Source organism: Candidatus Microbacterium colombiense, assembly GCA_029203165.1.
In the GTDB taxonomy this organism is placed as follows: domain Bacteria; phylum Actinomycetota; class Actinomycetes; order Actinomycetales; family Microbacteriaceae; genus Microbacterium; species Microbacterium colombiense.
The window spans coordinates 1,537,034-1,767,719 of the sequence record CP119308.1 but is presented as its reverse complement, the minus strand read 5'-3'; the positions used below and the strand labels follow the sequence as shown (position 1 = coordinate 1,767,719).

Here is a 230,686-nt window from a genome sequence, read left to right as displayed (position 1 = left end):
GATCTCGTGCACATCAGGATCCAGGCGAGGGAACGCGTAGAGCGCCCCCTCCGGCTTCACGCAGGAGACACCGGGAATCGACTGCAGACCCTCCCAGGCGACGTCGCGCTGCTCATGCAGTCGTCCCGTGGACGAGATGAGTGCGTCGATCGACTGCACCCCCGAGAGTGCAGCCTGAACGGCGTGCTGCGCCGGAACATTCGGGCACAGGCGGGTGGATGCCAACAGGGTGATGCCTTCGAGGAAACCCTTGGCATGCCCCTGGGGACCGGTGATCACCATCCACCCCGATCGGAAACCAGCGACGCGATACGTCTTGGAGAGTCCGTTGAACGTCAAGCACAGCAGATCGGGCGCGAGCGTCGCCGTCGGGATATGGACCGCGCCGTCGAAGAGGATCCGATCGTAGATCTCATCCGAGAGGAGGAGCAGCTCGTGCTCTCGTGCGATCTGGACCATCCCCTCGAGGATCTCGCGTGAATAGACGACACCTGTCGGGTTGTTCGGGTTGATGATCACGAGCGCCTTCGTGCGCGGCGTGATCCTGGACCGGATGTCCTCGAGATCGGGCTGCCAGCCGTCTTCCTCATCGCAGAGGTAGTGCACGGGCGTGCCGCCGGCCAGGCTCGTCATCGCCGTCCACAACGGGTAGTCCGGCGCGGGGATCAGCACCTCGTCGCCCTCATCGAGGAGCGCCTGCATGGTCATCGTGATCAGCTCGGACACACCGTTGCCGAGATACACGTCATCGGGACCGAAACGCGGGAAGTCCTCGATCTCCTCATAGCGGCTGACGACGGCACGCCGTGCGGAGATGATGCCCTTGCTGTCGCTGTAGCCGTGCGCGGTCGGGAGTGCGGCGAGCATGTCGTGCACGATCTGGTGCGGGGCGTCGAAGCCGAAGATCGCCGGGTTACCCGTGTTCAGCTTGAGGATCTTGTGTCCCTCGGCCTCCAGCCGCGCCGCCTCGACGAGCGCGTTCCCGCGGATCTCGTACAGGACGTTCTTGAGCTTCGACGACTGGTCGAAGTTGCGCGATGGGGTCATCGAGCAAGCCTACAACCGTCGCGTGGGGCTCTCGTGCACTGCCGGCCGCGCTGCCCGCCACGCAGACGAGAAAGGGCCGATCCCGAGGGATCGGCCCTTCACCAGGAGGGCTACTTCTTCTTCTTTCCCTGGGCTCGACGCTGCTCACGGTTACCTGCCGCCGGCTGCGCGGGGGCGTCCGTGCGCTGTCCGAAGGCGCCGCGCGGTGCCTGCTCGGCTTCCGCCGGCTCGGCCGCATCGCGTGCCGCCGCCGCCTGCCGCAGGCGATCGGTCGCCGCCTGCTGCACCTGGCCGCGGTCGTTGCGCACCTCGACCTCACCGGCGTCGTTCGCCGCCGAGTACTCGAGACGCTGCTCGCCGCCGTCGGTGGAGAGGCCCTTGGCCTCGACCTCCGCCGTCTGCGCATCACCGGCGCGACGGACCTCGACCTCGAGGTTGTAGAGGTAGCCGACCGACTCCTCCTTGATCTGTCCCATCATCGACTGGAACATCGAGTATCCCTCCCGCTGATACTCGATAAGCGGGTCGCGCTGGGCCATCGCACGCAGTCCGATGCCGTCCTTCAGGTAGTCCATCTCGTACAGGTGGTCGCGCCAGCGGCGATCGAGCACCTGCAGCACGACGCGTCGCTCGAGCTCGCGCGTCGCGGCGTCGCCCAGCGACTCCTCGCGCGATTCGTAGGCGATCGTGGCGTCGGAGAGCAACTCGCGCGTGAGACCGTCGGCCGAGATACCGCCCTTGCGCCCGCCGGCCTCGGCGACGACCTCATCGATTGTCACGCCCACGGGGTAGAGCGTCTTGAGCTCGGTCCACAGCGCGTCGAAGTCCCAGCTCTCGTTGTGGCCCTCGCCGGTGTGGTCCTTGACGACACCGGTGATCGCGTCCTCGATGAAGTGCTGCACCCGGTCGGCGATGTCGTCGCCGTGCAGGATGTGACGTCGATCGGCGTAGATCGCCTCGCGCTGACGATTCAGGACATCGTCGTACTTGAGCACGTTCTTGCGCATCTCGGCGTTGCGCGACTCGACCTGCGACTGGGCGCTGCGGATGGCTCGCGACACCAGACCGGACTCGATCGGCACGTCGTCGGGGAAGTTCGTGCGCGACAGGATCGCCTCGGCGGCACCCGACTGGAACAGGCGCATCAGGTCATCGGTGAGGCTCAGGTAGAAGCGGCTCTCGCCGGGGTCGCCCTGTCGTCCCGAACGTCCGCGCAGCTGGTTGTCGATACGCCGCGACTCGTGACGCTCGGTGCCGAGCACGTAGAGTCCGCCGGCCTCGATGACCTTCTCCGCCTCTTCCGAGACGGTGCTCTTCATCGCCTCGTAGGTCTCGTCCCACGCGACCTCGTACTCTTCGGGGGTCTCGACCGGGTCGAGTCCCTTGCCCTTGAGGTCCTGGACGGCCAGGAACTCGGCGTTGCCGCCGAGCATGATGTCGGTGCCTCGGCCGGCCATGTTCGTCGCGACCGTGACGGCGCCGAGGCGTCCGGCGCGGGCGACGATCTCGGCCTCGCGCGCGTGGTTCTTCGCGTTGAGGACCTCGTGCTTCACGCCCTTCTTGGCGAGGAGTCGCGAGAGGTACTCGCTCTTCTCGACGCTGACGGTACCGACCAGCACGGGCTGACCGCTCGAGTGCCGCTCGGCGATGTCCTCGACGACCTGTGCGAACTTGGCGGTCTCGTTCTTGTAGACGAGGTCGGACTGGTCCTTGCGGACCATCGGACGGTTCGTCGGGATCGGGATCACACCGAGCTTGTACGTCGACATGAACTCGGCCGCCTCGGTCTCGGCGGTACCGGTCATGCCGGCGAGCTTGTCGTACAGACGGAAGTAGTTCTGCAGCGTGACCGTCGCGAGGGTCTGGTTCTCGGCCTTGACGGGCACGCCTTCCTTGGCCTCGATCGCCTGGTGGATGCCCTCGTTGTAGCGGCGCCCGACAAGGATTCGGCCCGTGTGCTCGTCGACGATCATGACCTCGTCGTTCATGACGACGTAATCCGTGTCCTTCTTGAACAGCGCGAGCGCCTTGATCGAGTTGTTCAGGAACGAGATGAGCGGCGTGTTCGCCGACTCGTAGAGGTTGTCGATGCCGAGGTAGTCCTCGACCTTCTCGATACCGGGCTCGAGCACGCCGACCGTGCGCTTCTTCTCGTCGACCTCGTAGTCCTCGCCCACCTCGAGAGTGCGGGCGATCTTGGCGAACTCCGCGAACCAGCGGTTCGCCTCGCCGGAGGACGGACCGGAGATGATGAGCGGGGTGCGCGCCTCGTCGATGAGGATCGAGTCGACCTCGTCGACGATCGCGAAGAAGTGCTCGCGCTGGACGAGGTCCTCCTTACGCCAGGCCATGTTGTCGCGCAGGTAGTCGAACCCGAACTCGTTGTTCGTGCCGTAAGTGATGTCCGCGCCGTACTGCTCGCGGCGAACCGCGGGCGTCTGGCCGGACACGATGATGCCGGTCGTCATGCCGAGGGCACGGAACACACGCCCCATGAGCTCCGCCTGGTAGCTGGCGAGGAAGTCGTTGACGGTGATGATGTGGACGCCCTGGCCGGCGATCGCGTTGAGGTACGCGGGGAAGGTCGCGACGAGCGTCTTTCCCTCACCGGTCTTCATCTCGGCGATGTTGCCGAGGTGGAGCGCTGCTCCACCCATGATCTGCACGTCGTAGGCGCGCATGCCCAGGGTGCGCTTGGCAGCCTCGCGAACAGCGGCGAACGCCTCCGGCATCAGCTGGTCGAGCGTCTCGCCCTTCTCGTAGCGGGCGCGCAACTCGACGGTCTCGTTGCGAAGCTCGTCGTCGGTCAGCTGGGAGATGTCCTCTTCCAGAGCTCCCACGGCTTTGACCACCTGGTTCAAGCGACGGATGACCCGTCCCTCACCGGCGCGCAGCAGCTTCTCAAGAGGATTGGCCACGGATGTCATCTCCCTGTTGGTGGGTAAAGTGCCGGCTGTCACGAGGACGGAAACCGGACATATCTTGTCATGTTACCGGCCCGTGACCTGCGCGTCGCCTGCGAGCGTGTCCCGCGATCCGCGGAAGGCGCGCGATCGCGTCCACCGGACGGCTCTCCGCGATGCATTCTCGGTATGCATATACTCGGTATCGCATTAGCATCACGAACGGGAGATCACCATGTCAGTGCGTCAGAGCCTCCTGGCGATCCTCGACCAGGGCCCCTGCTACGGCTACCAGCTGCGGCACGAGTACGACCGACGCACCGGAGCGACATCGTCTCTCAACGTCGGTCAGATCTACAACACGCTGGAACGTCTCGAACGAGACGGGCTCGTGCGCCGCGGCGACGCCGATGAGCACGGGCACGTCTACTGGCATATCACCGCCGACGGCTCCACCGAGGCGGCCCGGTGGCTCGCCTCCCCCGTCGTCCACGGCACCACCGGCAGGGACGAACTCGCGGTGAAGCTCGCCGTCGCCGCGACGCTCCCGGGCGTCGACGTGGGATCCGTGATCCGCGTTCAACGCGTCGCGTCCGTGGAGCAGTGGGAGGCGCTCCGGCGGGAACGGCGAGACAACGACGCGGCCGATACCCCGGAGGGCCTCGCCTGGTCGCTCGTGATCGACCGGATGATCTTCGCCGCCGAGGCCGAGGTGCACTGGCTCGATGATGCGGAGAAACGCATCGCACAGCACCCGAGCCATGTGCTGGCACTCGAGCTCACGACGGAGCGACCGAAGCGCGGACGGCCCGCCAGGTCGGCAGCCGCCTGAGCCGCGCCCTCGGCGCTTGCGTTCGCCTGGAGCGGATGCTCAGCCATCGCATCGTCCGCGGAAAGTAGGATCAGCACATGGCTGGAATTTGGGGCAGACGGAAGCGCGAACAGGAAGCGCTCGCCGCGCAGGACGCCGATCTCGCACGGCGCGCCGAACAGGCGCTGGTGTCGGCTGACGAGCGGATCCGCACGACGTCCGACGAACTCGCGTTCGCTGAGGCCGAGCTCGGCGAATCGCTGACCACCGACCTGCGCCAGGCGCTGTCCGCGGTGCGCACGCACCTGCGCGAGGCGTTCCAGATGCACCAGTTGAACCACGACGAGATCCCCGACACCCCGGAGGAGCTGCGCACGCGCAACGCCCGCATCGTGCAGCTCTGCGATTGGGCCCAGGATCTGCTCGACGAGAAGACGGACGTTCTCGCCAGCTCGGTCGCGAAAGTGCGGCGCGCGCCCGAGGTCATCGCTCAGGTCAGGACGGATGCCGAGGCGCTGAGCGAGCGGATCCCGCAGACCAGATCAGCCGTCGAGCGGCTCGCCGGGCGCTACGCCGACTCCGCCATGACGCAGATCGCCGCCAGTGCGGCAGAGGCGGAGCAGCTCATCGCCTTCGCCGTCCACGGCGCATCGGTCTCCGAACGCCGACGTGCAGCCAAGCAGAACGAAGAGGCGAACGTCGCGCTCGAGACGGCGACCGAGGCGACGCGGCGCGCGTCCGCGCTCCTGGATGCCGTGGAGGACTTCGAGATCGAGGCTCTGCGGGCTGAATCCACGCTCGCCGAGGTCGTCGCCGACTCGCGCGGTGACCTCATCGCCGCGCGCACCGCACCCCAGGTGCCCGCGGTCGCCGCGGCGACGGCGGCTCTGCAGACGGCCCTGAGTTCGCTCGCCCCCTCCGGCGCCCGCAACGATCCGTTCGCGGAGCTCTCCCGTCTGCGCGATGCGAACACGGGTCTGGATGACGCGATCGCGCTCGCCAAGCACCGCGCAGCGAACCCGCTCCCCTCGCTCCCGCAGGTGCAACACGCCATCGACGACGCCGACCGGCAGTTGGGCGTGGCGCGGGGCCTGATCGCCGGGCATCGCGGATGGATCGGCGCGGACGCCCGCACCCGCCTGGCTGAGGCGGAGCGTCTGCGCATCGACCTGTCCGACATGCTCCCCGCAGAGGAGACGCGGGAGGCAGCTCTGGCCGGCGCTCGACGTGTCGCTCATCTGGCCTCGGAGGCGCTCCAGCTCGCACAGCGCGACATCGACTCCTCCCGCCCGCAGGACGACGGATGGGGCGGCTGGGGCGGCGGAGGCGGGCGACGCGGTGGGGGCGGCGGCGATATCGCCTCCGGCATCCTCGGCGGCCTCGTGATCGGCAGCCTTCTGGACGGCATCTTCGACTGACGCGCAGTCCACAGATCCCCGCACGTACGAGAAAGGCCCGCTCCCTCTCAGGAACGGGCCTTTCTTCATGCGCAGGTCACGAAGCGAGTGCCTCCGCGGGCGGCGCCTGAGTGCTGAGCGCGATCACGCCGTAATCCCATCCCTTGCGGCGGTAGACGACGCTCGGGTGGTCGCTGCGGACATCGACGAACAGGAAGAAGTCGTGGCCGACCAGCTCCATCCGGTCGACGGCCTCCTCGACCGTCATCCATTCCGCGTCGAAGCTCTTCGTGCGGATGACGACGGGCGAGTAGATCTCGTCCTCGTCGTTCTGCACCGGCACGTTGCCGGTCGCGACGGCGTGCAGGACCTCGACCGAGGCCGGCTGGACGTCGATGCCTTCAAGGGCTCCGCTGCCCTTCTCGAAGTGCGCGCCGCGCGGGTGCTGTCGACCGTCGACTCGCTTCTCCTTCGCGCGTCGCAGTTGCTCCGACATCTTGTCGACGGCGAGGTCGAGGGCCACGAACTTGTCGCCGTCCGTCGCTTCCGCGCGGACGACGGGACCCTTGCCGACGAGCGTCAGCTCGACGGTCTCGTCGGGCACATGTCCGTTTCGATAGACGCGATGTGTGACCTTCACATCCAGGCGTTGCGCGCGTCCTGCGAACGTCTGGATCTTGGCGATCTTCTCTTCGACAACGGTGCGGAATCGGTCAGTGATACCCACCCCGACGCCAACGATGCTCGTTTCCATTGCTGCCTCCTTGTCCCGGTCCTCCCGGCCAAGGGCGGACCGTGGTCGCCTTGTGTGACCCCCAACGTAGCCCGCCTTCGGACGGATGTCACGGGTCATTTCCTCCGTGTCGCCGATGAGTCCCCGATGAGTCTGCGGTGACGCGGCGTGGCGGCGAGCGCGATCGCAGAGACCACCTCGAAGCCTGCCTCCGTGAGCACGCGTGCAGCCTCGTCGAGAGTCGCGCCGGTCGTGACGACATCGTCGAGGAGGGCGATCCGCTGGCCCTCTCCGCGACGACGCGTTCGTATGCTCCCCGAGACGTTGGCTCGGCGTTCCCGCACGTCGAGCCCGCGCTGATCGGCCTTCGTCGCCCCGGGAACGAGAATCCTCGATGCCCGGACACCCGCTCCGCGTGCGAGAAGCTCGGGCACTCGGTAGCCCCGCTGGCGGAACGCGCTCCGGCTCGTCGGCACGGGCACGATCAGTACCCCCGACACCACCTCCGCGACGAGAGGCTCAGCAAGGGTTCGTCCGAGGGGTCGGGCCAGAAGCGTCTCCCCCTCCCCCTTGAGCCGACGGATGCAGCGCGCCGCGACGCCATCGAACGCGAGTGCGGCGCGCACGACGAGGCCATCCGGTGTCACGGTCTGCGTGGGAGACGGCGTGAGCTGCCGCCGACACACGGCACACAGCAGCGCGCCGGGCTTCGCGCACCCCGCACAGGAGGCGGCGAGCAGCAGCGCCGCCAGCTCATCGACGATGTCGTGCAGAGCGCCACGTGCTAAGGGATGCGAGATCATGCATCGATCCTGCCCGCGGCCTCGGTACTGGCAGGAGCGGAGAGGCGCCGACGGGGGACAACGCGGATGCTGCGCCTGCTGTGCAGGACCGGTGGAGGCTCGGCCTCACTCGCCGGAGCGCGTCGCCAGGACCTTCACGCCGGATGCCACTTCGCGCCATGCGGAACCCGCGTGTGCGAAGAGCGTGCCGCCGGCGTCCAGCACACGCACCCCGGTGGCACTGCGTGCGCCCGCGAGGGAGCGTGCACCGGGCGGAGCGGCCTCGACGCTGCCGGGCCCGCCGACCATCTGCGTGAGCAGCAACGGGCTCTGATCGGGCACCAGGACCCCGAGCCGCGTCGTGCCGAGCCAGACCAATTGATCGGTGTCTGCGTCGATCCTCGTCAGTTGTTCGACCGCGCCCAGTTCCACCGGCACGCCGTCATCGCGCACGATGGCCACCACGACCACCCAGTGCTGTCCGCCCACGGTGACGACGGCCGCGAGCCGCGCGCCGTCCGGCGACACGCGCATCGCGGAGATCGCGGAGGCATTGGGCCAGGCCTTGTCGGTGGCGACGTCGTTCTCACCGGCGTGCACGGCAGCAGGGTCATCGGCGGGCACCGTCCAGGTGAACCCGAACGGATCCAGCGACGGAGCGATGAGCCGCGGGCGAGAGTCGACCTCGTCCACCCGCCCCTCACCCACGAGGTACGCGTGTCCATCGCTCAACTGCACAGCGGCCTGGGTGGAATCCCCCGCCACCTCGATCGACCTCACCTGCTGCGGGAGCGCGAGGATCTGTTCGCTGATCCCGTCCACCGGTGCGATCTGATCGCCGACGATGAGCCCGAATGCGTCTTCGGTGAGCACCAGAGGACCCGGGTCGACCGCGTCGTCGCCCAGCTTCACGATGCCGGCGCTGAGCGCACGGCCATCGACCGTGAAGCGCACCTGGGACACATGCACGCCCGACGCTTCGAACGTGTCCTGCAACTGCGTGCGCATCCGCGCCAGCGTCGTCTGATCCAGTCGGCTCGCGGGCGCCGTCAAGGCCACCTCGGCCACCTGAGCCGCATCGATCGGCACGGCGTCCTCGGCGAGCTGGACATCTGCGGGGAACGCGGACTGCACCGCTGGAGCCAACCAGGGGCTGGGGGCGCCGCCGATGAGGGCCTGCGTCACGGTGGTGGCGATGCTCGTGCGGCGCGGGAACCAGCGCACGTCGGGGACGAGATGCGACCAGTCCTGATCGAAGTACTGCAGCGGATATGCGTCGAAGACCAGGGGGAACCGTGACTCATCGATCACGATCCCGTCCGGCGCCTTCGCGATGCGCCATTCGCCGTCGCCGCTGCGCTCCACCGTGAAGGTCAGGTTCGAGGCGCCGGTCGACTCCGAGTAGGCGTTGAACTCGTCGACGTTCGCCACGAGTTCGAACTGCACGTTCACGTCTCCGGACTCGGCGGCCTCCACGTCGTCATCGGCGATCGTCGACGAGATGACCCTCGACCCGACTGTGGCATCGATCGACACACCGGCCGCAGGCCGCCACGTCTGCTGCAGGTCGGGAGTGAGGAAGGTGCGGGCGATACCCCAGTTGTCCGCCGGCGTGATGGCCGCTTCAAGGAACCCCTCCACGATCTCCTGGGGGCTCGCGCCCGGTGGCGGGCCCGACGCGATGAAGAGCAGGTCGGTGTCGTCGGTCGCCTCTCCGAGCTCCAACCCGGCGGAGACGTCGCCCGAGGTCGGCAGCCCCGTGCAGGCCGCCAGCATCAGTGCGACCACGCCGATCGCGACACCCCGCAGCATCCGCGTCACCCGACCGCTCATCACGCGTTGTCCTCACGATCGAGAAGCTCGCGCGCCAGGTCGGTGAGCGAGATCGGCTGTGTCGCGTCACCGAGCTCGGCCAAGGGCTCCTGCGGCTCGGTCGAAATCGGGCTCGCCCCCTCCAGCACGGTGCCATGACGCGGCAGAGTGAGCACGAAGTTCGTCCCGTCGCCGAGCTTCGACCACACGGCGAGCGTTCCGCCGTGCAGCGTGGCATCACCGAGCGCGATCGAGAGTCCGAGACCGGTGCCTCCGATCGTGCGCTGCCGGGAGGGATCCGCTCGCCAGAAGCGGTCGAACACACGCTCGGCATCGTCGGGCGCCATGCCCATGCCGAAGTCGCGAACCCCGGCCGCCACCGCGTGCTGATTGCTGTCGACGGTCACCACGATCGGACGGCCTTCGCCGTGCTCGATCGCGTTGCCGATCAGGTTGCGCAGCACGCGGCGCACGCGACGGGGGTCCATATCGACCGGCGAATAGCCGCCGGGAGCCACGAGCCGGAGCTGCGTGCCATGCCCTTCCGCGAGAGGACGCATCTGTTCGATCACGTCTTCTGCGACGTGTGCGAGGCTCGTCGCCTCCAGCTCGAGCTGCACAGATCCCGCATCGTAACGGCTGATCTCGAGCAGGTCCGAGAGCAGGATGTCGAAGCGCTGTACCTGCGTGTACAGCAGCTCCGCGGTCCGCGCCGTCGTCGGGTCGAACTCGTCGCGCTGGTCGTTGAGCATGTCAGCGGCCAGACGGATCGTCGTCAGCGGTGTGCGCAGTTCATGCGACACGTCCGAGACGAAGCGCTGTTGCACCATCGACAGCTCGCCGAGCTCCTTGATCTGCGACTCGATGCTGTCGGCCATCGCGTTGAAGGATCGGCCGAGGGTCGCAAGCTCGTCTTCTCCGTGCACTTCCAGACGCACTCCGAGGTCGCCCGCGGCAAGCCGGGCACTGGTCTCCGCGGCTTGGACGATCGGCGTCGCGACGGCGCGAAGCACGAACCACGAGATCGCCGCGACGATCGCCACGAGCCCGATCCCGGCGATCCACAGGGTGCGCTGCACGAACACGAGCGTCTGATCCGCATCACCGAGGTCGTAGGCGAAGTAGATCTCGAACGGACCAGCCTCGGGGACCTGCAACTGCTGCCCCACCACGATCCCCGGCACCTCGCTGCCCCCGTCGCCGGCCACTGCCACCGACTGCCAGGCCTGGAGGTAGTCGAAATCCCTGACGCGATTGCGGAGCCCGTCGCTCAGCTGGTTCGCCGTCAACCCTCCCTGTGTGAAGCCGTTCACGCGGAGGGGGTTCGGTCCCTTGTCGACGCGGAAACCCGCCAGTTGGTCGGCGCTCGAGTTGCGAGCGAGCCCCTCGGTGATACTGCGCCAGAGCTCTTGCAACGCCGCGGAATCATCGCCGACCTCGGCCACATCCAATTTGCTCTGCGCATCATCGATCGCACGTCTCGCATCCTCGAGGACGACGTTCTTGCGCGAGATGAAGAGGTCGTTCTGAATCACGAGCGCCATGGTCACGCAGGTGACGAAGATGGCGAGTGAGGTCGCGAGCAGAGTGATCGTCAGCGTGCGGAACCGCAGCGATCGCCGCCAGAGCGCCGCCAGCACCGTCGGCCAACTCCGCCAGTCGCGCAGAACGGCGACCGCCGTGGTGGTCGTCGTCGTCACGGCCATGGATCCCTAGCCAACACTCCCGGCGCGATAGCCGACGCCACGCACCGTCATCACGATCTTCGGGTTGTCGGGATCGAGCTCCACCTTCGCCCGCAGCCGCTGCACGTGCACGTTCACCAGTCGCGTGTCGGCCTTGTAGTGATAGCCCCAGACCTGTTCCAGCAGCATCTCGCGGGAGAAGACCTGCTGCGGCTTCGAGGCGAGGGCGACGAGCAGCTGGAACTCGAGCGGCGTGAGCGCGATCGGGGTGGTGCCCCGACGCACTTCGTGCGCATCGACGTCGACGGTGAGATCGCCCACGCGAAGCTGCTCCACGGCGCCCTGGGGCGTCGGGCGCAGGCGGGTGCGGATGCGGGCGACCAGTTCCTTCGGATTGAAGGGCTTGACCATGTAGTCATCCGCACCGACTTCGAGCCCGCGCACGACATCTGCCGTGTCGCTGCGCGCGGTGAGCATCAGGATCGGAACCCCCGACTCCGCGCGGATGCGGGTGCAGATCTCGATTCCGTCCATTCCGGGAAGCATCAGGTCGAGCAGCACGAGGTCGGGCCGCTGGGCGCGCCATTCATCGACGGCCCGGGCTCCATCGGCGCAGAACACCGGCTCGAAACCTTCGGTTCGCAGCACGATTCCGATCATCTCGGCGAGGGCGGTGTCGTCGTCGACCACAAGAATGCGTGAGGTCATAACTGTTACCTTATGGCACCCAGTACCGGCATCCCCAGGTCTGCGCACCAGCGACGGGGATATGACACGATGGGAGCGCACGACGGAGGGAATGCCTGTGAGCGGCCAGATATGGACCCCTGCCCCCAAGAAGGGCATCATCCCGCTTCATCCGCTGACGTTCGGGATGCTCCTGGGGAAGGCCTTCGCGGCGTTGCGCCACAACCCGAAGGTGCTCTTCGGTTTCGCCGTCGTGATCCAGCTCGTCGTCGTGCTCGCCACGGCCGGCATCATGGGCGTGGTGCTCTTCACGAGCTTCGCGCGGCTCGAGACCGTCTCACCCGGCTCCCCCGACTTCGGTCCGGTCCTGGCCGGCACGATCGCCATCAACATCATCGCCGGACTCGTCGTGGGGATCGCGTCGATCGCCTTCACCGCGATCATGCAGGGCGTGGTCGCAGCAGACATCGGATACGCGGCGATCGGCGTCAAGGCGACGTTGCGGATGCTGTGGCGACGAATGGCCCCCGCGTTCTGGCGTCTCACGGGATTCGCGTCGCTCGCCGTCATCGCCACGTTCGGCTTCATCGCGATCGTCGCCGGGCTCATCGCGGCATTCGTGGCCGGTGGCCTCGGAGGGACCCCCGAGCTGATCGCCGTGCTCGTGATCGTGGTGATCCTGATCGCGCTCGCCAGCATCCCCCTGGTGGTGTGGCTGTCGACCAAGCTGCTGCTCGTGCCGTCGATCCTGGTGCTCGAGCACGCCCGCTTCCGCGAAGCACTGGTGCGCTCGTGGCGCTTGACCCGCGGCCGCTTCTGGGTGGCGTGGGGAGTGACGTTCCTGATCAGCGTGATCATGGGCCTCGCGATGCAGGTGGTGAGCCTTCCCGTCTCACTCATCGGCTCGCTCCTGGGCACGGTGGTCGCGCCGACGGGGTCTCCGGAACCGTCGGCACTCATCGCCTACGTGTTCACGCTGCTCGCACCACAGGCCCTGCTGCTCGTGCTCCAGGCGATCACCGTGGTCGTGCAGAGCACCGGCTCCGCACTCGTCTACCTCGATTGCCGGATGCGGTACGAGGGGCTCGACCAGACGCTGATCTCGCATGTCGAACGACGTGAACTCGGGTGGGCAGAGGGCCAGCTCGGCGACCCGTACGTCGTGGATCCCGCGCGCGCGGTGTCGAGTGCCCCACCTCCACGCCAGGTTCCGGAGCACGTGATGATGGCGGCGGGCCCCGCCTACGCCCCACCCTACGGCGCTCCCGCTCAGCCCTCTGCGCCCTACCCCGGTCAGCCGTATCCGCCCCAGACGCCGATCGCCTTCGCGCCCCAGCCGCCCGCTTTCGCTTCTCAGCCTCCCGCATTCGCTTCTCAGCCGCAGCACGACACGGCGAGCGTGCTGCCGCCGGCGGCGCCCGCGCCCCCGAGTGACAGCCCGTGGGCTCCGCCGTCCGACGACGGGTGGGCGGCGCCCGGCTCGGGAAACGGTGACAGGCAGGCATGATCCGCCGCCTCGACGACCTGTTCGTCCCCGATGGGGACGATGCGCGACGCTGGGCCGAGGAAGAGCTCTCCAACCCGCGCTACGCCGACGCGAAGCCGACCTGGTTCGACCTGATGGCCCGCGACATCGCACGGTTCTTCGCCGACCTCTTCACCACGCAGAACGGCGCGAACATCGGCCCCTCGGCGCTGATCATCGTGTGCGTGATCATCGTCGCGGCACTCGTCGCGGCGCTCATCATCTGGGGACGGCCCCGAGCCTCCCGGAGCGTACGCGGGCCACGCGGTTCTCTACTCGGTGTCGATGATGACCGTACCGCCGCCCAGTTGCGCGCCGAGGCGGAGCGGAGCGCGCGAGACCAGGACTGGGATGCCGCAACCATCCTGCGCTACCGAGCCCTCGCCCGCGGGCTGCTCGAACGCGACATCATCGACCCGGCTCCCGGTGCCACGGCGCAGGCCATCGCTCGTGAAGCCGGCGCCGTCTTCCCCGACGAGGCCACCCCGGTGCGCCGCGCCGCCACCGCTTTCGATGACGTTCGCTATCTGCGGCATCCGGCAAGCGCGGCCGGCTATCGCGATCTCACCGACACCGACGAGCGCCTGCAGGCGCGACACCCGGGCGCGGTGATCGCGTGACGCTCCTCGCCGACGGGCGACCTTCGACCGCTGCCACTCCCCCGCGGCGCCTCCGCGCACTCGCCGCCTGGGCGCTGGTCGTAGCGCTCGTCATCGTCGTCGCCCTGATAGCGGTGCGTGTGAGTGCGAGCGCGCCGGGACCACGCGGAGCACTCGACCCCGAGGGTCGAAACGACGCCGGTGCTCTCGCGCTGGCCGAGGTCCTGCGCGATCAGGGCGTCGATGTCACGGTCCATCGTTCCCGTGTGGAGGCGGCTGCGGCGATCGACGAGCGGACCACTCTGGTGATGACGAACCCGTATTCGCTCACGGACGACGGACTCGCGGATCTGATGGCTCCTGCCGATCGTGTCGTCTTCCTGTCGACGAGCAGTCACCTCCTCAGCACTCTGCGGATCGGTGAAGACGCGCCGGGAACCTCCGACTCCGTCGATGCCGACTGTGCGAACGGTGCATTCGCTGGCGTCGGCGAGATCCGCCCCGATCGGCTCTTCGCTCCTGCCGACGGGGTCACCTCCTGCTTCGGTTCCGCGGACGGTGCCGCGGTGCTCGTGGACGATCGCGAGGACGCCACGCATGTCGTGGTCGAAGGATCGAAGTTGTTCAGCAATGCCTACCTGGCTGAGAACGGCAATGCCGCCCTCGGTCTCGCTCTGCTCGGTCAGACCGAACGCGTCGTCTGGTATGTGCCCTCCCTCGCCGACTCCGACATCGAGGGACAGACCGAGGACACGCTCGGCACTCTCACGCCGGACTGGCTCACTCCCGCGATCCTCCTGTTGCTGCTCGCCGCGGCCGCCGCGGCCGTCTGGCGAGGACAACGGTTCGGACCGCTCGTGGCCGAGACGCTCCCCGTCACGGTCCGTGCCTCCGAGACCATGCACGGGCGGGCACGGCTGACCGCGAAAGCGGCCGACGCACCCCATGCCGCGGCCGTCATCCGCGAGGGATCACAGCGCCGCCTCGCACGGCAGCTCGGACTGGCGGCGCACGCGAGCGTCGACGAGGTGTCGGACGCGGCATCCGACCGTCTGCGGATTCCGCGCGGCACCCTGCAGGCGCTTCTCGCCGGCCCGCTCCCCCCAGACGATGCTGCCCTGATCGAGCTCGCCCGGCGTCTGGGTGAGCTCGAAGAGGCCGTGGATGCCGGCTCGCGCGCCGCCGGTACGACCGCACCAGGAGGCACCCCATGACGTTCGCCCGCACACCATCCATCCCGACGGAAGCCGAGGACACCCGTGACCGCTGAGACCACACCCGCCGACGACGCCGCACTGCGTCAGGCGATGCACCGTGTGCGCACGGAGGTAGACAAGGCCGTCGTCGGACAGGCTGGCACAGTGACCGGGCTGCTCGTGTCGCTGCTGGCACGCGGCCATGTTCTCCTGGAGGGCGTCCCCGGCGTCGCGAAGACGCTCATCGTGCGCTCGTTCGCCCGCGCACTCGGCCTCGACACCAAGCGCGTGCAGTTCACGCCCGACCTGATGCCCGGCGACGTCACCGGATCCCTCGTCTACGACGCGCGCACCGGCGAGTTCGACTTCCGTGCGGGGCCCGTGTTCACGCACATCCTGCTCGCCGACGAGATCAACCGCACGCCTCCCAAGACGCAGGCCGCGCTGCTGGAGGCCATGGAGGAGCGTCAGGTCTCGGCCGACGGTGTGAGCCGGGCGCTGCCCGACCCTTTCCTTGTCGCGGCGACGCAGAACCCGATCGAGCATGAGGGGACCTACTCCCTGCCCGAGGCGCAGTTGGATCGATTCCTCATGAAGCTCGTGGTCGGCATGCCCGAGCGCGACGCCGAGGTGTCGGTGCTCCGCCGTCACGCGAACGGGTTCTCACCGCGCGAGCTCACGGGCCTCGATGCGGTCGTGACCGCGGAGGAGATCCGCGCGGCGCAGGAGGCATCGGCCCGCGTCGAGGTGACCGATGATGTGCTGGGCTACGTCGTCGATCTGGCCCGCGCGACGCGGCAGTCGCCGTCGGTCGAGCTCGGCGCGAGCCCCCGCGCCTCGACCGGCCTGCTCGCCGCTGCCAAAGCCTGGGCCTGGTTGAACGCCTCGACGGCCGTCACTCCCGACCATGTGCAGACGATGCTCGTTCCGGTGTGGCGCCACCGTCTGCAGCTCCGCCCGGATGCGCAGATGGAAGGCGTCTCCGCGGATGCCGTGCTGACCTCCGTCGTGCAGCAGACCAGGGTACCGATCTAGGTGTTCGTCACCGGCCGCCTCTCCGTCGCGCTCGCCGTCGGCGTCGTCCCGCTCGTCCTCGCCGGCGCCGCGGGCTTCTCGCCGTATGCCGCTGCCGGCATCTGGGTGGGATTGTGTGCGGTCCTCGTACTCATCGACGTCCTCACGGCGGCGAGCCCGCGTTCCGTGACCGTGAGCCGCAGACTCCCTGCGCGTGTACGCATCGGGGAGCCCGTTCCGGCCAGTGTCGCCGTGCACAATCACGGCTCCCGCGCCCTGCACGCCCTGCTGCGGGACGCCTGGCAGCCCACCGCCGGTGCCGGTGAGGGGCGCCATCGCCTGCATGTCGCGGCCGGAGAGCGGGGACGGGTCGCCATCCCTCTGCTCCCCCGACGTCGGGGAGAGTTGGCGAGCGAATTCGTGATGATCCGCTCCCGAGGGCCCCTGGGTCTGGCCGGCCGGCAGGCCCGTCACACGGTGCGCGGTGCGATCCGCGTGCTTCCCGCGTTCTCCTCGCGCAAGCACCTGCCCTCGCGGCTGGCGCGTCTGCGTGAGCTCGACGGCAACACCAGCATCCAGGTGCGCGGGCAGGGCACCGAGTTCGACTCGCTGCGAGAGTACGTGCGGGGTGACGACGTACGATCCATCGACTGGCGCGCGACCGCGCGTGCCGGAACGACGATGTTACGCACCTGGCGACCCGAGCGCGACCGGCACGTCGTGATCATCATCGACACGGGTCGCACGGCCGCCGCGCGCGTGGGCGACGGCACCAGAGTGGATGCCGCGCTCGAAGCAGCCCTGCTCCTGGCTGCACTCGCGTCGCGTGCCGGCGACCACGTGCACCTGCTGATGTACGACCGCGTCGTGCGCGCACGGGTCACCGGCGTCGACGGCGCCGCCCTGCTGCCGGCGATGACCGACGCGATGGCTCCGGTGCACGCCCGACTCGTCGACACCGACTGGCAGGGTGCCTTCGCCGCCGTGCGCACGCTCACCACTCGCCCGTCCTTGATCGTCGCCCTCACCGCGCAGGACGCCGCGGAGTCCGCGCGGGGTTTCCTCGGCGCATTCCCGAACGCCTCCCGGGCGACGACGGTGCTGGTCGGCTCGGTGACCGACGATGGCATCGCTGCTCTCGCGCGCAAGCGCGGTTCGCGCGAGGAGGTCTATCTGGCCGCGGCAGCCGAGCGCGCCCAGCGCGACGCCGAGAACGTCGCCGATGCCGTCCGGCGCGCGGGCGGCGAAGCGATCGCTGCCGACCCGGAGGATCTTCCCCCTCGCATCGCCGATCGCTACCTCGAGTTGAAGGCCGCCGGCAGGCTCTGACGCCCGGGCGGTTCAGCCGGACACGAGAGTCGGCGTGCCTGCTTCGTACTCGACCAGGTCGCCCGTCTCGCCGCGGCGGTACGCACGCCCGCCGACCACCAGCATGTAGATGAGGAACACCGCGAGCGCCGCGCCTCCGATGCCGATCTTCACCGGCCAGGGCAGCGCCCACCCCGTGACGAATCCTTCGACGAGGCCGGCCAGGAACAGCGCGAACACCAGGCCGATGGCGACGGTGGCGAGAGCACGTCCCTCCGCGGCCAGTGCCGATGCACGGGTGCGGTGGCCCGGCGCCACCCAGGCCCAGAACATGCGCAGGCCCGCGGCCGCGGCGACGAAGATGCACGTCATCTCGAGCATGCCGTGCGGGAGGATGTACAGCACCATGATGTCCACCCGGTCATGGGCGGCCATCACCGCCCCGGATACTCCGAGACCCAGGGCATTCTGCACCAGCACGTACACCGGCCAGATACCCGTGACGCCGAAGAGCACGCACTGCATGGCGATCCAGGCGTTGTTCGTCCACACCATCCCCATGAACACGGCGGCGGAGTTCTCGGTGTAATACCCCGTGAAGGTCTCGTCGGCGTACTGCTCCAGCGCGTCGGGCGGCCCCAGGGTCGCGATCAGAGCCGGGTCGCTGGAGATCCAGGCCGCGGTCCCCACGACGACCGCGACGAACACGACGGTGATGATCGCTGTCATCCATCGCAATCGGTACAGGGCAGCCGGAAGCTGCAGCGAGAAGAATCGTGCGGTCTGGGTGAGGATGTTGTCGGACGCGCCCGTGAGCCGCAGACGGGCGCGCACCAGGATCGTCGACAGATAGGCACCCTGCGGGGAGTCGCCCACCGAGGTCTTCAACTCGGCGAGATCCGCGGAGGCGGCGCGGTAGCGGACGATGAGTTCATCGACGGACCCGCCGTCCAGCCGCGCGCGACTGAGCTCGTCCAGCCGCTCCCATTCGGCGCGGCGTGCATCAGTCAGCGCATCGGCATCCACCTGATTTACTGTACTCATGTCCTCGCCGATCGATACCTCCGACGAGGTGCTCTCCGGAGAAGCCGTCGCGATCGATGTACAGCCCGTCGGCTTCCTGTTGCGCGCGCTCGGCGCTCTCATCGACATGGCGCTGGGGTTCGCCGTGTTCATCCTGTGGATCTTCCTCCGCATCTGGCTGACGGACGCCGGCGTGCTCGACGAGGCCACCGATCGCATCGCCCTCGTATCGGCGTTCGTCGTGAGCTTCGTGGTGCTGCCCATCACGATGGAGATGGCTCTCAAGGGACGCAGTCTCGGGAAGCTCGCCGTCGGCGGTCGCATCGTCCGCATCGACGGCGGGGCTGCGGGGTTCCGACATGCCTTCATCCGCGCGCTGATCGGCGTGTTGGAGATCTACATGACGTTCGGTGGGCTCGCCGTGCTCACCGGAGCGTTCACCGTGCGCTCGCAACGGCTCGGCGACATCGTCGCGGGGACGTACAGCCAGCGCGTGCGCACACCCCAGCTGGTCCCCCATGAGCCGGTGCTCCCGCCCGCCCTCACCGGCTGGTCCCAGATCGCCGACGTCGCGCGGTTGCCCGACCGCCTCGCCCGACGCATCTCGCAGTTCCTCCAGAGCGCGCCGCGCATGGTTCCCTCGGCCCGCGCTCAGGTCGCACAGGACCTGCTCGCCGAGGCGTCACCCTTCGTCTCTCCGCTGCCGCCGGCGCCGCCCGAGGAGGTACTCGTCGGCATCACCGTGCTGCGTCGCATTCGCGAACGCCGGGCGCTCGAGAACGCCGATCGCCGTGCCGAGAAGCTGACCGGCCGCCGGGTCGGCATCTGACACGCTCGACGGCACTCGAACGGATCAGAAGCGGATCGCGTCGATCACCTTCACCCGCAAGGCGACCAGCGCCGGGATGAACCCCGCGACCGCCCCGACGATCACCGATGCGACGAGCCCGACGAGCGCCGCCCGCATGGGGAACGGCGGCACGTCCTGCATGCCGTAGAACAGCGATGTCACGATCCAGTCGGAGCGGAGGACCGCCACGACGATCGCGATCCCGATCACGCCGGCGACCGTGGTTGCGACGAGGCTCTCGAGGAACACGGAGAAGAAGACACGCCCGGAGGTGGCTCCGAACGCGCGCCGCACCCCGATCTCCCGCACTCTCTGTCGCATGGCCACCAGCTGGATGTTGATCAGGCTGAGCGCACCGAGCGCCAGGATCAGTGTCGCGATGCCGCCGGTGATCATCTCGAACGTCGACTGCGCATCCAGCGCGCCCGGCTGGGCCGCCCAATCCGAACGACTCACCGACACCGTCTGCCCATCGGGAAGGCCTGCGCGCAGGTCCATCGCCAGCACCGGGCCGATCTCGTCGGCCTGGTCCGCGCCGACCCAGACCTCGTACTGCGGCCACGCATCCTGCGGCAACGCATCGACGCGCGCGCGATAGGAGTCGTACAGCAGGTCCACCCGGAGCTCCTCGTCGCCGATCCCCTGACGCGGCGCGACGCCGACGACCTGGTACGTGCCGCCGGTGTCGCCGGTGAGGGTCAGCGTGGGATGCTGAGCGAGCGGCACTCGGCCGATCCGATCCCACAGCGCCTCGGTGATCACGACCGGCGGCGACAGCGCCTCCACATCCGAATCGAGGAACCAGCGCCCTTCGAGCAGCGTCTCCCGGTGGATCTCGGGGTAGAGCGGGTCGATGAGCCGTGCTCCGACCGTGGTGACTCCGTCCGGCAGACGCACATCCTGCGCGATCCCCCCGACGATACGTCCTGTGTGACTGAAGCCGAAGCGCTCCGTGACACGACTGAAGCGATCATCGAAAGCGTCGAAATCGATCGCGGTTCCATCGTCATTGTTGATCGCGATGACGATCGTGGCCGCGCGTCCGCCGAAGCGGTCCGACTGCTCGGTCTGTAACTGCCGCTGATACTCCGAGATGGCGACGACCGCCGTGAGCGCGGCCACCGACACCGCGATTCCGATCAGACTCAGCAACACGCGGAGCTTGTGGACCCGGATCTCGGCCCACGCGTCGGAGAGCGCTCCGAGGAGGCCGCTCACGAGCGCAAGCCGTTCGCGGCGGGAAGGCCACTCAGCGGCGGCGGAGCGATCGGTGCCGGCGCGGACAACGTGGACGCCTCGAAAGCCCTGCGCAGGTCGACGGGTTCGAGACGTCCGGCATCGAGACGATAGTGCCGGCGAGCGCGCGCGGCGACGTGCAGATCATGGGTGATCGTGACCAGCGCGGCATCCGTCTCGGTGGCGACCTCGTCGAGCAACGACATCACCGACGCGCCGGTCTCGATGTCGAGCGCACCGGTCGGCTCGTCGGCCAGGATCAGCACGGGCTTTCGCACCAGCGCACGGGCTATCGCGACCCGCTGCTGCTCACCACCGGAGAGCCGATCGGCGATCTGCTCCACGCGGTGTCCGAGTCCCACCCGCTCGAGCATGTCGGCGGCGATCTGGCGGCGGTTCCAGAACATCCGCCCCGTGGCGTGTCCGAGCGGCATCATCACGTTCTCCAGCGCCGTACGCCCTGGCAGCAGGTTGAACTGCTGGAACACGAATCCGACGTTGTCTCCGCGCAGCCTGTCGAGGCGCCCCGACCGCATCTTCCGCACCTCTCGGCCTTCGAAGGACACCGATCCGGATGTCGGAGTGTCGAGCATCCCCAGGATGTTCAACAGCGTGGACTTACCTGATCCGGAGCGCCCGACGATCGACACGTGGTCGCCGGCGCTGACGGACAGGTTGATCCCCCGCAGGATCTCGAGTCGCGAGTCGTCGACGAGGAGGACGCTCTTCTCGACGTCCTCCAGAACGACGAGCGTCACCAGCTCGTCCCGCTGTCGCACTGCTCGACGCCGGGAGACACCTCGTAGCAGTACTCCTCGACAGGAGCGACGAAGCCGGGGACGAACTGCCGGATGCTGTCGCCCTCGGCGAGCCCTTCGGTGACCTCGACCATCGTGCCGTCGTTCACCCCGAGGGTGACCGCACGTTCCTCCGGCTGCGCCCCGTCACCGGCATCGACCCAGACCTTGCCGGTGCCGGAGCCGCCCTGCACCGCGGTGACCGGGACGACGAGGGCGTCATCTACCTGGCCGAGAGCGAGATCCATGCTCGCCGGGAGCCCGGCGAAGACGGTCTGATCCCGCGGGATCGCGCAGCGGACGCTCGCGGTGCCCTCGGCCGTGACCTGCACCCTGACACCCGTGCAGTCGAATGGAGCCGGGCCCCCGGTCACCGTGACGATGCCTTCGGTGGGGGCGTTCACCAGGCGGTAGAGCTGCACAGGTTCGACGGTCGTGAGGAGGTGGTAGCGCGTCGGGGTCATCGTGTAGACCTCGGTTCCCACCGTCGTCATCTGCCCCTTCACGAGCGCGAGCTCCGAGACATCGCCGGCCTCCGGGGCGAGCACATCGATGTCCTTGCGCGGATACTCCTGGCGGACGGTGAAGAGCTTCTGCCCCTTGGTCACGGTCGCACCTTCGCGGATGTGGACCGCGAGCACCGTGCCGTCGTTCTCCCCCCGGACCGTGTACGCCTCGTCCCGGGCGATGTTGCCGGCCAGCGTCAGCGCGTTCGTCACCGATCCGCGCTCGACCGGGATTACCGGCTCCGTGATCCCCGCCTCCGGGCTCACCATGCTCTCCGCCTTGTCGGGGAAGAACGCCAACTTCACGAGTGCCGCAGCACTGGCTCCGAGGACGATGACGAGGAGCAGGGGGAAGATCCAGCGACGCCAGACGATCACGACAGCCTTTCCTGGCGCGCCGCCGTGGCACGTCCGCCGTCAGGATATCCAGCCTCCGATCAGGAACCGGGGCCCATCCGCCGCGTGTCTGCGGCTCGTGCTCAGGCCCGCAGCGCCTCGTGTCGCACGGCGAGCCATCCCGCGGGCACCGAGAGCCGCTCGGCGTGCGGTGAGCACAGATCATGCGCGTGAGGATGCTGCGCGAGCCCGAGCGGGCCGAGCGCCGCCATCTTGTCGCCGTAGTCGTACGTCAGGGTGGCCACGGCTTCGCGTGCGCACCCGACCTTCGAGCAGAGTCGTCCGTCCATCAGCATCACTGTACGGCGTGGTCGATGCGAGCTGACGGTGCCGCGCCGCGCGTCGCGACGTCACCGCCTAGACTTCTGACATGCCCCGTCGTCGCAGTGCTCCCGCATCCGCGCCACGTCGTGGTGCGAGGCACGGACGGCATGGCCGACTCGGGCGCAGCGAAGTCGTGCGTCCTCCTCTCGCGCCTCTCGACGGCCGGATCGACCGCTTCGATCTGACGGTCGGCACCGCGGTGGAGTTCCTGCGGGGCACTTGGCCGGAGCTGCAGGACGTCCGGTTCGAGATCGGAGCGATGCCCGGCTTCGACGCTGTCGAGGACGTGCCCCGGTGGTATCTCGATCGTGAGCAACGCCGGATCGTGCTCTTCCGACTGCCCATCGAACGACTGCTCCCCCCTGGGCACGATGACGCCGCGCACCGCCGGATGGCCATCGAGAGCGCCGTCTTCCGTGCCGCCGCGGAATATGTCGGACGAGAGCCGTGGGATCTCGGGCACGATCACTGACCAGGCAGGAGCCTCGGCGCCGGTTCAGGGATAGACGGTGATGCTCTGCGCCGCACCGGCGCTCGGCTCCAGCGGCCAGGCCGCCAGCGCGCCGGCTGCGCTCATCGTGATCGCGGCGTGCACGGTTCCCGTCGTCGACAGCCGGTAGGTCGTCCGCTCGGTCAGAGCAACGTCGATCGATCCACCGGCGGGGATCGACACCTCAGCCCCGGTCGCCCCTGAGGTCGGTTCCAGCGTCACGGTGACGTCGGAGTCCTCCTCGTTGACCAGGTGGAGTGTCGGCGCGGGACCTGCGGGAACAGCGAACAGGGCGTCCGAGTCGATCTCCGGCGCCGGCGTCACCCAGGCGAAATCGGAGTCGCGTGCGAGCCCATCCTGCTGTCTGACGGCCGAGACGATCGGAGCATCGGCATCGATCTGCACCGAATACTCGCCGGGCTCCAGGCCGCTGAGCGATACATCGGCCGGTTCGCCGGCCACCAGCGACACCGTGAACTCGTTCACCGCAGCGGTCTCGCCCGTCGCACGGACCGTGACCTGGGCCTGAGCCGCGTCGTCGGGAGCCAGCATGCGCAGCACTGTCATCTCGGCATCATCGCCGTCAGCCGCGAAAGACTGCACACCGGCCAGGATCGGATGCAGCTGGGCACCGGGAACAGCGTCCTGCAGGTCGACGCCGGCAGGGTCCAGAGTGCGCACCAGCGAGGACTGCAGGACGGCGCGCACGGGCGCACCGTCGGCGGAGACCTGCACGACCGGCGAGGTGTTGCCCGCGGCGATCGACGCCAGTGGAAGCGACGCCTGCGTGCGGGCGGGGATGACGACGGTGCGAGTGCTGCGGCTCGTGCCGTAGACCGACAGCGTCACGGTCGACGTCACCTCGGCCGCGTTCGTCAGCACGATCAGATCGGAGGACCCGGTCGCCACCGTGCCACCGACGAGCCAGGACTCCAGGCGCGGTGTGCCACACGGGAGCGCAGCGAAACCGCTGAGATCGTCGGCCGAGACCGTCGCGGACTCGGTGGCGGCGATCAAGGGCGCCGTGCGCCCGTCGACCGTCCCGGTGACCGTGCGCACGGAACCCGCACCGACCAGATCGGCGACCTGCAGCTCTGCGATCGTCGGAGCACCGTTCGTACCGTCGACGGTGAATGTCGGCGATGAGGCAGACCACATGCTGAGCGGATCGGAGGAATCCCTGCCGAGAGCGCGAAGGTCTCCGTTGCACACGAGAATGCTGTCGCCGGGGAGAGGCGTGACCTGAACCTGAGCCGCTTCGTGCGTGACCTCCGGCCAGGGCGCATGGATCGCCGTCACCACGCCCACCACGCACGCAGCGGCCACCGCCACTCCGGTGACCAGTCGAGCACCGGTCGCGACCACGCGTACCGCCCGTGTCCCGCTCATCGTTCCTCCTCCGGCGCGCGCTCTTCTCTCACGGCATCGGCATCCTGCACCGGCTGCACATCCGGCTCCTGCACCTCGGATATCTCGACGGCCTCGCCCACCGGCGGGGATTCGATCGTCACATCACCCTCCGGCGGGGCGGCGCCGTCGTCTCCCGCACTGCTCACCACGTCGGCCGCAGACCCGAAATCGTCGTCGTCCACGTGCCGAGGCAGGATCAGGGGCTCGTCCGGTGCGCGCCCGACGATGCGCGACTGCGCACGCGCCGCTCGCCGAGAGGCCCGCGTCGGTACCGAGAGCAGCAGGGCCGCGAGCACGGCGAGCAGCTGCAGGGTGACGACCAGTCGCGCGGTCCCCTCCTGGGAACCGGAGAGCGCCGTCCTGTCGGCCACGTCCGTTTCGAGGCGCCACAGCACACCGCGCTCGGTGGTCCCCGCGTGCACGAATCCGGGACGCTGGTCGACCGACGCGGTGGCTGCCGTGCGAAGCGCCCGCGCCTTGTCGCTCTCCCCGCCGTCCTTCTGCGCGAGAAGCACGTAGCTGATCCCGTGCGCGGCGAGCTCGCCCGGCGCGTCGAAGTCGCGGGCCGACAGCAGATCGACCGAGAGCGTCGTGATGTCGGTTCCCTGCGGTTCCGTGGCGGTCGACAGCATGGTCGTCTCGGCTCCGAGGGTCTCGCTCGCGCCCCAGACCACGTCGACCGCCAGTCCACCGTCGTTCTGCGGCGTCAGCATGAGTGTGCCGACCGGACTGTCTGACGCGGGCTGAGCGGCGACATACGCCGGAAGCGTGGACTGCGGACCGTTCGTGAGCGCGGAGCGGTCGAGGTGGAAGGCGGTGAGGGCCGGTACGGCGCACACGATCAGCGCGAGGGCCGCCACGATGGTCGCCGCGGAACGAAGCCGAGGGAGCGTGACGGCGGTGTCGAGCGTGACGAGCGCCGCCCCGACGATGCCGATCCAGGCAAGGCTCAGTCCGGCACCCGGCCAGACCCCCACGGGCATGCCCTGCGTGAAGCTCACGACCATGCCGACAGCGAGGAACGACGTCGCGAGGCCGGCGAGAGCGACGACCAGAAGGGTGATTCCTGCGCGCCAGCGTGGCGCGACCGCCGACGAGAGGGCGAGAAGAGCGAGCGGCGCGCACAGGGCCGCGCACCAGATTCCGAGAGGAAGGGCACCGAACGACATCCATCCGGCGAGGTCCGTGCTCGGGAAGCCGAGAGCGATGGCCAGCCGGCTCGTGATGTCACCGGTCGACGACGCATCCGCGCTGACGAGCCCCGGATCGGCGAGCAGCGCCAGGGGCGTCCCGTGCGCGAGCTGCCAGAAGATCAGCGGGGCGAACATCGCGATCGTCGGCACAGGCAACCAGATCAGGCGTACGGCCCCGCGGAACTGCGCCGTCGCCAGGGTGATCGCCAGTGCGATGACCCACAGCAGCGCGAGGGCGGGTGCGAGCGACGGAGCGCATGCCGCGACGGCCGCGAGCAGAAGGGAGGCGGCCCCCGCCGCGCCCCAGGAACGATGCGCGACGGCCGCGGCATGGAACAGCCACGGCAGCAGCAGATGCACGAGCACGGCCGCGGGGCGGCCTTCCACCAGTGCGGTGAGGAAGGTGGGCGCCAGAGCCCAGACGACACCGGCGAAGATGCGGAGACCTGCCCGATCCGTGACGCGGGTCGCGGCGAACCATCCTCCGAGCACCGCGAGCGGGAGCGCCAGGATCCAGAGCAGGACGATCGAATACGAGGGACCCGCGGGCCACATCGATCCGAGCACAGCCACGACGCCGGCGAAGGGGTCGGCGGGCCCGACGATGTCGACGCCCACGCCGCGGAGCCCCCAGGCGGCATCGCTCCACAATGCACTGACGGTCTCCCGCAGGGGCAGCAGCCCGCCGCCGCCGAGTGCGGGCCAGGCCAGCATGGTCGTGAACGCGCCGATGCTGACGGCGAGCGCCGCGAGCACGGCCCAGGCTCCCCCACCCGAGAAGAAGCGCAGTTCACTGACCACCCCTCCTTCGCTGCCGTGACCGTCATCCAGACGTCGGCGGAGCTCCGACCCCGTGACGCGCAACGGCGCGATGGTCGCCCACGACGACGTTCGGAAGGCGCGCAGTTGCGCGCGCGATCGCAGGATCGCCCCGATCCGCGCCATCGCCGTGACGGCGGCGCCCCACTCGGGCAGTACGGCCTCGGGACGCTTGCCGATGAGATGGACGACAGACCGCCACAGCGCCAGAGGAAGCAGTGTGAGCCAGTGCAGGGGCACGGCGGGGCCAGGCGCGTAGGCCAGCCGCCGGTGCAGCTGCGCGAGACGGGAGACGAAGGCACGACGAGCACCGCCGAGCGGCAGGGCGGCGGGCCCATCCGGAGCAGCAGACACGCGCGCGCTCGGCGCGAGGACGACGCGACCGCCGCCGAGCCGCGCGCGGACGCCGAGATCGAGCCCCTCGTCGGCGCCCGCCAGAGCAGGGTCGGGGCGCAGCGCGTCGCGCACCTCGGCACGGATGAGCATTCCACGGATATCGGCGCCCAGCGCATCATCAGCACCGTCGTGCTGCCCTTGGTCGAGCTCGCCCGCGGCGAGTTCGACCGACCGGCCGAGTGCGGTCATGCTCGTGCCGAGCGACACGATCTCGCGCTCGTTGTCGGTCGAGACGAGTTTCGGAGCGATGATCGCCGCCGAGGGGGAACGCTCGAGCGTCCCGGTCAGTCGTTCGAGGGCCCGCGAGTGAGGGGCGGTGTCCTGCGCGAGCAGCCAGATGGCCGATCCTTCGGCGACCCGAGGGCGCGCGAGCTCGATCGCCTCTGCGAAGGACGTGGTGCCGCGAGCTTCGATGATGCCCTCGACCGTCCTCGCGACCGCGTCGCTCTCGCGGGCCGTGGACGCATCGCCGCACACCACGAGTGTCACGGCGGACACGGGTGCGGTCTGGGATCGGATCGCTTCGAGTGTGCGGAGGAGCTGCGCGCGGGATGAGGATCCGGCGCGCGCGACGATGATGGCGTGAACTCGGGCTGGCATGACGTCGTCAGCCTATGCGCCGCTCAGGCGACCCTGGAGTACTGTCTGCGGCGCGCCCGCGAAGACGTGGTTCCACAGTGGTGCGGGTCTCGCCGACCACGCGGCGCAGGAAACGAGTCAGCTCGCGCGACGCTTGAGCTTGCGACGCTCGCGCTCGGAGAGCCCGCCCCAGATGCCGAACCGCTCATCGTTGTTCAGTGCGTACTCGAGGCATTCGCCGCGGACGTCGCACGTGGTGCAGATCCTCTTCGCATCGCGAGTGGACCCACCCTTCTCAGGGAAGAACGCCTCGGGATCGGTCTGCGAGCAGAGCGCGTCGCTCTGCCATGCGAGAGTGCTGTCGTCTTCTGCATCCGGCTTCCGCACCCCGGGGACTCCGAGGTTGATCGGATCGACGAACCAGTTCTCCGGTACGTCGGAACGGTATCCCGTCATCTCGATCTCCCAACCCTGTCTCCGCCCCCCGGCGGGCCGTGCTCATGCCTAATTACACCCGTGTCATTCGCTCGGGTCAAGTCGCGGATAGTAAACCCTCAATGGTCTCTTGAAGGTTTTTGAGCATCAGTCGGCGTGTCGCACCCGTTTTCCACGAATACGACACGCCCGAGGGGTTGGCCGTGCGGTCCTCAGCGTCCGGGTGAGGCGACGAACACCTCGCCCGTGCCGGTCAGATGCAGTTCGCTCTCGTCGGCCGACACGAACGCGGCGGCTCCGACGGCGATCCTGCGCGAGTCCTCCGCCGCAGCGGAGATCGAGACGGTGCCCGCCGTGGCGAGCACCATCGTCGGCCCCGCGACCGGGAGGGTGACGGATCCGCCGGTCAGGAGCACACGGTCGAGGGCGAAGTCCGGCACGGGGACCGGGTACGACGTGATGGCCCCCGCTGCGTCAGGACGCAGCACCGGCACCTCGCCGGGCGCGGAGTCGACGACCGAGAGGAGCTCCGGCACATCGATGCGTTTGGGCGTGAGCCCACCGCGGAGCACGTTGTCGCTGGCGGCCATGATCTCGACACCCAGACCCTCGAGGTAGGCGTGGAGCAGTCCGGCACGAAGGAACACGCCTTCGCCCCGGTTGAGAACCACGTGGTTCATCAACAGAGCGACCACCACGCCGGGATCCCCGGGATACGCCAGCGCGACACCGGCGATGGCACGGATCGTGGTGGCCCACTCCCCTGCGTCTGTCCGGGCCGCGGCCGCCGAGACGGCCGCGATGATCTCGTCGACCTGAGTCTGCGCATCACCGCTCAGCAGCCACCCGATCGTCGCGCGAAGGGTGTCCGCGTCATCGTCCCCGGTCAGGCGCTCGCTGAGTTCGCTGACGGCCGCGCTCTCACCGAGCGTGCGCAGCAGGGCGAGCGTGTCGCGCACCGGGCGCAGTCCGCTCAGCGACTGGAACGTCTCGCTCAGAGCGACGATCAGCTCGGGTTTGTGGTTGTCGTCGCGATAGTTGCGCGTCGGATCGTCGAGCGGCTTGGCGCTCTCCCGCGCCCATCCGTCCTTCGCCTGCGCGATCGTGGGATGCACCTGGATCGAGAGCGGCTGGCCGGCAGCGAGCAGCTTGAGCAGGTACGGAAGAGTGCCTCCCGTGACCTGGTCGAGGGTTCCGCCTTCGGCCACGTCGGCGGGGTCGCCGGGGTGGTCACCGAACCAGACCTCGGCCTCGGGGCCACCGGCCGGAGTGCGCCCTTCCAGCTCCGCCAGGAGGGAATCGGATCCCCACGCATAGTCACGGGGGGTGTTCGTCAGACTCAGCAGCATGCCCCCAGCGTAGAGCCGCGCGCGCACGCCCTGCGACGCGCGGGGCCCGGCGCGGTAGCCTGAACGCGATGGCTCAGTACACCAAGCACCCGGTCGCGGCCCGACCTGCCGCTCCCGAGCGCGAATCGACGGGCCATCTGTTGCTGCGCGGCTACGTGATCCTCGTGCTCGTGGTCACGTTCGCACACTCCGCGGTCTACAACCTGCTCGGTGAGATCGGCGCGGGCATCACCCTCGTGGTGTTCACCCTCGCGACCGTCGCGATCGGCGTTCCGCCGATCGCCCGTGCCCGCCCGCAGCCGTTCCGCTGGCGCCGTCTTCCCTGGACAGCGCTGGGGTACGTGACCCTCGCGCTCGTCTCGGTCGCCTGGTCGCAATGGCGGGGACCGACGCTCATCACGTGGTTCCTCCTCGCTTCCGTCACGGTGAACGCCCTGTTCATCGTCCACGTGCTCACGTGGAACGAGATCGTGCGGGCCCTCTCGTCCGCGTTCAAGTGGATCCTCGGGCTGTCGCTCGCGATCGAGCTGTGGGTGTCGCTGGTCCTGCACGGACCGCTGCTGCCGAACTTCCTCACCCTTCCCGACGGAAAGATCGACCCGCAGTGGTACTGGGTGCGCGACAACCTCCTCGACGGTGGGCGGATCCAGGGCATCGTCGGCAACGCCAATCTGCTCGCCATCATCTGCGTGTTCGCGATCATCACCTTCGGCGTGCTGTTCGCGGCGCGCGCGCGGTGGCGCACCACACTCGCCCTGTGGACGCTGCTGGCGCTGTACTTCCTGTTCCGCACCTCGTCCGTCACCGCATTCGCCAGTGCCGCCGCTGCGGCTGTGGTGCTCGTGGTGGCTCTGGCCATGCGTCGCGCTCGAACCCCCGGAGCACGCACGCGCATCTACACGATCGCCATCGGAACCACGGTCGTCGGAGCAGTCGCGGTGTGGCTGTTGCGCGAACCCCTGCTCGCCGCTCTCGGCCGCAGCTCGGACCTGACGGGACGCTCGAACAAGATCTGGTCGAGCGTGCTCGCCCGCGCCGCTGAGCACCCGATCTTCGGCAACGGCTTCTCGAGCCCGTGGATCCCCACGGATCCCGCCTTCGCCCACTGGATCGAGGACCACGGGATCACGGTGTTCCACGCACACAACATGTGGCTCGATGTCCTCATGCAGCTGGGTGTGCTCGGAGTGATCCTGATGGCGATCGCCTATCTGAGTCTGCTCTGGCGCGCGTGGTTCTTCGCCGTCGATCGCCCGCGGTGGGATCTCGACGCGCGTCGTGCGTACTCGCCGCTCACGCTTCTGCCGAGCCTGTTCACCGTCGTCCTGCTGGTGCAGGGGCTCGCCGAGTCGACCCCGATCATGCTGTGGGGGTGGATGCTCCTCATCATGCTGTCGTTCAAGCTGAAGTCCGTCCCCCTGGTCGGCGTGGGCGAACGCGACCTGGTCTTCGAGCGCGGCACACGACAGCGGCGCGTTCCGTGACACCGGCTCAGCGGCTCTTCCGCCTGCTCGGTTCGGCGGAGATGGCACGCGCCTTCACCCTCGCAGTGCTCGGAGCGGTCTTCGCGTCGTTCGCCATCGAGCGGATGACATCGACGGTCACCCTGGCCGCGATCATCACCGCGTTGTGCCTGCTGGGCGCCGCGATCCTCTGGGTGCGCCGCGATGAGCTGTCACCGCTGCGCATCGCGCCGTCATCGTTGTTCGCGTTCCTGTGCTGGGCACTCGTGAGCTTGGTCTGGACCACGGACAGATCCGACACATTCTTCGGGTGGATGTCGCTGTTCGGCTTCGCTTTCCTGGCGCTGACGGTCGGACACATCCGCGACACGCTCCAGACCGTCCGGGCCATCGGCGACACGCTGCGCGCCCTGCTCTCGGTGTCGCTCGCGGTCGAGATCCTCTCGGGCATCCTGCTCGATGTGCCGTTCACATTCCTCGGCGTCGAGGGGCATCTGGCGGAAGGCGGCCCCATCCAGGGCATCTTCGGCAGCCGCAACATGCTCGGCTTCATCGCGGTCATCGCTCTGATCACCTTCGTGATCGAGTGGCGCACCCAGTCGGTCGGTCCCCCGGTTGCGGTCGGCTCGATCGCTCTGGCGGGCGCGCTCGCCTTCCTCTCCTCGTCTCCGACCGTGCTGGTGCTGGCGGCTGCCGTCGGCGTCGTCACGGTCGCGCTCACGATCGTGCGGCACGCATCGGCGGAGCGTCGGAACCTCGTCCAATGGATGCTGGGCATCCTGGTCGCGCTCGCCCTCACCGTGGCCTTCGCGCTGCGCCATCAGATCATCGCTCTCCTCGACGCCGGCTCGGACTTCTCGATCCGCGGGAACCTGTGGAACACGACGCTCGACTTCGTGGCACTCAAGCCGATCCAGGGGTGGGGGTGGTTCGGATCCTGGGCGCGGGGCGAGTACCCGTTCACCTACATCAACTTCCAGCTCGACGACCACCACCAAAGCGCACTGAACGCGTTCTTCGACGTACTGCTGCAGCTGGGCGCCGCGGGTCTGGTGCTGTTCCTCCTCCTCGGAGGCGTCGCACTGATCCGGTCCTGGCTCGTCGCCAGCGTGCGTCGCTCGGTCGTCTACGCCTGGACGCCGATCACGCTGGTCACGCTCGCTGTCGACTCGATGTTCGAGAGCTTCACGCTGGTCGGCGCCGGCTGGTTCATGCTCGTGCTGTGCGCACTGCGCGCCGGACAGTCACGTTCCTGGCGCGAGAACATCGACGCCGCGCAGACCGGAACGATCCCGACCTTGCGACCACAGGGCTGAGCCCGCGCGTCAGAGCTGCGAGCGCATCCGCTCGGCCCACGCGAGCGCGTCACGCACCCCGTCATCAACGGAGCGCTGGGCCTGCCAATCGAGCACCTTCGCGGCCCGGTCCACGATTGCGAACGCGCCGGCCTGGTCACCCGGACGACGTGGGCTCTCCACCACGGGCAGTGGCTCACCGGTGACGCGCTCGAAGGCGGCGACGAGCTCTCGCACCGTCACGCCGTCCCCGGTTCCGAGATTGATCACCTGGTAGGGGGCTGCCACAGTTGCGACCTCGTCGAACCGAAGGACCGCCGCGACGTGTGCGAGAGCAAGGTCCCAGACGTGGATGTAGTCGCGCAGCCCCGATCCGTCCCGCGTCGCCCAGTCCGTCCCCGTGATGGAGAACGGCTCGCCCGATGCTTTCGCGCGCATGATCATGCCGAGCGCATGCGAGGGGGTGGGGTTCTGCAGACCTGTGCGCAGGCGGGGGTCGGCCCCGATCGGGTTGAAGTAGCGCAGTGCGATGGCACGGAAGTCTCCGGCGGTCGCGGCATCCTGCAGGATGTTCTCGACCATGGCCTTGGTCGTCGCGTACGGGCTGGAGGGAGCCAGCGCGCCCGACTCGTCGACGCCCTCGCCGCTCTCCCCCGCGTACACCGCTGCGGACGAGCTGAAGACGACGCGATCGATCCCGGCATCACGCAGCCGCTGCAGCAGGATGATGCTCTTGCCGACGTTGGCCTCGTAGTAGCCGAGCGGGTCGGCGACCGACTCGGGGACGACGATGCGGGCGGCGCAATGGATCACCGCGTCGATGTCGGGATGCTCTGCGGTGACGCGATCGACGAGGTCACGGTCGGCGATGTCGCCGACGTACAGCGAGCGCCCCTCGCCGAAATCGCGGCGACCGGTGGAGAGATCATCGATCAGCACGACGTCGATCCCGGCTTCGATGCACGCCGTCGCGACAGTGGACCCGATGTAGCCGGCGCCGCCGGTGATCAATACCTTCATCGCCGTCATACTATCGCGGCACCCGCGCGCACCCCGGGCATCGCCTGTTCTCCGCAGATCCGAAGGTGACGGACGGTAGGCTACTCACTGCTCGTCGACTCCGTCGCCAGCCCTTCGGGCGCGATCGGAACATCAACATCGGAGAACTCCCGCGTGGCCCACGTCTTGCAGAACGTCGTCTTCCCGCTCGATCGCGACCCCGATCTGCTTCCCCTCTACGCAGACCCCGAGACCTGGTCCGTGATCGAGGACGAACCGGTCCGCGTCTCCAACCGCGCGCACCTGGGCAACATCCTCGGTCGTCACCGGGCCCGTATCGTGGCCGGCCGCCGCGTGTCGCTCGGCACCTACTTCAATGCCTTCCCCGCTTCCTATTGGCAGCACTGGACGAGCGTTCGTCACGTGCAGCTCACGGTGCGCACCACCGGACCGGCGACGATCCTCGTGTACCGATCCAACGGCTCCGGCATCCGACAGCGCGTCGCGACGCGCGAGGTCACCGGCGAGGTCTCGACCTCCTTCGACCTGGATCTCACGCAGTACAGCGACGGCGGGTGGATCTGGTTCGACGTCGTCGCCGATGAGAAGCACGCGATCCTCGAGGGCGCGGAATGGACCACCGAGCAGGAGCCCGCCAGAACCGGCAAAGCGTCCCTCGGCATCACGACCTACAACAAGCCCGACTATTGCGTCGAGACGCTCCGCGCTCTCGCGGCGTCTCCGGATGCCTTGGAGTTCATCGATCGCATCTTCCTGATCGACCAGGGCACCCAGATCGTCGCCGAACAGGAGGGCTACGACGACGTCGCGGCGCAGCTGGGCGACACGCTCCAGGTGATCCGCCAGGCCAACCTCGGCGGATCCGGCGGCTTCGCTCGTGCCATGCACGAGACGTTGAAGCGCCCCGAGAGCGACTTCGTGCAGTTGCTCGATGACGATGTGCGCCTGGAACCCGAGTCGCTGCGTCGTTCGATCGTCTTCGGTCAGTACGCCACCACCCCGGTGCTCGTCGGCGGTCACATGTTCGACCTGCTCGACCGCCCCAAGCTCCACGGCTGGGCCGAGGTCGTCGACGAGAACCCGTTCATGTGGCGCAACCTCTACCAGGAGAAGATGCCGCACGACTTCGGTGTCTCGAATCTGCGCCAGTCCTCGCTCCTGCACATGCGTATGGATTCGGACTACAACGGGTGGTGGATGTGCCTCATCCCACTCGACGCGATCCGCGCAGTCGGCTTGTCACTGCCGGCATTCATCAAGTGGGACGACGCCGAGTTCTGCCTCCGGGCAGGAGAGGCGGGCTTCCCCACCGTGTCGATGCCCGGCGTCGCGCTCTGGCACGTGTCCTGGGTCAACAAGGACGACACGATCGACTGGCAGGCGTATTTCCACGCGCGAAACCGCATCGTCGCGGGGCTTCTCCACTCGAACGCCCCTCGCGGTGGTCGGCTGCTCACGCACAGTCGCCGCGCCGACCTCAAGCACCTCATGATGATGCAGTACTACCCCGTGGCCCTGCGTGCGCAGGCGCTGCGTGACGTGCTCTCGGGCCCGGCACACATGCGGAAGAACCTCGCCACCGCGATGCCCGCCGCCCGAGCTCTCGCGGCCGACTATCCCGAGACCGTGGTCCACCGCGACCCCTCGACGGTGCTGCATTCCCGCCATGGCCGCCAGGTCTACAAGCAGCTCTCCAAGAACGATCTCGACAATCCGACCGGCATCCGACTGCGTTGGTTCACACTGTCGACGCTGATCTCGCACTGGCTGCACCGGCCGAACCCGGCCAACGTCGATCGACCAGAGGTCGAATTCGGCAAGGAGGATGCGCACTGGTGGCGCGTCCCGGTGTTCGACAGCGCGCTCGTGAGCGCGGCCGACGGGTCGGGGAAGAACATCTACACGAGGGACCGTCGCAAGTACCGTCAGATGCTTCGCGACACCGTTCGCCTGCATTCCGAGCTGCGACGACGGTGGCCCGAACTGCAGCAGCAGTATCGAGAGGCGCTCCCCGAACTCGTGTCCCCCCAGTCCTGGCAGCAGATCTTCGAGGAGAAGGCATGACCGCGGCACCCGCTGCATTCGATCCGACCGCAGCGACGATCGTCATCGTGACCTTCAACAGGTCGCACCTGCTCACCGGCCTGCTGACGAGCATCACGACGATGGATCCGAAGCCCGGCCATGTCGTGATCATCGACAACGCGTCGGCCGACGACACGACCGCCGTCGTCGAGTCCTTCCGCGACGGCATCGGCACCGACATCGTGTACCGCCGGCTGGAGACGAACACCGGTGGCTCCGGCGGCTTCAGCGAAGGAATGCGCACGGCCTACGAGCTCGGATCCGAGTGGATCTGGATGATGGACGACGACGTCGAGGTGCTCCCGGACGGTCTCGCGAAGATGGGCAAATGGGCTCCGCGCTTCAAGAGCATCCAGGGCCGCCGCTTCGACTACGACGGCAGCGAGTTCTACTGGCAGTACCGCATCGCGGAGCGCATGGGCATCCCGATCCCGTTCGCCCCCTCCGGCTTCGACGCCTCGGGGTTCAAGGAGATGAACAGCGGATGCTTCGAGGGGATGTTCATCCATCGCTCGATCGTCGCGCAGATCGGCCTGCCCGATCCTCGGTTCTTCATCTACTGGGATGACCAGATGTACGGTTGGCTCGCATCGCGCAGGACGACCGCCGTCATCGTCGATGAGTTCGTGCTCCGCCGCACCCGCGAGATCAAGCAGTGGGATATGGGCATCCGCCACATGAACGCGTCGAGCAATGCCTACCGCTACTACATCATGCGCAATCGGGCATACATCAAGCAGTACTACCGGGTGAATCGCGCCTACAACCCCGTGCTGTTCGGACTGGGCACCGCCATGACCTTCGCCAAGGAGCTGATCCGTCTGGTGTTCGTGGAGCGCACGGTCCGCGGCACCAGCAACCTCTTCCGCGGGCTGCGAGACGGCGGCCGGCTCGGCCGTGATCGCAGCTGGCAGCCGATGGCACCCCTGGAGGCATGAGCATGAGCGAACAGGAACCCGAACTGCGCTGGGCGCCGATCCCCCCGGCGCCGAAGCGTCGAGGACGCGTGTGGCTCATCATCGGGCTCTCGGTGCTCGCCGTCGCGATCGTCGCGGTTCTGCTCTTCCTCTTCCTCCCACGGGGTGCGGCGCCCGAGCCGTCGCCTTCTCCGTCCACCTCGTCGACGCCCACGTCCACTCCGACGCCCTCACCGGAGCCCACACGCACACCGGAGATCACGCCACCCCCCGTGGCCGACCCTGATCTCGAGACATTCGCATCGCTCGTCCAGCCCCGCCTGGACGACGCCGTCACCGGCCTGGGCTTCCTGCCCGGTATGAGCGGTCAGGACGCCGTCCAGATCATCGATCAGCTGCAGCAGGACGCCGACCGCCTGGCGGATGCCGTCGCCCCGAGTTCGATCGCGTCGCAGTGGTCCGCAGCCGTCGCGGACTACGCGTCGAAGCTCGTCGCGCTGCGCACAGCGGCCGAGAACGGCAGCTCCACCACCGACCCGCTGAACGCCGCGTCGACATCGCTGAAGACCGTACGCGCGCTCGTCGGACTCTGAGCGCTCCGGTCGCTGGACTCAGAGCGTGTAGTCGGCGTTGTAGCGATCGAGCACCTCGGCGATCGGCGCATCCAGCACCAGCGCTCCCTTGTCGAGATACAGCCCCCGCGTGCAGAAGCGGCGGAGGTCGCGCTCGTTGTGGCTCACGAAGAACAGGGTCCGTCCCTCGGTGAGGAGCTCGTCGATGCGCTTGTAGCACTTGTCGCGGAAAGCCTTGTCCCCCACGGCGAGCACCTCGTCGACGAGCAGGATCGGTTCGTCGAGCTGTGACACGACAGAGAAGGCCAGACGCACCTTCATGCCGTTCGACAGGTGCTTGTAAGGGGTGTCCTCGAACCCCGCGAGCTCGGCGAACGAGATGATGTCGTCGTAGCGACTCGTGACCTCGTCGCGCGACATGCCGTGCAACCCGGCCGTGAGGCGCACGTTCTCCCGCACGGTCAGGTCTCCGACGAACCCACCGGTGATCTCGATCAACGGTGCGACACCGCCATGAACCGTGACACCGCCCTCGTCGGGCAGCAGCACCTTGGCCACGAGGCGCAGAAGAGTCGACTTGCCCTGGCCGTTCCGACCGACGACACCGATCGACTCGCCGGGCTGCACCGTGAACGACACGTCGCGGAGTGCCCAGAACTCTCCCGGTCTAGAGCGACGCGACGCCCCGGCGAAGAGATCCTTGATACTGCGGCGTCCCCGTCGATTGCGGCGGAAATGCACCCCGAGCCCTTGTACTTCGATCGCCGGCGCCATCACAGCTCCTTCAGGACGGGGCGTTCCATGGCACGGAACACCCAGACCCCCAGGGCGAGGATCACGAGGCTCATCACGATGCTGACGACGAGGGTGAACAGGTTCCACTGGTCGGGGAAGAACGGCATCCGGTAGAGCATGAAGATTCCGGAGAGCGGATTGAAAGCCCCGAGCGTCTGGAACGCGCCGGGAAGATCGGTGACGTTGTAGATGATCGGCGTCGCGTAGAACATCGCGCGCAGGATCAGCGCGGTGGTGCGCTCGAGGTCGACGTACATCACGCACAGCGGCGCGACGAGCAGACCGAGTCCCACCAACAGGATCGTCTGCAGAAGCATCGCGACCGGAAGCCACAGCACTCCCCAGCCGACCTGGACGACCTGGTCGGGATTCGTCTCGATCAGCAGATTGACGACCACGAACAGCACGAGCACCGGCAGGGAGAACAGGTACTCCATCCCCTTGCTGAGCACGATGCGGTTCACCCAGATGGAGCGAGGGATCGCGGTCGAGCGCACCAGCCGCGCATCCTTCTTGAAGGCGCGGGTGAAGTCGGAGACCGAGGCGTTGAACCACACCCACGGCAGCAACGCGCTGATGAGGAAGACGATGTACGGCTCTTCCCCGACATCCCGGCGGAAGATCTGCGTGAACACGAACCAGTAGATGGCGCTCATGACGAGCGGATCGAGCACCGACCACAGGTAGCCGAGGAAGCTCGTCGAATACCGGACCTTGAGATCGCGGGCAGACAGAAGCCACAAGGAATGCAGATAGCGCCGGGGCGTCCCGGGCGCCCCGACGGCAGCGTGACTCACGATGTCGAGTCTAGGAGAGAGTGTTGTTCCAGAGCGACAGCGCCGAGCCGATGGCCATGTGCATGTCGAGGTACTGGTACGTTCCGAGGCGGCCGCCGAAGTGAACGCCCTGCTCCCCCTTGGCGAGCTCGCGGTAGGCGAGCAGACCGTCGCGGTCACCGGGCGTGTTCACGGGATAGTACGGCTCGTCCTCGCGGGTGGCGAAACGTGAGAACTCCCGCATGATGACCGTCTTGTCGGACTCGTAGACGTCCTTGCGCTCCGGGTGGAAGTGCTTGAACTCGTGGATCCGCGTGTACGGCACATCCATGTCGGGGTAGTTCATGACGCTCGTGCCCTGGAAGTCGCCGACCGGAAGGACCTCCTGCTCGAAGTCGAGCGTGCGCCAGCTGAGGGCGCCCTCGGCGTAATCGAAGTACCGGTCCACGGGTCCGGTGTAGACGATGGGCAGCTGGCCCACGGTCGCCTTCTTGTTCAGCGGCTGCGACTCGTCGAAGTAGTCGACGTTCAGCTTCACCTCGATGTTGGGGTGATCCGCCATGCGCTCGATCCAGGCGGTGTACCCGTCGGTGGGCAGACCTTCCCAGGTGTCGTTGAAGTAGCGGTTGTCGTACGTGTAGCGCACGGGCAGGCGGCTGATGATGTCACCCGACAGCTTGTGCGGGTCTGTCTGCCACTGCTTCGCGGTGTAGTCACGGAAGAACGCCTCGAACAAGGGGCGTCCGACGAGCGCGATGCCCTTCTCCTCGAAGTTCGTCGCCGTCTTGGCGTCGAACTCGCCCGCCTGTTCCCTCACGAGCGCGCGAGCCTGATCGGGTGTGTACGCCGACTGGAAGAACTGGTTGATCGTGCCGAGGTTCACCGGCATCGGGAACACGGTGCCCTTGTGGGTCGTGTACACGCGGTGCACATAGTTCGTGAACGACGTGAAGCGGTTCACGTACTCCCACACCGTCGCGTTCGAGGTGTGGAAGAGGTGCGCGCCGTAGCGGTGCACCTCGATGCCCGTCTCCGGCTCCGCCTCACTGTAGGCGTTGCCGCCGATGTGGTGGCGGCGATCGATGACGGTGACCTTGCGGCCCGCTTCCGCGGCCCGCTCGGCGATGGTGAGGCCGAAGAAACCCGACCCGACGACGAGAAGATCCATCAGGCCGCCGTTCCGACGACGATGCGCGGGGTTCCCGCCCAGAGCGCAGGGTCGGTGGCCGCGCGGCCGTCGACGATCAGCTTGATGCCGGGCAGCTGCGCCGGAGTGAGCTCCTTGTAGTCGGCGTGATCCGTCTGCAGCACCGCGAGGTCGACCTCTCCCCCGATCGCGTACGGCTCGAAGCCGAGCCCTCGGAGCTCCTCGTCGGTGTACAGGGGGTCGTGCACGACGACCTCCGCTCCGCGATCCTTGAGTGCCTTGACCGTCGGGAAGACACCGGAGAACGCGGTCTCCTTCACCCCGCCGCGGTAGGCCGCCCCGAGCACGACGGCGCGCTGACCGGTCAGGTCACCGAGGATGCCCTCCGCCTGCGCCACGAGCCGCTCGGGCATGGAGGCGTTCAGCTGGCGTGCGACGCGCACGATGTCGGCGTCGGGGTCGGTCGAGAGATACAGACGCGGGTAGACGGGGATGCAGTGACCGCCGACGGCGATGCCGGGGCGGTGGATGTGGCTGTACGGCTGAGAGTTGCAGGCCTCGATCACCTTGTAGACGTCGATGCCGTGGGAGGCGGCGAACAGACCGAACTGGTTCGCCAGACCGATGTTCACATCACGGTAGGTCGTCTCGGCGAGCTTCGCCATCTCGGAGGCCTCGGTCGTCCCCAGGTCCCACACGCCGTTCGGGCGAGGCAGGTCAGGACGTTCGTCGAACTGCAGCACGGCCTCGTAGAACTCACGGGCGCGACGGTTGCCCTCATCGGAGAGCGCGCCGATCAGCTTCGGGTACTTGCGGAGGTCGGCGAAGACGCGGCCCGTCAGTACACGCTCCGGGGAGTAGGCGAGGAAGAAGTCCTTGCCCTCCACCAGTCCGGATCCCTCTTCCAGCATGGGCTTCCAGCGGCTCCGCGTCGTGCCGACAGGAAGGGTGGTCTCATACGAGACGAGCGTGCCCGGGGTCAGGTGCTCGGCGAGTGACCTGGTCGCGGAGTCCATGTACTTGAAGTCCGGCTCCCACGTCTCGTCGTTGACGAACACGGGGGCGACCAGCACGACGGCGTCCGCACCGGGAATCGCCTCGGCGTAGTCGGTCGTCGCGCGCAGGCGGCCGGCAGGGATCAGCTCCTCGAGGCGCTCCTGCAGGTGCGCCTCTCCGGGGAACGGCTCCTGAGCGGCGTTGATGGAATCGACCGCCTTCTGGTTGACGTCGACGCCGATCACATCGTGACCGGAGGAGGCGAACTGGACGGCGAGAGGGAGCCCGATTTTTCCGAGGGCCACGACGGCGATACGCATGAGGTCCAGTCTACGGGTCAGTTCCTGCACCTACGCCGACGGCCTGCCGGAGCCGGTCGCCCGGGATCGGCGGCAGAACCATTCGCGCGCCACATGGTCAGCCCGCTGAGCGCAGAGACCACGGCGACGCCGTGGATCCCGATGCGCCCGCGCGTTCAGGGCTGTGCTGTCGCGTCGACGCCGAGGAGGGAGGCGATGGTGGGCGCGAGCGCTGGAGCCAAGTAGGAGACGAACGTCGACGTCATGTGGTTCACGTCGCGATAGACGAACATGTCGTCGATGATCACCGGGCAGACATCCGCGTCGCAGATGAAGTCCGTGAAGTCGACGTGCGTGGCCCCGGTCGCGGCGGCAACCGACCGCTCGACGGAAGCGAGCTCGTCATCGATGGCCCAGCTGCGTTCCACACCGCATCCGGATACGTCGGTGACATCCATCGACGCGCAGGTCGCCGGCTCGGAGCGCAGACGAGGAGAATCGGCGATGAGGAGCACCTCGCTGCCCGCGGAACGCAGTCGCTCGACGGTTTCGGTGAGTCCGTCCTCCCACAGCGCGAGTCGGTCTGTGCCGTCGGGGCTCTCGGCCAGCACGTAGTGGGCATAGTTGGAGATGATGACGAGGTCGGGCGGGTCAGCCACGAGGCGCTCGACGACCTGCGCTCGCCAGCGATCGCAGGACTCGTACGGCACACTCTTCACGAGCACTGTGACGTCGGCCGCCGAGCAGGAGGACTTCGTATAGGTACGAAGGGACACGTCTCCCTGCGCTGACACGAAGTCATCCACGGCAGGGAACCACTGGGCCGAGTGGGAGTCCCCGAACAACGCGATCGTGGAACTGCCATCGGCATCGCCGTATTCGCAGTCCTGCACGCCTTCCGTCTTGACGTCGAACTGGCACCCGTCGGTGAACAACGGCGCCAGGTCATCTGCGACGTCCGGGAGCGCCGGAGTCATGTTCCGCGGTACGAAGTCGGTTGCGGCCGGTGGTGACTGCGGATACGACGCCGCGGCCGAAGCCTCACCACCCGTCCCCGTGATGCGCGCACTCGATGCCTGCACGGCGACGTTCGAGGCGATCACCAGCACGATCGTCACACCGAGCGCGGTGAGAAGAGTGACGCGAGGACGGCGTTCCGTCAAGATCTTGGGGGCGCGGAGCGGGTTCTCCACGAATCGGTGGAGCAGCCATGCGAGAGGCACGGCCAGGACGATACCGAGCACGATCTTGATCCAGAGGCGGAGCGGTTCCTGCTCTCCCACGGCGGCCTGCGGCACGACGAGCAGAGGCCAATGCACGAGGTAGAGAGAGTAGGAGATGAGTCCGATGAACTGCATCGGACGCAGCGAGAGCAGACGGTCGAGTCCCGATCCGGTCGACGTCGCGCCGAAGTAGATGACGAGTGCCGTACCGATGGTGGGGACGGTAGCCGCAAGCCCCGGGAACGCTGTGCCGTCGTCGAACAGCAGTGCGCTGCCCACGATCATCGAGAGCCCGATCCAGCCACCGACCGCCGCCATCCATTGCGGCGCGCGAATCCCCTGCAACAGGGCAGCGCCGACGATGGCGCCGATCAACAGCTCCCATGCGCGGGTCGGCAGGAGGAAGAAGGCGCTCGGCTGATCGATCGGGGTGAGGACCGCACCGGCGATCAAGCTCGCGGTTGCGAGCACCACGATCCCCGCGAGCACCAGGCGCGGACGCCTGCCGACCAGGAGAAAGAGGAGGAAGAGCAGCAATGGCCACAACAGATAGAACTGCTCTTCGACGCCCAGCGACCAATAGTGCTGAAACGGCGAGGGAGACTGGTCCGCGAGATAGTCGGTGTTCTGGATCGCGAACCAGATGTTCGGCACGTAGAGGATCGTGGCGAGGCCGTCGCGCAGCACCCGTTCGAGCGCGAGCGGAGGATAGAAGACGATCGCAGCCACCGCAGTGAGAACGGCGACCGTCAGAGACGCCGGCAGGATGCGGCGGATGCGGCGTGCGTAGAACTCGCCGAACTTCACACGGCCGTCGCGCTCCAGACTCTGCAGCAGATGGGTGGAGATCAGGAAGCCCGAGATGACGAAGAAGACGTCGACACCGACGTACCCGCCCGTGACGAAGGGAACGCCTGCGTGGTAGACGACCACGAGGCCGACCGCGACAGCGCGGAGCCCCTGGACGTCCGTCCGGAAGCCCAGCGCGGGCAGAGGACTCTTCGCGCCGGACGTCACGCGCTCGCGGAAGAGTCCAGGACCCGGATCAACTCCGCGATGACCCGCGCCGCCGCATGCCCGTCGCCATAGGGCGCGACGTCGGTATCGTCCGGGCGAGGGCGGCTGACGCCGGCAGTGATCTCCGCAGCAGTGTTGGCGAGGACGTTCCAGCCCAGCTCGATCGTCTCCACCCACTCCGTCTCGGTGCGCACCGTCGTGCAGGGGATCCGGAGCAGGAATGCTTCCTTCTGAAGCCCCCCGGAGTCCGTCACCACGCCGGCGCTGGAGAGCGCGGCCGCGATGAGATCCGCATAGGCGAGGGGCGCGTGAGCGATCAGGGAACCCTGGGTGAGCGCGATCCCATGCGCCGCCGCCTTCGCGACGACGCGGGGATGAGCGAGGAGGATCACCGGCTTCTCCAGAGCAGCGAGTGCCGAGGCGACGTCGGCCAGGCGCGCAGGATCATCGGTGTTCTCCGCGCGATGGATGGTCGCCACGTAGTACCCTCCCGCCTCGAGACCGAGCTCCTCGAGGAGTGCAGACGGGCGGCCGTCGAGCTCATCTCTGACCTCGAAGAGCACGTCGGTCATGACGTCCCCCACGAGAACGGTGCGCGAGGCCAGCCCCTCGTCAGCGAGGTGACCGACGGCGACCTCTGTGGGGGCGAGCAGCAGATCGGATGCGTGGTCGGTCATGACCCTGTTGTGCTCCTCCGGCATCCGACGGTTGAAGCTGCGCAGGCCCGCTTCGAGATGCGCGACCGGGATATGCATCTTCACCGCGCTGAGAGCCGCGGCCACGGTCGAGTTGGTGTCGCCGTAGACGAGGACCCAGTCCGGGCGGTGTTCGTCGAACACTGCGTCGAGCGCAGCGAGCATCGCTCCCGTCTGGACACCGTGCGAACCGCTTCCGACGCCGAGGTGCACATGCGGGTTGCCGATTCCGAGGTCCTCGAAGAACACGTCCGAGAGCATCGGGTCGTAGTGCTGACCAGTGTGGACGATGACGTGCTCCACCCCCGCCGCGAGCGCGGCCTTGTGGATGGGAGCAAGCTTCACGAACTGAGGGCGCGCGCCCACGACGCTGACGATCTTCACGGAAGACAGTCTAGATCGCGGCTCTGAGGCCTTCCCGCATCCGGGCTACTCTTGAGCGGTGCGTATTCTCGTCGTGACCCCGTGGTTCCCCACGACAGGTTCCCCGGTCTCAGGCGTGTTCGTCCGTCGTGAAGCGGAGGCACTCGCGGCGATGCACGAGGTCACCGTCCTCCACCTCGACTGGCAGCGCAGCTCCCCGCTCGGCACTGAGGTATCAGCGGCGTACGAGTATCACCACGAGAGCCTCGACCGGAGGGATCCACGCGCCTACGCACGAGCACGCCGCATCGTCGCGGATGCCGCCCGCGATCACGATGTCGTGCACACGCACGCGCTGACCGGCCTCATCCCCTGGCTCCTCGGCCGCCCGGCCCGCAATCGTGCGTGGGTGCACTCGGAGCACTGGTCGGGCCTGAGCGCTCCGGAGACGCTCGCCCTCGGCGAGCGCTGTGCGCTGGCGATCCTCGGTCCCCGTCTCGCCCGGCCGGATGCGGTGGTCGCCGAGAGTTCTCGCCTGGCCGCGGCGATCGCCCGCTTTCGTGCCGCTGCGATCGATCTGGTCCCCTGCGTGGTCGACACACCTGCCGCGGTCGAGAGCCGCTCGGAGGATGCCATCCATCTGATCGGCGTCGGAGCGATCACCGCACGAAAGGGACCGCTCCTCGCCGTCGAGACGCTGGCAGAGCTCGTCTCACGTGGCCTCGAAGCCACCCTCACCTGGGTGGGAGAAGGCCCCCAGCGCGAGCGGATGCTGCAGGAGGCGTCCGACCGGGGCGTCCTCGATCGAGTCCGGTTGACCGGCCGACTCGACGACGACGGCGTATCCCGTGAACTGAACGCGGCGAACATGTTCCTCCTGCCCACCCAGGGCGACAACTTCTGCATCGTGGCGGCGGAGGCGCTGGCTCACGGACGACCGATCGTCAGTGGCGCGGCGACCGGAGCCGTCGACTACGCCGATCCTTCGGTGAGCCGTTTCGTAACCGAGCAGACGGGCGTCGCCTATGCGAACGCCGTCGAGGACCTTGCGCGCGCAACGGCAGAGCTCGCTGCATCCCAGATCGCCTCGACCGTCACCGACCGCTTCACGCCCACGACGGTGGCCACCGCCCTGACCGCGATCTACACGCGCCTGGCGCCCCGGAACGGGCCAGAGGTCACACGATGACCCTGTCCGAACGACTCACCGACTGGATCGCACGGCATCCGGCTGCGCCCGTCGGTCGCCTCGCCGCGCTTCGCCATGGCATCCCGCGTCCTTCCGATCGCCGGGAGGTCGCGACTCCTCCGGATACTGACGTGCGGCTACTCATCGGACCGGCCAATCACGCGGAGCAGGCCACTCGCTGGGCGCGCGCTCTCGAGAACGCGGTCGCGGGACTCGGCGCTCGTTCGTACGCGGTCGAGTCCCGATTCGAATTCTCGGCTGACGCGGTCGTCTCCGATCGCGTGTTCCAGAATTCCCGGAAGTGGCAACGCCGACAGGCGGACGCGGCCGGTGGATTCACCCACCTCCTCGTCGAATCCGTTCGGCCACCGTTCGGACGGCTGGCCCGACGGGATATGCGTCGGCAGCTCGCACTGCTTCCGCGGAGCGTGCAGATCGCGTTCGTCTGCCACGGCACAGACATCCGCTCCCATCGCCGCCCGGCGGAGGCCCTCACCGCAGTGGAGCGCCAGACCGACCGCATCGCGGCACGCAATCGCGCACTCCTCGGTGAGCTCGACGGCCCTCTCTTCGTCACGACCCCGGATCTCCTCGATGACCTGCCACACGCTCGTTGGCTGCCGGTGGTCGTCGACCTCGCGCAATGGGAACGAGCCGATCGGCCGCCTGCGGGACGTCTTCGCGTCGTTCACGCCCCGAGCAGTTCGGCTGTGAAGGGAACAGCGTTGATCGAGCCGATCGTGCGTGCACTGCACGATGAGGGCGTCATCGACTACCGCCCTCTCTCCGGTGTACCGCACGCGGACATGCCAGGAGTACTGCGCAATGCCGACGTCGTGCTGGACCAGTTCGTTCTCGGCAGCTACGGCGTCGCCGCGTGCGAGGCGATGGCGGCGGGCGCCGTCGTCGTCGGGCATGTGACGTCAGCGGTCAGGGACCGTGTGCAACGCGCGACGGGACATACACTCCCCCTCACGGAAGCCACGCCCGAGACGCTCGAGGGCGTACTTCGTCGTCTCGCAGCAGACTCCGACGGATGGACCGACCGCGCGACCGCCGGGCGTGCGTTCGTGCGCGCCGTGCACGATGGCCGCCTCAGCGCCGAGATTCTGAACCGGAACTGGATCGACGCCGCCCCCGCCCAGAGGACTTCGTGACATGACTCGCTTGTTGATCATCTCTTTCTCGGACCTGCAGTCCGACGCACGATTGCAGCGCCAGATCGCTGCCTTCGCTGACTCTTACGAGGTGGTCACCGCCGGATGGGGAGATCGCCCACCCGGGGTGACCGAGCACATCTCGCTCCCCTATCCCCCATCAGGTGCGAAGCGCGCGCGCCGGATGCAGATCGAATCCGTGCTCTTCCGGCTACGCGCTTACGGCCTCGCTCACCGGACTTCTCCGCTGCAGAGGGCTGCCCGAAAGGCACTTCGCGGAGTATCGGCGGACGTCGTCCTTGCGAACGACATCGATGCTGCACCGCTCGCCTACGACATCGTCGAACCGGGGAAGATCCATGTCGATCTCCACGAGTTCTTCCCCGGCCTCCACGACGACAATCCGAAGTGGGCCGCCTACCGCGGTCCGTACAACGGATGGCTCGTACGACGCTTCGCTGGACCTGCGGCATCGACGACGACCGTCGCGTCAGAGATCGCAGACCGGTACCGTGCCTACGGCCTGGACTCGCGCGTCGTCACCAACGCCTCGTCCTACCAGGAGCGGGACGTGCGACCGGTCGGCTCGCCCATCCGGCTCGTGCACACCGGGGCGGCGCTCGCGGGTCGTCACCTCGAGACGATGATCGAGGGCGTCGCACTCAGCGATGCCGACGTCGAGCTCACGCTTCATCTCATGCCGAACGATCCGGCGTACATCGAACGGCTGCGCGCGCGCGCCGCGGTCCTGCCGAACGTGCACGTCCTGGACGCGGTGCCCCATCATGAGCTCGTGGACACTCTCGCTCAGCACGATGTCGGCATCCACATCCTTCCGGCGACGTCGACGAATCATCGCCTCGCGCTGCCGAACAAGTTCTTCGACTTCGTGCAGGCGAGGCTCGGTGTCATCGTCGGCCCGACGCCGGCGATGGCGGGCATGACCGAGCGCCTCGGCTTCGGCGCGGTCACGGCAGGGTTCGAGCCCCACGACGTCGCGGCCGTGATCGACGCGCTCACGGCCGAGAAGGTCGCGGCCTGGAAAGAGGCATCCGCCGCCGCCGCGGGCGATGTCTCCGCTGAACACCAGGTGGGCACCTGGGTGGATGCGATCGACCGGATCGCGACGAACTAGCCGCCGGCCACCTCGGCCAGCGCCGCGATCCTCGGTGCGAGCTGGCCTGCACGGGAATACTGCTCGCCCCATTCCTGAGCTGCGGTCCGCTCGGCCGGCGTCTGCGTCGCAGCCATCGTCGCCGCACGGGAGAATGCTGCCGCGACGCCCTGTTCCGTCAGAGCCTCGGAAGGAACCCACGCGGGGGAATCCCGGAGTACATCGCTTGCCGCGTTCCCAGGATCGTGCACCGAGACGATGGGGATGCCGGTCGCGGTGTACTCGAACACTTTGCCACTCGTGACGTAGCGCCCGGTCCCGAGAGCAAGGACAAGTGCGTCGAAACCACGGTACGCCCCTGCGATGTCCGCTTTACCGACTGGCCCGTCGTATCGGACTCCGTCTGCTGCCGCGTCCTCGATCAACCGGTCAGCCAGTCCGTCACCGGCACCGAAGTGGCCGATGTACCCCCGGAGCACGAGTTGCGCACCGGCGAGCCGAGCGTCGCTCCGGCGGGCACGCCGCCACCCCGCCAGGAGGATATCGAGAGGCACGTTCGGCGTGATGGTTCCGATGTATCCGAAGATCAGCCCCCCGTCGCGCTCCGGCCGAACGGGAACCTGGAGCGGCTCGCGATACTCGTCGAACCCGTTCGCGACCACTCGCATGCGCTCCGCGCTGGTCGGGTGCTCTCGCGCGTGCCAGTCTCGGATCGCGTCGTTGACGAACCAGATCTCGGCGGCCGATTCCATCAGACGGCCTTCCCACCGGCGCACCCCCGGCGTGGCCGTGATCAGTCGCCGCCCGGAGAAGACGTCGAGCTGCCATGCGTCGCGATAGTCCATGACGTAGGGCACGCCAAAGCGTCGGTGCAGGTGCCATCCGGGGATGAAGTCGACGTGCGGGTTCGCCGTGCCGATCGCGAGGTCGACCGGGTGCTGCGCATGGACGCGCTCGGCCATCTTCTCGAGCCCCGGACGCCAGCGACCGTAGTTCGGCTCCGGGAACCGGATGAAGTCCTTGCGCAGATCCCACAGCTTGTAGAGCTCCGGGAACCGCGCCCGGGCATACGGCCAGGTGGTGATGTCGTTCTGGAATGCGGGGACTCGAGGGTCCTCGCGCACCACCGTCACGCCCGGAGCGACCTGACGTGCCAGCTCCTCGTCGGACCCGGTGGACTCCCGGAAGAGTCTCTCCGGAACGGTGAGCACCGTCACATCCCAGCCCGCGCTCGCGAAGGCGTTCACCGTCGCGATGGCCCGATAGACACCCCCGGCACGACTGGGCGGGAAGCTCCACGCCGTGTACAGCAGATGCGGACGACTCATCACGCCACCCCCCGGGAAAGTGCGTCCACTGCCGCCAGCGCGGCCGCCGTCCCGTACACCGAGCGCGGTGCCTGCGCCGGACGGGCGGCGCGCCAGGCAGCGAAGGCCGCATCCTCTTCGGCAGCCACCACCAGATCAGCCGTCGCGAGCACACGAAGGGCATCCCGGTTCGACGAGATAGCGCGGGCGAACTGCGTCGCGTTGTCGGCGCCGAGGAGGCGCAGCACGATGCGCGCCGGAATCCCGGATCCGATGCGGCGCTGAGCGGCAGCGGCCCAGCTCGATGGGCGTCGGACGCTCACATGCGCTCCCGAGTCAGCCCAGCCGACCGTCTGCACATCTGCCGCATCGGAGATCCGTTCATCCACGCGAACTCCCTGAGGGGCCAGGACCACCACCCTCATCGGGCTTCATCCTCACCGTGAGGCGTGTGACGCTCGGTGTAGCCACGTGCCACTCGGCGCAGCACCGAACGGCCGGCGAACATCGTGCGCAGCGGAGCATGACGGTGAAAGAGCAACCAGGGCCCCAGCGGTACGACGGATGCGAACAGCGACGTTCCCTTCTCGGCAGCGGCGATCGCGCTGCTCACCGAGCGGTCCTCGATCGCGCTGAGAATCGGCTGCAGGTCGCGAGGCAGCAGTGCCCGCGCATGAGGGGCCGCGAGCCACAGCCGTCGCAGGATCGAGTCGGCATGTTCGAGGTCCGATGGCTGCAGTCGCCCGCCCGCCACCCGGTTGCGTACGGCTGGCACGACATGGACGCGGATGAGCTTCGACACCACCGCACGGCGGAGCGCCGGGCGCATCTCGGTCATCACGACCAGGACATCATCAAGGAACGCGAAGTCGTCGGCGAGCGGACCGAACACATGCGTGACGCGGTCGGTCTGGTCAGCATGCTCTCGGTACACCGGCGCGAAAGGGTCGAAGACGACTCGCGTCGACATCCACAGACGCAGCCCGAAGGATTGATCCACGCCGCGAGGGAGCCCATCCGCGTAGCGCAGGAAGTCCGTGGACACGCGGCGCTGGAGCCCCAGCGCCGCCGTCCTCTCGAAGAGTCGATCGCGATCCGCGTCGAGCACGGCCGGAGAACGGAACGCTCGCACCCGCGGAGTCGGCACCGCGTGGCCGCCGTCGCGAACGACGGGCGCGACGACGGTGTCAGCTCGGTGCCGCTCTGCGAGTTCGACCCAGGCGTCGAGCGCCCCGGCCTCGAGGGTGTCATCGGACCCGATGATGCTCACGAACCTCCCCGTCGCAGCATCGAGGCCGCGGTTGAACGCGTTGGCCGGCGACCTCACTCCATCCTCGAGGGGAAGGACGCGTACCCGTCTGTCGTCCATCAGAGGTCCGAGCCGTTCCGCGATGGCATCGACCGGCACGTTATGGGCGACGACGCTCACTCGCACATCCAACGCGGTGGCGAGGGCCGATGCAGCCGCACGTTCGACCGGTCTGCTCTGGTTATGCACGGCGATGATGACGTCCACCATCGGCGAGTCAGAGACCATTGTCGGCTCCGGGATCCTCAGCTTCGATCAAGCCGGCCAGGGCGGCCTGAAGAGCGAACTCCGGCTCTGCAGCGACGACCTCGTCGAACGATCCCGAGGCGGCGACCTCGCCGTCCCGCATGAAGAAGATCACGTCGGCGTTGCGGATGGTCGAGAGCCGATGCGCGACCGTGATCGTCGTCACCGACCCGCGAAGCTCTTCGATGGCGTTCGTGACTGCTGCTTCGGTCGCGGTGTCCAGCGCGCTGGTCGCCTCGTCCATCACCAGGACCATCGGATCCGTGTAGAGAGCTCGTGCGATACCGAGGCGCTGACGTTGCCCGCCCGACAGCGCGAGTCCACGCTCCCCGATACGTCCGTCGATGCCGCCGTCCCGTGCTTCGATCAGCGGGAGGATCTGCGCCCTCGACAGCGCCTGGCGCACTCGATCCCGGTCGAAGTCCGTCCGCCAGCTCAGCGCCACATTCTGCGCCACAGTGGCGTCGAAGAGCGACACTTCCTGCGGAACGTAGGAGATGTTCGCTCGCCAGGCGTTCAGAACACCTGACAGCGGAACGTCATCCACCGTGATCGACCCCTGTGTGGGATCCACCAGCCCGAGGAGAAGATCGATCATCGTCGATTTCCCTGCCCCCGACGCGCCGACGAACGCCACCTGAGACCCGAAGGGGATCTCGATATCGACCTGACGTACGGCATCTGCTGCCTCGGGCGAGTAGCGGAACGTCACATCCCGAAGGCGAAGCGCTCGCGGCGCCTCGGGCAGGCTCGCCGTGTCGCCGATGCTCGCTGCCTCCATGTACCGATCGGATCGTCTGACCTCTTCGAGCACAGCGCGGGCATGGGGCGTGCTGACGTTCAGCTGCTGGAGCACGGCCTGGAAACGGATGAGGGAGGGAGCGAGGCGGAACCCGGCCAATCCGAACAGCGCGATCGAGGCCATCGCCCCATCGACGTTCCCCTCGGTGAGGAAACCGGTGGCGCCGATGACGACGATCCCGCCGATCAGCGCGACGTCGAGAACGTAGCGCGGGACTTGGGCGAGGAACTGCGAGTTCGCCCTCGCGCGGGTCGCATGAGAGCGGTTCTCGCGGACCACACCGGCGACCTCGGATGCGCTGCCGCGAAGGGTGACCTCCTTGAGGGCGCCAATCATCTCTGTGATCAGCCGAGAGGATCGGAGCGAGTAGCGCAGTGCCACGAGGCCAGCCTGCTTCGAGCGTCTGGAGATCTGGAGCTGGAGGACGAGAGCGATACCGCCCAGATAGAGAAGCGTGACGAGTCCGACGAACGGCTGCGCGATCGCCAGGACGAGGATCAGCGAGAAGAAGCTCATGAACTCGCCGATGACGGATGCTCCGGGGAGCAGGAATCCGGAGATCGTCGTGCTCACGCTCGAGTCGCTGATGCGAACGAGGTCGGAGGAGTTCCTTCGCAGTCGCTCGATCCAGGGGGCGCGGATGTAGCCGTCGAACACCCGCACACCGAGCTGAAGCTCGTACGCCGCGAAGCGACGGGTGGCGAACCACTGGAGCGTGAGTGCGAAGACCCCCTTGAGAACGATGAGGACGCACACGAGCCCGAGCGGGATCAGGATCTGCGCTCCCTCGAGCGTCCCGACGAGGGGCAGATCGATGGGCTGGCGACTGATGAGCGGCGCGATCACGACCGCGAGCATTCCGAGTGCGAACCCGTCCATCAGGGCGAGAGCACCCATGATCGCCGCATAGATGCCGAGGAATCTCGCGGCACTCCTCGGGAGAACCCCCAGAACCTCTTTGTACAGCGCCCAGTTCGCCTTCATGGCCTCTCCTCGCTCGCTTCGATGGCCGCGAGGAACGCGCGACCCTCCGAATCGGAGTTGAGCTCCGCGGCGACGATGCGCGCGTTGTCCTTCATCCGTGTGATCTGATCTGCGTCGAGGCCCGCGAGAGTGTCTCGCAATGACTCCCAGGTGAACTCAGGAACCACGACTCCGTGTCCGTACTGGCGCACCAGTGGAGCGAGCGTCGGAGTCTCTCCCACCACGAGAGCAAGCCTGCCCTGCGCTGCTTCGAAGAACTTGTTCGGCATCGCGTACTGGATGTTGTACGTCCCGTTGGGTCGGTAGAAGACGATCTCGATGTCGAATTCATTGATGGTCTGTGCGATCTCGCGCATGGGAGCCGGCGGAACGATGTGGATGCGATCGCTCGCCGGATGTGTGGCGATCTCTTCTCGCAGCTTGGCGTGCACCGCGGGGTTCGCCGTCAACATGAACGTCATGGAGAAACGATCAGGGAGTTCCCGCAGCGCCGCCAGGATCTCGGTGAAACCACGGGCCCAACTCGGCAGACCGTGGAACAGCAGCTTGATGTTCGAGGGGTCGACCTCGCTCGGCTCGAGTCCCGGAACGAACGGCGGAGCGTTTCTGACCTCGGCGGGAACCGGTATCGCGAACTCCTCCGCGTACAGCTGACCGATCGGAGTGTTGACCACGGACCGGCTCGTGAAACGCGGCGACCCGATGTGCCGCCGTACCCATCGGTAGTGCGGCCCCGTGAGCCGACCACCGAAGTTGCGCCGGCGGACGTCGGGATCACGGTACTCATGGAGATCCAGGTGCCGGCGCCCCCGCAGAGCGACAGCGCCGAAATCGCGGCGATCCTCCACCCATGGCACGAACTCGTACTCGTTGAAGACGACGAGATCGTAGCGTCCGGCACGGATCCTGCTGCGCAGCGTCTGCGGGATGCGACGAGTGACCAGGAGTCGGAATCGCGCCCGCGCAGGCATCAGGAAGTGCGTGATCAGAGTGCCGAGGCGACCACCGGTCCAGCTGACGGGGTCGCTCAACTCGAAGTGGTCGCGGACGTCGTCGGTCGGATGCGGGCCGAGCCCGAGCGTGTCGACCGTCCATCCGTCGCTGCGGAGCCAGTCGATCTCTCGGCGCACCCGTGGGTCCTCGGCTATGCGGGAATACGAGAGGACCAGCACGGTCCGTTCCGGCGTGGGGGCGTTCGAGTCAGCAGTCATGTCTCACGGGAGTCGAGGGCGTCGGTCACAGGGTGATCGACGTGCCGGTGCGCGCCGAGTCCAGTGCGGCCTCGACCACGACCAGCGTCCGCAGTCCCTGCTCCATGGTCACGACGTCGGTCTGGTGCCCGAGCACGGCATCGCGGAAGGCCTCATGCTCGACACGCAACGGCTCGCGCTTGGCGAACGCGTAGCGTGTGACGTCTCCTTCGGAGACCCCGCGGAACGACGACACGGACTCCCACTCGAGGGGGATCGTGCCGTTGGCGAAGAACGTGAGGTCGCCGGTGGAGGTGTCGGCGACGAACGCGCCCTTCTCCCCCGTGACGACCGTGAGGCGCTCCTTCATCGGGCTGAGCCAGTTGACGATGTTGTTCACGATGACACCGGATGCGGTTCGCCCGGTGATCGTGATCATGTCCTCGAACTCGCGACCGCTCTTGAACGCCGTCTGAGCGAACACGCGCTCATAGTCGCTCTGCACGACCCAGGCGGTGAGATCGACATCGTGCGACGCGAGATCCTTCGCGACACCGACGTCGGCGATACGGGAGGGGAACGGGCCCTGGCGACGCGTCGCCACCTGGTAGACCGCTCCGAGCTCGCCCGCCTCGATGCGGCGGCGCAGTTCCTGCAGCGCCGGGTTGAAGCGCTCGATGTGCCCGACAGCCCCGACCAGGCCGGCCGCGCTGAACGCGTCGACCATGCGCTGTCCGGCCTCGACGCTGTGCGCGATCGGCTTCTCGACGAGCGTGTGCACGCCTGCTGCCGCAAGCTTCAACGCGGCATCCTCATGGAACCGCGTGGGAACGGCCACGACCGCGGTGTCGATACCGGCGGCGATCAGAGCATCGATGTCGGGCAGGATCTCCAGGTCGCCTGCGACACCGTGCGGATCCCCGCCCGGATCGGCGATCGCCACGAGGTCGACGCCCTCGATCTCACGCAGCACTCGCGCATGGTGACGGCCCATCATGCCGACACCGAGAAGGCCTGCACGCAGAGTCATCAGGCACCCGCCTTCGTGACGACGTCCACCGCAGCCACGATGCGCTCGAGGTCGCTCTGACTCAAAGACGGGTGCACCGGCAGCGATGCCACCTCGCGCGCGGCCCGCTCGGTCTCCGGCAGATCCAATCCCGGCGCGAACCCGGCGAGCGACGGGAGGCGGTGGTTGGGAATCGGGTAGTACACGCCCGCACCCACGTTGTGCTCGTTCTTCAATGCGGCGACGAACCCGTCGCGGTCGTCGGGAACTCGAACCGTGTACTGGTGGTAGACGTGCACGGCTCCCTCTGCCACCGGCGGCACCACGACGCCGCGCAGATTCGCATCCAGGAATGCCGCGTTCTCCTGGCGCTTCGCGGTCCAGGCGTCGACCTTGGTCAGCTGCACGCGGCCGATCGCGGCGTGGATGTCGGTCATCCGCGCGTTGAACCCGATGATCTCGTTCTCGTACTGGCGCTCCATGCCCTGGTTGCGCAGCAGCTTCACGCGGCGGGCGATCTCATCCGTCGCCGTGGTGACCATGCCGCCCTCACCGCTGGTCATGTTCTTCGTCGGGTACAGGCTGAACATCGCGAACTCGCCGAATGAGCCGACGGGGCGGCCGTCGAGCGCAGCGCCGTGGGCCTGCGCCGCATCCTCGTACAGCGCGACTCCACGCGCCGTGGCGAGCTCCTCGAGTTCACGCATGCGCGCCGGGTGGCCGTAGAGATGCACAGGCAGGATGCCTCGGGTCCGAGGGGTGATCGCCGTGGCGACCGCAGCAGGGTCGAGCGAGAACGTGTCCGGCTCGATGTCGACGAACACCGGCGTCGCGCCGGTGAGCGCAACCGAGTTCCCGGTCGCGGCGAAGGTGAAGGAGGGGACGATGACCTCGTCGCCGGCGCCGACACCCGCTGCGAGCAGACCGAGGTGCAGACCGGCGGTGCCCGAGTTCACGGCAACGGACGGGCGCCCCGGCACGAAGTGAGCCGAGAACTCCTGCTCGAAGGCCGCGACCTCTGGTCCCTGTGCGACCATGCCGCTGCGCATGACGCGGTCGACTGCTGCGCGCTCCTCGTCGCCGATGATGGGCTTGGCGGGGGGAATGAACTCGCTCACACGATCTCCTTGGTCAGTTTTCCGTCAGTCTCGATGAATCGATCTCCCGTGGCAGGGCAGACCCAGACGTGGTCTTCATCGGTGGCAGCGAGGGGCACACCGGACTCGCCGACCCACCCGATCCGGCGGGCGGGAACACCCGCGACGAGCGCATGGGCGGGGACGTCCTTGACGACGACGGCGCCAGCGGCGACCGTCGCCCACGCGCCGATCGTCACCGGGGCCACGCAGGTGGCGCGCGCACCGATGGCGGCACCGCGCTCGATCGTCACTCCGACCGGTTCCCAGTCGTGCGCGCTCTTGATGGAGCCGTCCGCATTGATGGCGCGAGGATAGGTGTCGTTGGTGAGCACGACGGCCGGGCCGATGAACACCCCGTCACCCAGTTTCGCGGGCTCGTACACCAGTGCGTAGTTCTGCACCTTGCAGTTGTCGCCCATCACGACGCCTGTGCCGATGTACGCGCCGCGACCGACGATGCAGTTCTCTCCCAGACGGGCGTTCTCTCGCACCTGGGCGAGATGCCAGATCGATGAGCCGCCACCGATCGTCGCCTCGGGAGAAACGTCGGCTGAGTCGACGATCCGGACGGGGGTGGGCTGGGTCACTGATTTCTCCTCGGGGCGTCGTCGCGCTCGCGATGACTCGACGGTGTGCAATCCTATCGTTCAGTCGCTGAACGCCCGCCGACCGGACGCCCGCGAGCCGTGCGGGAGTCCACGACGCCGAGGACGGCATCCGCCGCCCTTCCTGCCACGGAGACCGACGAAACGTGCTTCTCCGCCCAATCCACCAGGTGCTGGACGGGTTCGCCATCGCTCCGCCGGAGCAACTCCGATATCGCCTCGGCATAGTCGGCGGCGTTGTGCGCGGCCGACGTTCCCAGGCCGTCCTCGCTGACCAGCGTGCGCAATGGCTCGGGACCACTGTAGGCGACAGGGGTTCCTGCGGCCATCGCCGCGTAGAGCTTGGTCGGCACAGCGAAGTCGTAACCCTTGCCGGGCTGAAGCGTCGCGAGAGCAATGCGAGCGGAACGAAGCCACATGGCTGCTTCCTCGGCCGGAACCGGAGGGAGGAAACGGACCCTGTCACCGATGCCGTGCGCGATCGCCGCCGCGTGCAGCGCATCGCGGTCAGCCCCCTGCCCGATGAAGGCGGCTGTGACGTGGGGGTCGGCGCTCATGACGATGGCAAGAGCCTCGACGGCGACGCCCGCGCCGTGCCATTCGCTCATGGTCCCCATGTAGACGATGTCAGCGGGGTCCGCGATGTGAGGGCCCCGGGGCGAGAACAGCTCGGTGTCGACCCCGTGGCCGACCGGACTCGTCTTCGCGCCGGGCGCGAGTGATGCGATCCTCGAGACCACTCCGTCGGACACGACCAGATTGCTGTCGGCTCCGCGCAGAGCGAACCTCTCCAACCAGCGCACGACCCCGATCACCCACCCCGCGGCTCCGGTCATCTGGGCAGCGTCCGACCAGATGTCTGCGGCGTAGTAGACGTAAGGTCGCCGCCGGATCCGCGACGCGAGCCTGGCGACGGCGCCGGTCGTCGGCGGCGGTTCGATCACATAGGCATCGGCGCGCGGGCCGAACACCATGCGGAGGAAGAGAGGCACGTCGAAGCTCATGTACTGGAGGTATCCGCGAACGTACCCCGAGCGGTCTCGAAGGACGGGCCAGCGGTCGATGACGGCGCCGCCGTGCGACGCGGAAACCGCATCACGAGGCGGGCGTGTGGTGAGCACGCGGACCTCGTGTCCACGACGCGTGAACTCTCGCGTGAGGGCTTCGAGCCGCAGAGAAGCAGCCGACGGCTCCGGGGCATAGATGCGGGAGACGATCGTGATCCGATGCGGACGCGGCTCGACCTGCCCACCGTGATCTCTCGCCATGAAGCGTTGCCCTCGCCTATCCGCCGGTTGATCGATGTCCGATCCGACACCTGACACAATAGAACCATGTCCACGAGCGTCCCTGCGTCCTCCACACCCGACGCCAGAGCCTGGGTGGTCATCCCCCTGTACAACGAGGCGGGAGTGATCGGAGGCGTCATCGAGGGCCTGCGGCCGCATTTCGCCCACATCGTGTGCATCGATGACGGCTCCAGCGACGGATCCGCCCGTGAAGCCGAGGAGGCCGGCGCCCATCTGGTGCAGCACCCGGTGAATCTCGGCCAGGGAGCGGCTCTCCAGACCGGAATCACCTACGCGCTCTCCCACCCCGACTGCGATTTCATCGTCACGTTCGATGCGGATGGCCAGCATCGCGTCGAGGATGCCGTCGGAATGCTCGAGGTCGCGCGCCGAGATGATGCCGCGATCGTGTTCGGCTCGCGTTTCCTGGATGACCGCACCAACCCGGGGTGGGTCAAGAAGGTCGTCCTGAAGACCGCCGTGTGGGTGACCAACCTCACCACCAGTCTGAAGCTCACCGATGCGCACAACGGTCTGCGTGTGATCAGGCGCGACGCCGCAGAGGCGATCGAGCTCAAACAGGACCGCATGGCGCACGCCACCGAGATCGTGCTGGAGCTCGGTCACACCGGTCTTCCCTGGAAGGAGTATCCGGTCGAACTCCTCTACACGGACTATTCGAAGGCGAAGGGCCAGAGCGTGCTCAATTCCGTGAACATCCTCGTAGATCTGGTGGTGCGATAGTCATGTGGATCCAGTTCCTGCTCATCGCCGCGATCGTCATCCTCGCCGTCTTCATGATGCGCCGCACGGGTGCCGACAGTCACCTCGCCATCCGTCGGCTGCTGATGGGCCTGTTCGTCGTCGCTGCCGTGCTGTCGGTGCTCTTCCCTCAGTGGCTGAGCTGGCTCGCGCGCCTGGTCGGCGTGGGTCGCGGAACCGACCTCGTCCTGTACGCGCTGATCGTGATGTTCCTCGCGTTCGTCTATTCGCAGTATCGGCGCAACATCGCCCTGCAGCGTCAGCTCACGCTCCTCGCCCGCAAGATCGCTCTGCTCGAAGCATCAGAGAACGAGAAGGACCCTACTCACAACCGGTGACTTCGTAGAGCACGGCGTCTCCGACGCGGTCGACCTCTGTGAGGATCGGGGATCGGTCCAGGCCGTGCAGCCCGTCGAACGTCGTGTAGTGGTTCTCGAACAGCACCGTGTCACCGAAGTCGAAAGCGTGCGTCACGCCGAGTCGTTCGATCGCTGCGCAGACGCTCGGACCACCATCGACCAGGTAGCGCGCGAGGGTCGACGCATCGCTTCCATAGCGGCCCGTCACGTGCGGGAACACGACAGCGTGCCCGGAGTAGGCGTAGAAGAGCCCGGCTCCGGTCAGGGGATCTCCGATGACCAGGCTGTCATCGGGGAGCAGTTCCGCGGCGCGTTCGAAGAGCAGGGCCTCGTCCGGTGACAGACCTTGAGAGTCAGCGGTGAAGAGGAAGCTGACGCCGCGCAGGTAGCGAACATCGCTGCGCAACATGGGCGCATGGCTCGCAGCGGCAACGGCGACGAGTGCCAACACGGCCACGACCCGCCGTCTCTTGCCCTTGCGCCACGCTCCGAACAGCCATTCCGAGACGACGGCCGCACCGAGACCGGCGAGCGGCAGCCCCCAGATCGCGATCAACGCGCCGACCCTCGTCGTGTCGTCGTACCAGATCCCCACGAAGAGGCTGCGGACGGAGAGCACGGGGAACCACGCTGCGATGACGAAGAGCACGATACTCACCGCGTACGACCCGAGGATCCACCACGTCCGGTCCTTCACGACGCGCCATATCCCGATCGCCGCCAGCGGGCCGAGAAGGAGGCCTGCTGTGCGACCGACGGGGCTGAGGAAGGCGACTTCACCGAACGACTGCGCCATGGTCTGCGTCGGAAGCCATTCGTGGGTGGTCACATTGGCGAGGATCCACACGACGCCCAGAACAGCCAATGCGCTGGCCACTGCGACGGCGAGCACGATGCGCGTCGCGATGCCACCGGCACGCGCGATCCCCCATGCCCGCCACAGCAGGTAGGGCACGAGCATCGCGATCGCGCCGAGGAGGGCGGAGGGGTGTGCGGACGCTGTGGCCCCCGCGGCCGCGACCGCGATGAGGATTCGCAACGATCGGCCCCACGGGGAAACCCCCGGGGCGAATGCCGACAGCACCGCCGCGATCAGGAGGGGTATGAGGACCGTGCCCAGGAGGTTCGGGTACAGGACACCCCAGTTGAGGAACCCGAGTGGGAAGACGCTGAAGCCGAATGCGACGAGCGGAGCCCAGACGGCCGCGCTCGGACGAGAAGGGAAGGCGATGGCAGCGAGCGATGCGAGCGCAACCGGCCACACCAGCGCGATGACGGCCACCGTGATGGTGTTGGTCGCGGCGACGACGCTTCCGGCGAATGGCACCACCAGACTGACCAACGCGTGCCACAGTGTCGGGTAGAACGACGTCTCCTGCCCCGGAACCACCATGGTCATGTGGAGCGGAGAGGCATCGCCGGTCTGGAGGATGAACTCCACCGCGTTGAGATGGAAGAGCGCGTCGTAGAGCTGGGACGGGTTGCCCGGTGCGCCGATGCCGAAGGAGACGACGGCCACCCACCCCACGACCGCCGCAGCCACGGCCACCCAGACTCGCCATCCTCTCGAGATCGGTGCGAGGATCTCCCGTCGATCGAGGTAGCGCAACACGCCGGCGATGACCCAGACGACGGCAGAGACGAGAGCGACCGGGAGGAGCCCCCATCGCATCCCCCACAGGGGCGCTGCGAACGATGCGGCGGCCAGGATTCCGAGGGAAACCGCGATGGCGATCCCGCCGCGCACGACGCTCGGAATACCGCGCACGCAGAGCGCGGCCGGAAGACCCGGCACGATCAGCAACGCGAGAGCGAGCAGCAGTGCCGGAACCTGTCCGAGCCAATCGATCATGCGTCCACCAGCGCGATGGCGCCCTCGACCTCACCGTCGTAGACGACCTCGCCCTTGTTGATCACGATGCCTCGCCCGCAGAGCTCACGCACCATCTCCATGTCGTGGCTCACCACGACGAGTGTCTTGCCCTCGGAGATCAACTGCTCGAACTTGAGGCGGCACTTCTCGCGGAACGGGGCGTCGCCCACCGACAGGATCTCGTCGACGAGCAGCACGTCGAGCTCGACGTGGATCGCGACGGAGAACGCGAGCCTCATGAACATGCCGGAGGAGTAGTGCTTGACCTCCTGGTCGATGAACTGTTCGATCTCGCTGAAGGCCACGATCTCGTCATAGCGCGCTTCGATCTCGTGCCGCTTCATGCCGAGGATCGCGGCGTTGAGGAACACGTTCTCGCGCCCGGAGAGTTCGGGATGGAAGCCGGCTCCGACCTCGATGAGACCCGCGACGCGCCCTCGGGTGAGAACCTCGCCCGCATCGGGCTCCATCACGCCGGAGATCAGCTTGAGAAGTGTGGACTTCCCGGAGCCGTTGAACCCGAGGATCGCGACGGACTCGCCCTCCCCGATCGTGACGTCGACTCCCCTGAGAGCTTCGAACTCGCTCGTGAGCTTCCGGCGCTTGATCCAGGAGACGACCGTGTCCTTGAGGGAGAAGGCGTGATTGAGGGTGAAGCGCTTGCGCACACCGTCGATGATGATGCTCGGCTTGACTGCCGTCTGCTCGCTCATAGGTCTTGTGCGAACCTTCCCTCGAGGCGTCGGAAGACGAACTGTCCGAACAGGAGCGTGGCGACCGCGATCAGGAACGTCCAGAGCGTGTTCCAGGCCAGGTCGGGTGGGATGTCGACCATCACCTTGCCTGTGTAGCCGGCAGCCGAGACCATGCCCTCGGTCGCCGGACGCCAGAAGGCGTAGTGGAACAGCTCGACACCCTGCGTGATCGGGTTCAACATGTAGAGCTCGACGATCCAGTTCGGCCAGCCGAGCCGACCGACGATGGCATCCTGCACCTGCGTCCACGCATACAGGACGGGAGATGCCCAGGTGGCGAGCAGAAGGAGCAGCTCGACGATGTTCTCGGAATCGCGGTAACGCACGTTCAAGGCCCCGAAGAACAGACCGAGTCCCAGGCTGAACACCATCACGATGATCATGCCGGCGAAGATCGCGAGCACGGAGAGGATCGAGATGTGGACGATCCACCCCATGAGCAGGCAGACCACCAGCAGCAGGCCCACCTGCGGGAGGAAATGCACGAACGCCACGATGACGGAGGAGACAGCGAAGAGCTGTCGGGGCAGGAAGACCTTCCGCACGAGAGCAGCGTTGCCGACGATCGATGTGGTGGCGTTCTTGAAACCTTCCGAGAAGAGGTTGATGACGACGATCCCGGAGAACAAATACACGGCGTAGTTCGGAAGTCCACGATCGAGATCCATGAAGATCCCGAGGACGACCCAGAACACGAGGAACTGCGCGGCCGGGCGCACGTAGGACCACGTCCATCCGAGTACCGAGTTGCGATACCGCGTGGTCACTCCGGTACGCACCAGGAGGTTCAACAGATACCGCCAGCGCACCACATCGATCAACCCACGACTCTTGCCCGGGGTCTCGAAGTCGGAACGCGGGACGGCGGCGAAAAGATCTCGGGTATCAGTCACAGGCCCACTCATTCGGCGACGGCGACAGGGGCCGCCTCGATGTTCCATAGTTTACGACACGTCGCCTGAAGGTCTGGGAGGGGCGCGCGTCCCGCCTGCGTCACGGCGACGACGGCCGCGACGCCAGCCATCGTCGGTAGTTCTCCGTCGCTGCAGGAGACCACAGATACGGATCCGGCACGCGGCGCGCGACCCCGTCCGCGTTCAACGCCGCGAGCCGCTCCGCCGCCTGGACGGCAGAGTTGACTCTGGCGCCGAATGCATCGCCGATGATGCTGGCCGCGAACGTGTTGTCACGCGCGATCACGTCGCAGCCGAAGGCGGCGGCTTCGAAGAGCACGGTGCTCGCCACACCGATCACGACCCGCGTCTTCGCGAGCGAGTCGTAGACATCGGGGCTGGCATCGATCTCGATGGCGGGGTGGGCGGAGATGAGCGGATAGCGTTCGACGACGGCATCTCGTTCGGCCGGGTGCGGTCGGAAGGAGATCGTCCATTCCGACCCGACGGCCGAACGGAGATCCTGCACGAACGAATCGGTCTCCCCCGGGTCGGCCCGGGATGACACCACGAGAATCCGCGGGTCCCGCGCAGACTCCGCCTCGAGGACGAGCCTGTCGAGGTGCGGTTTTCCGAGAGCAGTCGTTTCGCTCGGAGTGCGGACGCCCTCGGACCAGAACTCGCCGAACGTGAACAGTGCGTCCGGCAATGCCCTGCGCAGACGGGGATCCTGGAAGGCACGGCCGTAGTTGTATGCCGCGTGCGATGGGCCGATCCACCCGTGTTGCGGCTCGACGACATAGGCACCGGCGTCTTTGAAGACTCCGACGGTCTCGCCGTTGTACGTGTAGGAAGCCGTGTCCATGATGACGATACGAGGGCGAACCCGCCGAACCAATCGACGCAGCTCCGCCAGCTCATGCGGGCGATGGGCCTCAGTGCGCCGAATTCTGGCCCGCAGCGAACGGAGTCGGGTCGGATCGATCCCCAGACGCTCGGCGAAGAAGGCGAGAAGACGATCGATCGTCGTCTGAGTCTCGGCGGGCACCACATGCCGTCGTGCCCAGAGACGTGATCGCGCGGTGGCGGACTCCATGCTCAACGTCGCCGAGAAGGACGGCGGCCCGAGCGGGGTCGGGAGCGGGCGCCGCTGGACGACCAGCGCATCCGGGGTCGCCTCGGCGAAATCCTCGATCAGCCAATTGCGCGCGCGTGCGCCACGCGCGGACAGTGTTCCTCCGCCGACGAAGAACAACACGTCGTGCCGCTTCGCCCTGCGCACGGCGTCCCATCGATTCGGAAGAAATGCACGGGCGAGACGGGAGAGCTCACCCCACCTCGTCCAGTTGTCGGATGCCACGTCGATGCTTCCCGTGCTCTCCTCGGAGAGCAGCCAGGCGAACTGCATGCGAACCTGGGCCCAGAAAGGCACCGTCGCTCCGGGAAGGACTTCGAGAAGCTCCGCAGGCGCCGCGTCCTCCAGGTCGAGAATTCTCTGCATCGCGGGCGTCGTGGTGATCGACGGCCGAGGACCACCCGTCACAGATCCGCTCGCTGACCCATCAGCCACTCCACGACGCGAAAGTCGAACTCGCTGTCCACGTCGATCGAGCGATCCGCCGGCATCTCGTACAGGATCGTGGACGGGAAGAAGACGACCTGGTCCTCCAGAAGCGCGCTCCGCTCCCACACGTAGATCGATCCGTTCATGTCGAAGCACCGCGGCGCATCCTGGCGTCGCAGCACGGCATCGTCCGGCGCCTTGCTCACGGCGACCGTGCCGTCGGGCTGCTCTTCGACGAGGTTGAAATACGGATTCCGCCTCGCCTCCGCTCCCGTGATCAGCGAACGTACGTCGGCGGCTTCGAACATCTCCACGGCCGCGCGGATGTCGTCGACGGTGCGCAGAGGACTCGTCGCATCGAGGTCGACGCACACCTCGTACCGCCGGCCGGTCCTCTCCTCTGTCGACCGCACGGCATGGGCGATCGCCGGAACCTTCCCCGCCGTGTCGGTGGCCATCTCAGGGGGGCGCCGCACCACACCCGTCGCACCGAAGGATGCGGCGAGAGCGAGGATCTCGTCGGAATCGCTCGAGACGACGACCTCGTCGAACAAGCCCGTGGCCACGGCCTGCGCGACGGAATGCCCGAAGAGCGGCCGACCGGCGACGACGCGCAGATTCTTGCCCGGGACGCCCTTCGACCCGGCACGTACTGTGATGGTGCAGATCCTCATCGGCCACTCCGTTCCCACGCCTGGCGTGCGCGCTCGAGATCTTCCGGACGCCCCACATCGATCCACTCCTCGTGGATCTCGAACGCCCCGACATCATCGCCCTGCTGCATCAGCCGCGCCAACAGCGTCGGCATGTCGCAGTACTCCTCAGCATCGAGCATCTCCAGCGCCTTCGGCTCCAGAACATAGATCCCGGCGCTCACGAGCTCGCTGTGATAGGGCTTCTCCGCGAGCGCGACCACCGTGTCGCCCTCGCGACGGATCACGCCGTAGGGAATCTCGAAGCCGAACTCACGAGCTCCGATCGTGGCCGACGCACCGAGCGTGTGATGGAAGGCGAGCATCCTGCGCAGGTCCACCTGGGTCAGCAGGTCCGAGTTCATCACGACGAAGGGAGCATCGATGATTCCCCTCAGCTGCGCCAGCGCCCCGGCGGTGCCGAGCGGAGAGGACTCATGGATGTAGGTGATCTCGAGCCCCCGCGAGCTGCCGTCTCCGAGGTGCTCCTCGATGAGGTGCGCGAGATGGTTGACAGAGACATGAACACGACGGAAGCCCTGTTCACGCAGCCGACCGAGAATGATGTCGATCATCGGCACGTCTCCGAGCGGGACGAGCGGCTTCGGGATGTCCTTCGTGATCGGGTAGAGACGCTGACCTCGACCGCCGGCCATCAGCACGACGGGTGTGTCGAGCGGCGTGGATATCCGAGCGCGATCTCCGACCACGTCGATCATGATGCCGTCGTCGTCGACGACAGCCACGACTCGGATTCCACGACTGTTCTTGAGCGCATCCACGTCCTGCTGGCTGGCGGAAGGGGGCACTGTCGCGGGGGCGCGATTCATCACCGTCTCGATCGCGTCTTCGAGCGCAGAGCCGGAGATGAGGCCGCGACGGATGTCGCCGTCGCTGACGGCACCGATCAGGACACCCGCCTCGTTCTCGACGAAGACGACCTGGAGTCCGCCCCGATCGAGTTGCAGCAGCGCGGCACGGATGCTCGTCGTCGGAGTGACGACGAGAAGAGTCCTGTCGATCATGAGTCCTCGCTCCTGTCGCTCCGTGGCCGCGCGGGCACTCCGACGACGGTCGCCGCAGCATCCACATCAGCGAGGACCACCGCCCCCGCCCCGACGATACTTCCCGACCCTACCGTCCGCCCTTGGATGATCCGGGAGCCGAGGCCGACGAATGCGTCCGCCCCGACCCGCACGTCGCCGGCGAGGACCGCCCCCGGGGCGATGTGGACGTGTTCTCCGATGGTCGTGTCATGTTCGATGATGGCCCCGGTGTTGATGAGCGTGCCTGTGCCGACCCGTGCGCCCACATTGATGATCGCGCCGGCGAAGACCTGGACTCCAGCCCCCAGGGAGGCACCCGGATCCACGTGTGCCGCGGGGTGAACGAACCCTTCGACAGTGAACCCTCGACGGACAGCGAGCTCGTGAAGCCGCCGTCTGAGGGCGGTCGACCCGATCGATCCGACGGCGTTGACGACATCGACCTCTCCAGGGTTCCAGTCCCCGATGGCGTCATCCTCTCCGAGATACGCGAGGTCCGGCAGGCCGTCTGAGGGCCACGGGGCGAAGTACCCACGCACGACGCGACCGCTGGACGTCAACGCTGCCAGCACCGATCGTGCGTGTCCACCGGCCCCGAGGAGGACGAGATCACGCATCGATCAGGTCGCCACGGCGATAGGAGCGGGAGGCCGGGCTTCCCACGACCTCCCAGTAGTCGAAGGAGGTCCGGCCCGTGGCAGGTCGGAAGCAGGCGACGTCGCCCTCGGTGATGACCGCCCCGGCGTCGATGTCGGTCGCGGCGACGAGACTCCTGCGCACGACCGCACGGTTACCCTCCTCCACAGGCTGGCAGCGCTTCTCGACCGAGCCGAGCATCACCGGCACCCGACGCAGGTCCGCCACGTAGTCGTGGAGCCCCTGCGGATCGAGTGAAGCCGCGTGATCCGGCCCTTCGGCGTCGACGTCGAAGGTGAAGTGCTTCTCGACGACCACGGCACCGAGACCGACGGCCAGCACCGAAGCGAGGGAGCCGAGCGAATGGTCGGAGTAGCCGACCCTGTGCCCGAACGTGGTCCCGATGGTCTGCATCGCGCGAAGATTCAGGTGCTCATCTGCTGCGGGGTACTCCGTGGTGCAGTGGAGGATCGTGACGTGCTGCGCGAAGACCACGTGGTCATTCCGCCGCTGCCATGCCGTGTCCAGCACAGCATCGGTGAGCCTCACCGTCCGATCGAGCGCGCCCTTCGCCTGCAGGACGCCGGCCGCGAGGAATCGCAGCGCCCGCGCGATCTCCGACATCTCAGCCATCCCTGTGGACAGGATCACCGGCAGCCCCGTGCGGCCGGCAGCCACCAGCAGAGGCGCGAAGGTCAGATCGCCCGAGGCGACCTTCACGGTGGGGATTCCCAACTCCGTGACGAGGAACTCCAGTCCCACCACGTCGAATGCGGTCGACAGGAACTGGATGCCCTGCGCAGAGCAGCGATCCCGCAACACCCTGAACTGATCGTGGGTGAGTTCGAGGTTTCGCAGCAGATCATGCTGCGAGCGCTCGTCCTCCGCTGACGTCCGCTGGTAGTCAGCCAATGCGGCGCTCTCCAGCGCGAGGTTGTCGGCGGAGAAGGTCTGGAACTTCACCGCGTCCGCCCCCGCCGAAGCCGCGAGGTCGACGAGTTCGATGGCGGTGTCCAGAGATCCGTTGTGGTTCACGCCGGCCTCGGCGATCACGAAGACACGATCGGTCATGGTTACGGCAGCTCCTCGATGTCATGGAAGGTCTTGCGGGGTGGACGCGGAATCTCGGCGTCGCGAAGAGTTGCAGCGGTACGTCGAGCGAAACCGGGATCACCGAAGATCTGGTCCCCGTCCTCACCGAAGGGGCCCGTGATCGCCGCGCGAAGGGCGTCGGCGATGGCGACTCGATCGATGCGCGGCACGGCGACGCTTGCGGCGAGTGGGCGGCCTTTCTGGCGATCCCCGATCAGGACCGAGGGAATTCCCAGCACGGGAGCTTCCAGAACGGTGCTCGAGGAGTTTCCCGCGACGACGGCCGCGGTCGACATCGCGCTGAGGTAGCCGAGTTGCCCGAAGGACTCCACGTAGTCGACGCGGTCGGGATGCGCCTCGACGAACGAGGCGATCCGTCGCCGCACGTCCGAGGTGCCGATGTCGGAGTTGGATCCCGTGATCACGATGTGCAGATCCTCGACGTCGAGCAGACCAGCGAGCAGTTCATCGACAAGCAACTCCGGTGCCTCGACATCCATCGCCGCGGGGTGGAATGTCACGAGCGCCGTCGGCGCCGTGAGCGAGATGCCGAAGCGGCTTTCCACCTCTGTCCGGGAGAGCAGGTCGAGCCCGGCGAGTGCATCGACGATCGGCGCCCCGTGGAAGTACACGCGATGGGGTTGCTCACCGAGCTGGATGACCCTCCGGCGATGACCCTCGGTCGACACGAAGTGGAGATAGGCCATCTTCGTTATGGCGTGCCGGAGGGCGTCGTCCATGGCACCCTCAGTGAGTTCGCCTCCGTGGATGTGCGCGACGGGCAGCGAGAGAATCGTTGCCGCGGCAGCCGCAGCGAACGCCTCCAGCCTGTCTCCGAGGACGACCAGCACGTCGGGGTCGAGGTCGCGCAGTGCACGCGCGTACAGCGGCAGGGCCCGGCCGACGTCGTCCGCCGCCGTCAGTTCATCGTCGCCCGCCGACCAGATCGGCACGGATGCGGCCACGCGGAACCCGTCCGCGGCGATCTCCGACTCGGTGCGTCCGAATCTGTCGTCCAGGTGTGTGCCGGTCGCGATGAGCTGCAGCTCGAGCCCCGCTTCGTCCTCGATCGCACGCAGCAGTCCGCGCAGGAGACCGTAGTCCGCCCGCGTGCCCGTGAGTACGGCGATCTTCCTCACGCTGCCGCCAATGCGGGAGAGCTCGGGATGCAGACGACGCTCGCATGCAGCGACTCCGCGACGGGCGTCGGCGCGTGCGGCAGGTGGCGGTACGGGGTCTGCCGGTGCAGGAGGTTCCAGAAGGGGCGGCATTGGAGCCCGGCGTCGTTGGTCGCCTCGAGGAACTCGTCGCGACGATCGATACCGCCGTCGACGCGCACGGCGCAGAGCCAATAGTTGCTCACGGTTCCCGCGGGTTCGGCCAGGAATGTCACCCCCGGCATCGCATCGAACACCCGGGCGTAACTCTTCGCAAGGCGTCGTTTCGCAGCCAGGAACTCGGGCAGGCGTTCGAGTTGCGCGACACCGAGCGCCGCGTTGAGATTCGGCATGCGGAAGTTGTAAGCGACCTCGTCGTGCTCGAACTCCCAGCGGTGCGGTCTTTTGGCCGTCGTGGTGAGGTGTCGCGCGCGCCTCGCGAGTTCGTCATCCCCGGTGAGGATCATTCCACCACCACCGGTGGTCAGGATCTTGTTCCCGTTGAAGCTGATGATTCCCAGCTTCCCGAATGTTCCGGTGTGCACATCACCGACTCGACTGCCGAGAGACTCTGCGGCATCTTCGACGACAGGGACCCCGTATTCATCGGCGAGCTCGACGAGCTCGCCGATGCGCATCGGGTGGCCGAGCGTGTGCATCGGGACGATTGCACCGATGCGCCGCCCGGTCGCGCCGTTGACGAGGCCGTCTGGCGTCGATCGAGCCGCCTTGAGCACTTCCTCGACAGCCTCCACCGACAGTCCGAGGGTCTCGCTGTCGCTGTCGACGAAATACGGTCGGGCACCGGCGTGCGACACCGCGTTCGCCGTGGCGATGAACGACAGCGTCGGGATGATGACGTCGTCTCCTGCGGCGACCCCGGCGAGTTCTAGAGCCACCTGGAGCGCAGAGGTCCCGTTGGACACCGCGATACCGTGCGCCGAGCCGGTGAAGCCGGCGATCGACTGCTCGAACTCCCCGACGAAGCTGCCGACGCTCGACACGAACGTCGAGTCCAGGCACTCGTTCACCCGTTGCTTCTCGATATCGGTGATGTCCGGGATGTGGAGTCCGACGAACGGTTCATCTCCGACCACCTCGCGGATCGCCCGAACGAAGCCTTCCGCGCCGATCATACGATGTAGGCGTCTGTGCGGTATCTGGCAAGATTCGCGGGCTCCGTGAACCACTCCGCCGTGGCGCGCAGTCCCTCGCGGAAACCGTCGACGCCGTCGTAGCGCGGAGCCCACCCGAGGACATCCCGCGCCTTGGAGTTGTCGGAGAACAGCCGCTCGACCTCAGAGTTCGCAGGGCGCAGTCGCGCCGGGTCCTCGGTCGCTGTCGCATCGACGCCCATGACCTCCGCGATGAGATCGAACGTCTGTCCGATCGACACCTCGAAGCCTGCTCCGAGGTTGATGACCTCACCGACGCCGGCTGTGCTCGTGAGCGCGGCGGTGAATCCGGACACGGTGTCGGGAACGAAGGTGAAGTCGCGCGTCGGAGTGACCGCACCGAGTTGGATCTCACGCTTGCCCGCGGCGAGTTGACTGATGATCGTCGGGATCACCGCGCGGGCAGACTGCCGGGGGCCGAAGGTGTTGAACGGGCGGATCGTCACCGTGGGGAGGCCGAACGACGCATGGTAGGAGTTCACCATCTGGTCGGCCGCGATCTTCGACGCCGAGTACGGGGACTGGCCTTGCAGCGGGTGGCCCTCATCCATCGGCACGTAGCGCGCCGTTCCATACACCTCGCTGGTCGACGTGTGGATGAATCTGTCGATGCCCGCGGCACGCGCCGCGTTCAGGAGGTTGAGCGTGCCCTGGATGTTCGTCTGCACGTAGAGGTCGGGAGCCGCGTACGAATACGGAATGGCGATCAGGGCCGCCAGATGCAGAACCGCGTCGCGGTCTGCGACGGCCGACATCATCAATGCCGGGTCGCGCACGTCACCCGGCAGGAACTCGATCTGCGACGCGATCTCCGGATCGACGCCGTCCAGCCATCCGCGTGTGTCGAACGAGTTGTAGAGCACGAGCGCTCGGACATCATGACCGTCTCTGACGAGCTGCTCCGCGAGGTGCGATCCGATGAATCCGTCAGCTCCTGTGAGCAGTACCTTCATGCACTCAGTCTATCCGAGCACCACATCGCCCCTACTTGGTGTACGACAGCGTCCCGTTCGCGAAGGTCTGCGTGCACGTCGTGGCCGTGCAGGTCTCCGCGCTGGTGGGCCACCCGAGGTCGCCGCGGATCCAGCCGCGTGCGCTGTAGAGCTTCATCATCGCCGAAGACGACGCGAACGTCCCTCGCGCGGACGAGTGAATCCATCCGCCGGTGAACGACTGACCGAACCCGTTGCCGTTGGGATCCACGACGGTCTGCACCGTGGATGCGGCATGGCCGAGGCTGCCCTTCGCGCCGCCCAGTGAGGTGTAGATCCGTGAGATGTCCGCGTTCGACGTGGTGAGGAAGGCTTCGCCCTTCGTGCCGGTGACGCGGATGGTGCCCCCGGCGAAAGCCTGCATGCACGTACCTCCCGCGCATGTCTCGGCGCCCACGGGCCAGCCGAAGGCGCCCCGCAACCACCCGTTGTCGCTGTACACATTCATGACGGAGGTGGAGGACGAGAAGGTCCCCGCTGCCGACGAATGGATCCATCCGCCGTCGAACTTCTGTGCGACACCGTTGCCGTTGGGATCGGTGACGGCCTGCACAGCCCCTGACGCCTTGCCCAGAGGTCCTGCTGCGCCGCCTGCGGCCTGGTAGGCCTTCTGGATCGCGGCATTCTGGTTCGTGAGGTAGACGACTGCAGCAGCGCCGGTCTGATACCGGATCGCACCACCGGTGAAGGCCTGAGCACAGGATCCCGCGTCGCAGGTCTCCGCGCTGGTCGGCCATCCCAAGGGTCCGCGCAACCACCCGGCCGCGCTGTAAGCCTTCATGATCGTCGACGATGACGCGAACGCACCGCTCACTGAGGAGTGCACCCAGCCACCATCGAACTTCTGCGCCACGCCGTTGCCGTTCTTGTCGACGATCGCGGTTTCCGCTCCTGTCGGCCACCCGAGGGCTCCTCGCAACCAGCCGGCCGCGCTGTACGCCGTCATCACCTTGGTCGAAGAGGCGAAGGTGCCGGCCTCTGACGAGTGGATCCAGCCGCCTGCGAACTGCTGCACGAGCCCGTTCCCGTTCGGATCAGTGACCGTCGTCTCAGCCGCGATCGGCCACCCGAGCACTCCTCGAACCCAGCCCACGCTGCTGTACGCCGTCATGATGCGTGTCGATGTCGCGAAGGTGCCCTTCGTCGACGAGTGGATCCAGCCGTTCGCGAAGCGTTGCGCATCGCCATTGCCCTGGGGGTCCGAGACATGCTGGACCGCCATCGTGGGAGCGCCGATCCAGCCCGACACTCCTCCGATGCTCTGGTGCAGGGTGCGAATCGCCGCCGTCAATCCGGTGCCGTCCGAGCCTGCTGTCGCCGCGGTGAGCGTGCCCTTGGCGAACGTCTGCGAGCAACCGAGATCCGTGCACTTCTCGGCTCCGATCGGCCACCCGAGAGAGCCTCGAACCCACCCGGCCGCGGAGTACAGCGCCATGATCTGTGATGAGGTCACGAACGTGCCGCGCGTTCCGGAATGGATCCATCCGCCGCCGAACTGCTGGACGTAGCCGTTCCCGTTGGGGTCGGTCACCCACTTGGCCGGCTGCAGCGGATAGCCCAGGACGCCGGTCGCGCCGCCCGCGGCCTGATAGGCGGCCTTGATGGCTGTGTTGGTCACCTCGGCGGCTGGGCCGGCGGCCCCGCCCTTCACGTACTGAAGGACACCTCGTTGGAACGGCTGCGAGCAGGTGTTCCCGGTGCAGGACTCTGCTCCGATCGGCCACCCGAACGCTCCGCGCACCCAGCCGACCTTGCTGTACGCCGTCATGATCGTTGTCGATGAACTGAAGGTCCCCGCCGCCGATGAGTGGATCCACCCTCCATCGAAGCGCTGTGCGAGGCCGTCCCCGTTCGGGTCCACGATGGCTTGTGCTGCTGTCACGGGATAGCCGAGGCTGCCCGAGGTGCCGCCCTGCGCGGAGTACACGGCTTTGATCTTGGCGTCATCCACGGGCGGCACCACATAAGCGGCCTGACCGGAGGTGTATCGAATCGCTCCACCCGCGAAGGTCTGCATGCACAGACCGGACGCGCACGCCTCGGTGCTCGTCGGCCAGCCGAGATCACCGCGCAACCAACCAGCGGCGCTGTACGCCGTCATGACGGCGGAGGTCGACGCGAAGGTTCCCCGAGCCGAGGAGTGGATCCAGCCCTTGTCGAACGACTGGCTGATCCCGTTGCCGTTCGGGTCCGTGATCGCCTTCGGGGTGCCGGATGGATATCCGAGCTTTCCGCCGAGCCCGCCCTGTGCGGAGTATGCGGTGAAGACATCGCCGTAGACGGTGATCGCCCCGAGAGCGCGCGTCCAGGTGATCACACCCTTGGTATACGTCCAGGTGCAGCGCGCGGTGGATGCCGAGCAAGAGGGTGCCGCACCGGCCGCTCCCAGCACACCGGATGCGCCACCGAGGGCCGCATACTGATTCTTGATCGTGCCGAGCGGGTCGACGGCGGTCTGCGTCGAACCGAACCACTCCGTGAAGTAGTTGTAGAAGTTGCGATTACCGTACGCAGAACAGCTGTTGCCCTCGCCGTAACCGGCCTTCAGCGCGGCAGCATTGGGCTGGTACGGCGTGTAGTAGTAGAGCGCTGCGGTCGCTGCGTTCGCGACGTACACCGGAGCGGAACCGCAGGCGGAGTTCGGGTTGTAGAGGATGTTCCAGGTCTTCCCCGGCGCATACCACTGGAACCACTTGCCCTCCATGTAGATCTGCATCTGGCGCGCTGCGCCGTAGATCTGATGGAAGAAGCCCACGTAGTTCGGGTCGCACGCCGCGGTGTCGGGGCACCCCTGCCCCAGGGCGATGTTGTAGCGCCAGCCGCTCGGCCATGTGTGCGTGACCAGGCCCTGCTCCTTCTGGAGCATCACGATCAGCACGCGGGGATTGATGTCGCAGGACTGCGCCACACGGTAGATGATTCGTGCGGCAGACTCGTTCGCTGCACCCGTGTAGCCGTTGCAGTAGGCATCTGCCTGCCGAGTCACCGAAGTGATCTTGAAGTCCTTGAGACAGACGTATCCCGTCTGGCACTTCGCGACCTTGCTGGTGAAGAACGACTGGATCTGCGCCTCGGTCATCGTGCTCTTGTTGGTGAACACGGCGTCGCTGATGATGTTCCCCGGAGTGAACCCGACGAGCGTGGTCTTCACGTCGCGGGACTGCGCGACGGACGACACCGTTGGCGCACCCGCGGTGGCGGGAACGGACGCCGAAGCGGCGCCGGCCGGGAGCACGGTGCTGAGAAGGACAGCGGAGACAGCGAGGAAACAGGTGAGGATCTGGGGGATCCGCAGGGTGTTTCGAGAGCGTGGGGCACGTCGAGACATGTGAACAGTGTGACGGAAGTTGCAGGATGATGCCACTGTTGCGGTATTTCGGCGACAGACACACGGCGTGTCGGCCTGATGCGCAGGCTGCTCCCAGCTGTTCGGCGGCGCTCTCTCAGGAGGTCAGAGATCCGCGTGCAGGCCCCACACGCGCTCCGCCGAGCTCGCCCAGGAGAATGCCCTCGCCCGATCCGCCGAGAGCACGCCGAGCCGCTCCCCCGCCACGCCCACGGCGTCGGCGACGGCCTCCGCGAGGTCCGCTTCGGACACGAGATGCCCTCCGTCCGCGAGGACGTCTCGGTGGGCCCCGCTGTCGACAGCGACGACAGGACGCCCGAGTGTCATCGCCTCGAGCGCACGCCAGGGCCACCCTGCGATCGCACTCGTCGCGACGAACGCCGCGGATCCCGCCAGCACGGCTGCGCGATCCTCCGGCGACAGGGCACCACGGATATGCGCGCGTCTTTCCGGCAGACCGACGCTCGAGGCGAGTTCGGCCAGTCGTGGCTCGGTGCCTTCGTCCGCATCGAGGACCACGGCGTCGAGATCCGACGCCACGGCGCCGCGGAACCCCTCGCCGAGGGTCGCGGCGTCGCCCGTGAGGACGATGTACTCGGCGGGAAGGGACAGCGCTGCGCGGCGCTGGGCCGCATCGGTCGGCACGGCGAAGCCGTGCGGCGCCGCACCGGCGATCACGCGGATGCGGTCGCCCAGCTTCGCGAGCTCCGACAGCCGTCGTGCGATCGCGTGTGAGGGGACGATCACGGCGTCGGCGTGCTTGACGGCACGCCGGAGCATGCCGCGTTGCCAGGCCACTGCCGTCTTCGACAGGGCGTCCGGCGAATCCCAGGCGCGCAGGTCCCACAGCGTCACCGTCGTCTGGTCGTTGTCGTGCACCCGGTCGTGCCGTACGAGCGGTGCCATCAGGCTCGGCGCGTGGATGAGACCGCCACCCACGCCGGGCGTGAGCCCGAGTTGCCAGGCGCCGGCGAGCTCTCGCCGTGCGAGCGAGAGAGTGCGAACGTCCACGACTCCGGCGACGGGGATCTCGGAACCCGCCGCGACGATCGCATCCACGGAACATCCGGAGGGTGCGGTCGCCACGAGACCTCGTGTCAGATCGAGGGCCGCGGACGCGTGATCGGGGTCGACGACGTGAACCAGTTGATCCAGAACAACACGCAGTCGAGCACCCATGCGATCAGGTTAACGGCGCGCACCCGCCGAGCCGTGGAGCGCCATGGCCGCGCCTGCGGAATATCAGGGTTCCCCCAGCATCCGTCCATCGCTGCGATCCGCGTTCGTGCTTGAATGCTCAGATGAGCGATGGTCGACTTCCTGTGCGGCGCCGATGGATCGGCTGGACCATCGGCATCATCCTGGCGCTTCTCGTCGTGTCGATCGGGTGGGTGACGATTCGCGGCATCGGCGCCGTGAACGACCTGCAACAGGTCGCGAAGGGCGCCTCCCAGCTGAAGTCGTCCATCGGAGCGGGCGAACTCGACGGCGCCGAATCGATCGCGGAGAGCATCGCTCATCACGCCGAATCCGCCCATGGCCTCACATCGGACCCGATCTGGCAGGCATTCGGCGCCATCCCGTGGATCGGCCCGAACTTCCACGCGGTGAGCGAAGTGGCGGAGATCGCCGACGACGTCGCGTCGCAGGCCCTCACGCCGATGCTCGATGTGGCGGGTGAGTTCGACCTCGCCGGACTCGGCTTCTCCGACGGATCGATCGATCTCGCACCCTTCGCGGCGATCGAGAAGCCACTCGGTCAGGCGAGCGCAGTGCTCAGCTCCGCTCAGGTGCGGGCGCAGCAGATCGACGCGGATGCCACGCTCCCGCCGCTCGCCGACGCCGTCCGGGAGATGCGCACCACGGTCACTCAGGCCACGGGCGCCGTGGGCGCGCTGCACGGCGCGGCCGTGCTGCTGCCGACCATGCTGGGCGGCGATGGCCCGCGCAACTACGTGCTCGCCATGCAGAACAACGCCGAGCTGCGGTCCTCCGGCGGGATCATCGGGTCCTCCGCTCTGTTGCATGCAGACAGGGGCAGGATCACCCTGCAGCGACAGGCCTCGACGCCGGACTTCCCCGCGCTGGACGTCGGCCTGCCCGTGAGCGAATCGACCACCGCGCTGTTCGAGGACCGTCCGGGGCGTTACATGCAGAACATCACGAGCATTCCGGATTTCAGCGAGGCAGGACCGACGATCGCGGCGCGCTGGGAAGGCCGTTTCGGCGGCCGGATCGACGGCGTCGTCGCCGTCGACACCCTCGTCGCCGCCAACCTCATGAAGGCGACGGGCGACCTGAAGTTCGGGCCCTTCACGGCGACGCCCGACACGATCGTCAGCATCCTCCTCTCGGAGATCTACGCGAAGATCGCGGACCCGCGTGCACAGGATGAGGTCTTCGCACAGGCCGCGAGCGGCCTCTTCGGGGCAGCGCTCTCGGGTGGCGACCCTCAGGCATTGATCGGTGCCCTCGCCGAGTCAGCCGACGAGGGGCGCGTGCGCATCTGGAGCGCCCACGAGGACGAGCAGAAGGTTCTGGCCGCGTCGTCGCTGGGGGGCACGATCCCGAAGGACACCACTGACGGCACCTACGTCGGCGTGCTGGTCAACGACAGCACCGGCGGCAAGATGGACTACTACACCCGTGCGTCGATCGCGACGGCGATCGGCACCTGCGATGGCGAGGCGACCACGCAGGTCCGCGTCACCTGGACGAACGATGCACCCGCGGATGCGGCGACCACGCTGCCCGCGTACGTGACAGCGAACGGCTGGTACGGGGTGCCCATCGGCTCCGTGCGCACATTGATCGCGGTGTACGGCCCCGACGGCGCCACCCCCTCGCACATCGACAGGGACGGCGCTGAGGAGGGCGTGCAGACGGCCACACTCGACAGCCGCGCCGTGGTGCAGCACGAGGTACTGCTTGCCCCGGGAGAATCGACGACCATCACGGTCGAGTTCCAGGGAACCGGGGCGGGCGAGCGCCTCACCGAGGTGCTGCACACGCCGATGGTCGAGACTCCCAAGACGACACGTGACAAGCTGACCTGCGCTCCGTGACTTTCTTCCGCCGATAGGGTACTGTCGACTCACTGGGGAATATCTGGGTTCTGTCATCTTGCCGTGGGGGCAGGAAGAGCCCACGCAGTCGGACGCAGGGGTGTGTCCGGAGGCGATTCCGCGTGAAATCTGGGGAGAATCATGCTGAAGAAGTTGGCTGCCATCAGCCTTACCGCCGGCGCACTGGTGCTCATCGCACCGACCGTGGCCACTGCCGCGACGCCTGTCCAGGCCGCCTCATCCGGCTCCTACGCGGAGACACCGGGTGTCAAGGTCTCGGACCCGATCATCGACACCTGTGAGGTCTCGACCATCGTCTTCGGCGCAGGCTACTTCCTGCCGTCCGAGCATGTCGGCGTATCCGTGTCCGGTGCCAACGCCGCAGACGCCGCGGTCTCGGGGAACACCGCTTCCGCCGATGGCGGCCTGACGGTCACGTTCCGTCCGCCGGCAGAGGGCGAAGGCTCCTACGCCGTCGCATTCGGCGGCTCACGTCCGTACACCGCGACGATCACGGTCTCGCACGGCCACGACGCCGCCACCACCTGCGACCACGACCCGGTCGTGGCCTCTGCGGGAACGGAACTGCCACTGACGGGCGGCGCGATCGAGCTGGCGCTCACCGGCGGCAGCGTCTCGCCGTGGATCCTCGGTGGTGGCGCAGCCGCCCTCGTGGCCGGAGGCGCTCTCGTCGCCGTGGGTTCCGCCCGCCGCAAGCGCGCCTAGGTCAGGTCGCCGCCTCCGGCGGCGATCGGCTGGACGACGGTGGTCCCTCCCCCTCCGATCACCGTCGTCTGGCGTACCCGGTGATCACACCGGAAGCCCACGGCCATATCCCTGTATCCAGGTGATGGCCGTGGGCTGTACCTCTGTGTACCGGTGATCGTCGACGTGCTCGGGTCCGCCAGGTCGTGCCGACGACTCAGGGGGTGGGAGTCGCGGTCGGCGGGTGCAGCGCCAACTGGATCATCTCGTGGATGTACCCGTAATCGGGCTGGTGTTCATCGACGCCGTTGTCCGGCGTGAGCTCGATCGTCTGCACCGTCTGCTCCTTGGCCTTCAGCATGAGATCGAAGAACTCGGGCAGCTTGTCCTGCGGGAGGTCGGTGTCGATCAGGGCTGTTCCGGCGGCGGCGACCTCGTTGAAGCGGGTCAGAACGGTCTGCGGCGTGAACTGGTCGAGGATCGCCTCCTGCAGCTCGCGCTGACGCTTCATACGGTCCCAGTCACTCGTCGTGTACCGCGAGCGCGCGTACCACTGAGCCGTATCGCCGTCCATGTGCTGCTGACCGGTCTCGATCCATCCGATCGCCCACTCGTTGGCGTCCGTCCCGGTCCAGCCCTCCGGCGGACCCCCCTTCGGGAGCCGCTCCGTGACGTTGATGTCGACGCCGCCGAGCGCGTCGACCAGTTCGGCGAAGCCGTGCATGTCGACGAAGACGTAGTACGGGATCTCGATGCCGAGCACGCCCTCCGCCGCATCCTTGGTGGCCTCGATCCCCGGAGCCGAGCCGTGCGCCGCAGCGTCCGGGTACAGGCAGGTCGCCCTGGTCCTCACGGCAGATCTCGCGGCGTTGCGCACGTGGTTCATCCACCCGTTCCAGCCGCAGCTCGATGATCCGTGACCCTCGAAGCCGTTCGGGTAGAGCTCCAGCATCGGGCTTCCGGCGCTGAAAGGCGCGTTCGGCAGTCGCGCGGGATGCCGGTGATCGTGACGGCCCCGCTGTCGGCGTTGATCGAGACCACCGAGATGCTGTCGAAGCGCATCGAATCGCGCCCGTCGCCACTGTCGGCGCCGAGAAGGAGGATGTTGTAGTAGCCGTCGCTGGGGGCCAGGCTCGGACCGCTCTGTCCGAAGATCGAGCCGATCGTATTGCGCGTGGAACCGACCACGGTCGCGGCGTAGCCGGCCGCTCCGCCGACCAGGCCCAACAGCACGAGTGCGACCACCGGGATGGCGAGTCGTTGGATTCCCGGAATCTTCACCAGACGGACGAGCCGCAGGGTGTCGAATGTCAGAACGATCCACAGAACGGCATAGCCGACGAGGAGGATCTGCACGAGTGTGAAGACGAGCGCGGAGAACCACCCTCCGCCGATCGTCAACCAGAGCAGAACGGGGCGCGCGAACAACGCCAGCGCGGCAGCGACGACCACGAGGACCCAGGCGAGCAGCGTCGCGCCGAGGCCGAAGCGGCCGAGGCGACGATTGCCCGCGAGCGACCTGGGCCGATCCGGGGAGGAGCACGTTGAGCACGACGAGCCACCACCCACGCTTCCCATGGCACGGGGTCGGACGGTTCGGGATGCCGCAGCGGGCGGGTCTCGATGAGGGGACGAGCGGCGCCGCGCGGCGGGCGCCAGCGGTCACAGAGACTCCTTCAGCCGTTCGTTCTTCGCCTCGACCTGCGCCTCGAGGTCGCGGGCGTAGGCCTCCATCCGGTCTGCGAGTCGCCGGATCCGCGTTCCCAGGATGCGCGCTGCGAGCAGCCCGGCGTTGCGCGCTCCGCCGATCGACACGGTCGCGACCGGGATCCCGCGGGCATCTGCACGATCGAGAGCAGCGAGTCCAGGCCGTCGAGGTGCGCGAGCGGCACGGGCACGCCGACGACGGGCAGCGGCGTCACGAGCGCGAGCATGCCCGGGCAGGTGGGCCGCTCCCCCGGCACCGGCGATGATCGACGCGGATGCCCGCGGCCGCGCGCCTCGCGCGCCGTAAGCTCGATCAGCTTGTCCGGCGTGCGGTGGGCGGAGACGACCTCGACCTCGTGCGGGATCGCCGAACTCGGTGAGCGCCTGGGACGCGTCGCTCATCACCGCCAGTCGGAGTCGGACCCCATCACGACGCCGACGAGCGGGCGGCGGAGGATGCAGGGCTCGTCACTAGCTCAGGCGTACGGCCTGGCGCTGGACGACCCCCACGGCACGCGGCAGCGGTGACCGCTGCGTCAGTCAGGAAGATGGCCGCGGCCGCCGCGCCTCGTACGACGACGTCGTCGAGGTCGTCGCCGACGACGTTGACGTGCCCGACCTTGCGGCCGGGCCGCGGGTCCTTGCCGTAGGTGTGGATCTTGGCCGCGGGATGCGCGGCGAGCGCGGCGGCGAAGCGTCCGCGAGCGTGCCCTCGGCGGGGCCGCCGAGGATGTTGACCATGACCGACCACGGCGCGCGCGTCGCGGGGTCGCCCGAGCGGCAGGTCGAGCGACGGCACGCAGGTGCTGCTCGAACTGGCCGGTGACGGCGCCGTCGATCGTCCAGTGCCCGCTGTTGTGCGGGCGCATCGCGAGCTCGTTGACGAGGATGCGGCCGTCCGTCGTCTCGAACAGCTCGACCGCGAGCACCCCGGTGACGCCGAGGCCCTCGGCGATGCGTGCGCCGATCTCCGCGGCGACCTCGGCGCACGGACGCTCGGCGCGGGGGCCGGGCGCGATGACCTCGGCGCACACGCCGTCGCGCTGCACGGTCTCGACGACCGGCCAGGCGCGATCTCGCCGCACGGGCGGCGGGCGACCAGCTGCGCGAGCTCGCGGCGAACGGACGAGCTCCTCGACGAGGAGCGCCCTCGCGCCGTCCTCGGCGAGGCGCGAGACCAGTCGTCGGCCTCGGCGCGCCTCGACACGACGCGGACGCCCTTGCCGTCGTAGCCGCCGCGGGCGGTCTTCACGACGGCGCGGCCGCCGTGGCGCGTCGAGGAAGCGCCTGCAGCTCGTCGGCCGTGCGCGACGGCCGCCCAGTCGGGCTGCGGCACGCCGAGCTCGGCGAGCTTCGCGCGCATGACAGCTTGTCCTGGGCGAACTGCAGCGCATCCGGGCCCGGGTGCACCGCGACGCCGCGCGCGACGAGCGCGCGCGAGGATCTCCTGCGGGCACGTGCTCGTGGTCGAAGGTGATCACGTCGACGTCTCGGCGAAGGCAGCACGTCGTCGAGGTCGCGGTAGTCGCCGACCGCGGTGGCGGCGAGCCGAGCCGACATCCCCTCGCCCTCCGCGAGCACCTGCAGATCGAGCCCGAGCTCGACCGCCGGGGCGATCATCATCCGAGCCAGCTGTCCTCCACCGATCACGCCCACACGCAGCGCCATGTGCCGCCTCCATTCGTCCGTCACCATTCTCTCGCATCCGCGAGGGCGCACCGCGCCGCGATCCGGGCGGCATCGGAGCAGCGTCGTCAGAAAGCGGTCCTGCCTCCGCGCCGGACTGCGCGTCACGGTGAGCGAGGATCTGGCTGACCTCGATCTGGTCGGCGAGGGCCTCGTGCACGAGGGTGACGTTGGGCACGTTGAGCAGCCGCAGCGGCGAATCGACGCCGTTGGACAGCGTGATCGTGCCCGTGCCCCACAACCGCTGGAGCGGTCCCCGACGAACGGAGATCGTGTAGCCCCTCGCGTGCGACATCTCCCGGCGTCGGCGCGAGCCGATGCCGTGATGCGTGATCACCCGACGCGTCGTGATCGTCGTGCTCTTCGAGAGCCAGACGAGGAAGGGGATGACGACCAGCACCAGCACCACGAGTCCCGAGGCTGCCAGCAGCATCCAGTCCTCGAACGGCGCGGGAAGGTTGCCATAGAAATAGGCGGTCGCACCGAAGACACCGATCAGCACCACGGCGGACCAGAACAGCCGTCGCGCGTGGCTGCGGAAACGGGCGATCAGAAGCTCCTCGGAAGGCACGCCGGGCGGCGGCATCATCGGCCGACCACCGAGCGTCACAGGCTGAGTCACCCCACCATTGTGCCTGTGTTCGCCGACAACGCCGTCTGCCCGGCGGCGTGTCAGATTCAGGCGGGACGCACGTGCACGACGTCGCCGGCGGAGATCGCCGTCTCGACGCCGTCGTGCGAGACGATCAATCGTCCGTCCTCGTCGAGGCCTGTGGCGCGCGCCTCGAGCATCTGGTCGCCCGACAGCGACACGCGCACGCGGCGTCCGAGCGTGACGCATCGCTCGGTCACGGCCTCGTGCACGCCACTCGCGACCGCATCGCCGGAGGCGGTGAGTGCCGAGAGATACCCATCGAGGATCCGCAGATAGTCCGCGACCAACCGGTCCTCATCGGCGTCCGATCCGCACACGGTGAACGATGTCGCCGTGTCGACCGGGAGTTGCTCCGCCGTCATCGACGTGTTCACGCCGGCGCCCACGATGACCGCATCCGACGCGGCCTGAGCGAGGATGCCGCAGATCTTACGATCATCGACGAGGACGTCGTTGGGCCATTTCACCCCGACGACACGATCGGCGGGGAGCTGTGCTTCCACGGCCTCGGCCATCGCGAGACCGGCGACCAGCGGAACCCACCCTCGTGCGGTCGACGTCGACGGAAGCGTGCGAAGGAGAACGGAGATCGCGAGGGCACTGCCGGCAGGAGCGACCCATCGGCGGTCGAGGCGTCCCCGTCCCGCCGTCTGGTTGTCGGTGAGGAGGACCGACAGGTGCGGCCACCCCGCCGGATCGAGCACGTGCGCCATCAGATCTGCGTTCGTCGATCCGGACTGATCGACGCGGTCGAGGCGCGCGACGATCGCACTCGCGCGCGGGAACTCGGTGCTCACAGCTCCTCCTCGTCGCCTTCGTCATCGTCGTCGTCCTCATCGCCGACGACCGCGCCCATCTCGTGCGCCTCCCACTTGTCCCACTCGTCGAACAGCGTCTCGATCGCTCCGTGGAATTTCGCGGTCGCCACCCCGGGTGCGGTGTCGCCGAAGTAATGCTGGACCCACATCGTCAGGCGGGCGACGGCGGCTTCGTCGGCGCGCACGCGCTCCACCTCGCCCACGATGTCGTGCGCTGCCTCCGCCGTGAGCCATTCGCAGTCCGCGAGGTAGCCCTTGGTGTCGATCGACGCGCGCTCATCCGCCGGCCGGGTGATCATGAGCGGTTTGCCTGCGGCGAGCCGGTCGTAGACCATCGCCGAGATGTCGACGATGGCGACGTCGGCGGCCGAGAGCTGCCACCCGAGATCGGCACCGTGGTCGTAGATGTGGTGCCCGGCGGGATCGGCGATGTTGGCCGCGGCGATCGCTGCCACGATCCGGCGGTGCGACGCGCCATAGGACTCGTCGACCACACCGCTGCGAGGATGCGGACGGTAGATCACGCGGTGCTGCCCGGTCGCGAGCAGCCGGTTCACGAGGGTCTCACCGTGCGAGGTGATCGAGCCGTAGTGCGCACTCGGGCGGTCGCCCTCCCACGTCGGCGCGTAGAGCACGACCGTGCGCTCGTCGGGCGTGTACGGGAGCGTGCCCGAGTAATGATCTGCCTGAGGGCGACCGATCTCGATCGTGCGCTGATCCACGTCGTAGTCCCACAGCGTCCGCGACAGGCGATCCCGCGCGGCCTGGCCGGCGACGAACGCGTAGTCGTACGCCTTGTACTGGTTCGTGGTCATGTACATCTTGTCGGATTCGCCGTGGTTGATGAACACGTGCCACCGACGTCCATAGCGGAACATCTGGAAGTTCCGCGTGTTCTGATTCACGTACAGGACGATCCTGATGTCCTGTGTGCCGATGAACCGCTCGAGGTCTCGCACGGTCGGGACGAAGGCCACGGGCGGGCCGTCCTCCTCCAGCAACCTCTCCGCCCCGGTCGCATGGCGAGCCAGCACGACCACGGGACGATGCTGCGCGAGAGTGGCCAGCGGGCGATACCACTGCCTCATCTGGTACATGTTCACGGCGCCGTCCGCGAAATACACCGCGACCTGATAGTGGTTCTCGGGATGCTCCGGTTGGGCGGCGAGCCGTCGGCGCACTCTCTGCACCGCTGCGCGAGACGTCAGAGCGCGTCTCAGGAGACGGTATGCCTTGCTCGCGTCAGACAGTGCACCCATCCCTCCAGAATAGTTGAGTCCACCGGAGTGCCAGGCAGCGCGCCCCCCACCGTGACATGATCGACACGTGCAGGAGAGTGAACCGACCGCGTCGACGGCAGGAGTCTCCTTCGTGATGCCGGTCCTCAACGAACGGGCGTATCTCCGCCACGCCGTGGAGTCCGTCCTGGCACAGGACCTCGATGTGCCGGCGGAACTCGTGCTGGCACTCGGACCTTCCACGGACGGCACCACCGCACTCGCGCATGACCTCGCTGCCGCCGATCCGCGCATCCGCCTCGTCGAGAATCCGGCCGCGCACATCCCCGTCGGCCTGAATGCCGCCATCCGCGCGAGCCGATACCCGACGATCATCCGGGTGGATGCCCACTCGGAGCTTTCCGCCGGCTATGCGGCGCGCGCGCTGGCCACTCTGGCCCGCACCGGAGCCGCCAACGTCGGCGGCGTGATGCATGCGGAAGGGCGCACGCCGTTCCAGAAGGCCGTCGCACGGCTCTACAACTCCCCCGTCGGGCTCGGCGGCGGCGCATACCACGGCGGCGCCAAGGAGAGCGAGGCGGAATCCGCATACCTCGGTGTCATGCGCCGCGACGTGCTCGACGAGGTCGGGCTGTTCGACGAATCGATCCGCCGCGGTGAGGACTGGGAACTGAACCTGCGCATCCGTCAGGCCGGGCACCTCGTGTGGTTCGACCCCGATCTCTCGGTCACGTACTGGCCGCGCGAGAGCTGGGTGCGGCTGGCGAGACAGTTCCGCGCGACCGGGGCCTGGCGCGGCGAACTCGTGCGACGGTTCGGCCGTCGCAACGGACTGCGCTTCTTCGCCCCGCCGGCACTCGTGCTTCTGCTCGCGGCTGCCGTCGTGATCGGCATCCTGCAGGTCACCGGTGTCATCGCCGGCACGGCGTCGCTCATCGCCGCCGTGGTGTACGCGCCCCTGGCCGCCTATCTGCTCCTCGTGCTCGCAGTGGCGCTCGCGCCGGGCGGGGGCGGCGCGCGGCAACGGATGTGGACGCTTCTCGTGCTGCCCACGATGCACTTGTCGTGGGGATCCGGATTCCTCATCGGCGTGCTCCGCGGCGCGCGGGACACGGTCGATGCCTCGCGACTCGGGACGCAGAACACCCCGCTCCCCTGACCTGTCGTCGGATCCGCAGCTCGGCGTTGCCTTCAGCCTCGGAGCATCACCTGCTCAGCGGCTGAGGAGTCCCTGGTCGAGAATGCGATCGACGACGCGTTCGGCGGCGTGGCCGTCGTCACGGACGTTGAACTGCGCACGCCACGCGTCGTACCGTGCCGCATAGGTGCGCTCGTGGTCCGTGTCGGCCAGGGCGGCCGCGAGCTCGTCCTGCGTTCGCACCAGCGGTCCCGGTGCCCGATCCGCGAGGTCGAAGTAGAAGCCCCTCAGCGTGCCGCGGTAGTGATCGAGGTCGGGCACCAGGAAGTACATCGGCTTGCCGGTCACGCTGAAATCGAACATCACCGAGGAGTAGTCGGTGATCAACACGTCTGCGGCGACGAGCAGTTGCGCGGTCTCCGGGTAACCGGTCACATCGATCACCCGCGCGCCGGCGCGATCGCGCCCCTGCTGGAGTGTGCGCGAGTGCCCTCGCACCAGCACCACTGCGTCGGCCTGACGCGCGAGCTCCTCGGGGTCGATGAAGTCGACCATCTCCTGCCGGTCATCCCGCCAGGTCGGCGCGTACAACAGCACGCGCTCGCCCTCGTCGATACCGAGTGCGCCCCTGATGGACGCGGCGTCGGCTACGGCGAGCGCGTCGTTGCGCGGGTAGCCCTCGACCCAGATCGGCCGCCCGAAGAACGCATACGCCTTCTTGAGGATGCGCGCGGAATAGGTGTTCTGCGCGAGCAGGATGTCCCAGCGCCGTGACTCCTTCACGACGGCGGCCATCCGCCGGGGGTCGAATCCCGGACGATGCAGGGCGAGGCGTTTGAGGGGCGTGCCGTGCCAGGTCTGCAGCACCTTCTGATCGGGCTTGCGCGCGAATCTGCGGCGCAGCCAGTCGTTGACGATGAGGAGTCGTGCGGCGCCGCGCGCCCGCCACCACTCCGGGCTCCCCTCGACCACGGCGATCGCTCCCTCGGGAACCGCCACCGAGAGATCGACGACACTCCAGTACCGACGCACCGAGGGCGCCTTCGCCGCGATCTCCCGGTCGAGCGCCTGCGGGTTGCACCCGACGCTGCGCCCGTAGAAGCTCTCGAAGAACACCGCGTTCTCGGTACCGCCGAGTTGCGCGACGTAGCGCTCCTCCAACGTGGACTGGCCCTCCGCCGACTCGTAGATCGGATCGATCGGAGCCGCGATCCACACCGTGTCGCCGTCGACGGCGACACGGACACCGCTCAGCACCGTCGGAGCGAGAGATGCCTCAGCAATATCAGCGCCGTCGATGCGCAGCTCGTACTCCCCCGCGGGCAGTGGCAACGACGGTCCGCCCCACCGCGAAGCCTCGAGCGCGAACGTGGCCTTCCAGGTCTTGCCACCTCCGGTCACACGCCCCTCGACGCGGGCGCGCGGCCCGACGAGGTGCGCACCGGTCGGACGCTGCCCGGTGCCTGCGATGACCAGCGACTGCGTCGCCTCATCGATCCGGGCCGTTGTCATACTGCTCCCTTCGGCGCAGGTACTCCCCGCGCGCGGAGTGCCTGATACACCCGCTCGGTGTTGCGCCCGTCCCGGTACGCATGCATCCCCGCGCTGAGCGTAGCGGAACGCTCGGCGCGTGCGGCGTAGGCGCGGGAGTCGGACAGGAGTTCCTCGAGCTGCGGGAGGAGCGTCTCCCACTCCCCGGCCACATCGTCGCCGGCCACATCGTCGAACCGCCCGTAGAACCCCCGAGTCTGCGCGTACTCGATGGCGTCCGGCGCGAGGAACAGCACGGGCATGGCGAGGAGCCCCACATCGAAGGCGAGCGAGGAATAGTCGGTGACGAGCACATCGACGGCGGGAAGCACCGGTGTGACGTCGGCGAGGACCGCAGAGTCCAGCGTGCGAACCCGTCGGCTCGGAAGCGGAGGCGCGTACCCTCCCCCGCCGAGCGGATGCGAGCGCACGAGCAGCACGGCGTCGTGGGCCTCGAGTACCCGCACGATCCGCACCCAGTCCGCAGCGCTGGGGATCGCCGGGTCGGGAGCCCCATCACGCCAGGTGGGCGCGTACAGGATCAGACGTGCAGCCGCGGGGAAGCCGTCGAGCGTGGCGTGCAGAAGCGACACCGCCCGGTCTCGCCGTTCGGCGGGCGGCAGCGCGGACAGCACGTCCACACGCGGCTCCCCGGTCACCACCACGCGATCGTCGGGCAGTCGGAACGCGGATTCGAGGCGACCACGCGAGCGGTGCGAGGCCGCGGGCAGCACCCGGATCCGCTGCGCCGCCACGCGGTACAGGAAGCCGATGAGCCGACGCAGCTGCGCGGCGCCGGGAACCCGGGGAACCTGAGTGGTCGCAGGCGAATCGAGCCCGATGCGCTTCAGTGGGATGCCGTGCCAGAGCTGCACGATGAACGCGCCACCGTTCGCGTAGCGATTGACGTCGCCGAAGCCGTGGGTGACGATGAGCACCCCGGCGCGCGCTGTCGCCCACCAGCCACGGAGTCCGTTCTTGCGGACCGTACGAATGCCGTACGCGGCTGCCTCGCGGTCTTCGCGATCAGAGGAGGTGAGCCAGATCGTCCGGTGACCGACCTCGGAGGCGAACCGCTGCAGCGCGAGAGCTCCGTCGCCGATGCCCGCGCCGCACCCGAACACCCAGGTGCGTCCGCGCGGCACCATCAGGGTGCCGATGCGTCCTGCGGCATAGAGCGGGACCCGGAGCAGTTTGGCCGCGTTGCCGGTGCCGAAAGAGAAGGACGCCACCCCGCGAGCCTATCGCGCGGGTGGCGTCCTTCTCTGAGAGCGCGGGGGTCAGCCGGCGAGTTCGCCCAGAGTGACCTCGGCCTCGTACTCCTTGCCGCCGCGGTTGTAGGTGACCGTGGCCTTGCTGCCCGCGGCGGCTGCCCGCACCTGAGCGGTGAGGTCGGTCGCACTGGTGATCGGCACACCGTTGAACGCGGTGACGATGTCGTCGGCCTTCAGGCCACCGGCCTTCGCAGCCCCGCCGTCGGTGACCTCGGCGATGTAGGCGCCGGAGACGTCGGCACCCTCGATCGAGGAGGCGTCGCGGACAGACGCGCCGAGCAGTCCGTGCGTGGCGGCGCCATCGGCGATGATCTCCTCGGAGACGCGCTGGGCGATGTTCGACGGGATCGAGAAGCCGACACCGATGGAGCCCGATTCCTCGGAACTGCCCGAGCTCGCGATGGCGACGTTGATGCCGATCAGTTCACCCTTGCTGTTGACCAGTGCACCGCCCGAGTTGCCGTGGTTGATGGCGGCATCCGTCTGGATCACGGCGATCGAGATGCTGTCGCTGCTCGACTGCTGGCCGGAGCCGGGCAGATCGAACTGGAACGGTCCCTGCTGCCCCTCCTCGGGCGTCTGCTCCTGCGGGGCGTCTTCCGACGACGAGTCCGGCAGGGCCGAGGAGGCGATCTGGATGCTGCGGTTCAGGGCGCTGACGATACCCGTCGTCACCGAATTCGCGAGTCCGAGCGGGGCTCCCAGCGCGACCGCGGTGTCGCCGACGTTGAGCTTGGACGAGTCAGCGAAGTCGATGGGTGTGAGCCCCTTCGCATCCGTCAGCTTGATCACGGCGAGGTCGTAGATCGGGTCGGTTCCGACGACGGTCGCGGTGTAGATGTGACCGTCGGACGTCGTGACACGGATCGTGGGATCGGCGACGGCTCCGCCCAGCGTCACCACGTGGGTGTTCGTGAGCACGTAGCCGTCGTCGCTGATGATGACGCCCGAGCCGCTGCCGGCTTCGCTGGATCCCGAGACCTCGATCGTGACCACCGAGGGAAGCGCCTTGGAGGCCACGGCGGTGGTCTCGTTCACGGAACCCGGGTTGTTCACGGTGACCGTCTGCGGCCCCTCCGCGACGCCGTTCGAGGGCGAGTCGCCGACCGCGTTCCAGATCGCACCGCCGCCGAAGCCGGCGATGCCGCCGACGAGGGCTGCAGCCACGACGAGAGCGGCGACCTTGACGCCGCCGCGCGGCTTCGCATCTTTGACCTTGGTCGGCGAAGACGGCTCACTCACGCCGAACGCCGCGCCGAGCGGAAGCGTGCCGTCGAGCGGCTGCGTCGGCTGGGTGTGGGTGGCGGCGCTGGGGATGCCGAACGCCGCTCCGGACGCGGTGGCGGCCGGTGCCGCGAACGCGGAAGTCGATGACGGTGCGGCCGGATGCGGCACCGCCGGGGACGTCTGCGACGTGAACGTCGGCGGAACCTCGTGCCCGGCGTTCGCCGGTGCAGCGACGGGCTGCTCCGCGGCCGGTGCGATCGGATCGATCGGGCTCTCGGGGGCTGCGTTGGCGGCCGAGGTGTCGGTCGAGTCCGCTGCCGGGATGGACGGCACGTCGGGTGCCGAGTTGTCCTGAGTGTTTTCCTCGTTCATGATGTGCTCCTTCAACGACGCTCCCTCAGACTGACGCCTGTGTCTGTGCGTTTCTTATGGCGAAGGTGAGTTTCCGCTATGGCCTTAGCCTGTTCTTCATGAGTGTCGTACCCGGCGCATGGCGTCGTACAGCTGAGGGCGCCGGCCTGCTCGCGAGTGACGGATCCGTCGCACCCACCATCTTCGCAGAGATGTCCGCCGCAGCGGCCAGAACCGGTGCCATCAATCTCGGCCAGGGGTTCCCCGACGAGGACGGACCCGCGGAGGTCCTCGAGGCTGCGCGCGCTGCGATCGCCGACGGCGTGAACCAGTACCCGCCGGGGCGTGGCTTCCCGGACCTTCTCGCGGCGATCAGCGAGCACCAGCGGCGTTTCTACGGCTTGGAGGTCGACCCGGCGCGGGAGGTCATCGTGACCGCCGGAGCGACTGAGGCCCTCACGGCGACTTTGCTCGCGCTGATCGACGGCCCGGAAGACGAAGTGGTGGTCTTCGAGCCGTACTACGACTCGTACGCGGCTGCGGCAGCTCTCGCCGGCGCGACGCTGCGGACGGTGCCGCTGCACGCCCCGGACTTCCAACCGGATCTCGAGCGTCTCGCCACAGCGGTGACGGATCGCACGCGGATCATCCTGCTCAACGATCCGCACAACCCCACGGGCACCGTGTTCACGCGGGAGGTCCTGACGGAGATCGTCCGTCTCGCCGAGCGCCACGACGCGGTGATCGTGACCGACGAGGTGTACGAGCATCTGGCGTTCGATGTTCCGCACACGCCCATCGCGACGTTGCCCGATGCGGCCTCACGCACGCTCACCATCTCGTCTGCGGGCAAGACATTCTCGGCGACGGGCTGGAAGATCGGATGGGTGCACGGTCCCGCTGCTCTGATCACGGCGGTGCTGACGGTCAAGCAGTACCTCACGTACGTCAACGGTTCCGCCTTCCAGCCGGCGATCGCCGTCGGGCTCCGACTCGATGATTCGTTCTTCACACGTTCAGCGGCGACGATGGCGCACAAGCACGCCATCCTCGGCGTCGGTCTGCGCGCTGCCGGGTTCGACGTCATCGCCCCCCAGGGCGGCTACTTCACCGTCGCGGATGCGACCGCTCTCGGCGGTGCCGACGCCGCCGCGTTCTGCCGTGCGCTCCCCGAACGGGCCGGCGTCGTCGCCATCCCGCTCACCGCCTTCGTCTCGCACGCTCGGCGCGACGAGTACGCCGGCCTCATCCGGTTCGCCGCGTGCAAGCGCGTCTCCGTAATCGAGGACGCAGTGGCGCGCCTGGCGGCGCTCCGGAGCTGAACGGGGCCGTCAGCGCGGCACGACGGCATAGCGCCGTACCCGCAGCGACGGGTTGACGGCACGCACTCGATCGATCGAGGACCGATCGACCACACCGACGGCGATGCCCTCGGCGGTCCCGACTCCGGCCACCACGACGCCCTGCGGATCGATGACCTGCGAATGCCCCACGCCGATGGGTGTCGGATGGTCCGCGGCGATCACGAACGCCGTGTTCTCGATGGCGCGAGCCGCGAGAAGCGTCGTCCACTGGAACTCCTTGAGCGGCCCCCTGACCCATTCCGCGGGAACGACGAGGGCGTCCGCCCCGGCATCCATCACGGCGCGCGCCACCTCCGGGAAACGCAGGTCGTAGCACGTCATCAGACCGAAGCGCAGCCCACCCACGTCGAACACGGCGGAGCCGCCGAGCTCGCCCGCCTCCACCCAGTCGGACTCCGTCTGCCCGAACGCGTCGTAGAGGTGCTGCTTGCGATACGTCGCGAGGATCCCGTCGCCGCGCACAGCGACGACGGTGTTGCGCACTCGGCCGCTGTCAGCGGCCCGCTCCGCGAGTCCGGCGACGATGACGACCGCGAACTCGGCGGCCAGCGCGATCAGCGTCGACACGAAATCGCCGTCGAGGTCCTCGGCGTTGTCGACGAGGGTGTGATCCATCGGGTCGACGAAATAGCTCGAGTACTCCGGGAACACGACGAGCCGAGCGCCACGGCCGGCTGCCTCGGCCGTGAGCGCCGACACGCGATCACGGTTGCCCGCCCGCGACGAGGTCGGTGCGAACTGGCAGACAGCGACGGGGATCGAGCGGTTCTCAGACATGCGTCCCATCCTCTCCCATCGGGCGAACCCGCGCCCCGATTCGCGCACTCCGAAAATCCATGCTAGGTTTACTTCTTGTGCCGCGGGGTGGAGCAGTTCGGTAGCTCGCCGGGCTCATAACCCGGAGGTCGCAGGTTCAAATCCTGTCCCCGCAACAAAATGAAGGCCCGGATCCGCAAGGATCCGGGCCTTCTGCTTTGCCCGGACGACTCCGTCTTCGCACTTCGCACGGTCCACTCCTCGAGCGTCCCGCGCGGCGCGCACGCTGCGCAGAGGGCCAGGAGCCCCTCTCAGCGCCTCTACGCCGCTCCGGCACCCCTGATCACTTGCCCGCCGTTCGATCGCGGTAGAGACAAGAATGGGCGCCCCCGAGGGGACGCCCATTCTTGGTCATGCCGGTGAGGATCACTTCCCCGCGGCCGCCTCCAGCTCGAGGAGCTGCTCGACCGCGGCGGTGAGCCGCTTGTCGGCCTCGGCGAACTTCTCGAGGTCTCCGGCCTTCAACGCGCTGTCACGATCGAGCAGCGCCTGCTGCGCGGCGGACAGGGCCGTGGCCTGCTCATCGCTGGGCTGCGTCGGCGTGGTGCCGGTGTCGGGCTCGGTACCCGGGTCGGTCTCCGGATCCGTCGGCTCGACCTCATCATCGCCACCGGTCGCGCCGGAGTCTCCGCCGAAGAGCGCGTCGAGCGCCTCGGTGAGGGTGTCCTCGAAGGCGACGCGGTCGCCGAAGGCGACCAGCACCTTCTGCAGGCGCGGGAGCTGCGTACCCTCGGACGACTGCACGTAGACAGGCTGCACGTAGAGCAGACCGCCACCGACCGGAAGCGTCAGCAGGTTGCCGTAGATGACCTCGGACTCACCCTGCTGCAGCAGGTTCAACTGCGGCACCACCGAGGTGTCGGAGTTGTAGGTGTTCTGCACCTGGCCGGGACCTGGCACCGTGGTGTCGTCGTTGATCTCGAGCAGCCGCAACTGCCCGTAGCCATCACCCTTCACGCCCGCCTCGGAGCCGGCATCCGAATCCACGGCGAGGTACCCCATGAGCACGTCGCGAGTGCTTCCCGCGCCCTGTGAGGCGGGGATGAACGTCGAGAACATGGAGAAGCGCGCGGAATCCTGACCGGGCATCTTCATCGTCAGGTAGTAGGGCGGCTGCAGCATCGCGTCACTGCGCGGGTCGTTCGGCGTCTGCCACCGGTTGTCCTGCTGCGCGAAGGAGTTGGCGTTGTCGATGTGGTAGATCCCGAGCACATCGCGCTGGACCTTGAACAGGTCGGTCGGGTAGCGCACGTGGCTCATCAGCTCGCCGGACATCTCGCTGATCGGCTTGATGGTCGACGGGTAGACGTTCTGCCAGGTCTTGAGCACCGGATCCTTGGCGTCCCACGCGTACAGCGTGACCGAACCGTCGTACGCATCGACGGTCGCCTTGACCGAGTTGCGGATGTAGTTGATGTCGTCGATCGCGAGCGTCGGCGACGGCACGTTCGAGTCGGCGATCGCGTCCGAGAGGCTCACGCTCGTCGAGTACGGGTACGTCGAGCTCGTCGTGTAGCCGTCGACGATCCAGACGATGCGGCCGTCCACCACGCTCGGGTACGGGTCGCTGTCGAGCTCCAGGTACGGTGCCACCTTCTGCACGCGCGTCTTGGGATCGCGGTCGTAGAGGATCTGCGAGTCCTCGTTGACGAGGTTCGAGAACAGGATCTGCTCCGACTGGAACTTCAGCGCGTACAGCAGCTTCGTGAACGTGTCGCCGATCTTCGGCCCGCCGTCACCGCTGAAGGTCGTCTTCGTCTCGTTCGAGCCGTCCTTGCCGCGCGGGTAGTCGATCTCGGCCGGAGCCGACGACTCGGGAGCGCCCGACGATCGAGTACTCCGGGGAGTTCTCTCCGAAGTAGACGCGAGGCTCGAAGTTCTCCCGGTCGGTCAGGAACCCGGCCGACGGGATGCCGCGCTCGAGGAACACCGGCTCACCGTCGGTCGTGCGCTGGTTGCCGGCGGCGGCGACGAGGCCGTAGCCGTGCGTGTAGACGGCGACGCGGTTGTTCCAGTTGTCTCCGTCGCCGAGCTTGGTGATGTCGAGATCGCGGACGGCGACGACCGTGTCCTGCATCTCGCCGTCGATCTCGTAGCGGTCGACGTCGAGCGTCTCCTCGAACTGGTAGTACGCGCGGTACTGCTCGAGCTGGCGCACCGTCGGGCTGATGACCTTGGGGTCCATGATGCGGATGGACGCCGTGGTGTCGGCGTCCTCCCGCAGCTGACCGGCCTCGGCGTCCGTCTCGGCCTGGAACGTCGTGGTCTCGAGATCGGCGACGTTGTAGGCCGCCTTCGTGCCGTCGATGTTCCGCTGGTAGTACTCCGCCTGGTAGGCGTTCTGGTTCGGCTTGACCTGGAAGGTCGTGACGACCCAGGGGTATCCGACGCCGACGACGAGCGACGCCACGATGAGCAGGGCGGTCGCGGCCAGCGGGAAGCGCCAGCGACCGATGATCGCCGTGACGAAGAAGAGGATGGCGACGAGGACCGCGATGATCGCGAGGATCGCGAGACCGGGGATCGTCGCGTTGACGCCCGTGTAGGCGGCACCCGTGATGCGGTCATCCGGAGTCGACGAGCGTCTTGTAGCGGTCGAGCCACAGGCTCACGGCCTGCACGAGGAGGTAGAGGCCGGCGATGACGGCCAGCTGGATGCGCGCGGACTTGGAGATGCGCAGCTCACCCTGCCCGACCTGCACCGCGCCGTACAGGTACGACACGAGCGCGGTGACGAGCAGGCAGAGCAGCAGGACAGCCGGACACGAACGCGAGGAGCATCGAGTAGAAGGGCATCGCGAACATGTAGAAGCCGGTGTCGATGCCGAACTGCGGGGTCGACCGTGGAGGTCGCGACGCCGTTGGCCCAGAGCCACACGGTCTTCCAGTTGCCCGCGGCGGCGAAGCCTGCGAAGAGGCCGAAGAAGATCGGCATGCCCCACATCGCGAGGCGACGGAGCGGCTCGATGACCTCCTGGTAGCGGTCGAGCTGCGAGCTCAGTCGCACGTAGACCGGGCCGCAGTCGGTACGCGAGCTGGATCGCGACGAACAGCGGCACCGCCATTCCGAGGAATCCGACGACGAACATCACCGCCGTCGCGATCCACTGCGTCGTGAGCACCTCCGGTGAATCCGACCTGGTCGAACCAGAGGAATTCGGTGTAGAGGGAGGCGAAGACGAAGAACACTGCGATGAGTGCGGCGATGATCACCAATGAGATGCCGAGAATACGTCGGGACGTTCGAGGCGTGGCCGGGTTCTGTGCTGAGTTCGAGGTCACCCTCCCATCCTAGGCACGCCTTACTGGATGCAGGCTGTCTTCCGGATCACGGGGAGGTCACGACGCGGTGCACGCGGGCAGCGAGGCCACGTCGCCGTCGTCGGCGATGACCGCGAGCGCATCGAGCGATTCCTCGAGCGTCGCGGTGCGGATCACCTGAAGACCGTCAGGCACGTGTCCGACGACCTCATCGCAGTTCGACGCGGGCGCAAGGAAGTACTCGGCACCGGCATCCCGCGCGCCGTACAGCTTCTGACGGATGCCGCCGATGGGACCGACCGTGCCGTCCGCCTCGATCGTTCCGGTGCCCGCGACGTTCTCGCCACCGTTCAGCTCGCCCTCGGTGAGCGTGTCGATGATGCCGAGCGCGAACATCATGCCGGCGCTGGGGCCGCCCACGTTGTCGAGCTGGATCGTGACATCGATCGGGAAGTCGTAGTCCGTTCGCAGGGTGATGCCGATGAGCCACGTGGAGACGTCGCCCTGCGTGCGCTTCTCCGGCGTGATCGAGACGTTCCGCTCTTCTCCGGCGCGGAGGACGGTGAGCTCGATCGTGTCGCCACCGGCATCCTGGATCTTCTGTCGCAGCTGCTTCGCCGACGTCACCGCTTCGCCGTCGATCACGGTGATCACGTCGTCGGGTTCGAGGATTCCGGCGGAAGGCGTGTCGGCGACAGCCTCGACCACGACGACCTCCGCACCCGTGTCGTAGCCGAGCTCGTTCAACGCCGCAGCCGTTGCCTCATGCTGCGAATCGACCATCAGGGTCGCATTGCGTTCGTCGCGCTGCTCGCTCGTGACGCCCTCGGGGAAGACCGAGTCCAGCGGCACGACCGCGCGGGAGGAGTCCATCCAGGCGAGCGCGAGCTCGAACCAGCTGGGCGTGCGCTCGCGGTTCCCGACGACCTGCACCGTGGTGAGGTCGAGGGTGCCCGCGGTCTCGAACGTCTCCGCTCCCTCGATGCTGATCAGCGGCACCTGCTCGCCGTCGGTGCCCGCCGCCGTGCCCAGGGTGTCGTAGACCGGTCCCGGCCGCTGAATCACGTACGGCGTGGGCAGGAAGGTGAGCACCACGAGCGCGATGAGCGCCACGATCATCGCCCAGACTCCGAGTCCGAGCTTCACAGACCGCGTTCGATCCACAGCATTCCTCCATCGTTCGCGAGCGGCGTACAGCGATCTGCCCATGTCGGGCTCACCTGCGGAAACCTGTGACTAGCGTAGATCCCGCAGGCTTACGGCGTACTGAGAGGGCGATCGACATGACCGACAACGACCCCACCCCTGAGGACTTCCAGGAGTTCCTCCGACGGATGCTGTCCGGTCAGGGCGGTGGCGACATCGATCCTGAAGCCCTCCGCGGCGCCCTCGAAGGCATGGACGGCCTGCAGTTCGACCCGGCGATGATGCAGACGATCATGTCGCAGCTGCAGGGTGCCTTCGGTGGCGACCCGTGGGAGAACGCGTTGCGGCAGGCGCTGCACATCGCGAATCGCGACGGCCTCGGCATCACCGACGGCTCGCGCACCTCACTCGTCGACTCGTTCGCCCTCGCGAACCTCTGGCTCGGCGAGGCGACCACGATCTCCGAGCTCTCCGAGAACCCCACCGCCATGACGCGGGGGGAATGGGTCGAGAAGACACTCCCGGTGTGGAAGGAGATCGCCGGTCCCGTGTCGACGAGCATCGCGGATGCGCTGACCAGCGCCCTCGACACGCAGGTTCCCGAAGAGATGCGCGGAGTGGTCCAGGGCGCGGGCAAACTCATGCGCGGCCTCGGCGGCTCCGTGTTCGCGGCGCAGTTCGGCCAGGTGCTCGGCAACCTCGCCCTCGAGGTCGTCTCCGGCGGCGATGTCGGTATTCCCGTGCTGCCGGCGGGGACGGCCGCGGTGATCCCGCAGAACCTCACCGCATTCGGCGAAGGACTCGAGATCCCCGAAGACCAGATCGCGCTCTACCTCGCGACCCGGGAACTGGCCTACGCCCGCCTCTACCGACACGCCAAATGGTTGCACCTGCACGTGATGGCGCAGATCACGGACTTCGCCCGGGGTGTGACCGTCGATGTGGACGCCCTGGAAGACGTCGCGAGCCGCCTCGATCCGTCGAACCCGGAGGAGTTGCGGGCAGCGATCGAGGGAGGCGCACTGCTTCCCGCTCAGACCGAGGCCCAGCGCGAATCCCTCGCCCGGCTCGAGAACCTGATCGCGATGATCGACGGATGGGTCGACGTGGTCACGGCCGACGCGACGTCACGGCTGCCCGACGGTGGACGGATCGCCGAGGCCGCACGCCGGCGCCGCGCCGTCGGTGGTCCGGCGGAAGACGCTCTGGGCGCTCTCGTCGGATTGAAGCTGCGTCCGCGGAGGATCCGCGAGGCATCCGCGATGTGGCAGACGGTGACCGAGGCCGTGGGCATCGCGGGGCGCGACTCGCTCTGGGACTACCCCGACCTGATGCCGACAGCACAGGACATCGACGACCCCACCGCTCTGGTCGCGCGTCTCCAGGCGGCCGCGCGCGGAGAGCAGCCCGTGGCCGATGAGTTCGACGAAGCCCTGGCCCGGCTGCTCGACGGCGACGATTTCCAGGGCGATGACGCGAGCGGGTCCGAACCCGCATCCGGCGAGGCAGACTCGGCGGACTCGGATGACGAGCGACCGGATGACGAGCGACCGGACGGGGAGCGCCCCGTCTGAGCGCGGCTCACCCCGGCGACTCATCCTGCCCGTCGACTCATCCTCCCCGGCGGCGCATCGGCGGAAGTTGTCCACCGATGCGCCTCCCCCGCCCCATGACCGCGGGCGGTTACGCAGAATCAGGGAATGCCTCCGCTCTCCCCCGCCCTACTGACCCGTCTGGATCCCGCGTTCCCGCTGCTCTGGCGCGACGCGGACACCCTGCAGCTGGGCATGGACGGCGATGTGACGGTGTCCGCGAGCGCCGACTGGGTGGAACTCCTGCTCAGTCGCATGCGCACCGGCTTCCGACGGTCCGCGTTCGATGTGATCGCGCACGCACTCGGCGCGCCGCGGGCCGAAGCCCGGCAGCTTCTCGCCCGGGTCGATCGATACCTGGTCGACGAAGCGCCTCGGTCGTCGGACGCGTGGATCGAGGCGATCGACCTCACCGACGGGCGTGCGGCTCATCGCATGCGAGAGGCGCTGAGCGACGAGGGCATCACCATCAGGGATCGGCCGTCGCAGGGCGATGTCGCGATCGTGCTCGTGCGCGGCCAGGCCGCGGCCGTGCAGTTCGCCCGCCTGCTTGGCGATGACAGGACCCACCTCCCCGTCGCGTTCGAATCCGGCCGCGTGACGATCGGTCCTCTGGTCGTTCCGGGCCGCTCTCCTTGCCTGTCCTGCCGAGACGGTCACGAACGCGACCGTGATCCCGCCTGGCCGCGACTGCACTCCCAGTTGATCGGTCGCGATCCCGGGCCGCTCCGTGCCGCGATGGTCGCGGGCTCCGCGGCGCTCGTGGCCACGTTGCTCCGCGGCGATGATCAGGCGGGTGACGTCGTGACCCTCACCGCGGACGGCTCCCGCGCGTCGCATTCGGTGACGTTTCACGAAGAATGCCGGTGCCGCGAGCAGTCGTTCCCATCTCAGCGAGAAAGCGCGATGGTGCGCGTTCTCCACGCCCGGCCGACCGCGACCACGTCAGATCCAGCGTTCGCGCGGCGCGCGTGACCCCGACATAGGCCAGGCGGCGTTCCTCGTCGATGGCCTCGAAGTTCGTCGCGTAGGAGATCGGGAGCGCCCCCTCCGCCCATCCGGCCAGATGCACGTGCGCCCACTCGAGACCTTTCGCGGCATGCAGCGTCGAGAGGGTGACCGTGCGCATCGTCGGCTCGTGCTGGTCCTTCGCTCTCGCCATCAGCGCATCGCTGAATCCACGCAATGTCGCCTCGGGACCGGCTTCTTCCGCCAGCCGCAGCAGCGCGCGTCGCGCCTCCCACCCGTCGCGTTGCGCTCCGCCCGCCACCGGAGGCTCTTCCGTGAGGCCGAGCTCGCGCAGCACGCGCAGCACGCCCGGGAGGAACCCGTGCTCCGTCGGCGCGACGGCCGCAGCTCGCAGCGCCAGAATCGCCTGACGCACCTCGGGCATCGCGAAGAATCGCGTGCCGCCGAGGACGGTCGTGGCGATCCCCTGTTCGGCGAGCGCCTGCTGGAGGACACCCGACTGGGCGTGCGCCCGGTACAGGACCGCGATGTCGGACGGGGAGGCGCCCCCGGCGATCCGCTGTGCGATGGCCGCAGCGATGCCCTGGGCCTCTTCGGTCTCGGTGTCGTACGCCGTGACCGTCGGGGCATCGGCGGTGAACTGCTCCCTGGCCGGCACGAGCTCGAGGGCGCCGGGGCGCCCGTGCATCAGTGCGTTCGCCGCCGTGAGGATCGGGGCTTGAGAGCGGTAGTTCGTCTCCAGCCGCACGACGGTCGCATCGGGATGGGTGCGCTCGAACTCGAGGAGGAACCGCTGCTCGGCACCCGCGAACGAGTAGATGGTCTGGCTGGCGTCGCCGACCACGCAGATGTCGTGCCGATCGCCGAGCCAGAGATCGAGCAGACGATTCTGCAGCGGCGAGACGTCCTGGTACTCATCGACCGTGAAGTGACGATACTGCTCGTGCACGGAGGCGGACACGCGGGGTTCGGCTTCGAGCATCCCGGCGCAGGCGAGAAGTACATCTTCGAAATCGAGTTGACGGCGTTCGTCCTTCAGCACTTCGTATCCGCGTTGGAGTTCCACCAGCTGCTCGGTGTCGACACCGTTCACCGACCGTCCGAGCTCCGCGTGCTTCTCGATCGACAGCATCGACACCTTGCGCCACTCGATCTCGGACGCGATGTCTCGGAGCGTCGCCGTGCTGCGGCGCAGACGGAGGCCGTCGGCGACCTGCCCGAGCATCCGCACCTTGTTGTCGATGATCGCGGGAGCGGGCGACCCGGCCAGGGTCGGCCAGAAGAAGTTCAGCTGTGCGAGCGCGGCGGCGTGGAACGTGCGAGCGGCGACCCCTTCGACGCCGAGTGCGCGCAGGCGCCCGCGGAGCTCACCGGCGGCCTTCGCCGTGAAGGTCACCGCCATCACACGCGCCGGCGAGTAGGCGCCCGTGTCGACACCGTGCGCGATACGGTGCGTGATCACCCGCGTCTTCCCGGTCCCTGCCCCCGCCAGCACCGCGACGGGTCCACGAAGGACGGATGCCGCCGACCGCTGCCGTTCATCGAGCGCGTCGAGTGCGCTCACGCCCGTTCCTCGAACCACGAGACGATCAGCGCCCTCGCGATCGACGCGGGTCCGGGCAGGCCGACCGGCCCATCGCCGGCCAGCGCGGTGCCGATCTCAGCGCGGGTGAACCAGCGCACGTCGATGATCTCCTCGCCATCAGGTCGTGCCGCAGACTCGTCGTCGACCACGCCACGGAAACCGATCATGAGGGAACGAGGGAACGGCCATGCCTGCGAGGACACGTAGCGCAGCGCCGACAGCCGGACGCCTGACTCCTCTTCGATCTCCCGGTGAACGGTGGACTCGAGAGACTCTCCCGCCTCCACGAAACCGGCGAAGCAGGAGTACATGCGTCCGCCCCAGTTCGCGTTCGCGCCGAGGAGCAGTCGATCGCCGTCCGCGCTCTCGACGGCGACGATCACGGCGGGGTCGGTGCGCGGGAAGTGCTCACGACCGCAGACGAGGCAGCGGCGAGACCAGCCGCCCTGGCGCAACGCGGTCGCGCCACCGCAGTTCGGGCAGAAGCTCGCGTCGCGCAGCCACCCGGCCATCGCGACCGCTTCGACGAGGATCTCGGTCTCGATCGCGTCGATGCGACCGCCCAGATCACGCAGTCCGAGCCAGATCTCATCGGGAGCGGCATCGACCGAGGCGGTCTCCGGAGGCACGGCGGCGAGAAGCAGCACCGTGCCGTCCACATCGCGGCCGAGAAGAGCCCACTGTGCCTCCCCGACGGCGTCGGCCGGAACACGCAGCAGACGCGACTCGACGACGCGGATCCGCCCTTCGCGCACGACCACGACCCTCGTCGATGCGTCAGCGCGCAGTCGATCGAGAACGTCAGATTCCTCGCGAAGCTCGGCGGCGCGGTCGAGAGACGAACGGTGAATGGTCATCGACTCCCTCTCTCACGGGCGTGGCGGAGGCGGGACCGCCCCTGAGCCGACCTACCCTAAGGGCATGGGACGCTCTCCTTTCACTCTAGCCGCGGCAGTGACGGCCGCACTGCCCGGAGCGGAGGTCACGGGAGCTCGTGCGCTCAGCGCCGACGCCGACGGACGCTTCGACTCCGCTGTGGCGACGCTGGCCGACGGCCGGGAACTCGCGATCAGGATCGCCGACGACGACGAGACCGCCCGGGAGCTCGCCGCCGAGGCTCTGGCGCTGCGCGCACTCACGGCCGGTGCCCGCGCGACGCTGCCGTTCCACGCCCCCGAGTACATCGGCGAGACGCGTGTGGGCGAGGGCCGCGCGCTCGTCACGGAACTGCTGCCCGGCTTCCAGATCGAACCCGCCCTCGTGCCGTCCGGGCGTGGCGCCGCTGAGTCGATGGGTGCGGCGATCGCAGCCGTCCACGCCATGCCGACGTCGGTCGTACGCGGCGCCGGTCTGGTGTCGAAATCGGCCGAAGAGGGGCGGGCGGAACTCGCACGCCTGGTCGACGACGCCGCGGCGACAGGTCGCGTGCCTGCGCGCCTCACCGTCCGTTGGCGCACAGCGGTGAGCGACGACGACCTCTGGCGGTTCGAATCCACCGTGGTTCTCGGCGGAGTGCAGGCCACGTCGTTCCTCTTCGCCGACGACCCCGAACGCGGCCCCGAAGTCACCGGCCTCGTCGGGTGGTACGGCCTCTCGGTCGGAGATCCCGCCGTCGACCTCGCCTGGCTGTCCGCGGCTCCGGATGCCGCCGCCGATGTGCACGCGTCGTACGCGCGCAACGTCGATCGCGTGTCCGATCCTGCTCTCGAGGTACGAGCCCGTCTGCTGGCAGAGCTGGAGTTCGCGCGCTGGCTCGTGCACGGCGATGCGATGCGACGCTCCGACATCGTCGATGATGCGGCGGCGCTGCTGGAGTCGTTGGCGGACGGACTGCGAACCGACGATCTGAGCGTCATCGCGACGCACGGCACCGGCGTGGATTCTGCCATGGACGCCCTGGATCGCGTCCCGGTCGACGCCGGCGCTCCCGTCGACACATCGATGCAGACCGACGCCTACAATCCCGACGAGCTCTGGACGGACTCGGGCGTCCAGACGGCGGATGACGCGGAGACCGCATCGAACTCGGATCACACCGATGTCGACGTCGATGCCGAGCTCGCGGCAGCCGCGCACCGAGCGGCGATGCTCGACGTCGCCACCGAGGATCTGTCGGGAGTGAGCGGCCTGTTCGCCGGTTCGGGGGGTCCGGCCGGAGTCCGGGAGGACTCCCGCGTGCCGACCTCGTCGACGCCGTACGACGATGACGACGAGTCGGATGACGAGGCTCAGCGCGCGGCGCGTGCAGCGCTCCAGCGATGGAAGAGCTCGGATTCCGAGTAGACCCGGTCGTCGCGGATGACGAGATCGTCGGCGACGTAGTAGAGAGCGACGTCGATGTCGTCGAGCGGTACGCCGAATCGACGATGGTAGGCGAGACGGTAGAGCGCGAGCTGCAGCATCCGCTCCTCCCGCTCCTGCGGGGTCCGCGGCGCCTTGCCCGTCTTCCAGTCCACGATCTCGATGCGGTCGCCTCGATCGGCCCTGCGGTACACGGCATCGAGCTTGCAGATCACGATGTGCTCGCGCCCGACGGCATCCGGCAGCCCGCTGCCCAGGGTGAAGTCGATCTCGATCTCCACCGCGATCGGCGAGAGCGATCCCCATTCACTGCGTTCGAACGTCGCCTGCAGCGCAGCGAGATCGATCTCATCAGCCGCGGCCGCCGACGACCCGGGCGCCAACGTTCCCGCTGCCTCCGCACCGTCGGACTCGTCTTCGTCGATCTCCCAGAGCGCCTCGTCGACGCGCACGCCCACACCCACGAGTTCCGAGCGGCGTTCGACCCACGCGTGGAACAGCGTGCCCAGGCGCGTCTGCCGGTAGGGCCGTTCCGGCATGGGCCGCACGATCGATGCGACCGTGGCGGAATAGTCGCCGACGTAGTCCTTGAAGCGTGACGCGGGTACTCGCGTCGGAGCGACCGCGTCGGTTCCCCGCAATCGCGCCGCGCGCTCGGCGAGAAGGCGTGCGAGAGCGGGCGAGGGGTCGATCGCCTCGGGCGCCATCGCTGCGGCCTCGACGGCCTCCGCCGCCGCCGCGACACGCGGACGGCGTGCGCCGAGCGGGTCCAGGGGCCAGCTCGCTGTGGAGCCCGGTCCGTCATAGGGATTATCTTCGGGATCCACCGGTTCGATCTGTGCGAGCCCGAGCACGTCCATCGCCTCGACGAGGTACGGACTGGGCATACGAGGAGACTTCTGTCCCGCCCAGTGCGAACCGCTGAGCAACAGATCCGTACGGGCGCGGGTCACCGCCACGTAGGCCAGACGACGTTCCTCCTGCTGCTGGTACTGCCGGTAGTGATCCTTGAAACGCTTGAGGGCGCCCCCCTGGGGATTGGCCTTGGTCGCGCCGCCCGAGAGCGATGATTGCGCGAGAGTGTGGCGCTTCTTCGGGTCGTCCTCTCCCGCCATGGCCGACTCCGGATCCCACGCGAAGGTGGGCAGCGCGTCGCGATCCCCGCGCAGGGCGAACGGGACGACACCGAAACCGAACCAACCGGAGGTGTCGGAGACGCGCCCGGGGAGTTCGTCGACCACGAGACGCACGACGGCGACCGCGTCCCATTCCAGGCCCTTCGAGCCGTGGATCGTGAGGAGCTGCACGACACCGGGCTCGGGAGGTTCGGGCCGAGGCATCAGCTCATCCGTGCTCTCCGCTTTGTCGAGCCACGCGAGAAGGCTCCCGATCGTGCCGCGATCGTCTGCGGCGAGGAAGGCACGGACCTCGTCGGAGAACGCGCGCAACTGCGTCGCGGCGATCCGCGCCGGTCCCCGCGTCTCGTTCGCCGCGAGCTCGATGTCGAGCCGGAGCTCGAGCTCGATCAGGCGGATCAGCTCGGGGATCGGCTGGGACGCGGCCCTGCGCAGACGCTCCAGCATCTCCCCCGCCGCGCGGATCCGCTGGCGACCGACCGGGGTGATGCGCTCCAGCATCCGGTAGTCGTCCCGCACGGCACGGACGACGTCGACGGCGTCGACGATCGACACGGCTTCGTCCGCTCCTCGCGACGACCGGAGCCGGGCGCGGACCTCGTCGGGAAGGGGCATCATCGAGGTGTCGCGCTCTGCGAGCGTGCGTCCGAGATCGTAGAGGGCGGCCATGTCGGCGACACCCACGCCGAACCGGGGACCGGTCAGCAGACGGATGAGCGGAGAACCCGCGGTGGGGTCGTGGACGACCCGCAGTACCGAGACGACATCGACGACCTCGGGAGTGGCCAGCAATCCGCCCAGGCCGAGGATGCGGTGCGGCACATCGCGTGCGGCGAGGGCAGCGGCGAACGTCTGCATGTGCCGTTTCGAGCGGAACAGGATCGCGCCGGTGTGCGGCCTGGTGCGCACCGGCCCGTCGTCGTGCGCGGCGCGGCGCGCGACGAACCAGTCGGCCACGTCGGCCGCCTCGTCGTCGACGGTGAACGGATAGCGCACGGCCACGGCGCCCTCGTCGGCGCCGGGACGGGGGTCGAGAGGCGGAACGTCGAGCTCCGGGCGCTGCAACGGTAGGAGCACGCTGTTCGCGATGTCGAGGATCGACCGGTCGTTGCGCCAGCTCGTCATCAGGCTGTAGGTCTGGGCCACACCTCCGCTCGCGAAGGAGCGGGAGAAGGCATAGAGGTTGTCCGCACTGGCACCCCGCCAGCCGTAGATCGACTGGTGCGGATCACCGACGGCCATCACCGCCGTGTCGCGGAAGAGCTCGGCGAGGAACTTCGTCTGGATCACCGATGTGTCCTGGTACTCGTCGAGGAGCACGACGCGGTGCAGCTCACGCAGCTCATCCCGGACGTCCGGCGCCGTCTCGACGATGTCATAGGCGCCGCCCACCTGGTCTGCGAAGTCGAGTACCCCCCGACGCTGCTTCTCGGCGATGTAGTCGCGGACCAGACGGATGATCGTGGGAAGCCCGAGTAGATTCTCGGCAGCCTTGTCGACGTCTTTGTTGCTCCGGTAGGGCTCGAACGCTCGCGCCTGGTCCCGCGCGATCCGCTCCGCCCGGTCGAGATCGACGCGGTGATCCAGCGCGTCGCCCGCCAGCCGCTGCACGGCATCGATCACCGTTCCGAGCGCGTACTCGATGCTCTCGAGCTCGGGGATGTCCGATCGCAGAACGACTTCGCGGGCGAGCATCCACGAGGCCGCCTGGCTGAGCATGGCCACATCGGGGTCGCGTCCGATCCTGGCCGCGTGCTCGCGGACGATGCCATCGGCGAACGCGTTGTAGGTCGACACTCGCGGGCGGATCATCAGATCCTCGGCGCCACGAGGGGTCGATGCGTCCCATCCCGTGCGATGAAGAACGGAGAGCTCGTCCAGCACGCTCGCCCGCACGAGTTCGCGTTGACGCCCCGACGCGGCGGCATCGACGCGCTGCAGGGCTCCGGAGCGCACGATCTCCGGCAGGTGCGGGAGCAGTCCTCGGCGGCCGTACTCGTCGACGACGGCGAGTCGCACCCCGATGCGCTCTGCCAGTTCTCCCGCGGCCTTGCGCGTGAAGGTGAGTCCGAGGATCTCGTCGCGGCGCACGTGTCCGTTCGCCACCAACCAGACCACGCGGCCCGACATCGTCTCGGTCTTGCCGCTTCCTGCGCCGGCCACGACCAGAGCAGGTTCAGGTGGCGCTTCGATGACGCGCTGCTGCGCCGCCGTCGGAGACGGCAGGCCGAGGGCTGCGGCGATGTCGGTCGCGGATATCCCGAAGCCGCCCTCCCAGGCCGTCACGCGCTCACCGCCGGCACGGTGTGGATGCGGCAGGGGTGCACGCGCCGCTGCGTATCGGCGCAGTGCGACTCCACCTGCGCGGTGAAACTCGATGCCGACATGCCTCGGGCCGCATCCGCCACTCGGCGCAGGAACGCCGAGCGCGCCTCATCGTCGAGCGGATGCTGGTGAGCGACCCGGTAGTCGCTCTTGGCCAGCGTCTTCGAGACGATCACGAGCCGGGCGCCGGTGAGCGCCTCCGGAACCGCCCCCTCGATCAGTCCCTGCTGCACGGCGACCTGATAGGCGGCGAGCTGGGCATGCTCTCGCACTCCCGAATCGGACTCGGGGTCGGTCTTCCCCGTCTTGAGGTCGACGACCACGGCGCGTTCCCCGCCGGAGCCGGCCGACATCTCCACCCACCCGCGTCCGCGGGCGTGGGCGTGCTCTCCCCCGCTCTCGGGATAGGCCTCGATCCTGTCGATGTACCCGCTCACGATCGCCCGTCGACCGGTCGCCTCCGGGTCCACCGGGCCGACCTCGGGTGTCGCGTCGGTCCCGTCGAGGACCGCCCCGTCGTCGACGAGCGCCGTGCCGTCGAGGTGTACGGCGAAGTCGAAGCGAGCCTCGCTGCCGAGCACACGTCCGCCCTCGGCGCGAACCTCACCCAGGTACGAGTGCAGGCGATCGACGAACAGATCGGCGCGCCGCCTCTCCTTGCGCCCGATCCATTCCGTCTCGAAATCGAGCTCCGGCCAGTGCTCCGCGACGATCGCGCGCATACTCTCCAGATCGCCGTCCGGCACCTTCTCCATCGCCTCGTGCACGATCGTGCCGATCCCCGCGGTCGGGGGCATCACGGTGTCGCCTCCGAGCGCGGCGACGACCCAGTTGAGCCCGCACTCCTCGTAGGACTCCATCTTCGACGGCGAGACACGGGCCCCCTCGACCTCGAGATCACGTAGGGGCGACAGCGTCGACACCGGTCGCACGCCGTACCACTCCGCCGGATCGGCGCCGGGCACGCCCTCGCGAGCCAGCACCGCGAGCTGACCGGCCGCTTCACGACGCGTGCTCTCAGCGGACGAGGTCGTGAGCAGCCGCCTGTTGCGCGCCACTAACCCCCGCAACGTGAGCGGGTGCTCGGCCGAGGCGTGCTTCTCAGGGGCATCAGGCACCGGAAGGAAACCGAAGAACGCGCTCGGTGTGAGGTCGTCGTCGTCGACGGCTGTGATGAGTAGGCGGTCCCGCGCACGCGAGACAGCACGCACGAACAGCCGGAGCTCGTCATGCAGCGCGCCGCGGCGACGGTCGAGCGGGCTCGCTGGTTCGCTGTGCACCCCCGTGCGCTCCGCGGCGAGCGCATCTGCGAGGCGCCAGGTCTGCAGCAGTCCACCGCGAAGTCGGACGTTGGGCCAGACACCGTCCTGCACACCGGCGACGACGACCGCGTCGAACTCGGTGCCCAGTGCGGTGGCCGGGGTGAAGAGCGAGACTCTGCCGGGCCGCTCCGGTGTCGACAGCGAGTCCTCGGGCACTTCGCTGTCGAGGATGTCGCGCACGAACACCTCGGGACGCTGGTTCGGATTGCGTTCGACGGATCGTTTGGCCGCATCGAACAGCGACACCAGGGCGTCCAGGGATCGCGCGGTCTCGGCTCCCGTCGCCTGCAGGGAGATCTCCCGCCAGGCGATGTGAAGCCGTCGACCGTCGACCGCACGCGCCTGATCCCACACGCGCCAGAGCAGATCGTGCACGGTCTCCCCCGCATCGGCCGCCGCCGCGGCCGCCGAGATCGTCTCGGCGAAACGCGTGGCGGTGCGCGCCTCCGGTGCATCGATGAGCGTGAGATGGGCGGGGTTCGCCATGGCCTGACGCAGCAGCTCCCTGGCCGGTGTCGATCCGCCGAGTTCGAGCTCGATGTGCCGCAATCGGGCCCGGAGTCGGCGCAGTCCGATCGCGTCCATACCTCCGAACGGCGTGCGCAGCGCTTCCTCCAGCTCCATCGGCGTCCGTTCGGCCACCGGGGTGAGGGCCAGGCGGACGATGCCGACGATGTCACGGACGATCGTCTCGCTGCCCAACGGCCGCTGCACTCCCGCGGCGCGGGTCGGTATCTCCCGCGCCGCGAGTTCGGTCTCCAACTGGGTGACCTGCCGGGTGTCGTGGGCGATCACCGCCATCCGGTCCCACCGGATCCCCGCGGTGAGGTGCCACTCGCGCATCACGCCGGCGATACGGTCCAGCTCCTCGTGCGGGGACGGGGCGATGAACGTCGACACCGCCGCGTCAGCCGCGTCGTCGTCGTGGGCAGGGCCGGGAGGGCGCCGGTGATCCACACGTCCGGAGACACCGATCGCCTGCGTGATCGTGCGGGTGAGCGCGGTGAGCGCCGAATTCTGGCGATGCGGCTCGTCGAGCACGTGCACCGCCCCCAGCGCCCCGGCGAGCTGGGCGAAGAGCTCGGGGCTGGCGCCGCGGAACGCACCGGACGAGATGTCGGGGTCACCGAAGGCGAGCACGGCGATCCCCCGGGCGCGCAGCGCGCGCACCACGGCGATCGCTCCGCGCGTCAGTTCCTGCGCGTCGTCGATCAGCACCACGCGCAGCGGCGCGAGCGCCCCGAGCGTTGCTGCCTCCGACGTCTCGAGGATGACGGCCGCCTCCGCGAGGAGGTCGGCGGCATCGCGATGAGCGGACCGCAGCGCGTCGAGCACGGAACGATACTCGACGAGGAACCCGGCAGTGGCCTTCCACACGTCGTCTCCGGTCGCGCGGAGCTCGTCAGGTCGTGCACCGAGCTCGGTGCACTCGGCGAGGAACGCCCGAAGCTCGGATCGGAAGCCCTTGGATGCGCGGACCGACGCGCTGAGCGCGTCCGGCCAGGCGATGCGCCCATCTTCGGCGTCGCCCGCGAGGAGGTCGGCGATGATGCGGTCCTGATCCGCTCCCGTGAGCAGGGCCGGCGGCTCGTCGCCGGCACGCACCATGGCGCCGCGCACGACCTGGAACGCGAACGAGCCGAGGGAGCGAGCGAGCGGACCGGGGGTCGCCTGGGTGATGCGCACGCCGATGCGGTCGCGCAGTGCGGTGGCGGCCTGGCGGCTCGGCGTGAGCACGAGCACCTCTTCCGGCCGCATCCCCTCGACGTCGAGCAGATGCACGACGCGGTCGACGAGCGTGTGCGTCTTCCCCGTGCCCGGGGCGCCGATGATGACGCCGGAGGCCTCGGCCGCCGCCCCGACCACGTCTCCCTGCACGGCGTCCTCTGTCATGTGATCCACGCTATCGGGGTGCGCGGACATCGCCTCCCGAACATCGGGGGGCGGATGTGCGCTCACGGCGAAACCCACTCCGAGCGCGGATCCGCCGTCGGACCACCGGGGTAGAGTTGGGCCAGTCCTCGAACGGCACCGCTCCCCGCGACGGCCGTTCCGTACCTCAAGGAGCACGCGTGGAAATCCGCATCGGCATCATCAACACCGGCCGTGAACTGAGCTTCGACACCGGCTCGAGCGCCGACGACATCCGCAGCCAGGTGGCCGCCGCCCTCGAGCAGAGCACGCCGCACCTCAGCTTCTCCGACGTCAAGGGCAACTCGTACATCGTCCCGACCGCGAACCTCGCCTACATCGAGCTGGGCACCGAGGAATCGCGCCGCGTCGGCTTCGTCGCCTGATCCGACCGTGTACATCCTCCTCGCGCTGATCGGCGCGTGCGTGCTCGGCATCGCTGCGCATTTCCTGATCGGCGGCCGCGAGCTGCGCGGTGTGGTGCTCACTCCCGCGATCGCGACCGCCGCCTCAGCCCTGATCTACACGGGGATGCAGTGGGGCGGTGTCGGTGAGGACAGCATCTGGCTGTGGCTGGCGAGCGTGCTCGGAGCCGTGTTCGTCGCCTCTCTCGCGACGCTCGCACTCGTCTCCGCTCGTCGGCGATCGGATGCCAACGCGAGAGCCGCGCTCGGCATCTGATGTCCGCGCGGATGTGAGCGGACCAGCGTGACCGAGCGGACGATCGTGACCGAGCAACGAACGCTGCGGTGGATCCGGATCTGCATCGGCATCCTGATGTTCGGACTGCTCGTCAGCGGTATCACCGCCTTCCCGCTGCGCGCCGAGGTGTCGCTGGGTTCCGAGCTGTTGCACAGCACTCCCCTGGCCGGGTGGTTCCCCGACGCCACCTCCTGGGTGGACCGCGTCGCCGCCGCGCTGGTCGACGTCGACGGGCGCTATCCCTTCATCTCCTACGGCACGGATTGGCTCGCCTTTGCGCACATCGTGCTGGCGGTCGTGTTCATCGGACCGCTCATCGATCCCGTGCGCAACATCTGGGTGATCCAGTTCGGTGTGATCGCCTGTGTCGGGATCATCCCGCTCGCGCTGATCGCCGGGAGCGCACGCGGCATCCCGCTCGGCTGGCAACTGATCGACATCTCGTTCGGGGTGCTGGGGGCCATCCCCCTGCTGATCGCCTGGAGGCTGACCCGCAGGCTGGAGCGGTCTCCCCGCTAGGAGGCCAGTCCCATCGCGTCCATCCGACGCGCGTGCGCCCCCATGAGCTCGGTGTAGACCGGTTCGATGCGCTCATCGGCGACGGCGAGCGTCTCCGGACGCAACGCGGAACGGCACACCAGGATCGTGTCGCCGACAAGACGGCGAGCCCACATCGACAGCAGGGAGCGCCATTCCTCGTCGCTCTCGATGGTCTCCTGGATGATCGCGACGATCTCATGACGGGCGTCGTCCTCGCGCAGGATGCCGGCCACACGTCGACCGGGATCGCCGTAGCTCGATGCGAGCGCGAGATAGAAGTCGTCGAGCATCCCGGCGGTGATGTAGACGGCGAGGAGCGTCTCACGGGGGCGGGCACCGATCGTCTTCCGACGGAAGGCGTCGAGATGCTCACGGAAGGGCAGCATGAGCTGCGTCGGATCGTCTCCCCGCTCGGCGATCAGATCGACGATCGCGCGGTGCTTGGTGAGTGCGGCGCCCGCAGCCCGTGACAGCGACTCCTTCTCGGACAGCTCCGGTGTGGCACGGATGAGACGCGTCAGGGTCTCGAAGTACCCGAGCTGCAGGTACGCCGCCTGCCCCAGGAAACGCGGAAGCTCCGGGGCGAGCTCGGCGAAATCGACACGGGTGGCGTCGCCCTGATCTCCCCTGCTGCGCAGGGCCAGAGTGCGGCGCGGTGCATCGTCACGCTGCCAGAACCACTTAACCACGAGGTCTCCCTATCGAGTTCGCCACGACGTTCACAATACTCGTGCGCCTCGCCTCTTCCGGGCGTTCGCACCCCCTCGGGTAGGCTGGGCGTGTCCCCGCCGTCGGAGCGGGGCCCCGCGCCTGTGGCACAAGAGACGGCGTGGATCGTTTACGTGGCGGTCTTAGCGAGATCGCCGGACAGGCAATCTGAATAAAGTGACTACCTTCTCTGATCTCGGTATCGATCAGGACATCGTCGACGCACTCGCCGCCAAGGGCATCGTCGACGCATTCCCCATCCAGGAGCAGACCATCCCGCTCGGGCTTCCGGGCCAGGACATCATCGGCCAGGCGAAGACCGGCACGGGCAAGACCTTCGGCTTCGGCATCCCCGTGGTCCAGCGTCTCGGCAAGGACCCCGAGCACGGCGTCAAGGCCCTCATCGTCGTCCCCACCCGCGAGCTCGCGCGTGCAGGTGTACGAGGACATCGACCTGCTCACCAGCAACCGCTCCACGAGCGTCGTCGCGATCTACGGCGGCAAGGCGTACGAAGGCCAGATCGACCAGCTCAAGGCCGGCGCGCAGATCGTCGTCGGCACTCCCGGGCGTCTGATCGACCTCGCCGGCCAGCGTCTGCTCGACCTCTCGAACGCGACCGAGGTCGTGCTCGACGAAGCCGACAAGATGCTCGACCTCGGCTTCCTCGCCGACATCGAGAAGATCTTCCAGAAGGTCCCGGCGGTGCGCCACACCCAGCTCTTCTCGGCGACCATGCCCGGCCCGATCGTCGCGCTCGCCCGCCGCTTCATGACGAACCCGATCCACATCCGTGCGAACGACCCTGACGAGGGGCTCACGCAGGCGAACATCAAGCACCTCGTGTACCGCGCGCACTCGCTCGACAAGGACGAGATCATCGCGCGCATCCTGCAGGCCGAGGGTCGAGGCAAGACGGTGATCTTCACGCGCACGAAGCGTGCGGCGCAGCGTCTCGTCGACGAGCTCGGTGACCGCGGCTTCAACGTCGGCGGCGTGCACGGCGACATGGGCCAGGATCAGCGCGAGCGCTCGATGGCCGCGTTCAAGGCGGGCAAGCGGGACGTCCTGGTCGCGACGGATGTCGCCGCGCGCGGCATCGACGTCGATGACGTGACGCACGTCATCAACCACACGATCCCCGACGAGGACAAGACCTACCTGCACCGCGCCGGCCGCACCGGCCGCGCGGGCAAGACCGGCATCGCGGTGACGTTCGTCGACTGGGAGGACCTGCACAAGTGGGCCCTCATCAACCGCGCCCTCGAGTTCGGCCAGCCCGAGCCGGTCGAGACGTACTCATCGAGCCCGCATCTGTTCGCCGACCTCGACATCCCCGAGGGCACGAAGGGCCGCCTCACGTCGGCCCCCAAGACGCAGGCTGTCAAGACCGAGCGCACGCGCCGCCCCGAGCGGGCAGCCGACGCCGCCGCCGAGGGGACGGATGAGGGCGGCACCCGTCGCCGTCGCCGTCGCCGCGGCTCCGCCCCGGTCGGGGCGACGTTCGCCGAGGGCACCGACCAGACGGCATCGACCGACTCGCAGTCCGCCCCGGTGGAGCGCAGCGCCGAAGGTGCGGGCACTCACGACGGTGCTGGCAAAGAACATCACGACGGCAAGCCGGCTCCGGCCCGCCGCCGCCGTCGCCGTCGTGGCGGTTCTGGTGGAGGCGCGGCGCCGGTCGGCGCCTGATCCGACACCGAGGGGGCGGGTGCTGCAGCAGCGGCATCCGCCCCCTTCGTCGTCTCCCCCTCCTCCGTCTCAAGGAGTACGCGCGGTCGTGACGGCGGATACACCCATGTCACCAGCACGACCGAGATGATCATGAGCAGGAACCACGACACCAGCTTGCTGGCCGAGACGGGCTGCCATCCATCCGCCTGATCGGGGTACATCCACGCTCCCGCCCAGGTGCCGATGTTCTCCGCGACGTAGATGAATCCGGCGACGCCCACGAACACGGCGAGAAGCGGCAATCGCACCGTGCGGCGCCACACCCTGGCGTGCATCACCGTCGGGATCCACAACAGCACGACGGCGAGCAGCAGCAGCCATCGGAGATCCACCCAGAAGTGGTGTGTGAAGAAGTTCGCGTAGATCGCCGCAGCCACCACCACCGTCATCCATCGTCGCGGGTACCGGATGAAACCCAGGTCGAACAGTCGATGGACGCGCACCATGTACGACCCGACCGCGGCATACATGAAGCCGCTGAACAGGGGCACCCCGCCGATCCGGAGAACGCCGTCGGCGGCGTAGGCCCATGAGCCGACGTCGGTCTTGAAGAGCTCCATCACGGTCCCCGTGACGTGGAAGAGCACGATCACCCAGAGTTCGCGCCCGCTCTCCAGCCGGAACACGAGCATCGCGATCTGGATGCCCACCGCGGCGATCGTCAGCGCGTCGTTCCGGGCCAGCGGGGCGTCGTCCGGGTACCACAGACGTGCGGCGACGATCGCGGCCAGCAGCAGCGCACCGAACACGCACGCCCAGGCCTGCTTGAGCACGAAGACGAGCATCTCGATGAGCGCGGCTCGGAACCCCGTGGCCGGAGCACCTCGCAGCAGTCGATGGGCGATCGCCTCGACACGACGTTCCAGGCGGGTGGCACGGTGCATGCTCGGGAACGTATCAACGACATTCGCGAGAGTGCCGGGAGTCCGCCGACAGAACGCCGGACGATGATCGGGTCAGGGGTAGCGAGGCTGGGTGCCGGTGGCTCGCTCGATGAGCCGCTGGACCATGTCCTCTGACGTGGTGTTCTCGCCGGGGAGATTCGGCTTGCCCGTGCCGTGATAGTCGCTCGACCCGGTGACGATCAGGTCGTGGGCGACGGCGATCTCCCGCAGCAGCTTCTTTCCCTCGGCGGTGTTCTCCCGGTGATCGATCTCGACGCCCCCGAGACCCGCATCGATCAACCGCTCGATGAACGACACCGGCATCATCCGATCGCGGCCGGACGTGGCGGGGTGCGCGATGACGGCCACTCCCCCGGCTTCGGTGATCAGACGCACGGCGGTGAGCGGGTCGGGCGCGTAATGGGGTTCGTAGTACCCGGCACGAGGATGCAGGATGCCGTCGAAGGCCTCACCCCTATCGCGCACGATGCCCCGGGCGACCAGTGCATCGGCGATATGCGGCCGACCGACCGTCGCATCGGCGACAGTCTGCGCCAGCACGTCGTCCCAGTGCAGGTCGTAGTCGCGACCGATGTGGCGCACGATGCGCTCGGCGCGACCGATCCTGTCGTCGCGGATCCGTGCCGTCTCCGCACGAAGAGCCGCGTCGTCCGGATCGAAGAGATATCCGAGCACGTGGACGCTGCGCCACTCGTGCTTCGCGGACAGCTCCATCCCCGGGATGAACGTCATGCCCAGCGCCGTCGCCGCGTGGCCGGCCTCGTCCCACCCCGACGTGCGATCGTGATCGGTCAGCGCGGCCGTGCGCACGCCGTGCGCATGCGCCTGACGCATCACATCGCCCGGCGACTCCGTGCCATCCGAATGGTGGGAGTGCAGGTGCAGATCTGCGGGGCCGGCGAACCGGCGGACGTGCTCATCGGCCATCCTCCGAGCGTACCGAGCGCGGCGTGGCTCGGGCTCGCATGCCCCGCCGCGGCAGGGACTTCACAGGCTGCCCTTCTAGGCTGGAGGGGATGTTTCGACTTCTGGGGATCCTGTTCACCGTGCTGCTCGCGATCGCGACGGCGATCGTGGTGTGGCCGCAGTTCTTCCGCCTGGAGCAGACGTATCCCTTCACGCAGTTGGTGTCCGCGCGCGGCCTCGTCCTGGGCGCACTGCTCGCCCTCGCGGTGCTCGCCCTGCTGATGATGTTCATCCGTCCGATCCGCGGGTTCGCCGCCTCCGTGCTCATCGTCGCGCTGCTCGGTGCCGGCGCGACGGGTGCGATCGGCGCGACGCGTGGCTTCGGAACCACCGCCCTCCCGGCGAAGACCGAGAGCAGCGTGCGCGTGCTCACGTGGAACACCGCCGGCGAAGCGGTCTCCGCCGAGACCATCGCTCAGCAGATCCTCGACCAGGGCGCCGACATCGTCGCGCTCCCCGAGACGACGGAGGCCGTCGGCGAGCGCATCGCGATCATGCTGCGCGAGCAGGGGCATCCGATGTGGGTGCATCACGTGCAGTTCCGCCCTGATGTCCCCAACGGCCCCCAGTCGTGGCAGACGACGGTGCTCGTCTCCCCCGAGCTCGGCGAGTACTCCGTGATCGAATCCTCGGAGGACGGCACGAGCAACACCGGGTCCGTGCCCAGCGTCGTGCTGATGCCGATCGACGGCAGCGGCCCCACGATCGTGGCTGTCCACGCCGTCGCTCCGCGCATGGAGGAGATGACCCAGTGGCAGTCGGACCTCCAGTGGATCGCCGACCAATGCCCGTCCGGCGATGTGATCCTCGCGGGCGACTTCAACGCGACGGTCGACCACATGGCGTCGCTCGGTGTCGACGGCGGCGACATGGGCTACTGCCGCGATGTCGCCTCGCGAACCGGTAACGGGCTATCGGGCACCTGGCCGAGCTCGCTCCCCCCGCTGGCGGGCGCACCGATCGATCACGTGATGGCGTCGCAGAACTGGACCCCCTCCGGCTCGGTCGTCCTCGAGGATGCCGGCGGCAGCGACCACCGTGCGCTCGTCGTGCAGCTCGAGCCGGCCGGCTGAACTCCCGCGTCCACGCCTCAGATGAGAGACTGGACGGATGAGCACCGCAGAACGCGACACGATCGCAGAGCCCGCCGTCGAGAACAGCAACACGAACCGCAAGCAGCCCTTCCCCCGCGGCTTCCTCGACACGATCTCCACCGGATGGGCGGAACGTCCTGAGACACTGCCGGCATCCCGTGCGCAGGCTCCGTTCGCCGCCGCCCGACGTCGGGCGCTCTCCGCCGCCTTCCCGGGAAAGCGGCTGGTCATCCCGGCCGGCTCACTCAAACAACGCAGCAATGACACCGACTATGTCTTCCGCGCGCACTCCGCATTCGCGCATCTGACCGGGTGGGCATCGGATGCCGAGCCCGATTCCGTGCTGGTCTTCGAGCCCGCCGACGGAACGCACGAGATCACGCTGTACTTCCGCGAGCGTGCCGACCGCACGACGACGGAGTTCTACGCCGACGCCACGGTCGGCGAATTCTGGATCGGTCCCCGCCCCTCCCTCGCGGGTGTCGCGGCCGATCTCGACATCGTGACCGATCATCTCACCGCATTCGTGAACGTCGAGGGCGAGCTGCTCCTCGATGTGGACGACGACCTCACCCGGGCGGTGTCCGAGCTGCGTCTCGTCAAGGACGAGTTCGAGATCGCCGAGATGCGCCGTGCCGTGGAGATCACCGCGAACGGCTTCGACGACATCGTCCGCGAGCTCCCCGCCGCGGTCGCGCACGCCCGCGGCGAGCGCGTCGTGGAGGGCGTGTTCCACCGGCGCGCACGTGAGGACGGCAACGGCGAGGGCTACGACACGATCGCCGCGTCAGGGCACCATGCGTGCTACCTGCACTGGACCCGCAACGACGGGACGGTGGCCCCCGGCGATCTCATCCTCGATCGACGCCGGAGCCGAGGCGGACAGCCTCTACACGGCCGACATCACCCGCACGCTGCCCGTGTCGGGAACGTTCACCGAAGTGCAGCGTCGCGTCTACGAGACGGTGCGCGAGGCCGCCGACGCCGCCTTCGCCGCGGCGCAGATCGGTGTCCGCTTCCGCGACGTGCACGCCGCCGCGATGAAGGTCATCGCCGCGCGGGTCGCCGACTGGGGCCTTCTGCCGGTGACTGCTGAAGAGGCGCTCGACGCCGACGCCGGCGGTCAGCACCGCCGGTACATGGTGCACGGCACCTCGCACCACCTCGGTATCGACGTGCACGACTGCGCGCAGGCGCGCCGTGAGATGTACTACGACGGCATCCTCGCACCGGGCATGGTGTTCACGATCGAGCCCGGACTGTACTTCCAGATCGACGACCTCACGGTCCCCGTCGATCTCCGCGGGATCGGCGTGCGCATCGAGGACGACATCCTCATGACGCAGGACGGCCCCGTGAACCTCTCGGCGGACATCCCGCGCACGGCCGACGAGATCGAAGCCTGGATCGCCCGAGTCCAGAGCTGACGTCACGGCTTCGACCGGCACGTCCGGTGGCGTGCTCGCCACCGGAGAACGCCTCCGCGAGATCTGATCGCGGGGGCGTTCGTGCGTCAGAGACCGATGAAGTCTGAGACGTGCGGCGCGAGGTCGGCACCGATCTCCGCCGCCGGCCGCTTCCTGCCCTTGACCTCGAAGGTGTGTCCGCCGCCCTCGATCCACACGACACGTGCCTCCGCGCAGGTCGCGATGACGCCGTGGAACTGCTCGAGAGGCTGGATGAAGGGGTCATTCGTCCCCTCCACGAAGAGCTGCGGCACGGTGATCTCGGGGAGATGCTCCGCGCGGGGTTTCTCCGGCTTGCCGGGTGCGTGCAGCGGATACCCGAGATACGCAAGCCCATCGACGCGGAGCCCCTGCGCGACGGCCATCGAGGCCATCCTGCCGCCGTACGACTTGCCGGTCGCCCAGATCGAAGCCGTGGCGTCTCTGCCACGCGCAGCTGCGACGGCCGCGTCCCAGGTGGCGATCGCGTGCGCGGCCGGGCCCGGCATGCGCCTGCCCTGTTCCACGTACGGGAAGTTGAATCGCATCGTGGAAAGCCCGAGCTCCGCCAACGCGCCGGCGTATCCGGTCAGGAACGGGTGATCCATGCCGGTGCCCGCACCGTGGGCGATCAGTACCGTCGCGCCCCGGGTGCCCGCTGTCCATTCTGCTGTCACCGGCGTGGGACCGGAGGGGAGGTCGACCTCGAACGTGAACCGTTCGCCGGTCGACATCAGGAGTTCTCGGTGGGCTTCTCCGCCGGGGCGGACGTGTCGCCCTGGTCGCCGGCCGGTGCTGCGGCATCGCCGGATTCGTCCGAAGTCGTCTCCTCGGCGGCCGGAGCCTGCTGCACCGGATCCGCCGGCCGCGGGGGCACGACGGGACCGGGCTTCGCTGCGGATGCCGGAGTGATGCGTTCCCCGTACCGCGGCGGCTCGTCGAGGTCTACCGGGGGCCGGGTCGGGGCGGGGCGCTCCGCGCCGATCGCCTGACGGGCCTTGGCGAGCGACGCCGGCAGCACCGTGACCTCGTAGTGGTCGGCGGCGAACTGCGTGACGCTCGCGAAGTCGCGGCGTCGACGCACGATGGCGTAGGTGACCAGGCTCAGCAGCATGCCCAGCGCGACGCCGATGAAGACGAAGCCGACGAAGAGCTGGATCGGCACCTCGGGGTTGCCGATCACGAGGATCGCGGAGAGGAACAGTCCGATCAGCACGCCGTTGACGGCGCCGGAGCGTGCGGCTGCCGCGTAGCCGAGTTTGCCGGTGACGCGCTCGACCGTTCGCACGCTCTGCCCGATGATCGCGATATCGCGCGCGGGCACCTCGGCGGCGATCAACTTCGACACCGTCTTCTGCGCGCTCTCGTAGTCGCGCATCGAGGCGACGATCTCGCCGGTCTCCGTGCTGTTCGCAGGTCGGTTCAGCATGCTCATCCGGCTATTCTTCCACGCCTCGCCATGCGCGCAGTGGGAATGCGACGGGGAGTCGCCCCGGACCCCCGCGCACTACGCTGGGGAGAGTGAGCACACAACGGGTTTTCGCCGCGCGCCTGGCAGGCTGCGCCGTCTTCGACCCCGTAGGCGACCGGCTCGGCAAAGTCCGGGATGTCGTCATCGTGTACCGAAGTACGGCCGCGCCGCGCGTGATCGGGCTCGTCGTGGAGATTCCCGGGCGACGCCAGGTCTTCCTGTCGATCGGACGCGTCACCTCCATCCGCTCGGGCCAGGTCATCAGCACCGGACTCATCAACGTGCGACGCTTCTCCCCCCGCGCCGGCGAGGTGCGGGTACTCGCCGAGATGCTCGGCCGTCGCGTGAGCTTCGCCGACGGCAGCGGCAACGCGGTGATCGAGGATGTCGCGATCGAGCCGAACCGCCTCGGCGAATGGGCGATCAGCCAGCTCTTCCTCCGGCGCCCCAAGACCAGCGCCTCTCCGTTCGCCAAGGGCCCGACCACGTTCGCCGCCTGGAGCGAGGTGGCCGAGGAACGTGCGCCCGGGGAGTCGCAGTCCGCCGAGCAGCTGGTGGCCTCGTACTCCGAACTGCACGCGGCCGACCTGGCCAACACCCTCCTCGACCTCCCGCAGCAGCGCATGATCGAGGTGGCCGAGGAGCTGTCCGACGATCGGCTCGCCGACGCCCTCGAAGAGATGCCGGAAGACGAGCAGGTGCACATCCTCGATCGGCTGGGTGACGAGCGCGCCGCCGACATCCTCGATCAGATGGAGCCGGACGACGCCGCCGATCTGCTCGCGCAGCTTCCCCCCAGACCGCCTCGAACAGCTCCTGGAGCTGATGGAGCCGGAGGAGGCGGAAGACGTCAGGATGCTGCTGCGCTACGGCCCCGACACCGCGGGCGGGCTGATGACCCCCGAGCCGATCATCCTCTCCGCCGACGCCACCGTCGCCGAGGCTCTGGCATTGATCCGCCGCCACGAACTGCACCCGGCACTGGCCGCGGCGGTGTTCGTGACCCTCCCCCCGTTCGAGACGCCGACGGGGCGCCTGCTCGGTGTCGTGCACTTCCAGCGGATGCTGCGCTACCCGCCGCACGAGCGTCTCGGCGCGATCGTCGACGACAGCATGGAGCCGGTGCCGGCCACCGCCTCGGCGGCCGAGGTCGCGCGGATGCTGGCGAGCTACGACCTCGTGTCGCTGCCCGGTGATCGACGCCGCCCACCGACTGGTCGGCGCGATCAGCATCGACGACGTGCTCGACTACCTGCTCCCCGACGACTGGCGTTCGCACGACAACGATGACACCGCCGACGTCCGCGAAGGGGGTGCGATGATGGCGCGCTCACCGCCGCCTCGACGCACCGCTGGGCCGCGGCACGACGCGGTCCCGGCCGACCTCGCGCGACCGCTTCGGACGGTTCACGGAGTGGGTCGCCCGCGCGATGGGAACGCCCGCGTTCCTGGTGATCCTCACACTGTTCTGCGTGCTCTGGATCGTGCTGGAACACACTGATGCCGGACGCCCTGCGCTTCGACGACGCCGCGCTCGGCTTCACGGCGCTGACGCTGATGCTCTCGCTGCAGGCCTCCTACGCCGCTCCCCTGATCCTGCTCGCGCAGAACCGGCAGGACGACCGCGACCGCGTGCAGATCGAGCAGGACCGGCAGCGCGCCGAGCGCAACCTCGCCGACACCGAGTACCTCGCCCGCGAGATCGTGGCCCTGCGCATGTCGCTCGAGGAACGCAACGCCCAGGTCGTCACGCGCGACGTGCTGCGTCACGAGCTGAAGGCTCTCCTGGCCGAGCTCGGCGATCAGGACGACAGGCCGCGCCACCGGCTCCGCCTCATGACGGCGCGCTCGACGAGGCGTCAGGGCGGCGGTCGCCGCGGTCACCGACCCGGAGCTGCGGCGCCCGCATCGGCGACCTCGACATGGTGCGGGACATCACGTGTCGAGGACGGAACGCGCCCGCGTCGGCATCGTCCTGACGATCGTGGGGTGTCCCGGCCGCGGACGCATCGAGTCCGACGTGCGGGCTGCCGCGGCCTCGGTCGCCGGCATCCTCGCGTCGACGTCGAGGTCGGCGTGATGACGCCCGAGGAGCGCAAGGCCCTCACCGAGCGAAGCTCCGCGACGGACGCCGGCCCGGCAGATGCCGTTCGGACCCGATTCGCTCACCCGCGTCATCCTCGTCTCCAGCGGCAAGGGCGGTGTGGGCAAGTCCACGGTGACCGCCAACCTCGCCGTCGCCCTGGCCGATCGCGGGCTCGCGGTCGGACTCGTCGACGCCGACGTGCACGGCTTCTCGATCCCCGGGCTGCTGGGCATTCCCGCCGGCACCCAGCCGACACGCATCGACGATCTCATGCTGCCGCCCGTCGCGCACGGCGTGAAGACCATCTCGATCGGGATGTTCCTGCGCGACGGCGAAGCGGTCGTCGCCTGGCGTGGACCGATGCTGCACCGCACGGTCTCGCAGTTCCTCACCGACGTGTTCTTCGGCGATCTCGACGTGCTCCTGATCGACATGCCGCCCGGCACCGGCGACATCGCGATCTCGATCGGCCAGCTGCTGCCGCACGCCGAGGTGCTCGTGGTGACCACACCGCAGACCGCGGCGGCCGACGTCGCCATCCGCAGCGGACTCGTGGCCCGCCAGACCGGGCAGCGCGTGATCGGCGTGATCGAGAACATGGCGGCCTTACGCATTGCCGGACGGCACGGTCATCGACCTGTTCGGCACCGGTGGCGGCGCCTCAGTGGCGGACGCGCTCTCCGAGCCCGGTGAAGCCGTGCCACTGCTGGCCTCGATCCCCCTCAGCCCGAGCCTCCGCGCCGGCGGGGACTCCGGCGAACCGGTCGTATCGACGACGCCTGACGACCCGGCGGCGCGCGCGATCCACGGCATCGCGGAGGCGATCGCGCGTCAGGGTCGTGGGCTCTCCGGTCGCTCGCTGCCGATGTCGATCGGCTGAACGGCCGAAGCCGCTGATCAGGTCGCTTCGAGGTCGTACGGCGGACGATTCGTGGCGCTGAACGACTGCGGAGCACGGGAGACCACGGGCTCGGCGATGACGGTCTTCGCCGGAGCAGCGGCGGGAGCAGGCGTCGGATCGTCCATCAACGCCTCGCGGATGATGCGCCGCGGATCGTACTGACGCGGATCGAGCTTGCGCCAGTCGACGTCGTCGAGCTCGGGACCCATCTCGTCGCGCATCTTCGACTTGGTGTCGCGCACGTACTCGCCGGCCTTGCGGACCATGCGGGCGAACCCTTCGGCCACCTGCGGAAGACGTTCCGGGCCCACGATGAGCACCACGATGAGACCGATAAGCAGAAGCTTCTCGAAGGTGAGCCCGAACTGCATCTGTCCAGGCTACCGCCGCGCCTGCGCTTCTGGTGCACGCGAGCGAATATCCTGGGAGCACTCACAGTGCAGGCAGGGAGATCAAGGGCATGAGCGAGCACGACGCGAACGCACGCTTCATCCGCGAGTCCATCGTGGAACCGGATGCGATCGCTCGCGCGCGCGCTCACGCGGTCGAACTGGGCGCGGCGCCGATCAGCGCCGCGGTCGGTTCGCAGATCGCCGTGCTCGTCCGCGGCGACCAACGCGCGATCCATCGTCGAGATCGGCACGGGCGCGGGCGTCTCCGGGCTCTGGCTGCTGCGCGGCGCTCCGCAGGCCGTGCTCACCACGATCGACAACGAGCCCGAGCACCTCGCCGCCGCACGGCAGGCGTTCTCCGAGGCCAAGGTTCCCTCCACGAAAGCCCGCTTCATCACCGGCCGCGCGTCCGACGTGCTCCCCCGCATGAATGAGGCGTCCTACGACATCGTCCTGGTCGACGCCGACCCCGAGAACGTCATCGCCTATGTGGCGCACGGTCTGCGTCTCGTCCGCGACGGCGGCATCGTGCTGGTTCCGCGTGTTCTCGCCGGCGGCGCGTACGGCCGATCCCGTGCAGCGTGACGAGGTCACCGCGGCATACCGCTCGCTCGTGCAGGAGACCCAGGAGTCCTCGGCGGTGCTCGCCACGGTCTCGCCGGCCGGCGAGGGGCTGCTGCAGCTGGTCAGCATCGCCGACCGCGGCTGACCCCCAGACAGCGAAGAAGACGGCGGATCATCGGATCCGCCGCCTTCTTCAGATCCGTCCGAAGACGGATCAGGTCGTTCAGGCGGGCGCCACGACGCCGGCCAGCACGTCGTGAAGCTCCTTCGCTTCGGCATCGTTCACAGACACGACCAGACGGCCGCCGCCTTCGAGCGGAACGCGCACGATGATGAGTCGCCCTTCCTTCACGGCTTCCATGGGTCCGTCTCCGGTCCTCGGCTTCATCGCTGCCATCGTGGCCCCTTTCCTCGGTGGTATGGGAAGAGTTTATCGGGTGCGATCGGGCCTGGACGTCACCTGGGAAGAAATGCACCGATCCTTTACATTCACGGCACCTGCCAGAAGGTGTTTCCGAGGGCGTAGATGTGGTAGATCCAGAGCCACTGCCCGACCAGTCCGACAGCCAGCACGCCGACCCGCCATGCTCGCGAACGAGGGACTGCGACCGCACCCCACAGCGGGCTGAGCGGCACCAGCAGACGGCAGTGTGCTGGACTGCGGGAAGAACACGGCCAGGAGATACAACAGATAGCTCGCGCTCCACAGCCTCATGTCGACTCCCAGTGCCCGCACCTGCGGCGAGCGCAGCAGCATCAGCGCGGCGGCGACGATCAGCACGATCAGCACGATCGGTCCGCTCCACGGGGGCAGGCCCCACTGCGCGAACCAGAACTGGGATGCCTGGATCCATCCCTCGAACGGCAGGAAATGCTCGACGCCCCCGGTGACCCAGTGCCGTCGCCAGGCGAGTTCGGTGGCGAGGTATGCACCGGGGTCGCCGGTCACGAGGCCCGCGATCAGCTGCCAGGCGAATCCCGTCGCGGTCGCCCACGCTCCCGCCCGCCACGATGTACACGATCTCACGCGGCGGGAGAGGCACCTCGCGCCGCTGCCGCCATCGCATCAATCCGTGAAGGCCCAGGAACAGCGCGAACGCCAGGACGCCGGGGCGTGTGAATGCCATGAGCGGGATGAGCAGGTACAACCACGCGTACCGATGCCGTGTCACGGCGTCGAGGGCGAGGAAGAGGAACAGGAGGAAGAGCGTCTCCGCGTACCCGACCTGGAACAGCGCGGCGAGCGGCCCGGTGGCGAAGAACACGACCGCCCACATCGCGGCCGATCCCCCGATGCGATCGCGGAGCAGTCGATGCAGGGCGAGGCACGCGAAGTAGCCCGCGACCAGGGAGACGAGGAGCGCTCCGGCCCCCCACGAACCGAGGAGAAGACCGACCACCTTCGCTGTGTATGCGAACACCGGCATGAACGCCCAGGCGTTCTCGGCGATGTCTCCCGAATCCGTCAGAGGAAGATCGCTCGGGTACCCCTCTTCCGCGATGAGCCAGTACCACTGCGCATCCCAGCCGAGCACGAAGTCCACCAGCCCGGGGCCGGCGCCGAAGCGCGACAACGACGTCGACAGCGATGCGGCGAGCAGGAAGAGCACGGTCGTCACGGCCCGAGCCGCGAGATAGATCAGTGCGATGCGCAGGGCGACAGGCGCCTGCGCCCACCGACGGGAGACCGTCAGTGCGACGTGAGCCACGCGCGCAGCCCCTGCTCCACGGCAGCGATCTGGCGATCGGCACGCGCTCCTCGTCATGATGCGCGAGGTGCGGGTCACCCGGGCCGTAGTTCACCGCGGGGATGCCGAGGGCCGAGAACCGGGCGACGTCCGTCCAGCCGTACTTCGGTCGCGGCTGCGCACCGACGGCGGCCACGAACTGTTGGGCGATCGGGGCGTCGAGTCCGGGGCGCGCGCCCTCGGCGGCGTCGGTCGACCTCGAGGTCGAACCCTGCCAGCACGGCGCGCACGTGCGCCTCGGCGTCGGCGGCCGACTTGTTCGGCGCGAAGCGGTAGTTGACCTCGACCTCGCATGCGTCGGGGATCACGTTGCCCGCGACGCCGCCGGTGATGCGCACGGCGCTCAGGCTCTCGCGGTACAGCAGCCCCTCGACCAGGACCTCCCGGGCACGGTACTCCGCGAGCCGCGTGAGGATCGGGGCGCCGATGGATCGCGTTCTCGCCGATCCACGCACGTGCGCTGTGCGCGCGGACGCCGTCGTGCGCACGATCGCACGCAGCGTGCCGTTGCAGCCGCCCTCGACCTCGCCGTCGGACGGCTCCCCGAGGATCGCGAAGTCGGCCTCGAACAGGTCGGGGCGTACGGCAGCGAGCAGACCGAGGCCGTTCTTGGACGCCTCGACCTCTTCGTTGTCGTACCACATCCACGTGACGTCGACCGCGGGGTCGGTGAGCTCGGCGGCGAGCTTGAGCTGCACGGCGGTGCCGGCCTTCATGTCGACCGTGCCGCGGCCCCAGAGGTACGGCACGCCGTCGATCTCGACGTCGCGCGTGGGCAGGTTGCGTTGATGGGCACGGTGTCGATGTGGCCGGCGATCGCGACGCGCTGCGCGCGGCCGAGGGAGGTGCGCGCGACGATGGTGTTGCCGTGACGGATGACCTCGAGATGCGCGAACGGCGAGATCGCCTCCTCGATGCGATCCGCGAGCGACTTCTCGTCGCCGGAGACGCTCGGGATGTCGCAGATCGCGCGCGTGAGGGCGAGGGAGGACGCAGTCAGATCGAGCACCATGACCCCAGCCTATGACCTGGCGACGCGAGTGCGCGATCGCTCGAGCGCGATCCGGCGACGTCATCCGGGCAGCGGAGCGCCGTTCCCGGTAGCGGAGGGATGACTGAATCGCGCAGCATCTGGGGTGTCGGACTGACCACGATCGCCGGAGACGGCACCGTCCTCGACGCCTGGTACTCCGCGCTCGGTTACGGTGCCCTCCGACCGTCGAGGCCGAGCACGCCGCCGCGTCGCTGCAGGGGTCGACCGGAGCCGACGAACGACGCAACGTCGACGGTCGACATCGTCCAGCTGGAGATCGACCTCGACGCGTCCCCCGCATCCACCGCCGACGCCTACCTGCGTCTGCACGCTCTCTCGCACCTGCTCGTGCGCCCCAACGAGACTCGCCTCGACGGCATCTTCGGCCACCTCCCGAACGTCGCGTGGACCAACGCCGGACCGGTGCGCCCGGACGACGCGGCACGCCTGCGCCCGCAGCTGCAGCGCGCGGGCATCCAGGTGCAGGGGCTCGACAAGTTCCCCCGCCTCACCGACTACGTGCAGCCGACCGGGGTCCGGATCGCCGACGCCTCCCGCGTGCGTCTGGGCGCCTACCTCTCCCCCGGCACGACCGTGATGCACGAGGGCTTCGTCAACTTCAACGCCGGAACCCTCGGCGCGTCGATGGTCGAAGGGCGCATCTCGCAGGGCGTGGTCGTCGGCGACGGGAGCGACATCGGCGGCGGTCGCTCGATCATGGGCACGCTGTCCGGCGGCGGGACGCACCGCGTGTCGATCGGCGCGCGCACCCTGCTCGGCGCGAACGCCGGCATCGGCATCTCGCTCGGCGACGACTGCGTCGTCGAGGCGGGGCTCTACGTCACGGCCGGAACCAAGGTCGTCCTGGTCGATGGTCCGCCACGGCCGACGGCACGCGGAAGACCGTCAAGGCTGGCGAGCTCTCGGGGCAGAACGGGCTGCTGTTCCGCCGGAACTCGCTCAGCGGCGCCGTCGAAGCCGTGCGCCGAGCAGGAGTCGGCGTGACGCTGAACGAGGCGCTGCACGCCTGAGGCGACACGGAAGCGTCTCTCCTGGATGAGCGCCCACTCCGGGGCGGCGCACAGGCTCGCAGGACCGGCGCGTGATATCGTCGATGTGACGCCCCTCGCCTCGCGAGACGTCTGCGTCGTCGACACGCTCCCGCGCCACTCGCTGGTTCTGGCCATTTCGAACGGCGAAACGATGCGCGATCCCGCGCCGTCGCCCACCTTCCCGCACCCGGCCTCATCGTTCGCGCGTGCATTCTCGGAGATACTTCATGACCTCTTTCCTCGATCTCGGCGTGCCCGCCGACCTCGCCGCCGTCCTTGCGAAGGACGGCAAGACCGAGGCGTTCGCCATTCAGCGCGACACGCTTCCCGACTCCCTCGCGGGTCGCGACCTCCTCGGTCGCGGCCGGACCGGCAGCGGCAAGACCATCGCGTTCGCGCTTCCGCTCGTCTCCCGTATCGCTGCGTCGTCGCGCAAGAGCCGTCCCGGCCACCCCCGTGGTCTGGTGCTCGCGCCGACCCGTGAGCTGGCCACCCAGATCGCCGCGACCATCGCGCCGCTGGCCGAAGCCTCCGGTCTGCGCGTCACGACCGTCTTCGGCGGTGTGAGCCAGCGCCCGCAGGAACAGGCCATGCGCAGCGGCGTCGACATCGTCGTCGCGTGCCCCGGCCGACTCGAAGACCTGATGAAGCAGAAGATCGTGCAGCTCGACGCCGTCGAGGTCACCGTTCTCGACGAGGCCGACCACATGGCCGACCTGGGTTTCCTCCCGGGTGTCACGCGCATCCTGACCGCGACACCGGCTGGCGGACAGCGTCTGCTGTTCAGCGCCACCCTCGACCGCGGCATCGACACTCTTGCACGACGCTTCCTCTCGAACGCCGTCAGCCACGAAGTCGACGAGGAGAGCGTGCCCGTCGGTGAGATGACGCACCGCGTGCTGGTCGTCGAGTCCACGGATGACAAGACCACGCTGGTGCGCGACCTCGCCTCCGGTACGGGCCGCCGCATCCTGTTCACGCGCACCAAGCACCAGGCGAAGAAGCTCGCGAAGCAGCTCACCGCAGCCGGCATCCCGGCCGTCGACCTGCACGGCAACCTCTCGCAGAACGCGCGTGAGCGCAACCTGAGCGCCTTCTCGTCCGATCCCGACGAGGGCGGCGTGCGCGTGCTCGTCGCCACCGACGTCGCCGCTCGCGGCGTGCACGTCGACAACGTCGACCTGGTCGTCCACGTGGACCCGCCCATGGAGCACAAGGCATACCTGCACCGCTCGGGCCGCACGGCGCGCGCGGGTGCGGCCGGAACCGTCGTCACGGTCGTGCTTCCGGAGCAGCGCCGCGATGTGAAGGACCTCCTGCGCAAGGCGGCCATCACCGCCCCGCTCGAGAGCGCCACCGCTGCTGCCGTCACGGGTCTCGTGCCCGAGCGTGCCCCGCACGTGCGCCCTGCCCCCGTGCAGGCGCAGCAGCCGCAGCGTCAGGCCAAGCAGCGTCCCGCCGGCGGCGAGCGCGCAGGCGCTTCGACTCCGCCCGCACGTCGTCGTCGTCCCCGCTCCGGCGGACAGGGTGGCGGCCAGGGCCAGGCGGGCTTCTCGTCGCGTCAGGGCGGCGGACAGGGACGCCAGGGCGGCCAGAGCCGTCAGGGCGGCCGCAGCGCCCAGGGGCGCTGACCCGATCGATCTCGCCTCTCGCCGGTGAACACCGGGCGGGAGAACTCCGAGGGCCCCGTCATGCATCGAGCATGACGGGGCCCTCGGCTGTTCTCAGGCGACGCGCGATGTCTCTCGCACGTCCTCCACAGCGATCGGGTCCGCGGCCCCCGCCTGCGAGATCCGCCGGATGCCCGACGGCAACGCGATGGAGATCACAGCTGCCAGAGCGAGGACACCGGCTCCGACCCAGATCGCCGGGATCGCGGCGTCGACGTATCCCGTCGGTGTGAGCGTTCCGCCCGCACCTGCGAAGACGGCGGTGAGCACGGCGATACCCAGCGCGACCCCGATCTCGCGCAGAGTCGAGTTCGTCCCCGAGGCCTTCGCGTGGTCCTCGGGCTGCATGTTCACCAGCACTGCTGTCGAACTCGGCGCGAACACCAGGCCCATCCCGATGCCTGCGAGCAGGAACGGCGGCCACATCTCGGCGTAGGAGAGCGTCGCCGACATCGTGAGGGCCAGCCAGCCGAGGGCCACCGCGAGCAGGGACAGGCCGAGGAGGATCGGGATCCGCGTGCCGGTGCGCGGTGACAGCATGCCGGTGAGCGGCGCGACGATCATGGGCGCGAGAGTCCACGGCATGGTCATGATCCCGGCTTCGAGAGGCGTGTGTCCCTGCACCACCTGCAGGAACTGGATCAGGATGAAGATCGCCCCGAAGATGCCGAAGCTGAACGTCACGCCCACGAGGTTGGCCACGGTGAAACTGCGGTCACGGAACAGACGCAGTGGCAGCAGCGGATTCGGAGTGCGCCCCTCCCAGACGACGAACGCGATGAGCAGAAGCACGCCGACCGACAACGAGCCGATGACCTCGAGGCTGTCCCACCCGGCGTCGTTGCCTCGCACGATGCCGTAGACGACACCGAGCACACCGGGCCCGGCGAGCAACAGGCCCACCAGATCGGCGCGCACCCGTGCTCCGAAGCTGTTCGGCAGGGCGGCGAGCACCAGCGGTACGGCTATCACGCCGATGGGCACGTTGAGCCAGAAGATGGTCTGCCAGTTCCACCCCTCGATCACGGCGCCGCCGATCAGTGGACCTGTCGCGACGCCGAGTCCGGCGATTCCGCCCCAGATGCCGATGGCCGCGGGCCGGAGCCGTGCCGAGACGCTGCCGACCAGCAGCGTGAGCGACAGCGGCATCAGGGCCGCCGCGCCGACGCCCTGCACAGCACGAGCAAGGATCAGCGTCGACGGCTCGGTCGCGAGCGCGGCCCCCGCGGAGGACAGCGTGAAGATCGCGATGCCGACGAGGAAGACAGTCCTGCGCCCGAAGCGATCGCCCAGACCGACGGCGAGGAGCATGAACGTCGCGAAGCTGAGCGTGTAGGCGTTGATCACCCACTGCAGCTCCTCGATGGAGGCATCGAGTTCTTTCGCGATGACCGGAAGCGCTCCGGTGACGACGAGGTTGTCGAGAGTGGCCATGAACATCGGCAGGGAGGCGGCGACGATCGCCAGCCAGACCGGGACGCGCCGAAGGAGTGAAGTCATGAAGATCCTTGTAGTTATCGAATGATTACTTCTAAGTGCAGAGTAGTAATCGACTGATAACCTGTCAAGCGTGACCCAGAGATCGAGTGAACGCATCCCGTCAGGCGAGCGCCGCGAGCAGATCCTCGCCGCGGCGAGCCTCGTGTTCGGAGAGCGCGGATACTTCGGCGCGACCACCGATCAGATCGCGAAGGCGGCCGGAATCAGCCAGCCGTACGTCGTGCGGATGTTCGGCAGCAAGGAGACGCTGTTCATCGAGGTCCTCGCGCGTGCGAGCGACAAGCTGCTCGACACGTTCAGCGCGGTGATCGACGAGTGGAAGGCCACCGGCTCCCCCGACGACCGGATCGGACGCCTGCTCGGCACCGCGTATGTGAACCTCGTCGAGGATCGCGGCATCCTGCTGTCGCTCATGCAGGCGTTCAGCATGGGGCACGATGCGGTGATCGGCGCCGGCGCGCGCGCCGACTTCCTGAGGATCTATCGACTGCTGCGCGAGGAAGCGGGCTTCGATCCGGTCGCAGCGCGCTCGTTCCTCGCGGAGGGGATGCTGCTCAACACCCTGCTCGGACTGCGTCTGCCCGAGCAGTACGGCGTCGACGAGGCGACCACCGAACTGCTGGAATGCACGTTCCAGACCAAGCTGCAGCTCGTTCTCGATGCGGTCGGCGATCGCACGAACGCCTGACGCGGCGTCCGACTAGCGCGTCTGGAAGGTGCGCTCGGGCGAGCCCACGTACAGCTGCTGCGGGCGGCCGATCTTGGTCTGCGGGTCGTTCTGCAGTTCCCGCCACTGAGCGAGCCAGCCGGGAAGGCGACCGATCGCGAACAGCACGGTGAACATGCGCGTGGGGAAGCCCATCGCCTTGTAGATGACACCCGTGTAGAAGTCGACGTTCGGGTACAGGCGGCGCTCACGGAAGTAGTCGTCGGCCAGCGCGAGCTCCTCGAGCTCCTTGGCGAGGTCGAGCAGCGGGTCGGTCACACCGAGCGACGCGAGCACCTCGTCGGCGGCATCCTTGACGAGCTTGGCGCGCGGGTCGTAGTTCTTGTAGACCCGGTGCCCGAAGCCCATCAGCTTCACGCCCTCTTCCTTGTTCTTCACGCGCTCGACGAATCGCGCCACGCTCTGACCCGAATCGCGGATCTGTCCGAGCATCGTGAGGACGGCCTCGTTCGCGCCACCGTGCAGCGGGCCGGAAAGGGCCTGGATACCGGCGGAGACCGACGCGAACTGGTTCGCGCCCGTGGAACCGACCAGGCGGACGGTGGAGGTCGACGCGTTCTGCTCGTGGTCCTCGTGGAGGATCAGGAGCAGTTCGAGCGCCTTCGACATCACGGGGTTGACCTCATACTCCTCGCTGTGCACGCCGAAGTTCAACTTGAGGAAGTTGTCGACGAAGCTGAGCGAGTTGTCGGGGTAGAGGAACGCCTGACCGACACTCTTCTTGTGCGCGTAGGCGGCGATGACCGGCAGCTTCGCCAGCATGCGGATCATGTTGAGCTCGACGTGCTCGGGGTTGTGCGGGTCGGTCTGACCCTCGTAGTACGTCGAGAGCGCCGCGACCGCCGACGACAGCACCGACATCGGGTGAGCCGTGTGCGGCAGCGCCGAGAAGAAGCGCTTGAGGTCTTCGTGCAGCAGCGTGTGCCGACGGATCTTCTCGTCGAACTCCGCAAGCTCGGACGCCGAGGGCAGCTCGCCGTAGATGAGGAGCCACGCGACCTCGAGGTAGCTCGTCGTGCCGGCGAGCTGCTCGATCGGGTAGCCGCGATACCGCAGGATCCCCTTGTCTCCGTCGATGAACGTGATCTCCGACTTGGTCGACGCCGTGTTCACGAACCCGTAGTCGAGCCCCGTGTAACCGGTCTGGCGGGTCAGGGTGGAGAAGTCGATGCTGTCGTGCCCGGCCGTGCCACGCACGAGGGGGAACTCGGCGGTGGTATCGCCGATCGTCAGCTTCGCTGTCGCCTGCTGGTCTGCCGCTGCGCTCACGCGGGCCTCCTCGTTGTGTCTGCCCGTACGCCGGTCGCGTCGGATTCAGCCAAGATCTTGATCAAGCCGGAACTGGCGATCTCGCGGCGCAGAAGCGCCTGGTCGGATCACGACCGAATCGCTTTTACAGCCTAGTAGGGACTCAGGCCTACTGTGACATCCGCCAAAGGGAGCCGGAATACCAGGAGATTACCTATAGACCTGCGGCATGGGCGCGCAATCGACGCGCCCCCTCTTCGATCCGTTCCGTGGGCGCGGTGATCGCCAGGCGCACGTGTTCGGTGGAATCCGCACCATAGAAGGGGCCGGGGCCGGCGAGGATGCCGAGTTCGGCGAGGCGATCCATGGACTCCCACGCGTCGCGGCCTTCTGTGGCCCACAGGTACAGCCCGGCTTCGGATCCGTCGATACGGAAGCCGGCAGCCTCCAGCGCGGGGCGCAGCGTCTCGCGCCTCGTGCGGTACAGCTCCTTCTGGGCGGCGACGTGCTCGTCATCACGCAGAGCGACGGCCATCGCGTGCTGGATGGGGGCGGGAGGCATCAGCCCCAGATGCTTGCGCGCGGTGAGGAGATCGCCGACGATGCGCGCGCAGCCCGCGATGAAGGCGGCCCGATACCCGGCCAGGTTGGACTGCTTGCTCAGCGAGTAGACGCTGAGAAGGTTCGACCGGTTGCCGCCCGTGACACGCGGGTCGAGGATCGAGGGAACGCGCTCGGTCGCCCAGTTCCCGTCCCAGCCCAGCTCGGCATAGCATTCGTCGCTGGCGAGAACCGCTCCGAGCTCCCGCGCGCGGTCGACCGCGGCGGTGAGTTCGTGCGTCGTCCACGTACGGCCGTCGGGATTGCCCGGAGTGTTGATCCAGATGAGCTTGGTGCCCTCCGGCCACTCCGCGGGGTCGTCGGCCGGGAACGGAGTCGCGCCGACGATACGGGCGCCGACCTCGTAGGTCGGATAGGCGACGCGGGGATGCACGACGATGTCGCCGGTACCGAGCCCGAGAAGCGTCGGCAGCAGCGCGACCAGCTCCTTCGAACCGATCGTGGGAAGCACGTTCGCGACCGTCAGATCGGGCACTCCCCTGCGGCGGGCATACCAGTCGACGATCGCCTCGCGGACCGCGGCGGTGCCCACCGTCTGAGGGTAGGCATGCGCATCGGTGGCCTCGGCGAGTGCCTGACGGATGATCTCGGGGGTCGGATCGACCGGTGAGCCGATCGACAGGTCGACGAGACCCTGCGGATGCCGGGCGGCCCGCTCACGGAACGGGACGACGGCATCCCAGGGATAGTCGGCGAGGTCGCGGACGCTCACGGGTGGCGCCTACTCGCCCTGCGGCGGGAGCGCGGCGACGATGGGGTGGTCGAACGAGTACACGCCGACCTTGGCCGCGCCACCCGGAGAGCCGATCTCCTCGAAGAACTCGACATTCGCCTTGTAGTAGTCCTGCCACTCATCGGGCAGGTCATCCTCGTAGTAGATGGCCTCGACGGGGCACACGGGCTCGCAGGCTCCGCAGTCGACGCATTCGTCCGGGTGGATGTACAACGAGCGTTCGCCCTCGTAGATGCAGTCCACGGGGCACTCGTCGATGCAGGCGCGGTCCTTCACATCAACACACGGCAGGGCGATCACATACGTCACCCCCTCAGTCTACGACTCGCGGGTACCGCTCTCCTGCGAGCCGCCCGCGTGATCCGGAACCGCGGTGATGAGCGGGACGTCCGCGGCCGGTGCGCTCGGCGCCGGTGCCACCGTGCGCACGGGCAGCCGCGAGAACGACGGCCAGGCCACGACGAGCAGCACCAGCCCCGCCACGAGGTACGTCCAGACCCGCCCGGCGAGGGAATCCTGCACGATCACAGAGCCACCCGGCCCGACCCCCGAGATCAGCACCAGCATGCCCAGCATGCCCAGTCCCGCGGCGAGCGCGGCGCCCCGGTCGTGGGTGAGCGCACGGATCGCGACGAGGATCGCGGCACACGCGACGCCGCCGACGATGAGGCCCACCGGGATCACACCCCAGGTCAGGCTGTGGCCGATGGTTCCCGCAACGCCGTACACGCCGCCGACCAGGGCGGCAGCGACCCACGACAACACTCTCGACACCCAGCTCACGCGCACCTGACGATCCTACTCGGGCGCACCGGGCGACCTGCTGAGCGCGGGCACTCAGACCGCCAGCCCGAGAAGGCGCAGCACGGCAGCCACGACGGCCGCCGCGACGACCACGACGAGGAACGACTGCCGCAGCCAGAGCAGGCCGCCCGCGACGAGCAGCGCCGGCACCCGGGCGTCCACCAGGATGGCCTGTCCGGCACCCAGCGTCTGCACAGCCACCAACGCGGCCAGAAGCGCCACCGTCAGGAGATCGGAGATGCGCGCAGGACGCGGGGCCTCGAGCACCCTCGCCGGCACCAGGTAGCCCACGGCCTTCAGGGCGAGGCAGATCAGCGCCGCCAGGAGGATCGCGCTCCAGACGCTCACGGTGCCACCACCTCATGACGGGGGCGCGCGCCACCGGCAGGCGGTGCGAACCAGTTGAACCATCCGACGATGATCGCGACGACCGCCGCGATGAGCACTGGAAGCCCTGGGGGCATGAGCGGGGTGAGGGCGGCAGCCACGACCGCGGCGGCCACGCCGACGACGATGGCCTGCCGTTGCCGCAGGCGCGGCCACAACAGGGCGAGGAATGCCGCTGCGGCCGCCGCATCCAGCCCCCAGGCTCGCGGATCGCCCAGCACGTCACCGACGAGCGCACCGATCAGAGTGGTGATGTTCCATCCGACGAAGATCCCGATCCCCGTGACCCAGAAGCCCACCCGACGCAGGCGCGGGTCGCCCTGTGAGATCGCGACCGCAGTCGACTCGTCGATCGTGAAATGCGCGGCGGCCGCACGGCGCAACCCCCCGGTGCCGATGACCGACGACATGCGCATGCCGTAGGCGACGTTGCGCACGCCCAGCAGCACCGCCGATGCGATCGCCGAAGGCAATGCCGCGACACCACCGGCGGCGAACACTCCCACGAAGGCGAACTGCGAGCCGCCGGTGAACATCAGCAGGCTCAGCACACAGGTCTGCCAGACATCGAGACCCGAGGCCACGGCGAGCGCACCGAACGAGATTCCGTACGCGCTGGTCGCGAGCACGACACCGAGAGCCTCGCGCCAGACCTCGCGTTCGGGCGTCACGGGATTCTCCGCGACGTTCGATTCACTGAACACATGAAGATCATTCTGAACACCGGCGAATGGATAGTCAAGCGAACGATCGTTTGACATGATGAACACATGGAGGATCTCCGCACCCGCATCGCCCGCACGCTCCGCCGCGAACGCGAGGCAGCCTCGTTCTCCGTCTCGGAGTTGGCCCGCCGTGCCGGTATCTCGAAGGCGACGGTCTCGCAGCTCGAGAGCGGCGCGGGCAACCCCAGCGTCGAGACGCTGTGGGCGCTGGGGGTGGCACTGGGCGTGCCCTTCGCCGTGCTCGTCGATCAACAGGCGAACGCTCCGACGCTGATCCGTGCCGCCGACCTCGCCGGCGTCCCCTCCTCGGCCGCCGTGTACAGCGCGAGCCTGTTGTCGGCCAGCCCGCCGGGGGCACGCCGAGATCTCTACCTCATCCAGGCCGAACCGGGCGACCCCCGACGCTCCGATCCGCACCATGCCGGCACGACGGAGCACGTCATCCTGATCGCGGGAGAGGCCAGGATCGGCCCGGTCGACGCCCCGATCACCCTGCGTCCCGGCGACTACCTGTCGTATGCGGGCGACGTGCCGCACATCTTCGAGGCAACGATCGCCGGGACGAGCGCCGTCCTCATCTCCGAGCTGCGCTGAGCATCACTCCGATGCTGCGGCGGGCGAGGGATCGGGGATCTCCTCCGGCTTGTACCGGGGCAGACGCGACGCCGGCAGAATCGCCAGCGCGCTGATCCCTGCCAGCAGCAGCAGCCCGAGCTTCAGCGTCGCGAGGCGGGACGCCTCATTGACCTCCACCGCCGCATCCACCTGTTCCGGTGTCGCATCGGTCGCAGCGAGCGCCTCGCGCAGATCATCGTTGCTGATGAAGTTGAGACTGTCCATGTCGACCTGGGCCACGAGCGCCGGCGGCAGTTCCGGATGCTCGACGACAGCACGTCCGACGCTGATGCCGAGCAGGGAGACCAGCAGCGCACCCGCGACGGCGGTCCCCACGGCGGAGGCGAGGTTCTGGGTCGTCCCGCGGAGGGAGCCGACATCTCCGGCGAGCTCCGCCGGAGCGGCGGTGACCAGCACGTTGAACACGAGGGTCACCAGGGCGCCCTGCCCGATGCCGAACACGACGAGTCCGAGGATCGTCGGCAGCGTCTCCCAGTTGTTGTTGACCACGAAGGACAACCACACCAGGGCGCCGGTGGTGAGGATGAACCCGAACACACCGATCGTGCGCGGCGGGTAACGCCGGTAGAAGCGCACGACGAGGGTCGCCGTGATGAACACCGTGAGGTTGAACGGCATCATCGCGATCGAGGTGTCGAAGGGCGTCCTGCCCTGCACGATCTGGATGTAGAGCGGGATCGTGAAGTTCACGCAGGCTTCGAGCGCCACCACGATGAACATGGCGTAGACCGCGGCGCGCTCCTTCGACGAGTCGAGCACGCTCAGATCGATGAGCGGCACTCTGCCCTCACGCATCCGCCTCCGCGTCCAGATGAAGAACGACTGCCCCAGCACCAGGCCAACCACGATGAACAACGGCGCCGGCGAGAGTCCGAGCACGCTGAACGGCGCGGCATCGGTGGCGGCGACCGCTCCCCAGCCGTTGATGTTGTTGAACCCGAGGGTGAGGAGCACGATCGCCGCACCGATCAGGAGCGAGGCGACGAGGTCGATGCGGATCGAGGCGTCACCCCGGTCGCCGCGAAGGGTGAAGCTGAAGGCGAAGACGACGACGGCGATCCCCAGCACGATGAAGAACATGGGTCGCCAGCCCACGAGGGTTCCGAGCGTGCCACCGATGAGGAACGCCGTGACACCGGAGATCGCGCGAGCGGAACCGATGGCGCCGATCGCCGTCGCCTGCTGCGCACCACGATAGTTCTCGGCGATCAGCGCCACGATCGACGGCACGATGATCGCCGCCGCAGCGCCCGCGACGGCTTGACCGGCGATCACCCAGCCGATGGTCGGCGCGATGAGCATCAGCACGGAGGATGCGGCGAACAGGGCGATCACCACGCGGAAGATGAGCACCCATCCGACGCGCTGCCCCAGCTTGGCTCCCGTCATCACTAGGGCGGCGACGGCGAGGCCGTACATCACGATCGTCGTGCTCGCGACCGTCGGGGGAACCCCGAACTCGCTCACCATGCCTCCGAGCGAGATGGGCAACGCCGCCACGTTGAACGACATCAGCACCTGCGCGAGGAAGAGACTGATCATGGGTAGCCAGGAGGTCTTCGCGGGCGTCTGCATCTGTGGCTGGGAGATCTCGGTCATGCTGTTCCCTCGGTTCGGTTTCTGACGCGATCGGTGTCGAGGTTCACACGCGCGGCTGTTCGGCGACGGCCGGCGCCGAGGCGAAGAGGTTGAGCCCGAGCGTGCGCGAGAGGTAGCCGATCGCGAGCTGCGACCGCACCGAGTTCCCCGCGGGGTCAAGCCGGGGAGAGAATCCGGCTGCCGCCCCCTTGCCGGGCGCGATCGCCACGATGCCGCCGGCGACGCCCGACTTCGCGGGAAGTCCGATCTCGAACAGCCACTCCCCCGAACGCTCGTACAGGCCGGTGGATGCGACGACGGCGAGCGTGTCTCGGCAGACGTCGGCCGAGACCACGCGCTCCCCCGTGATCGGGTTCACTCCCCCGTCCGCCAGGGTCGCCCCCATCACGGCCAGGTCGTGCGCGCTGACGCTCAACGCGCATTGTCGCGTGTACACGTCCACGATCTCGTCCGGATCACCCTCCAGGCGCCCGTAGCTCTTGAGCAGGCGTCCGAGCGCGCGATTGCGCTCGTTCGTCTCGACCTCCGACGCGTAGACGACGCCGTCCATGCTCAGCTGACGACCGGCGAAAGCCGAGAGACCTTCCCGCACGCGCTCCCATTGCTCCGCCGGTGTCGCGCCCGGCATCAGCGCAGTCGTGGCGATCGCGCCCGCGTTGACCATCGGGTTCATCGGGTGCCCCGCGTTGAGTTCGAGTGCCATCACCGAGTTGAAAGGCAGACCGGTGTTGTTCACACCGACGATGTCACGCACATGTTGATGCCCGTGCTCCTGCACGGCCAGCGCGTAGACGAACATCTTCGAGATCGATTGGATCGAGAACAGATGCTGCGCGTCGCCGGCGTCGTGCAGCCCACCGCCCACCTCGATCACCGCGAGCCCGAAGAGTGCCGGGTCCGCCTCCGCCAGCACGGGGATGTAGTCGGCGACCTCGCCGCGCTGATCGTCGGCGAACCGACGATGCGCGTCACGCACGATCTCCTCGACGCGATCCCATCCGGGAAGGGAGCCCGTCGACACCTGCTGCGGAACGTGTTCCCACCCAGCTGCGTGCACGCGTCCTCCTCCGAATCGGCGACGCCCCAGCCGTCAGTCACACCGTAGCGCTCCTGCGACCCCGCAGATAGAGACGGCGCGCGACCCGATCCGCAGATCGAGTCGCGCGCCGCGTGCAGTTCGTGTGGTCAGTACCAGTTCATCGCCTGGGAGTGCGACCACGCGCTGCAGGGCGATCCGTAGCCGCGCGAGATGTAGTCGAGTCCCCACGCGATCTGGGTGGCCGCGTTGGTCTGCCAATCGCTGCCGGCCGATGCCATCTTGCTACCGGGCAGAGCCTGCGGGATCCCCGTCGCGCCGCCGTCGGCGTTGTACGCCTGGTAGTTCCAGCCGGACTCCTTGGTCCACAACGAGCTCAGGCACGAGAACTGATCCGCACCCCATCCGTACTTCTCGGATGCCATGGCCTGAGCGGTCGCCTTGGCACCGTCGACGGTGTTCGCGGCGGCGAGGGCCGCGGCATCGGCAGCGGCCTTCTCCTGTGCGGCCTTCGCTGCGGCTGCGGCGGCTTCTTCGGCGGCGAGCTTCTCCTGCGCGGCGGTGAACGTCTCACGCAGTGCGGTGGTCTGGCCGGCGACGGCATCCGTCTCTGCGACCACGTCGGTGGTGAGATCCTCGAGGAGCAGCGCCGGGATGAGATCGCGTCCGGCGAGCGCATCGACATCATCCTGCAGGTCGGCCGTGTCGATCACGACCACCGCATCACCGAGGTCGAGATCGGATGCGGCGACATCGGCGGTGAGCGCGTCAGCGTCGGCGACAGCATCCTTGGCCTCGACGAACGCGAGGGAGGCGTCGTCGGTGATGTCCCGCAGCGGCTGAGCACCGGTCGCCGTCGCCGCAGCGGCGAGATCGGCCAGAGGATCGCGATTCTCGGCGCCGGCCGCCGGGGCGGAGACGATGCCGACGGTCAGGGTGATGCCGAGAAGCGCACCGGTGAGGGTGCTGAGGAACAGCATGGGGCGTCGCGAGCGGACCGCGGAGTGGGCTTCTACAGCCGCGAGGGCGCGCCGAGACGCACGGGTGTTGTGGAGGTGGAGCACGGGTTCGACTTTCGGGTGGTCGACCGCCCGGACCTGCATGCAGGGCGACTCATCGGGAGCCGACTCGCCGGGCGCAAGTTAACGATCGTGCATCGTCGACCTGAGCAAAACCATTCCGTGACCTGGGCATTTCATGAGAAGAGGGCCTCGCGCACGCCCGGAGGCGGCACGAGACCCTCTGCTGAAGAGCGCGAGGCTCAGACGTTGGCGTCCTGACGCTTCATGCGCGCGGTCTCGCGCGCACGGGTGTTCGCGTCGAGGTTGACCTTGCGGATGCGGACGACCTCGGGGGTCACCTCGACGCATTCGTCGTCACGCGCGAACTCGAGGCTCTCCTCGAGCGTCAGCTGACGCGGCGGCGTCATCGACTCGAAGGTGTCGGAGCTGGCTGCACGCATGTTGGTGAGCTTCTTCTCCTTCGTGATGTTCACGTCCATGTCGTCGGCACGAGAGTTCTCGCCGATGACCATGCCCTCGTAGACCTCCTGCGTCGGCTGCACGAAGAACGACATGCGCTCCTGCAGGGCGATCATCGCGAACGGGGTGACGACACCCTGACGGTCGGCGACGATCGAGCCGTTCTGACGCGTCGTGATGGCGCCCGCCCACGGCTCGTAGCCGTGCGAGATCGCGTTCGCGATGCCGGTGCCACGCGTGGTGGTGAGGAACTCGCTGCGGAAGCCGATCAGGCCGCGCGACGGGACGATGAACTCCATGCGCACCCAGCCGGTGCCGTGGTTGGTCATGTTGTCCATGCGACCCTTGCGGTTCGCGAGAAGCTGCGTGATCGCGCCGAGGTGCTCCTCGGGCGTGTCGATCGTCAGGTGCTCGAACGGCTCGTAGGTCTTGCCGTCGATCTTCTTCGTGACCACCTGCGGCTTGCCGACGGTGAGCTCGAAGCCCTCGCGGCGCATGTTCTCGACGAGGATGGCCAGCGCCAGCTCACCACGACCCTGGACCTCCCAGGCGTCCGGGCGTCCGATGTCGACGACCTTGAGCGAGACGTTACCGATGAGCTCCTTGTCGAGACGGTCCTTGACCATGCGAGCGGTGAGTTTGTGGCCCTTGACCTTGCCCATCAGCGGCGAGGTGTTGGTACCGATCGTCATCGAGATGGCGGGGTCGTCGACCGTGATGGCCGGCAACGGACGCACATCTTCGGGGTCGGCGATGGTCTCACCGATCGTGATGTTCTCGAAGCCGGCGATAGCGACGATGTCGCCGGGGCCTGCGGACTCGGCCGGGTAGCGCTCGAGCGCACGGGTCTTCAGGAGCTCCGTGATGCGGGCGTTCTGATGGGTGCCGTCGGAGCGGACCCAGGCCACGGTCTGGCCCTTCTTGAGCGTGCCGTTGAACACGCGCAGCAGGGCGAGACGACCGAGGAACGGGCTGGAGTCGAGGTTGGTGACCCAGGCCTGCAGCGGAGCCTCGTCGTCGTATGCCGGGGCGGGCACGTGCTCGAGGATCGCCTCGAACAGCGGCTCGAGGTCGTCGTTGTCGGGCAGCGCGCCGTCGGCCGGGCGGTTGCGCGATGCAGCGCCGGCGCGACCGGAGGCGTAGACGACGGGAACGTCGAGCAGTGCGTCGACATCGAGGTCGGGCACATCGTCGACCAGGTCGGAGGCCAGACCCAGCAGCAGGTCGTGCGCCTCTTCCTCGACCTCGGCGATGCGAGCGTCGGGACGGTCGGTCTTGTTGACCAGGAGGATGACGGGGAGCTTGGACTCGAGCGCCTTGCGCAGCACGAAGCGCGTCTGGGGCAGCGGGCCCTCGCTCGCATCGACGAGCAGCACGACACCGTCGACCATGGACAGGCCGCGCTCGACCTCGCCACCGAAGTCGGCGTGGCCGGGGGTGTCGATCACGTTGATCGTCACCTCGCCGTCCTTGGCGTGGACACCCTTGTAGGTGATCGCCGTGTTCTTGGCGAGGATCGTGATGCCCTTCTCGCGCTCGAGGTCGTTCGAGTCCATCGCGCGCTCATCGACGTGAGCGTGCTCGCCGAAGGAGCCGGTCTGTCGGAGCATCGCGTCGACGAGCGTGGTCTTGCCGTGGTCGACGTGCGCGACGATAGCGACGTTGCGGAGGTCAGAGCGGAGGGCGTGCGCCATGCAGGAGTCCTAAAAGATGGTGGGATGTGTCGAGAAACCGACGTTCCAGGATAGCGCACGCACACGGCTCGTTCCTGAACACAGGCCGTAGCATCGAGAACGTGCCTCTTTCCCCGGCTGACGGAGCCCTGTTCACGCCCCCACCATCGCGTGCTCGACTGTGGTGGGAGATCGCGATCGTCCTGGGCCTCGGGCTCGGACAATCCGCGATCTACGCGATCGTCCAGCTCGCGTATCGACTGACCGACGAGACCCCACTCGCCGACCAGACCGCGACATTGAATCCCTCCCGCAGCGACCGCGAAGTGTTCGACCTGCTCTATCAGGTGCTCTCGATCGGTTTCTCGCTCGTGCCGATCCTGCTCGTGTGCTTCCTGCTCTGGCAGACCGCACGCCCGCATCTGGGCCGGCTCGGCCTCGACGGCACGCGCGTGGGATCCGACATCGGCCGGGGAGTGCTGCTGGTCGTCGCGATCGGCGTGCCGGGACTCGCGCTCTATCTGGGCGGTCGTGCGGCCGGGCTCTTCGTCGCGGTGAATCCGGCGGGGCTCGATTCCTACTGGTGGACCGTGCCCGTCCTTCTTCTCGCCGCCGCGCGCGCCTCCCTGCAAGAGGAGTTCGTGGTGCTCGGCTACCTCTTCGCCCGCCTCAAGCAGCTCGGCTGGGGTCCTTGGACCATCATCATCGCGACGTCGGTGCTGCGCGCGAGCTATCACCTGTATCAGGGGCCCGGCGCCTTCATCGGGAACCTCGGGATGGGACTGCTGTTCGGCTGGCTGTTCCTGCGCAGCGGACGGCTGATGCCGTTCCTGGTCGCTCATTTCCTGATCGACGCGACCGTGTTCGTCGGCTATCCCTGGGCCGCGGCGACCTGGCCTGCGCTGTTCGGCCTGCCCGGCTGAACGGGGCGGAGAACGGAGCGGGTCAGCCCGCGCCGGCGATCAGGACGGATGCGACTGCCCACACGACGATGATGCCGAGGGCGATCAGTGCGCGGCCGTCCCAGGTGCGCAGGATCGGCGCATCCGCGTCGACCGCTTCCTGCCAGCGGTTGCGGATGGCGGACAGCTCGCGCAGACCGGCGGGTGCCTTCGCCTGGTCATCGTCGGAACGGTTGCGCGGCGGCCGCGAGCGTGCCGGGCCGCCGTAGCAGCCGATGTCGGAACCGTCGTCGAGGGCGAACTGCAGCTGCCAGCGGAAGTCGATGTCGCGCACTCTCCCCCAGCCGAACGACGTACGTCGGAGCATGTTCTGCACCACCGCTCCCTGGCCGTCGACCGTCACGCTCGAGACGAAGCTGAGCTCATAGACCGCCCAGAGTGCGAGCAGCACCCACGGCGCGATGAGGAGCATCTGCCCCCAACTGCCCCGCAGCACCGTGTCGCCCAGGAGGAACAGGGCGAGCAGGACGCACAGGATCAGCACGACGGGTCCTGAGGACGCACGATAGATACGTGCGTCCTCAGGGTGTTCCGGATTCGTCACCGTCAGTGTCCGCCGAGGGTGATCGACGCACCGGGGATCGCCTTCAGGAGGCGATCGGTGTACTCCTGCTGCGGGTTGGCGAAGATCTCGTCGACGGTTCCCTGCTCGACGATCTTGCCCTTCTCCATCACGCAGACGAGGTCACTCGACACACGAACGACCGCGAGGTCGTGCGTGATGAACAGGTACGTCAGACCCAGTTCGGACTGCAGCTCGGCGAGCAGTTGCAGCACCTGGTCCTGAACCAGCACGTCGAGCGCCGAGACGGCTTCGTCGAGCACGAGGATGTCGGGCTTGAGCGCCAGGGCACGGGCGATCGCCACGCGCTGACGCTGACCGCCCGAGAGCTCGTTCGGGTATCGCGTCGCGAGCATGCGGGGCAGCGAGACCTGGTCGAGGAGCTCCTCGACCCGCTCCCGCTGCGACGCGCGATCGCCGACCCCGTGGATCTGCAACGGCTCCGAGATCGTGTTGCCGATGTTGCGCAACGGATCGAGCGAGCCGTACGGGTCCTGGAAGACCGGCTGCATGCGGCGTCGCAGACCGAACGCCTGAGCGCTCGACAATGCCGACACGTCCTGACCATCGACCTCGATCGTCCCGCTGGTGGGCTCCTCGAGCTTCAGCACCATCTTGGCGACCGTCGACTTGCCGGACCCCGACTCCCCCACGAGTGCGAGCGTCTTGCCCTTGGGGATCTCGAACGACACGTTGTCGACCGCGCGGAAGGCCTCACTGCGGAAGCCCCCCTGACGGATCTTGTAGTCCTTCGTGAGATCCGCAACGCGCACCGTCGGCGGGATGTCGGCGAGGTCATCGAGGGTCTCGATGCCTCGGTCCTCGACGACCGCCTGAATCCGCTGCGAGGCGACACTGGGCGCCGCGGCGACCAGTCGCTTCGTGTACGGATGCTGCGGGTCTTCGAGGATCGCGCGGCTGGGACCGGCCTCGACGATGTTGCCGCCGTTCATGACGATGATCTTGTCGGCACGCTCGGCCGCGAGGCCGAGGTCGTGCGTGATCAGCAGCACCGAGGTGCCCTTGTCGCGCGTGAGAGACGCCATGTGATCGAGGATCACACGCTGCACCGTCACGTCGAGAGCCGAGGTCGGCTCGTCGGCGATCAGGAGCTTGGGGTCGGCCGCGAGACCGATGCCGATCAGCGCACGCTGACGCATGCCACCCGAGAACTGGTGCGGGAACTGGTGCAGGCGGCGCTCAGCGTCGGCCAGGCCGGCCTGCTGCAGCACCTCGACGGCACGGGCCTTGACGGCCTGACGCCCCTGGGCGACGCCGTTCGCACGGATCGCCTCCTTCACCTGGAAACCGATGCTCCACACCGGGTTGAGGTTCGACATCGGGTCCTGCGGCACGAAGCCGATGTCCTTGCCCCGCAGCCCCTCGAGCTCGCGCTGAGTGAGGGTCGTGAGCTCGCGTCCCTCCAGGGTGATCGAGCCACCGGTGATGGTTCCGGTCCCGGGGAGCAGGTTCAGGATGGCCGTAGCCGTCGTGGACTTGCCAGAGCCGGACTCGCCGACGATCGCGACGGTCTCCCCGGGGAACACGTCGAAGCTCGCCCCGTGGAGTACTTCGCGGAGGCCCTCCTGTGTGCGGAACGCGACCTTGAGGTCGCGCACGCTCAGCAGCGGCACCTGTGCGGCAGCGCGTTCGCTCATCGGCGGGCCCTCGCCTTCGGGTCGAGGGCGTCTCGGATGAGCTCGCCCAGAGTCACGAACGCCAGCACCGCGAGGGTGAGGGCGATCGACGGATAGATGAGCGCCATCGGCGCGACACGGAGGGATGCCTGCGCCTTCGCGATGTCGTTACCCCAGGACATCACACCGCTGCCGAGACCCACGCCGAGGAACGACAGGGTCGCCTCCGCCACGATGGCGGCCGCCAGTCCGAGCGTCGATACGACGAGGAGCGGTGCGATGGCGTTCGGGATGACGTGGTTCAGGAGGATCCGGAACTTCGACTGCCCGAGTGCCTGCGATGCCATCACGAAATCTGCCTGCCGCACCCGGAGGATCTCGGCTCGCACGACTCGCGCGGTCGATGCCCACGCGAACCCGCCGATCGCCAGTGCGAGAGTCCACACCGAACGCGAATCGCGGAACACCGTCATGACGACGACGGCCGCGAGAATGTAGGGAATCGCGAAGAAGATGTCGCCGATGCGCGAGAGCAGACCGTCGAGCCAGCCACCGTAGAACCCGGCGATTGCCCCCATGAGCAGACCGAGGAACGACGAGATGACGGTGGCGATCAGACCGACGGCGAGCGAGGTCTGCGATCCCCAGACGATGCGGGCGTAGATGTCGCAGCCGAGGAAGGTGTATCCGAGAGGGTGGCCCTCCGCGGGTCCGCCGTTGCTGTTCACCAGCTGACAATCATCCGTCGGCGACGTCGCGGTGAACAGTGTCGGCCACAGCGCCATCACCAGGAAGACGAGGGCGAGCACGACCGAGAACCAGAACAGCGGGCGTCGGCGCAGATCGCTCCACGCGTCACGCCAGAGGTTGCTGGGCTTCTCGGAGATGCGGATCGCGTCGACGGCGATCGACTCCGTCTCGATCGGGGCGACGTAGTGCTTCTGGGTCGTGGGGTCAGACATAGCGGATCCTCGGGTCGAGCAGACCGTAGAGCAGGTCGATGAACAGATTCACCAGCACGTACAGGATGACGAACACGGTGACGAACGAGACGACCGTCGGCCCTTCACCTCGTTGGATCGCCTGGAACAGCGTGTTTCCGACACCGGGCACGTTGAAGATGCCCTCGGTGACGGTGGCACCCACGAGCAGCACACCGAAGTTCGTGGCCGAGTTCGTGATCACGGGGATCAGCGAGTTGCGCAGCACGTGCACCGGGATCACCCGACTGCGCGACAGGCCCTTGCTGTAGGCCGTGCGGACCCAGTCCTGATTGAGGGTGTCGATGACGGAGCTGCGCATCAGCCGCATGCTCACGGCATACAGGCTGAACCCGAGCACGAGGGCAGGCAGCCAGAGGCCGCCCCAATCGTTGTCGGCGCCCACCGTGGGTTTGAACCAGCCGAGCTTGATCGCCAGGAAGTACTGCGCGAGGAAGGCGACGACGAAGATCGGGATGGCGATCGCGACGAGCGCGACCATCAACGAGACGTTGTCGAACAGCTTTCCCTTGCGCAGCGCCGAGATCGTGCCGATGATGATCGCCAGCGTGAACTCGATGCCGATGGCCATCACTGCGAGGCGGCCGGTGACCGGCAGCGTCGCGGCGAGAACTGCCGAGACCGGGCGTCCGGAGAACGTGTTGCCGAGGTCTCCTTGGAAGACGCCGGAGATGTAGTACCAGTACTGCACGAGGAACGGCTCGTTCAAGTGGTACTGCTCGCGCAGCTGCTCCAGGACCGCAGGGTTCGGGGTCTTGTCGCCGAACAGGGCGAGGAGCGGGTCGCCGGGCATGGCGAACACGAGGAAGTAGATGAGCAGGGTGGCGCCGAAGAAGACCGGGATCACCTGCAGAAGACGTCTCAGAATATAACCGAGCATCCGCTTGTCCCTTCTGTGAGGGGAAAGAAAGTTGGGCGAACACAAGCCTATGAGGCGGTGACGAAAATCGTCACCGCCTCATAGGTGAAGTGCCGTCAGACTTTACTCGCCGGCCTTCGTGATCTCGTAGTACAGCGGGACGGAGTTCCAGCCGAACGTCACGTTCTGGACGTCCTCGCCGAATCCACCGGTCACGTTGGAGTACCACAGCGGGATGGCGGGCAGGTCCTGGAACAGAACCTCCTGCGCCTTGGTGAAGTCCTCGAGCTGCGCGGCAGGGTCGGGGTTGCTGATGCCGGCGGCGATCAGGTCGTCGAACTCGGGGTTCGAGTACTTGCCGTCGTTGGAGCCTGCGCCGGTGGCGTAGAGCGGTCCGAGGAAGTTGTACAGACCCGGGTAGTCCGCCTGCCAGCCCGAACGGGCAGCAGTCGTGATCGAGCTGTCGTTGATCTTCGTGCGAAGGTCCTGGAACGTCGGGTACGGGTCACCCGACGCCTCGATGCCGAGCGTGTTCTTGATGCTGTTGCTCACCGCGTCGACCCAGGCGTCGTGCCCACCGTCGGCGTTGTAAGCGATCTTGAACTCGCCTTCCCACGGCGAGATGGCGTCGGCCTCGGCCCACAGCTCCTTCGCCTTCTCCGGGTTGTACTCGAGCACCTCGTTGCCGGGGACCGAGTCGGACCAGCCGTCGATGACGGGCGACGTGAAGTCGGCCGCGGGGGTACGCGTGTCGGAGAAGATCGTCTTGGTGATCTCGGCACGGTTGATCGCCATCGACAGCGCCTGACGACGCAGCTTGCCCTCGTCGCCACCGAAGTGCGGGAGGAACTGGCCGATCGTGAACGACTGGAACACGGCCGACGGCTGGTTCACCGCGCGGTCGCCGAGCTCGTCGGCGAACACCGGGAGAGAGCCGGTCGGGATCGCGTCGATGACGTCGACCTGGTTCGACTGCAGGTCGGCGTACGCCGCTTCCTGCGTGGCGTAGAACTTGATCGTGAGGCCACCGTTGGCGGCCTTGCGTCCACCGTCGTAGTCGTCGTTGCGAACGAGGTCGATCTGCACGTCGTGCTGCCACGCGTCGTCGCCGTCGATCATGTACGGACCGTTGCCGATCGGGTTCTGACCGAACGCGTCCATGTCTTCGAACGCCACGTCGGGCAGCGGGTAGAACGCCGAGTAGCCGAGACGCAGCGCGAAGTCGGAGGCCGGCTTGTTCAGCGCGATCGTGAAGGTGTAGTCATCGACCTGCTTGAGACCCGTGAGTTCGGAGTCCTCGTCGTAGCTGAAGCCCTCGATGTCCTCGAAGAAGTAGCTGGACAGGTGGCCGTTGGAGAGCTTGGCGCCCTCGTTCCACGCCTTGATGAAGTTGTCGGCGGTGACCTCCTCGCCGTCGGAGAAGGTCTGCCCCTCCTTCAGCTTGACCGTGAGGTGCTGCGGGTCCTCGGTGGTGATCTCCTCGGCCACGTCGTTGACCGGCTTGCCGTCGGCGTCGTAGTAGATGAGACCCGCGAAGATCTCGTCGAGGATCTTTCCGCCGCCGACCTCGTTGGTGTTGGTCGGGATCAGCGGGTTCTCGGGCTCGGAGCCGTTCGTGGTGATGATGGCATCCGGGTTCGCACCGGCGGATCCGTCGTCACCTGAATCGTTGCCGCCACCGCTTGCGCAGCCCGCGAGCGCCAGGGCGCCGATCGCGAACAGCGCGGTGCCCGCAAGGGCGATCTTGTTGCGCTTCACTTTGTGTCCTCCTGTGGACTGATACTTCAATCTGCGCGCTCACCGTTGAACGCGTAGGGATATCTGAGCGTAACCCGGCGTTTCATCGACGGTGTACTCGGCTAATCAACCGTTACTGAGTGGTGACCATCTGTAACATGCACGCAACACCCGCAGACGCACAACGGCGCCGAGCAGCCCCCGGAGGGGCCGCTCGACGCCATTCCTGGAAATCGCCGTGGATCAGGCGAAAGCCTCCACCGGCGGACACGCGCACACGAGGTTGCGGTCACCGTAGGCCTGATCGATCCGCCGCACGGGAGGCCAGTACTTCCCCGCGATCAGAGCGTGCACAGGGTACGCGGCATCCTCACGCGAGTACGCGTGCTTCCACTCCCCCGCGATCAGTGACACCGCCGTGTGCGGCGCATGCACGAGCGGGTTGTCATCGGCGGGCCAACGACCTGCGGCGACGGCATCCGCCTCGGCCTTGATCATGATCATCGCCTCGATGAAGCGCTCGATCTCGTCGAGGTCCTCGGATTCGGTGGGCTCGACCATGAGCGTGCCCGCCACCGGGAACGACATCGTCGGCGCATGGAAGCCGTAGTCGATCAGCCGCTTCGCGACGTCGTCGACGGTCACCCCCGTCGCCTCCTTGAGGGGACGCAGGTCGAGGATGCACTCGTGCGCGACGCGACCGTTCTCACCCGTGTAGAGCACCGGGTAGTGCTCGCCGAGGCGCACCGCGATGTAGTTCGCGGACAGCACGGCCGCAGCGGTCGCGCGACGCAGCCCGTCGGCGCCCATCATGCGCACGTAGGCCCAGGAGATCGGCAGAACGCCGGCCGAGCCGTAGGGCGCTCCCGAGACGGCGCCGCCCTCGAAGACGAATCCCCCGGCGTGCTCAGCGCGCTGTGCCAGCGGATGCGACGGCAGGAACGGTGCGAGATGCGCCTTCGCCGCGACCGGGCCGACACCCGGACCGCCCCCGCCGTGCGGGATCGCGAAGGTCTTGTGCAGGTTCAGATGCGACACATCGCCCCCGAGGTCGCCGAAACGCGCGTACCCCAGCAGGGCGTTGAGGTTCGCCCCGTCGACATAGACCTGGCCGCCCGCTTCGTGCACCGCCGTCGTGATCTCGACCACGTCCTGCTCGTACACCCCGTGCGTGGAGGGGTAGGTGATCATGAGCGCCGACAGCGATTCCGCGTGCGTGGCGATCTTGGCACGCAGATCGTCGAGGTCGACGTTGCCGAGCTCGTCGCAGGCGACCACGACCACCTTCATGCCCGCGAGCACGGCGGAAGCCGCGTTCGTGCCATGCGCCGACGACGGGATCAGACAGACCGTGCGCTGATCGTCACCGTTCGCGAGGTGATATCCGCGGATGGCGAGCAGACCGGCGAGCTCTCCCTGGGACCCGGCGTTCGGCTGCAGCGAGACGGCGTCATATCCGGTGACCTCGGCGAGCCAGGCCTCGAGCTGGTCGATCAGCGCCAGGTAGCCCTGCACGTCGGCCGCGGGAGCGAACGGGTGGATGCCGGCGAACTCCGGCCAGGTGATCGCCGCCATCTCGGTGGCCGCGTTGAGCTTCATGGTGCATGACCCGAGTGGGATCATGCCCCGGTCGAGGGCGTAGTCGCGGTCGGCGAGGCTCTTGAGGTAGCGCATCATGGCGGTCTCGCTGCGGTGCGCGTGGAAGACGGGATGGGTCAGGTACTCGTCCTGACGCAGCAGCGCTTCCGGCAGCGCGCCGTGCGAACCGCTCTCGAACCAGCCGAAGGCCCGCTGCTGCTGTCCACCGAACACCCTGGCGACCTGATGCAGCTCACTGAAGGTCGTGGTCTCGTCGACCGCGATGCTGATCGTGTCGGCATCTGCGACATTCAGCAGGATGCCGTAGCCGTCGCGAGCCTGCGCCGCGTACTCCGCCGCGCGCCCGGGAACTCGCACCTGCACGGTGTCGAAGAAGGCATCGTGCGCGACATCCGCGCCCGCCTCGGTGAGCCAGTCGCGCAGGCGCAGCGCCTTGTCGGCGACCTGTCGAGCGATCTCACGCAGCCCGTCCGGCCCGTGGTAGACCGCGTACATCGAGGCCATCACGGCGAGCAGCACCTGAGCGGTGCAGATGTTCGACGTGGCCTTCTCGCGACGGATGTGCTGCTCACGCGTCTGAAGCGAGAGGCGGTAGGCCGGCTTGCCGTCGGCGTCGACCGAGACCCCGACGAGCCTTCCGGGGAGCTGTCGCTCCAGCCCCGATCGCACGGCCATGTACCCGGCGTGCGGTCCGCCGAAGCCCATCGGCACGCCGAAGCGCTGCGTGGTGCCGACCGCGACGTCAGCGCCCAGCGAGCCGGGCGAGGCGATGAGCGTCAGCGCGAGGAGGTCGGCGGCGACGACGGCGAGTCCGCCGGCGAGGTGGGCGGCATCGATCACGGCCGCCGGGTTCCACACGCGTCCCGACGCACCGGGATACTGCACGAAGACGCCGAACAGCTCCGCGGGAAGCTCCTCGCCTGCCGCGATGTCGACTGCCACGAGCTCGATACCCACGGCCTCGGCCCGGGTGGCCAGCAGCGCCTTGGTCTGCGGGAGGGCGTCGGTGTCGACCGCGAACACGGCTGAGGCGGACTTCGAGGCACGCCGCGCGAGCAGCATCCCCTCCACCACGGCCGTCGGCTCGTCGAGCATCGAGGCGTTGGCCGTCGACAGTCCCGTGAGTTCCGCGACCATGGTCTGGAAGTTGATGAGCGCCTCCAGGCGCCCCTGCGAGATCTCCGGCTGATACGGCGTGTACGCCGTGTACCAGGACGGGTTCTCGAGCACATTGCGCTGGATCACCTGCGGGGTGATCGTGCCGTAGTACCCGAGCCCGATCATCGGACGGTTCACAGTGTTGCGCGCTGCGATCGCACGGAGTTCGGCAAGCGCTTCGGTCTCACTCGCCGCACGCGGGATGACGGACTCGCCCGCATCCGTGAAGATCGACGACGGCACGGCTTGACGCATCAGCGCCTCGACCGGACTCCAGTCCTCGAGCTCGGAGGTGACTCCGAGGGCGTCCAGCATCGTGCGCTGGGCGGCATCGGTGGGTCCGATGTGACGATCGGCGAAAGAGACCACGTGCGGATCAGCCCTCCGTGAGTGCGACGTAGGCGTCGCGATCGAGCAGGCCGTCGAGTGCGCCCGCGGCGACCGACACCTTGATCAGCCATCCGCCGGCGAAGGGCTCGGCGTTGACGAGCGACGGGTCATCGACCACGGCGTCGTTGATCTCGACGACGGTGCCGGCGACGGGGGCGTAGAGCTCGCCGACCGACTTGGTCGATTCGATCTCGCCGACCACGGCACCGGCGGTGATCTCGGTGCCGACGGCGGGGAGCTCGACGAACACGACGTCGCCGAGCTTCTCGGCAGCGAAGTCGGTGATGCCGATCGTGATGGTGTCGCCGTCAGCGGCGATCCACTCGTGTTCTTCGGTGTAGCTCAGGGCGTTGAGATCGGTCATTTCGTCCTCCGGTAGAAAGGCAGAGCGGTCACGGTCGCGGGGATCTTCGTCCCGCGTACATCCAGGAATACTGCGGTTCCCTCTTCGGCGGAAGAGGGGGTCACATAGGCCATCGCGATGGGATGGCCGAGGGTCGGGCTGAGGGCGCCGCTGGTCACCTCGCCGAGCACGGCGCCGTCTTCGTCGACGACGGCGTAGCCGGCGCGGCCCGCGCGCTTGCCCTCCGCCACCAGACCGACCAGAACGGGGGCGTCGGATGCCGCGGGCGCCGCGTCCTTGCCGACGAAGCTCTCCTTGTCGGCGGCGACGACGCGACCGAGACCCGCCTGAGCAGGCGTGGTGTCGCGGCTGAGCTCGTGTCCGTACAGGGGCATACCCGCCTCCAGACGGAGCGTGTCGCGCGCGGCAAGGCCTGCGGGCACCAGGCCGTGGGGCAGTCCGGCCGTCATCACGGCATCCCAGAGCGCTGCGGCATCGGCCGCGCGCACGAGGAGCTCGAACCCGTCTTCACCGGTGTAGCCGGTGCGGGCGATCAGCAGTGGCTCTCCGAGGAAGGAGGCGTCGGCCCACGCGTAGTACTTCTGCTCTGCCCAGGGCGTGCTCAGGTCGGTGATGCCGTCGGTCGCGGCGACGATGGCGGCCGCGACCGGTCCCTGCACGGCGAGCAGGGCGTACGAGTCCGAGACGTCTTCCACATCGACGCCCCGATCGCCCAGGAACCCGGCGAAGCTGCGCTCCTCGCCCTCCGTGCGCGCAGGAAGTGCGCGTTCGGGGATCGACGGGAAGTCGCGCACCCGCGAGGCGAACGCCGAATCGACGAAGCCGCGGTTGCCCGCGTTGGCGATGACCAGATACCGGTCCGCGGCGAGTCGGTAGGCGATGACGTCGTCGATGATCCCGCCGTCGTCCGCCAGCAGAAGCGAGTACTTCGCCTTCCCGATGGGCATCGACGAGATGCGTCCCGCGAGGGCGAAGTCGAGGAAGTCGGCGGCATGCACGCCGGTGACCAGGAACTCGGCCATGTGCGAGATGTCGAAGAGACCGGCCGCCTGACGCACGGCATGGTGCTCGGCGAGATCGGAGGTGTAGCGCACCGGCATCTGCCAGCCACCGAAGTCGGTGAACGATGCTCCGAGCGCCTCGTGGCGCTCACGGAGCGGGGTGTAGCGGGGATCGGACATGGAGTTCTCCCGGATGTGGACGGGCGGAACGGCGACGTCGCCGATCCGAGGAACTCCCCCTCTGTCATAGGCCTGAGAGCTTCACCCGTGTGCGACACGAGCTTTCACCGTCGGCGGATCCCCGCACGCGGGAATCGCTTTTCAGAGTGGCCGGACCCGCGCGGTACGCGTTACCTGAGAGATTGGCGGGGAGGCTTGCTCCTTCGGTGCCCGGCTGCGTTCACCAGGGCTCTCCCGCGGGGGGTCATTCGGCCTGTCTTCAGTTGTGGGATCAGTCTAGCGGGATGCTCAGCGCTCCCCGATGAGTTCGGCGCGGACTTCGTCGCGGAGGCGGCCGAGGTTGTCGGGTTCGGGGGCGGCTCCGAGGAGGGTCTTGGTGTAGTCGTGTCGGGGGTTGAGGATGACCTCGTCGGCGGGGCCGCGTTCGACGACATCACCGTGGAACAGGACCATGATCTCGTCACTGAAGTGCCGGGCCGTGGCGAGATCATGCGTGATGTACAGGACGCCCAGGTTCTCTTCGCGCTGCAGATCCGCGAGCAGATTCAACACGCCGAGGCGAATCGAGACGTCGAGCATCGATACCGGCTCATCGGCGACGATGAACCGTGCCCCCGGGGCCAGGGCCCGTGCGATCGCGACACGCTGCCGCTGCCCACCCGACAGCTCATGCGGGCGCCGCTCGGCGAAACTTCCCGCCGGGGAGAGCCGCACCCGATCCAACAACTCCAACGCTCGCTCCCGCACCTGCGCCCCCGACAGCTCCGGGTGATGCAGGCGCAGCGGGCGCTCGAGGTGATGCACGATCGTGTGGAACGGGTTCAACGACGCGAACGGGTCCTGGAACACCATCTGCACTTCAGAGCGGTAGGTCGCCAGCGCCCGACCTCTGTTGCCAGAGGCAGCGCCGTCCAACAGGATCTCTCCGCTGGTCGGAGTCTCCAGCTTCATGAGCATGCGGGCGATCGTCGACTTCCCCGACCCCGACTCCCCCACCAGCGCCACGGTCTTGCCCGCCGCGATCGTGAACGACACATCCTTCACTGCATGCAGTGTGCGGGTCTTCAACCCGGAGCGCAGCGTGAAGTCCTTGACGAGGTTCCTGGCTTCGAGGGTCGGAACGCCCGTCGTCGAGACCGTGGGACGAACTGCACTCATCGGACCTGCTCCTGACTGGGCTGGTTGCCGGTGCGCACGAAGTCGCCCCGCTCGCCCTTCAAAGACGGGAAACTCGACAGCAGCTTCTTCGTGTACTCGTGCTGGGGCGTGCGGTAGATCTCCTCCGCCGTGCCCTCCTCCACGATCTGCCCCTGCAACATCACCGCGATCCGATCACTGATCTCGATCAACATCGGCAGATCATGCGTGATGAAGATCACCGCGAACCCCAACTTCTCCCGCAACCGCATGATCTCCCGGATGATGCCCCGCTGCACCACCACATCCAACGCCGTCGTCGGCTCATCCATGATCATCACCTGCGGATCCAACGCCAACGCCATCGCGATCATCATCCGCTGCCGCATCCCACCCGACAACTCATGCGGAAAACTCGACAACCGGGCCGGATCAACGCCCACCAACGTGAGCAACTCCTCCGCCCGCGCCGTCTTCGCCTTCTTACTCATCCCCGGACGATGCGTGTCGAAGATGTCGAAGATCTGCGCACGCACACTGATCACCGGGTTCAACGAATTCATCGCCCCCTGGAACACCATCGAGATCTTGTCCCACCGGAACGCGCGGAGACCCTCCCCATCCAAACCCACGATGTCGATATCCGACCCATCACGGTCATGGAACACGATCTCCCCACCGGTCATCAACGCCGGCGCCTTCAACAACCGATTCATCCCATACGCGAGCGTCGTCTTGCCGCATCCGGACTCCCCGGCCAACCCCAGGATCTCCCCCCGGTTCAGCGTCAGCGACACATTCCGCACCGCCTTCACCGGCGGATCCACCTCATACTCGATCGACACATTCCGCGCCGTCAACACAGCCTCACTCATGCGGTGACCCCCTTGGTCTTGGCGGCCTTGCGCACGCGGCGCGCGGCATCGGGCGCATTGCGCAGCTTCGGGTTGATGACCTCGTCGATCGCGAAGTTGATCAGGGCGAGCCCTGCTCCCAGCACGGCGATCATGACTCCCGGTGGGATGAACCACCACCACGCGCCGCGACCGAGGGCCTGACCCGACTGCGCGTCGTTGAGGATCGTCCCCCAGGTGATGGAGGAGTTCGGGCCGAGGCCGAGGTACGACAGCCCTGCCTCGCCGAGGATCGCGAAGATGATCGCGAACAGGAACTGCGCGGTCAGCAGGGGCAGCAGATTCGGCATGATCTCCACCAGGATCACCCGGAACGAGCGCTCCCCCGCGACCTTGGCGGCGTATACGTAATCGCGGGTGCGCAGCGAACGCGTCTGCAGACGCAGCACGTACGCGGCGCCGGCCCAGGAGGTGATGCCGAGCACGAACGCGACCAACTGCCAGCTGCGCTGGGGAACGAACGAGGCGATCACCATGACGAGCGGCAGGCCGGGGATCACGATCATCACGTTGGTGAGGAGCGCGAGTCCGTCCTCACGCCACCCGCCGAGGTATCCGGCCAGGACACCGAAGAGCAGGGACAGGACGATCGCGATACTGCCGGCCACGAGGCCGACCAGGAGAGAACCCTGCGCACCGATCGCGAGCTGGGCGAACATGTCGTTGCCCAGCTTGGTCGTGCCGAGCCAGTGCTCGGCCGACGGCGGTTCGAGCGCCGGGTTGTCGGTGCTGCGCGGGTTCTGCGAGAAGATCGGGGCGATGATCGCGAACAGCACGATCGCGAGCACCAGGATCGCGCCGAGGATGAACTTGGGCGAACGGCTCGGAAGCAGCCCGCGCCCCTTGCGCGGCTTCTGCGTCGCCAGTGTGACGGTGCTGGCGGGCGAGGTCGTCGGCTGATCCTTCACGATCAGCGTCGAGGTCGTGTTCTCGGAATCAGACATTCTGGCGAGCCCTCGGGTCGATGAATCCGTAGACGAGATCCATGATGAAGTTGGCGGCGAGCACCGTGATCGTGATGACGAGGAACAATCCCTGCATCAGGGCGTAGTCGTTGTTGGTGACGGCCTGGAACATCAGCTTGCCGATGCCGGGATAGGTGAACACCTGTTCCATCACGATGGACCCTGCGACCACGAAGCCGAGCGTGATCGAGAAGCCGGCGATCGAGGGGATCGCCGCGTTGCGGGCGGCGTAGGTGCTGAGGATACGGCGCGGGCGCAGGCCCTTCGCCTCCGCCGTGAGGACATAGTCCTCGGCGAGGGTCGAGACCATCATGTTGCGCATGCCGAAGAGCCAGCCTCCGACTGAGCTGATCACGATGGTGACGGCGGGGAGGATCGCGTGCGACACCGCGTTCGTGAAGAACGCCCAGGTCGGCTCGGGGCCGTCCGGGAAGTCGAAGACGTCGTAGCCGCCGAAGATCGGGAACCATCCGAGCCCGACCGCGAAGACCGCGACCAGGAGCAGGGCCATCCAGAAGTACGGGATCGACTGCAGAACGGTGGTCGCCGGGATCAGGTGATCGACCCAGGTGCCGCGCTTCCACCCCGCCCAGGCGCCGAGCACGACGCCGAGGATGAAGGAGATGACGGTGGCGGTGCCGACCAGGATGAGCGTCCAGGGCAGCGCCTGCCCGATCAGCTCGGAGACGGGAGTGGGGAACTTGGTGACCGACACTCCCAGATCGCCCTGGAACATGCGGCCCCAGTAGGCGAGGTACTGCTCCCAGAGGGATGAGTCATCGCCGCCGAGCAGGAGCTTGATGTTGCGGATCGTGGTCTCGGAGACCTCGCCGCCCGCTCGCTGCATCTTGGCGATCATGATGTCCGCCGGATTCCCCGGCATGAGCCGGGGAAGCAGGAAGTTGATGGAGATCGCGGCCCAGAGCGTGAACGCGTAGAACCCGATTCTTCGTGCATAGAACTTCATGTACGTTCCTAGACTTCCTGCTTCCCCGACTGCTGTCGGATTACTTGGCCGGCTGCAGCTGCGTCAGGATGTACCCTGCCGCGATCGCACCCCACGACGGCGGGAAGGCGTAGAGGTCGTCCTCGGTCGGCCACCCGGTGAAGTCCTTCGTGTTGTAGAAGGTCTGCGTCGCGTTGATCACCAGCGGGATGTACGGAAGGTCACGGACGATCTCGGTCTGGATCGTGCCGTAGAGCTCCTTCTTCTCCGCTTCGTCGTTCGTCGAGATGGCCGCCTGGATCGCGGCGTCCACCTTGGGGTTGCTGTAGCGGCTGAAGTTCCAGCGGCCTGCAGGGATCTCCTCGCCCACCGGGCTCGTGGACTCCACCGTCGTGCCACCGAACCAGTCGCGGTAGATCTGGAACGGGTCGGCGACGGAGGTGCCGATGACACCGCCGACGATCAACTGGAAATCTCCGCCCTGACGCGCGTCGGAGAACTCCTGCCACTGCACGGTCGAGGCGTTGACCTTGATGCCGGCTGCGGCTGCCTGCTCGGAGATCAGCTTGGCGGCGTCGTTGTAGTCCGTCCAGCCGTCGACCGAGATCAGGTTGAGCTCGAGCGGAACGCCGTCCTTCGCGTAGAAGTCGCCGTCCTTCGTGTAGCCGGCCGCCTCGAGGATCTCGCCGGCTTCGGCCGCGTTGGCCTCCTGCGGGCTGACCTTGTTCGCGGGGTCGGCGACCCACTTGTCGTCACGCGGAAGCAGCGCGAACGTCGGAGAGATGTCGCCGGTGAGGCCGACGAACGCCTTCTCCTTGATCGTGCCGCGGTCGATCGCGACGTTGAGCGCCTGGCGAACCGCCACGTCGGTCTGCGGACCGGTGCAGCCGAGTTCGGCGTTCGAGCAGGTGTAGAGGACCGTCGGGTCCTGCGGGGTGTTGATCCAGTCGATCGCGCCGTTCGAGGTCACGTCGTCCGGGTTCGGGATGAACATGCCCGTCCAGTCGAGCTTGCCGGCGGCGAGCAGGTCCTGCGCGGTCTGGTTGTTGTCGACGGCGATGTACTGCACCTTCTTGACGCCCAGCTTGTCGGCATCACGGAAGTTCTCGTTGGCGACGAGCGTGTACGACTCGCTCGTGGTCTTGTCGACCACGTACGGGCCGGATCCGACCGGCTCCTCGTTCGTGAAGTTCGCGAAGTCGGTGACGTCCGCCCAGACGTGCTCGGGAAGGATGTACGTCGACCCCAGGCGGGCGAAGGTCGTGGTGAACTGCGGGCTGCTGTAGGTCAGCACCACGGTCGTGTCGTCGGTCGCCTCGGCGGACGTGAGGCCGTTGCCCTCCGGGTTGTTGCCCTCGTAGTTGAAGGAGAACGCGACGTCCTTCGCGGTGAGCGGCTTGCCGTCGCTCCACTTGAGGTCGGGCTTGATCTTGACCGTGATCGTGGTGCCGTCTTCGCTGTACTCGTACGAGTCGCCGATGAGGCCGACCGGCTCGGAGTCGGCCGTCTTGTTGAAGAAGAAGAGCGGTTCGAGGATGGGTCCGAGGGCGCCGTGCAGCACCGTCGGAGCGAAGGGGTTGTAGTTCGCGGTGATCGGAGTCTGGCTACCCGCCCAGACGCGAAGGGCACGATCCCCGTTCGCGTTCCCGTTGTCGCCGCTGCCGCCGGTGCCGCAGGCGGTGAGCCCCAGCACGAGGACGGAGGCCCCCGCGACTGCGGTGAGCGCGATCTTGCGCTTGCCGTTACGCATCATTCTTGTGTTTCCTCTCGGTGCTGCACTGCAGGAGGGATTTCTCCAAGGGAGCCGATCTCCAGGTCGAGGATCGGGGACCTCTCCGGAAGGCGCCTGTCGGGACGCCTCGAAGGGGTTTGTTAGGACAGTAACCTAACAAACCCGGAACGGAGGGACAACCCCCGTCGAGCCCGGGAGATAACGTTTCGGACTCAGCGCCTCGCATCGTCATGAAGATGCACTAATTGTCACGGTGACACTAAGATCGATGCAGGAGGTTAAGGTGCTTATGACTCGAACCAGCGGCATCCGCGTGGCCGTCTCGACGGTCATCCTCACGCTGCGCGCGTCCACCACCGACGAGGATCCGGTGCTCGCGCTCCCCCTCGTGCGCCGCACCAGAGAGCCGTTCGCCGATCGGTGGGCCCTCCCCGGCGGCTGGCTCACGACCGCGGAGTCGCCGGTCGATGCGGCCGCACGCACGCTCGCCGAGACCACCGGCCTTGCCCCCAGCTACCTCGAGCAGCTCTACGCGTTCGGAGCGGTCGACCGCTCCCCCACCCGCGTGGTGTCGCTCGTGTACTGGGCTCTGCTACGTCAAGACGATGTGGTCGCGCAGAGCGCGGCGCATCTCGCCTCGGGCCACGCCCCCGAGAACGTGCAGTGGTTCGACGTCGATGCACTGCCCGCTCTCGCTTTCGACCACGCGAAGATCATCGAGTACGCCCTGTGGCGGCTGCGCAACAAGGTCGGATACAGCCGGGTCGCGCACGGATTCCTGCCGGCCGAGTTCACCCTGGCCGACCTCCGTGAGGCCTACGAGGCCATCCTCGGCAAGCAGCTCGACCCCGCGAATTTCCGGCGCCAGGTGGAATCGACGGGAAACCTCCTCCCGACCGATCGATTCCGCACCGGCAGCCACCGCCCTGCACGCCTGTACCGCTACAACACCGACGTCGAGCTGGCCGACCGCGGCCCCCTCGGTTCCGAAGAAACGAGCACCCGATGAGCATCACCTTCGTCCCCACCCCGGCAGTACCCGCGCACGATGCCTCGGTCGACCATGCCATCCAGGCGATCGTGACCGGAGCCTCGACCGAGGAGACCTGCAGCACCGATCTCGCCGCAGGCCCCTGGGACTTCGACATCCGCCCCGGGTACGGCCCGGGCTCCTCGATGGGAGATGTTATCCCCACCGGCGCGCCCCGCCAGGGAGAGCTCCCCGCCGCCTACCGGGATGCCGCGGAGGATGAGCTCCACGAGCGGATCCGCGCGGCGAAGCAGACCCTCGGCGACCGGGTCGTCGTGCTCGGACACTTCTATCAGCGCGAAGAGGTCGTGCGTCACGCCGACTACGTCGGCGACTCGTTCCAACTCGCGACAGCCGCGAAGCAGCGCCCCGATGCCGAGGCGATCGTCTTCTGCGGCGTGCACTTCATGGCGGAGACGGCCGACCTTCTCTCCGGCCGGGAACAGGCCGTCATCCTCCCGAACCTCGCCGCCGGATGCTCGATGGCCGACATGGCCGACATCGACCAGGTCGAGGACTGCTGGGAGCAGCTGTCCGAGGTGCTCGGCGACCTCGACGCGGTCGATGCCGACGGGCGGGTCCCCGTGATCCCCGTGACCTACATGAACTCTTCCGCCGCCATCAAGGGCTTCGTCGGGCGCCACGGCGGGATCGTGTGCACCTCGTCCAATGCCGAGACCGTGCTCGAGTGGGCCTTCGAGCGAGGACGGCGCGTGCTGTTCTTCCCGGATCAGCATCTGGGACGCAATACCGCGAAGGCGATGGGGGTGCCGCTCGAGCAGATGCCGATGTGGAACCCGCGCCGCGCACTGGGCGGCTCCAGCGCCGAGGAGCTCGTGGACTCCCGAGTGATCCTCTGGCACGGCTTCTGCTCGGTACACCGCCGCTTCACCGTCGCCCAGATCGAGCAGGCACGCGCCGAGCACCCCGGAGTGCGCGTGATCGTGCACCCCGAATGCCCGATGGAGGTGGTGGATGCCGCAGATGAAGCGGGCTCCACCGAGTACATCCGCCGCGCGATCGACGCAGCCACCGAGCCGACCACCTTCGCGATCGGGACCGAGATCAACCTCGTCCGACGCCTCGCGGCACAGTACCCGCAGCACGAGATCTTCTGCCTGGATCCCGTGGTCTGCCCGTGCTCGACCATGTACCGGATCCACCCGGGCTATCTCGCCTGGGTGTTGGAAGAACTGGTCGCTGGTCGCACGCCGAATCGCATCGAGGTCTCGGCCGATGTCGCCGACCCCGCCCGCGTCGCCCTGGAGCGCATGCTCGCCGCCAAGCCGCCGGTCGTGAGTGCGCGATGAACGTCATCGTCGTGGGTTCGGGGATCGCGGGACTCACCGCCGCTCTGCACGCGCACGAATCCGGACACCGCGTGACCGTCGTCACGAAGGGCGCGCTCGGCGAGGGCTGCACGGGGCTCGCGCAGGGCGGTGTCGCAGGGGTGTACGGCGCGGATGATTCTCAGGATCGTCACGCGCAGGACACGATGGATGCCGGTGCCGGCCAGTCGGATCCCGACGCCGTCGCCGTCCTGGTCGCCGAGGGTTCGGCCCGGATCGCGGAACTCATCACCCGGGGCGTGGCCTTCGATCGCACCCCCGACGGACAGTTGATGCTCGGCCGAGAAGCCGCACACAGCCATGCGCGCATCGTGCACGCGGGCGGCGACGCCACGGGTGCGGCGATCGCCCGCGCCCTGTCGTCTGCCGTGCGGGATTCGTCGATCACCGTCGTCGACGCCGCCTTCCTGGTCGACCTGGTGGTCGAGGACGGGACCGTCCGCGGCATCCGCACCCTCATCGACGGGCGACACACGGAACTGTATGCGGAGGCGGTCATCCTGGCCACGGGGGGCGCAGGTCATCTCTACGCACACACGACCAACCCGATCGGCACGACCGGCGACGGGATCGCCGCCGCGCTGCGGGCGGGCGCCGCGGTGACGGAGCTGGAGTTCGTGCAGTTCCACCCCACGATCCTCGACGCCGGTGCCCCCTTCCTGATCTCCGAAGCCGTGCGCGGCGAGGGTGCGACGCTGATCGATGACGATGGTCGACGCTTCGTGTTCGACGTGCACCCCGACGGCGAACTCGCACCGCGCGATGTCGTGTCACGCGCCATCGCTCGGAAAGCCTCGGCGCAGGGAGCTCCCGTACGCCTGGATGCGACCATGCTGGGGGCCGCCAGGCTGGCGCAGCGATTCCCGACGATCGATCGCGTCACCCGCGAACGCGGATTCGACTGGTCGCGCGAGCCGATCCCGGTGACGCCGGCCGCGCACTACCTGATGGGCGGCGTCGTCACCGATCTCGACGGGCGCAGTTCACTGTCGGGCCTCTTCGCCGTGGGTGAGGTGGCCCGAACGGGCGTGCACGGCGCGAACCGACTCGCCTCGAACTCGCTGCTCGAAGGCGCGGTCTTCGGGGCGCGCGCGGCTGCGGCGCTGGGGTCACCGTCGATCTGGACCGCAGAGTTCGTCGATGCCACACCAGACGCTCTCGAGATGCCGACGATCGATGTGCCGGCGCGCGATGCAGACTCCGATTTCTCACGCGGCGCTGTGCAGCGGGTGATGTGGGACCACGTCGGACTCATCCGCACCGACGACGGGCTGCAGCATGCGCTCCAGACCTTCCGTTCCTGGCGAACGACGGCGGCGGCCCCGCACACCGTCGAGGAGCACGAGAACGCGAATCTGCTGCTTCTCGCCCAGGCGACGGCGTCCGCCGCTCTTCTGCGTACCGAATCCGTCGGCGCGCACTTCCGCGAACCCGCTCTGATCGGAGTCTGATGCTCACCGCCGCCCTTCTCACCCGCGTCGTCGGCGCTGCCCTGGAGGAAGATGCTCCCTGGGGCGATCTCACCAGTACGACGCTGCTCCCCGCCGACGCCACGGCGGCCGCCGACCTCGTCGCCCGCGAGCGGGGCGTGTTCAGCGGGGGATCCGTGTTCGCCGCGGCCTTCGCGCTCACCGATCCCTCCCTCGTCGTCGATCAACACGTGGACGACGGCGATGAGTTCTCTCCGGGCGATGTGCTGGCCTCGGTGTCGGGCTCGGCCCGCGGCATCCTCACCGGCGAGCGGGTCGCGCTGAACTTCGTGCAGCGGATGAGCGGCATCGCCACACTCACGGCCGCCTACGTCGCCGCCGTCGACGGTACGAAGGCGCGCATCGTCGACACCCGCAAGACGACACCGGGACTGCGGGCATTCGAACGCCACGCCGTGCTGTCAGGCGGGGGCCGCAACCACCGTTACTCGCTGTCCGATGCCGTGATGGCGAAGGACAACCATCTCGCCGTGCTCACGCGATCCGGCGCGGATCTGGCAGGGTCGTTGCGGAGCGCACTGGGTTCCCTCCCCCACACGGTTCACGTGGTCGTGGAGGTCGATCGGCTCGATCAGATCCCCGCAGTACTCGACGGTGGGGCGCACACGGTACTGCTCGACAACTTCTCTCTCGACGACCTGCGCGCGGGCGTCGCCCTCATCGATGGACGCGCGACGGTTGAAGCCTCGGGCGGCGTGAACCTCGACACCGTGGCAGGCATCGCCGCGACCGGGGTCGACGTGATCTCCGTAGGCGCTCTCACGCACTCGGCGCGGGCTGTCGACCTCGGGCTGGACGTGCGGATCGCCTAGTGCTGTACCTCGACCACGCCGCCACATCACCGGTACGACCGGAAGTGCTCGATGCGATGCGCCCCTATCTGACGGAGGTGTACGGAAATCCGTCGAGCCACCACACGACGGGCGAGGCCGCGGCGAACGCTCTCGCTGACGCCCGTGCGCAGATCGCGAGTGTGCTCGGCACCCGCGCGAGCGACGTGATCTTCACCGCAGGGGGGACGGAGGCGAACAACCTCGCCGTCAAGGGGATCACGCTCGCCGCTCTCGCTCGCGACCGGAGGCACGTGGTGGTCTCGCCGATCGAGCACGAATCGATCCTGGAATCCGCGGAGTACCTGCGACGGTTCCACGGCGTGTCCGTCACGCAGGTCACCGTCGACTCTCTCGGGCGCATCACACCGGAGGCCCTCGGCGCCGCGCTTCGAGACGACACGGCCGTGGTGTCTCTCGGTCATGCGAACAATGAGATCGGAACGGTTCAGGACTCGTCCGCGCTCAGCGCCGTGACACGCGCGGTCGGCGTACCGCTGCATATCGACGCCGTGCAATCGGCCGGGTGGCTCGATCTCCACGATCTGGGAGCGGATGCGATCTCCATCACCGGACACAAGCTCGGCGCCCCTAAAGGCATCGGCGCGTTGGCGGTGCGGGGCCGAGTCCCGCTGGAGCCGCTGCTGCACGGCGGTGGGCAGGAACGCGGACGGCGATCCGGCACCGAGAACGTCGCGGGGGCGGTCGGGCTCGCCACGGCTCTGCAGCTCGCCGAGGAGGAGCGCGTGGCGGTGGCCAGCCGGGTGGGGGCCGCGACGGAGCGTTTCATCGCGGCGGTGCTCGCCCGAGTGCCCGCGGCCGCGTTGACGGGTGACCCGCAGCGTCGGCTTCCGGCGACCGCGAGCTTCACCTTCGCCGGCACGAGCGGTGAGGCCGTACTCCTGGAACTCGAACGGCGCGGAATCGTGTCATCCAGCGGATCCGCATGCGCTGCAGGCAGCGACGAACCCTCGCACGTGCTGCTGGCCTGCGGCATCGCTCCGGAGATCGCGCAGACCTCGGTGCGCTTCACCTTCGGCCGTGGCGAGCTGCCGGCAGATGCTCCCGAGCGTCTCGCCGCACTGGTCATGGACTCGGTCCGGGCGGTCTCCGGCTGACGATACGGCCATAGAATCGGCTCGTGACTGCACCCGATCCGATCGTGACCATGATCGTTCCCGGGCGTGACATCGCCCCGTTCGCTCCCGCGGCGCTCGACTCGCTGCGGGCACAGACCGAACAACGGTGGCGGGCGATCCTCGTCGACGACGGCTCGACCGACGCGACCGGGTCGATCTTCGCCGAAGCTGCGTCGGCGGACCCGCGATTCCGGGTGATCCGTCACGATGCCTCCCGCGGACTCGGCGCCGCGCGGAACGTCGCTCTCGACCTGGTCGACACCCCGTACCTGGGGTTCCTCGACGGCGACGATGAACTCACGACGACTGCGCTCGCCCGGCTCACCGGCACCCTGGAGCAGACGGGCAGCGACTTCGTCGCCGGGGCGTATGTGCGCTCGCGTCCGCATCACGATGGCTACGTGGCGGGGCGCGTGCAGCCCTGGGTGACCGCGGCCACCGACCCGGAGCGGCAGCGTACGACGATCCTGCAGCATCCGAACGCCTCGGCGAACATCGTCGCCTGGTCGAAGGTCAGCCGCACCGACTTCTGGCACGATCTGCGCTTCCCCGAAGGCGTCGCGTACGAGGATCAGATCGTCGCCCAGCTCATGTACACGCGGGCGCGCACCTTCGACGTGATCCCCGACGTCGTCGTGCGCTGGCGCATCCGCGCAGACGGAACCTCGATCACGCAGGGCAAGGCGCAGCTGCCCGTGCTGCGCGACTACCTCGCAGCGCTGCGTGGCGGCATCCGGACTCTGCGTGCCGCCGGTGCCAGCGCCGCCGTCACCGCGCGGCTCGACCTGATCATCGCGATGGATGTGCCCCCTCTTCTCGAGATCGCCGTCTCGCACGCCGACCCGGCGTATGCGGAGGAGGTCGACGCCTTCCTCGACGAGCTCCGCGCTCTGCCGGAGTACGCCGACTCCTCCCCCGACCCCACCCTCGCCGCCGCCCTCGCCTGGTGAACGACGCGACGAGCCGCCTGCCCACGTCTCGAGGAGATCGATGAACGACTACCTGACCGACCTGTTCTCGCTGGACGGCCGCACCGCGATCGTCACCGGCGGGAGCTCCGGCATCGGCCGCGGTATCGCCACGGCCCTCGCCCGGGCGGGCGCAGCCACCGTCATCGTCGCCCGCGGCGAGGAGCGCATCGCGCAGACCGTGCGCGAGCTGCGCGATCACAGGTGCCGCGCCGCCGGCGTCGTCGGCGATCTGAGTACCCGCGCGGGCATCCATGCCGTCGCGGAGGCGGCGACCGCTCCGTTCGGCGAGCCCGACATCCTCGTGAACTCAGCCGGAATCAACATCCGTCCCGCCTACGCAGACATCACCGAGGACGACTGGGATGCGACCATGACGGTCAATGCGCTCGCACCGTTCCTCCTGGGGCAGCGCTATGCCAAGGGCATGGCGGCGCGCGGATACGGCCGGCTCATCCACATCAGCTCACAGCAGGCGCATCGCGCGTTCGTCTCCAGCGGCATCTACGGAGCGTCGAAGGGCGCCGTCGAATCCCTCATGCGCTCCGAAGCCGAAGCCTGGGGCGGTACCGGCGTCACGAGCAACACCCTGGTCCCCGGCTTCGTGCTCACCCCGTTGAACGCGCGCCTGCAGGAGGACCCGGAGAAGATCGCTGCGCTGGCCGCCCGCACCATGATCGGTCGCAACGGCCTGCCGAGCGACTTCGCCGGCGCGGCCGTCTTCCTCGCCGGAACCGGCTCGGGCTACATCACCGGGCACTCGCTGTTCGTCGACGGCGGACTGTCGGTGCACTGATCGAGTGCGGCCTGCCGGCGCAGTGATCGATCGCAGCCTGCCGGTGAACGCGCTCAGGCCTCGTCGGGGTAGACCCTGGCGTCGGTGCGCGGAACGTTGAGCAGGGGCACCGCCGCCGTGAGCGCGGCCACGGCATCGGCGCCGGCCGAATCGACCGGCGCGCGGTCCGCCCGACGGTCGGCGAGAGCGGCCTTCGCTCCCCCGGCCACACTCGCCTCGACAGCGACCTCGGTGTCGAGCACCCGGGAGGCCGCGACCTGCTGAGCGGCGAGCTCGGCGTACAGCCCTCCCCGAGCGAGGAGCTCGGAGTGCGTGCCGGATTCGACGATCTGCCCTGCTTCGAGCACGTGGATGACATCGGCGCCCATCACCGTCGACAGACGGTGCGCGATCGACAGCGTGGTGCGCCCACGCGCGGCCTCGTCCAGCGCCTCCTGCACGACGCGCTCGGATACGGTATCGAGCGCAGACGTGGCTTCGTCGAGCAGAAGCACCGGCGGATCCTTCAGCAGCACGCGGGCGATCGCGATGCGCTGTTTCTCACCGCCGGAGAGTCGGTATCCACGCTCACCCACGACGGTGTCATACCCCTGCTCGAACCCGGCGATGATGTGGTGGATGTTCGCCGCGGTGCATGCCGCGATGAGCTCGTCTTCCGTCGCATCGGGCTTCGCGTAGAGCAGGTTCTCGCGGATCGTCGCATGGAACAGGTATGTCTCCTGCGACACGATGCCGACATCGTCGATGATCGACTCCTGCGTGAGCGTGCGCACATCGGCCCCGGCGAAGAGCACCGCGCCGTCGTGCGCCTCGTACAGGCGAGGCGCGAGGTACAGCACGGTCGTCTTCCCCGCGCCGGAGGGGCCGACGAAAGCCACGTGCTGGCCGGGCTCCGCCACGAAGGAGACGCCCTGCAGTGTCGGGCGGGCGTCTGCGGAGGCATCCGGATAGCGGAACACCACGTTCGAGAACTCGATGCGCCCGCGTGGTCCCGGCGCCTGGGCGACGGTGATCGCGCCCGGCGCGTCCTCGATCTCGGGGACGAGGTCGAGGTATTCGAAGATACGGGCGAACAACGCCGACGACGTCTGCAGGTCGAGCGACACGCGCATGAGACCCATCAACGGCTGGAGCAGGCGCGCCTGCACCGTCGTGAACGCGACGACGGTGCCCGCGGTGATCGTGCCCGCCCCGCCGGCGATCAGATAGCCCGAGACCAGGTAGATCACGGCGGGGACGCTGGCCATCAGTACCTGGACGACCGCGAAGAAACCCTGGCCGCTCATCGCCCTGCGCACCTGAAGTCGCACCTGGTTGCGGTTCTCCGCCTGATAGCGCTCGGATTCGGTGCGCTGACGGTTGAACGCCTTCGACAGCAGCATCCCCGAGACGCTCAGCGTCTCCTGGGTGATCGTGGTGAGCTCCGACAGCGATTCCTGTGTCTCGCCGGCGATCCGTGCGCGTACCTGACCCACTCGACGCTGCACGATGATGAGGAACGGCATCAGCACGACCGCGATCAGAGTGAGCCGCCAATCGATCAGGATCATCGCGACGAGCGAGGCGATCACTGTGACCACGTTGCCCAGGATGCTCGTGACGGTGTTGGTCAGCACACCGGACACCCCGCCGACGTCATTCTGCAGTCGCGATTGGATCACCCCGGTCTTGGTGCGGGTGAAGAACCCGAGTTCCATGGCCTGGAGGTGCTCGAACAGGCGCACCCGGAGGTCGCCCGTGACGCTGTTGCCCACGGTGGAGGTGAGCCAGGTCTGCGCGACGCCGAGCGCTGCGGAGAAGAGGAAGAGCGCGACCATCGCGACGACCAGCCCGATCAGCAGGTCGAGGTGCGGACCTCCACCCGCCACGGGGAAGAGCGCATCGTCGAAGATGCGCTGCACGATGAGCGGCGGGATCACCGCGATCGCAGCGCCGACGACGACCAGGACGCCGGTGAACATGATGCGCGTCTTGTAGGCGCTGAACAGGGTCACGACGCGCGCGCCGAGTCCGCTGATGCGCGGCGCCTCGGCGTTGAGCCGACGCTGCGCGTCTTCATCGACACCGCGGAAACCTCCGCCGCGTCCCCCGCCCATACCGCCGCCCATACTCATGTCGCCAGCGTAGTCATGCCCTCGGACGCTGGGGCCGCCCGATACGCGGACAGCGGATCCTGACGGATGCGGAATGAAATGTCCGAACCTGTCGTTACGCTGAATGACTTCCGCGAACTCTCGCGCACCTTCCTCCCTCTCTTCTGTGCCTAGGAGGCCGCATGTCCGCCGTCGACACCGGTTCGATCACGACCCCCACCCCCGCGGGAGGAACGATCTCGCGCTCTGACATGCGCGTGATCTGGCTCCTGCTCGTCGCCGCCTTCGTCGCCATCCTCAACGAGACGACGATGGGCATCGCGATCCCGCACCTCAACACCGACCTCGGCATCCCGCCCGAGCTCGGACAGTGGCTCACGAGCGCCTTCATGCTCACCATGGCCGTCGTCATCCCGACCACCGGGTTCATCCTGCAGCGGTTCACGACCCGCCAGGTCTTCATCGCCGCGATGACGGCGTTCTCCCTCGGCACACTGGTCGCGCTCGTCGCCCCCGGTTTCGCTGTGCTGCTGGTCGGCCGCGTGATCCAGGCCGCCGGAACCGGCATCATGATGCCGCTGCTGATGACCACGATCATGAACGTCGTCCCCCCGCAGTCGCGCGGACGCATGATGGGCCGCGTCGGTCTGGTCATCTCGCTCGCCCCGGCCATCGGCCCGACCCTCGCCGGCGCCGTGCTCGAGACCCTGAACTGGCGTGCGATCTTCGCGATCATCCTGCCGATCGCGCTGATCGCCCTTGCCATGGGAGCGAAGTGGATGACCAACCTCGGTGAGACCCGCAAGGTCCCGCTCGATGTGCTCTCGATCCCGCTCGCGGCCCTGGGCTTCGGCGGCGTCGTGTTCGGCCTCAGCCAGTTCGGCGGCGAGGGCGGGTCCGGCGAGACGACCGGCATCCTCTCCCTCGTCGTGGGCGCCGTGTCGCTCGGCCTCTTCGTGTGGCGCCAGCTTCTGCTGCAGCGCGCCGATGACGCACTGCTCGATCTGCGCGTGTTCCGCTCCGTGAACTTCACCTTCTCGGTGATCATCATGACGATCCTCGCGCTGTCGATGTTCGGCACGCTGACGCTCCTGCCCCAGTACCTGCAGAACGTGGCCGGCCTCAACCCGTTGGAATCAGGACTGATCCTGCTTCCCGGCTCGGTGCTCATGGGCCTGCTCGGTCCGGTGATGGGTCGTATCTACGACGCCCGTGGCACGCGTCCGCTGCTGATCCCTGGCACGATCCTGGTGTCCGCCGCGCTGTTCTACTACTCGACGGTGGGCGAGCACACCGTGTGGTGGGTGCTGATCATCGTGCAGGCAGCGATGTCGGTCGGTCTCGCGATGTCGTTCACGCCGCTGTTCTCCGCCTCGCTCGGCTCACTGCAGCGTTCGCTGTACTCGCATGGCTCCGCGGTGCTGAACACGCTTCAGCAGGTGGGGGGCGCAGCGGGCGTCGCCCTGCTCACGGTCACGTACTCGTCGATCCTGCATGCCGGTGAGGCCGAGGGCCTGGAGACGGCCGTGGCCGGCGCGCCCGGGGCGCGCATGGCATTCCTGATCGCAGCGATCATCTCGCTGGCGGCCGTGGCACTGAGCCCGTTCGTGCGCAAGCCGGCCGATGACGCCGGCGAGTTCCACGGCGGTCACTGATCACCGGCGCGGCGTCTGCGGCCTACTGCCCCTTGGGGGCGGGGAAGTGGCAGACGCCGCCGCTGCAGTAGCCGGCTGCGACGTCATCGAGCAGATTCAGAGCGTCCGGCAGCGGCTGCAACCCGATGGGTGCACCCTGCTCCGTCGCGTCCTGCTGCGTCTTGTCCATCCCTCGATCGTACGCCTCTCGCACGGGTGAGGCGCCGGTTCCGTGCGCACGGCCGTCATCGCCTACGGTGGGAGCATGGTCCGACGCTCTCTCGCCCGCCTCTATTGGGCTGTCAGTCGCTGGACTCTGGTCGGACATGACGCCGTGCCGACCCGTCCGACCATCCTGATCGGCGCCCCCCACACGTCCAACTGGGACTTCGTGCTGATGCTCGCGATCGCCTGGCGACTCGGTATCGATGTGCACTGGCTCGGCAAGAAGAGTCTGTTCCGCGGATGGCGTGGCCCCGTCATGCGCAAGCTCGGGGGTGTCGCCGTCGATCGCGCCGATCCCGGCCGCGTCGTCGCCGACGTCGTGAGTCAGGTGCAGGCGGGTGACGTCTTCGGCCTCGTGATCACGCCCGACGGCACGCGTGGGGGCAATGACTACTGGAAGTCCGGGTTCTACCGGATCGCCCGGGAGACCGGGATGCCCGTCACCCTCGGCTTCGTCGATCGCGCGACGATGACGACCGGACTCGGCCCGACGCTCGAGCTCTCCGGCGATGTCGCAGCCGACATGGATCGCATCCGTGAGTTCTACGCCGACAAGAGCGGGCTGCGCCCCGAGCGACGCACAGTCCCCCGGCTTCGCGAGGAGAGCACCGGCGCCACGGGCGCTCCATCCTGAGCGCAGAGGGTCAGTCGACGGGCTCACTCTGAGTCCGCGTGTGGACGAAGAGCCTGGACAGCTCGGCATCGTGCCCGGGAGACTGGCCTCATGACATCCGATCGAACGCCTCCCGACTCGGTCGAACACGACGATCGCGTCGACGGCCGAGACGAGACGCCCAACGAGCGAGCGGATCGGAACTGGGACGAACTGATGCAGGAGCTGCGTGTGATGCAGACCGGCACCCAGATCCTCACCGGGTTCCTGCTCGCAGTCGCCTTCCAGCCGCGCTTCACCGATATGGACGAACTCCAGCGGGATGTGTACGTCGTCCTGGTGGCTCTCGCCGCGATCGCGACGATTCTGTCGCTCGCGCCGGTGGGCATGCACCGGGCCCTGTTCGGGAGTCGGCGCAAACCGGAACTCGTGCGGGTGGCTGCCCGCATCGTGAAGGTCGACCTCGTCGTGATCGCCGCGTTGACGATCGGCGTCACGACCCTGATCGTCGACTTCACGGTGAACCGCTCGGCCGGCATCATCGCACTCGTCGTGTCGGTGATCGGCGTGACCGTGCTGTGGTTCGCCCTCCCGCACTTCGTGCGGCGCGGCTTCCGCCGCGACATCGACCCGGTGGCGTGAGCCGCCGGATCGCATCGCACGGCGTCATCGACCTGCGGGGGTCCGGTTCTCTGCGCTGACCATCCACGCGAACTGCTCCAACCGCTCGATGATCGCGTGCAGGAGGTCGGCCGACGTCGGGTCTTCCTCATCGACTTCATCGTGGACGCCGCGCATCGTCGCCACGACGGCTTCGAGCCGCTCGGTGACCAGGTCGATCGTCTCCGACGTCGACACCTCGCCCGCGGGGAACTCGGGAAGCGTCGTCTTCCCGGCGACCGTCGCGCTGCGACCGTCCGGGACGGCATGCAGAGCCCTCATGCGTTCGGCGATCGTGTCGCTGAACACCCGCGCCTCGTCGATGATCTCGTCGAGTTGACGGTGCGTGTCACGGAAGTTCTGGCCCACCACATTCCAGTGCGCCTGCTTGCCCTGCAGCGCGAGCTCGAGCAGATCGACGAGCACGGCCTGCAGATCGGCGGCCAGAGTCGCGGACGCCTGGAACCCCTTCTCCGCATTCTGCCGGCGAGTGGTCTTCGCGCCGCGAGCGGCGCGCGTCGATGCGGATGTCTTCTTCTCAGCCATGATGTGTCCTCCTGCCGCGACGCTAGCGCCGTGAGTGGGAGCGGCCGAGGGGGTTGACACCGACCTTGCTGCCCTCGATCGTGTGACCCGGAAGGACGACGATGAACTCACACCATCCACACCCATCGCTGAAGATCTCACCGCTCTCGGAGTGCGATGCGGGAGAGGTGCTCACGCTGCAGAGGGCGGCTTTCGTCTCGGAGGCGCAGCTCTACGGCACGGCCGACATGCCTCCTCTCACCCAGACACTCGAGCAGATGTCCGCCGAACTCCGCGAGGGCACAGGTCTCGGTGCTCGGGACGATGGTCGTCTGGTCGGCGCGATCCGCTACCGCGTCGACGGTGACGTGCTCCTGATCGGGCGGATCGCGGTCGCCCCCGACCAACAGGGAGAAGGCGTCGGCCGGGCGCTTCTCGAGGCTGCGGAGAGCCGATCGGGGGCGCGGGAAGCCGAGCTGTTCACCGGGAGCAGGAGCACGGCGAACATCCGGCTGTACGAGAGTTGCGGGTATTCGCAAAGCGATCGCATCCCCGACGGGGACGGCGGCGAGCAGGTGTTCCTGCGCAAGCAGCTCGGATCGTGAGAGGTTCCTCCGAACTCGCGCAAGGGGGTTGAACGTCGCGCCGAGGTCAGGAATCGTAGCCCGGACATGTCGCGACCGCGCCATGCCCCGACCGGAAGGAGAGTCTCGTGCTCACCCTCACCGATAACGCCACCGCCATCGTGACCACTCTCGTCACCCGCCAGAGCGACGCGCCAGAAGCCGGGCTTCGCATCCACTCCACACCGGCTCAGGAACCCGGAGCCGCCGCGCGACTGGCCGTGCTGGTCACACCGGATCCCGAGCCCGCCGACCAGGTCGTCGAGGTCTCCGGCACCCGGCTCTTCCTCGATGAAGCCGCGGCCGCCGCTCTCGAGGACAAGATCCTCGATGCGGGCGTCGATGACGAAGGCTCCGTGTCGTTCGCGGTGCTGCCTCAGGTCGCCTGACGGCAGGCTGACGGATGCCGCGACCGCATACCGGTCGCGGCATCCTCTCCGTCTGGCCTCTGCTCTCCCGTACGACTGGACGCGCACTCCTCGACTGTTCGTCGTCGCGTAACCTGGGAGAGTCGCGCACACCGCGCGAGCCGTCGAAGGGTTCCCGTGAAGATCGCTCTGCTCCGCCGCTACGTCGCTCTGGCGGACACGCTGCATTTTCCCCGCACTGCTGCGAACCTCGGCATCCCGCTCGCGTCGCTGTACACCTCACTCGACAAGATCGAGGAGGAGGTCGGGCACACGCTCATCAACCGTGAGGGCACTCCCCGTCTCACCTCCGTGGGCGAGTTGTTCCTGGTCGAGGCTCGGGCGACCGTCGCGGCGGCTCCCCCTCCGGCGGCGAAGACCATCGCCCCTGCCGGCGGAAAGGCCAAGGCGTCGAAGGGCAAGGGACGAGCACCCATCGTCAAAGGGCAGCCGAAGCCCTACAAGAAGCGCCAGGGCCGCTAGCGGCTCAGCTCTCGACGACCTGGCCGCTCTCGACTCTCCAGCGCCGGTCGATCCGCACGGTGTCGAGCATCCGCCGGTCATGCGTCACGAGCAGCAGGGTCCCCTCGTAGGACTCGAGTGCCTGCTCCAGCTGTTCGATCGCCGGCAGATCCAGGTGGTTCGTCGGTTCGTCGAGCACGAGCAGATTGACGCCACGCGCCTGCAGCAGTGCCAGTGCGGCGCGGGTGCGCTCCCCGGGAGACAGACCATCCACCGGGCGGGTCACATGATCGGCCTTCAGACCGAACTTCGCGAGCAGCGTGCGCACGTCGCCCGAGGCGAGTTCGGGCACCAAGGCTTCGAACGCGTCGGCGAGCGGTACTGATCCGACGAGGAGCGATCGGGCCTGATCGATCTCCCCGATCTCGACGCTCACGCCCAGACTCGCCGTCCCCTCATCCGGCTCTCGTGTGCCGAGCAGCGCGCGCAGGAGCGTGGACTTGCCCGCACCGTTCGGCCCGGTGATCCCGATCCGGTCGCCCGCATTCACCTGCAGGGAGACAGGCCCGAGAACGAAGTCGCCCTGGCGGACCACGGCCGAACTCAACGTCGAGACGACTCCGCTCGATCGCGGAGCCGCGCCGATCGAGAACTCCAGCTGCCATTCCTTCCGCGGCTCGTCGACCTCCTCGAGGCGCGCGATCCGGCTCTCCATCTGGCGCACCTTCTGCGCCTGCTTCTCACTGGACTCCGTCGAGGCCTTGCGACGGATCTTGTCGTTGTCCGGCGCCTTCTTCATCGCATTGCGCACGCCCTGACTCGACCACTCCCGCTGGGTGCGAGCGCGCGCGACGAGATCCGCCTTCTTGTCGGCGAACTCGTCGTACTTCTCCCGCAGGTGGCGGCGCAGAGTGGCCCGTTCTTCGAGATAGGACTCGTAGCCACCGCCGTACACGCGATTCGATCCCTGCACGAGATCCAGCTCGAGCACGCGGGTGACGGCGCGGGCGAGGAACTCCCGGTCGTGGCTGACGAGCACCGCTCCCCCGCGCAACCCGCGCACGAACATCTCGAGCCGCTCGAGGCCGTCGAGGTCGAGGTCGTTCGTCGGCTCATCGAGAAGCACGATGTCGAAGCGCGACAACAGCAGCGCCGCAAGGCCGACGCGCGCCGCCTGGCCGCCGGAGAGCGAGGTCATGAGCGCGTCCTCGGCCGATCCGCCCGCGAGGTGGAGTCCGAGCTCGGCGAGCACGACGGGAATGCGCTCGTCGAGATCCGCCGCTCCACTGGCGAGCCACCGATCCAATGCGGTCGAGTAGACGTCGGCCGGATCGGGGCCCGTGGCCGGAGCCGGTTCGGCCAGTGCCACCGCCGCGGCATCCATATCGATCGTCGCCTGCATGCACCCGGTACGGCGGCCGATGTAAGCGGCCACGGTCTCTCCCGCGGCGCGCTCATGCTCTTGGGGGAGCCACCCGACGAACGCGTCCCACGGCGCCAGCGACACCGAGCCCGACGCCGGCGCATCCACGCCTGCGAGGAGACGAAGGAGCGTCGACTTGCCGGCACCGTTCGCCCCGACGACGCCGATCACATCTCCCGGCGAGACGGTCAGATCCAGGGATTCGAAGAGGATGCGGTGACCGTAGCCACCGGCGAGGTTCTGCGCGACGAGCGTTGCGGTCATCCGACAATTCTCTCAGGCGGTCAGGACATCCGCTGCCCGAGCGGATACCGCGCCCCCGCGGTCAGTCCCAGTCCAGGTACTCCTCGATGATCACGCCCGTCTCGATCGGGTGATGCATCGGGAAGAGGTGATCTCCGGCGATGGTCTTGATGCTCGAGCGATCCGGCACGGTGGCCTGCAGACGCTCGGCGTTGGTCGGAGGGGTGTCGACATCTTCGGTGCCCTGCACGATCAGCACCGGGATGGCCGGCGCGACCGCGATGTCCACGTCTTCCACGCCGAGCAGCAGCAGACCGTTGGCACGGTCGACGTGTGCGGCGACGAGTGCGCGTGCGATCGTGCCGCCGAAACCGTGGCCGCCGACCCAGGTGTCTTCGATTCCGACGTGATCGATCACGGCGAGCGCATCGGCGACGCGCTCGTCGAGCGAAGCCTGTCCGTCCGCGCGGTGTCCGACGCGCAGCACGTGGAAGCCGGCTTCCTCGGCGAGGTAGTGCGCAGACACGCTCAACACGTCGGCCGCGAGACCCTGCTCCTGGATGAGGACGAGCTTGACCGGTCCGTCGCCCTCGTCCACGAAGGGGATGGCGCGTCCGTCGGGTTCGAAGATCTGGGTGTCGACCATTCTCAGCAGTCTCCTCGCGGTGTCGTTGTCGGGACGCTCTGTCTGCGCCTCGGAAGCCTCAGGTGACCCGCACGGAACGGCCGCTCTCGAATCGCGATGGACCCGATCTGGCCCTTTCCAGCGGTTCGGCGGGCGCCCGCGCGGTTCCCCGCAAGCCAGACGCACCAGTACCAGCGTATCTCGCCGCCGTCATGCGCCGCATCCGGATCTTCCTCACCGGCCTCCGCCTAGCGCGTGCGGTCGAGTGCGTCAATCGCCTTCCTGCGCGCGAGCGCTCGGCGCACACTCGAGCCGTGAGCACGATGAGCGTGCGCCTGCGGGCGGCGACAAGTACGCTGGCGGCGATCATGACCGCGGTCCTCTTGAGCGGATGTGGCATCTCCATCCCCTCCGATCCTGACGGGACCCTCGACGCGGTGAGCGGTGCCGAGTTACGGGTGGGAGTGGCGCCCGAGGGCGAGCTCGTGCATGTCGACGGCGCGACGCCGTCGGGATCCGTCATCGATCTCGTCGAGGGCTTCGCGAAGAGCATCGACGCCGAGCCCGAATGGACCGTCGCCACGGAGGAGACACTGGTGAGGATGCTCGGAGAGGGCGACCTCGACCTCGTGGCGGGCGGGTTCACGACCGACACGCCCTGGGTCGACAAGGCCGGGATCACTCGTGGGTACGTCGGCATCGAGGGCGCCGGCGAACGCGAACTCGTGATGCTGGTGCCGCTCGGAGAGAACGCCTTCCTCTCGACGCTCGAGCAGTACCTCGACGAAGAGGTCGGCTCTTGAGCGGCATCCATGAGTTCGGCCGTACCGATCTGCCGCCCGAACAGGCACAGGCGCTGCGCCGGGCCGTGCGCTGGGAATGGTTCACGATCGGCTACACGAGCATCACGATCGCCGTGATCGCGCTCGTCGTGGGCAACTCGCAGGCGATGCGCACGGCGTGGATCGAGGACATGCTGTCCCTCATCCCCCAGTTCGCCTTCCTCATCGCCCTGCTCTTCGTCCGCCGCCGCCCGTCGCGTACCCATCCGTACGGTCTGCATCGGGCGATGGGCATCGGACACCTCGTCGCCGGCGTCGCCCTCCTGGCGGTCGGAGCGAACCTGGCGGTCGAATCCGCTCTGGGACTCATCGCCGGGGAGCATCCGACCATCGGCACCGTGCTGATCTGGGGCCACACGATCTGGCTCGGATGGCTGATGGTCGCCGTGATGGCGGTCGTCGTCATCGGACCGATCTTCTTCTACGGGCCGGCGAAGGCGAAGCTCGCCCCGGTGCTGCACAACAAGCTCCTCTACGCCGACGCCGACATGGCCAAGGCGGACTGGCAGACGACCGTCGCCTCGATCGTCGGCGTGCTCGGTGTGGGAGCCGGTCTGTGGTGGCTCGACGGCGCTGCGGCCGTGTTCATCTCGCTCGGCATCATCTGGGACGGAGCGAAGAACACCAGGACCGCGATCATCGACCTCATGGATCAGCGGGCCCGGACATACGACAGCAAGGATCCGGATCCCCTGGCCCGGCAGATCGTCTCGTATCTGCTCTCGCAGCGCTGGGTGAAGGATGCCGCGGTGCGACTTCGCGACCAGGGACAGGTGTTCCACGTCGAGGCGTTCGTCGTCCCGCGTCGCGGGCGCATCGCCGTGCGCGACGTCACCTCAGTGGCCGAAGGGATCGCAGATCTGGACTGGAAGGTGCAGGACGTCGTGATCGTTCCCGCCGCCGAACTCCCCGACGAGGCTGACCCTGGCAGGTAGGCACACCGTCTCGTGCGCCACCGCCCTAGACTCGTGACCTCGGCAACGATGCCGAGAAACCGGCGGAGAGGGGAACGCGATGACCGACACCGCTCTGTCCCTGATCGCCGCGACGCTGTACGCCGAGCTGCCCGGTGACTTCATCTCCTCAAGGGACGCTGAGGCGAAGGCCGCCGATGACCGTGACCTCGCCACGCAGATCAAGGCGCTGCGCAAGCCGTCGGTCGCGGCATGGGTCGTCAACCTGTTCGCCCGGGAGCGCGGTCCACAGCTCGCCGAGGCGCTGCACCTGGCCGCAGACCTCCGTGAAGCGCAGGACGAGCTCGACGCCCCGACGCTCGCGAAGCTCGGCCGTGAGCGTCGCGCACTCACCCGACGCCTCGCCCAGAACGCTGCCGAGCTGGCGACCTCGCGGGGCGAGCGCATCACCGCGACCACCCTGGATGCGGTCGAGCGGACGATCTCCGCCGCCTTCTTCGATCCGGATGCCGGATCCGCCGTCGCGTCCGGTCGTCTGATCCGTGAACTCGATCCGTCTGAGGCCGTGGACCTGGGCGCGGCGGTCGGTGGCGGCACGCCGGAAGCCCCATCCCCTCCCCCGGTTCCTGCCGACGAAGTCAGCGCACGTCGAGAGCGGCGGGCCGCGGAACGATCCCTTCACGATGCGGAGCAGGCCCGCGAGCGCGCCGAGCGCGAGCACGCGAAGGCGGAGAAGGCGCAGCAGGACGCGTCCGCTCAGGTCACCCAGCAGGATGCCCGCGTCGCCGCGCTCGAGAAGGACCTCGCGCAGGCGCGGAAGGATGCCGAGCGCGCACGGGTGGAGGCGGATGCCGCCTCATCTCGCACCGCAGCGTCGGCTGCTCACCTCGCCGGCACCGAAGGCGCGGAGTCCGAGGCGAAGGTCGCACTCGACGCGCTCACCGATCGGGCGCGCGCCATAGCCAGAGACTGAAGCCGATCGAAACGATGCAGATGATGTTCACGGCACCGGCGATCAGGACCACGCGCAGATTCGTCGACCGGCACGGGTCGACGCTTGGAGAGCCCGAGACCTGCGAAGAGCATGACGAATGCGGCGCCGGGCACAAGCCAGGAGGAGATGTCCAGGATCGGATCACTCCGACGGATCGGAGGACGGTGCCTCTCACGCCACTGCCGCCGAGTGCCCGGGATGTCTCTGTTCGCTCGGGCACCAGAGGCCCTGGTCCAGCCACCGCAGACAACGCGGCGAAGTATCGTGAGCCGAACTCGACGGCCGTGATCGCCTTCAGCCTGTATCCCAGCGGTACGGGGTACCGGGTCGCGTCGTCACCGACCTCGTGAAGGTAGACGTGCCGTCGATCGATCCTGCGCAGCGTTCCCGCCCACATCGCATGCCTCTCCCGCTCCTTCTGGATTCCGATGAGACGCCCGCCCTGTCCCATCCCCCGCAGGACACCTTCCGTCGAATCCAACGACACCGCGTTCGGCGCGGACGGCGGCCAGTCCGGCTGGCTTCGTGCGAACGTCGTCGCGAAGCTGGTATCCCTCGACACACGCGTCACGTCCTTGAGTCGAATCGCGATGAATCCGTCGAGGTATCCGCCATCCGTCTCCTGCGCCATGAGCACCCATGCCGTCCCGATGCTCAGCACGACTCCGTCGACACGGTCGGCGAACTTCGGCGACCGCTCGACTCGAACCACATGCTGCTCGTCCGCGGCGCGGCGCAATGAGGTGCGCTGCCTCCTCGACGTCACGATGCGGCTTCGTCCGTAGCGGGCGTGCGCGGTGTGCGGAAGCGGCGCACGAGAAGCGCCGCAGAGACGAAGGCCAGCACCGCCGCCACCAGCACGAGGAGCAGGTTGATCGCAAGTGTGACCCAGGTCGGCAACTCGGCCTGCCACGAAGCAATGTCGATGAATCCGGTCACCCACGCGTTCGGCGTCTGGAGCGTGAGGATCGCCGTCGGAATGAAGACGATGAGGATCACGATCGCGAGGGCGAGCAGCGTCACCTCCTGTCGCAGGGATGTGCTCGGCTTCATGTCATGCCTGCTTTCGGACTCTTCGCTGCGGTCACGCGTCAGCCGGTGCACTTGACGCCCGCGGTTGCCGCCGGACACCGGCACAGTTGCACGATCGGGGAACACTTGCACGACCGTTGCGCAGATCCGGTCGTGCATCCGTCCCCCGGCCGTGCAGGTGTGCCCAGCGGCCCGGTGGGAATCCGCCTCAGTTGTTGAAGCGGAACTCCACGACGTCGCCGTCCTGCATGACGTAGTCCTTGCCCTCGAGGCGCGCCTTGCCCTTCGCACGGGCCTCGACGACGGAGCCGGTCTCGACCAGGTCGTCGAACGAGACGATCTCCGCCTTGATGAAGCCCTTCTCGAAGTCGGTGTGGATGACGCCGGCGGCCTGCGGAGCCTTCGAGCCCTTGGGGATCGTCCAGGCGCGCGCCTCCTTGGGTCCGGCGGTGAGGTAGGTCTGCAGACCCGAGCGTGTCGAAGCCGATGCGTGCGAGCTGGTCGAGGCCTGATCTCGTCCTGTCCGGTCGAGGCCAGCAGCTCCGCCGCATCCTCGGGGTCGAGGTCGATGAGCTCGGACTCGATCTTGGCGTCGAGGAAGATCGCCTTGCGCGGGAGCGACGAGGGCAGCGAGCTCTGCCTTGCGGCCGTCGTCGGTGAGCACGCCTCGTCGACGTTGAAGACGAAGATGACGGGCTTGGCGGTGAGCAGTCCGAGCTCGCGGATCGGCGCGAGGTCGATACCGGCGTCGAGAGCAGCACTCCACGCTCGAGAGCATCCTTCGCGGCGTTGGCGGTCTCGAGCACGACCGGCTCGATCTTCTTGCCGCGCACTTCCTTCTCGTACCGCGAGATCGCCTTGTCGAGCGTCTCGAGGTCGGCGAGCATGAGCTCGGCGTTGATCGTCTCCATGTCGGATGCCGGGTTCGACCGCGCCGTCGACGTGCACGACGTCGTCGTCGGCGAACCCGCGCACGACCTGAGCGATCGCGTCGGCCTCGCGGATGTTCGCGAGGAACTTGTTGCCGAGTCCCTCACCCTCGCTCGCGCCGCGCACGATGCCGGCGATGTCGACGAACGACACCGCGGCGGGCAGGATGCGCTCGCTGCCGAAGATCTCGGCGAGCTTGTCGAGACGCGGGTCGGGCAGGTTCACCACACCGACGTTCGGCTCGATCGTCGCGAACGGGTAGTTCGCCGCGAGCACGTCGTTCTTGGTGAGTGCGTTGAAGAGGGTGGACTTGCCGACATTGGGCAGGCCGACGATTCCGATAGTAAGAGCCACGGGGTACGAGTCTACCGGTCGAGTGGGCGCGCGCCCACAGAGGATCAGAAGCGCGCAGCGCGGAAGGCCCTGGTCACGTACGGGAGGTCGATCGTGCCGGATCCGTCGATCCCCAGCTCGTCGAAGAGGCCGTCCATCTGGCTGCGGATGCGCGCCTTCTCCTCTTCGGGCGCGGTGATCACGTAGCTCCGCGAGGTCGCCATGCTGTGCAGCTGTGCGCGTGACATCGGGCGCGTCCATTCCCACGACTCCTGCTCGAGCGGCGTGAACGGCTGCGCGACGACGGGATCACCTGCCGCCAGCATCTGCTCAGCCGCACTTCCGTGCATGATCTCGGTCAGCCGACGCACCCACTCGTGCCGTTCGTCGCGGATGTTCCAGACCAGACCGAGCGCGCCCCCGGAGCGCACCACTCGGCCGATCTCGGCGGAGGCGGCAGCCGGCTCGACCCAGTGCCAGGCCTGTCCGAGGACGATAGCATCGACGCTCGCGTCCGGAAGCGGCAATCGTTCCGCGGATCCGACGAACGTCGGCACTCCGGGTATCGCATCGCGCAACGCGGAGAGCATCGCAGGATCGGGATCGATCGCCACGACCTCGGCCTGCGGTGCCGCGATCAGCGCACGGGTCAGCTTGCCCGTGCCCGCTCCGACATCGGCGATCCGCCGCGAGCCCTCAGGGAGCTTCTCGAGCATCCACGCGACCGCCGCGAACGGATATTCGGGCCTTCCGGTCTCGTACTCGCCTGCTTGTGCACCGAAGGAGGTCGCGCGCTCGTCAGCCATGTCGCCAGCCTACGGCGAGTCCTCCGGGCGCTGTCCGACCACCGGGAGAGAGTGGATGACGTGCCACTGGATTTCACCGCGATCGACTTCGAGACAGCGAACTCCAGCCCCGCCTCCGCGTGCTCCGTCGGTCTGGTGCGCGTTCGTGACGGTGATGTCGTCGCCGCGACCGGATGGCTGATCCAGCCTCCTGCGGGCCACGACGAGTTCCAGGAATGGAATGTGAAGATCCACGGGATCCGCCCCGAGGATGTGCGATCCGCGGCGACCTGGACCGAACAGTTCGACCGCTTGTGCGCGTTCGCGGGCGCCGATGTGCTGGTCGCGCACAATGCCGGCTTCGACCTCAACGTGCTGCGCCGGGCATCGGAGGCAACGGGCGAGATCTGCCCTCCCTACCGCTCTCTCTGCAGCCTGCAGGTCGCCCGCAAGACCTATGACCTCGACTCGTACCGGCTGCCCAGCGCGGCAGCAGCGGCCGGCTTCGCCGAGTTCGCGCACCACGACGCGCTCGCCGATGCGCGAGCATGCGCGCAGATCGTGATCGATTCCGCCCACCGCGCCGGCGCGGACGACGTGCACGACCTCGCAGGTCTGCTCGGTCTGCGTGTGACGGGCGAACCCGCGAAGATTCGCGAACGCGCCGTCGCCTGACCCCCGCCGGGAGCGCCGCGCAGGAATGTCGTACCCGTGCGGCACCATGAACACATGGATGCTCCACTGATCGTTCTCCTCCTCATCGCGGCACTCGCGTGCGGCGCGGCCCTGGGCTGGGCGCTGCAGTCCGGACGCAGCGCGGCGGCGCTCGCCCGCGCAGAAGCGGAGCTGTCGGCGGCTCGCGACGACCGCGACCGTCAATACGATCTGTACCGCGACGTGGTGGAGCATTCGCGCGTCGAGCAGCGAGCCCAGGCTGAGCGCGTGCAGCAGCAGAACGCCGTGCTCACCGCTCTCGCCCCGGTGCGGGAGAGTCTGCAGCAGATGCAGAGCAAGGTCGCCACGATCGAGCAGGAGCGTCAAGCGCAGTTCGGTTCCCTCGCCGAGCAGTTGCGCCGAGCGCAGGAGTCCGACGAGGCGTTGCGGGCGACGACGGAATCGCTCGCCGGGGCTCTGCGGTCGACGGCCACGCGTGGAGTGTGGGGCGAGACGCAGCTGCGTCGCGTGGTCGAGGCCGCCGGTCTGACACGCCATGTCGATTTCGATCTCCAGACCACGGTGACCTCCGACCGCGGCCAAGGACGCCCCGACATGGTCATCCGGCTCGCGGGAGGAACGTCGATCCCGGTCGACGCGAAAGTGCCTCTCGACGCCTACCTCGAGGCTTCTGCCCTGCCGGGAGGCGATGCGCATGAGGCTCAACGCCGAATGCATATGCAGAAGCACGTCAAGGCCGTCCGAGCGCACATCGACGCGCTCTCGAAGAAGGCGTACTGGTCGGGACTCGACGCCAGCCCCGAGTTCGTGATCTGCTTCCTGCCGAGCGAATCGCTGCTGGCCGCCGCGATCGATGAAGACCCGACGCTCCTCGACTATGCGTTCAGCAGACGCGTCGCTCTGGCCTCACCGGTCAACCTCTGGGCGGTCTTGAAGACCGTGGCATACACGTGGACGCAGCACGAGGTGTCCACCGAGGCGCGGACGCTCCTGAACCTCGGCACGCAGCTGTACGACAGGTTGGGCACTCTGGCCGGTCATGCCGACGACCTTCGACGCGCGATCGAGCGCACCGTCGACAGCTACAACAAGTTCGCCGGCAGCCTCGAGAATCGCGTGCTCGTGACGGCACGCCAGTTCCCGGGCATCGACGCCTCCACGCTCGACTCGACACCGCAGGTGATCACGCACCCGTCACGACGTTTTACCGCTCCCGAGCTCGTCGACAGCGTCACGGACGTAGCCCGCGAAGTAGACCCAGGCGCCGACGTGAACGCTGATTCAGCGGAGGAGCATCTGCGCGCGGATGTCGGAGATGTACGAGCACGGTTGGCATCGGAGAACTGACACCGGAAAGACGCCGCGCACGCGACGGCGACTGCGACGGGCAGACGTGATCAGGCTGCGCCGGGTACGCCGCTCAGCAACACGATGACGAGTCCACTCGTCGCGAGGAAAGCCCCGATCATCCACCAGGAGCTGAGTTCGTGACCCTCGTCACGGCGCTTGCGGAAGAGAACATCCGCGCGACGGGCCGGGTCGGTGACGACGACGGCGGGAGGCGGTGGAGTCGTCGGGGCGCCGATCTCAGCGTCGACGCTGACTCGAAGAATGCGTCCGGTGTTGGTGGTGACGATCTTCGTTGCGGCGGCTGCGGAGCCACTGTGCTGCGTTGTCATCTGTTCGCCCTCCTCTGTCCGCGGTGCCTGGCGGCTCCGTCGACGGCGAGAAATCCAGTGACAATTGTGACACGCCCCCACGGCAATCAGGGGATCGCCATCACGGCGCGCGGTACCGGGTCGGTAACGATGCCCGCAACCTACCCGGGCCGCAACACTCGTCTCAGTGGCTCGTCTCAGTGGCTCGCCGGCTCGTCTCAGCGACTCACCCGGGCGTGGAGACGCTCACAACCACTTCGATACGAGGTGCTCCGATGCGATACGGCGAAGCGTGCCCGACGCACCGCGCAGCACGACGCTCTCGGTGTACACGTAACCGCGCTCACGACGAACGCCCGCAACGAGCTGTCCGTCGGTGACGCCCGTGGCGACGAAGATCGTGTTGTTGCCCTGCACCAGGCCATCGGCCTCGTAGACCCGATCCATATCGAGCCCGGCATCGATCCCGCGCTGGCGTTCCTCATCGTCACGGGGCCAGAGCTTGCCCTGGATGTGTCCGCCGAGCGCCTTGATGGCACAGGCGGTGACGATCCCCTCGGGACTGCCGCCGACGCCGACGCACATGTCGGTGCGGGCGTCATGACGAGCCGCGTTGATGCCGCCGGCCACGTCGCCGTCGCTCATCAGACGGGTACCGGCGCCGGCATCCCGGATGTCCTGGATCAGCTTCTCGTGGCGCGGGCGGTTCAGCACCGAGACGACGATCTCGTCGACCGGCTTGCCGAGCGCGCCGGCGAGCTTGCGGATGTTCTCGCCGATCGGAAGACGGATGTCGACCACTCCCACGCCGGCAGGGCCCGTGACGAGCTTGTCCATGTAGAAGACGCTCGATGCATCGAGCATCGTGCCGCGGTCGGAGACCGCAATGACGGAGAGGGCGTTCTGCCGCCCGGCTGCGGTGAGCGACGTACCGTCGATCGGGTCGACGGCGATGTCGCAGAGCGGCCCCTGCCCCGTCCCGACGACCTCACCGTTGAAGAGCATGGGAGCGTTGTCCTTCTCGCCCTCGCCGATGACGACACGCCCCTGGAAGTCGACCGTTCCGAGGAAGGCACGCATGGCGTCGACGGCAGCACCGTCCGCCGCTTCCTTCGCGCCGCGGCCGATGAACGGCACGGCACGGATCGCCGCCGCCTCCGTCGCGCGCACCAGCTCCATCGCGAGGTTTCGGTCGGGTCGAAGCGGGCTCAGATCAGCAGTCAGACTCACCATGCGGTCAGCCTAGCCATCGCCGCGCGGAGATCGACCGCCTTTCGGCATAATCGCGATGAAGGAATCGACATTCTTAACATCAGCGCAGGAGCCGCGGCCCGAAGCCCGCCTCCTGCCTTCGGCATCCGCCCGTGCGCCCCGATAGAGTGACAGCTGTCCCGGCTCACCAATCGCAGGAGTTCTCATGCCCGTCGCCACCCCGGATCAGTACGCCGAAATGCTCGACCGCGCGAAGGCCGGCGGCTTCGCGTACCCGGCTTTCAACGTCTCCAGCTCACAGACGATCAACTCCGTCCTCCAGGGCCTGACCGAGGCCGGCTCCGACGGCATCATCCAGGTCACCACGGGCGGCGCCGACTACTTCGCCGGCCACACGGTCAAGGCCCGCGCCACGGGCGCTCTCGCCTTCGCGCGTTACGCCACCGAGGTCGCCAAGAACTACCCGGTCACCGTCGCGCTGCACACCGACCACTGCCCGAAGGACGCGCTCGCGGGCTTCGTCGAGCCGCTGATCTCCGCCTCCGAAGAAGAGGTCAAGGCCGGCCGCAACCCGATCTTCCAGTCGCACATGTGGGATGGCTCGGCTGTTCCCCTGGCCGAGAACATCGAGATCGCGAAGGACCTGCTCCCCCGCATGAAGGCGATCAACGCGATCCTCGAGGTCGAGATCGGCGTCGTCGGCGGCGAAGAGGACGGCGTGGCGCACGAGGGCTCGAACGACGCCCTCTACACGACCTTCTCCGATGTCGACCAGGCCGTCCAGGCTCTGGGTCTCGGCGAGCAGGGCCGCTACATCGCGGCGCTGACCTTCGGCAACGTGCACGGCGTCTACAAGCCGGGCGGTGTCAAGCTTCGCCCCGAGCTCCTGGGCGACATCCAGGCGCAGGTCGCTGCGAAGTACAACACCGGCGCGAAGCCCCTCGACCTCGTGTTCCACGGTGGATCCGGCTCGACCGACGAGGAGATCGCCCTCGCGGTCGCCAACGGTGTCATCAAGATGAACATCGACACCGACACGCAGTACGCCTACACGCGTGCGATCGCCGACTACATGTTCAAGAACTACGACGGCGTCCTGAAGGTCGACGGCGAGGTCGGCAACAAGAAGCTCTACGACCCCCGCGCCTGGGGCAAGGTCGCCGAGACGGCGATGGCTGCTCGCGTCATCGAGTCGACCCGCCAGCTCGGCTCGTACGGCCAGTCGAAGAGCTGACCGCGCACCACATGAATGAAGTGCCCCGGCCGATCGGCCGGGGCACTTCTTTCGTACGACGCGTGGCTATCGGCTCCGACGGATCCGGGCGATCCACACAAGGGCGTCGATCGTCGCATCCACGATGAGCAGTACGCCCACCGCTCGTCCGGCGCCTCGAGTGCGGCTCGTCGCCCACACGCCCGCCGTCATCTCTCCGAGCGTGAGCGCGAGGCCCAGAGCCGGGCGCCGGCGCAGCGCGTCGAGAAGCCGCGCGATCGGACGCTGCCTCCGCGTGAGGGGCGTGATCTCGCCGAACCCCGCGATCACCGTCTCCCTGGCCACGGCCCATCTGCTCATCGCTGTGAACTGACGGGCGGCGGGACCGGCGCTCTCGTCGTAGGCGGCGTCGATCAGATCACGGGGAATGCCGAACGCCACCAGGAACGCCCGTTCCCGCGCCTCCGTACCGACGACGCCACCCAGCGCTTCCGACAGGAGCGCACGGTGCGCGGCATCCACATCGAGGGTGACGCGATCCGCGACCTCAAGCAGCTCGTCGCGGCTCCCGTCGCCTTCAGCGAGCAGACGCCGGTAGATCTCTGCGGTCTCGGGAACCGAGATGGCGTCCACGTCGAGCACCGGGCGGGTGTCGCGTTCGGCGTCGGTCCAGAACGGGATGGCGATGCCCGCACCGATCGAGACCTGGAACCAGCTCCCCGTGTCCGCGCGATTCAACTCCACGAGCGGGAGGTCGGCATTCGATGTGGTCAAGGACGCGGTCGGCTCCGGGGTCTCGAACCTCTGCAGTGACCAGTCGCCCGATTCGAGGTGGTCGACCGGCATGCGTCCGACCGCGGCGAGAATACGAGCGATCGCGGGTCCTCGGTGCGAGAACGTCGACACTCGTACGGTGGTCGGCTCGAAGGGGGAGAAGTCGACGTCATCCGGGTCGAACTCGGCGGGGACCGACTCCCTGAGGTCGACGTCCTCGACGTCGCCATCGGGTGCGGGATGCGTGTCGACGTCGAGATCCGGGCCGTCACCCACGTCCAACCACAGCGTCAGGCCGGCGTCGGCGAAAGCGGAGCGCAACTCCTCTGCAGTGAGGGTCGTCTCGATACCGTCCGCCGGGTCCAGCGTGAGCACACGGCCATCATCGGTCACGGCGATCAGGAGGGCCGCTTCCTCCTGCGCATCCCATTGCGCTCCACCGTCGCGCACCGCGGCCAAGACCCGCTCCCTGCGGAGCACGTCGATCGCCGCATCGCGCGGGTCCGAACCATCACCCCGGTCCACGGATGCCGAGGTGAGCTGGACGCCGAAACTGTTCTGGAGCACTGTTCGACAGTACGTGCTCCCGACAGGACTACGAAGTCAGCGCGTCGAGATGCGCGATGAACGCAGGATCGCCCATCATCGGCACGGCGATGCAGATCGTGACGATCGTCATCGTGACGACGGCGCCGACCAGTGGCACCCACCAGGTGAGCTTCCCGCGGCGCAGGCGCCGGACGGAGACCGCGGCGGTGATCCCCCATCCCACGACCAGCAGGATCGCGGCGATCGTGCCCCAGAGCTTGCCCTGAGCGAAGTTGGTGAACTCGCCCTCGATACCGACGATCTTCATCGTCTCGTTCATCACACGGGGAAGATCGAGGTACGACACGGCGGTGACGATCGCGTTGATCAGTCCGTAGACGAGCAGTCCGATGGTGACCAGGCGATCGACCGGACGCCGGGGCGCGCCGGTCGCCGGTACTGCAGGCGCCGTGGGGCCTTGCGGCTCGACCACCACGGGCGGCAGCTCCTGCACGGGAGGGAGGCCGGCGGCGGCGCGCTGCTCTTCAGGAGTCGCGAGTTCGCCGTACTGGGGCCTGTGATCGGTCATCCCGCCATGTTAACGTCCCCGGCTTGGGAGAGGCTCACAGCGACGACGCCGGAAAATGATGGCGGCCCCGGAGAATGGGGACTCTCGGGGCCGCGGATGTGGAACGCTGGGGACGCTCCGTATCCAAGTGGGTCAGGAGCGCTGGGGACGCTCCGTGATACCCGTAGTGCCGTTTGCACAGACGACTACTGATCCGATCATAGGAAAGCGCGTGCCATTCCGCCAGAGGCGCTTCTTCAGATAGTGAACTCGACGCCGGGTGATGACCCGTCCATCGCGCCGGCTCCGAGCTGCAACGACAGCCGCTGCGCGGTGCGCTGCAGCTTCGACACCAGAGCGCGATCGACGACCGCGCGGTCAGACGGCAGAGAGATCGCCAACGAGGCCGTGACGTTCGGAGCGATCACCGGCACGGCGACGCACGTCGCGCCGATCGCGTATTCCTCCTGGTCGACGACCCAGCCCGTGGAGTGCTCGAGCTGGGTGAGCAGCGTGCGCCTGTCGCTGATGGTGCGCGGAGTCAGCTCCTCCAGACGGTGCCGGGAGAGATAGTCCAGGCGGTCCTCGCCGGGAAGCTCCGCGAGGATCTGTTTTCCGAGCGCCGTGGCATGAGCACTGGACTGCAGCCCCACCCAGAGTTCGACACGCGGATTGTGGACCGCATCGACGATGTCGACGAGGTGCATCTCACCGTCGTCGAAACGCGACAGGTAGGCGGTCGCCCCGAGTTCATCGGTCACATCGCGGAGGGCGGAGCGCACCCGGGCGAGGAACACGCCCCGCGCATCGGTCTCGTGCTGGAACGCGGGGAACCGGCTGCCCAACACCAAGCCGTCAGGTTCAGACCAGAGGTAGCCCTCGTGGATGAGGGTCCGTACGAGGTTGTATGTCGTACCCGGAGTCAGACCCGTGATCGCCGCGAGCATCTTCACCGGAAGCGGCCGTGGCGAGTTCGCGACGATGTCGACGAGGCGGAGAGCACGTTGCACGGACCCGATGAGGGTCGGCTCGACCTCCGCGGCGCTCACTGCTAAGCGCCTCCTCCGGACGCGCGTCCCCCGAGCGCACGGGCGTCGCGCTGGCCACTGGAGTCCTGGCGGAGCTCCTTCGGCAACGAGAACATCAGGTCCTCTTCGGCGGTCTTGACCTCTTCGACGTCGCGGTAGCCCGCATCGTCAAGGGCTGCGAGAACCTCACGCACGAGAACCTCGGGCACCGACGCTCCGCTGGTCACGCCGACCGTCTCGACGCCGTCGAGCCATTCCTGCTGCACCTCTTCGGCGTAGTCGACCCGGTACGCGGCCTTGGCACCGTACTCGAGGGCGACCTCGACGAGGCGGACGCTGTTGGAGGAGTTGGAGGAACCGACGACGATCACGAGGTCCGCCGATGCGGCGACCTTCTTGATGGCGACCTGGCGGTTCTGCGTCGCGTAGCAGATGTCGTCGGACGGCGGATTGTGGAGGTCGGGGAATCGCGCACGCAGGCGGTTCACCGTCTCCATCGTCTCGTCGACCGACAGCGTCGTCTGCGAGAGCCAGACCACCTTCGACGGATCCTTGACCTGCACGGTGTCGGCCTCATCAGGCGAGTTCACGACGGTGACGTGGTCGGGAGCCTCACCCGCAGTGCCCTCGACCTCCTCATGCCACTCGTGGCCGATCAGCAGGACCTCGAAGTCGTCGCGAGCGAATCGGACGGCCTCTCGATGCACCTTCGTGACGAGGGGGCACGTCGCGTCGATCGCGTGCAGCCCGCGATCGGATGCCGCAGTCACGACAGCGGGAGAGACGCCATGAGCACTGAAGACGACGTGCGCTCCCTCGGGAACCTCGTCGACCTCCTCGACGAACACCGCGCCCTTCTCCTCGAGCTCGGTGACGACGTGGATGTTGTGCACGATCTGCTTGCGCACGTACACCGGTGCGCCGTAGCGCTCCAGTGCCTTCTCGACGGCGACCACCGCGCGGTCGACGCCGGCGCAGTAGCCGCGGGGAGCGGCGAGGAGAACCCGCTTCTGTCCGACGACCGGGTTATCCTGAAGCCGCCCTGAGGCCGCACGCACTCGTGGGATGCGCGGGGCAGGGAGATGAACGACAGTCGAGGTCACGCATCGATTCTACCGGCGCTTGACCGCGAAAGGCCTGGGCGTGCGGCAACGACGCGCTCGATGAGCGCACGACGACGTCCCGCAGGAGAACGAGGAGCAGATGACAGTGTTCGAGGCCGCGAGCAAGCCGGGCGAGACACCCCCGGCGGATGCGGTCGCCCCTCGCGACTCCACCGCCGATGCCCCCACCTCGGTCGCCCGGTTGAACGGCACGATCCGCGATTTCATCGCACGGTGGAACACGGTGTGGGTCGAGGGTGAGATCACATCGTGGAACGTGCGCGCCGGCAATGTGTTCGCCCGACTGAAGGACACGCAGTCCGACGCACAGATCTCGATCCGAGTGTGGTCGAGCGTGCGAGGACGCGTCCCCTCCGATCTCGGCATCGGCGATCACGTCGTCGCCGCGGTGAAGGCCGACTACTTCGTCAAGTCCGGTGACTTCAGCTTCACGGTGTCGGCCATGAAGCACGTGGGTCTGGGCGACCAGCTCGAGCGCCTCGAGAAGCTGCGCCTGCAGCTGCGTCAGGAAGGCCTGTTCGACGCCTCTCGCAAGAAGCGTCTGCCGTTCCTTCCCCATGTGATCGGACTGATCACCGGCGAGCGTTCGGATGCCGAGAAGGACGTGCATCGCAACGCCGAGCTGCGCTGGCCTCAGGTGAGATTCCGCACGGAGTACGCCGCCGTGCAGGGCGACCGCTGCGTTCCCGAGACCCTGGCGGCCCTGGCTCGCCTGGATGCCGACCCCGACGTCGATGTCATCGTGATCGCACGAGGTGGCGGCGACCCCCAGACTCTCCTCGGATTCAGCGACGAGCGATTGGTGCGCGCGGTCGCGGCCGCGTCGACGCCGATCGTCAGCGCGATCGGCCATGAGAACGACCGACCCCTGCTCGATGACGTCGCCGATCTGCGCGCCTCGACACCGACGGATGCCGCGAAGCGCGTCGTGCCGGACGTCGGAGAGCAGCGGGCGTTGATCGCGCAACTCCGTTCCCGGTCCACGACCCGGCTCACGCAGCGGCTCTCGCACGACATCTCACAATTGGAGCAGTTGCGTTCCCGCCCCATCCTGCGATCGCCCGCCCCGATCATCGACGCCCGCGCGCAGGAGCTGTGGCTGCTGCAGTCTCGCGGACGCGAGACGGTCACGCGTCAGCTCGACGTCGCAGGCCGCAGGACCAGCGAGCTCCGCGCCTCGCTGCGAGCGCTCTCCCCCGCGGCGACGCTGGCGCGCGGCTACGCGATCGCCCACCTCGACGGCGGCGTGATCCTGCGCGATGCGGCAGATGCTCCCGCCGGCACCGCACTGAGCATCACGATCGACCGAGGGTCGCTGCGCGCGCGATCCGAGGGCGAGATCGCGGAGGAGTCCTGACTCCCCCGGGCGACCCGGCCGGCCCGCAGGTCGAGGGTCCCGTACGCCGTAGGATGGAGGGGTGAGCGCGCTGAACGACACCCCTGTGGAGACGCTGTCGTTCGAGGCGGCCCGCGACGAGTTGGTGAAGGTCGTGGCAGAACTCGAACAGGGAGCCCCGACGCTCGAGCAATCGCTCGCTCTCTGGGAGCGCGGTGAGGCACTCGCTGCCCGCTGCGAGGAATGGCTCCTGGGCGCGAAGCGCCGCCTCGACGCGGCTCGCGCCGCCGCATCCGACGAGGCCGACGCATGAACAAGCCCGCCCCCATCGTGGCCGAGCTCGGTCGTCCCGAGACGCCCGAGGAGACCGCGGCCCGCAAGGCCGCATCGAGCAAGGCCTATCGCTCGAGCCAGACCATGAGGAGCCTGGTCGCCGCGCTGCTGGTGACCGTCGCCGTGGTGGCCGTCATCATCTTCGCCGTCCCGCGAGGCGAGCCGACGGCGGCGAAGCCGATCGACCTCGCCGGTATCGCCGCCGATGTCGAGGCGACCATGGACCGCCCGGTCATCGTTCCGGACCTCGGCACCTTCTGGCGGGTCAACGCCGCCGAGCTCCAGAGCGGCGCGACAGTCGTCTGGGACATCACTCTGGCCCCCTCCGCCGATGATGAGCGCGGGTTCATCCGTATCGCCCAGGCCTTCGCCGCCGACTCGTCATGGGCGCCGCAGCGGCTCAACGGCATCGCCCCGACCGACACCATCCGCGTCGGCGGACTCGAGTGGGACGTCTTCAAGCCAGGCGAGGCCGGGGCGAACCAGAACGTCAACTACGCGATCGGTACGCAGGCGGGCGACGACTACGTGCTGCTGTACGGATCCCGCTCGGCCGCGTCGACGGCCGAGCTGGCCGAGTCCCTTGTTCCCCAAATCCGCGCACTCTCGGAGGCATCATGACGCACGCCCTCTCGCCCGCCGCAGCCTGGCAGCAGATGCAGGAGGGCAACCGTCGATTCGTCGCCGACGAGCCGCGTCATCCCAACCAGGACGTCGCCCGGCGCAAAGACCTCGAGGCGGCGCAGAACCCCGTGGCGACGCTCTTCGGCTGCTCGGATTCGCGCCTCGCCGCGGAGATCATCTTCGACCTCGGACTCGGTGACCTGTTCGTGGTCCGCAACGCCGGGCAGGTGATCGGCGAGTCGATCGTCGCAAGCCTGGAGTATGCGGTCGCCGTGCTGGAGGTTCCGCTCATCGTCGTGCTCGCGCACGACTCCTGCGGTGCTGTGCGCGCGGCGATCGACGGCACCGCGATCGACGCGACACCGCTTCCGCCGCACATCTGGAAGCTCATCTCCCCGATCGTCCCCGCCGCGCGCAAGGTGCTGGCTGAGAACGGCGGCACCACGGTCGCCGAGATCGATGCCGAGCTCGTCGGCCAGGAGCACCTGCGCAACACCGTGGCCGATCTGCTCCAGTCATCTGAGCTGATCAGCAACGCCGTCGCCGAGGGCCGTCTCGGCATCGTCGGCGCCAACTACCGTCTGGCCGAGGGCACGGCCGTGCCCGTCATCACCGTGGGCATCGAGCCCGAATCTCAGGAGGCATCGGAATGACCGACAGCGAATACCGCATCGAGCACGACACCATGGGTGAAGTGCGCGTGCCCGTGAATGCGCTCTACGGAGCGCAGACGCAGCGCGCCGTGGAGAACTTCCCGATCTCGGGCAAGGGGCTGGAGTCAACGCAGATCGCCGCCCTCGCCCGCATCAAGAAGGCCGCCGCCCTCGCGAACAAGGAGCTCGGCACCCTCGACGGCGCGATCGCGGATGCGATCGCCCAGGCCGCCGACCTGGTCGCCTCCGGCGCTCACGACAGCGAGTTCCCCGTCGACACGTACCAGACGGGTTCCGGCACGTCGTCGAACATGAACATGAACGAGGTCCTCGCGACGCTCGCGACCCGCATCCTCGGTGCGACCGTTCACCCGAACGACCACGTGAACGCCTCGCAGTCGTCGAACGACGTGTTCCCGACCTCGGTGCACATCGCCGTCACTCAGGCACTCATCGACACGCTCATCCCCGCGCTCGACCACCTCGCCGTCGCCCTCGAGGCGAAGGCCGAGCTGTGGAAGGACGCCGTCAAGTCCGGTCGCACCCACCTGATGGACGCGACGCCGGTGACGCTCGGCCAGGAGTTCGGCGGCTACGCCCGCCAGATCCGCCTCGGCATCGAGCGCGTGCAGTCCGCGCTCCCCCGCGTCGCGGAGGTTCCGCTCGGCGGCACCGCGGTCGGCACCGGGATCAACACTCCGCTCGGCTTCCCGCAGAAGGTCATCGCGCTGCTCGCCGCCGAGACCGAGCTACCGATCACCGAGGCGAAGGATCACTTCGAGGCGCAGGCGAACCGCGACGGTCTCGTCGAGGCATCCGGAGCGCTGCGCACGATCGCGGTCTCACTGACGAAGATCAACAACGACCTGCGCTGGATGGGCTCCGGGCCCAACACGGGTCTCGGCGAGCTGCACATCCCCGACCTGCAGCCCGGCTCCTCGATCATGCCCGGCAAGGTCAACCCGGTCGTGCCCGAGGCCGTGCTGATGGTCTGCGCGCGCGTCATCGGCAACGACGCGACGGTCGCCTGGGCGGGCGCATCCGGCTCCTTCGAGCTCAACGTCGCGATCCCGGTCATGGGTACGGCACTGCTCGAGTCGATCCGTCTGCTGTCGAACGCCTCGCGCGTGCTCGCCGACAAGACGATCGACGGCCTGCAGGCGAACGTCGAGCGTGCGGCCGCCTTCGCCGGCATGAGCCCCTCGATCGTCACCCCGCTCAACAAGCTGATCGGCTACGAGGCCGCGGCGAAGATCGCGAAGCACGCGGTCGCGAACGGCGTCACCGTGCGCGACGCCGTGATCGACCTCGGCTACGTCGAGCGCGGAGATCTCACCCTCGAGCAGCTCGATGAGAAGCTCGACCTGCTGTCGATGACCCACCCGGGCTGAGTCTTCACTCCGGCACAGTCTTCACCCAGGCACACCTGCACGCCCCGGACACACCTGCACGACCGATTCGTCGATTCGGTCGTGCAGGTGTGGACGGGGCGTGCACCTGTATCCGGTGACTTCTCGTCCACAGGGACGGATGCCGCGCACTCGTCCCCATCCGCCGCACTCGCAGCCCTGGATGCGTCAGAGTCGACGGCATGCTCGATCCGGCCACTGTCATCTCGCGCCTCGGAGGCGTCGCCCGCGGAACGCAGTTGCAGCGTCACGGGATATCACGCAAGCGGCTTGCCGATGAGGTTCATGCCCATCGCATCGATCGCGTGCGTGCCGGTGTGTTCGCCGTACCGAAGACGCCCTCCGATGTGCGCACCGCGGCTGCGCACGGTGGCGCGCTCACGTGTGGATCCGCGTTGCGGCGGCACGGCGTGTGGATCCTCGACGACGACGGGGTGCACGTCTGGCTCGGCGAGAACGGCCGCCGGCATCGGCATCCCGGCTGCACATGCATCCCCCACAACTTCCGCGGCAGCACACGTTTCGGCACCGCGAGCGTGGAGACGGCGCTCGTGCATCTGCACCGGTGCGGCGGCGACGAGTCGTTCTTCGCCGCCTTCGAGTCCGCGTGGAACCGGGGCCTGCTCTCCCGCGCGTCACGGGCGCGGATCCGCCGTTCCCTCCCCGAGAGCGCCCGCTGGCTCGTCGACCTCGCCCGCGGCGATGCGCAGAGCGGGCTCGAGTCGCTGCTGCGACTCCGTCTGCACATCCTCGGCATCCGCCTGGACTGTCAGGTGCGGATCGACGGCGTCGGACGCGTCGATTTCGTCGTCGGAGGTCGGCTCATCCTCGAGGCGGACGGCACACTGAACCACGACGGACCGTCGAAGCGCCACAGGGACCTGGTGAGGGATGCCGCGGCATCCGCCCTCGGCTATGAGACCCTGCGCTTCGACTACGCACAGATCGTCCACGACTGGCCCACGGTGCAGACCGCGGTCCTCGCCGCGCTCGCGCGCCTCGCCGACCGCGCCTGACCGGGTACAGGTGCACGACCAGTGCACGGATGCACGGCCGAACAGTCGAATCCACCGTGCAGGTGTACCCGAACCGTGCATCCGTCCCCCGGACGCAGAACAGCGGATGCCGAGTGCACGGCATCCGCTGTCGCCTGCCGTCAGCTGAGCTCTCCGCCCTCCAGCAGCTCGGTGACGAGTGCGGCGATCGCCGAGCGCTCCGAGCGCATCAGCGTCACATGTCCGAACAGCTCGTGCCCCTTCAAGGTCTCGATCACGCTGGCGATGCCGTCGTGACGCCCCACGCGGAGGTTGTCCCGTTGTCCGACATCATGCGTGAGGATCACCCGCGAGTTCTGGCCCATGCGGCTCAGAACCGTCAGGAGCACGTTGCGCTCGAGCGACTGCGCCTCGTCGACGATCACGAAGGCGTCGTGCAGGGAGCGACCACGGATGTGCGTGAGCGGGAGCACCTCCAGAAGGCCCCTCTCGATGACCTCCTCGACGACGTTCCCCGACACCACCGAACCGAGCGTGTCGAACACCGCCTGCCCCCACGGCCCCATCTTCTCGCCCTGGTCACCCGGCAGGTATCCGAGCTCCTGACCGCCCACCGCGAACAGCGGGCGGAACACGATGATCTTCTTCTGCTGCTGACGCTCCAGCACGGCCTCCAGGCCCGCGCACAGTGCGAGTGCCGACTTGCCGGTACCGGCTCGTCCACCGAGCGAGACGATGCCGACCTCGGGGTCGACGAGCATGTCGATCGCGATCCGCTGTTCCGCGGACCGTCCGTGCATGCCGAAGATGTCGCGGTCGCCGCGCACGAGCCGGTACTCGCCGTCGCCGGTCACCCGGCCGAGCGCCGATCCCCGTTCGGAGTGGATGATCAGGCCGGTGTTCACCGGGAGTCCGCGAGCATCCTCGCTGATCCCGACCTCGCTCTCGTAGAGGTCGCTGATGTCGTCGCCCGACAGAGCAAGCGTGGTGATGCCCGTCCATCCGGAATCCACGGCCTGCTCAGCGAGGTACTCCTCCGCGCGGAGACCGAGTGACGCGGCCTTCACGCGCATGGGCAGATCCTTCGAGACGATCGTCACGTCCTGACCGTCCTGCGCCAGGTGCATGGCGACCGACAGGATGCGGGAGTCGTTGTCGCTCAGCCGGATGCCGGCGGGAAGGATCGACACGTCCGTGTTCGCGAGCTCGACCCGGAGGGTGCCGCCCTCGCCGACCTCCACCGGGAAGTCCAGTCGTCCGTGCTCGATGCGCAGATCGTCGAGATGACGCAGCGCCTGGCGGGCGAAGTAGCCGATCTCCGGGTCGTGGCGCTTGCCCTCGAGTTCGGAGATGACGACCACCGGGAGCACGACCGAGTGCTCGGCGAACCGGAAGAACGCCTGCGGATCGCTCAGCAGAACCGAGGTGTCGAGCACATAGGTGCGCAGATCCTGATCGGGATCTGCGGACGATGCCCGACTCGTCGTCCTACGGGTGGACTGCTGCGCGGTGCTGGTGGACTGCTGCGCTGTACGTGAGGTCACGACCCACTCCCGACCCGGGAGAATTCCCGGCTATGCGAACGAGTCGACCAGGGGGCCACGAGTCGCGAACCTGAAGGCCGACTCGACCGGGCTCCTTGCCCGATGCCTAGAAGCTACGACCAGTCACCGGCATAACCTCGACTCGACACGCCAGCGATTCGTTACGCGCTGATGAACGTCTCGTTACCGAATGCCGCGAGCGCGTCGTCGAGCAGGGCGATCGTGCCCGCATCCGTTCCCGCGTGCGGAGCGATGCGCACCGACGCGCCCCGTGCGGTGACGACGACTCCGGCATTCGCGAGGGCCGCGGCCAACCGTGCCGGCTCCTCCGGCGTGAGCGCGACGATACCGGCCCGCTGCGCGCGTGCACGCGGCGAGGTGACCGTGACGCCGTGTCGATCAGCGATCTCGAGGATGGCATCGACCTTCTCCGCGAGCCGTTCCTCGATCGCCGCGACACCGGCATCGCGCACGTCACGCGCGCCGATGGCCAGTCGTCCGGCCGCCAGCGTGTCGGGGCCGCTCACGGTGAACGCGCGCGCCGACGGCGCGGGTGCCGGCAGGTCGTCGACCGCGAGACCGGAGCCGGCGGTGCCGGTGATGCCGCTCAGCACCGGCGTGATCCGTTCCCTGGCGCGCGGCGAGAACGACGCGAATGCAGTCCCCCGTCCTGCGCGCAACCACTTGTATCCGTGTCCGACGACCACATCGGCCGCGGAGAAGTCCGCGTCGATGATGCCGAACGACTGCACGGCATCGACGATCAGCAGCCGGTCCGGTCCGATGGCCTCACGCAGCGCGTCGAGGTCGGCCCGGTATCCGGTCCGGAAGTCGACATGGCTCACCGCCAGGGCGGTGACGTCGTCGTCGAGCGCGTTCGACACCTCATCGACCGTGACTCGGCCGTCGTCCGTGGTGATCCACCGCGGTGTGAGAGCGCCATGCGACGCCGACGCCGCGCGTTCGAGCGTGACACTGATGCTCGGGAACTCCGCGGACGACGCCACGACGGTTCCCTGCAGGCCGTACAGGGCCTGCGCCAACCCGTGGGTCGACGACGGCTGGACCGTCATTTCTGCGGCATCGACGCCGAGGAGCTCTGCGACGATCTCCCGCGCCTGCCCTAGTCGCTCAGCGACGAGCGCGAGCGACGAGGGGCGGCCGCTGCCCAGCAGATCCGCATCGGCGAAGATCTCCTCGCGCACCGACGGCGACAAGGGGCCGAACGCGGCCCAGTTCAGGTATCCCTGCGCCGCATCGAAGGTGTGGAGATAGTCGTCGAATGCGCTCACTGCGTCATTCTGGCACGTCACGGAGGGCGGCGCCGCTCCCCGATCGGGGGCGTTCAGCGGCCGTAGCGGCGGTCCCGGTCGGCGAAATCTCTGATCGCTCGGAGGAAGTCGACCTGACGGAGGTCGGGACCGAGCGCTTCGACGAAGTAGAACTCGCTGTGCGCGCTCTGCCAGAGGAGGAAGTCGCTGAGTCGCTGCTCGCCGCTGGTGCGGATCACCAGGTCGGGATCCGGCTGACCCCCGGTGTACAGGTGCTCTCCGATCATCTCCGGCGTGAGATGGGCCGCGAGGTCTTCGAGCGTGCCGCCGGATGCCTCGTGCGCGCCGATGATGCTGCGTACGGCGTCGACGATCTCATTGCGTCCGCCATAGCCCACCGCCAGGTTCACGTGCAGACCGGTGTGATCCTTCGTGCGTTCCTCCGCATCGGCGAGCACCCGCGCGAGCTCGGCGGGGAGGATGTCGGAGCGGCCCACATGCTTGACCCTCCAGTTTCCCTCCAGCGACAGCGCCTCAGCGAGTTCCGCGATGATCTCGATCAGATCGGCGAGCTCGGCCGAATCACGCTTGAGCAGGTTGTCGCTGGACAGCAGATACAGCGAGACCACCCGCACGCCGAGCTCGTCGCACCATCCGAGGAACTCGCGCATCTTGGCGGCGCCCGCACGATGACCTTCGGCCGGCGTCGCATAGCCGAGCTGTCGAGCCCACCGACGGTTTCCGTCGATCATCATCGCGACGTGATGCGGTACGGAGGCGGAATCCAGCTGGCGGCGCAGCCTGTTGCTGTAGAGCCGATAGAGCGGCCCTCGCCCCTGACCGTCGCGTGAAATCACCTCCCTACGCTACCGTGCCGGCCCCGGTGAAGCTGAGGATATGTGCCGCGTCCGGAATGCCGGCCCGCCTAGAGTGAGGCTGTGAGCACTCCCGAGCCGTCCGACGCAGACCTCCCCCAGCTCCCTCTCCTCGACGCGGCGACGGTCGATGAGGCGGTCGAGATCAAGCCGACGTGGCGCGGGTGGATCCACGCGGGCGTGTTCCCCGTCGCGGTCGTCGCCGGCATCGTGCTGATCATCGTGGCCGAGAGCGGCGCGGCGAAGTGGTCGGCCGCCGTGTTCATGGCGAGCTCCCTCCTCCTCTTCGGGAACTCCGCGCTGTACCACCGCTTCGACTGGAGCCCGCCCGTCAAGCTGCTGCTGAAGCGGATCGACCACGCCAACATCTTCCTGTTGATCGCCGGGACCTACACCCCGCTCGCCACCCTGGCCCTGCCGCCCGAGAAGGGCGCGCTGCTCCTCAGCCTCGTCTGGGGCGGCACCGTGGTCGGCATCCTGTTCCGCGTGTTCTGGATCCACGCGCCCCGCTGGCTCTACGTCGCTCTGTATCTCCTGATGGGCTGGGCCGCAGTGATGTTCATGGCCGACCTGTTCGCGGCCAACGTCGTCATGATGGTGCTCGTGATCGTGGGCGGACTGCTCTACACGGGCGGCGCGATCGTCTACGCCCTGAAGAAGCCGAACCCCTGGCCCGGTCGCTTCGGTTTCCACGAGATCTTCCACGTGTGCACCGTGCTGGCGTTCCTGTGCCACTGGACCGCGTGCCTGCTCATCGCGATCGCCCCGCTGTCGCCCTCGTTGGGGGCGTGACGCTCGCTCAGGTCGTGCGGGGGTCGTCGTCACCGTCGCGCACGATCGGGAGGTCGGCATCCGTCTCGGTGGCCTCATCGGCCGCGCGTGCGGCCTCCTCGGCATCCAGTTCGTCACGCACCTCTTCGCGGTAGCGCACGCGGCGGATACGCCGGTTCATGTCCCAGATCAGCAGGATCACCGCGATCAGCACGAGAACGATCGCCGCGAAGCCGGCGAAGCCCGGGGTGACGGCCTCCGGGGCCACGGTCATCGTGGGCGTCGGCATCGGGGTCTCGGTCAGAGCGAGCATGAGTCGGCCTTTCGTGCGCAGGTCGCATAACCTGGAACCACCAGCCTAACGACCGGAAGACCCCTCCCGTGACGACAGCAGAACAGCTCGACGAACGCTACGGCCGTACCCGACGGCGCCGAGCCCCGTGGATCGTCGCGATCATCATCGCGGCCCTCCTCGTCGGAGCGTTCGGATGGATGACCGTGGCCCAGTCGATGTCGTCCGTGGATTCCGATGACCTCGGCTTCGACCTCGTCGACGAACACTCCGTCGAGGTCCGTTTCCAGGTCACCGGCGTGCAGGGCAAGGACGTCCTGTGCATCGTCGAGGCGCTGGATGAGGAGTTCGGCGTCGTGGGGTGGAAACTCGTCGAGATCGCCGCCGGGGACAGTCATTCGCAGGCGGCCTCCGCCACGATTCCCACTGTCGCGGCGGCCACCACAGGTTTGGTGAACTCCTGCTGGGTCGCCTAGACTCATCGCAGACAGACGACGCCCTGGCACCGTGCCGGGGCGTCTTGGCATATCCCCCGCAGGATGCGGCCGGGATCCCGAAAGAAGGAGCTTCGTCATGTCCACCGACGCTCAGGTTCCCTTCCTCACGCAGGAAGCATACGACCGGCTCGTCTCCGAGCTGGAGCACCTCTCGACCACGGGCCGCGAGGAGATCGCCAAGCGCATCGAAGCCGCCCGCGAAGAGGGCGACCTCAAGGAGAACGGCGGATACCATGCCGCCAAGGACGAGCAGGGCAAGCAGGAGGCTCGCATCCGCACCCTCGAGAGCCTGTTGAAGACGGCCAAGGTCGGCGAGGCGCCGGCGAGCCGCGGCATCGTCGAGCCCGGCACCGTCGTCACGGCCCTCGTGGCCGGCGGTGAAGAGGTGTTCCTGCTCGGCAGCCGCGAGATCGCCGTGGGCAGCGACCTCGACGTGTACAGCGAGGCGAGCCCGCTGGGTCAGGCGATCCTCGGACTGAAGATCGGCGAGAAGTCGTCGTACGACGCCCCCAACGGCCGCTCGATCGCCGTGGAGATCCTCAAGGTCGAGACCTACACCGGCTGATACCCGTCACTGGATACAGACGCAGAACGCCCTCCGGCCGTGGCCGGAGGGCGTTCTGCGTCTGTGTCGTGCGGATCAGTCCGGAACCAGGATGGGTTCGAATCCGGCGGCGCGCAGCGTGTCGAGCGTGTGCTCGGAGTGCTCGGGACCACGTGTCTCGACGCTGAGCTCCAGGATGACGTCGCTGATCTGCAACCCGTGACCGTGACGCGTGTGCATCGCCTCGATCACGTTCGCTCCCGCCTCCGCGATCAACTCGGACACCCGGGCGAGCTGGCCGGGTCGATCGGGCAACGGGATGCGGATCGTCAGGTAGCGGCCGGATGCGGCGAGACCGTGGGAGACGACGCGCTGCAGAAGGAGCGGATCGATGTTGCCGCCGGAGAGCACGGCCATCGTCTTGCCGGTGGCGGAGATCTTGCCGGACAGGATCGCCGCGACGCCGGCGGCGCCTGCGGGCTCCACGACGACCTTGGCCTGCTCGAGCAGTACCAGGATCGCGCGGGCGAGGTCATCGTCGGAGACCGTCACGACCTCGTCGACGTGATCCTTGATGATGTCGAAGGGAATCGCTCCCGGGCGCGCGACGAGGATTCCGTCGGCGATCGTGGGCCTCGTGACAATGTCGACCGGATGCCCGGCCTCGAGCGACGGCGGCACGGCCGCGGCATTCTCGGCCTGCACACCGATGATGCGCACGGTGCGACCGAGTTCCGCCGCCCGTGCCTTCACCGCCGCAGCGACCCCTGCGATGAGACCGCCGCCACCGATGCCGAGCACGATCGTGTCGACGTCGGGAGCGTCTTCGAGCAGCTCGAGCCCGAGTGTGCCCTGGCCGATCACGACATCGCGGTGATCGAACGGCGGGATGAGCACGGCGCCCGTGCGCTCGGCGAACTCGGCCGCGAGCCGCAGCGAGGTCGCCACCGTCTCGCCCTCGAGCACGACGTCGGCACCGTAGCCGCGCGTCGCGAGGAGCTTGGGAACGGGCACGCCCAACGGCATGAAGATGGTCGCGGTGATTCCCAGCTCCTGGGCCGCGAGAGCGACGCCCTGCGCGTGGTTGCCGGCGGATGCCGCCACGACTCCGCGAGCGCGCTCATCCGCGCTGAGGCGCGAGAGGCGGTAGGCCGCGCCACGGATCTTGAACGATCCGGTGCGCTGGAGATTCTCCATCTTGAGCACGACGGGAACCCCGAGGATGTCGGAGAGGGCTCGCGACGGCAGCGTCGGCGTGTGCGAGATCACCTCAGCCAGACTCTGAGCTGCATGCTCGAACTCGGTCAGGCTGGGGACTTCGCTCATCGATTCCTCCGTCTCCGCTGTCGCGGTACTGTGCTCCAGATCAGGTCTCCGCTCGGATCGACGCCGGTGCGCCAGGAGCCGGAGCTCAACGTCACGGCCGCGACGTTGACGAACGCCGCCAACGGCACGGCGAAGAGTGCGCCGGGGATGCCGGCGATCATGGCCCCACCCGCGACGACGAGGACGACGGCCAGGGGGTGCACCTTCACTGCGGATCCCATCAGGATCGGCTGCAGGATGTGCCCCTCGATCTGCTGGACCGCCAGCACGACCACGAGCATCCAGAGCGCGATCCACGGTCCGTTGTAGACCAGTGCCAGGAACACCGCGACGGCACCGGTGACGACCGCGCCGACGATCGGGATGAACGAGCCGAGGAACACGAGCACGGCGACCGGGAGCGCCAGCGGAACCTGCAGCAGGAACGCACCGAGACCGATACCGATCGCGTCGATCGTGGCGACGAACAACTGCGTCCGCGCGTAGTTGACGATGGTCTTCCAACCGTTGCGCGCCGCGCCGTCGGCTGCCTGACGAGCGTTACGCGGGAAGAGCTTGAGCGTCCAGCGCCAGATCCCTGCGCCGTCCGCGAGAAGGCAGATGAGGATGAAGAGCGAGAGCACGGCACCGGTCGCGACGTGTCCGACCGTCGTGCCGATCGCGAGCGCTCCGGACCACAGCACCTGGGCCTGCTCGTTGAGCATGTCCAGGCCCTGCTGGAGGTAATCCGCGATCTGCGTGTCGGAGAGATTGAGCGGACCGTCGTGCAACCACACCTGGAACTGGTTGAACGCCTCGGTCGAGCTCTTCTGCACATCGGGGAGTTCGACCCGCACCTGCCAGATGACCAGCCACAGCAGTCCGCCGACGATCGCCGCCGTGCCGAGCAACGAGATCAGGATCGCCGTCCACCGCGGGAAGCGGTGGCGCAGCATCCAGTCGAACGCCGGCCACAGCAGAGCGGTGATGAGGATGCCGACCATGAGAGGGATCACGAGCAGCTTGAGCAGCATGACCAGCCAGATGAACACGCCGATCGCCGCGGCGATCAGGAGCAGGCGCCACGCGTAACCCGCCGTGATGCGCAGGGTGAGAGGCACGGCCTCGTCGGCTTCCGTCGTCACCGTCCGGTCCGTGGTGATCGGACGCGCACGGAACAGGTCCCTCAGCCGGGGCCGCTGTTCGTCGCTCATCGCCCAAGTCTACGGCGATCCCGGAGGGGCTCGTCGCCGCGCTACGGATGTCGGCGCCCGGCGATACGCTGACCACGTGACAGACACTCTCAGCCCCGTACAGGCGCGCCGGATGGCGCTGGCGGCCCAGGGCTTCACCCGCGCGCGACCGTCGTCCGTCACCAGTCGCCACATCCACCGGCTGATGGAGCGCATCGGCGTTCTGCAGATCGACTCGGTCAACGTCTTCGCCCGGTCCCACTATCTGCCGCTGCTCTCCCGGCTGGGCTCCTACGACCCGGCACTGCTCGACCGCGTGTTCCTCTCGCGCACGACGCACTACGTCGAGTACCTGGCCCACGAGGCGACGTTCATCCCGATCGACGACTGGCCGCTGTGGCGGTTCCGCATGGACGACTTCCGCCGTCGTTGGGAAGCGGACGGCTCCTGGGCGCACACCAACGCCCGCACCATGCGATGGGTGCAGGACGAGCTGCGTGCACGCGGCCCGCTCCGGCCCGCCGATCTGCGTGAAGACGCGCCGCGCGAGCGCGGCACATGGTGGGACTGGGACGACGCGAAGCTCGCACTGGAGCATCTGTGGCGCACGGGCGACGTCGCCATCAGCGGCAGGAAGGGCTTCGAGCGCACGTACGCGCTGGCGGAGCACGTCGTGCCCGAGCACATCCTGTCTCGCGAGGTCGCGCGCTCAGATGCCATCCGCACGCTGATCGGCCGCGCCGCACGCTCCTCCGGGGTCGCCACCCAGGCCGATCTCGCGGACTACTACCGGATCAAGGATCGAGCCGCCGTCTCGCAGGCCATCGACGACCTGACCGCGTCGGGTGAGCTCCTTCCGGTGCAGGTGCGCGGCTGGGAACGCGGAGGGCGCCCCCTTGCCGCCTGGCGTCATCGCGATGCGGTGCTCCCCCGCGCTGTCGACGCGGCCGCACTGCTGACGCCGTTCGACCCTGTCGTCTGGTTCCGCGATCGCGCGCTGCGCGCCTTCGATCTCGACTATCGGATCGAGATCTACGTGCCGGCCGACAAACGACGCTATGGCTACTACTCCCTGCCCGTCCTGGTCGGGGATCGGATCGTCGCGCGGGTCGATCTCAAGGCTGACCGCGCCGCCTCCACGCTTCAGGTGCAGTCGGCATGGTGGGAGCCGCAGGCACGGGCAGAGGATGCGGGCCCGATCGCTCGCGAGCTGGCGCTCGCGGCGACGTGGCAGGGCCTGGAGCACGTCTCGGTGTCGGGCTGGGGCGATGCGTCCAGCGCGGTGCATCATGCCCTGCTTGGGTACGAGGGGGCATCCATCCTCCGCCATCTGCATCCGCGAGAGGCCCTCGGATGACACGCGCGGCGAAATGGATAGTCGCCGGCGCCGTCGCCGCGGCAGTCCTGCTCGCCGCAGCGCTGTGGATCTGGCAGTCAGCTCGTCCCGCAACGGCCGAGGCGACTGCGCTCTCCTACCTCCGCGCGCTCGAATCCGGTGATGTCGCTGCGATCGCGGATCTGTCCCCTGCCGTGCCGGATGACTCGCTCACGGCGCTGGACGGCGCCGACCAGCGCATCGCAGACGTCGCGGTGACCTCCGTCGACGAGAGCGGCGACCGAGCGACCGCCGCGATCTCCTTCGGACTCGCCGACGCATCGCAAACCGCGACCCTCTCCCTGTCGCGTTCCGACACCCGGTGGGTCGTCGACGCGTCTTCGCTGGGGACTGCGAGCACGACGACGACCATCGGTTCGTTCGTCGCGGTCGGTGGCGTCACATTCCCCACCGACGAGGCGATCTCTCTCCTCCCTGCGATGTACACCGCGTCCGCCGCACCCGCGGATCTGCTCGACGGTGCGGCGACGATCGAGGTCCTCCCGGGAGAAGCGAGCGATGTCGCCCTGGAGCCGACCCTCCGATCCGCCGCCACGACAGCAGCGCAAGAGGCACTCGATGAGCATCTCGCGGAGTGCACGCGGCCGAGCGCACGGCCTCCGGACGGCTGCGGCATCCGGATCCCGTGGGGCACCGAGTTCACGGTCGTCAGCGACGTCGAATACCGAATCGACACGGCACCGACGATGACTCTCGACGCGGAGGAGTTCACGACGAGCGCCGGCGTGCTGGTCGCGACCGTGATGGGAACAGGTCGAGACGGATCATCGCGAACGACGACCTACCGCACCGACGCCTGGATGCTCCGAGGAGATGTCGCCTTCACCGACACGAACATCGCGTTGACGTTCTGGTGACCCGGAGGTCTCAGTGTGCCGGCGTGGCTCAGAACTGGACGCGCGGCGGCTCGGAGATCGCTCCGCTGTCGGCCACCTCGAAGAACTCGCGCTCCGTGAAGCCGAGTCCCTTGGCGAAGAGGTTGTTCGGGAACACCTTGATCTTGGTGTTCAGCTCACGCACACCGCCGTTGTAGAACCGGCGTGCAGCCTGGATCTTGTCCTCGGTGTCGACCAGAGCCTGCTGCACCTGGAGGAAGTTCTGGCTGGCCTGCAGCTGCGGGTATGCCTCGGCGACCGCGAACAGGCTGCGCAGCGCCTGCTGCAGGTGTCCTTCAGCGATGCCTGCCGCGCCGGGGCTGCCGGCGTTCAGAGTCTCGGCGCGCGCACGGGTGACGTTCTCGAAGACCGCCTTCTCGTGCGAGGCGTATCCCTTGACCGTCTCGATCAGATTGGGGATGAGATCGGCTCGTCGCTTGAGCTGCACCGTGATGCCGCTCCATGCTTCGTCGACTCTGACGTTCAGCTGCACCAGCGAGTTGTACGTCGCCCACAGATAGATCCCGACCAGCAGAATCACGCCCACGACGATCAGTACTGGCACAAGCCATTCCATCAGAGGCCCACCCTTCCTCGTTTTGTCTCATCCTATCGGCGCTGTCTGCACGTGTACTGGACACGGAGGCATGCGTGCTGTGAAATGCGCCTCAGGCGCCGAGGACGCGTTCCAGGTAGCGGTTTCCGAATCGGTGTTCGGGGTCGAGTCGATCTCGTACCGCGAGGAAGTCGTCGAATCGAGGGTAGCGCGCGCGAAGCTGCGTCGCGTCCAGCGTGTGGAGCTTGCCCCAGTGCGGCCTCCCGCCGTGGGCGAGCATGATCTCCTCCACGGCCTCGAAGTACACCGTGGGATCGGCGCGCCAGTAGCGGTGCACCGCGATGTACGCGGTCGCACGGCCGTACGCCGTGGAGAGCCACCGGTCATCCGCCGCCGCGAATCGCACCTCGACGGGGAACTCGATGCGCCATCCACGCGTTGCGATCAGTTCGCGGAGTTCCTGGAATGCCGGGACGACGTTCTCCGCGGGAAGCGCGTACTCCATCTCCCGGAAGCGAACGGTGCGGCTCTGCGTGAGCACCCGATGTGACAGATCTGTGTAGTCGCGGTCGCCCGTGAGCTTCACGGCGAGGCGGCTGAACGGAGGGGTGACGGCCGGCATCAGCTGCCCGGTCGCGCACACCGCCCGATACACGCCGTTGGAGAGCAGCGTCTCGTCGATCCACTTCCCGACGACGGGGAGCGGCTTGCGAACCGTCGACTCGGGCAACCGCGTCTGCCGTTTGGTCAGAGCGACCTCGGTGTGCGGGAACCAGTAGAACTCGAAGTGATCGGATGCGGCCACCCGCTCGTCGAGGGAATCGAGCACGTCGTGCAGCGGTGCAGGTTCATCGGTCGCGTGCATGACGAAGGTGGGCACGCACTGGAGGGTCACCTCGACGATGATCCCGAGGGCGCCGAGACCGAGCGCGACGGCAGGGAGCAGGTCGCTGTCGTGCTGCTCGTCGATGCGCAGGAAATCTCCACTCGCGGTGATCAGGGTGACGCCGACGACCTGAGTCGCGAGACCGCCGTATCCCGCTCCCGTCCCGTGGGTGCCGGTGGAGATCGCTCCGGAGATCGACTGTCGGTCGATGTCGCCGAGATTCTGCATCGCGAGGCCGAACGGCGCCAGCAGGGACGGGATACGGTGCAGCCGCGTGCCTGCGAGCAGCGTGACCCGCCCCGTGGTCGCATCGGCGGAGACGAGGCCTTGAAGGTCATCGAGTTCGAGGAGGACCCCGGGAGCGACCGCGATACCGGTGAAGCTGTGTCCTGCCCCCACGGCTTTGATCGCGAGCCCCTGCGCTGACGCGGCGAGAACGGCACGCTGCACGCCCTCGGGGCTGCGCGGACGCTCCACCCGGACGGGTCGGACGGAAGCCGATCGTCCCCAGTTCTGCCACGTCCCGCCGATCCTCGTCACAGAAACGCCTTTCCTTCGCCGCGATAGGTCGGGAGTTCGTCGACCACCTGATCTCCCGACACGAGGTGGTACCTCTCGATCCGCTCCGCCGGTTCGCCGCTCTTGGAATGCCGGAACCAGACGCGGTCGCCGACGCCGAGGGACGTGGCCGCGCGTCCCTGTAACGGCGTCTGCACCTCGCCGGCCGCTTCACGAGGCATCGTGCGCAGACCCTGGGGCCAGGCGGGCAGAGGTTGACGTGACGCGACGGGAGGCCCTGAGGCGATCCATCCCCCGCCCAGCACGGTCGCGATGTCGGATGCGGGGCGCCGCACGACGTCGAAGGCGAAGGCGGACGCCGGAGCCGGCTGGAAGGATCGGTATCCGTCGAACAGGTGGCCGCCGAGCAGGCCGCTCCCGGCGCTGGCCTCGGTCAACGACTCGTCGCTGCCGGTGAACTCGAGAGAGCCGGTGCCGCCGCCGTTGATGATCTCGAGTGACGCCACCGCGGTGACCGCCTCGACGATCGCTGCACGGCGCTCACGCAGCTCATGGCGCGAGCGGGCCTGCACCATGCGGATCACGGGCGCATCGGGCCCGGCGTCATCGCCCTGACCGGCGATCTGGGCGTCGTACATCTGCAGGCCGACCAGGCGGAACCCGGGACGTGCGACGACCTTGCGTGCGAACGCGACGACCTCGCCGGCACTGAACAGTGCGGACCGTCTGACCCCGATGTGCCCGAGGACGGCAGACTTCCACGACGCGTCCACATCGATCGCGACGCGGATCTCGGGTCGCGCCCCCGGTCCGGCGACACTGTCGATCACATCGAGGTGCACCGGGTCATCGATCATGAGGGTGATGCGCTCGACGGCGCGCTCGTCGGCGAAGAGGCGTTCCAGACCCGCCCGGTCGACCGTCGGATATCCGAGCATGACGTCGTCGTGGTCTTCGGCGAGCCAGAGCGCTTCGGCCAGCGTGAACGCGAGGATGCCACGGTAACCGGGGAGCTTCAGCACGGCATCGAGAACGCTCCGCACCCGCACCGATTTCGAGGCCACGCGGATCGGGAGACCACCCGCCCGCACCAGCAGATCCATCGCGTTGTATCGCAATGCCTCACGGTCGATCACCGCCACCGGGGCCGGGAGATGGCCGGTCGCCGCGGAGAGTCGCGACCAGTAGCGGGCGGGATCCTCCCACTCGGGAGAGACCACAGCGGCACCCTCGACGGGGCTCAGTTCATCGGTGAGATCGAGCACTCCCCCACCCTACGGCCTGACCGAACGCGGAACCACGAGAGGCGGGACTGCGTCGCAACGAAAAACATCTTGTATACGAGTTACTCGCGTGCAAGGCTTATCGCATGACCGAGGGACTGTCAGCCGCACGTCGCAATGAGGCGGTGTGCCTCGCCCTGTATTCGACGATGAACGCGACCCTGCAGCTCTATCGCGACCTCCTCGCCCCTTGGGGGCTCAGCTACCAGCAGCTGATGGTGCTGGGGCTGCTGTGGAGCGAAGGTGAGCAGACCCCGGGGCAGATCTCGGAGGCCCTTCTCCTGGACTCCAGCAGCGTCGCCGGCCTCCTCAGCCGCATGCAGAGCGCTGACCTGATCGAGCGCGAGACCTCGGAGAGCGATCGGCGCCGCGTGCGCGTGCTGCCGACAGCGCGCAGTCGAGCGATCATCGAGGAGCTCGGATGGTTGGAGGGGTGCCTGACGCAGGCCATCGCTCTCGACCCCGACGAGGCGCACGATCTCGTGACCCGCCTGCACGACCTGCGCGAGCGCGTCGCGGCCTTCCCGCGCCCCGAGCAGGAGCCCGCAGGCGTGTCCGCCTGACGCGACACCATCGACAGAGAGGATGAGCAGACCATGGCACTGAAAGACATCGAGGTGACCACACTTCGCGGCGAGAGCCAGACCTTCGGAGAGCTGACCGGAGGCAAGGTCGCACTCGTCGTGAACGTCGCGTCGCGGTGCGGACTGGCACCGCAGTACGAGCAGCTCGAGGAACTGCAGAGACTCTACGGCGCAGACGGCTTCACCGTCGTCGGCTTCCCGAGCAATCAGTTCCTGCAGGAGCTCGGGAGCGCGGACGCCATCGCCGAGTACTGCTCCGCGACCTGGGGCGTGACGTTCCCCATGGCCGAGAAGGTCAAGGTGAACGGACGTGGGGCGCATCCCCTCTACCGCGAGCTCACCCAGACCCCCGATGCGAACGGCAAGGCGGGGCGCGTGACCTGGAACTTCGAGAAGTTCCTCGTCAACCCCGACGGTCGGATCAAGCGCTTCCGTCCGACCACCCTGCCGGACGCGCCGGAGATCGTCGCGACCATCCAGGAGTGGACGAAAGGGCGCGAACACGAACAACTAGGCTGAAGCGATGCCCCCGTAGCCCAATGGCAGAGGCAGGCGACTTAAAATCGCTTCAGTGTCGGTTCGAGTCCGACCGGGGGTACTCGTCTAGGCGTCGTCGATGGCTGCGGCATCCGCGCGGGCCTGAGCGGAGCGCGGGGTGACGGCTTCCCGGATGCGTCGCGCGATCAGAACGCCGAGGGCGATCGCGATCGCGGCATAGACCGCATAGTCGAGATAGCCGAGGTAGTGCTCCAGCCGCTCATGCTGCGTGCCGAGCGCTGCTCCCACCCCGATGAGCATGCCGTTCCAGGCGCCGCTGCCGACGATCGTGTAGATGCTGAATCGCACCAGATTCATGCGCGACGCCCCGGCGGGGATCGAGATCAGGCTCCGCACACCCGGCACCATCCGGCCGACGAGGACCGTCCACGCTCCGCTGCTCACGAACCAGTGCGCACCACGATCCAGATCCGACCGGCTCACCAGGCGCGTGGCGGCCAGCAGCCGCACGGCGCGCTCCATGCCGATCGCGGCACCCAGAGCGTAGAGCATCAGCGCCCCGAGCCACGATGCCAGCGTGCTCCAGAAGATCAGCCACCCCAGGTGCAGGTCGCCGCTCTGGCTGAGATAGCCCGCGAACGGCAGGATCACCTCGCTCGGAATCGGTGGGATCAGCACCTCGATGAACACGAGGATCCCCACTCCGATATCACCGAGAGCGGTGAGGACATCGGCGGCGAATCCGGTCAGGCCGGAGAAGCCGTGTCCGGCGTCGGTCGAGATGGATGCGGCGAACCTCACGGTGCCTCCTCAGTCAGGGCGAGTGATCGTCAGCGTCGGAACAGGTCATCGAGACCGGGGATGCCGAGTTCGCCGAGGCGCTCGCCCCATCCGGTCGCCGCCTCTCCGAGTCCGGAGACCGACTCGCCGGCCGAGCCCAGAAGCCCTTCCGCGGCGCCGGTCAACGCCTCCGGGTCGATGCCCTGCGCGAGGGACTCGAAATCCACGCCGAACCCCGCAGCCTGCTCGAGCAGCGGCTGCGCGACAGTACTGAGCACGGCGCCTCCCGCCACCGCACCGAGAATTCCGACGGCCGCTCCACCGACCGCTCCCACCGCGCCGCCCCCCGCGCCGCCGCGGCCGACTCGCGACAGCAGCGTGCGCATCCGGCCGGGTCGCATGGCTTCGCTTCGACCGGCCGCTCGACCGAGGTCCTCGGCCGATGCCGATGCGGGCCGCTCCCCTGGCGGCAGCTCCGCGCGCATCCGCTCCGCGACCTGCGTGCGCTGCTGCGGCGTCAGTCGGGCGAACGCATCACGGTGGATCCGCTCGACCTGCGTGGGGTCAGCCGTGCTGAGAAGATAGTCGTAACGGGCGATCGCCGCGCGATCGGCATCCGGGATCGACGGCCCGCGGCTCGCACCGCCACGCGCGCTGGAACGTTCTTCCCGCTGCGGCACCGATCGCGTGGCCGAGCCGGCGCTCTTGTCGAGCGCCTCGGTGGCCAGGCTGAGGAGTCGGGAGAGCTTTCCCATGTGTGGTCCCTTCGTGGAGCGAAGCGAACCGGCGAGGCTTCCCACGAACGTCGGGACGACGGCAGGGGTTTCCACGGCGGTCCGCCACGCGGACGCCAAGGTCTCCTCCACCCACAGGGCCGACGGGCCGGGACACGATCGCATGTCCGTAATGACGACTCCGCCGCAGACGGGAGTACTCCCCTTGCTCCCCCGACGCTATCGCCGCAGGCTATGCGTATCCTCCGAGCCCGCGCCGTGACCTGCCATGCCGCGCCCGAAGACGCGAACAGCCCTCCCGGATCGGGAGGGCTGTTCGGCGATGCTCTGTTCGGACTACTTCGCGGCAGCCTTCTCGGCAGCCTTCTCCGCAGCGGGCTTCGTGGCCGCGGGCTTCTTCGCAGGAGCCTTCTTGGCCGGAGCCTTCTTGGCCGGTGTCTTCTCGACAGGAGCCTTCTCCGCGACCTCGGCGACCGTGGCCGCTGCCTTCTCGGCAACCGGAGCGGCCGGTGCTGCGGGCGCGGCGGGACGCGGGCGAGCTGCGAACTCCTCGAACACGTAGCGCGGGTTCTGCACCGTCTCGAGGTTCACAAGGTCGCGACCGAGCCACAGGTTGTTCCACCACCCCCAGATCACACGGAACTTGCGCTCCCACGTCGGCATCGCAAGCCCGTGGTAACCACGGTGCGCGACCCAGGCGACGAAGCCCTTGAGCGCGATCTTGCCGGACTGGAAGACACCGTTGTAGAGGCCGAGACCCGCCACGGCGCCCAGGTTCTTGTGGAAGTACTCCTTGGGGTTCTCCCCACGGAGCACCGCGACGAGGTTCTTCGCGAGCAGCTTCGCCTGACGCACCGCGTGCTGGGCGTTCGGCACGCAGAACCCGCCGACGCCACCACCGGACAGGTCGGGAACAGCCGACACGTCACCGGCGGCCCACGCGCCCTCGACGAAGGCCTCCGGGGTACCCACGCGCAGGTCGGCGCGGGTCTGGATGCGACCGCGCTCCTCGACCGGCAGGTCGCCGCCGCGCACGACGGTCGGGTTCGCCATCACACCCGCGGTCCAGACGATGACGTCGGTCGGGATGACCTCGCCCGTCGAGAGCTCGACGTTGCCGTCGACCGCGCTGGTGAGCTGCGTGTCGAGATGCACGTTCGCGCCGCGCTTGGCGAGATCCTTGAGCACCCACTCGCTCGTCTGCAGCGAGACCTCGGGCATGATGCGCCCCATCGCCTCGATCAGATGGAAGTGCGTGTCCTCGAAACGCAGCTGCGGGTACTTGCCCACCAGCGACGAGGCCAGCGAACGCAGCTCGGCGAACACCTCGATGCCGGCGAAGCCACCACCGACGACGACGACCGTGAGCAGACGGTCGCGCTCCGGGCCGGCAGGCAGCGACGCCGCCTTGTCGAAGTTCGACATGACGCGGTCACGGATCGCGACAGCCTCTTCGATCGTCTTCAGACCGATCGCGTTGTCGGCGATACCCGGGATCGGGAACGTGCGCGACACCGCACCGGCCGTGACAACGATCTGGTCGTACGAGAAATCGTACGGCTCGCCCGACGGCGGCGTGATCGTCGCCGTCTTCTCGGCGTGGTTGATGTTCGTCACCTTCGCCGTGAGCACGTTGGTGCGCTTGAGGTGACGGCGATGCGCGACCACCGAGTGGCGGGCCTCGATCGAACCGGCGGCGACCTCAGGCAGGAAGGGCTGGTACGTCATGTACGGCAGCGGGTCAACCATCGTGACCTCGGCCTCGCCCTTGCGGAGGTGCTTCTCGAGCTTCCACGCGGTGTAGAAACCGGCGTAGCCGCCACCGACAATCAGAATCTTGGGCACAGGGGGACGAACTCCTTGGAGTCAGGGATGTGGCGTGCGATTCGCGCGCGCCGATCGGATGCGCCGGGCAGCAGCGGTGACGCCAAGCGCTATCAGGATACCAGGGACTGTGACCGCGATGAGCGGCAGGGTACCGTAGCGCAGCGAATCAGCACTGGGAAGCAGCGGTGAGCCTGCCTCGGTGGGGGCATCGGCATCCGGCAGCGGCGGCACCACGACCGGCGTCACGGACGGTTCGGGCTGCGGCTCCGAGTCGGCACGACGGAACAGACGTATCCATTCCGCCAGATCACCCATCGGATTCTTGTCGACCGTGGGCACGTCGGTCGAGATGGCGGCCTCCGCATCCACCAGGCCGAAACCGTAGAGCGGGTCGCTCGGTTTCTCGGCCCCGGGCACCGGGATGGCCGTCTTGATGATGCGGTTGATCACGTTGTTCGCCGTCATGTCGGGGTGGGCCGAGCGGATCAGCGCGGCGATCCCCGCCACGATCGGCGCCGCGCCACTGGTGCCGCTCCAGGAGGCGAGCTTGCCGTCCGCCGACATCCCGAGCAGCCCTTCGCTGGGCGCCGAGATGCCGATCGTGAACCCCTGGGTCGATGCCTCGACGCTCGCCGTACCGGTCTGATCGACGCCCGCGACGGTGAGCACACCCGGGATCGTCGCCGGGGCGCCGATGATGCTCGTGCCGCTGCCGCGGTTGCCCGCTGCGACGACCACGACGACATCATGCTCGAACGCGTAGAGGAACGCATCATCCCAGGTCTCATCCCAGTCGAGCGTGTTGGTGGTGAAGGAGAGATTGATGATGTCGGCGCCGTTGTCGACCGCCCACCGCATGCCCTTGGCGACCTGCTCGGTGAACGGGACAGCCGCTGCGGCGCCGAAGCCGACCGAGATCGACAGCAGGTTCGCCTCGGGGGCGACACCGATCATCCCCGTCCCGTCGGCGGCTCCTCGACCGGCGGCGAGCGAGGCCACCCACGAGCCGTGATTGCCGTCGACCGCGCCCAGCGGCGTGCGACCGTCCGGCGTGCCCGTGCCCGAGACATCCGTCCCGCCGACGACCGCCTCGCCGAACGTGCCGGGACCTCGCCGATCCCGGTGTCGATCACGGCGATCGTCACGCCCGCGCCACGGGTGGTCTGCCAGGCCTCGCGGATCCGGGCGCCGTCGAGCCAGTACTCCGAGGCGCGCACCGGATCGCTCGGGTCATCGGCGACGGGTCCGGGAGTGGCAGCGGCGCCGAGGAGCAGGACGGATGCCGTCACCACCGCGATGGCGGAGACGCTGCGCAGCATCCGTCGCGCGATCATGCGGTCCGACTCGTCGCGGACGGCGGCCCCGGGGTCTTCGCAGCGGCAGCGCTCAGGCGACCAGGAGGAGCGGGCCAGCGCGGCGTCACCGATCGGGTTGACGCCGGCACCAGCGGCGAGGGCATGGCCGGCGAGGGCGTGCAGGCACTTCACGCGAGTCGGCATGCCGCCGGCGGAGATGCCGTCGATCTCGTCGACCTGTCCGAACTGCGCGCGATCGGCGAGGTAGGCCCGTGGGCGGCGAGATAGCGCCGCGGCGACCGTCCTCGTCCTCGGCGAGCAGTGTCGCCAGCTCCGGCATCACCTGCGTCGGCCTCGAGCGTCGACATCGCGGCCGTGGCGGCGGGGTGAGTCAGGTAGTAGAACGTCGGGAACGGCGTGCCGTCGGGCAGACGCGGGGTGGTCGCGACGACCGTCGGGTTGCCGCACGCGCAGCGCGCGGCGATGCCGACGACTCCGCGGGCGGAGCGCCCGAGCTGAGCGCGACACGACGGCGAGCTCGGCGGAGTGGGCGCGGGGAAAGGCGGAGTGGTCACGTCTCCAGCGTAAGGGAGCGACCGAGAGGATGCTCGACGCGCCCCGTCAGGGGCGACCGCGGCCGTGCCGCTGAGCCCCGTGGACGTCAGGGTGCGCAGCAGCTGCGGCATCCAGTCCGACGACGTCTCCTCGAGCGTGTCGCTGACCTGGCTCTGCTCGCGCGGGAAGTGCGGCGGGGTCGAGGTCGTTGTCGATCAGATAGACGACCTCGCCGGGCTTGACGTAGTACAGCCGCTCCCGGGCCTGGGTGGTGATGTACGCGGGATCGCGCCAGCGCTCCCGCTCGGTCTCGAGCGCGGCGATCTGGTCTTCGGAGCGACCACGGACGCCTCGAGCGCGGCGATCTTCTGTCGCTGATCGATGAAGGTGCCGAGAGTGGGGACGAGCACCCACGCCCCCAGCACGACGAGCGACAGCATGATCACCGAGAACGCCGACAGGCGGATGCCGGACGCCCACTCGCGCACATCGACGCGCGGAGCATCTCCCCCGCCGGGCACGCGTGCTCCGGCGGGGCCGGAGCTTCTGCGTCGGCGCCGCGCGATGCTCTCCGGGCGCGGAGACGCCGAAGGAGGAGCCGGTCGTCGTGCCACGGCTCCTCCTCCGTCATGCCGCACAGTGCGGCGGATACTGTCTCAGCTGCGTTCAGGCCTGCGAGCGCGGGAACGCCGAACGACCGGCGAAGACCGCGGCATCGCCGAGCTCTTCCTCGATGCGCAGAAGCTGATTGTACTTCGCGACGCGCTCGCTGCGAGCAGGCGCACCCGCCTTGATCTGACCCGCGTTGGTCGCGACGGCGAGGTCGGCGATCGTGGTGTCCTCGGTCTCACCGGAGCGGTGCGAGAGCATGGCCGTGTAGCCCGAGCGCTGCGCGAGGCTGACCGCGTCGAACGTCTCGGTGAGCGTGCCGATCTGGTTGACCTTCACCAGGAGCGAGTTCGCGACGCCGCGCTTGATGCCCTCGGCCAGACGCTGCGGGTTGGTGACGAACAGGTCGTCGCCGACGAGCTGGACCTTGGAGCCGAGCGCATCGGTGAGGTGCTTCCAGCTGTCCCAGTCGTCCTCGGCCAGTGCGTCCTCGATCGTGACGATCGGGAAGTCGTTGACCAGCCCGACGTAGTACTCGGTGAGCGCGGCGGCGTCCCAGTCCTTGTTGTCGAGGCGGTAGACGCCGTCCTTGAAGAACTCGGTGGCGGCGACGTCGAGGCCGAGGGCGATGTCGGTGCCGGGCGTGAAGCCGGCCTTCTCGATCGCCTTGACCAGGAAGTCGAGGCCCTCGCGGTTGCTGGGCAGGTCGGGAGCGAAGCCGCCCTCGTCGCCGAGGCCGGTCGCGTAGCCGGCGGCCTTCAGCTCGGAACGCAGCACATGGTACGTCTCGACGCCCCAGCGCAGCGCCTCGGAGTACGTCTCGGCGCCGACCGGCGCGAGGAAGAACTCCTGCATGTCGATGCCGTTGTCGGCGTGCTCGCCACCGTTGATGACGTTGAACAGCGGGACGGGCAGCACGTGCGCGTTCGGGCCACCGAGGTAGCGGAACAGCGGCAGGTCGGCGGAGTCGGCGGCGGCCTTGGCGACCGCGAGGCTGACGCCGAGGATCGCGTTCGCGCCGACGCGCTTCTTGTTCTCGGTGCCGTCGACCTCGTTGAGGATCTCGTCGACGATGCGCTGCTCGCTGGCCTCCACGCCCTCGAGCGCCGGGCCGAGCTCGTCGATGATGGCCTCGACGGCCTTCAGCACGCCCTTTCCGCCGTAACGGCTCTTGTCGCCGTCACGCAGCTCGTACGCCTCGAAGGCGCCCGTCGATGCGCCGGACGGGACGGCCGCCCGCTGGACGATGCCGTCGTCGAGGAGCACCTCCACCTCAACGGTCGGGTTACCGCGCGAGTCCAGAATCTCGCGTGCGCCTACAGCCTCGATCAGTGCCACTGATGTGCTCCTTGCTCAGGGAAAACGTGGTGTGGAGCGTCGTCGATCCGCGCCCAGTCTAGCCCGCCGGGCCGGTGCGCCCCGAGTCATCTGCGCGCCTAGACGACGAGCGCGATCGCCACGCCGTCCCACCCCTTCACACCGACCGTCTGCAGCGCCGTGGCGTCGAAGCGCGGATCGTCGCCCAGCATGCTCAGGCCTGCGCGGGTTCCGGTCACCTTGGAATCCGTGGAATCGTCGCGCACGATCTCCCCCTCGCGACCGATGTTGTCGAGCACGATCACCGTGCCAGGGTGCCCGAGCCTCGCGGCCCAATCGAGGTACACGGTGTTGGATTCCTTGTCGGCGTCGATGAACACCAGGTCGAAGCCGCCGACCAGTGTCGGGAGCACGTCGGCGCCGCGGCCGATGCGGATGTCGACGCGCTCGCCGACACCGGCGGCATCGATGCTCGCCCGCGCGACCGCCGCGTTGTCAGCCTCGGCCTCGATCGTGACGACGCGCCCCTCCGGCCCCACCGCACGTGCGAGCCAGATCGTCGAATAGCCGCCCAGCGTGCCGATCTCGAGCACCCGGCGGGCACCGCTCATGCGCGCGAGGAGGTTCAGGAGCTTCCCGCCGACGGGGGCGACCTCGATCGACGGGAGTCCCGCCGCGTGCTGCGCGTCGAGAGCAGCCTCCAACGCGGGGTCGTGGCCGACCAGGACATCGGAGAGATACGCGTCGGCAGCGGACCATGCCTCGGGAGTGGATTTCATGGGATCAGCCAACCCCGCGGCATGAGGGGCGTCAAGGGGTGCCCCTCATGCCGCGCGGTCAGGGACGCGGCGCGGAGAGCAGGCGGACCGGCGCGCCCGCGAGTTCGGGCTGCCGGCGGAACTGGCCCGTGGCCAGCAGTAGGACGACGAGGATCGCCGCGACGATCCATCCCGCGACGCCGAGCGGACCGGCCAGCGCGAGATCGGGCTGCGTGGCCGCGAAGATGACGATGAGTCCGCCGGCGGCGTTGAGTGAGCCGTGCGCGATCACCGCGGGCCACACCGAGGCGGAGCGCAGACGCAGCCATCCGAGCAGCACACCCCACGCGATGCATCCGCCGATCATGAAGAGCACTCCGGTGACGTCGGTGCGACCGAAGTTGTAGCCGAGCAGGATCACCGGGCTGTGCCAGAAGCCCCAGATGACGCCGGTGAGCAGCAGCGCGGGCCACGTGCCGAGCGGACGCAGAGCCGGCAGCAGCCACCCCCGCCAGCCGAGTTCCTCACCGAAGGCGAGGAGGCTGTTGACGAGAGCACCCACCGGGATCATCGCGATCTGCGCGAACACGATGACACCGATCGGCGGGAGCGGCACTCCCGCCGGGAGCGCCTTCTCGATCTCGGCCGCGAATCCGGAGAACGTGAGGTCCAGCTGCACGAACCCGAGGGCGGACGAGAGCAGGACGCTGAGGCCAACGATCACGGGAGGAGCCAGCCATCCGAGCACCATCAGCCACACGACGCGCCGGGCGGGCCGCAGCGGCCACAGTCCGAGGACGCGTGCGCGTTCGCCGCGGGCGGGGCGCCCCATCGTGAACATGACGACGAGCGCCGCGATCGCGGGAGTGAACATCATCACAGGCAGCAGCAGCCATGACAGCGGTTCGGCCAGACCGTCGCCAAGCCACAGGGGCAGCGCGACGAGCCAGGCGAGCCCGCACGCGATGATCGTGTAGGTGATCACCGCGGCCCAGGCCACGCGGCGAGAGGTGCTCGCAGGAAAGACGTTCATCGGTCAACCTTCCTTCCGGGCGGTCGCGAGAACCGCCGCCGCCGTCTGTGCGTCGTCGACGGTCACCACGAAGCGGCGCCCGTCGGTGCGCGTCACCTCGATCGCCGGCCCACCGCGCAGGACGACACCGCGCCGGCCGTCGGTGCTGATGCGATACCCCCAGCCCCCGAACTCTCCGAACGGATCGATGTCGACGGCGCGAACGCTGCCGATGTCGCTCGCCGGGATCCGGATGCGAGGCCACCCGACCGCGGAGCGCACCTCGAGGCCCGCGGCGCTCGCCTTCACCCTGAATGTCAGGGTGGTCACCACCGCAGCCAGGAGAAGCAGGGACACGGCACCGGTGATCCACCAGGCCGGTATCCCCTGCGCCAGAAGGAGAACGCTGAGGGCGATGGTCACGAAGACACCGATCGCGAGGACGACCTGTCCCGCCGGCGCGATCGACACCGTCTTGATCCACACCACGCGTTCGCCGGGTGCCAGCGGCATCGGGGCCGCACCACCGGCGGATTCGGACTCGATCGGAGCGATCGAAGGCTGGAGGAACCAGCCGCCGATCCCGATTCCCACCATCGCCACGAGCGCGAGGAGCACCCACGGCGTGACGTCGGGCGCATCCGCCGCATCCGCGAGCCCCCTCTGCACGCCCACGGTGACCAGCGCGAGGAAGGACATCATCGCCGAGGTTCCCAGGTTCGCGGCACCGAGGAATCGCGAGGTCGCCGACCATCGGGCCCCCGAGACCGGCGGGGTGCCGTCACTCTTGGGAAGCCGGTGAGCGGCGAGCGCGATGACGGAGAACAGCAGGACCATGCCGCCGCCGATGCCGATCAGCAGGACGAGGTGCATCCAACGCGGGCCGAACCCGTCGACCCCGTCGGTGCCCCAGTGGATGGCCGACGGATCGGGGATCGTCGGAAGCCACACCAGGATCACGATCGTCGTCAGGGCGATCAGCGACAGGGGGATGATCACACCCACCCACCAGAAGGCGCGGCGGGCTCGGCGGATGTCGGCATTCATACTGCGGTCTCCTTGATGAGGGCGGCCAGGGTGGCGGGTGAGAGTCCGAGAGCGGAGGCGCGCGCGACGAGTGCGCTGATGTCGTGCGACAGTTCGGCCAGCGGCTCGGCGGCCGCTGAGATCACGGCTCCCCTCCCCCGCCGCAGATCGACGAGACCCTCGCCGCGGAGCTGCTGATACGCACGGAGAACGGTGTGCAGATTGATCTCCAGCGCCTCGGCGAGTTCGCGTGCGGCGGGGAGGCGGTCACCCGGCGACACGCGCCCGGCGACGAGGTCCGCACGCACGGATGCTGCGACCTGCTCGTACAACGGCGACCCGCTGCTCATGTCGACCTTGATCAGCATTCGAACCTCTCTTGTCGAGTAAATTCTAGGAGAACTAGAACAATTGGCGCAACCCTCCAGCCGTCTTGGTGCGTGCGCACCGTTCGGCCACACTGGCGCCATGCGCATCACACCCCGCCGGCTCGCGGTCGGCATGAGCCTGTGGGCTCCGAATCTGTTCAGCGGCATCCGCATCCGTCGGATCCGCGACGACTGGACCCACGCGACGGTCGAACTGCACGTCAACGTCATCACCCGCAACTACGTCAAGACCGCGTTCGGCGGGTCGATGTCGGCCATGACCGACCCGTACTTCTTCATGCTGGTCATGCACCAGCTCGGCCGGGACTACGTGGTGTGGGATACGCGGGGAGAGATCGAGTTCGTCAAACCGGGGCGGGGCGTGCTGACCGCCGAGTTCGAGGTGTCGAAGGAGCAGGTCGCGCGCATTCGAGAGCGCGCCCACGGGGGTGCCAAGGTGCTCGAGTGGTTCGACACGGTGATCACCGATCGAGAGGGCGATGTCGTCGCGAAGGTACGGCGCGAGGTGTACATCCGCGAGAAGAAGCGCGTCACCTCTGCGCGCGAGTGACCTCACCCGACGGGTCGTCACGGGGGTGAGCGGCCGCGACACTCGGAATTCACCCGCGCGTGCCACGATGACGACATGCCCCTCGCCCGCCGTCTGAGCCTCGGAGACGCCGTCGCCATCGGCCTCGGCTCGATGATCGGCGCCGGCGTGTTCTCCGTGTGGGGACCCGCGATCGGTGTCGCCGGCGGCGGCATCCTGATCGCTCTCGCCATCGCCGCGATCGTGGCGTACTGCAACGCGACGGCATCGGCGCAACTCGCCGCGGCCCATCCCGTCGCCGGTGGCACCTACGCCTACGCCCGCGCGGAGATCGGACCCTGGTGGGGCTTCATCGCCGGGTGGAGCTTCGTGATCGGCAAGATCGCGAGCTGCGCCGCGATGGCCATGACCTTCGCCGCCTACGCCGCCCCCGAGGGGTGGCGCCCGGCCGTCGCCGTCGCCGCGGTCGCCGCGCTGGCGGCGGTGAACTGCGTGGGCGTCACCCGCACGGCGCTCGTCACGCGCATCCTCGTCGTGTGCTCGCTGCTCGGACTCGCGATCGTCGTGACCATCGGCCTGAGCTCCTCGTCGACCGCGACCCCCGTGGCGCTCCCCGAGGCGACGGCGTACGGCGTGCTGCAGGGTGCGGGCCTGCTCTTCTTCGCGTTCGCCGGGTACGCGCGCATCGCCACCCTCGGCGAAGAGGTCGTCGACCCGTCGAAGACCATCCCGCGGGCGATCGTGTGGGCTCTCACCGGTGCCGTCGTCGTCTACACGCTGGTCGGCGCCACCGTGGTGCTCACGCTCGGCGCCGACGCCACGGCGAGCGCAGCACCGCTCGCCGATCTCGTGAGCGCAGCCGGGTGGGCACCGCTCGCGCCGCTCGTGCGGATCGCCGCGGCCGCGGCGTCGCTCGGAGCACTACTCGCGCTGCTCACGGGCATCGGACGCACGACACTCGCGATGGCCCGTGAGAGCGATGTGCCGCGTTATTTCGCGAAGGTCGACGAGCGCTGGCAGGTTCCGCGCCGGGCGGAGATCGCCGTGGCGGTGCTCGTGATCACGATCGTGCTGTTCGTCGACCTTCGAGGAGCGATCGGCTTCTCCTCATTCGGTGTACTGCTGTACTACCTGATCGCGAACGCGGCGGCGTTCCGCCAGGAGGGCACGGCACGGAGGTATCCCCGCGCCCTGCAGGTGCTCGGCGCGCTGGGCTGCCTCCTGCTCGTCAACACGCTGCCGCCGACAGCGACAGTTCTCGGTACCGCGGTGTTGATCGGCATCGGCTACCGGATGGTGCGACTGCGCGTGCAGGCGTCACGACGCTGACGCATACTCACTCACTCACTCACTCACTCACTCACTCAGTCACTCACCGAAGTCGGACCGGTAGCTGCGAGGGGCCACTCCCAGCACCGCCTGGAAGTCGCGCGTGAGATGCGCATGATCGGCATAGCCGAGTTCCGCGGCGAGCGCCGCCAGGTCGGTGCCGGGATCGTCGCGCAGCTGCTGGGCGGCCTCCTGGAGCCGTCGGCGGCGGATCATCGCGGCGGGCGAGACCCCGACATAACGGTGCGCCATGCGTTGCAGTGTCCGCACCGACATCGCGAGCCGCGTCGCCGCTTCGGTCGATGTGAGCGCCGCACCCTCTCCCCCGAGCACGTCGACCAGCGCGTTCGCCTGACGTGCGGCATCGTCGATCGGTTCCGCGCGCTCCCCGATCCATCGCGAGAACGCGTCGACGGCGCGCTCTCGATGCCCGTCGCCCGATGTCATCGCGGATGACACGTCGGCGGCCAACCGGGGCTCGTCCATAACTCTGGCCGAGTCGACCAGCGCGGCGGGATCGTCGATGAGCGCGGCGACCCCGGCGGGGCGGAGCAGCGCCCCGACCGCCCATCCTCGTCCGCTCAGATCGCGGTGCGAGGCGCGCGTGGTGGGGCCCGAGAGCGTGACGGCCCCGTGCTCGACGACCAGGTTGAGAGCCGGATAGCCCACGATCTCCTGCCGGGAGGAGGCGCCCGGCTCGATGTCCCACTCGGGGATCCAGAACCAGGCGACGAGATCGACGGCGGCAGCCGTGGGCACCAGCCGATGGAACTGCGGCAGACGAGCCGGGTACAGCACGCCGCCGGAGGAGATCGCCATGCGCTCAGCGTAGAGTCCACCGCCGACATCTGTCGCGGATCTTCAAGCGCCTGCCGTCCGCGCCGCCGTACCGTGGCCGCATGAGCGAACAGATGCGCACGACCGGCGTGACCGGAGAGCACACGACCGATGGACGACCGCACAGCGCGACGTCGTTGACCCCCTTCCTGGCGATCCCGGGCGCCGCCGCGGCGATCGAGTTCTACCGGGATGTGTTCGGTGCGCGGGTGGTCGACGTGACCGAGTTCGGCGGGGTCGTCGCGCATGCCGACCTCGACTTCGGCCAGGGCATCCTGCAACTCGGCGACCCGAACCCCGAGTATCACCTGGTCGCCTCTCCGACCGGAGACGACGACTGCTATTCGATGGGGCTCTACGTCTCCGACGTCGATGCGGTGGTGGAGAAGGCTGTCGCCGCAGGATCCACCGTGCGCGAAGCGCCATCGCATTTCGTGTCCGGCGACCGCTACGCGAGCATCCGCGATCCGTTCGGCGTGCGGTGGTCGATCATGACGCGCGTCGAAGACCTGTCGGACGAGGAGAGTTCCCGACGCGTCGCCGAGTGGGCGGCGTCGTTCAGCGCGGCGCCGAGCGACTCGTCGAACTGAGCGCCGCCTCCGCGGCGCGGCAGAGGGCCGGGAGCAGCGCCTCGGCCGTGCGCCGGTAGCCGAGAGGGCTGGGGTGGAACCGATCGAGGCTGAACATCTCCTCCGGTTCGTCGAAGAAGAGCGGTCCGACGGCGCGACGTAGATCGACGGGCTCCGCACCGGCGCGCTCCGCCGTCTCGGCCTGGACGTCGGCGAGGCGTCGGGACAGGCTCGACGCCACCCGGCGCAGCGGCTGCGGCACGGCCCGGAGCGCGCCCAGGTCAGGGCACGTGCCGACCACGACTTCGATCCCCCGCGCTCGAAGTCGACCGATGGCGGTGTTCAGATGGCCCGCCGAGACCGCGACGGGCAGCCGGTGGGTGACGTCGTTCCCGCCCACGACGATCACCGCGACGTGGACCGGTGCCTGCGCAGGGAGCGCGTCGATCTGGGCGTCCAGGTCCGGGGACTCCGAGCCGACGACCGCGACGGTGCGCAGTCGCACGGGTCGATGCATGCGTCGGCCGAGTCCCTTGGCGAGACGGCCACCGAGCGTCTCCTTGCGCCTCGAGGCGCCGAGTCCTGCGGCCAGGGAATCGCCGAGCATCAGCAGCTCGATCGGGTCCCCCTCGAACGAGCGACGCCACACCCTGTCGGCGTCGAGCGAATCCTCCCCGAGCGGCTTGCCGATGCGGCGCCGGGCGATCGCCGCCTGGCGCGTGAGCAGCATCCGCCCGCCCACCAGCAGCCCGGAGACCGCGACCACCCCTGCGGCGACTGCCCCGGCGATCCGGACGCGCGTTCGACCCATGCCCCGATTCGATCGCGAAAGCATGAACGCGCCGTGAACGGCGTCCGCCCTCCGCGTCCCTCGCATCCCGCGCGACACGGGTGCCCGTTCAGCCCAGCGGCTTGACCTCGAGCTCGGTCGTTCCGCTCGACACTGTCGAGAACGCCGTGTACCCGTCGGCGGTGGCGCGATCCAGCAACGCCTTCAGGTTCTTCGGGCGACGTTCCAGACGCACACGCGCGCCGGTTCGGACGAGCGCCGTCTTGTGCGCGAGCAGCTCCGCGAGGGGAACATCGGCGTCATGGATCAGCACGATCGCGGGGGCCTCGGACTCCACGCCGGCGGTCACGAGATCGACGAGTCGCTCGAAGCCGAGCGAGAAGCCGACGGCGGGCACCTGCTGCCCGAGGAAACGACCGATCATTCCGTCGTAGCGTCCACCACCGCCGAGCGAGTAGTCGACCGAGGGATGCGCGAGCTCGAAGATCGTGCCGGTGTAGTAGCCCATGCCGCGCACGAGGAACGGGTCGAACACGAGCGGGATGTCGGTCTGCCCGCGGCCCGCGGCGACCGCATCGCCGATGCCGACCAGGTGGGCGACGATCTCGTCGGGCGCGTTCTCCGGCAGCGCCTTGCGGATCTGGCGCTCACCGTACGCGTTGTATTCCAGGGTCTGCGGCCGGCGCAGGAACGCTTCGAAGGCGTCGACGGCGGATGCCACCGCGCCGCGCTCCCTCAGCTCGGCCGCCACGCCGTCCGGGCCGATCTTGTCGAGCTTGTCGATCGTGATGAGCACCCCGGGGCGCTCGTCCGCCGCGAAGCCGAAGCTGTCGAGCATCCAGTCCAGCACGCGGCGATCGTTGATGCGCACGGTCGCGCCCTCAAGACCCAACGCGTCGACCGCATCGAGCGACGCCACCATGAGTTCGGCCTCTGCGCGCGAGGTCTCGTCACCCATGATGTCGATGTCGCACTGCACGAACTGGCGATAGCGCCCCTTCTGGGGACGCTCGGCCCGCCAGACCGCGCCGATCTGGATCGATCGGAACACGGCGGGGAGCTGTCCGCGGTTGCTCGCATAGAACCGCGCGAGGGGAACCGTGAGGTCGTACCGCAGCCCGAGGTCGGACAGCGCGGCCGGATCATCGGCCGCAGCGCGGATCGCGTCGGCATCGAGGCCGCGACGCAGCACGTTGTAGGCGAGCTTCTCGTTGTCGCCGCCGATCCCGGCATGCAATCGCGAGTACTCCTCGACGACCGGCGTCTCGATCTCGTCGAAACCGTGGGCGAGATAACGCTCGCGGATCACGGAGAGCACGCGCTCACGGCGCGCCTTGTCGGCGGGGAGGATGTCGCGCATGCCGCGCGGCGGGTTCACAGTAGCCACGGCTCCATCTTCCCAGGTCTGGGAAGGGGTTCGTGCCCTCGGTCAGGAGCCCGCTTCCGCCGTGCGGACATCGTCTTCCACTCGGCGCAGCCGCTCCCGCAGAGCACGCTCGGCGTCCCAGCCCTGCCTCCGCGCCTGCTCGACCAGAGCCAACAGCGCATCGCCGAGCTCCTCCTCGGTGCGGGGCGCCGTGGCGGACGTCGATTCGGACACCACGCCGACTCCGGACGCACGGCCCGCGAGCTTCTGCGCCAGCGCCAGCGCGGGCATGCCCCGGGGGACGCCGTCGAGAACGCTGCGGCGGGTGCGCTTCTCCGCCGCCTTCGCCGCGTTCCAGTGCACCAGCACCTCCTCGGGCGTGCGGGCGACCTCGCCGGCGAACACATGAGGATGCCGCCTGACCATCTTCTCCGTCACCGTGCGGGCGACGTCGTCGATGTCGAAGGGGTCGTCCGGATCCTGGGCGGCGATCGCCGAGTGGAACAGCACCTGCCAGAGCAGGTCGCCGAGCTCCTCACGCAGATCGGCACGGGTGCCGCTCTCGACCGCATCGATCACCTCGTGCGACTCCTCGATCAGATACGGCACGAGGTCGCGATGCGTGATGCGCTGCGACCACACGCAGCGCTCGCGCACGGCATGCATGGTGTCGGCCGCGGCACGCAGCGGGTCGATGGCCTCGTGTTCGGGGTGTGCGTCCACGGATCCTCCTTGCTCGTGAGCGGCGCGATCGGCGCCCCGTGGCCCCCTCGCCTCGGTCATCGTGTCGCCGCCGCGGGTGTCATGACGTCGCCGCCGCGAGCCGGCGGTACGAGCGCGCACGCCACGACACCAGCAATCCCGAGATGACGAGCGCCGCGAGCGATCCGACGAGCACCCCGAGGATCGCCTGATCCCGGACGCCGGCATCGGCCGCGAAGGCGAGGTTTGCGAGCAGCAGCGAGACGGTGAAGCCGATGCCGCCCAGCGCGCCGGCGGCGAGAAGGTCACCGAACGGCAATGCCGGCGCCGTGCCCTTCGGACGGATGCGCATACCCACCCATCCGAAGAGCGTGATGCCGACGATCTTGCCCACCGGCAGCGCGACGACGATCGCCCAGAACGCCGGCGACAGTTCACCGAGCGACAGCGCGGGGATCATGACGAACGCCGCGACGAAAGCGAAGAGGGGAAGGATCGCACCGTTGACCACCGGTTCGAGCGTATGCCGCGTGCGCTCGGCAGGCGCCGGTGCCATCACGAGACCGAGCATGACTCCGGCAATGGTGGCGTGGATGCCCGACGCCGCGACGAGACCCCAGACGAGAACGCCGATGATCACCATCACCACGGAGATCACCGGACTCCGCCGCCGCTGCAGCATCCGTGCGAGCACGGCGAACACGACGACTCCCACGACACCGAGCGCGAGCAGGAGCCACTGCACATCCTGCGCGAACAGAACGGCGATGAAGATGATGCCGATGATGTCGTCGAGGATCGCGAGCGCCAGCAGGAACACGCGCACCGAAGACGGAAGCCCGCGACCGAACATGGCCAGCACACCGAGGGCGAACGCGATGTCGGTCGCCGTCGGGATGGGCCAGCCGAGCACGGTCGCGTCGCCGCCCGCGATCAGGAGGTAGACCGCGATCGGCACGAGCACTCCGCCCGTGGCGGCGATGGCCGGCTGCAGAGCCTTGCGAGGCGAGTCGAGTTCCCCGCGCGTCAGTTCGTGGCGCAACTCGATGGCGACGACGAAGAAGAATACGGCGAGCAACCCGTCGGAGACCCAGTGCGCGACCGACAGATCCAGGGCGGTGCCGGGGATGGCGATGTGGAAGTCGAGCACGGCCGCGACGGCATCGTGAGTCGGAAGATTGGCGAACAGGAGTCCGAGTCCCGCGGCGAGGAGCAGGAGAACGGCGGGGAACTGCTGACCGCGGAGGGGATTCGAGGAGATGCGCATCCCCTCCATGCTAGGTCGAGAGAGCACCCTCCCGGAGGCGATCCGGCAGGCCCGCGCGTCACGGCCTGTCATGCGTGTCATCCGTTCTCCGCGCCCGGGATACGCTCGACGTGTGACCCCCGAACACACCTTCCCCGAGCCCACGAACACCGAGGCCATCCGCGTGATCGGCCGTTTCGAGGCCGGCCGCGGCATCCCCGACGCGATGCGCACGGACGTGCGCATGCTCGGCATGCTTCTCGGCCGGGTCCTGCGCGAGGCGGGAGGTGACGACCTGTTCGAAGACGTCGAGCGCCTGCGACTCGCCACGATCCAGGCATACGACGAGGAGACGTCGGACGCCTTCGACCGTGCCGCCGCGATCGCGGAGTCGTTCACGGTCGCGCGCGCAGACGAGGTCGCTCGGGCCTTCACCTGTTACTTCCACCTCGTGAACCTCGCCGAAGAGCACCAGCGCGTGCGGGTGCTCCGCGAGCGAGCGGGCCAGCCCGGACGTGAGGATGCGGCCGACACCGTCGCCACCGCGTTCGCCCGGCTGACCGCCGAGGTCGGCGAGGACGAGGCACGGCGACGACTGGAGGGCCTGCGGTTCCACCCGGTCTTCACGGCGCACCCGACCGAGGCGCGGCGACGCGCGGTGTCGTCGAGCATCCGCCGACTGTCCGAACTCCTCACGCAGCACGACGCCGCGAGCACCGGCGGCGCCGAGGCCCACCGTGCGCAGCGCCGCATGCTGGAAGAAATCGACACCCTGTGGCGCACCGCTCCCCTGCGTTCGCAGAAGCCGTCGCCGACCGACGAGGTGCGCACGGTGATGGGCGTCTTCGACGAGACCCTCTTCACGACGGTCCCCCACGTCTACCGCCGCATCGACGACGCACTGCGGGGCGACGAGTCCGGCTCCAGCGCCCCCGTGGTCCCGGCGTTCGTGCGCATCGGCTCCTGGGTCGGCGGCGACCGCGACGGCAACCCCTTCGTGACGGCATCCGTCACCCGCGAGGCATCCCAGATCGCCGCGGACCACGTGCTCCGCGGCCTCGAGCGCGCGCTCGAGCGCATCGGTCGCACGCTGACGCTCGATGCCGAGGGCACGCCGCCCAGCGCCGAGCTCGTCGCCCTCTGGGATCGCTTCGCCGCCGCCGAGCCCGACGTCGCGACCGAGCTCGCCACGCGCTCCCCCGATGAACCGCATCGCCGCGTGCTGCTGACGCTCGCCCGTCGTGTCGCGGCCACCCGCCACGGCGACGGCGCACAGCGGTACACGCGCCCCGAGGAACTGCTCGACGATCTGCGCGGCGTCCAGGCCTCGCTCGCGGCGAGCGGCGCCAAGCGCCACGCGTTCGGCGGCGTGCAGCACCTGATCTGGCAGGTCGAGACCTACGGCTTCCACCTCACCGAACTCGAAGTGCGCCAGCATTCCCAGGTCCACGCCGAAGCCCTCGCCGAGATCGAGAGCGGCCAGGCCATCAGCGCACGCACCGAGGAGGTTCTCGAGCTGTTCCGGGTGATCGCCGACATCCAGCGCGATCGCGGGCTCCGCGCAGCGGGACGTTACGTGGTCTCGTTCACCCAGGCCGCATCCGACCTCGCCAATGTGCACCGCCTCGCGAAGCACGCGCTCGGCGATGACGCCCCCGTGCTCGACGTCGTGCCGCTGTTCGAGACCTTCGCCGATCTTCAGGCGGCACCGCAGATCCTCGCCGAAGCCGTGACCTTCCCGGAGTTCCAGGCCCGCATGGCCGCGACAGGCAACCGGCTCGAGGTCATGCTCGGCTACTCCGACTCGTCGAAGGACGTCGGTCCGGTCGCCGCGAACCTCGCGCTGTACGAGGCGCAGCAGAAGATCGCCCAGTGGGCGAAGGACTCCGACATCGAGCTGACGCTCTTCCACGGCCGCGGCGGCGCGCTCGGTCGCGGCGGCGGACCGGCGAACTCCGCGATCCTCGCTCAGCCGCCGCACTCCGTCGACGGGCGGTTCAAGCTCACCGAGCAGGGCGAGACCATCTTCGCCCGCTACGGGGAGCCGGCGATCGCGATGCGGCACATCGACCAGGTCGCCGCTGCCACCCTCCTCGCCTCGTCGCCGTCGGTCGAGGAGCGCACCAGCAGCGCTGCCACGCGGTACGCCGCCGTCGCAGCCACGATGGACTCGGCCTCGCGTGAGCGCTTCTTCTCGCTCGTGAAGGCCGAAGGCTTCGCCCCCTGGTTCGCCACCGTCACGCCTCTCGAGGAGATCGGCCTGCTGGCGCTGGGCTCGCGCCCCGCCCGCCGCGGGCTCTCGGTGGAGTCTCTGGAAGACCTGCGCGCCATCCCCTGGGTGTTCGCGTGGACCCAGGCACGCATCAACCTCGCCGGCTGGTTCGGACTCGGCACGGCGCTGGAAGCGGTCGGCGACGAAGCACTGCTCGTCGAGGCCTACCGCGACTGGCCGCTGCTGCGCACGATGATCGACAACGTCGCGATGAGCCTCGCGAAGACCGACGAGCGCATCGCACGGCAGTACCTCGCCCTGGGCGACCGCGACGACCTGGCCGCGCTCGTGCTCGACGAGCTCGCTCTCACGCGCAGCTGGGTCATCCGCCTCACCGGCGGCGACGGCCTCCTGGTCAACAAGCCCGTGCTGCAGCGCGCCGTGCAGTTGCGCAGCCCCTACGTCGACGCCCTCTCGCTCCTGCAGTTGCGGGCGCTTCGGGCACTGCGTTCCTCGGACGACACGGCCGCCACCGGCTCCGGGGCGGATGCCGAACAACAGCGACTGCTGCTGCTCTCGGTGAGCGGCGTCGCGGCTGGCCTGCAGAACACCGGGTGATCCCCCGACATCGCGACCGGGCGCGGGAATGCCCGCGCTAGAGTGAAAACTCGCGCCCGATCCGGCGCAGCATTCACGCGACACGATCGCCGGCACCACCATCCCTCGTC

General features: G+C 68.1%; 195 protein-coding genes, 2 tRNA genes, 16 pseudogenes and 1 riboswitch (1 of these 214 only partly in view). Of the genes and pseudogenes, 78 read left to right on the top strand and 135 right to left on the bottom strand.

All coding sequences use genetic code 11. The annotated features are described in order from the left end of the window. Positions 1–1,047: the 5' portion of a pyridoxal phosphate-dependent aminotransferase gene (locus P0Y60_08460; protein WEK62741.1), read on the bottom strand. Its footprint begins 183 nt before the window's first position; only the first 1,047 of its 1,230 coding nucleotides appear in the window; the start codon lies at positions 1,045–1,047; its stop codon lies beyond the left edge, outside the window. Between the two features lie 110 nt (positions 1,048–1,157). Then, entirely contained in the window at positions 1,158–3,965 is a 2,808-nt protein-coding gene (secA, locus tag P0Y60_08455) for a preprotein translocase subunit SecA (GenBank protein WEK62740.1), read from the bottom strand. Between the two features lie 220 nt (positions 3,966–4,185). On the opposite strand from secA, the gene P0Y60_08450 reads away from it, so the two are divergent. Next, a complete protein-coding gene (locus P0Y60_08450) occupies positions 4,186–4,782 on the top strand; it encodes a helix-turn-helix transcriptional regulator (GenBank protein ID WEK62739.1) in 597 nt (198 codons plus the stop codon). Positions 4,783–4,859: 77 nt separating this feature from the next. Beyond that, positions 4,860–6,179, top strand: a complete 1,320-nt coding sequence (locus P0Y60_08445; protein ID WEK62738.1) for a hypothetical protein — start codon at positions 4,860–4,862, stop codon at positions 6,177–6,179. A gap of 76 nt (positions 6,180–6,255) precedes the next feature. On the opposite strand, the gene raiA is transcribed toward P0Y60_08445, so the two are convergent. The 5 genes from raiA to mtrA all read right to left on the bottom strand — a co-directional run bounded on the left by raiA (position 6,256) and on the right by mtrA (position 11,878). Further along, positions 6,256–6,912: a ribosome-associated translation inhibitor RaiA gene (gene raiA, locus P0Y60_08440; GenBank protein WEK62737.1), complete on the bottom strand. Its 657-nt coding sequence runs from the start codon at positions 6,910–6,912 to the stop codon at positions 6,256–6,258. Positions 6,913–7,007: 95 nt separating this feature from the next. Continuing rightward, positions 7,008–7,694: a phosphoribosyltransferase family protein gene (locus tag P0Y60_08435; protein ID WEK62736.1), complete on the bottom strand. Its 687-nt coding sequence runs from the start codon at positions 7,692–7,694 to the stop codon at positions 7,008–7,010. Positions 7,695–7,799: 105 nt separating this feature from the next. Beyond that, entirely contained in the window at positions 7,800–9,506 is a 1,707-nt protein-coding gene (locus P0Y60_08430) for an LpqB family beta-propeller domain-containing protein (protein WEK62735.1), read from the bottom strand. Continuing rightward, positions 9,506–11,191: an MtrAB system histidine kinase MtrB gene (mtrB, locus tag P0Y60_08425; GenBank protein WEK62734.1), complete on the bottom strand. Its 1,686-nt coding sequence runs from the start codon at positions 11,189–11,191 to the stop codon at positions 9,506–9,508. The genes P0Y60_08430 and mtrB overlap by 1 nt, the downstream gene beginning before the upstream one ends. A 6-nt stretch (positions 11,192–11,197) precedes the next feature. Beyond that, positions 11,198–11,878, bottom strand: a complete 681-nt coding sequence (gene mtrA, locus P0Y60_08420) for an MtrAB system response regulator MtrA (protein WEK62733.1) — start codon at positions 11,876–11,878, stop codon at positions 11,198–11,200. A gap of 97 nt (positions 11,879–11,975) precedes the next feature. On the opposite strand from mtrA, the gene P0Y60_08415 reads away from it, so the two are divergent. From P0Y60_08415 to P0Y60_08395, 5 genes are all read left to right on the top strand, one after another. After that, positions 11,976–13,364: a glycerophosphoryl diester phosphodiesterase membrane domain-containing protein gene (locus P0Y60_08415; GenBank protein WEK62732.1), complete on the top strand. Its 1,389-nt coding sequence runs from the start codon at positions 11,976–11,978 to the stop codon at positions 13,362–13,364. Continuing rightward, the gene (locus P0Y60_08410) at positions 13,361–14,002 is read left to right on the top strand and encodes a DUF4129 domain-containing protein (GenBank protein ID WEK62731.1); all 642 of its coding nucleotides are present in this window, start codon (positions 13,361–13,363) and stop codon (positions 14,000–14,002) included. The genes P0Y60_08415 and P0Y60_08410 overlap by 4 nt, the downstream gene beginning before the upstream one ends. Beyond that, complete coding sequence (locus tag P0Y60_08405) at positions 13,999–15,195, top strand: DUF4350 domain-containing protein (GenBank protein WEK62730.1); 1,197 nt, start codon at positions 13,999–14,001, stop codon at positions 15,193–15,195. The genes P0Y60_08410 and P0Y60_08405 overlap by 4 nt, the downstream gene beginning before the upstream one ends. Positions 15,196–15,288: 93 nt before the next feature. Next, positions 15,289–16,212 (top strand): MoxR family ATPase, encoded by a 924-nt coding sequence (locus P0Y60_08400; GenBank protein WEK62882.1) that lies wholly within the window; start codon positions 15,289–15,291, stop codon positions 16,210–16,212. Next, complete coding sequence (locus P0Y60_08395) at positions 16,213–17,520, top strand: DUF58 domain-containing protein (GenBank protein ID WEK62729.1); 1,308 nt, start codon at positions 16,213–16,215, stop codon at positions 17,518–17,520. A gap of 12 nt (positions 17,521–17,532) precedes the next feature. Here the strand turns inward: P0Y60_08395 and P0Y60_08390 are convergent, their stop codons facing one another. Next, positions 17,533–18,525, bottom strand: coding sequence for a stage II sporulation protein M (locus tag P0Y60_08390; GenBank protein ID WEK62881.1), 993 nt, complete (start codon positions 18,523–18,525; stop codon positions 17,533–17,535). A 16-nt stretch (positions 18,526–18,541) separates the two neighbouring features. On the opposite strand from P0Y60_08390, the gene P0Y60_08385 reads away from it, so the two are divergent. Beyond that, the gene (locus P0Y60_08385) at positions 18,542–19,351 is read left to right on the top strand and encodes an RDD family protein (GenBank protein WEK62728.1); all 810 of its coding nucleotides are present in this window, start codon (positions 18,542–18,544) and stop codon (positions 19,349–19,351) included. 24 nt (positions 19,352–19,375) lie between these two features. On the opposite strand, the gene P0Y60_08380 is transcribed toward P0Y60_08385, so the two are convergent. The 4 genes from P0Y60_08380 to P0Y60_08365 form a co-directional block, all read right to left on the bottom strand. Beyond that, complete coding sequence (locus tag P0Y60_08380) at positions 19,376–20,590, bottom strand: ABC transporter permease (GenBank protein ID WEK62727.1); 1,215 nt, start codon at positions 20,588–20,590, stop codon at positions 19,376–19,378. Then, positions 20,587–21,366: an ABC transporter ATP-binding protein gene (locus P0Y60_08375; protein WEK62726.1), complete on the bottom strand. Its 780-nt coding sequence runs from the start codon at positions 21,364–21,366 to the stop codon at positions 20,587–20,589. Before P0Y60_08375 ends, P0Y60_08380 begins: the two co-directional genes overlap by 4 nt. Next, positions 21,363–22,289 carry a hypothetical protein gene (locus P0Y60_08370; protein WEK62725.1) on the bottom strand — a complete coding sequence of 309 codons (927 nt, stop codon included), beginning with the start codon at positions 22,287–22,289 and terminating at the stop codon, positions 21,363–21,365. Before P0Y60_08370 ends, P0Y60_08375 begins: the two co-directional genes overlap by 4 nt. Positions 22,290–22,390: 101 nt before the next feature. Then, the gene (locus tag P0Y60_08365) at positions 22,391–22,597 is read right to left on the bottom strand and encodes a DUF3499 family protein (GenBank protein ID WEK62724.1); all 207 of its coding nucleotides are present in this window, start codon (positions 22,595–22,597) and stop codon (positions 22,391–22,393) included. A gap of 80 nt (positions 22,598–22,677) precedes the next feature. On the opposite strand from P0Y60_08365, the gene P0Y60_08360 reads away from it, so the two are divergent. Next, complete coding sequence (locus P0Y60_08360) at positions 22,678–23,103, top strand: hypothetical protein (protein ID WEK62723.1); 426 nt, start codon at positions 22,678–22,680, stop codon at positions 23,101–23,103. Positions 23,104–23,127: 24 nt separating this feature from the next. On the opposite strand, the gene P0Y60_08355 is transcribed toward P0Y60_08360, so the two are convergent. The 4 genes from P0Y60_08355 to manA all read right to left on the bottom strand — a co-directional run bounded on the left by P0Y60_08355 (position 23,128) and on the right by manA (position 29,302). Continuing rightward, positions 23,128–24,510, bottom strand: a complete 1,383-nt coding sequence (locus P0Y60_08355; protein WEK62722.1) for a DUF5719 family protein — start codon at positions 24,508–24,510, stop codon at positions 23,128–23,130. Further along, the gene (locus P0Y60_08350; protein WEK62721.1) at positions 24,507–27,539 is read right to left on the bottom strand and encodes a glycosyltransferase; all 3,033 of its coding nucleotides are present in this window, start codon (positions 27,537–27,539) and stop codon (positions 24,507–24,509) included. The genes P0Y60_08355 and P0Y60_08350 overlap by 4 nt, the downstream gene beginning before the upstream one ends. Before the next feature lie 117 nt (positions 27,540–27,656). Beyond that, positions 27,657–27,974, bottom strand: coding sequence for a WhiB family transcriptional regulator (locus tag P0Y60_08345; GenBank protein WEK62720.1), 318 nt, complete (start codon positions 27,972–27,974; stop codon positions 27,657–27,659). 191 nt (positions 27,975–28,165) lie between these two features. Further along, complete coding sequence (gene manA, locus P0Y60_08340) at positions 28,166–29,302, bottom strand: mannose-6-phosphate isomerase, class I (GenBank protein WEK62719.1); 1,137 nt, start codon at positions 29,300–29,302, stop codon at positions 28,166–28,168. Positions 29,303–29,370: 68 nt separating this feature from the next. Between manA and P0Y60_08335 the strand changes: the two genes are divergently transcribed. Then, entirely contained in the window at positions 29,371–30,786 is a 1,416-nt protein-coding gene (locus P0Y60_08335; GenBank protein WEK62718.1) for an O-antigen ligase family protein, read from the top strand. Further along, entirely contained in the window at positions 30,783–32,081 is a 1,299-nt protein-coding gene (locus P0Y60_08330; protein ID WEK62717.1) for an O-antigen ligase family protein, read from the top strand. Before P0Y60_08335 ends, P0Y60_08330 begins: the two co-directional genes overlap by 4 nt. 9 nt (positions 32,082–32,090) lie before the next feature. Here the strand turns inward: P0Y60_08330 and galE are convergent, their stop codons facing one another. After that, on the bottom strand, positions 32,091–33,080 hold the full coding sequence (gene galE / locus P0Y60_08325) for a UDP-glucose 4-epimerase GalE (protein ID WEK62716.1): 990 nt from the start codon (positions 33,078–33,080) through the stop codon (positions 32,091–32,093). A 153-nt stretch (positions 33,081–33,233) separates the two neighbouring features. Between galE and P0Y60_08320 the strand changes: the two genes are divergently transcribed. Genes P0Y60_08320 through P0Y60_08310 form a run of 3 tightly spaced genes read left to right on the top strand, consistent with a single transcriptional unit; the run spans position 33,234 to position 36,675 of the window. Next, a complete protein-coding gene (locus P0Y60_08320; GenBank protein WEK62715.1) occupies positions 33,234–35,144 on the top strand; it encodes a glycosyltransferase in 1,911 nt (636 codons plus the stop codon). Next, complete coding sequence (locus tag P0Y60_08315; protein WEK62714.1) at positions 35,141–36,103, top strand: glycosyltransferase; 963 nt, start codon at positions 35,141–35,143, stop codon at positions 36,101–36,103. The genes P0Y60_08320 and P0Y60_08315 overlap by 4 nt, the downstream gene beginning before the upstream one ends. A gap of 2 nt (positions 36,104–36,105) precedes the next feature. Beyond that, on the top strand, positions 36,106–36,675 hold the full coding sequence (locus tag P0Y60_08310) for a hypothetical protein (protein WEK62713.1): 570 nt from the start codon (positions 36,106–36,108) through the stop codon (positions 36,673–36,675). Positions 36,676–36,693: 18 nt separating this feature from the next. Here the strand turns inward: P0Y60_08310 and P0Y60_08305 are convergent, their stop codons facing one another. The 6 genes from P0Y60_08305 to wecB all read right to left on the bottom strand — a co-directional run bounded on the left by P0Y60_08305 (position 36,694) and on the right by wecB (position 43,986). Further along, positions 36,694–37,428, bottom strand: a complete 735-nt coding sequence (locus P0Y60_08305; GenBank protein WEK62712.1) for an ABC transporter ATP-binding protein — start codon at positions 37,426–37,428, stop codon at positions 36,694–36,696. Continuing rightward, positions 37,428–38,246, bottom strand: a complete 819-nt coding sequence (locus tag P0Y60_08300; GenBank protein ID WEK62711.1) for an ABC transporter permease — start codon at positions 38,244–38,246, stop codon at positions 37,428–37,430. Before P0Y60_08300 ends, P0Y60_08305 begins: the two co-directional genes overlap by 1 nt. A 10-nt stretch (positions 38,247–38,256) precedes the next feature. After that, positions 38,257–39,393, bottom strand: a complete 1,137-nt coding sequence (gene glf / locus P0Y60_08295) for a UDP-galactopyranose mutase (protein WEK62710.1) — start codon at positions 39,391–39,393, stop codon at positions 38,257–38,259. Further along, positions 39,393–40,688: a nucleotide sugar dehydrogenase gene (locus P0Y60_08290; protein WEK62709.1), complete on the bottom strand. Its 1,296-nt coding sequence runs from the start codon at positions 40,686–40,688 to the stop codon at positions 39,393–39,395. The genes glf and P0Y60_08290 overlap by 1 nt, the downstream gene beginning before the upstream one ends. Positions 40,689–40,843: 155 nt before the next feature. Then, positions 40,844–42,907: an acyltransferase family protein gene (locus P0Y60_08285; GenBank protein ID WEK62708.1), complete on the bottom strand. Its 2,064-nt coding sequence runs from the start codon at positions 42,905–42,907 to the stop codon at positions 40,844–40,846. Continuing rightward, the gene (gene wecB / locus P0Y60_08280; protein ID WEK62707.1) at positions 42,904–43,986 is read right to left on the bottom strand and encodes a UDP-N-acetylglucosamine 2-epimerase (non-hydrolyzing); all 1,083 of its coding nucleotides are present in this window, start codon (positions 43,984–43,986) and stop codon (positions 42,904–42,906) included. The genes P0Y60_08285 and wecB overlap by 4 nt, the downstream gene beginning before the upstream one ends. A gap of 58 nt (positions 43,987–44,044) precedes the next feature. Between wecB and P0Y60_08275 the strand changes: the two genes are divergently transcribed. Genes P0Y60_08275 through P0Y60_08265 form a run of 3 tightly spaced genes read left to right on the top strand, consistent with a single transcriptional unit; the run spans position 44,045 to position 47,446 of the window. After that, complete coding sequence (locus P0Y60_08275; protein ID WEK62706.1) at positions 44,045–45,154, top strand: glycosyltransferase family 4 protein; 1,110 nt, start codon at positions 44,045–44,047, stop codon at positions 45,152–45,154. After that, positions 45,151–46,311, top strand: a complete 1,161-nt coding sequence (locus tag P0Y60_08270; protein ID WEK62705.1) for a hypothetical protein — start codon at positions 45,151–45,153, stop codon at positions 46,309–46,311. Before P0Y60_08275 ends, P0Y60_08270 begins: the two co-directional genes overlap by 4 nt. 1 nt (position 46,312) lies before the next feature. Beyond that, on the top strand, positions 46,313–47,446 hold the full coding sequence (locus P0Y60_08265) for a glycosyltransferase family 1 protein (protein WEK62704.1): 1,134 nt from the start codon (positions 46,313–46,315) through the stop codon (positions 47,444–47,446). Here P0Y60_08265 and P0Y60_08260 read toward each other — a convergent pair. The 9 genes from P0Y60_08260 to P0Y60_08220 are packed head-to-tail and all read right to left on the bottom strand — an operon-like array spanning position 47,443 to position 57,284. Then, entirely contained in the window at positions 47,443–48,753 is a 1,311-nt protein-coding gene (locus tag P0Y60_08260; GenBank protein ID WEK62703.1) for a glycosyltransferase, read from the bottom strand. The two genes, P0Y60_08265 and P0Y60_08260, sit on opposite strands and share 4 nt — an antisense overlap. Further along, entirely contained in the window at positions 48,753–49,121 is a 369-nt protein-coding gene (locus P0Y60_08255) for a hypothetical protein (GenBank protein WEK62702.1), read from the bottom strand. The genes P0Y60_08260 and P0Y60_08255 overlap by 1 nt, the downstream gene beginning before the upstream one ends. Positions 49,122–49,153: 32 nt before the next feature. After that, on the bottom strand, positions 49,154–50,269 hold the full coding sequence (locus P0Y60_08250) for a glycosyltransferase (GenBank protein WEK62701.1): 1,116 nt from the start codon (positions 50,267–50,269) through the stop codon (positions 49,154–49,156). Beyond that, positions 50,259–52,073, bottom strand: a complete 1,815-nt coding sequence (locus P0Y60_08245) for an ATP-binding cassette domain-containing protein (GenBank protein WEK62700.1) — start codon at positions 52,071–52,073, stop codon at positions 50,259–50,261. Before P0Y60_08245 ends, P0Y60_08250 begins: the two co-directional genes overlap by 11 nt. Continuing rightward, a complete protein-coding gene (locus tag P0Y60_08240) occupies positions 52,070–53,284 on the bottom strand; it encodes a hypothetical protein (GenBank protein ID WEK62699.1) in 1,215 nt (404 codons plus the stop codon). Before P0Y60_08240 ends, P0Y60_08245 begins: the two co-directional genes overlap by 4 nt. A 25-nt stretch (positions 53,285–53,309) precedes the next feature. Then, the gene (locus P0Y60_08235) at positions 53,310–54,296 is read right to left on the bottom strand and encodes a Gfo/Idh/MocA family oxidoreductase (GenBank protein ID WEK62880.1); all 987 of its coding nucleotides are present in this window, start codon (positions 54,294–54,296) and stop codon (positions 53,310–53,312) included. Next, positions 54,293–55,390, bottom strand: a complete 1,098-nt coding sequence (locus tag P0Y60_08230; protein WEK62698.1) for a DegT/DnrJ/EryC1/StrS family aminotransferase — start codon at positions 55,388–55,390, stop codon at positions 54,293–54,295. Before P0Y60_08230 ends, P0Y60_08235 begins: the two co-directional genes overlap by 4 nt. Continuing rightward, entirely contained in the window at positions 55,387–55,998 is a 612-nt protein-coding gene (locus tag P0Y60_08225) for an acyltransferase (GenBank protein ID WEK62697.1), read from the bottom strand. The genes P0Y60_08230 and P0Y60_08225 overlap by 4 nt, the downstream gene beginning before the upstream one ends. Before the next feature lie 53 nt (positions 55,999–56,051). Continuing rightward, positions 56,052–57,284, bottom strand: a complete 1,233-nt coding sequence (locus P0Y60_08220; GenBank protein WEK62696.1) for a glycosyltransferase family 4 protein — start codon at positions 57,282–57,284, stop codon at positions 56,052–56,054. A gap of 66 nt (positions 57,285–57,350) precedes the next feature. Between P0Y60_08220 and P0Y60_08215 the strand changes: the two genes are divergently transcribed. After that, positions 57,351–58,049 (top strand): glycosyltransferase family 2 protein, encoded by a 699-nt coding sequence (locus tag P0Y60_08215; GenBank protein WEK62695.1) that lies wholly within the window; start codon positions 57,351–57,353, stop codon positions 58,047–58,049. A gap of 2 nt (positions 58,050–58,051) precedes the next feature. Further along, positions 58,052–58,405 (top strand): DUF2304 domain-containing protein, encoded by a 354-nt coding sequence (locus P0Y60_08210; GenBank protein ID WEK62694.1) that lies wholly within the window; start codon positions 58,052–58,054, stop codon positions 58,403–58,405. On the opposite strand, the gene P0Y60_08205 is transcribed toward P0Y60_08210, so the two are convergent. The 13 genes from P0Y60_08205 to P0Y60_08145 form a co-directional block, all read right to left on the bottom strand. Then, entirely contained in the window at positions 58,389–60,278 is a 1,890-nt protein-coding gene (locus tag P0Y60_08205) for a hypothetical protein (protein WEK62693.1), read from the bottom strand. The two genes, P0Y60_08210 and P0Y60_08205, sit on opposite strands and share 17 nt — an antisense overlap. Continuing rightward, complete coding sequence (locus P0Y60_08200) at positions 60,275–61,012, bottom strand: ABC transporter ATP-binding protein (protein ID WEK62692.1); 738 nt, start codon at positions 61,010–61,012, stop codon at positions 60,275–60,277. The genes P0Y60_08205 and P0Y60_08200 overlap by 4 nt, the downstream gene beginning before the upstream one ends. Continuing rightward, complete coding sequence (locus P0Y60_08195) at positions 61,009–61,947, bottom strand: ABC transporter permease (GenBank protein WEK62691.1); 939 nt, start codon at positions 61,945–61,947, stop codon at positions 61,009–61,011. Before P0Y60_08195 ends, P0Y60_08200 begins: the two co-directional genes overlap by 4 nt. Before the next feature lie 100 nt (positions 61,948–62,047). Then, entirely contained in the window at positions 62,048–63,448 is a 1,401-nt protein-coding gene (locus P0Y60_08190) for a hypothetical protein (protein WEK62690.1), read from the bottom strand. A gap of 38 nt (positions 63,449–63,486) precedes the next feature. Further along, positions 63,487–64,185: an acylneuraminate cytidylyltransferase family protein gene (locus P0Y60_08185; GenBank protein WEK62689.1), complete on the bottom strand. Its 699-nt coding sequence runs from the start codon at positions 64,183–64,185 to the stop codon at positions 63,487–63,489. Next, positions 64,182–65,228, bottom strand: coding sequence for a nucleotidyltransferase family protein (locus P0Y60_08180; protein WEK62688.1), 1,047 nt, complete (start codon positions 65,226–65,228; stop codon positions 64,182–64,184). The genes P0Y60_08185 and P0Y60_08180 overlap by 4 nt, the downstream gene beginning before the upstream one ends. Beyond that, positions 65,225–65,866 carry an acetyltransferase gene (locus P0Y60_08175; protein ID WEK62687.1) on the bottom strand — a complete coding sequence of 214 codons (642 nt, stop codon included), beginning with the start codon at positions 65,864–65,866 and terminating at the stop codon, positions 65,225–65,227. Before P0Y60_08175 ends, P0Y60_08180 begins: the two co-directional genes overlap by 4 nt. Next, positions 65,859–66,956 (bottom strand): N-acetylneuraminate synthase family protein, encoded by a 1,098-nt coding sequence (locus P0Y60_08170; protein ID WEK62686.1) that lies wholly within the window; start codon positions 66,954–66,956, stop codon positions 65,859–65,861. Before P0Y60_08170 ends, P0Y60_08175 begins: the two co-directional genes overlap by 8 nt. Positions 66,957–66,958: 2 nt before the next feature. Further along, entirely contained in the window at positions 66,959–68,116 is a 1,158-nt protein-coding gene (gene neuC, locus P0Y60_08165) for a UDP-N-acetylglucosamine 2-epimerase (GenBank protein ID WEK62685.1), read from the bottom strand. After that, positions 68,113–69,270, bottom strand: a complete 1,158-nt coding sequence (locus tag P0Y60_08160) for a LegC family aminotransferase (protein ID WEK62684.1) — start codon at positions 69,268–69,270, stop codon at positions 68,113–68,115. The genes neuC and P0Y60_08160 overlap by 4 nt, the downstream gene beginning before the upstream one ends. Further along, positions 69,267–70,262: an SDR family NAD(P)-dependent oxidoreductase gene (locus tag P0Y60_08155; protein WEK62683.1), complete on the bottom strand. Its 996-nt coding sequence runs from the start codon at positions 70,260–70,262 to the stop codon at positions 69,267–69,269. Before P0Y60_08155 ends, P0Y60_08160 begins: the two co-directional genes overlap by 4 nt. A 31-nt stretch (positions 70,263–70,293) precedes the next feature. Further along, positions 70,294–73,629, bottom strand: a complete 3,336-nt coding sequence (locus P0Y60_08150) for a hypothetical protein (protein ID WEK62682.1) — start codon at positions 73,627–73,629, stop codon at positions 70,294–70,296. Positions 73,630–73,752: 123 nt separating this feature from the next. Beyond that, entirely contained in the window at positions 73,753–74,826 is a 1,074-nt protein-coding gene (locus tag P0Y60_08145; protein ID WEK62681.1) for a glycosyltransferase, read from the bottom strand. Between the two features lie 122 nt (positions 74,827–74,948). Here P0Y60_08145 and P0Y60_08140 point away from each other — a divergent pair, with 122 nt between their 5' ends. Next, positions 74,949–76,712, top strand: a complete 1,764-nt coding sequence (locus tag P0Y60_08140) for a DUF4012 domain-containing protein (GenBank protein ID WEK62680.1) — start codon at positions 74,949–74,951, stop codon at positions 76,710–76,712. Between the two features lie 141 nt (positions 76,713–76,853). Next, positions 76,854–77,438 carry a hypothetical protein gene (locus P0Y60_08135; GenBank protein ID WEK62679.1) on the top strand — a complete coding sequence of 195 codons (585 nt, stop codon included), beginning with the start codon at positions 76,854–76,856 and terminating at the stop codon, positions 77,436–77,438. Between the two features lie 196 nt (positions 77,439–77,634). On the opposite strand, the pseudogene P0Y60_08130 reads toward P0Y60_08135, so the two are convergent. From P0Y60_08130 to P0Y60_08105, 6 genes and pseudogenes are all read right to left on the bottom strand, one after another. Next, positions 77,635–79,042 (bottom strand): annotated as a pseudogene (locus tag P0Y60_08130) (LCP family protein). A 37-nt stretch (positions 79,043–79,079) separates the two neighbouring features. Further along, positions 79,080–79,438: pseudogene (locus tag P0Y60_08125) on the bottom strand (AIR carboxylase family protein). 230 nt (positions 79,439–79,668) lie between these two features. Then, a pseudogene (locus tag P0Y60_08120) lies at positions 79,669–80,792 on the bottom strand (5-(carboxyamino)imidazole ribonucleotide synthase). Between the two features lie 115 nt (positions 80,793–80,907). Beyond that, positions 80,908–81,396, bottom strand: a pseudogene (locus P0Y60_08115) (PH domain-containing protein). A 92-nt stretch (positions 81,397–81,488) separates the two neighbouring features. Beyond that, positions 81,489–82,262, bottom strand: a complete 774-nt coding sequence (locus tag P0Y60_08110) for a biotin--[acetyl-CoA-carboxylase] ligase (GenBank protein ID WEK62678.1) — start codon at positions 82,260–82,262, stop codon at positions 81,489–81,491. Next, positions 82,259–83,542 (bottom strand): CDP-glycerol glycerophosphotransferase family protein, encoded by a 1,284-nt coding sequence (locus P0Y60_08105; protein ID WEK62677.1) that lies wholly within the window; start codon positions 83,540–83,542, stop codon positions 82,259–82,261. Before P0Y60_08105 ends, P0Y60_08110 begins: the two co-directional genes overlap by 4 nt. Before the next feature lie 115 nt (positions 83,543–83,657). Between P0Y60_08105 and P0Y60_08100 the strand changes: the two genes are divergently transcribed. Further along, positions 83,658–84,680 carry a glycosyltransferase gene (locus tag P0Y60_08100; protein WEK62879.1) on the top strand — a complete coding sequence of 341 codons (1,023 nt, stop codon included), beginning with the start codon at positions 83,658–83,660 and terminating at the stop codon, positions 84,678–84,680. Between the two features lie 54 nt (positions 84,681–84,734). Here P0Y60_08100 and P0Y60_08095 read toward each other — a convergent pair whose 3' ends face one another. Genes P0Y60_08095 through P0Y60_08085 form a run of 3 tightly spaced genes read right to left on the bottom strand, consistent with a single transcriptional unit; the run spans position 84,735 to position 89,062 of the window. Further along, positions 84,735–86,171: a CDP-glycerol glycerophosphotransferase family protein gene (locus tag P0Y60_08095; protein WEK62676.1), complete on the bottom strand. Its 1,437-nt coding sequence runs from the start codon at positions 86,169–86,171 to the stop codon at positions 84,735–84,737. After that, the gene (locus P0Y60_08090; GenBank protein ID WEK62675.1) at positions 86,168–87,421 is read right to left on the bottom strand and encodes a CDP-glycerol glycerophosphotransferase family protein; all 1,254 of its coding nucleotides are present in this window, start codon (positions 87,419–87,421) and stop codon (positions 86,168–86,170) included. The genes P0Y60_08095 and P0Y60_08090 overlap by 4 nt, the downstream gene beginning before the upstream one ends. 48 nt (positions 87,422–87,469) lie before the next feature. Continuing rightward, a complete protein-coding gene (locus P0Y60_08085) occupies positions 87,470–89,062 on the bottom strand; it encodes a trypsin-like peptidase domain-containing protein (protein ID WEK62674.1) in 1,593 nt (530 codons plus the stop codon). A gap of 98 nt (positions 89,063–89,160) precedes the next feature. Here P0Y60_08085 and P0Y60_08080 point away from each other — a divergent pair, with 98 nt between their 5' ends. Then, entirely contained in the window at positions 89,161–90,363 is a 1,203-nt protein-coding gene (locus P0Y60_08080) for an aminotransferase class I/II-fold pyridoxal phosphate-dependent enzyme (GenBank protein WEK62673.1), read from the top strand. Between the two features lie 9 nt (positions 90,364–90,372). Here P0Y60_08080 and P0Y60_08075 read toward each other — a convergent pair whose 3' ends face one another. Beyond that, a complete protein-coding gene (locus P0Y60_08075; GenBank protein WEK62672.1) occupies positions 90,373–91,182 on the bottom strand; it encodes a carbon-nitrogen hydrolase family protein in 810 nt (269 codons plus the stop codon). An 81-nt stretch (positions 91,183–91,263) separates the two neighbouring features. Between P0Y60_08075 and P0Y60_08070 the strand changes: the two genes are divergently transcribed. Next, positions 91,264–91,337 (top strand) — tRNA-Met (locus P0Y60_08070). Between the two features lie 250 nt (positions 91,338–91,587). Here the strand turns inward: P0Y60_08070 and P0Y60_08065 are convergent. Together P0Y60_08065 and P0Y60_08060 are read right to left on the bottom strand one after the other, a co-directional pair. Further along, a pseudogene (locus P0Y60_08065) lies at positions 91,588–94,503 on the bottom strand (UPF0182 family protein). Between the two features lie 57 nt (positions 94,504–94,560). Further along, positions 94,561–95,646 (bottom strand): PDZ domain-containing protein, encoded by a 1,086-nt coding sequence (locus tag P0Y60_08060; protein ID WEK62671.1) that lies wholly within the window; start codon positions 95,644–95,646, stop codon positions 94,561–94,563. Between the two features lie 119 nt (positions 95,647–95,765). Between P0Y60_08060 and P0Y60_08055 the strand changes: the two genes are divergently transcribed. Then, positions 95,766–97,202, top strand: a complete 1,437-nt coding sequence (locus P0Y60_08055; protein WEK62670.1) for a zinc-dependent metalloprotease — start codon at positions 95,766–95,768, stop codon at positions 97,200–97,202. Between the two features lie 147 nt (positions 97,203–97,349). Here P0Y60_08055 and P0Y60_08050 read toward each other — a convergent pair whose 3' ends face one another. Genes P0Y60_08050 through nudC form a run of 3 tightly spaced genes read right to left on the bottom strand, consistent with a single transcriptional unit; the run spans position 97,350 to position 100,631 of the window. Next, the gene (locus P0Y60_08050; protein WEK62669.1) at positions 97,350–98,060 is read right to left on the bottom strand and encodes a hypothetical protein; all 711 of its coding nucleotides are present in this window, start codon (positions 98,058–98,060) and stop codon (positions 97,350–97,352) included. Continuing rightward, positions 98,032–99,753: an ATP-dependent helicase gene (locus P0Y60_08045; GenBank protein ID WEK62668.1), complete on the bottom strand. Its 1,722-nt coding sequence runs from the start codon at positions 99,751–99,753 to the stop codon at positions 98,032–98,034. The genes P0Y60_08050 and P0Y60_08045 overlap by 29 nt, the downstream gene beginning before the upstream one ends. Then, positions 99,750–100,631, bottom strand: coding sequence for an NAD(+) diphosphatase (gene nudC / locus P0Y60_08040; GenBank protein ID WEK62667.1), 882 nt, complete (start codon positions 100,629–100,631; stop codon positions 99,750–99,752). Before nudC ends, P0Y60_08045 begins: the two co-directional genes overlap by 4 nt. Before the next feature lie 97 nt (positions 100,632–100,728). Here nudC and P0Y60_08035 point away from each other — a divergent pair, with 97 nt between their 5' ends. Next, the gene (locus P0Y60_08035; GenBank protein WEK62666.1) at positions 100,729–102,057 is read left to right on the top strand and encodes a phosphotransferase; all 1,329 of its coding nucleotides are present in this window, start codon (positions 100,729–100,731) and stop codon (positions 102,055–102,057) included. Here the strand turns inward: P0Y60_08035 and P0Y60_08030 are convergent. Both P0Y60_08030 and P0Y60_08025 read right to left on the bottom strand, forming a co-directional pair. After that, positions 102,003–105,497: an ATP-dependent DNA helicase gene (locus P0Y60_08030; protein WEK62665.1), complete on the bottom strand. Its 3,495-nt coding sequence runs from the start codon at positions 105,495–105,497 to the stop codon at positions 102,003–102,005. The genes P0Y60_08035 and P0Y60_08030 overlap by 55 nt on opposite strands. Then, entirely contained in the window at positions 105,494–108,751 is a 3,258-nt protein-coding gene (locus P0Y60_08025; protein WEK62664.1) for an ATP-dependent DNA helicase, read from the bottom strand. Before P0Y60_08025 ends, P0Y60_08030 begins: the two co-directional genes overlap by 4 nt. Before the next feature lie 179 nt (positions 108,752–108,930). Between P0Y60_08025 and P0Y60_08020 the strand changes: the two genes are divergently transcribed. Genes P0Y60_08020 through P0Y60_08010 form a run of 3 tightly spaced genes read left to right on the top strand, consistent with a single transcriptional unit; the run spans position 108,931 to position 109,990 of the window. Then, positions 108,931–109,155: a DUF3107 domain-containing protein gene (locus P0Y60_08020; GenBank protein WEK62663.1), complete on the top strand. Its 225-nt coding sequence runs from the start codon at positions 108,931–108,933 to the stop codon at positions 109,153–109,155. Positions 109,156–109,162: 7 nt separating this feature from the next. Next, complete coding sequence (locus P0Y60_08015; protein WEK62662.1) at positions 109,163–109,450, top strand: hypothetical protein; 288 nt, start codon at positions 109,163–109,165, stop codon at positions 109,448–109,450. Positions 109,451–109,477: 27 nt separating this feature from the next. Further along, positions 109,478–109,990: a hypothetical protein gene (locus P0Y60_08010; protein ID WEK62661.1), complete on the top strand. Its 513-nt coding sequence runs from the start codon at positions 109,478–109,480 to the stop codon at positions 109,988–109,990. Here P0Y60_08010 and P0Y60_08005 read toward each other — a convergent pair. Then, positions 109,987–110,700: a ferritin-like fold-containing protein gene (locus tag P0Y60_08005; protein WEK62660.1), complete on the bottom strand. Its 714-nt coding sequence runs from the start codon at positions 110,698–110,700 to the stop codon at positions 109,987–109,989. The genes P0Y60_08010 and P0Y60_08005 overlap by 4 nt on opposite strands. 196 nt (positions 110,701–110,896) lie before the next feature. Here P0Y60_08005 and P0Y60_08000 point away from each other — a divergent pair. Continuing rightward, positions 110,897–112,409, top strand: a pseudogene (locus P0Y60_08000) (DEAD/DEAH box helicase). Here the strand turns inward: P0Y60_08000 and P0Y60_07995 are convergent. Then, complete coding sequence (locus tag P0Y60_07995; GenBank protein ID WEK62659.1) at positions 112,325–113,335, bottom strand: DUF817 domain-containing protein; 1,011 nt, start codon at positions 113,333–113,335, stop codon at positions 112,325–112,327. The pseudogene P0Y60_08000 and the gene P0Y60_07995 overlap by 85 nt on opposite strands. 72 nt (positions 113,336–113,407) lie before the next feature. Further along, positions 113,408–114,283, bottom strand: a complete 876-nt coding sequence (locus tag P0Y60_07990) for a PHP domain-containing protein (GenBank protein WEK62658.1) — start codon at positions 114,281–114,283, stop codon at positions 113,408–113,410. Between the two features lie 89 nt (positions 114,284–114,372). Between P0Y60_07990 and P0Y60_07985 the strand changes: the two genes are divergently transcribed. Both P0Y60_07985 and P0Y60_07980 read left to right on the top strand, forming a co-directional pair. Then, positions 114,373–115,395: an endonuclease/exonuclease/phosphatase family protein gene (locus P0Y60_07985; protein ID WEK62657.1), complete on the top strand. Its 1,023-nt coding sequence runs from the start codon at positions 114,373–114,375 to the stop codon at positions 115,393–115,395. Positions 115,396–115,432: 37 nt separating this feature from the next. After that, positions 115,433–116,843: pseudogene (locus P0Y60_07980) on the top strand (aminopeptidase P family protein). 86 nt (positions 116,844–116,929) lie between these two features. Here the strand turns inward: P0Y60_07980 and P0Y60_07975 are convergent. Together P0Y60_07975 and P0Y60_07970 are read right to left on the bottom strand one after the other, a co-directional pair. Next, positions 116,930–117,595: a dienelactone hydrolase family protein gene (locus tag P0Y60_07975; GenBank protein ID WEK62656.1), complete on the bottom strand. Its 666-nt coding sequence runs from the start codon at positions 117,593–117,595 to the stop codon at positions 116,930–116,932. Next, complete coding sequence (locus P0Y60_07970; GenBank protein WEK62655.1) at positions 117,595–118,296, bottom strand: hypothetical protein; 702 nt, start codon at positions 118,294–118,296, stop codon at positions 117,595–117,597. Before P0Y60_07970 ends, P0Y60_07975 begins: the two co-directional genes overlap by 1 nt. A gap of 86 nt (positions 118,297–118,382) precedes the next feature. Between P0Y60_07970 and P0Y60_07965 the strand changes: the two are divergent. The 3 pseudogenes from P0Y60_07965 (at position 118,383) to P0Y60_07955 (ending at position 121,298) form a co-directional block, all read left to right on the top strand. Next, a pseudogene (locus P0Y60_07965) lies at positions 118,383–119,623 on the top strand (CBS domain-containing protein). Positions 119,624–119,684: 61 nt separating this feature from the next. Further along, positions 119,685–120,144: pseudogene (locus P0Y60_07960) on the top strand (DUF1003 domain-containing protein). Positions 120,145–120,226: 82 nt separating this feature from the next. Next, positions 120,227–121,298, top strand: a pseudogene (locus P0Y60_07955) (P-loop NTPase). 17 nt (positions 121,299–121,315) lie between these two features. On the opposite strand, the gene P0Y60_07950 reads toward P0Y60_07955, so the two are convergent. Further along, positions 121,316–121,690, bottom strand: a complete 375-nt coding sequence (locus P0Y60_07950; GenBank protein ID WEK62654.1) for a twin-arginine translocase TatA/TatE family subunit — start codon at positions 121,688–121,690, stop codon at positions 121,316–121,318. Between the two features lie 89 nt (positions 121,691–121,779). On the opposite strand from P0Y60_07950, the pseudogene P0Y60_07945 reads away from it, so the two are divergent. Continuing rightward, positions 121,780–122,420: pseudogene (locus tag P0Y60_07945) on the top strand (class I SAM-dependent methyltransferase). A 78-nt stretch (positions 122,421–122,498) separates the two neighbouring features. Here P0Y60_07945 and P0Y60_07940 read toward each other — a convergent pair. The 4 genes and pseudogenes from P0Y60_07940 to P0Y60_07925 form a co-directional block, all read right to left on the bottom strand. Then, the gene (locus P0Y60_07940; protein ID WEK62653.1) at positions 122,499–122,672 is read right to left on the bottom strand and encodes a DUF3117 domain-containing protein; all 174 of its coding nucleotides are present in this window, start codon (positions 122,670–122,672) and stop codon (positions 122,499–122,501) included. A 92-nt stretch (positions 122,673–122,764) separates the two neighbouring features. Further along, positions 122,765–123,984 (bottom strand): annotated as a pseudogene (locus tag P0Y60_07935) (hypothetical protein). 74 nt (positions 123,985–124,058) lie between these two features. Then, positions 124,059–124,772: a M20/M25/M40 family metallo-hydrolase gene (locus tag P0Y60_07930; GenBank protein ID WEK62652.1), complete on the bottom strand. Its 714-nt coding sequence runs from the start codon at positions 124,770–124,772 to the stop codon at positions 124,059–124,061. Beyond that, complete coding sequence (locus P0Y60_07925; GenBank protein WEK62651.1) at positions 124,736–125,035, bottom strand: hypothetical protein; 300 nt, start codon at positions 125,033–125,035, stop codon at positions 124,736–124,738. The genes P0Y60_07930 and P0Y60_07925 overlap by 37 nt, the downstream gene beginning before the upstream one ends. A 99-nt stretch (positions 125,036–125,134) precedes the next feature. On the opposite strand from P0Y60_07925, the pseudogene dapD reads away from it, so the two are divergent. Next, a pseudogene (gene dapD / locus P0Y60_07920) lies at positions 125,135–126,087 on the top strand (2,3,4,5-tetrahydropyridine-2,6-dicarboxylate N-succinyltransferase). A 248-nt stretch (positions 126,088–126,335) separates the two neighbouring features. Next, positions 126,336–127,739 carry a DEAD/DEAH box helicase gene (locus tag P0Y60_07915; protein ID WEK62650.1) on the top strand — a complete coding sequence of 468 codons (1,404 nt, stop codon included), beginning with the start codon at positions 126,336–126,338 and terminating at the stop codon, positions 127,737–127,739. Positions 127,740–127,832: 93 nt separating this feature from the next. On the opposite strand, the gene P0Y60_07910 is transcribed toward P0Y60_07915, so the two are convergent. Next, positions 127,833–129,278 (bottom strand): DHA2 family efflux MFS transporter permease subunit, encoded by a 1,446-nt coding sequence (locus P0Y60_07910; GenBank protein ID WEK62649.1) that lies wholly within the window; start codon positions 129,276–129,278, stop codon positions 127,833–127,835. A 70-nt stretch (positions 129,279–129,348) separates the two neighbouring features. Between P0Y60_07910 and P0Y60_07905 the strand changes: the two genes are divergently transcribed. Further along, positions 129,349–129,966 (top strand): TetR/AcrR family transcriptional regulator, encoded by a 618-nt coding sequence (locus P0Y60_07905; protein WEK62648.1) that lies wholly within the window; start codon positions 129,349–129,351, stop codon positions 129,964–129,966. A 12-nt stretch (positions 129,967–129,978) separates the two neighbouring features. Here P0Y60_07905 and P0Y60_07900 read toward each other — a convergent pair whose 3' ends face one another. The 6 genes from P0Y60_07900 to P0Y60_07875 all read right to left on the bottom strand — a co-directional run bounded on the left by P0Y60_07900 (position 129,979) and on the right by P0Y60_07875 (position 134,469). Beyond that, a complete protein-coding gene (locus P0Y60_07900; protein ID WEK62647.1) occupies positions 129,979–131,274 on the bottom strand; it encodes a citrate synthase in 1,296 nt (431 codons plus the stop codon). A gap of 193 nt (positions 131,275–131,467) precedes the next feature. Further along, positions 131,468–132,586 (bottom strand): succinyldiaminopimelate transaminase, encoded by a 1,119-nt coding sequence (gene dapC, locus P0Y60_07895; GenBank protein ID WEK62646.1) that lies wholly within the window; start codon positions 132,584–132,586, stop codon positions 131,468–131,470. A gap of 9 nt (positions 132,587–132,595) precedes the next feature. Next, the gene (locus tag P0Y60_07890) at positions 132,596–132,916 is read right to left on the bottom strand and encodes a ferredoxin family protein (protein ID WEK62645.1); all 321 of its coding nucleotides are present in this window, start codon (positions 132,914–132,916) and stop codon (positions 132,596–132,598) included. 9 nt (positions 132,917–132,925) lie between these two features. Further along, entirely contained in the window at positions 132,926–133,396 is a 471-nt protein-coding gene (locus P0Y60_07885; protein ID WEK62644.1) for a histidinol dehydrogenase, read from the bottom strand. Between the two features lie 48 nt (positions 133,397–133,444). Continuing rightward, positions 133,445–133,759 carry an AzlD domain-containing protein gene (locus P0Y60_07880; protein ID WEK62643.1) on the bottom strand — a complete coding sequence of 105 codons (315 nt, stop codon included), beginning with the start codon at positions 133,757–133,759 and terminating at the stop codon, positions 133,445–133,447. After that, entirely contained in the window at positions 133,756–134,469 is a 714-nt protein-coding gene (locus P0Y60_07875; GenBank protein ID WEK62642.1) for an AzlC family ABC transporter permease, read from the bottom strand. The genes P0Y60_07880 and P0Y60_07875 overlap by 4 nt, the downstream gene beginning before the upstream one ends. A gap of 99 nt (positions 134,470–134,568) precedes the next feature. Here P0Y60_07875 and P0Y60_07870 point away from each other — a divergent pair, with 99 nt between their 5' ends. Further along, positions 134,569–135,117, top strand: a complete 549-nt coding sequence (locus P0Y60_07870) for a helix-turn-helix domain-containing protein (GenBank protein WEK62641.1) — start codon at positions 134,569–134,571, stop codon at positions 135,115–135,117. Positions 135,118–135,120: 3 nt separating this feature from the next. Here P0Y60_07870 and P0Y60_07865 read toward each other — a convergent pair whose 3' ends face one another. The 4 genes from P0Y60_07865 to typA all read right to left on the bottom strand — a co-directional run bounded on the left by P0Y60_07865 (position 135,121) and on the right by typA (position 140,969). Continuing rightward, entirely contained in the window at positions 135,121–136,758 is a 1,638-nt protein-coding gene (locus P0Y60_07865; GenBank protein WEK62640.1) for an MFS transporter, read from the bottom strand. Between the two features lie 43 nt (positions 136,759–136,801). Further along, a complete protein-coding gene (glsA, locus tag P0Y60_07860) occupies positions 136,802–137,815 on the bottom strand; it encodes a glutaminase A (protein ID WEK62639.1) in 1,014 nt (337 codons plus the stop codon). 128 nt (positions 137,816–137,943) lie between these two features. Continuing rightward, positions 137,944–138,774 (bottom strand): phospholipase, encoded by an 831-nt coding sequence (locus P0Y60_07855; GenBank protein ID WEK62638.1) that lies wholly within the window; start codon positions 138,772–138,774, stop codon positions 137,944–137,946. A gap of 281 nt (positions 138,775–139,055) precedes the next feature. Continuing rightward, on the bottom strand, positions 139,056–140,969 hold the full coding sequence (gene typA, locus P0Y60_07850; GenBank protein ID WEK62637.1) for a translational GTPase TypA: 1,914 nt from the start codon (positions 140,967–140,969) through the stop codon (positions 139,056–139,058). Positions 140,970–141,070: 101 nt separating this feature from the next. On the opposite strand from typA, the gene P0Y60_07845 reads away from it, so the two are divergent. Then, positions 141,071–141,871: a CPBP family intramembrane metalloprotease gene (locus P0Y60_07845; GenBank protein WEK62636.1), complete on the top strand. Its 801-nt coding sequence runs from the start codon at positions 141,071–141,073 to the stop codon at positions 141,869–141,871. Positions 141,872–141,893: 22 nt separating this feature from the next. Here the strand turns inward: P0Y60_07845 and P0Y60_07840 are convergent, their stop codons facing one another. From P0Y60_07840 to P0Y60_07780, 13 genes are all read right to left on the bottom strand, one after another. Continuing rightward, positions 141,894–142,394, bottom strand: a complete 501-nt coding sequence (locus P0Y60_07840) for a PH domain-containing protein (GenBank protein WEK62635.1) — start codon at positions 142,392–142,394, stop codon at positions 141,894–141,896. Positions 142,395–142,456: 62 nt separating this feature from the next. Then, the gene (locus P0Y60_07835; GenBank protein WEK62634.1) at positions 142,457–144,130 is read right to left on the bottom strand and encodes an ABC transporter ATP-binding protein; all 1,674 of its coding nucleotides are present in this window, start codon (positions 144,128–144,130) and stop codon (positions 142,457–142,459) included. Beyond that, positions 144,127–145,071: an ABC transporter permease gene (locus P0Y60_07830; protein WEK62633.1), complete on the bottom strand. Its 945-nt coding sequence runs from the start codon at positions 145,069–145,071 to the stop codon at positions 144,127–144,129. The genes P0Y60_07835 and P0Y60_07830 overlap by 4 nt, the downstream gene beginning before the upstream one ends. Next, a complete protein-coding gene (locus tag P0Y60_07825) occupies positions 145,064–145,990 on the bottom strand; it encodes an ABC transporter permease (GenBank protein ID WEK62632.1) in 927 nt (308 codons plus the stop codon). Before P0Y60_07825 ends, P0Y60_07830 begins: the two co-directional genes overlap by 8 nt. Before the next feature lie 102 nt (positions 145,991–146,092). Further along, positions 146,093–147,727: an ABC transporter substrate-binding protein gene (locus tag P0Y60_07820; GenBank protein ID WEK62631.1), complete on the bottom strand. Its 1,635-nt coding sequence runs from the start codon at positions 147,725–147,727 to the stop codon at positions 146,093–146,095. Positions 147,728–147,949: 222 nt separating this feature from the next. Then, entirely contained in the window at positions 147,950–150,832 is a 2,883-nt protein-coding gene (gene gcvP, locus P0Y60_07815; GenBank protein WEK62630.1) for an aminomethyl-transferring glycine dehydrogenase, read from the bottom strand. Between the two features lie 7 nt (positions 150,833–150,839). Continuing rightward, a complete protein-coding gene (gene gcvH, locus P0Y60_07810; GenBank protein WEK62629.1) occupies positions 150,840–151,217 on the bottom strand; it encodes a glycine cleavage system protein GcvH in 378 nt (125 codons plus the stop codon). Next, positions 151,214–152,398: a glycine cleavage system protein T gene (locus P0Y60_07805; protein ID WEK62628.1), complete on the bottom strand. Its 1,185-nt coding sequence runs from the start codon at positions 152,396–152,398 to the stop codon at positions 151,214–151,216. Before P0Y60_07805 ends, gcvH begins: the two co-directional genes overlap by 4 nt. A gap of 151 nt (positions 152,399–152,549) precedes the next feature. After that, positions 152,550–152,645, bottom strand: a riboswitch (glycine riboswitch). Positions 152,646–152,686: 41 nt separating this feature from the next. Then, positions 152,687–153,556: an ATP-binding cassette domain-containing protein gene (locus P0Y60_07800; protein ID WEK62627.1), complete on the bottom strand. Its 870-nt coding sequence runs from the start codon at positions 153,554–153,556 to the stop codon at positions 152,687–152,689. Continuing rightward, positions 153,553–154,410 carry an ABC transporter ATP-binding protein gene (locus tag P0Y60_07795; GenBank protein WEK62626.1) on the bottom strand — a complete coding sequence of 286 codons (858 nt, stop codon included), beginning with the start codon at positions 154,408–154,410 and terminating at the stop codon, positions 153,553–153,555. Before P0Y60_07795 ends, P0Y60_07800 begins: the two co-directional genes overlap by 4 nt. Continuing rightward, a complete protein-coding gene (locus tag P0Y60_07790; GenBank protein ID WEK62625.1) occupies positions 154,407–155,393 on the bottom strand; it encodes an ABC transporter permease in 987 nt (328 codons plus the stop codon). The genes P0Y60_07795 and P0Y60_07790 overlap by 4 nt, the downstream gene beginning before the upstream one ends. Continuing rightward, positions 155,386–156,381, bottom strand: a complete 996-nt coding sequence (locus P0Y60_07785; protein ID WEK62624.1) for an ABC transporter permease — start codon at positions 156,379–156,381, stop codon at positions 155,386–155,388. The genes P0Y60_07790 and P0Y60_07785 overlap by 8 nt, the downstream gene beginning before the upstream one ends. Positions 156,382–156,421: 40 nt before the next feature. After that, on the bottom strand, positions 156,422–158,113 hold the full coding sequence (locus P0Y60_07780) for an ABC transporter substrate-binding protein (protein ID WEK62623.1): 1,692 nt from the start codon (positions 158,111–158,113) through the stop codon (positions 156,422–156,424). A gap of 268 nt (positions 158,114–158,381) precedes the next feature. Here P0Y60_07780 and P0Y60_07775 point away from each other — a divergent pair, with 268 nt between their 5' ends. Genes P0Y60_07775 through P0Y60_07745 form a run of 7 tightly spaced genes read left to right on the top strand, consistent with a single transcriptional unit; the run spans position 158,382 to position 165,694 of the window. Then, positions 158,382–159,101, top strand: coding sequence for an NUDIX domain-containing protein (locus tag P0Y60_07775; GenBank protein WEK62878.1), 720 nt, complete (start codon positions 158,382–158,384; stop codon positions 159,099–159,101). Further along, positions 159,098–160,432, top strand: coding sequence for a quinolinate synthase NadA (gene nadA / locus P0Y60_07770; GenBank protein WEK62622.1), 1,335 nt, complete (start codon positions 159,098–159,100; stop codon positions 160,430–160,432). The genes P0Y60_07775 and nadA overlap by 4 nt, the downstream gene beginning before the upstream one ends. Beyond that, on the top strand, positions 160,429–161,922 hold the full coding sequence (gene nadB / locus P0Y60_07765) for an L-aspartate oxidase (GenBank protein WEK62621.1): 1,494 nt from the start codon (positions 160,429–160,431) through the stop codon (positions 161,920–161,922). Before nadA ends, nadB begins: the two co-directional genes overlap by 4 nt. After that, positions 161,922–162,773 carry a carboxylating nicotinate-nucleotide diphosphorylase gene (gene nadC / locus P0Y60_07760; protein ID WEK62620.1) on the top strand — a complete coding sequence of 284 codons (852 nt, stop codon included), beginning with the start codon at positions 161,922–161,924 and terminating at the stop codon, positions 162,771–162,773. The genes nadB and nadC overlap by 1 nt, the downstream gene beginning before the upstream one ends. Next, the gene (locus P0Y60_07755) at positions 162,773–163,909 is read left to right on the top strand and encodes a cysteine desulfurase family protein (GenBank protein WEK62619.1); all 1,137 of its coding nucleotides are present in this window, start codon (positions 162,773–162,775) and stop codon (positions 163,907–163,909) included. Before nadC ends, P0Y60_07755 begins: the two co-directional genes overlap by 1 nt. Positions 163,910–163,932: 23 nt before the next feature. Next, positions 163,933–164,880, top strand: coding sequence for a glycosyltransferase family 2 protein (locus tag P0Y60_07750; GenBank protein WEK62618.1), 948 nt, complete (start codon positions 163,933–163,935; stop codon positions 164,878–164,880). A 40-nt stretch (positions 164,881–164,920) separates the two neighbouring features. After that, positions 164,921–165,694, top strand: coding sequence for an SDR family NAD(P)-dependent oxidoreductase (locus tag P0Y60_07745; protein WEK62617.1), 774 nt, complete (start codon positions 164,921–164,923; stop codon positions 165,692–165,694). A 53-nt stretch (positions 165,695–165,747) separates the two neighbouring features. Here the strand turns inward: P0Y60_07745 and P0Y60_07740 are convergent, their stop codons facing one another. Next, the gene (locus P0Y60_07740; GenBank protein ID WEK62877.1) at positions 165,748–167,802 is read right to left on the bottom strand and encodes an ABC transporter ATP-binding protein; all 2,055 of its coding nucleotides are present in this window, start codon (positions 167,800–167,802) and stop codon (positions 165,748–165,750) included. Between the two features lie 167 nt (positions 167,803–167,969). On the opposite strand from P0Y60_07740, the gene P0Y60_07735 reads away from it, so the two are divergent. Beyond that, positions 167,970–169,442, top strand: coding sequence for an MDR family MFS transporter (locus tag P0Y60_07735; GenBank protein WEK62616.1), 1,473 nt, complete (start codon positions 167,970–167,972; stop codon positions 169,440–169,442). Between the two features lie 22 nt (positions 169,443–169,464). On the opposite strand, the gene P0Y60_07730 is transcribed toward P0Y60_07735, so the two are convergent. After that, positions 169,465–169,611 (bottom strand): hypothetical protein, encoded by a 147-nt coding sequence (locus tag P0Y60_07730; protein ID WEK62615.1) that lies wholly within the window; start codon positions 169,609–169,611, stop codon positions 169,465–169,467. Between the two features lie 75 nt (positions 169,612–169,686). On the opposite strand from P0Y60_07730, the gene P0Y60_07725 reads away from it, so the two are divergent. Together P0Y60_07725 and P0Y60_07720 are read left to right on the top strand one after the other, a co-directional pair. After that, complete coding sequence (locus P0Y60_07725; protein ID WEK62614.1) at positions 169,687–170,280, top strand: 1-acyl-sn-glycerol-3-phosphate acyltransferase; 594 nt, start codon at positions 169,687–169,689, stop codon at positions 170,278–170,280. A 90-nt stretch (positions 170,281–170,370) separates the two neighbouring features. Next, positions 170,371–170,901, top strand: a complete 531-nt coding sequence (locus P0Y60_07720) for a DUF6328 family protein (protein ID WEK62613.1) — start codon at positions 170,371–170,373, stop codon at positions 170,899–170,901. Between the two features lie 24 nt (positions 170,902–170,925). Here the strand turns inward: P0Y60_07720 and P0Y60_07715 are convergent, their stop codons facing one another. Continuing rightward, complete coding sequence (locus P0Y60_07715) at positions 170,926–171,465, bottom strand: DNA starvation/stationary phase protection protein (GenBank protein WEK62612.1); 540 nt, start codon at positions 171,463–171,465, stop codon at positions 170,926–170,928. A 101-nt stretch (positions 171,466–171,566) separates the two neighbouring features. Between P0Y60_07715 and P0Y60_07710 the strand changes: the two genes are divergently transcribed. From P0Y60_07710 to P0Y60_07700, 3 genes are all read left to right on the top strand, one after another. After that, positions 171,567–172,049, top strand: a complete 483-nt coding sequence (locus tag P0Y60_07710; protein WEK62611.1) for a GNAT family N-acetyltransferase — start codon at positions 171,567–171,569, stop codon at positions 172,047–172,049. Between the two features lie 107 nt (positions 172,050–172,156). Then, positions 172,157–172,456, top strand: coding sequence for a Fe-S cluster assembly protein HesB (locus tag P0Y60_07705; GenBank protein ID WEK62610.1), 300 nt, complete (start codon positions 172,157–172,159; stop codon positions 172,454–172,456). A 156-nt stretch (positions 172,457–172,612) separates the two neighbouring features. Beyond that, positions 172,613–172,957, top strand: coding sequence for a LysR family transcriptional regulator (locus tag P0Y60_07700; protein WEK62609.1), 345 nt, complete (start codon positions 172,613–172,615; stop codon positions 172,955–172,957). Positions 172,958–172,961: 4 nt separating this feature from the next. Here P0Y60_07700 and P0Y60_07695 read toward each other — a convergent pair whose 3' ends face one another. Both P0Y60_07695 and P0Y60_07690 read right to left on the bottom strand, forming a co-directional pair. Next, positions 172,962–174,623 carry an ABC-F family ATP-binding cassette domain-containing protein gene (locus P0Y60_07695; GenBank protein ID WEK62608.1) on the bottom strand — a complete coding sequence of 554 codons (1,662 nt, stop codon included), beginning with the start codon at positions 174,621–174,623 and terminating at the stop codon, positions 172,962–172,964. Positions 174,624–174,684: 61 nt separating this feature from the next. Further along, complete coding sequence (locus tag P0Y60_07690; GenBank protein WEK62607.1) at positions 174,685–175,248, bottom strand: alpha/beta hydrolase; 564 nt, start codon at positions 175,246–175,248, stop codon at positions 174,685–174,687. A 302-nt stretch (positions 175,249–175,550) separates the two neighbouring features. Between P0Y60_07690 and P0Y60_07685 the strand changes: the two genes are divergently transcribed. The 3 genes from P0Y60_07685 (at position 175,551) to P0Y60_07675 (ending at position 177,956) form a co-directional block, all read left to right on the top strand. Then, complete coding sequence (locus tag P0Y60_07685) at positions 175,551–176,030, top strand: hypothetical protein (protein ID WEK62876.1); 480 nt, start codon at positions 175,551–175,553, stop codon at positions 176,028–176,030. Positions 176,031–176,035: 5 nt separating this feature from the next. Further along, a complete protein-coding gene (locus tag P0Y60_07680) occupies positions 176,036–177,004 on the top strand; it encodes a cation transporter (GenBank protein WEK62875.1) in 969 nt (322 codons plus the stop codon). Between the two features lie 79 nt (positions 177,005–177,083). After that, positions 177,084–177,956, top strand: a complete 873-nt coding sequence (locus P0Y60_07675; protein WEK62606.1) for a transposase — start codon at positions 177,084–177,086, stop codon at positions 177,954–177,956. 783 nt (positions 177,957–178,739) lie between these two features. Here the strand turns inward: P0Y60_07675 and P0Y60_07670 are convergent. From P0Y60_07670 to P0Y60_07660, 3 genes and pseudogenes are all read right to left on the bottom strand, one after another. After that, the gene (locus P0Y60_07670; GenBank protein ID WEK62605.1) at positions 178,740–179,168 is read right to left on the bottom strand and encodes a hypothetical protein; all 429 of its coding nucleotides are present in this window, start codon (positions 179,166–179,168) and stop codon (positions 178,740–178,742) included. A gap of 49 nt (positions 179,169–179,217) precedes the next feature. After that, positions 179,218–180,293 (bottom strand): annotated as a pseudogene (gene ychF, locus P0Y60_07665) (redox-regulated ATPase YchF). Between the two features lie 44 nt (positions 180,294–180,337). Continuing rightward, complete coding sequence (locus P0Y60_07660) at positions 180,338–181,078, bottom strand: class I SAM-dependent methyltransferase (protein ID WEK62604.1); 741 nt, start codon at positions 181,076–181,078, stop codon at positions 180,338–180,340. A gap of 60 nt (positions 181,079–181,138) precedes the next feature. Between P0Y60_07660 and P0Y60_07655 the strand changes: the two genes are divergently transcribed. Both P0Y60_07655 and P0Y60_07650 read left to right on the top strand, forming a co-directional pair. Continuing rightward, positions 181,139–181,732: a 3'-5' exonuclease gene (locus P0Y60_07655; GenBank protein WEK62603.1), complete on the top strand. Its 594-nt coding sequence runs from the start codon at positions 181,139–181,141 to the stop codon at positions 181,730–181,732. Between the two features lie 54 nt (positions 181,733–181,786). Then, positions 181,787–183,079, top strand: a complete 1,293-nt coding sequence (locus tag P0Y60_07650; GenBank protein WEK62602.1) for a DNA recombination protein RmuC — start codon at positions 181,787–181,789, stop codon at positions 183,077–183,079. Between the two features lie 50 nt (positions 183,080–183,129). Here the strand turns inward: P0Y60_07650 and P0Y60_07645 are convergent, their stop codons facing one another. Continuing rightward, a complete protein-coding gene (locus tag P0Y60_07645; protein ID WEK62601.1) occupies positions 183,130–183,411 on the bottom strand; it encodes a hypothetical protein in 282 nt (93 codons plus the stop codon). A gap of 225 nt (positions 183,412–183,636) precedes the next feature. After that, positions 183,637–184,623, bottom strand: a complete 987-nt coding sequence (gene glpX / locus P0Y60_07640) for a class II fructose-bisphosphatase (protein ID WEK62600.1) — start codon at positions 184,621–184,623, stop codon at positions 183,637–183,639. A 184-nt stretch (positions 184,624–184,807) separates the two neighbouring features. On the opposite strand from glpX, the gene fbaA reads away from it, so the two are divergent. Beyond that, positions 184,808–185,836 (top strand): class II fructose-bisphosphate aldolase, encoded by a 1,029-nt coding sequence (gene fbaA, locus P0Y60_07635; GenBank protein ID WEK62599.1) that lies wholly within the window; start codon positions 184,808–184,810, stop codon positions 185,834–185,836. 66 nt (positions 185,837–185,902) lie between these two features. Here the strand turns inward: fbaA and P0Y60_07630 are convergent, their stop codons facing one another. The 4 genes from P0Y60_07630 to P0Y60_07615 form a co-directional block, all read right to left on the bottom strand. Continuing rightward, positions 185,903–187,156 (bottom strand): hypothetical protein, encoded by a 1,254-nt coding sequence (locus P0Y60_07630; GenBank protein ID WEK62598.1) that lies wholly within the window; start codon positions 187,154–187,156, stop codon positions 185,903–185,905. Positions 187,157–187,184: 28 nt separating this feature from the next. Continuing rightward, the gene (locus P0Y60_07625; GenBank protein ID WEK62597.1) at positions 187,185–187,706 is read right to left on the bottom strand and encodes a DUF6264 family protein; all 522 of its coding nucleotides are present in this window, start codon (positions 187,704–187,706) and stop codon (positions 187,185–187,187) included. Positions 187,707–187,942: 236 nt separating this feature from the next. Next, positions 187,943–188,734: an IclR family transcriptional regulator gene (locus tag P0Y60_07620; GenBank protein ID WEK62596.1), complete on the bottom strand. Its 792-nt coding sequence runs from the start codon at positions 188,732–188,734 to the stop codon at positions 187,943–187,945. Positions 188,735–188,736: 2 nt separating this feature from the next. Next, positions 188,737–189,816 (bottom strand): 4-hydroxy-3-methylbut-2-enyl diphosphate reductase, encoded by a 1,080-nt coding sequence (locus tag P0Y60_07615; GenBank protein WEK62595.1) that lies wholly within the window; start codon positions 189,814–189,816, stop codon positions 188,737–188,739. 100 nt (positions 189,817–189,916) lie between these two features. On the opposite strand from P0Y60_07615, the gene xseA reads away from it, so the two are divergent. The 6 genes from xseA to P0Y60_07585 all read left to right on the top strand — a co-directional run bounded on the left by xseA (position 189,917) and on the right by P0Y60_07585 (position 195,208). After that, on the top strand, positions 189,917–191,194 hold the full coding sequence (xseA, locus tag P0Y60_07610) for an exodeoxyribonuclease VII large subunit (protein ID WEK62594.1): 1,278 nt from the start codon (positions 189,917–189,919) through the stop codon (positions 191,192–191,194). Between the two features lie 61 nt (positions 191,195–191,255). After that, entirely contained in the window at positions 191,256–191,486 is a 231-nt protein-coding gene (locus P0Y60_07605) for an exodeoxyribonuclease VII small subunit (protein ID WEK62593.1), read from the top strand. Further along, complete coding sequence (locus tag P0Y60_07600) at positions 191,483–192,127, top strand: DUF4245 family protein (GenBank protein WEK62592.1); 645 nt, start codon at positions 191,483–191,485, stop codon at positions 192,125–192,127. Before P0Y60_07605 ends, P0Y60_07600 begins: the two co-directional genes overlap by 4 nt. Beyond that, a complete protein-coding gene (locus tag P0Y60_07595; GenBank protein ID WEK62591.1) occupies positions 192,124–192,783 on the top strand; it encodes a carbonic anhydrase in 660 nt (219 codons plus the stop codon). The genes P0Y60_07600 and P0Y60_07595 overlap by 4 nt, the downstream gene beginning before the upstream one ends. After that, positions 192,780–194,174, top strand: a complete 1,395-nt coding sequence (locus P0Y60_07590; protein WEK62590.1) for a class II fumarate hydratase — start codon at positions 192,780–192,782, stop codon at positions 194,172–194,174. The genes P0Y60_07595 and P0Y60_07590 overlap by 4 nt, the downstream gene beginning before the upstream one ends. A 200-nt stretch (positions 194,175–194,374) precedes the next feature. Beyond that, entirely contained in the window at positions 194,375–195,208 is an 834-nt protein-coding gene (locus P0Y60_07585) for a DUF559 domain-containing protein (GenBank protein WEK62589.1), read from the top strand. Between the two features lie 140 nt (positions 195,209–195,348). Here the strand turns inward: P0Y60_07585 and P0Y60_07580 are convergent, their stop codons facing one another. The 3 genes from P0Y60_07580 to P0Y60_07570 all read right to left on the bottom strand — a co-directional run bounded on the left by P0Y60_07580 (position 195,349) and on the right by P0Y60_07570 (position 198,856). Beyond that, on the bottom strand, positions 195,349–196,635 hold the full coding sequence (locus tag P0Y60_07580) for a PhoH family protein (GenBank protein ID WEK62874.1): 1,287 nt from the start codon (positions 196,633–196,635) through the stop codon (positions 195,349–195,351). A gap of 257 nt (positions 196,636–196,892) precedes the next feature. After that, positions 196,893–198,023 (bottom strand): aminotransferase class V-fold PLP-dependent enzyme, encoded by a 1,131-nt coding sequence (locus tag P0Y60_07575; GenBank protein ID WEK62588.1) that lies wholly within the window; start codon positions 198,021–198,023, stop codon positions 196,893–196,895. 53 nt (positions 198,024–198,076) lie between these two features. Next, a complete protein-coding gene (locus tag P0Y60_07570; GenBank protein ID WEK62873.1) occupies positions 198,077–198,856 on the bottom strand; it encodes an isoprenyl transferase in 780 nt (259 codons plus the stop codon). Positions 198,857–198,940: 84 nt separating this feature from the next. Between P0Y60_07570 and P0Y60_07565 the strand changes: the two genes are divergently transcribed. Next, on the top strand, positions 198,941–199,669 hold the full coding sequence (locus tag P0Y60_07565) for a hemolysin III family protein (protein WEK62587.1): 729 nt from the start codon (positions 198,941–198,943) through the stop codon (positions 199,667–199,669). Between the two features lie 7 nt (positions 199,670–199,676). Here P0Y60_07565 and P0Y60_07560 read toward each other — a convergent pair whose 3' ends face one another. Further along, positions 199,677–199,961: a hypothetical protein gene (locus P0Y60_07560; GenBank protein WEK62586.1), complete on the bottom strand. Its 285-nt coding sequence runs from the start codon at positions 199,959–199,961 to the stop codon at positions 199,677–199,679. Between the two features lie 68 nt (positions 199,962–200,029). On the opposite strand from P0Y60_07560, the gene P0Y60_07555 reads away from it, so the two are divergent. Beyond that, entirely contained in the window at positions 200,030–200,416 is a 387-nt protein-coding gene (locus P0Y60_07555; protein WEK62585.1) for a DUF4307 domain-containing protein, read from the top strand. A gap of 97 nt (positions 200,417–200,513) precedes the next feature. Then, positions 200,514–201,002, top strand: coding sequence for a transcription elongation factor GreA (greA, locus tag P0Y60_07550; protein WEK62584.1), 489 nt, complete (start codon positions 200,514–200,516; stop codon positions 201,000–201,002). Positions 201,003–201,077: 75 nt separating this feature from the next. Here the strand turns inward: greA and ilvA are convergent, their stop codons facing one another. After that, a complete protein-coding gene (gene ilvA / locus P0Y60_07545; protein WEK62583.1) occupies positions 201,078–202,307 on the bottom strand; it encodes a threonine ammonia-lyase in 1,230 nt (409 codons plus the stop codon). Next, positions 202,304–203,500: an AI-2E family transporter gene (locus P0Y60_07540; protein WEK62582.1), complete on the bottom strand. Its 1,197-nt coding sequence runs from the start codon at positions 203,498–203,500 to the stop codon at positions 202,304–202,306. Before P0Y60_07540 ends, ilvA begins: the two co-directional genes overlap by 4 nt. Positions 203,501–203,576: 76 nt before the next feature. On the opposite strand from P0Y60_07540, the gene P0Y60_07535 reads away from it, so the two are divergent. Further along, positions 203,577–204,836, top strand: coding sequence for a crosslink repair DNA glycosylase YcaQ family protein (locus P0Y60_07535; protein ID WEK62581.1), 1,260 nt, complete (start codon positions 203,577–203,579; stop codon positions 204,834–204,836). After that, positions 204,833–205,732, top strand: coding sequence for a hypothetical protein (locus P0Y60_07530; protein WEK62580.1), 900 nt, complete (start codon positions 204,833–204,835; stop codon positions 205,730–205,732). Before P0Y60_07535 ends, P0Y60_07530 begins: the two co-directional genes overlap by 4 nt. Before the next feature lie 28 nt (positions 205,733–205,760). Here P0Y60_07530 and P0Y60_07525 read toward each other — a convergent pair whose 3' ends face one another. The 3 genes from P0Y60_07525 to P0Y60_07515 form a co-directional block, all read right to left on the bottom strand. Beyond that, positions 205,761–206,327: a LemA family protein gene (locus tag P0Y60_07525; protein ID WEK62579.1), complete on the bottom strand. Its 567-nt coding sequence runs from the start codon at positions 206,325–206,327 to the stop codon at positions 205,761–205,763. 91 nt (positions 206,328–206,418) lie between these two features. Beyond that, positions 206,419–207,732 carry a D-arabinono-1,4-lactone oxidase gene (locus P0Y60_07520; protein ID WEK62578.1) on the bottom strand — a complete coding sequence of 438 codons (1,314 nt, stop codon included), beginning with the start codon at positions 207,730–207,732 and terminating at the stop codon, positions 206,419–206,421. After that, positions 207,729–208,976 (bottom strand): alanine racemase, encoded by a 1,248-nt coding sequence (locus tag P0Y60_07515; protein WEK62577.1) that lies wholly within the window; start codon positions 208,974–208,976, stop codon positions 207,729–207,731. The genes P0Y60_07520 and P0Y60_07515 overlap by 4 nt, the downstream gene beginning before the upstream one ends. 104 nt (positions 208,977–209,080) lie before the next feature. Between P0Y60_07515 and P0Y60_07510 the strand changes: the two genes are divergently transcribed. The 3 genes from P0Y60_07510 (at position 209,081) to P0Y60_07500 (ending at position 210,176) form a co-directional block, all read left to right on the top strand. Further along, positions 209,081–209,557, top strand: a complete 477-nt coding sequence (locus P0Y60_07510; protein ID WEK62576.1) for a MarR family transcriptional regulator — start codon at positions 209,081–209,083, stop codon at positions 209,555–209,557. A gap of 33 nt (positions 209,558–209,590) precedes the next feature. Further along, on the top strand, positions 209,591–210,097 hold the full coding sequence (locus P0Y60_07505; GenBank protein WEK62575.1) for a glutathione peroxidase: 507 nt from the start codon (positions 209,591–209,593) through the stop codon (positions 210,095–210,097). Positions 210,098–210,103: 6 nt separating this feature from the next. Further along, positions 210,104–210,176 (top strand) — tRNA-Leu (locus P0Y60_07500). A 5-nt stretch (positions 210,177–210,181) separates the two neighbouring features. Here P0Y60_07500 and P0Y60_07495 read toward each other — a convergent pair. From P0Y60_07495 to P0Y60_07445, 11 genes and pseudogenes are all read right to left on the bottom strand, one after another. Next, entirely contained in the window at positions 210,182–210,877 is a 696-nt protein-coding gene (locus tag P0Y60_07495) for a DedA family protein (GenBank protein WEK62574.1), read from the bottom strand. Between the two features lie 29 nt (positions 210,878–210,906). Continuing rightward, positions 210,907–211,611: a cation-transporting ATPase gene (locus tag P0Y60_07490; protein ID WEK62573.1), complete on the bottom strand. Its 705-nt coding sequence runs from the start codon at positions 211,609–211,611 to the stop codon at positions 210,907–210,909. A 315-nt stretch (positions 211,612–211,926) separates the two neighbouring features. Beyond that, positions 211,927–213,435, bottom strand: coding sequence for an FAD-dependent oxidoreductase (locus P0Y60_07485; GenBank protein ID WEK62572.1), 1,509 nt, complete (start codon positions 213,433–213,435; stop codon positions 211,927–211,929). Between the two features lie 21 nt (positions 213,436–213,456). Then, a pseudogene (locus P0Y60_07480) lies at positions 213,457–214,751 on the bottom strand (S8 family serine peptidase). A 24-nt stretch (positions 214,752–214,775) separates the two neighbouring features. Then, a pseudogene (locus P0Y60_07475) lies at positions 214,776–215,287 on the bottom strand (DUF501 domain-containing protein). A gap of 46 nt (positions 215,288–215,333) precedes the next feature. Then, positions 215,334–215,681, bottom strand: coding sequence for a septum formation initiator family protein (locus P0Y60_07470; protein ID WEK62571.1), 348 nt, complete (start codon positions 215,679–215,681; stop codon positions 215,334–215,336). Between the two features lie 252 nt (positions 215,682–215,933). Beyond that, positions 215,934–217,214 (bottom strand): phosphopyruvate hydratase, encoded by a 1,281-nt coding sequence (gene eno, locus P0Y60_07465; protein WEK62570.1) that lies wholly within the window; start codon positions 217,212–217,214, stop codon positions 215,934–215,936. Positions 217,215–217,312: 98 nt separating this feature from the next. After that, a complete protein-coding gene (locus P0Y60_07460; GenBank protein ID WEK62569.1) occupies positions 217,313–217,972 on the bottom strand; it encodes an O-methyltransferase in 660 nt (219 codons plus the stop codon). Between the two features lie 58 nt (positions 217,973–218,030). Then, positions 218,031–218,984: a CPBP family intramembrane metalloprotease gene (locus P0Y60_07455; protein ID WEK62568.1), complete on the bottom strand. Its 954-nt coding sequence runs from the start codon at positions 218,982–218,984 to the stop codon at positions 218,031–218,033. A 3-nt stretch (positions 218,985–218,987) separates the two neighbouring features. Then, positions 218,988–220,010: a DUF1648 domain-containing protein gene (locus P0Y60_07450; protein WEK62567.1), complete on the bottom strand. Its 1,023-nt coding sequence runs from the start codon at positions 220,008–220,010 to the stop codon at positions 218,988–218,990. Continuing rightward, entirely contained in the window at positions 220,007–220,357 is a 351-nt protein-coding gene (locus P0Y60_07445) for a GntR family transcriptional regulator (GenBank protein ID WEK62566.1), read from the bottom strand. The genes P0Y60_07450 and P0Y60_07445 overlap by 4 nt, the downstream gene beginning before the upstream one ends. A gap of 100 nt (positions 220,358–220,457) precedes the next feature. Here P0Y60_07445 and P0Y60_07440 point away from each other — a divergent pair, with 100 nt between their 5' ends. Together P0Y60_07440 and P0Y60_07435 are read left to right on the top strand one after the other, a co-directional pair. After that, a complete protein-coding gene (locus P0Y60_07440; GenBank protein WEK62565.1) occupies positions 220,458–220,928 on the top strand; it encodes a DUF4442 domain-containing protein in 471 nt (156 codons plus the stop codon). Positions 220,929–221,003: 75 nt separating this feature from the next. After that, the gene (locus P0Y60_07435) at positions 221,004–222,236 is read left to right on the top strand and encodes an amino acid permease (protein ID WEK62564.1); all 1,233 of its coding nucleotides are present in this window, start codon (positions 221,004–221,006) and stop codon (positions 222,234–222,236) included. A 39-nt stretch (positions 222,237–222,275) separates the two neighbouring features. On the opposite strand, the gene P0Y60_07430 is transcribed toward P0Y60_07435, so the two are convergent. Next, positions 222,276–223,055, bottom strand: coding sequence for a helix-turn-helix domain-containing protein (locus P0Y60_07430; GenBank protein WEK62563.1), 780 nt, complete (start codon positions 223,053–223,055; stop codon positions 222,276–222,278). Between the two features lie 80 nt (positions 223,056–223,135). Here P0Y60_07430 and P0Y60_07425 point away from each other — a divergent pair, with 80 nt between their 5' ends. Further along, positions 223,136–223,663, top strand: a complete 528-nt coding sequence (locus tag P0Y60_07425) for a VOC family protein (protein WEK62562.1) — start codon at positions 223,136–223,138, stop codon at positions 223,661–223,663. On the opposite strand, the gene P0Y60_07420 is transcribed toward P0Y60_07425, so the two are convergent. From P0Y60_07420 to nhaA, 4 genes are all read right to left on the bottom strand, one after another. Then, positions 223,632–224,453 (bottom strand): SGNH/GDSL hydrolase family protein, encoded by an 822-nt coding sequence (locus tag P0Y60_07420; GenBank protein ID WEK62561.1) that lies wholly within the window; start codon positions 224,451–224,453, stop codon positions 223,632–223,634. The two genes, P0Y60_07425 and P0Y60_07420, sit on opposite strands and share 32 nt — an antisense overlap. Positions 224,454–224,541: 88 nt before the next feature. Beyond that, positions 224,542–225,792: an ATP phosphoribosyltransferase regulatory subunit gene (locus tag P0Y60_07415; protein WEK62872.1), complete on the bottom strand. Its 1,251-nt coding sequence runs from the start codon at positions 225,790–225,792 to the stop codon at positions 224,542–224,544. A gap of 69 nt (positions 225,793–225,861) precedes the next feature. Next, positions 225,862–226,464, bottom strand: a complete 603-nt coding sequence (locus P0Y60_07410) for a MazG family protein (GenBank protein ID WEK62871.1) — start codon at positions 226,462–226,464, stop codon at positions 225,862–225,864. Positions 226,465–226,600: 136 nt separating this feature from the next. Beyond that, positions 226,601–227,767, bottom strand: coding sequence for a Na+/H+ antiporter NhaA (gene nhaA, locus P0Y60_07405; GenBank protein ID WEK62560.1), 1,167 nt, complete (start codon positions 227,765–227,767; stop codon positions 226,601–226,603). Positions 227,768–227,879: 112 nt separating this feature from the next. Between nhaA and P0Y60_07400 the strand changes: the two genes are divergently transcribed. Next, a complete protein-coding gene (locus tag P0Y60_07400) occupies positions 227,880–230,576 on the top strand; it encodes a phosphoenolpyruvate carboxylase (protein WEK62559.1) in 2,697 nt (898 codons plus the stop codon). The last annotated feature ends 110 nt before the right edge of the window (positions 230,577–230,686 follow it).

What these genes read in the sequence shown, in the direction of transcription:
- P0Y60_07490 (WEK62573.1), bottom strand. Translation starts at nt 211,611, where the DNA reads ATGGGAAAGCTCTCCCGACTCCTCAGCCTGGCCACCGAGGCGCTCGAC.
- P0Y60_08085 (WEK62674.1), bottom strand. Translation starts at nt 89,062, where the DNA reads ATGAACGAGGAAAACACTCAGGACAACTCGGCACCCGACGTGCCGTCC.
- P0Y60_07670 (WEK62605.1), bottom strand. Translation starts at nt 179,168, where the DNA reads ATGCACGACCGGATCTGCGCAACGGTCGTGCAAGTGTTCCCCGATCGT.
- manA (WEK62719.1), bottom strand. Translation starts at nt 29,302, where the DNA reads ATGCTGCTGAGTCTGACGAACACCCCCCGTGACTATGCGTGGGGATCC.
- P0Y60_08150 (WEK62682.1), bottom strand. Translation starts at nt 73,629, where the DNA reads ATGTCTCGACGTGCCCCACGCTCTCGAAACACCCTGCGGATCCCCCAG.
- P0Y60_07950 (WEK62654.1), bottom strand. Translation starts at nt 121,690, where the DNA reads ATGCAGTTCGGGCTCACCTTCGAGAAGCTTCTGCTTATCGGTCTCATC.
- P0Y60_07540 (WEK62582.1), bottom strand. Translation starts at nt 203,500, where the DNA reads ATGAGCGACGAACAGCGGCCCCGGCTGAGGGACCTGTTCCGTGCGCGT.
- P0Y60_07800 (WEK62627.1), bottom strand. Translation starts at nt 153,556, where the DNA reads ATGAGTGCAGTTCGTCCCACGGTCTCGACGACGGGCGTTCCGACCCTC.
- P0Y60_08135 (WEK62679.1), top strand. Translation starts at nt 76,854, where the DNA reads ATGCTGAAGAAGTTGGCTGCCATCAGCCTTACCGCCGGCGCACTGGTG.
- P0Y60_08345 (WEK62720.1), bottom strand. Translation starts at nt 27,974, where the DNA reads ATGACGGGATACCGTTCCGACGTACCGGAGAACTGGTTCGTCGATCCG.
- P0Y60_07685 (WEK62876.1), top strand. Translation starts at nt 175,551, where the DNA reads ATGAGCGTGCGCCTGCGGGCGGCGACAAGTACGCTGGCGGCGATCATG.
- P0Y60_07530 (WEK62580.1), top strand. Translation starts at nt 204,833, where the DNA reads ATGACACGCGCGGCGAAATGGATAGTCGCCGGCGCCGTCGCCGCGGCA.
- P0Y60_08170 (WEK62686.1), bottom strand. Translation starts at nt 66,956, where the DNA reads ATGACCGATCGTGTCTTCGTGATCGCCGAGGCCGGCGTGAACCACAAC.
- P0Y60_08335 (WEK62718.1), top strand. Translation starts at nt 29,371, where the DNA reads ATGGCTCAGTACACCAAGCACCCGGTCGCGGCCCGACCTGCCGCTCCC.
- nudC (WEK62667.1), bottom strand. Translation starts at nt 100,631, where the DNA reads ATGACCATTCACCGTTCGTCTCTCGACCGCGCCGCCGAGCTTCGCGAG.
- P0Y60_07690 (WEK62607.1), bottom strand. Translation starts at nt 175,248, where the DNA reads ATGGTCGACACCCAGATCTTCGAACCCGACGGACGCGCCATCCCCTTC.
- P0Y60_08075 (WEK62672.1), bottom strand. Translation starts at nt 91,182, where the DNA reads ATGTCTGAGAACCGCTCGATCCCCGTCGCTGTCTGCCAGTTCGCACCG.
- P0Y60_07830 (WEK62633.1), bottom strand. Translation starts at nt 145,071, where the DNA reads ATGTCTGACCCCACGACCCAGAAGCACTACGTCGCCCCGATCGAGACG.
- nhaA (WEK62560.1), bottom strand. Translation starts at nt 227,767, where the DNA reads ATGCGCATCTCCTCGAATCCCCTCCGCGGTCAGCAGTTCCCCGCCGTT.
- P0Y60_07740 (WEK62877.1), bottom strand. Translation starts at nt 167,802, where the DNA reads ATGGGCGGCGGTATGGGCGGGGGACGCGGCGGAGGTTTCCGCGGTGTC.
- P0Y60_07835 (WEK62634.1), bottom strand. Translation starts at nt 144,130, where the DNA reads ATGAGCGAACGCGCTGCCGCACAGGTGCCGCTGCTGAGCGTGCGCGAC.
- P0Y60_08160 (WEK62684.1), bottom strand. Translation starts at nt 69,270, where the DNA reads ATGATCGGCGCGGAAGGCTTCGTTCGGGCGATCCGCGAGGTGGTCGGA.
- P0Y60_07730 (WEK62615.1), bottom strand. Translation starts at nt 169,611, where the DNA reads ATGGACAAGACGCAGCAGGACGCGACGGAGCAGGGTGCACCCATCGGG.
- P0Y60_07440 (WEK62565.1), top strand. Translation starts at nt 220,458, where the DNA reads ATGCGCATCACACCCCGCCGGCTCGCGGTCGGCATGAGCCTGTGGGCT.
- mtrB (WEK62734.1), bottom strand. Translation starts at nt 11,191, where the DNA reads ATGGCCGTGACGACGACGACCACCACGGCGGTCGCCGTTCTGCGCGAC.
- P0Y60_08145 (WEK62681.1), bottom strand. Translation starts at nt 74,826, where the DNA reads ATGGGTGCTCGACTGCGTGTTGTTCTGGATCAACTGGTTCACGTCGTC.
- P0Y60_07720 (WEK62613.1), top strand. Translation starts at nt 170,371, where the DNA reads ATGACATCCGATCGAACGCCTCCCGACTCGGTCGAACACGACGATCGC.
- P0Y60_07425 (WEK62562.1), top strand. Translation starts at nt 223,136, where the DNA reads ATGAGCGAACAGATGCGCACGACCGGCGTGACCGGAGAGCACACGACC.
- raiA (WEK62737.1), bottom strand. Translation starts at nt 6,912, where the DNA reads ATGGAAACGAGCATCGTTGGCGTCGGGGTGGGTATCACTGACCGATTC.
- P0Y60_08175 (WEK62687.1), bottom strand. Translation starts at nt 65,866, where the DNA reads ATGCGTGATCTCGTCCTCCTCGGGGCCGGTGGACACGCACGATCGGTG.
- P0Y60_07925 (WEK62651.1), bottom strand. Translation starts at nt 125,035, where the DNA reads ATGGTGCTCGATCTGACTGCGTCCTCCCTCGCCCTCACGCGCGCGATC.
- galE (WEK62716.1), bottom strand. Translation starts at nt 33,080, where the DNA reads ATGAAGGTATTGATCACCGGCGGCGCCGGCTACATCGGGTCCACTGTC.
- P0Y60_08080 (WEK62673.1), top strand. Translation starts at nt 89,161, where the DNA reads ATGAGTGTCGTACCCGGCGCATGGCGTCGTACAGCTGAGGGCGCCGGC.
- P0Y60_07990 (WEK62658.1), bottom strand. Translation starts at nt 114,283, where the DNA reads ATGGCCGATGAGCACGTCCGCCGGTTCGCCGGCCCCGCAGATCTGCAC.
- nadA (WEK62622.1), top strand. Translation starts at nt 159,098, where the DNA reads ATGAGCATCACCTTCGTCCCCACCCCGGCAGTACCCGCGCACGATGCC.
- xseA (WEK62594.1), top strand. Translation starts at nt 189,917, where the DNA reads ATGACAGTGTTCGAGGCCGCGAGCAAGCCGGGCGAGACACCCCCGGCG.
- P0Y60_08100 (WEK62879.1), top strand. Translation starts at nt 83,658, where the DNA reads ATGCCGGTCCTCAACGAACGGGCGTATCTCCGCCACGCCGTGGAGTCC.
- P0Y60_08155 (WEK62683.1), bottom strand. Translation starts at nt 70,262, where the DNA reads ATGAAGGTACTGCTCACAGGAGCTGACGGATTCATCGGATCGCACCTC.
- P0Y60_07745 (WEK62617.1), top strand. Translation starts at nt 164,921, where the DNA reads ATGAACGACTACCTGACCGACCTGTTCTCGCTGGACGGCCGCACCGCG.
- P0Y60_07775 (WEK62878.1), top strand. Translation starts at nt 158,382, where the DNA reads ATGACTCGAACCAGCGGCATCCGCGTGGCCGTCTCGACGGTCATCCTC.
- P0Y60_08355 (WEK62722.1), bottom strand. Translation starts at nt 24,510, where the DNA reads ATGAGCGGGACACGGGCGGTACGCGTGGTCGCGACCGGTGCTCGACTG.
- P0Y60_07695 (WEK62608.1), bottom strand. Translation starts at nt 174,623, where the DNA reads ATGACCGCAACGCTCGTCGCGCAGAACCTCGCCGGTGGCTACGGTCAC.
- P0Y60_07915 (WEK62650.1), top strand. Translation starts at nt 126,336, where the DNA reads ATGACCTCTTTCCTCGATCTCGGCGTGCCCGCCGACCTCGCCGCCGTC.
- P0Y60_08365 (WEK62724.1), bottom strand. Translation starts at nt 22,597, where the DNA reads ATGGACGGACGACTCTGCTCGAAGGTCGGGTGCGCACGCGAAGCCGTG.
- P0Y60_08450 (WEK62739.1), top strand. Translation starts at nt 4,186, where the DNA reads ATGTCAGTGCGTCAGAGCCTCCTGGCGATCCTCGACCAGGGCCCCTGC.
- P0Y60_07910 (WEK62649.1), bottom strand. Translation starts at nt 129,278, where the DNA reads ATGACTTCACTCCTTCGGCGCGTCCCGGTCTGGCTGGCGATCGTCGCC.
- P0Y60_08445 (WEK62738.1), top strand. Translation starts at nt 4,860, where the DNA reads ATGGCTGGAATTTGGGGCAGACGGAAGCGCGAACAGGAAGCGCTCGCC.
- P0Y60_08360 (WEK62723.1), top strand. Translation starts at nt 22,678, where the DNA reads ATGCCCCGTCGTCGCAGTGCTCCCGCATCCGCGCCACGTCGTGGTGCG.
- P0Y60_07735 (WEK62616.1), top strand. Translation starts at nt 167,970, where the DNA reads ATGTCCGCCGTCGACACCGGTTCGATCACGACCCCCACCCCCGCGGGA.
- P0Y60_07410 (WEK62871.1), bottom strand. Translation starts at nt 226,464, where the DNA reads ATGCATGCCGTGCGCGAGCGCTGCGTGTGGTCGCAGCGCATCACGCAT.
- P0Y60_08265 (WEK62704.1), top strand. Translation starts at nt 46,313, where the DNA reads ATGACTCGCTTGTTGATCATCTCTTTCTCGGACCTGCAGTCCGACGCA.
- P0Y60_08435 (WEK62736.1), bottom strand. Translation starts at nt 7,694, where the DNA reads ATGATCTCGCATCCCTTAGCACGTGGCGCTCTGCACGACATCGTCGAT.
- P0Y60_07785 (WEK62624.1), bottom strand. Translation starts at nt 156,381, where the DNA reads ATGAAGTTCTATGCACGAAGAATCGGGTTCTACGCGTTCACGCTCTGG.
- P0Y60_08290 (WEK62709.1), bottom strand. Translation starts at nt 40,688, where the DNA reads ATGCGTATCGCCGTCGTGGCCCTCGGAAAAATCGGGCTCCCTCTCGCC.
- P0Y60_08210 (WEK62694.1), top strand. Translation starts at nt 58,052, where the DNA reads ATGTGGATCCAGTTCCTGCTCATCGCCGCGATCGTCATCCTCGCCGTC.
- P0Y60_08095 (WEK62676.1), bottom strand. Translation starts at nt 86,171, where the DNA reads ATGACAACGGCCCGGATCGATGAGGCGACGCAGTCGCTGGTCATCGCA.
- P0Y60_08220 (WEK62696.1), bottom strand. Translation starts at nt 57,284, where the DNA reads ATGGCGAGAGATCACGGTGGGCAGGTCGAGCCGCGTCCGCATCGGATC.
- P0Y60_07625 (WEK62597.1), bottom strand. Translation starts at nt 187,706, where the DNA reads ATGACCGATCACAGGCCCCAGTACGGCGAACTCGCGACTCCTGAAGAG.
- P0Y60_07715 (WEK62612.1), bottom strand. Translation starts at nt 171,465, where the DNA reads ATGGCTGAGAAGAAGACATCCGCATCGACGCGCGCCGCTCGCGGCGCG.
- P0Y60_07995 (WEK62659.1), bottom strand. Translation starts at nt 113,335, where the DNA reads ATGCACCGTGCCACCCGCCTGGAACGTCGTGTCGAGGCGATCGCCCAT.
- P0Y60_07795 (WEK62626.1), bottom strand. Translation starts at nt 154,410, where the DNA reads ATGAGTGAGGCTGTGTTGACGGCGCGGAATGTGTCGATCGAGTATGAG.
- P0Y60_07420 (WEK62561.1), bottom strand. Translation starts at nt 224,453, where the DNA reads ATGGGTCGAACGCGCGTCCGGATCGCCGGGGCAGTCGCCGCAGGGGTG.
- glpX (WEK62600.1), bottom strand. Translation starts at nt 184,623, where the DNA reads ATGGTGAGTCTGACTGCTGATCTGAGCCCGCTTCGACCCGACCGAAAC.
- P0Y60_08205 (WEK62693.1), bottom strand. Translation starts at nt 60,278, where the DNA reads ATGATCGATTGGCTCGGACAGGTTCCGGCACTGCTGCTCGCTCTCGCG.
- P0Y60_08310 (WEK62713.1), top strand. Translation starts at nt 36,106, where the DNA reads ATGAGCGAACAGGAACCCGAACTGCGCTGGGCGCCGATCCCCCCGGCG.
- P0Y60_08385 (WEK62728.1), top strand. Translation starts at nt 18,542, where the DNA reads ATGTCCTCGCCGATCGATACCTCCGACGAGGTGCTCTCCGGAGAAGCC.
- P0Y60_08105 (WEK62677.1), bottom strand. Translation starts at nt 83,542, where the DNA reads ATGGGTGCACTGTCTGACGCGAGCAAGGCATACCGTCTCCTGAGACGC.
- P0Y60_07825 (WEK62632.1), bottom strand. Translation starts at nt 145,990, where the DNA reads ATGCTCGGTTATATTCTGAGACGTCTTCTGCAGGTGATCCCGGTCTTC.
- nadC (WEK62620.1), top strand. Translation starts at nt 161,922, where the DNA reads ATGCTCACCGCCGCCCTTCTCACCCGCGTCGTCGGCGCTGCCCTGGAG.
- P0Y60_08190 (WEK62690.1), bottom strand. Translation starts at nt 63,448, where the DNA reads ATGCAGAGAATTCTCGACCTGGAGGACGCGGCGCCTGCGGAGCTTCTC.
- gcvH (WEK62629.1), bottom strand. Translation starts at nt 151,217, where the DNA reads ATGACCGATCTCAACGCCCTGAGCTACACCGAAGAACACGAGTGGATC.
- P0Y60_07435 (WEK62564.1), top strand. Translation starts at nt 221,004, where the DNA reads ATGCCCCTCGCCCGCCGTCTGAGCCTCGGAGACGCCGTCGCCATCGGC.
- P0Y60_07560 (WEK62586.1), bottom strand. Translation starts at nt 199,961, where the DNA reads ATGCTCGCTCTGACCGAGACCCCGATGCCGACGCCCACGATGACCGTG.
- P0Y60_07590 (WEK62590.1), top strand. Translation starts at nt 192,780, where the DNA reads ATGACCGACAGCGAATACCGCATCGAGCACGACACCATGGGTGAAGTG.
- P0Y60_08180 (WEK62688.1), bottom strand. Translation starts at nt 65,228, where the DNA reads ATGATCGACAGGACTCTTCTCGTCGTCACTCCGACGACGAGCATCCGT.
- P0Y60_08260 (WEK62703.1), bottom strand. Translation starts at nt 48,753, where the DNA reads ATGAGTCGTCCGCATCTGCTGTACACGGCGTGGAGCTTCCCGCCCAGT.
- P0Y60_07805 (WEK62628.1), bottom strand. Translation starts at nt 152,398, where the DNA reads ATGTCCGATCCCCGCTACACCCCGCTCCGTGAGCGCCACGAGGCGCTC.
- P0Y60_07675 (WEK62606.1), top strand. Translation starts at nt 177,084, where the DNA reads ATGACCGACACCGCTCTGTCCCTGATCGCCGCGACGCTGTACGCCGAG.
- mtrA (WEK62733.1), bottom strand. Translation starts at nt 11,878, where the DNA reads ATGACCTCACGCATTCTTGTGGTCGACGACGACACCGCCCTCGCCGAG.
- P0Y60_07650 (WEK62602.1), top strand. Translation starts at nt 181,787, where the DNA reads ATGGATGCTCCACTGATCGTTCTCCTCCTCATCGCGGCACTCGCGTGC.
- P0Y60_07725 (WEK62614.1), top strand. Translation starts at nt 169,687, where the DNA reads ATGGTCCGACGCTCTCTCGCCCGCCTCTATTGGGCTGTCAGTCGCTGG.
- P0Y60_07780 (WEK62623.1), bottom strand. Translation starts at nt 158,113, where the DNA reads ATGATGCGTAACGGCAAGCGCAAGATCGCGCTCACCGCAGTCGCGGGG.
- P0Y60_08410 (WEK62731.1), top strand. Translation starts at nt 13,361, where the DNA reads ATGATCCGCCGCCTCGACGACCTGTTCGTCCCCGATGGGGACGATGCG.
- P0Y60_08430 (WEK62735.1), bottom strand. Translation starts at nt 9,506, where the DNA reads ATGAGCGGTCGGGTGACGCGGATGCTGCGGGGTGTCGCGATCGGCGTG.
- glf (WEK62710.1), bottom strand. Translation starts at nt 39,393, where the DNA reads ATGGATCTTCTCGTCGTCGGGTCGGGTTTCTTCGGCCTCACCATCGCC.
- P0Y60_07450 (WEK62567.1), bottom strand. Translation starts at nt 220,010, where the DNA reads ATGAATGCCGACATCCGCCGAGCCCGCCGCGCCTTCTGGTGGGTGGGT.
- P0Y60_07975 (WEK62656.1), bottom strand. Translation starts at nt 117,595, where the DNA reads ATGTCGACCGGCGAACGGTTCACGTTCGAGGTCGACCTCCCCTCCGGT.
- typA (WEK62637.1), bottom strand. Translation starts at nt 140,969, where the DNA reads ATGGCGCACGCCCTCCGCTCTGACCTCCGCAACGTCGCTATCGTCGCG.
- P0Y60_07710 (WEK62611.1), top strand. Translation starts at nt 171,567, where the DNA reads ATGAACTCACACCATCCACACCCATCGCTGAAGATCTCACCGCTCTCG.
- P0Y60_08350 (WEK62721.1), bottom strand. Translation starts at nt 27,539, where the DNA reads ATGCCAGCCCGAGTTCACGCCATCATCGTCGCGCGCGCCGGATCCTCA.
- P0Y60_07940 (WEK62653.1), bottom strand. Translation starts at nt 122,672, where the DNA reads ATGGCAGCGATGAAGCCGAGGACCGGAGACGGACCCATGGAAGCCGTG.
- fbaA (WEK62599.1), top strand. Translation starts at nt 184,808, where the DNA reads ATGCCCGTCGCCACCCCGGATCAGTACGCCGAAATGCTCGACCGCGCG.
- P0Y60_07600 (WEK62592.1), top strand. Translation starts at nt 191,483, where the DNA reads ATGAACAAGCCCGCCCCCATCGTGGCCGAGCTCGGTCGTCCCGAGACG.
- P0Y60_07970 (WEK62655.1), bottom strand. Translation starts at nt 118,296, where the DNA reads ATGAGCATGCTGAACCGACCTGCGAACAGCACGGAGACCGGCGAGATC.
- P0Y60_07510 (WEK62576.1), top strand. Translation starts at nt 209,081, where the DNA reads ATGACCGAGGGACTGTCAGCCGCACGTCGCAATGAGGCGGTGTGCCTC.
- P0Y60_08315 (WEK62714.1), top strand. Translation starts at nt 35,141, where the DNA reads ATGACCGCGGCACCCGCTGCATTCGATCCGACCGCAGCGACGATCGTC.
- P0Y60_07855 (WEK62638.1), bottom strand. Translation starts at nt 138,774, where the DNA reads ATGCTGTTCCTCAGCACCCTCACCGGTGCGCTTCTCGGCATCACCCTG.
- P0Y60_07865 (WEK62640.1), bottom strand. Translation starts at nt 136,758, where the DNA reads ATGACCGAGATCTCCCAGCCACAGATGCAGACGCCCGCGAAGACCTCC.
- greA (WEK62584.1), top strand. Translation starts at nt 200,514, where the DNA reads ATGTCCACCGACGCTCAGGTTCCCTTCCTCACGCAGGAAGCATACGAC.
- P0Y60_07415 (WEK62872.1), bottom strand. Translation starts at nt 225,792, where the DNA reads ATGCGCGACATCCTCCCCGCCGACAAGGCGCGCCGTGAGCGCGTGCTC.
- P0Y60_08240 (WEK62699.1), bottom strand. Translation starts at nt 53,284, where the DNA reads ATGACTGCTGACTCGAACGCCCCCACGCCGGAACGGACCGTGCTGGTC.
- P0Y60_07460 (WEK62569.1), bottom strand. Translation starts at nt 217,972, where the DNA reads ATGAAATCCACTCCCGAGGCATGGTCCGCTGCCGACGCGTATCTCTCC.
- P0Y60_07445 (WEK62566.1), bottom strand. Translation starts at nt 220,357, where the DNA reads ATGCTGATCAAGGTCGACATGAGCAGCGGGTCGCCGTTGTACGAGCAG.
- P0Y60_07790 (WEK62625.1), bottom strand. Translation starts at nt 155,393, where the DNA reads ATGTCTGATTCCGAGAACACGACCTCGACGCTGATCGTGAAGGATCAG.
- P0Y60_08025 (WEK62664.1), bottom strand. Translation starts at nt 108,751, where the DNA reads ATGACAGAGGACGCCGTGCAGGGAGACGTGGTCGGGGCGGCGGCCGAG.
- P0Y60_07525 (WEK62579.1), bottom strand. Translation starts at nt 206,327, where the DNA reads ATGGAATGGCTTGTGCCAGTACTGATCGTCGTGGGCGTGATTCTGCTG.
- P0Y60_08185 (WEK62689.1), bottom strand. Translation starts at nt 64,185, where the DNA reads ATGAGGATCTGCACCATCACAGTACGTGCCGGGTCGAAGGGCGTCCCG.
- P0Y60_08250 (WEK62701.1), bottom strand. Translation starts at nt 50,269, where the DNA reads ATGGTCTCTGACTCGCCGATGGTGGACGTCATCATCGCCGTGCATAAC.
- P0Y60_07595 (WEK62591.1), top strand. Translation starts at nt 192,124, where the DNA reads ATGACGCACGCCCTCTCGCCCGCCGCAGCCTGGCAGCAGATGCAGGAG.
- ilvA (WEK62583.1), bottom strand. Translation starts at nt 202,307, where the DNA reads ATGAGCGAAGTCCCCAGCCTGACCGAGTTCGAGCATGCAGCTCAGAGT.
- nadB (WEK62621.1), top strand. Translation starts at nt 160,429, where the DNA reads ATGAACGTCATCGTCGTGGGTTCGGGGATCGCGGGACTCACCGCCGCT.
- P0Y60_07985 (WEK62657.1), top strand. Translation starts at nt 114,373, where the DNA reads ATGTTTCGACTTCTGGGGATCCTGTTCACCGTGCTGCTCGCGATCGCG.
- P0Y60_08200 (WEK62692.1), bottom strand. Translation starts at nt 61,012, where the DNA reads ATGAGCGAGCAGACGGCAGTCAAGCCGAGCATCATCATCGACGGTGTG.
- P0Y60_07455 (WEK62568.1), bottom strand. Translation starts at nt 218,984, where the DNA reads ATGAACGTCTTTCCTGCGAGCACCTCTCGCCGCGTGGCCTGGGCCGCG.
- P0Y60_08055 (WEK62670.1), top strand. Translation starts at nt 95,766, where the DNA reads ATGACCGACAACGACCCCACCCCTGAGGACTTCCAGGAGTTCCTCCGA.
- P0Y60_08140 (WEK62680.1), top strand. Translation starts at nt 74,949, where the DNA reads ATGAGCGATGGTCGACTTCCTGTGCGGCGCCGATGGATCGGCTGGACC.
- P0Y60_07645 (WEK62601.1), bottom strand. Translation starts at nt 183,411, where the DNA reads ATGACAACGCAGCACAGTGGCTCCGCAGCCGCCGCAACGAAGATCGTC.
- P0Y60_08400 (WEK62882.1), top strand. Translation starts at nt 15,289, where the DNA reads ATGCACCGTGTGCGCACGGAGGTAGACAAGGCCGTCGTCGGACAGGCT.
- P0Y60_08215 (WEK62695.1), top strand. Translation starts at nt 57,351, where the DNA reads ATGTCCACGAGCGTCCCTGCGTCCTCCACACCCGACGCCAGAGCCTGG.
- P0Y60_07430 (WEK62563.1), bottom strand. Translation starts at nt 223,055, where the DNA reads ATGGCGATCTCCTCCGGCGGCGTGCTGTACCCGGCTCGTCTGCCGCAG.
- P0Y60_08050 (WEK62669.1), bottom strand. Translation starts at nt 98,060, where the DNA reads ATGCGACGCGCGGGAGCCGTCCGCGGTGAGGGTCACGACGTCACCCGC.
- P0Y60_08305 (WEK62712.1), bottom strand. Translation starts at nt 37,428, where the DNA reads ATGGCGCCGGCGATCGAAGTACAAGGGCTCGGGGTGCATTTCCGCCGC.
- P0Y60_07505 (WEK62575.1), top strand. Translation starts at nt 209,591, where the DNA reads ATGGCACTGAAAGACATCGAGGTGACCACACTTCGCGGCGAGAGCCAG.
- P0Y60_07660 (WEK62604.1), bottom strand. Translation starts at nt 181,078, where the DNA reads ATGGCTGACGAGCGCGCGACCTCCTTCGGTGCACAAGCAGGCGAGTAC.
- P0Y60_08245 (WEK62700.1), bottom strand. Translation starts at nt 52,073, where the DNA reads ATGAAGGCGAACTGGGCGCTGTACAAAGAGGTTCTGGGGGTTCTCCCG.
- P0Y60_08270 (WEK62705.1), top strand. Translation starts at nt 45,151, where the DNA reads ATGACCCTGTCCGAACGACTCACCGACTGGATCGCACGGCATCCGGCT.
- P0Y60_07585 (WEK62589.1), top strand. Translation starts at nt 194,375, where the DNA reads ATGCTCGATCCGGCCACTGTCATCTCGCGCCTCGGAGGCGTCGCCCGC.
- P0Y60_07870 (WEK62641.1), top strand. Translation starts at nt 134,569, where the DNA reads ATGGAGGATCTCCGCACCCGCATCGCCCGCACGCTCCGCCGCGAACGC.